General features: G+C 65.6%; 213 protein-coding genes and 5 tRNA genes (1 of these 218 cut by a window edge). 116 read left to right on the top strand and 102 right to left on the bottom strand.

Translation table 11 applies throughout. From position 1 onward, the window contains the following. The 8 genes from ASE50_RS12400 to ASE50_RS12365 all read right to left on the bottom strand — a co-directional run. Positions 1-14 carry the 5' portion of an arginase family protein gene (locus tag ASE50_RS12400; RefSeq protein ID WP_056400783.1) on the bottom strand. 910 nt of this gene lie to the left of the window's left edge, so the window shows 14 of its 924 coding nt (coding positions 1-14); it begins with the start codon at positions 12-14; its stop codon lies beyond the left edge, outside the window. 31 nt (positions 15-45) lie between these two features. Then, a complete protein-coding gene (locus tag ASE50_RS12395) occupies positions 46-843 on the bottom strand; it encodes a TrmH family RNA methyltransferase (RefSeq protein WP_056400780.1) in 798 nt (265 codons plus the stop codon). Positions 844-851: 8 nt separating this feature from the next. Further along, complete coding sequence (locus tag ASE50_RS12390) at positions 852-1073, bottom strand: hypothetical protein (protein ID WP_056400777.1); 222 nt, start codon at positions 1071-1073, stop codon at positions 852-854. 66 nt (positions 1074-1139) lie between these two features. Then, the gene (locus ASE50_RS12385) at positions 1140-2393 is read right to left on the bottom strand and encodes an N-succinylarginine dihydrolase (RefSeq protein WP_056400887.1); all 1254 of its coding nucleotides are present in this window, start codon (positions 2391-2393) and stop codon (positions 1140-1142) included. Between the two features lie 5 nt (positions 2394-2398). Further along, complete coding sequence (locus tag ASE50_RS12380; protein ID WP_056400774.1) at positions 2399-3412, bottom strand: arginine N-succinyltransferase; 1014 nt, start codon at positions 3410-3412, stop codon at positions 2399-2401. Next, complete coding sequence (locus tag ASE50_RS12375; protein WP_082438994.1) at positions 3409-4614, bottom strand: hydrolase; 1206 nt, start codon at positions 4612-4614, stop codon at positions 3409-3411. The genes ASE50_RS12380 and ASE50_RS12375 overlap by 4 nt, the downstream gene beginning before the upstream one ends. 27 nt (positions 4615-4641) lie before the next feature. Next, complete coding sequence (locus ASE50_RS12370) at positions 4642-5538, bottom strand: YdiY family protein (RefSeq protein ID WP_056400884.1); 897 nt, start codon at positions 5536-5538, stop codon at positions 4642-4644. 64 nt (positions 5539-5602) lie between these two features. Beyond that, positions 5603-6082: an RNA pyrophosphohydrolase gene (locus ASE50_RS12365; RefSeq protein ID WP_056400769.1), complete on the bottom strand. Its 480-nt coding sequence runs from the start codon at positions 6080-6082 to the stop codon at positions 5603-5605. A gap of 62 nt (positions 6083-6144) precedes the next feature. Here ASE50_RS12365 and ASE50_RS12360 point away from each other — a divergent pair, with 62 nt between their 5' ends. Both ASE50_RS12360 and ASE50_RS12355 read left to right on the top strand, forming a co-directional pair. Next, on the top strand, positions 6145-7053 hold the full coding sequence (locus ASE50_RS12360) for a histone deacetylase (RefSeq protein ID WP_056400766.1): 909 nt from the start codon (positions 6145-6147) through the stop codon (positions 7051-7053). Between the two features lie 10 nt (positions 7054-7063). Beyond that, entirely contained in the window at positions 7064-8428 is a 1365-nt protein-coding gene (locus ASE50_RS12355) for a cryptochrome/photolyase family protein (protein ID WP_056400763.1), read from the top strand. Between the two features lie 20 nt (positions 8429-8448). Here ASE50_RS12355 and ASE50_RS12350 read toward each other — a convergent pair whose 3' ends face one another. After that, positions 8449-8919: a hypothetical protein gene (locus ASE50_RS12350; RefSeq protein ID WP_056400760.1), complete on the bottom strand. Its 471-nt coding sequence runs from the start codon at positions 8917-8919 to the stop codon at positions 8449-8451. Next, entirely contained in the window at positions 8916-9275 is a 360-nt protein-coding gene (hisI, locus tag ASE50_RS12345; RefSeq protein ID WP_056400757.1) for a phosphoribosyl-AMP cyclohydrolase, read from the bottom strand. Before hisI ends, ASE50_RS12350 begins: the two co-directional genes overlap by 4 nt. Positions 9276-9391: 116 nt before the next feature. On the opposite strand from hisI, the gene purF reads away from it, so the two are divergent. The 3 genes from purF to ASE50_RS12330 all read left to right on the top strand — a co-directional run bounded on the left by purF (position 9392) and on the right by ASE50_RS12330 (position 12178). Further along, positions 9392-10852, top strand: a complete 1461-nt coding sequence (gene purF, locus ASE50_RS12340) for an amidophosphoribosyltransferase (protein WP_056400755.1) — start codon at positions 9392-9394, stop codon at positions 10850-10852. Then, the gene (locus ASE50_RS12335; RefSeq protein WP_056400748.1) at positions 10849-11556 is read left to right on the top strand and encodes an SDR family NAD(P)-dependent oxidoreductase; all 708 of its coding nucleotides are present in this window, start codon (positions 10849-10851) and stop codon (positions 11554-11556) included. Before purF ends, ASE50_RS12335 begins: the two co-directional genes overlap by 4 nt. 241 nt (positions 11557-11797) lie before the next feature. After that, positions 11798-12178 carry a hypothetical protein gene (locus ASE50_RS12330; protein ID WP_200909529.1) on the top strand — a complete coding sequence of 127 codons (381 nt, stop codon included), beginning with the start codon at positions 11798-11800 and terminating at the stop codon, positions 12176-12178. Positions 12179-12577: 399 nt separating this feature from the next. On the opposite strand, the gene ASE50_RS12325 is transcribed toward ASE50_RS12330, so the two are convergent. From ASE50_RS12325 to ASE50_RS12310, 4 genes are all read right to left on the bottom strand, one after another. Then, positions 12578-13270: a prolyl hydroxylase family protein gene (locus ASE50_RS12325; protein ID WP_056400743.1), complete on the bottom strand. Its 693-nt coding sequence runs from the start codon at positions 13268-13270 to the stop codon at positions 12578-12580. A 46-nt stretch (positions 13271-13316) separates the two neighbouring features. Next, positions 13317-13733 carry a methylmalonyl-CoA epimerase gene (gene mce / locus ASE50_RS12320; RefSeq protein WP_056400741.1) on the bottom strand — a complete coding sequence of 139 codons (417 nt, stop codon included), beginning with the start codon at positions 13731-13733 and terminating at the stop codon, positions 13317-13319. A 138-nt stretch (positions 13734-13871) separates the two neighbouring features. Further along, the gene (locus ASE50_RS12315; protein WP_056400738.1) at positions 13872-15398 is read right to left on the bottom strand and encodes an acyl-CoA carboxylase subunit beta; all 1527 of its coding nucleotides are present in this window, start codon (positions 15396-15398) and stop codon (positions 13872-13874) included. A gap of 75 nt (positions 15399-15473) precedes the next feature. Continuing rightward, positions 15474-16271, bottom strand: coding sequence for a DODA-type extradiol aromatic ring-opening family dioxygenase (locus ASE50_RS12310; RefSeq protein WP_056400735.1), 798 nt, complete (start codon positions 16269-16271; stop codon positions 15474-15476). Positions 16272-16386: 115 nt separating this feature from the next. Here ASE50_RS12310 and ASE50_RS12305 point away from each other — a divergent pair, with 115 nt between their 5' ends. From ASE50_RS12305 to ASE50_RS12265, 9 genes are all read left to right on the top strand, one after another. Further along, on the top strand, positions 16387-16929 hold the full coding sequence (locus ASE50_RS12305) for a (2Fe-2S)-binding protein (RefSeq protein WP_056000113.1): 543 nt from the start codon (positions 16387-16389) through the stop codon (positions 16927-16929). 110 nt (positions 16930-17039) lie between these two features. Next, positions 17040-18032 carry an RcnB family protein gene (locus tag ASE50_RS12300; RefSeq protein WP_056400732.1) on the top strand — a complete coding sequence of 331 codons (993 nt, stop codon included), beginning with the start codon at positions 17040-17042 and terminating at the stop codon, positions 18030-18032. A gap of 100 nt (positions 18033-18132) precedes the next feature. Further along, positions 18133-18909 carry an enoyl-CoA hydratase-related protein gene (locus ASE50_RS12295; RefSeq protein ID WP_056400729.1) on the top strand — a complete coding sequence of 259 codons (777 nt, stop codon included), beginning with the start codon at positions 18133-18135 and terminating at the stop codon, positions 18907-18909. Between the two features lie 48 nt (positions 18910-18957). After that, positions 18958-21087 carry a methylmalonyl-CoA mutase gene (scpA, locus tag ASE50_RS12290; protein ID WP_056400726.1) on the top strand — a complete coding sequence of 710 codons (2130 nt, stop codon included), beginning with the start codon at positions 18958-18960 and terminating at the stop codon, positions 21085-21087. A gap of 5 nt (positions 21088-21092) precedes the next feature. After that, on the top strand, positions 21093-22199 hold the full coding sequence (gene bioB, locus ASE50_RS12285; RefSeq protein WP_082438999.1) for a biotin synthase BioB: 1107 nt from the start codon (positions 21093-21095) through the stop codon (positions 22197-22199). Then, positions 22190-22567 (top strand): lysozyme inhibitor LprI family protein, encoded by a 378-nt coding sequence (locus ASE50_RS12280; protein ID WP_056400723.1) that lies wholly within the window; start codon positions 22190-22192, stop codon positions 22565-22567. The genes bioB and ASE50_RS12280 overlap by 10 nt, the downstream gene beginning before the upstream one ends. A 38-nt stretch (positions 22568-22605) precedes the next feature. Next, positions 22606-24669, top strand: coding sequence for an acetyl/propionyl/methylcrotonyl-CoA carboxylase subunit alpha (locus tag ASE50_RS12275; protein ID WP_056400876.1), 2064 nt, complete (start codon positions 22606-22608; stop codon positions 24667-24669). A 37-nt stretch (positions 24670-24706) separates the two neighbouring features. Further along, positions 24707-26269 carry an alpha-amylase family glycosyl hydrolase gene (locus ASE50_RS12270; protein WP_056400873.1) on the top strand — a complete coding sequence of 521 codons (1563 nt, stop codon included), beginning with the start codon at positions 24707-24709 and terminating at the stop codon, positions 26267-26269. Beyond that, a complete protein-coding gene (locus ASE50_RS12265) occupies positions 26269-27279 on the top strand; it encodes a glycosyltransferase family 4 protein (RefSeq protein ID WP_056400720.1) in 1011 nt (336 codons plus the stop codon). The genes ASE50_RS12270 and ASE50_RS12265 overlap by 1 nt, the downstream gene beginning before the upstream one ends. A gap of 7 nt (positions 27280-27286) precedes the next feature. Here ASE50_RS12265 and ASE50_RS12260 read toward each other — a convergent pair whose 3' ends face one another. From ASE50_RS12260 to ASE50_RS12250, 3 genes are read right to left on the bottom strand one after another with little or no spacing between them, the layout of a single operon-like run. After that, the gene (locus tag ASE50_RS12260; RefSeq protein WP_056400716.1) at positions 27287-28534 is read right to left on the bottom strand and encodes an adenosylmethionine--8-amino-7-oxononanoate transaminase; all 1248 of its coding nucleotides are present in this window, start codon (positions 28532-28534) and stop codon (positions 27287-27289) included. Then, positions 28531-29154 carry a dethiobiotin synthase gene (gene bioD, locus ASE50_RS12255; protein WP_414882160.1) on the bottom strand — a complete coding sequence of 208 codons (624 nt, stop codon included), beginning with the start codon at positions 29152-29154 and terminating at the stop codon, positions 28531-28533. Before bioD ends, ASE50_RS12260 begins: the two co-directional genes overlap by 4 nt. Beyond that, entirely contained in the window at positions 29151-30296 is a 1146-nt protein-coding gene (locus ASE50_RS12250; protein ID WP_056400708.1) for an 8-amino-7-oxononanoate synthase, read from the bottom strand. Before ASE50_RS12250 ends, bioD begins: the two co-directional genes overlap by 4 nt. Positions 30297-30443: 147 nt before the next feature. On the opposite strand from ASE50_RS12250, the gene ASE50_RS12245 reads away from it, so the two are divergent. From ASE50_RS12245 to ASE50_RS12230, 4 genes are all read left to right on the top strand, one after another. Continuing rightward, positions 30444-31697: an AI-2E family transporter gene (locus ASE50_RS12245; RefSeq protein ID WP_082438992.1), complete on the top strand. Its 1254-nt coding sequence runs from the start codon at positions 30444-30446 to the stop codon at positions 31695-31697. A gap of 21 nt (positions 31698-31718) precedes the next feature. Beyond that, positions 31719-31795: transfer RNA gene (locus ASE50_RS12240), tRNA-Asp, on the top strand. 155 nt (positions 31796-31950) lie between these two features. Continuing rightward, positions 31951-33213, top strand: coding sequence for a carbohydrate porin (locus ASE50_RS12235; protein WP_056400705.1), 1263 nt, complete (start codon positions 31951-31953; stop codon positions 33211-33213). A 91-nt stretch (positions 33214-33304) separates the two neighbouring features. Continuing rightward, positions 33305-33381 (top strand) — tRNA-Asp (locus tag ASE50_RS12230). A 21-nt stretch (positions 33382-33402) separates the two neighbouring features. Here ASE50_RS12230 and ASE50_RS12225 read toward each other — a convergent pair. From ASE50_RS12225 to ASE50_RS12210, 4 genes are all read right to left on the bottom strand, one after another. Beyond that, positions 33403-33618, bottom strand: coding sequence for a DUF2842 domain-containing protein (locus ASE50_RS12225; RefSeq protein WP_056400702.1), 216 nt, complete (start codon positions 33616-33618; stop codon positions 33403-33405). Further along, entirely contained in the window at positions 33615-34169 is a 555-nt protein-coding gene (locus tag ASE50_RS12220) for a 5-formyltetrahydrofolate cyclo-ligase (RefSeq protein ID WP_414882158.1), read from the bottom strand. The genes ASE50_RS12225 and ASE50_RS12220 overlap by 4 nt, the downstream gene beginning before the upstream one ends. 184 nt (positions 34170-34353) lie before the next feature. Further along, positions 34354-34653: a cell division protein ZapA gene (locus ASE50_RS12215; RefSeq protein WP_056400696.1), complete on the bottom strand. Its 300-nt coding sequence runs from the start codon at positions 34651-34653 to the stop codon at positions 34354-34356. Next, the gene (locus tag ASE50_RS12210; protein WP_056400694.1) at positions 34653-34844 is read right to left on the bottom strand and encodes a hypothetical protein; all 192 of its coding nucleotides are present in this window, start codon (positions 34842-34844) and stop codon (positions 34653-34655) included. The genes ASE50_RS12215 and ASE50_RS12210 overlap by 1 nt, the downstream gene beginning before the upstream one ends. 122 nt (positions 34845-34966) lie before the next feature. Here ASE50_RS12210 and tkt point away from each other — a divergent pair, with 122 nt between their 5' ends. The 32 genes from tkt (at position 34967) to ASE50_RS12050 (ending at position 64780) form a co-directional block, all read left to right on the top strand. Further along, on the top strand, positions 34967-36946 hold the full coding sequence (gene tkt / locus ASE50_RS12205; protein ID WP_056400867.1) for a transketolase: 1980 nt from the start codon (positions 34967-34969) through the stop codon (positions 36944-36946). Between the two features lie 13 nt (positions 36947-36959). Continuing rightward, entirely contained in the window at positions 36960-37967 is a 1008-nt protein-coding gene (gene gap / locus ASE50_RS12200; RefSeq protein ID WP_056400692.1) for a type I glyceraldehyde-3-phosphate dehydrogenase, read from the top strand. A 4-nt stretch (positions 37968-37971) separates the two neighbouring features. Beyond that, positions 37972-38433 (top strand): MOSC domain-containing protein, encoded by a 462-nt coding sequence (locus ASE50_RS12195; RefSeq protein WP_056400690.1) that lies wholly within the window; start codon positions 37972-37974, stop codon positions 38431-38433. Positions 38434-38521: 88 nt separating this feature from the next. Next, positions 38522-39712 (top strand): phosphoglycerate kinase, encoded by a 1191-nt coding sequence (locus ASE50_RS12190; RefSeq protein ID WP_056400687.1) that lies wholly within the window; start codon positions 38522-38524, stop codon positions 39710-39712. 387 nt (positions 39713-40099) lie between these two features. Beyond that, on the top strand, positions 40100-40336 hold the full coding sequence (locus ASE50_RS12185; protein ID WP_055755911.1) for a ribbon-helix-helix protein, CopG family: 237 nt from the start codon (positions 40100-40102) through the stop codon (positions 40334-40336). Next, positions 40327-40659, top strand: a complete 333-nt coding sequence (locus ASE50_RS12180; RefSeq protein WP_235512322.1) for a type II toxin-antitoxin system PemK/MazF family toxin — start codon at positions 40327-40329, stop codon at positions 40657-40659. Before ASE50_RS12185 ends, ASE50_RS12180 begins: the two co-directional genes overlap by 10 nt. 28 nt (positions 40660-40687) lie before the next feature. Then, positions 40688-41593, top strand: coding sequence for a fructose bisphosphate aldolase (locus ASE50_RS12175; protein ID WP_056400684.1), 906 nt, complete (start codon positions 40688-40690; stop codon positions 41591-41593). A 301-nt stretch (positions 41594-41894) separates the two neighbouring features. After that, positions 41895-42578: a thiamine phosphate synthase gene (thiE, locus tag ASE50_RS12170; protein WP_056400681.1), complete on the top strand. Its 684-nt coding sequence runs from the start codon at positions 41895-41897 to the stop codon at positions 42576-42578. 58 nt (positions 42579-42636) lie between these two features. Further along, complete coding sequence (locus tag ASE50_RS12165) at positions 42637-43632, top strand: L,D-transpeptidase family protein (protein ID WP_056400677.1); 996 nt, start codon at positions 42637-42639, stop codon at positions 43630-43632. Between the two features lie 12 nt (positions 43633-43644). Then, complete coding sequence (locus tag ASE50_RS12160) at positions 43645-44229, top strand: murein hydrolase activator EnvC family protein (protein WP_056400676.1); 585 nt, start codon at positions 43645-43647, stop codon at positions 44227-44229. Positions 44230-44267: 38 nt separating this feature from the next. Beyond that, the gene (gene efp / locus ASE50_RS12155) at positions 44268-44831 is read left to right on the top strand and encodes an elongation factor P (RefSeq protein WP_056400666.1); all 564 of its coding nucleotides are present in this window, start codon (positions 44268-44270) and stop codon (positions 44829-44831) included. A 132-nt stretch (positions 44832-44963) separates the two neighbouring features. Then, entirely contained in the window at positions 44964-45779 is an 816-nt protein-coding gene (locus ASE50_RS12150; RefSeq protein WP_056400663.1) for an inositol monophosphatase family protein, read from the top strand. A gap of 206 nt (positions 45780-45985) precedes the next feature. Next, positions 45986-46360: an NADH-quinone oxidoreductase subunit A gene (locus ASE50_RS12145; protein ID WP_056400661.1), complete on the top strand. Its 375-nt coding sequence runs from the start codon at positions 45986-45988 to the stop codon at positions 46358-46360. Then, positions 46351-46920 carry a NuoB/complex I 20 kDa subunit family protein gene (locus tag ASE50_RS12140; protein WP_056400658.1) on the top strand — a complete coding sequence of 190 codons (570 nt, stop codon included), beginning with the start codon at positions 46351-46353 and terminating at the stop codon, positions 46918-46920. The genes ASE50_RS12145 and ASE50_RS12140 overlap by 10 nt, the downstream gene beginning before the upstream one ends. After that, positions 46917-47774: an NADH-quinone oxidoreductase subunit C gene (locus ASE50_RS12135; RefSeq protein ID WP_056400655.1), complete on the top strand. Its 858-nt coding sequence runs from the start codon at positions 46917-46919 to the stop codon at positions 47772-47774. Before ASE50_RS12140 ends, ASE50_RS12135 begins: the two co-directional genes overlap by 4 nt. Then, entirely contained in the window at positions 47774-48997 is a 1224-nt protein-coding gene (locus ASE50_RS12130) for an NADH-quinone oxidoreductase subunit D (protein WP_056400652.1), read from the top strand. The genes ASE50_RS12135 and ASE50_RS12130 overlap by 1 nt, the downstream gene beginning before the upstream one ends. Beyond that, complete coding sequence (locus ASE50_RS12125) at positions 48985-49326, top strand: nuclear transport factor 2 family protein (RefSeq protein WP_414882154.1); 342 nt, start codon at positions 48985-48987, stop codon at positions 49324-49326. The genes ASE50_RS12130 and ASE50_RS12125 overlap by 13 nt, the downstream gene beginning before the upstream one ends. After that, complete coding sequence (locus ASE50_RS12120; protein WP_056400649.1) at positions 49326-50006, top strand: complex I 24 kDa subunit family protein; 681 nt, start codon at positions 49326-49328, stop codon at positions 50004-50006. The genes ASE50_RS12125 and ASE50_RS12120 overlap by 1 nt, the downstream gene beginning before the upstream one ends. Further along, positions 50003-50173 (top strand): hypothetical protein, encoded by a 171-nt coding sequence (locus ASE50_RS12115; RefSeq protein WP_156347432.1) that lies wholly within the window; start codon positions 50003-50005, stop codon positions 50171-50173. Before ASE50_RS12120 ends, ASE50_RS12115 begins: the two co-directional genes overlap by 4 nt. Before the next feature lie 2 nt (positions 50174-50175). Beyond that, positions 50176-51480 carry an NADH-quinone oxidoreductase subunit NuoF gene (gene nuoF, locus ASE50_RS12110; RefSeq protein WP_056400643.1) on the top strand — a complete coding sequence of 435 codons (1305 nt, stop codon included), beginning with the start codon at positions 50176-50178 and terminating at the stop codon, positions 51478-51480. Continuing rightward, a complete protein-coding gene (gene nuoG / locus ASE50_RS12105) occupies positions 51480-53495 on the top strand; it encodes an NADH-quinone oxidoreductase subunit NuoG (RefSeq protein ID WP_056400640.1) in 2016 nt (671 codons plus the stop codon). The genes nuoF and nuoG overlap by 1 nt, the downstream gene beginning before the upstream one ends. Before the next feature lie 26 nt (positions 53496-53521). Further along, a complete protein-coding gene (gene nuoH, locus ASE50_RS12100) occupies positions 53522-54547 on the top strand; it encodes an NADH-quinone oxidoreductase subunit NuoH (RefSeq protein WP_414882173.1) in 1026 nt (341 codons plus the stop codon). Next, complete coding sequence (gene nuoI / locus ASE50_RS12095; protein ID WP_055999366.1) at positions 54544-55029, top strand: NADH-quinone oxidoreductase subunit NuoI; 486 nt, start codon at positions 54544-54546, stop codon at positions 55027-55029. The genes nuoH and nuoI overlap by 4 nt, the downstream gene beginning before the upstream one ends. Before the next feature lie 112 nt (positions 55030-55141). Then, positions 55142-55753 (top strand): NADH-quinone oxidoreductase subunit J, encoded by a 612-nt coding sequence (locus ASE50_RS12090; RefSeq protein ID WP_056400637.1) that lies wholly within the window; start codon positions 55142-55144, stop codon positions 55751-55753. Beyond that, positions 55750-56055: an NADH-quinone oxidoreductase subunit NuoK gene (gene nuoK, locus ASE50_RS12085; RefSeq protein ID WP_055755914.1), complete on the top strand. Its 306-nt coding sequence runs from the start codon at positions 55750-55752 to the stop codon at positions 56053-56055. Before ASE50_RS12090 ends, nuoK begins: the two co-directional genes overlap by 4 nt. A 34-nt stretch (positions 56056-56089) precedes the next feature. Beyond that, entirely contained in the window at positions 56090-58177 is a 2088-nt protein-coding gene (gene nuoL / locus ASE50_RS12080) for an NADH-quinone oxidoreductase subunit L (protein ID WP_056400635.1), read from the top strand. A gap of 37 nt (positions 58178-58214) precedes the next feature. Continuing rightward, positions 58215-59783 (top strand): NADH-quinone oxidoreductase subunit M, encoded by a 1569-nt coding sequence (locus tag ASE50_RS12075; protein WP_056400632.1) that lies wholly within the window; start codon positions 58215-58217, stop codon positions 59781-59783. Further along, a complete protein-coding gene (gene nuoN / locus ASE50_RS12070; protein ID WP_056400629.1) occupies positions 59783-61228 on the top strand; it encodes an NADH-quinone oxidoreductase subunit NuoN in 1446 nt (481 codons plus the stop codon). The genes ASE50_RS12075 and nuoN overlap by 1 nt, the downstream gene beginning before the upstream one ends. Further along, the gene (locus tag ASE50_RS12065; RefSeq protein ID WP_235512320.1) at positions 61195-61923 is read left to right on the top strand and encodes a biotin--[acetyl-CoA-carboxylase] ligase; all 729 of its coding nucleotides are present in this window, start codon (positions 61195-61197) and stop codon (positions 61921-61923) included. Before nuoN ends, ASE50_RS12065 begins: the two co-directional genes overlap by 34 nt. A gap of 108 nt (positions 61924-62031) precedes the next feature. Further along, positions 62032-62823: a type III pantothenate kinase gene (locus ASE50_RS12060; RefSeq protein WP_056400620.1), complete on the top strand. Its 792-nt coding sequence runs from the start codon at positions 62032-62034 to the stop codon at positions 62821-62823. 45 nt (positions 62824-62868) lie between these two features. Beyond that, positions 62869-64509: a ribonuclease J gene (locus tag ASE50_RS12055; protein ID WP_156347431.1), complete on the top strand. Its 1641-nt coding sequence runs from the start codon at positions 62869-62871 to the stop codon at positions 64507-64509. A gap of 10 nt (positions 64510-64519) precedes the next feature. Then, positions 64520-64780 (top strand): DUF1467 family protein, encoded by a 261-nt coding sequence (locus ASE50_RS12050; protein ID WP_056400618.1) that lies wholly within the window; start codon positions 64520-64522, stop codon positions 64778-64780. Here ASE50_RS12050 and ASE50_RS19245 read toward each other — a convergent pair. Genes ASE50_RS19245 through ASE50_RS12040 form a run of 4 tightly spaced genes read right to left on the bottom strand, consistent with a single transcriptional unit; the run spans position 64777 to position 67721 of the window. Then, the gene (locus ASE50_RS19245; protein WP_200909528.1) at positions 64777-64956 is read right to left on the bottom strand and encodes a hypothetical protein; all 180 of its coding nucleotides are present in this window, start codon (positions 64954-64956) and stop codon (positions 64777-64779) included. The two genes, ASE50_RS12050 and ASE50_RS19245, sit on opposite strands and share 4 nt — an antisense overlap. A gap of 40 nt (positions 64957-64996) precedes the next feature. Next, entirely contained in the window at positions 64997-65284 is a 288-nt protein-coding gene (locus ASE50_RS19240) for an ATP-binding protein (protein ID WP_056400616.1), read from the bottom strand. Continuing rightward, a complete protein-coding gene (locus ASE50_RS19235) occupies positions 65281-65427 on the bottom strand; it encodes a hypothetical protein (RefSeq protein ID WP_200909527.1) in 147 nt (48 codons plus the stop codon). Before ASE50_RS19235 ends, ASE50_RS19240 begins: the two co-directional genes overlap by 4 nt. 20 nt (positions 65428-65447) lie before the next feature. Continuing rightward, positions 65448-67721: a hypothetical protein gene (locus ASE50_RS12040; protein ID WP_056400611.1), complete on the bottom strand. Its 2274-nt coding sequence runs from the start codon at positions 67719-67721 to the stop codon at positions 65448-65450. 97 nt (positions 67722-67818) lie between these two features. Between ASE50_RS12040 and ASE50_RS12035 the strand changes: the two genes are divergently transcribed. Continuing rightward, positions 67819-68109 carry a hypothetical protein gene (locus tag ASE50_RS12035; RefSeq protein WP_056400608.1) on the top strand — a complete coding sequence of 97 codons (291 nt, stop codon included), beginning with the start codon at positions 67819-67821 and terminating at the stop codon, positions 68107-68109. A 415-nt stretch (positions 68110-68524) separates the two neighbouring features. Here ASE50_RS12035 and ASE50_RS12030 read toward each other — a convergent pair whose 3' ends face one another. The 8 genes from ASE50_RS12030 to ASE50_RS11995 all read right to left on the bottom strand — a co-directional run bounded on the left by ASE50_RS12030 (position 68525) and on the right by ASE50_RS11995 (position 78192). Continuing rightward, the gene (locus ASE50_RS12030) at positions 68525-69703 is read right to left on the bottom strand and encodes a vWA domain-containing protein (RefSeq protein ID WP_056400605.1); all 1179 of its coding nucleotides are present in this window, start codon (positions 69701-69703) and stop codon (positions 68525-68527) included. Between the two features lie 198 nt (positions 69704-69901). After that, complete coding sequence (locus ASE50_RS12025) at positions 69902-71269, bottom strand: hypothetical protein (RefSeq protein ID WP_056400601.1); 1368 nt, start codon at positions 71267-71269, stop codon at positions 69902-69904. Positions 71270-71312: 43 nt separating this feature from the next. Then, positions 71313-71855, bottom strand: a complete 543-nt coding sequence (locus ASE50_RS12020; RefSeq protein WP_056400598.1) for a CHAP domain-containing protein — start codon at positions 71853-71855, stop codon at positions 71313-71315. Between the two features lie 85 nt (positions 71856-71940). Beyond that, a complete protein-coding gene (locus ASE50_RS12015; RefSeq protein ID WP_056400854.1) occupies positions 71941-72786 on the bottom strand; it encodes an AAA family ATPase in 846 nt (281 codons plus the stop codon). A 50-nt stretch (positions 72787-72836) separates the two neighbouring features. Continuing rightward, on the bottom strand, positions 72837-73496 hold the full coding sequence (locus tag ASE50_RS12010) for a DUF6975 family protein (protein ID WP_235512318.1): 660 nt from the start codon (positions 73494-73496) through the stop codon (positions 72837-72839). 187 nt (positions 73497-73683) lie between these two features. Next, positions 73684-75723 carry an RNA polymerase sigma factor RpoD gene (gene rpoD / locus ASE50_RS12005; protein WP_056004133.1) on the bottom strand — a complete coding sequence of 680 codons (2040 nt, stop codon included), beginning with the start codon at positions 75721-75723 and terminating at the stop codon, positions 73684-73686. A 164-nt stretch (positions 75724-75887) separates the two neighbouring features. Next, positions 75888-77693 (bottom strand): DNA primase, encoded by a 1806-nt coding sequence (gene dnaG, locus ASE50_RS12000; RefSeq protein WP_056400594.1) that lies wholly within the window; start codon positions 77691-77693, stop codon positions 75888-75890. Between the two features lie 46 nt (positions 77694-77739). Next, positions 77740-78192 (bottom strand): GatB/YqeY domain-containing protein, encoded by a 453-nt coding sequence (locus tag ASE50_RS11995; RefSeq protein WP_056400590.1) that lies wholly within the window; start codon positions 78190-78192, stop codon positions 77740-77742. A 145-nt stretch (positions 78193-78337) separates the two neighbouring features. On the opposite strand from ASE50_RS11995, the gene carA reads away from it, so the two are divergent. The 5 genes from carA (at position 78338) to ASE50_RS11970 (ending at position 84336) form a co-directional block, all read left to right on the top strand. Further along, entirely contained in the window at positions 78338-79540 is a 1203-nt protein-coding gene (carA, locus tag ASE50_RS11990; RefSeq protein WP_056400587.1) for a glutamine-hydrolyzing carbamoyl-phosphate synthase small subunit, read from the top strand. Then, positions 79540-79776: a hypothetical protein gene (locus tag ASE50_RS11985; RefSeq protein ID WP_056400584.1), complete on the top strand. Its 237-nt coding sequence runs from the start codon at positions 79540-79542 to the stop codon at positions 79774-79776. The genes carA and ASE50_RS11985 overlap by 1 nt, the downstream gene beginning before the upstream one ends. Continuing rightward, positions 79776-83096 (top strand): carbamoyl-phosphate synthase large subunit, encoded by a 3321-nt coding sequence (carB, locus tag ASE50_RS11980; protein ID WP_056400578.1) that lies wholly within the window; start codon positions 79776-79778, stop codon positions 83094-83096. The genes ASE50_RS11985 and carB overlap by 1 nt, the downstream gene beginning before the upstream one ends. Before the next feature lie 97 nt (positions 83097-83193). Then, complete coding sequence (greA, locus tag ASE50_RS11975; RefSeq protein ID WP_056004117.1) at positions 83194-83670, top strand: transcription elongation factor GreA; 477 nt, start codon at positions 83194-83196, stop codon at positions 83668-83670. A gap of 6 nt (positions 83671-83676) precedes the next feature. Continuing rightward, on the top strand, positions 83677-84336 hold the full coding sequence (locus tag ASE50_RS11970; RefSeq protein ID WP_056400575.1) for a rhomboid family intramembrane serine protease: 660 nt from the start codon (positions 83677-83679) through the stop codon (positions 84334-84336). Between the two features lie 181 nt (positions 84337-84517). On the opposite strand, the gene ASE50_RS11965 is transcribed toward ASE50_RS11970, so the two are convergent. From ASE50_RS11965 to ASE50_RS11945, 5 genes are all read right to left on the bottom strand, one after another. Next, a complete protein-coding gene (locus ASE50_RS11965; protein ID WP_056004110.1) occupies positions 84518-84739 on the bottom strand; it encodes a DUF4170 domain-containing protein in 222 nt (73 codons plus the stop codon). Positions 84740-84831: 92 nt separating this feature from the next. After that, positions 84832-85311 carry a DUF883 family protein gene (locus ASE50_RS18305; RefSeq protein WP_082438990.1) on the bottom strand — a complete coding sequence of 160 codons (480 nt, stop codon included), beginning with the start codon at positions 85309-85311 and terminating at the stop codon, positions 84832-84834. A 4-nt stretch (positions 85312-85315) separates the two neighbouring features. Beyond that, positions 85316-85621 (bottom strand): hypothetical protein, encoded by a 306-nt coding sequence (locus tag ASE50_RS11955; protein WP_056400572.1) that lies wholly within the window; start codon positions 85619-85621, stop codon positions 85316-85318. Further along, complete coding sequence (locus tag ASE50_RS11950) at positions 85621-85953, bottom strand: phage holin family protein (protein ID WP_056400569.1); 333 nt, start codon at positions 85951-85953, stop codon at positions 85621-85623. The genes ASE50_RS11955 and ASE50_RS11950 overlap by 1 nt, the downstream gene beginning before the upstream one ends. An 8-nt stretch (positions 85954-85961) precedes the next feature. Beyond that, positions 85962-86498, bottom strand: coding sequence for a hypothetical protein (locus ASE50_RS11945; protein WP_056400566.1), 537 nt, complete (start codon positions 86496-86498; stop codon positions 85962-85964). 145 nt (positions 86499-86643) lie between these two features. On the opposite strand from ASE50_RS11945, the gene eno reads away from it, so the two are divergent. Continuing rightward, a complete protein-coding gene (gene eno / locus ASE50_RS11940; RefSeq protein WP_056400563.1) occupies positions 86644-87918 on the top strand; it encodes a phosphopyruvate hydratase in 1275 nt (424 codons plus the stop codon). Positions 87919-88027: 109 nt separating this feature from the next. Here eno and ASE50_RS11935 read toward each other — a convergent pair whose 3' ends face one another. From ASE50_RS11935 to ASE50_RS11925, 3 genes are all read right to left on the bottom strand, one after another. After that, positions 88028-88366, bottom strand: coding sequence for a hypothetical protein (locus ASE50_RS11935; protein ID WP_056400560.1), 339 nt, complete (start codon positions 88364-88366; stop codon positions 88028-88030). A 47-nt stretch (positions 88367-88413) separates the two neighbouring features. After that, positions 88414-88779: a hypothetical protein gene (locus ASE50_RS11930; protein WP_056400557.1), complete on the bottom strand. Its 366-nt coding sequence runs from the start codon at positions 88777-88779 to the stop codon at positions 88414-88416. A gap of 99 nt (positions 88780-88878) precedes the next feature. Further along, positions 88879-89247: a tRNA-binding protein gene (locus tag ASE50_RS11925; RefSeq protein ID WP_056400554.1), complete on the bottom strand. Its 369-nt coding sequence runs from the start codon at positions 89245-89247 to the stop codon at positions 88879-88881. Positions 89248-89309: 62 nt separating this feature from the next. Between ASE50_RS11925 and ASE50_RS11920 the strand changes: the two genes are divergently transcribed. The 3 genes from ASE50_RS11920 to ASE50_RS11910 all read left to right on the top strand — a co-directional run bounded on the left by ASE50_RS11920 (position 89310) and on the right by ASE50_RS11910 (position 92255). Continuing rightward, on the top strand, positions 89310-89666 hold the full coding sequence (locus tag ASE50_RS11920) for an FtsB family cell division protein (RefSeq protein WP_082438989.1): 357 nt from the start codon (positions 89310-89312) through the stop codon (positions 89664-89666). Positions 89667-89764: 98 nt separating this feature from the next. Further along, entirely contained in the window at positions 89765-90814 is a 1050-nt protein-coding gene (gene pdhA, locus ASE50_RS11915; protein WP_056400548.1) for a pyruvate dehydrogenase (acetyl-transferring) E1 component subunit alpha, read from the top strand. A 1-nt stretch (position 90815) separates the two neighbouring features. Next, positions 90816-92255 (top strand): pyruvate dehydrogenase complex E1 component subunit beta, encoded by a 1440-nt coding sequence (locus ASE50_RS11910; protein WP_056400545.1) that lies wholly within the window; start codon positions 90816-90818, stop codon positions 92253-92255. Between the two features lie 150 nt (positions 92256-92405). Here the strand turns inward: ASE50_RS11910 and ASE50_RS11905 are convergent, their stop codons facing one another. From ASE50_RS11905 to ASE50_RS11895, 3 genes are read right to left on the bottom strand one after another with little or no spacing between them, the layout of a single operon-like run. After that, positions 92406-93083, bottom strand: a complete 678-nt coding sequence (locus ASE50_RS11905) for a TadE/TadG family type IV pilus assembly protein (RefSeq protein WP_082438988.1) — start codon at positions 93081-93083, stop codon at positions 92406-92408. Beyond that, complete coding sequence (locus ASE50_RS11900) at positions 93077-93658, bottom strand: TadE/TadG family type IV pilus assembly protein (RefSeq protein WP_056400540.1); 582 nt, start codon at positions 93656-93658, stop codon at positions 93077-93079. The genes ASE50_RS11905 and ASE50_RS11900 overlap by 7 nt, the downstream gene beginning before the upstream one ends. Next, entirely contained in the window at positions 93655-95640 is a 1986-nt protein-coding gene (locus tag ASE50_RS11895) for a pilus assembly protein (protein ID WP_056400538.1), read from the bottom strand. The genes ASE50_RS11900 and ASE50_RS11895 overlap by 4 nt, the downstream gene beginning before the upstream one ends. Before the next feature lie 93 nt (positions 95641-95733). Between ASE50_RS11895 and ASE50_RS11890 the strand changes: the two genes are divergently transcribed. Genes ASE50_RS11890 through ASE50_RS11875 form a run of 4 tightly spaced genes read left to right on the top strand, consistent with a single transcriptional unit; the run spans position 95734 to position 99163 of the window. Next, positions 95734-96375 (top strand): squalene/phytoene synthase family protein, encoded by a 642-nt coding sequence (locus tag ASE50_RS11890; RefSeq protein WP_056400535.1) that lies wholly within the window; start codon positions 95734-95736, stop codon positions 96373-96375. A 41-nt stretch (positions 96376-96416) separates the two neighbouring features. Continuing rightward, positions 96417-96878, top strand: coding sequence for an EF-hand domain-containing protein (locus ASE50_RS11885; protein WP_056400533.1), 462 nt, complete (start codon positions 96417-96419; stop codon positions 96876-96878). Positions 96879-96909: 31 nt separating this feature from the next. After that, complete coding sequence (locus tag ASE50_RS11880; protein ID WP_056400532.1) at positions 96910-97356, top strand: MerR family transcriptional regulator; 447 nt, start codon at positions 96910-96912, stop codon at positions 97354-97356. 4 nt (positions 97357-97360) lie between these two features. Further along, the gene (locus ASE50_RS11875; protein ID WP_056400530.1) at positions 97361-99163 is read left to right on the top strand and encodes an acyl-CoA dehydrogenase C-terminal domain-containing protein; all 1803 of its coding nucleotides are present in this window, start codon (positions 97361-97363) and stop codon (positions 99161-99163) included. Positions 99164-99470: 307 nt separating this feature from the next. Here the strand turns inward: ASE50_RS11875 and purC are convergent, their stop codons facing one another. From purC to ASE50_RS11860, 3 genes are all read right to left on the bottom strand, one after another. Continuing rightward, positions 99471-100250, bottom strand: a complete 780-nt coding sequence (purC, locus tag ASE50_RS11870) for a phosphoribosylaminoimidazolesuccinocarboxamide synthase (protein WP_056004061.1) — start codon at positions 100248-100250, stop codon at positions 99471-99473. 91 nt (positions 100251-100341) lie between these two features. Further along, entirely contained in the window at positions 100342-101178 is an 837-nt protein-coding gene (locus ASE50_RS11865) for a hypothetical protein (protein ID WP_056621005.1), read from the bottom strand. Positions 101179-101240: 62 nt separating this feature from the next. Next, entirely contained in the window at positions 101241-102077 is an 837-nt protein-coding gene (locus ASE50_RS11860; protein ID WP_056400848.1) for an alpha/beta hydrolase, read from the bottom strand. Positions 102078-102248: 171 nt separating this feature from the next. On the opposite strand from ASE50_RS11860, the gene ASE50_RS11855 reads away from it, so the two are divergent. The 3 genes from ASE50_RS11855 to ASE50_RS11845 all read left to right on the top strand — a co-directional run bounded on the left by ASE50_RS11855 (position 102249) and on the right by ASE50_RS11845 (position 106947). After that, the gene (locus ASE50_RS11855; RefSeq protein ID WP_082438987.1) at positions 102249-102824 is read left to right on the top strand and encodes a TetR/AcrR family transcriptional regulator; all 576 of its coding nucleotides are present in this window, start codon (positions 102249-102251) and stop codon (positions 102822-102824) included. Between the two features lie 60 nt (positions 102825-102884). Continuing rightward, the gene (gene parC / locus ASE50_RS11850) at positions 102885-105137 is read left to right on the top strand and encodes a DNA topoisomerase IV subunit A (protein WP_056400520.1); all 2253 of its coding nucleotides are present in this window, start codon (positions 102885-102887) and stop codon (positions 105135-105137) included. A 76-nt stretch (positions 105138-105213) separates the two neighbouring features. After that, on the top strand, positions 105214-106947 hold the full coding sequence (locus ASE50_RS11845; protein WP_082438986.1) for a putative bifunctional diguanylate cyclase/phosphodiesterase: 1734 nt from the start codon (positions 105214-105216) through the stop codon (positions 106945-106947). On the opposite strand, the gene ASE50_RS11840 is transcribed toward ASE50_RS11845, so the two are convergent. Genes ASE50_RS11840 through ASE50_RS11825 form a run of 4 tightly spaced genes read right to left on the bottom strand, consistent with a single transcriptional unit; the run spans position 106917 to position 109802 of the window. Then, entirely contained in the window at positions 106917-108122 is a 1206-nt protein-coding gene (locus tag ASE50_RS11840; RefSeq protein ID WP_200909525.1) for a CCA tRNA nucleotidyltransferase, read from the bottom strand. The genes ASE50_RS11845 and ASE50_RS11840 overlap by 31 nt on opposite strands. After that, the gene (locus ASE50_RS11835; RefSeq protein WP_056400513.1) at positions 108113-108703 is read right to left on the bottom strand and encodes a CoA pyrophosphatase; all 591 of its coding nucleotides are present in this window, start codon (positions 108701-108703) and stop codon (positions 108113-108115) included. The genes ASE50_RS11840 and ASE50_RS11835 overlap by 10 nt, the downstream gene beginning before the upstream one ends. Beyond that, complete coding sequence (locus tag ASE50_RS11830; RefSeq protein WP_056400511.1) at positions 108700-109263, bottom strand: DUF1285 domain-containing protein; 564 nt, start codon at positions 109261-109263, stop codon at positions 108700-108702. Before ASE50_RS11830 ends, ASE50_RS11835 begins: the two co-directional genes overlap by 4 nt. A 41-nt stretch (positions 109264-109304) precedes the next feature. Further along, positions 109305-109802 (bottom strand): GNAT family N-acetyltransferase, encoded by a 498-nt coding sequence (locus ASE50_RS11825; RefSeq protein ID WP_056400509.1) that lies wholly within the window; start codon positions 109800-109802, stop codon positions 109305-109307. Positions 109803-109941: 139 nt separating this feature from the next. On the opposite strand from ASE50_RS11825, the gene ASE50_RS11820 reads away from it, so the two are divergent. Next, complete coding sequence (locus ASE50_RS11820; protein WP_056400504.1) at positions 109942-110313, top strand: dihydroneopterin aldolase; 372 nt, start codon at positions 109942-109944, stop codon at positions 110311-110313. Beyond that, entirely contained in the window at positions 110310-111053 is a 744-nt protein-coding gene (locus tag ASE50_RS11815; protein WP_235512316.1) for an SDR family oxidoreductase, read from the top strand. Before ASE50_RS11820 ends, ASE50_RS11815 begins: the two co-directional genes overlap by 4 nt. A gap of 4 nt (positions 111054-111057) precedes the next feature. On the opposite strand, the gene ASE50_RS11810 is transcribed toward ASE50_RS11815, so the two are convergent. Beyond that, positions 111058-111915: a hypothetical protein gene (locus tag ASE50_RS11810; RefSeq protein WP_235512314.1), complete on the bottom strand. Its 858-nt coding sequence runs from the start codon at positions 111913-111915 to the stop codon at positions 111058-111060. Positions 111916-112137: 222 nt separating this feature from the next. On the opposite strand from ASE50_RS11810, the gene ASE50_RS11805 reads away from it, so the two are divergent. From ASE50_RS11805 to ASE50_RS11785, 5 genes are all read left to right on the top strand, one after another. Continuing rightward, the gene (locus tag ASE50_RS11805) at positions 112138-112830 is read left to right on the top strand and encodes an energy transducer TonB (RefSeq protein ID WP_056400496.1); all 693 of its coding nucleotides are present in this window, start codon (positions 112138-112140) and stop codon (positions 112828-112830) included. An 85-nt stretch (positions 112831-112915) separates the two neighbouring features. Continuing rightward, complete coding sequence (locus tag ASE50_RS11800; RefSeq protein WP_056400493.1) at positions 112916-113710, top strand: MotA/TolQ/ExbB proton channel family protein; 795 nt, start codon at positions 112916-112918, stop codon at positions 113708-113710. 73 nt (positions 113711-113783) lie between these two features. Next, positions 113784-114269, top strand: a complete 486-nt coding sequence (locus ASE50_RS11795; protein WP_056400487.1) for an ExbD/TolR family protein — start codon at positions 113784-113786, stop codon at positions 114267-114269. A 12-nt stretch (positions 114270-114281) separates the two neighbouring features. Further along, complete coding sequence (locus ASE50_RS11790; RefSeq protein WP_056400484.1) at positions 114282-114710, top strand: ExbD/TolR family protein; 429 nt, start codon at positions 114282-114284, stop codon at positions 114708-114710. A 125-nt stretch (positions 114711-114835) separates the two neighbouring features. After that, on the top strand, positions 114836-115207 hold the full coding sequence (locus ASE50_RS11785; RefSeq protein ID WP_056400480.1) for a hypothetical protein: 372 nt from the start codon (positions 114836-114838) through the stop codon (positions 115205-115207). A 434-nt stretch (positions 115208-115641) separates the two neighbouring features. Here the strand turns inward: ASE50_RS11785 and ASE50_RS11780 are convergent, their stop codons facing one another. Beyond that, the gene (locus tag ASE50_RS11780; protein WP_082438996.1) at positions 115642-117936 is read right to left on the bottom strand and encodes a glycoside hydrolase family 3 N-terminal domain-containing protein; all 2295 of its coding nucleotides are present in this window, start codon (positions 117934-117936) and stop codon (positions 115642-115644) included. Positions 117937-118208: 272 nt separating this feature from the next. On the opposite strand from ASE50_RS11780, the gene ASE50_RS11775 reads away from it, so the two are divergent. The 6 genes from ASE50_RS11775 (at position 118209) to ASE50_RS11750 (ending at position 125529) form a co-directional block, all read left to right on the top strand. Next, positions 118209-119288, top strand: coding sequence for a LacI family DNA-binding transcriptional regulator (locus ASE50_RS11775; RefSeq protein ID WP_056400475.1), 1080 nt, complete (start codon positions 118209-118211; stop codon positions 119286-119288). Positions 119289-119413: 125 nt separating this feature from the next. Continuing rightward, entirely contained in the window at positions 119414-120823 is a 1410-nt protein-coding gene (locus ASE50_RS11770) for a sugar porter family MFS transporter (protein WP_056400834.1), read from the top strand. Between the two features lie 68 nt (positions 120824-120891). Next, complete coding sequence (locus ASE50_RS11765) at positions 120892-122670, top strand: IlvD/Edd family dehydratase (RefSeq protein WP_056400472.1); 1779 nt, start codon at positions 120892-120894, stop codon at positions 122668-122670. 10 nt (positions 122671-122680) lie between these two features. Then, on the top strand, positions 122681-123820 hold the full coding sequence (locus tag ASE50_RS11760; RefSeq protein ID WP_056400469.1) for a fumarylacetoacetate hydrolase family protein: 1140 nt from the start codon (positions 122681-122683) through the stop codon (positions 123818-123820). A gap of 22 nt (positions 123821-123842) precedes the next feature. After that, complete coding sequence (locus ASE50_RS11755) at positions 123843-124637, top strand: SDR family NAD(P)-dependent oxidoreductase (protein WP_056400466.1); 795 nt, start codon at positions 123843-123845, stop codon at positions 124635-124637. 1 nt (position 124638) lies between these two features. Then, positions 124639-125529, top strand: coding sequence for an SMP-30/gluconolactonase/LRE family protein (locus ASE50_RS11750; protein ID WP_056400831.1), 891 nt, complete (start codon positions 124639-124641; stop codon positions 125527-125529). Between the two features lie 5 nt (positions 125530-125534). On the opposite strand, the gene ASE50_RS11745 is transcribed toward ASE50_RS11750, so the two are convergent. Then, positions 125535-125906: a MerC domain-containing protein gene (locus ASE50_RS11745; protein ID WP_056400463.1), complete on the bottom strand. Its 372-nt coding sequence runs from the start codon at positions 125904-125906 to the stop codon at positions 125535-125537. A 41-nt stretch (positions 125907-125947) separates the two neighbouring features. Beyond that, positions 125948-126970, bottom strand: coding sequence for a LacI family DNA-binding transcriptional regulator (locus ASE50_RS11740; protein WP_056400461.1), 1023 nt, complete (start codon positions 126968-126970; stop codon positions 125948-125950). 201 nt (positions 126971-127171) lie between these two features. Between ASE50_RS11740 and ASE50_RS11735 the strand changes: the two genes are divergently transcribed. The 6 genes from ASE50_RS11735 to ASE50_RS11710 all read left to right on the top strand — a co-directional run bounded on the left by ASE50_RS11735 (position 127172) and on the right by ASE50_RS11710 (position 138607). After that, positions 127172-129940 carry a TonB-dependent receptor gene (locus ASE50_RS11735; RefSeq protein WP_082438984.1) on the top strand — a complete coding sequence of 923 codons (2769 nt, stop codon included), beginning with the start codon at positions 127172-127174 and terminating at the stop codon, positions 129938-129940. 58 nt (positions 129941-129998) lie between these two features. Next, a complete protein-coding gene (locus ASE50_RS11730; RefSeq protein WP_056400458.1) occupies positions 129999-131513 on the top strand; it encodes a tryptophan halogenase family protein in 1515 nt (504 codons plus the stop codon). Next, positions 131510-133294, top strand: coding sequence for an alpha-amylase family glycosyl hydrolase (locus ASE50_RS11725; protein WP_056400455.1), 1785 nt, complete (start codon positions 131510-131512; stop codon positions 133292-133294). Before ASE50_RS11730 ends, ASE50_RS11725 begins: the two co-directional genes overlap by 4 nt. Continuing rightward, on the top strand, positions 133294-134898 hold the full coding sequence (locus ASE50_RS11720; protein ID WP_056400452.1) for an alpha-glucosidase family protein: 1605 nt from the start codon (positions 133294-133296) through the stop codon (positions 134896-134898). The genes ASE50_RS11725 and ASE50_RS11720 overlap by 1 nt, the downstream gene beginning before the upstream one ends. A 17-nt stretch (positions 134899-134915) precedes the next feature. After that, on the top strand, positions 134916-136958 hold the full coding sequence (locus ASE50_RS11715; RefSeq protein ID WP_156347452.1) for a glycoside hydrolase family 97 protein: 2043 nt from the start codon (positions 134916-134918) through the stop codon (positions 136956-136958). 143 nt (positions 136959-137101) lie between these two features. Next, positions 137102-138607 carry an MFS transporter gene (locus tag ASE50_RS11710; RefSeq protein ID WP_056400449.1) on the top strand — a complete coding sequence of 502 codons (1506 nt, stop codon included), beginning with the start codon at positions 137102-137104 and terminating at the stop codon, positions 138605-138607. Here ASE50_RS11710 and glgX read toward each other — a convergent pair. The 12 genes from glgX to ASE50_RS11650 form a co-directional block, all read right to left on the bottom strand. Next, positions 138594-140363, bottom strand: coding sequence for a glycogen debranching protein GlgX (gene glgX, locus ASE50_RS11705; protein ID WP_056400443.1), 1770 nt, complete (start codon positions 140361-140363; stop codon positions 138594-138596). The two genes, ASE50_RS11710 and glgX, sit on opposite strands and share 14 nt — an antisense overlap. Next, positions 140360-141775, bottom strand: a complete 1416-nt coding sequence (glgA, locus tag ASE50_RS11700; protein WP_056400439.1) for a glycogen synthase GlgA — start codon at positions 141773-141775, stop codon at positions 140360-140362. The genes glgX and glgA overlap by 4 nt, the downstream gene beginning before the upstream one ends. 41 nt (positions 141776-141816) lie before the next feature. Next, the gene (glgC, locus tag ASE50_RS11695; RefSeq protein WP_082438983.1) at positions 141817-143076 is read right to left on the bottom strand and encodes a glucose-1-phosphate adenylyltransferase; all 1260 of its coding nucleotides are present in this window, start codon (positions 143074-143076) and stop codon (positions 141817-141819) included. 14 nt (positions 143077-143090) lie between these two features. Continuing rightward, on the bottom strand, positions 143091-145241 hold the full coding sequence (glgB, locus tag ASE50_RS11690; protein WP_056400435.1) for a 1,4-alpha-glucan branching protein GlgB: 2151 nt from the start codon (positions 145239-145241) through the stop codon (positions 143091-143093). Next, the gene (locus ASE50_RS11685; RefSeq protein WP_056400432.1) at positions 145238-147667 is read right to left on the bottom strand and encodes a glycogen/starch/alpha-glucan phosphorylase; all 2430 of its coding nucleotides are present in this window, start codon (positions 147665-147667) and stop codon (positions 145238-145240) included. The genes glgB and ASE50_RS11685 overlap by 4 nt, the downstream gene beginning before the upstream one ends. A gap of 264 nt (positions 147668-147931) precedes the next feature. Further along, the gene (locus ASE50_RS11680) at positions 147932-148543 is read right to left on the bottom strand and encodes a LutC/YkgG family protein (RefSeq protein ID WP_056400429.1); all 612 of its coding nucleotides are present in this window, start codon (positions 148541-148543) and stop codon (positions 147932-147934) included. Continuing rightward, entirely contained in the window at positions 148540-149934 is a 1395-nt protein-coding gene (locus ASE50_RS11675) for a lactate utilization protein B (protein WP_056400426.1), read from the bottom strand. Before ASE50_RS11675 ends, ASE50_RS11680 begins: the two co-directional genes overlap by 4 nt. Next, complete coding sequence (locus ASE50_RS11670) at positions 149931-150686, bottom strand: (Fe-S)-binding protein (RefSeq protein WP_056400423.1); 756 nt, start codon at positions 150684-150686, stop codon at positions 149931-149933. The genes ASE50_RS11675 and ASE50_RS11670 overlap by 4 nt, the downstream gene beginning before the upstream one ends. Next, entirely contained in the window at positions 150683-151630 is a 948-nt protein-coding gene (locus ASE50_RS11665) for an alpha/beta hydrolase (RefSeq protein ID WP_056400416.1), read from the bottom strand. The genes ASE50_RS11670 and ASE50_RS11665 overlap by 4 nt, the downstream gene beginning before the upstream one ends. 107 nt (positions 151631-151737) lie before the next feature. Continuing rightward, on the bottom strand, positions 151738-152484 hold the full coding sequence (locus ASE50_RS11660; protein ID WP_156347430.1) for a rhamnogalacturonan acetylesterase: 747 nt from the start codon (positions 152482-152484) through the stop codon (positions 151738-151740). 95 nt (positions 152485-152579) lie between these two features. After that, the gene (locus tag ASE50_RS11655; protein ID WP_056400409.1) at positions 152580-153344 is read right to left on the bottom strand and encodes an SDR family NAD(P)-dependent oxidoreductase; all 765 of its coding nucleotides are present in this window, start codon (positions 153342-153344) and stop codon (positions 152580-152582) included. Between the two features lie 14 nt (positions 153345-153358). Next, positions 153359-154213 carry an IclR family transcriptional regulator gene (locus ASE50_RS11650; RefSeq protein ID WP_082438981.1) on the bottom strand — a complete coding sequence of 285 codons (855 nt, stop codon included), beginning with the start codon at positions 154211-154213 and terminating at the stop codon, positions 153359-153361. A gap of 198 nt (positions 154214-154411) precedes the next feature. Between ASE50_RS11650 and rhmD the strand changes: the two genes are divergently transcribed. The 5 genes from rhmD (at position 154412) to rhaT (ending at position 159356) form a co-directional block, all read left to right on the top strand. Beyond that, complete coding sequence (gene rhmD / locus ASE50_RS11645; RefSeq protein ID WP_200909524.1) at positions 154412-155602, top strand: L-rhamnonate dehydratase; 1191 nt, start codon at positions 154412-154414, stop codon at positions 155600-155602. Positions 155603-155614: 12 nt separating this feature from the next. Beyond that, positions 155615-156469 carry a fumarylacetoacetate hydrolase family protein gene (locus tag ASE50_RS11640; RefSeq protein ID WP_056400404.1) on the top strand — a complete coding sequence of 285 codons (855 nt, stop codon included), beginning with the start codon at positions 155615-155617 and terminating at the stop codon, positions 156467-156469. Further along, positions 156466-157206 carry an SDR family NAD(P)-dependent oxidoreductase gene (locus tag ASE50_RS11635; RefSeq protein ID WP_056400401.1) on the top strand — a complete coding sequence of 247 codons (741 nt, stop codon included), beginning with the start codon at positions 156466-156468 and terminating at the stop codon, positions 157204-157206. The genes ASE50_RS11640 and ASE50_RS11635 overlap by 4 nt, the downstream gene beginning before the upstream one ends. Positions 157207-157401: 195 nt before the next feature. Beyond that, positions 157402-158301: an amidohydrolase family protein gene (locus ASE50_RS11630; RefSeq protein ID WP_056400397.1), complete on the top strand. Its 900-nt coding sequence runs from the start codon at positions 157402-157404 to the stop codon at positions 158299-158301. After that, a complete protein-coding gene (rhaT, locus tag ASE50_RS11625; RefSeq protein WP_056400394.1) occupies positions 158298-159356 on the top strand; it encodes an L-rhamnose/proton symporter RhaT in 1059 nt (352 codons plus the stop codon). Before ASE50_RS11630 ends, rhaT begins: the two co-directional genes overlap by 4 nt. A 76-nt stretch (positions 159357-159432) precedes the next feature. Here rhaT and ASE50_RS11620 read toward each other — a convergent pair whose 3' ends face one another. Continuing rightward, the gene (locus tag ASE50_RS11620) at positions 159433-160389 is read right to left on the bottom strand and encodes a glycoside hydrolase family 43 (protein WP_235512312.1); all 957 of its coding nucleotides are present in this window, start codon (positions 160387-160389) and stop codon (positions 159433-159435) included. After that, positions 160386-161891, bottom strand: a complete 1506-nt coding sequence (locus ASE50_RS11615; RefSeq protein ID WP_056400391.1) for an MFS transporter — start codon at positions 161889-161891, stop codon at positions 160386-160388. The genes ASE50_RS11620 and ASE50_RS11615 overlap by 4 nt, the downstream gene beginning before the upstream one ends. Positions 161892-162003: 112 nt before the next feature. Here ASE50_RS11615 and ASE50_RS11610 point away from each other — a divergent pair, with 112 nt between their 5' ends. Beyond that, a complete protein-coding gene (locus ASE50_RS11610) occupies positions 162004-163326 on the top strand; it encodes an oligogalacturonate lyase family protein (RefSeq protein ID WP_056400389.1) in 1323 nt (440 codons plus the stop codon). Positions 163327-163437: 111 nt separating this feature from the next. On the opposite strand, the gene paoC is transcribed toward ASE50_RS11610, so the two are convergent. From paoC to ASE50_RS11580, 6 genes are all read right to left on the bottom strand, one after another. Beyond that, entirely contained in the window at positions 163438-165633 is a 2196-nt protein-coding gene (gene paoC, locus ASE50_RS11605; RefSeq protein ID WP_056400385.1) for an aldehyde oxidoreductase molybdenum-binding subunit PaoC, read from the bottom strand. Between the two features lie 3 nt (positions 165634-165636). Next, positions 165637-166587 (bottom strand): FAD binding domain-containing protein, encoded by a 951-nt coding sequence (locus ASE50_RS11600; protein WP_056400382.1) that lies wholly within the window; start codon positions 166585-166587, stop codon positions 165637-165639. Beyond that, a complete protein-coding gene (paoA, locus tag ASE50_RS11595; RefSeq protein ID WP_056400379.1) occupies positions 166584-167222 on the bottom strand; it encodes an aldehyde dehydrogenase iron-sulfur subunit PaoA in 639 nt (212 codons plus the stop codon). The genes ASE50_RS11600 and paoA overlap by 4 nt, the downstream gene beginning before the upstream one ends. A 113-nt stretch (positions 167223-167335) precedes the next feature. Continuing rightward, entirely contained in the window at positions 167336-167788 is a 453-nt protein-coding gene (locus ASE50_RS11590; protein WP_056400376.1) for a tRNA (cytidine(34)-2'-O)-methyltransferase, read from the bottom strand. 122 nt (positions 167789-167910) lie between these two features. Then, positions 167911-169995 carry a putative bifunctional diguanylate cyclase/phosphodiesterase gene (locus ASE50_RS11585; RefSeq protein WP_056501126.1) on the bottom strand — a complete coding sequence of 695 codons (2085 nt, stop codon included), beginning with the start codon at positions 169993-169995 and terminating at the stop codon, positions 167911-167913. Between the two features lie 119 nt (positions 169996-170114). Further along, complete coding sequence (locus ASE50_RS11580) at positions 170115-171281, bottom strand: cellulase family glycosylhydrolase (protein WP_056400369.1); 1167 nt, start codon at positions 171279-171281, stop codon at positions 170115-170117. Between the two features lie 184 nt (positions 171282-171465). Here ASE50_RS11580 and ASE50_RS11575 point away from each other — a divergent pair, with 184 nt between their 5' ends. Then, positions 171466-174303, top strand: coding sequence for a TonB-dependent receptor (locus ASE50_RS11575; RefSeq protein ID WP_056400367.1), 2838 nt, complete (start codon positions 171466-171468; stop codon positions 174301-174303). Positions 174304-174552: 249 nt separating this feature from the next. Then, a complete protein-coding gene (locus tag ASE50_RS11570) occupies positions 174553-175515 on the top strand; it encodes a family 43 glycosylhydrolase (RefSeq protein ID WP_056400364.1) in 963 nt (320 codons plus the stop codon). A gap of 410 nt (positions 175516-175925) precedes the next feature. Here ASE50_RS11570 and ASE50_RS11565 read toward each other — a convergent pair whose 3' ends face one another. Beyond that, the gene (locus tag ASE50_RS11565) at positions 175926-176492 is read right to left on the bottom strand and encodes an FKBP-type peptidyl-prolyl cis-trans isomerase (RefSeq protein WP_056400361.1); all 567 of its coding nucleotides are present in this window, start codon (positions 176490-176492) and stop codon (positions 175926-175928) included. 141 nt (positions 176493-176633) lie between these two features. Here ASE50_RS11565 and asd point away from each other — a divergent pair, with 141 nt between their 5' ends. Beyond that, positions 176634-177485 carry an archaetidylserine decarboxylase gene (asd, locus tag ASE50_RS11560; protein ID WP_056400357.1) on the top strand — a complete coding sequence of 284 codons (852 nt, stop codon included), beginning with the start codon at positions 176634-176636 and terminating at the stop codon, positions 177483-177485. On the opposite strand, the gene ASE50_RS11555 is transcribed toward asd, so the two are convergent. From ASE50_RS11555 to ASE50_RS11520, 8 genes are all read right to left on the bottom strand, one after another. Further along, a complete protein-coding gene (locus ASE50_RS11555; RefSeq protein WP_056400812.1) occupies positions 177482-178450 on the bottom strand; it encodes a 2-hydroxyacid dehydrogenase in 969 nt (322 codons plus the stop codon). The two genes, asd and ASE50_RS11555, sit on opposite strands and share 4 nt — an antisense overlap. Before the next feature lie 42 nt (positions 178451-178492). Further along, positions 178493-178568 (bottom strand) — tRNA-Lys (locus ASE50_RS11550). Between the two features lie 11 nt (positions 178569-178579). Continuing rightward, positions 178580-178655: transfer RNA gene (locus ASE50_RS11545), tRNA-Lys, on the bottom strand. Positions 178656-178769: 114 nt separating this feature from the next. After that, the gene (gene rodA / locus ASE50_RS11540; protein ID WP_056400354.1) at positions 178770-179906 is read right to left on the bottom strand and encodes a rod shape-determining protein RodA; all 1137 of its coding nucleotides are present in this window, start codon (positions 179904-179906) and stop codon (positions 178770-178772) included. Continuing rightward, positions 179903-181939: a penicillin-binding protein 2 gene (mrdA, locus tag ASE50_RS11535; protein WP_156347429.1), complete on the bottom strand. Its 2037-nt coding sequence runs from the start codon at positions 181937-181939 to the stop codon at positions 179903-179905. The genes rodA and mrdA overlap by 4 nt, the downstream gene beginning before the upstream one ends. After that, positions 181936-182436 carry a rod shape-determining protein MreD gene (mreD, locus tag ASE50_RS11530; RefSeq protein ID WP_056400351.1) on the bottom strand — a complete coding sequence of 167 codons (501 nt, stop codon included), beginning with the start codon at positions 182434-182436 and terminating at the stop codon, positions 181936-181938. The genes mrdA and mreD overlap by 4 nt, the downstream gene beginning before the upstream one ends. Continuing rightward, a complete protein-coding gene (gene mreC / locus ASE50_RS11525; protein WP_056400348.1) occupies positions 182433-183326 on the bottom strand; it encodes a rod shape-determining protein MreC in 894 nt (297 codons plus the stop codon). Before mreC ends, mreD begins: the two co-directional genes overlap by 4 nt. Before the next feature lie 17 nt (positions 183327-183343). After that, positions 183344-184387: a rod shape-determining protein gene (locus ASE50_RS11520; protein WP_055756311.1), complete on the bottom strand. Its 1044-nt coding sequence runs from the start codon at positions 184385-184387 to the stop codon at positions 183344-183346. Positions 184388-184527: 140 nt separating this feature from the next. On the opposite strand from ASE50_RS11520, the gene mutL reads away from it, so the two are divergent. The 3 genes from mutL (at position 184528) to ASE50_RS11505 (ending at position 189692) form a co-directional block, all read left to right on the top strand. Further along, positions 184528-186303, top strand: coding sequence for a DNA mismatch repair endonuclease MutL (gene mutL, locus ASE50_RS11515; protein ID WP_056400345.1), 1776 nt, complete (start codon positions 184528-184530; stop codon positions 186301-186303). Positions 186304-186313: 10 nt separating this feature from the next. Then, positions 186314-188482, top strand: a complete 2169-nt coding sequence (locus tag ASE50_RS11510; RefSeq protein ID WP_056400343.1) for a xanthine dehydrogenase family protein molybdopterin-binding subunit — start codon at positions 186314-186316, stop codon at positions 188480-188482. A 496-nt stretch (positions 188483-188978) separates the two neighbouring features. Next, positions 188979-189692 carry a hypothetical protein gene (locus ASE50_RS11505; RefSeq protein ID WP_056400340.1) on the top strand — a complete coding sequence of 238 codons (714 nt, stop codon included), beginning with the start codon at positions 188979-188981 and terminating at the stop codon, positions 189690-189692. A 241-nt stretch (positions 189693-189933) separates the two neighbouring features. Here ASE50_RS11505 and ASE50_RS11500 read toward each other — a convergent pair whose 3' ends face one another. From ASE50_RS11500 to ASE50_RS11490, 3 genes are read right to left on the bottom strand one after another with little or no spacing between them, the layout of a single operon-like run. After that, a complete protein-coding gene (locus ASE50_RS11500; protein ID WP_056400337.1) occupies positions 189934-191529 on the bottom strand; it encodes a sensor histidine kinase in 1596 nt (531 codons plus the stop codon). Then, positions 191526-192236, bottom strand: coding sequence for a response regulator transcription factor (locus tag ASE50_RS11495; RefSeq protein ID WP_056400334.1), 711 nt, complete (start codon positions 192234-192236; stop codon positions 191526-191528). Before ASE50_RS11495 ends, ASE50_RS11500 begins: the two co-directional genes overlap by 4 nt. 11 nt (positions 192237-192247) lie before the next feature. Continuing rightward, positions 192248-193825, bottom strand: a complete 1578-nt coding sequence (locus tag ASE50_RS11490) for a DUF4173 domain-containing protein (protein ID WP_056400331.1) — start codon at positions 193823-193825, stop codon at positions 192248-192250. A gap of 147 nt (positions 193826-193972) precedes the next feature. On the opposite strand from ASE50_RS11490, the gene ASE50_RS11485 reads away from it, so the two are divergent. Continuing rightward, positions 193973-194533 carry a YkgJ family cysteine cluster protein gene (locus ASE50_RS11485; RefSeq protein WP_056400326.1) on the top strand — a complete coding sequence of 187 codons (561 nt, stop codon included), beginning with the start codon at positions 193973-193975 and terminating at the stop codon, positions 194531-194533. Positions 194534-194590: 57 nt separating this feature from the next. On the opposite strand, the gene ASE50_RS11480 is transcribed toward ASE50_RS11485, so the two are convergent. The 5 genes from ASE50_RS11480 to ASE50_RS11465 form a co-directional block, all read right to left on the bottom strand. Further along, entirely contained in the window at positions 194591-196324 is a 1734-nt protein-coding gene (locus ASE50_RS11480; protein ID WP_156347428.1) for a hypothetical protein, read from the bottom strand. Between the two features lie 165 nt (positions 196325-196489). Next, positions 196490-199291, bottom strand: coding sequence for a glycosyl hydrolase 115 family protein (locus ASE50_RS11475; RefSeq protein ID WP_235512310.1), 2802 nt, complete (start codon positions 199289-199291; stop codon positions 196490-196492). Further along, positions 199278-202307, bottom strand: a complete 3030-nt coding sequence (locus ASE50_RS11470) for a glycoside hydrolase family 2 protein (RefSeq protein ID WP_235512308.1) — start codon at positions 202305-202307, stop codon at positions 199278-199280. Before ASE50_RS11470 ends, ASE50_RS11475 begins: the two co-directional genes overlap by 14 nt. A 56-nt stretch (positions 202308-202363) precedes the next feature. Continuing rightward, positions 202364-202507: a hypothetical protein gene (locus tag ASE50_RS18805; RefSeq protein ID WP_156347426.1), complete on the bottom strand. Its 144-nt coding sequence runs from the start codon at positions 202505-202507 to the stop codon at positions 202364-202366. A 236-nt stretch (positions 202508-202743) separates the two neighbouring features. Next, positions 202744-202833: transfer RNA gene (locus tag ASE50_RS11465), tRNA-Ser, on the bottom strand. Between the two features lie 115 nt (positions 202834-202948). On the opposite strand from ASE50_RS11465, the gene ASE50_RS11460 reads away from it, so the two are divergent. From ASE50_RS11460 to mazG, 10 genes are all read left to right on the top strand, one after another. After that, positions 202949-203971, top strand: a complete 1023-nt coding sequence (locus tag ASE50_RS11460; RefSeq protein WP_056400319.1) for a lytic transglycosylase domain-containing protein — start codon at positions 202949-202951, stop codon at positions 203969-203971. After that, complete coding sequence (locus ASE50_RS11455; protein WP_056400316.1) at positions 203968-204741, top strand: SPOR domain-containing protein; 774 nt, start codon at positions 203968-203970, stop codon at positions 204739-204741. Before ASE50_RS11460 ends, ASE50_RS11455 begins: the two co-directional genes overlap by 4 nt. A 17-nt stretch (positions 204742-204758) precedes the next feature. Next, a complete protein-coding gene (locus tag ASE50_RS11450) occupies positions 204759-205925 on the top strand; it encodes a D-alanyl-D-alanine carboxypeptidase family protein (RefSeq protein ID WP_056400314.1) in 1167 nt (388 codons plus the stop codon). Then, positions 205922-206548: a dTMP kinase gene (tmk, locus tag ASE50_RS11445; protein WP_056400311.1), complete on the top strand. Its 627-nt coding sequence runs from the start codon at positions 205922-205924 to the stop codon at positions 206546-206548. The genes ASE50_RS11450 and tmk overlap by 4 nt, the downstream gene beginning before the upstream one ends. Then, a complete protein-coding gene (locus ASE50_RS11440; protein ID WP_056400307.1) occupies positions 206545-207528 on the top strand; it encodes an AAA family ATPase in 984 nt (327 codons plus the stop codon). Before tmk ends, ASE50_RS11440 begins: the two co-directional genes overlap by 4 nt. 290 nt (positions 207529-207818) lie before the next feature. Continuing rightward, positions 207819-209369, top strand: a complete 1551-nt coding sequence (metG, locus tag ASE50_RS11435) for a methionine--tRNA ligase (protein ID WP_056400304.1) — start codon at positions 207819-207821, stop codon at positions 209367-209369. Further along, on the top strand, positions 209366-210145 hold the full coding sequence (locus ASE50_RS11430) for a TatD family hydrolase (protein ID WP_056400300.1): 780 nt from the start codon (positions 209366-209368) through the stop codon (positions 210143-210145). Before metG ends, ASE50_RS11430 begins: the two co-directional genes overlap by 4 nt. Further along, entirely contained in the window at positions 210142-210906 is a 765-nt protein-coding gene (locus tag ASE50_RS11425; protein ID WP_056400296.1) for an MBL fold metallo-hydrolase, read from the top strand. The genes ASE50_RS11430 and ASE50_RS11425 overlap by 4 nt, the downstream gene beginning before the upstream one ends. Beyond that, positions 210903-211508, top strand: coding sequence for a TIGR02281 family clan AA aspartic protease (locus tag ASE50_RS19230; RefSeq protein ID WP_056400293.1), 606 nt, complete (start codon positions 210903-210905; stop codon positions 211506-211508). The genes ASE50_RS11425 and ASE50_RS19230 overlap by 4 nt, the downstream gene beginning before the upstream one ends. A gap of 53 nt (positions 211509-211561) precedes the next feature. Further along, positions 211562-212392, top strand: coding sequence for a nucleoside triphosphate pyrophosphohydrolase (mazG, locus tag ASE50_RS11415; protein ID WP_082438995.1), 831 nt, complete (start codon positions 211562-211564; stop codon positions 212390-212392). Between the two features lie 33 nt (positions 212393-212425). Here mazG and hflX read toward each other — a convergent pair whose 3' ends face one another. From hflX to dusB, 7 genes are all read right to left on the bottom strand, one after another. Next, on the bottom strand, positions 212426-213712 hold the full coding sequence (gene hflX, locus ASE50_RS11410; protein ID WP_056400284.1) for a GTPase HflX: 1287 nt from the start codon (positions 213710-213712) through the stop codon (positions 212426-212428). After that, positions 213709-214239: an RNA chaperone Hfq gene (hfq, locus tag ASE50_RS11405; RefSeq protein ID WP_082438980.1), complete on the bottom strand. Its 531-nt coding sequence runs from the start codon at positions 214237-214239 to the stop codon at positions 213709-213711. The genes hflX and hfq overlap by 4 nt, the downstream gene beginning before the upstream one ends. A gap of 93 nt (positions 214240-214332) precedes the next feature. Next, complete coding sequence (locus ASE50_RS11400; RefSeq protein ID WP_056400281.1) at positions 214333-215715, bottom strand: sigma-54-dependent transcriptional regulator; 1383 nt, start codon at positions 215713-215715, stop codon at positions 214333-214335. Continuing rightward, a complete protein-coding gene (locus ASE50_RS11395; RefSeq protein WP_056400278.1) occupies positions 215712-217979 on the bottom strand; it encodes a sensor histidine kinase NtrY-like in 2268 nt (755 codons plus the stop codon). The genes ASE50_RS11400 and ASE50_RS11395 overlap by 4 nt, the downstream gene beginning before the upstream one ends. Positions 217980-218046: 67 nt before the next feature. Next, positions 218047-219501, bottom strand: a complete 1455-nt coding sequence (ntrC, locus tag ASE50_RS11390) for a nitrogen regulation protein NR(I) (RefSeq protein WP_056400275.1) — start codon at positions 219499-219501, stop codon at positions 218047-218049. Then, complete coding sequence (locus ASE50_RS11385) at positions 219498-220568, bottom strand: two-component system sensor histidine kinase NtrB (protein WP_056400272.1); 1071 nt, start codon at positions 220566-220568, stop codon at positions 219498-219500. Before ASE50_RS11385 ends, ntrC begins: the two co-directional genes overlap by 4 nt. Next, on the bottom strand, positions 220544-221539 hold the full coding sequence (dusB, locus tag ASE50_RS11380; protein ID WP_056400270.1) for a tRNA dihydrouridine synthase DusB: 996 nt from the start codon (positions 221537-221539) through the stop codon (positions 220544-220546). Before dusB ends, ASE50_RS11385 begins: the two co-directional genes overlap by 25 nt. Positions 221540-221631: 92 nt before the next feature. Here dusB and ASE50_RS11375 point away from each other — a divergent pair, with 92 nt between their 5' ends. From ASE50_RS11375 to ASE50_RS11365, 3 genes are read left to right on the top strand one after another with little or no spacing between them, the layout of a single operon-like run. Continuing rightward, a complete protein-coding gene (locus ASE50_RS11375) occupies positions 221632-222774 on the top strand; it encodes a bifunctional 2-C-methyl-D-erythritol 4-phosphate cytidylyltransferase/2-C-methyl-D-erythritol 2,4-cyclodiphosphate synthase (protein WP_056400268.1) in 1143 nt (380 codons plus the stop codon). Beyond that, the gene (locus ASE50_RS11370) at positions 222771-223286 is read left to right on the top strand and encodes a hypothetical protein (protein ID WP_056400265.1); all 516 of its coding nucleotides are present in this window, start codon (positions 222771-222773) and stop codon (positions 223284-223286) included. The genes ASE50_RS11375 and ASE50_RS11370 overlap by 4 nt, the downstream gene beginning before the upstream one ends. Before the next feature lie 4 nt (positions 223287-223290). Further along, positions 223291-223830: a CinA family protein gene (locus ASE50_RS11365; protein ID WP_056400263.1), complete on the top strand. Its 540-nt coding sequence runs from the start codon at positions 223291-223293 to the stop codon at positions 223828-223830. Here ASE50_RS11365 and ASE50_RS11360 read toward each other — a convergent pair. Continuing rightward, positions 223752-224252, bottom strand: coding sequence for a type II toxin-antitoxin system RatA family toxin (locus tag ASE50_RS11360; RefSeq protein WP_056400254.1), 501 nt, complete (start codon positions 224250-224252; stop codon positions 223752-223754). The two genes, ASE50_RS11365 and ASE50_RS11360, sit on opposite strands and share 79 nt — an antisense overlap. Next, a complete protein-coding gene (gene lipA, locus ASE50_RS11355; protein ID WP_056004170.1) occupies positions 224252-225178 on the bottom strand; it encodes a lipoyl synthase in 927 nt (308 codons plus the stop codon). Before lipA ends, ASE50_RS11360 begins: the two co-directional genes overlap by 1 nt. 107 nt (positions 225179-225285) lie before the next feature. On the opposite strand from lipA, the gene ASE50_RS11350 reads away from it, so the two are divergent. Continuing rightward, a complete protein-coding gene (locus ASE50_RS11350; RefSeq protein WP_156347424.1) occupies positions 225286-225912 on the top strand; it encodes a carbonic anhydrase in 627 nt (208 codons plus the stop codon). Between the two features lie 43 nt (positions 225913-225955). Here the strand turns inward: ASE50_RS11350 and aspS are convergent, their stop codons facing one another. Beyond that, positions 225956-227752, bottom strand: a complete 1797-nt coding sequence (aspS, locus tag ASE50_RS11345) for an aspartate--tRNA ligase (RefSeq protein WP_056400248.1) — start codon at positions 227750-227752, stop codon at positions 225956-225958. Between the two features lie 109 nt (positions 227753-227861). On the opposite strand from aspS, the gene rnd reads away from it, so the two are divergent. The 3 genes from rnd (at position 227862) to ASE50_RS18300 (ending at position 230670) form a co-directional block, all read left to right on the top strand. Next, positions 227862-229037 carry a ribonuclease D gene (gene rnd, locus ASE50_RS11340; RefSeq protein WP_056400242.1) on the top strand — a complete coding sequence of 392 codons (1176 nt, stop codon included), beginning with the start codon at positions 227862-227864 and terminating at the stop codon, positions 229035-229037. Continuing rightward, positions 229034-229372, top strand: a complete 339-nt coding sequence (locus ASE50_RS11335; RefSeq protein WP_056400237.1) for an I78 family peptidase inhibitor — start codon at positions 229034-229036, stop codon at positions 229370-229372. Before rnd ends, ASE50_RS11335 begins: the two co-directional genes overlap by 4 nt. 355 nt (positions 229373-229727) lie before the next feature. Further along, positions 229728-230670 (top strand): IS630 family transposase gene (locus ASE50_RS18300; RefSeq protein ID WP_414882120.1). Its coding sequence is split into 2 segments (ribosomal slippage): positions 229728-230074 and positions 230073-230670, totalling 945 coding nucleotides; the frame shifts between segments, so codons are not numbered across the junction. Positions 230671-230686: the final 16 nt, after the last annotated feature.

Below are 230686 nucleotides of genomic sequence, written 5' to 3'. Positions count from 1 at the left end.
GTCGGACGGGTCATCCCCGCTGAATGCCTACCCCGCCCGAAAAGTTCAGGGGCGATGCTGTCCCAGCACCGTGTATGCCATCACCGCCGTCGCCACCGCTGCGTTCAGGCTGTCGGCCTTGCCCAGCATCGGGAGCTTGACCAGCAGGTCGCATTCGGCGGCCATATGGTCGGGCATCCCCTGCGCTTCGTTGCCGGTCAGCAGGAATGTAGGGTCGGGATAGGTCGCGGCGCGATAATCCTGTTCGGTATCGAGGCTGAGGCCGACCAGCGTCCCCGGACCACGGCGCAGCCAGCCTTGGAACGTCGCCCAGTCGGCCCGCGCCACCGCGACCGTGAAGATCGCCCCCATGCTCGCCCGCACCGCCTCGACCGAAAACGGGTCGACGCATTCGTCGATCAGGATCAGCCCGCCGGCACCGGTCGCATCGGCGGTGCGCAGGATCGTGCCCAGATTGCCGGGATCGCGCAGCCGTTCGGCAACCAGCCACAGCGACGCGTTGCGCCGGTCGATGCCCGAAAGCTCGGTCGAGAATTCATCATAGACGCCGACTACCGACCCCGGATTATCCTTGCCCGACAGTTTCGACAGGATATCGACCGTGGTGGCGATGGCGATGCCGCCCGACGCCTCGGTCTCGTCGATCAGCGTTTCCAGCAGCGGATGCGGCGCGTCGCTCGCGAAATAGAGTTCAGCGGGCAGCCACCCGGCCTCGCGCGCTTCGGTCAGGATGCGCAGCCCCTCGGCGAGGAAACGGCGCTGGTCGCGGCGATGGCGTTTCTCGCGCAGATTGCGCGCGGCCTTCACCATCGGGTTCGAATATGCGGTAATCTCGCGGGGCATATGCCCGACTAGCGAACCTCGCGCTCCGCGTCGATCGAATCGATGATGCGCGTGCCCGCCATGAACACCGCCATCGGGCACACCGCGAACATCAGCTTGCCTGCGATCCCCGGATACAGCTGCATATAATGAAACCCGCGCTCGACCGCGCCGACGGCAAGGCCGTAGATGACGAGGAACGCCTCGAACTTCGACTTGATCGTGAACAGGTTCTTCAGGCGGGTCAGCATGACGACACCATAGGCAAGTTACGTACCACCGACCGTTTTCCGCGGATTCCGACCGGTAACACGTAGTTAATTGTCAATTAACCCGACAAGGTCGAGCGTTTCGAGCAACACCTCCCGCGCCGCGACGATCCGGTCGATCAGCGCCGGATCGCCGATGTCGGCAGGCGCGATCCGCTCGGGCCACTGCGCCTCGACTACCGCCGCGATCCGGTCGAGCTTGGCCCCGTCGACCAGGAACCGCGGGTCGATCGTCGCCGGATCGGCCACCACGCGGAGCCGCAGGCAGGCCGGGCCACCGCCATTGGCCATTGATTCGCGGACGTCGACGACTTCCAGCCGCCGGATCGGCCCATTGCCCGCGACCATTTCCTGCAACCACGTCCATACCGGCACGTTCGCCCGCGCCTCGGCCGGCAGGATCAGCGCCATGCTGCCATCGGCCAGCGTCACCAGCTGCGCGTTGAACAGATAGGAGGTGATCGCATCGGCAAGGCTGACGCGATCGGCGGGCACCTCGACGATCTCGACCGACGGCATCGCCGCGCGCAGATCGGCGAAGAACCCGTCACGGTCGTGGAACGCCTGTTCATGCGCGAACAGCACGCGTTCGTTGGCGACCGCGACGACATCGTTGTGAAACGCCCCCGCCGCAATCGCCGCGTCCGACTGCCGCACGAAGAGGGTGCGGGCCGGATCGAGCCGATGCGCCCGCGCCACCGCCGCGCACGCTTCAAGGTGCTGCCGCGCCGGGAAGGGGCCGCCCTGTACGCCATAGACGAACACCTCGACCCCCACCGCGCCGTGCGTCTCACAGAGCCGCATATGGTTTGCCGCCCCTTCGTCGCCGAACGGCGCAGGCACCGGCCCATGCACGGCAAAGGCCGTGTCGGCGAAGGCCAGTTCCAGTTGCTTGAGTGTCGCCGGCCATTCATGGCTGCGATGCGGCATCGTCACCAGATTGGCGACGGTCAGGTGACAGCGGCCGTCCCCAGTATCGGCCGCAGGGGAGACGGTTGCGGCGTTGGCCGCCCACATCGCCGAGGCCGACAACGCCTGCGCCCGCACATGCGCTGCCGCGCCCGCATAATCGGTCGCCAGCCGCGCCAGCCAGCGCGTGTCCGGTCGCGGATGCGGCAGCAGGATGCCCTGCGTCAGCCCCAGCGCGAGGTTCGCGCGCATCTTGGCGATCCCCTGCAACGCCGCCATGCGCGGGCGTGACACCTCGCCGGCATTGCGCGTCGCCGCGAGATTGCCGTGGCTCAGCCCCGCATAGTTATGGCTGGGACCGATGATCCCGTCGAAATTGATTTCCCGCACCATCGTCGTCACCGCCCCACATGACATAGCGTGTCGCCGACTGCGACGCCCAGCGCGCGTGCCGCCTCCGCATCGATCGCGATGCCGTCGTCGCGGACCGTCACCTCGCCCAGACAGGCGCGGAAATCCGACAGCCGCCCCGTCGACAGCAACGACGGCCTGCCGCCGCGATCGTCGATCGCCACGACCTTGTCCTCGCGCCGGTTGCGGATCGTCATGATCTGGTCGGTGCGTGCGGTCATGGTCGGCCCGCCGTCGAAGATGTCGACGTAATTCTCGTAGGCGAAGCCTTCATTCTCCAGCATCCGCATCGCCGCCCGCCCGGTCGGATGGGGCAGGCCGATGACGGCGCGCGCCGCGTCGGGCAGCATCGCGATATAGACCGGATGGCGCGGCATCAGATCGGCGATGAACTGGTTGCCATGGATCGCGTTGAACTGGTCGGCATCCTGAAAGGTCATCCCGAAGAAGCGCCCGGCGACCCCGTCCCAGAATGGCGATCCACCCGCCTCATCGATGATCCCGCGCAATTCGGCCAGCACCCGGTCGGCAAAACGCCCGCGATGCCGCCCGATGAACAGGTAGCGCGACCGGGCCAGCAACAGCCCCAGTCCGCCGGCCCGCTCGCCGGGATGCAGGAACAGCCCGCCGACCTCGCTCGCTCCCTCCAGATCGTTGACCAGATTGAGGATGTCGGCCCGGAACGTCCGTCCCAGCGCCTCGCTATGCTTGGTCAGCGTCGCGACACGATAGGAATAGAAGGGCCAGCGCTGGCCGACCTTGGTAAACACCTGACACGTCCCGCGTACTTCGCCGGTGTCGATATTCTCCAGCACCAGCACGAACACCTCGTCGCGCGGCGTATCCTCCTCATGCGTGAAGGCGACGGCGCTGCGCTCCAGCCGGGTCAGCAGCGCGCTGCGATCGGGCGGCAGGTTGGTGAAACCGCCCCCGGTCAGCTTGGCCATCTCATAGAGATATTTCAGGTCGTCTTCACGTGCTGCGCGGATACGAAACGTCACAATCCCCCCTGTGCCACGATACGCGAGATGGCGACCGCCGACAGCGCGGCACGTTCGGCCAGGCTGTCGACGATCATATATTCTTGCGGGGAATGGATCGCGCCGCCGCGCACGCCCATCGTGTCGATCACGGGCACGCCCTGCGCGGCGATGTTGTTGCCGTCGCACACCCCGCCGGTGTCGCGCCAGCCGATCGGGATCGACAGGTCGCCGCCGACCGCCTGCACCAGCGCGAACAGTTTCGCCGCCCCGGCATCGATCGGCTTGGGCGGGCGGTTGAAGCTGCCGTGCACCGCGACCCCGACATCGTGGCTGGCCGCCACAGCTGTCGCGATCGCATCGATCTGCGACCGGGCGCGAGCGATCTCGTCTGTCCCATGCGGCCGGAAATTGACGCGCAGCACCGCATGGTCGGGCACGACATTGTTCGGCCCGCCGCCCTCGATCCGCGCCGGATTGACCGCCAGCCGCGGCCCTTTCACCGTATTCAGCCGCAGCGCGATATCGGCGGCGGCGACGATGGCATTGCGGCCCTCCTCTGGGTTGCGTCCGGCATGGGCGCTGCGCCCGCTGACCACGATCGAGAAATTGCCGGTCCCGCCCCGCGCGCCCGCCAGCGTCCCGTCGGGGAGAGCGGGTTCGTAGGTAAAGGCCGCGACCTTGCCCGCCGCCATCGTCTCGATCAGCCGGGCAGAGGCGAACGAGCCGGTTTCCTCATCGGAATTGATGACCACGTCGTAGCCGAAGCGATCGCCGATCCCCGCCGCCTCGACCGCCTTCAACGCGGCGAGCATCACCGACAATCCGCCCTTCATATCGGCGGCCCCCGGACCGTTCAGCGCGCCATCGGGCAGATAGCGCGCGGTCTGGAACGCGTGATCCACGTCATAGACCGTGTCCATATGCCCGGTGAACAACATCCGCAGCGGCGCATCCGGCCGCACGCGCAGCAACAGGTGGCGGCCATGGTCGATCGCGCGTACCTGCCCGTCGCTGTCGACCGTCTCGACCGGATCGGGGTCGACCATCTCGATCGCGCCGGGCAGGGCGCTGAAATCGTCGGCGAGCAGCCCGGCCATCGTCGCCAGTCCGCGAAGGTTGCGGGTGCCGCTGTTGACCGCGACCCATCGTTCGACCTGCGGCAGCATCGCCGCGCCGTCGATCATGTCCCTCAATCCGGCTTCTTCATACGTCCGATCCATGCCCCGGTGTAACCGGGATCGATGCGTTCAGAAAGCATAGACCAGAGAGGCACGCCCGGTGGTATCGGTGTTGATGCGTCCCACCGGCGGGCGGCTTTCATACTGGACGTTGTACGACAGCCGCGCCGACAGCGGACCCAGCAGCTTGGCATCGACCGCGGTCAGGCTGGTGACCGTGCTGTTCGCCGCCTGCACATAGGCGGACGTATCCTGCCGCAGCGTGAGCGCGGGCGTCATTCGCCAGTCGAAATCGACCGAGCCACGCGCCGCCAGATTGCGCTCGACATCGCCGGTCGTGAAAGAGGTATGCCGGAATGCCGGGCCGAGTTCGAGGTCGAGCGTCACCGGTCCGCGCGCGACGACGGTATAGCCCGCGCCGGTCGACGCCGAATAGCGATCGTAATAGCCGAAGAACTTGTCCGACTCATATTGCGCTGCGCCATAGATATACAGGCGGTCGTCCACCTTGTAGTTGGGTTCGAACGCGCCGAGATAATGTTCGCGCGTCGGAATGCCGTTATTTTCCTGATAATCGGCCTGTAACTTCAGCTTGTGCCGCCAGCGATAGCCCTCGCGCGACAGGTCGAGCACGGCGGTGACGCCCAGACTGTCGGAATTGCCGCTGTTGATCCAGCCGCCGACTTCCGCCCGCCCCTTGACCAGCGCGCCGAACGACGCGGTGCGCAGCCGCTTCTCGGTCTTCTCGGTGCGTTCGAACGTATAATGCGATGCCAGATCGGCGATCTTCTGCGAATGTTTCGGCGCGGCCTTGCGCGCATAGCGGACGATCGTTGCGACGTCATTGTCGTTGCCCGATGCCATCGCCTCTTCCAGCATCGTCCGGATCTCGATCGGCAGATCGGGTTCCGGCGGCGGTTCCGCGAAATACAGGCCGAGCGGCAGGAGGAGCGCGGGATTGGGCATCATCCCCCGCTATAGCCGATCGCCTGTCGGCGGGCTGAACCATTCACCCCGACTTTCGCGCGCTTCACCGATGCAGGTGATCGGCAAACGCCGCCAGCACCTGTTCGTACAGCGTCTTCTTGAACGGCACGATCATCGTCGGCAGGTCGGCCGGCTCGGCCCAGCGCCATGCGCGGAATTCGGGTTCGGGCGTGGCGATGTCGATATCGGCATCGTCGCCCTCGAACGCGAACAGGAACCAGCGTTGCCGCTGCCCGCGCCATTTCCCTTTCCAGATCCTGCCGATCATGTCGTCGGGCAGGTCGTAGAGGAATTCGCCCGGCGCTTCGGCGATCAGCCGGACCTTGTCGGGCAGGACCCCGGTTTCCTCGCGCAGTTCGCGGACCGCCGCGTCGACCGGTTCCTCGCCCTCGTCGATCCCGCCCTGCGGCATCTGCCACGCCTCCAGCGTCGAATCGAGCCGCTGGCCGACGAACACCCGACCGTCGCGGTTCAACAGCATGACGCCGGCGCAGGGGCGATAGGGGAGGGTGGTCTTGTCCATCGCCGCTTCCTATCGGCACCGTGCCGCTTTTGCGAGGACCAACGGCATCTTATCTCTGTCGCGTGATCCCCGTCGTCCATCATCCGCATTATGTCGCCGAAAGCCCGCCGGGCAGCCGCTATCGCTGGGGCAAGAACGGCCTCGTCCGCGATCTCCTGCGCGACCGGGGATCGGCGATCGACTGGCACGAACCCGAACCGATGCCGCGTCGGTGGATCGAGGCGGTGCACGACGACGATTACGTCGCCGAGGTGATCGAGGCGCGCGTGCCGCCGGCCAAGGAACGCCGCATCGGCTTTGCGGTCACCCCACCGATGGCATTGCGCGCGGTCGCGGTGCCCGGCGGGACCTATCACGCCGCGCGCGTGGCGATGGAGCGCGGCTATGCGGCCAATACCGCCGGCGGCAGCCACCACGCGCTCGCCGATACCGGGGCGGGCTATTGCGTGTTCAACGACCTCGCCATCGCCGCGAACCGGCTGGTCGACGAAGGCACCTGCGCCAAGGTGCTGGTGATCGACGTCGATGTGCATCAGGGCGACGGCACCGCCTCGCTGCTCGCCGGACGCACCGGCCTCGCGACCTATTCGATCCATGCCGAAAAGAATTTTCCGGCGCGCAAGGCCCGCTCGACGCTCGATGTCGGCCTGCCCGACGGGGTCGGCGACGACGAATATCTGGCGACGCTGGCGGCGACATTGGTTCCGCTGCTCGACAGCTTCGCGCCGTCGTTGCTGCTGTATCAGGCCGGGGTCGACCCGTTCGCCGACGACCGGCTGGGGCGGCTGTCGCTGACCCAGGCGGGCCTGAACGAACGCGACCGCTGGATCGGGCAGCTGGCGCGGGAACGCGGTCTGCCGATCGCGAGCGCGCTGGGTGGCGGTTACGGCGATCTGCTCGAAGTCGCGCAGCGCCATGTCGCGTCGATCGTCGCGGTGGCGCAGGGAACCGGGATCGTCGCGCACGCGTAACGCCTGTCGCATGACCGAACCCGTCCTTCTCTGGCTCCGCCAGGACCTCCGCCTGCGCGACCAGCCCGCGCTCGTCGCCGCCGCAGAAGCCGGCGCAGTAATCCCGGTCTATATCCTCGACGATAAGTCGCCGGGCGACTGGAAGATCGGTGGTGCGCAGCGCTGGTGGCTGCATCACAGCCTGACCGCGCTGGACGAATCGCTGAAAGCGAAGGGCTCGCGCCTGATCCTGCGCCGGGGCGAGGCCGTCGCCGAACTGCGCAAGCTGATGGAGGAAACCGGCGCGACCCACATCCATGCCATGCGCCATTACGAACCATGGTGGGTGAAGGCGCAGGAGGCGCTGGGCGACGATCTGACGCTGCACGACGGCAATCATCTCCGCCCGCCCGAAAGCGTCCGCACCGGTTCTGGTGGCATGTTCAAAATCTATTCGTCCTTCTGGAAGGCGCTGAACCAGATGCTGCCCCCGGAAGAGCCGGTGGCGATGCCGCGTACCATCCCCGCGCCCGCCAAATTGCCGAAGTCTGACAATCTCACCGACTGGGACCTGCTGCCGACCAAGCCCGACTGGTCGACCGCCTTCGCCAAGGCATGGCAGCCGGGCGAGGACGGGGCGGCAAAGGCGCTCAAGCTCTTCGCCACCCGCCTCGACGACTATGACGAGGCGCGCAACCTGCCCTCGATCGACGGCAGCTCGAACCTGTCGCCGCACCTCCACCATGGCGAAATTTCGCCACGGCAAGTCTGGGCGGCGCTCGACGGGCAGGGCGACAGCCTGACGACCTATCGCAAGGAACTGGCGTGGCGCGATTTCGCCAGCGGCGTCATCCTGTCGATGCCCGACTATGCCGACGCCAATGGCCGCCCGCGCTACGACAAGCTGACATGGCGTAGCGGCGCGGCGGCGACCCGTGACCTGAAGGCATGGCAGCAGGGCCGCACCGGTTATCCGATCGTCGATGCCGGAATGCGGCAGTTGTGGCAGATCGGCTGGATGCACAATCGCGTGCGGATGATCGCCGCGTCCTTCGTCATCAAGCATCTGCTGATCGACTGGCGCGAAGGCGAACGCTGGTATTGGAATTGTCTGGTCGATGCCGATTTCGGCAACAACGCCGTCAACTGGCAATGGGTCGCGGGCACCGGTGTCGATTCGAACATGTTCGGGCGGATCATGGCCCCGCTGACCCAGTCCGAGAAATTCGACGCCGCCGACTATATCCGCCGCTGGGTCCCCGAACTGGCCCATCTGTCGGACGCGGCGATCCACGACCCCGACGCCGCCGGATGCCGGCCAAAAGACTATCCCCCAAAGATCATCGAGCATCGCGAGGCCCGCGAACGGGCGTTGGCGGCGGCAAGCGGCGTCTGACGTCGATCAGGCCGGCGAACTCACGACCCGCACAGCTGCCGCCCCTCCGGATCTCGCAGCGCCGCCGCCTCCGAACCACTGTCACTCAACCGGTCGACCGCGAACCCGGCCAGCGACGCGCGCTGCGTGCACAGCCGCTTGCAGCCATCAGGCAGCTTGCCGGGCAGCCGGATACGGCCGCCATCATAGGCCGCCTCGAACGTACAGCCATCGCCCAGATCGGCGCGCAACGTCTCGCCCTCGCGGGTGTAACGCCCATGCCCGCTGCACCCGATGTCGTCGCCATAATCGACGAACATCCCGATGCGACTGCCAGCGATGCACAACCGGTCCCCCTCGCGCGCATACAGGCCCACCGGAGTCGCCGCCGCCGGATCGCGCACCACGCCGCGCGCGATCGCCGCCTGTTCCAGCGTCGCTTCGTCGCGATCGGGTGCCGCCCCCGGCGAACACCCCGCCAGCACCAGCGCCGCCGCCAGCCACAGTCTCACGTCGCCGGCACCAGCCGATCGCCCTCGATCCGCCGGAAAAAACAGCTGTCGGCCCCGGTATGGCACGCCGGCCCCGCCGGTTCGCACCGCAGCCACAGCGCGTCCTGATCGCAGTCGATCCGTGCCTCGACCACCCGCAATATGTTGCCCGAAGTCTCACCCTTCTTCCAAAGCCGCCTGCGACTCCGCGACCAGAAGGTCGCTTCGCCCGTCGCCAGCGTGAGGCGCAACGCTTCGTCGTTCATGAACGCGACCATCAACGGTTCGCCGCTGGCGGCGTCGACGGCGATGGCGGTCAACAGCCCATCTGCATCGAATTTCGGGTTCAGCACCAATCCGGTATCGCGATTTTCCATCGTCGCAACTCCTATCGCCGATCGCGGTTCCTCGGCAATCGACGATCAAAGGGCGACAAACCGATTTCGCCTGCCTATATGGCAGCCGCGTGACACGCTTATCCCCGGAAGGGCCTATGTTCACCACCCATCCATTCGACGACGACAAGCTGCGTGAGGAATGCGGCATCTTCGGTGTATCCGGCGCGGACGGCGCTGCGGCGCTCGTGGCGCTCGGCCTCCATGCGCTCCAGCACCGCGGTCAGGAAGCGGCCGGCATCTGCAGCTGGGATGGGGCGATGTTCCATACCCAGCGGGCACAGGGCCATGTCGCGGGCAATTTCGATCGACCCGAAATCATCGAATCGCTGCCCGGCGCCACCGCCTGCGGCCATGTCCGCTATTCGACCACCGGCGAAACGTCGAACCGCAACATTCAGCCGCTCTATGCCGAACTGGCGTCGGGCGGGTTCGCGGTGGCGCATAACGGCAATCTTTCGAATGCCATGCGGCTGCGCAAGGATCTGGTCCGCACCGGATCGATCTTCCAGTCGACCAGCGACACCGAAGTCATCATCCATCTGGTTGCCACGTCCAACTACCGGACGCTGCTCGACCGGTTCATCGACGCGCTGAAGCAGGTCGAAGGTGCCTATTCGCTGATCTGCATGACGCCCGAGGGGATGATCGCCTGCCGCGATCCGCTCGGCATCCGGCCGCTGGTGATGGGGCGTCTGGGCGACGGTGCCTATATCTTCGCCTCCGAAACCGTCGCGCTCGACGTGGTCGGCGCGGAATTCGTGCGTGAGGTCGAACCGGGCGAGCTGGTCATCGTCAAGAATGGCGAGCTGCGGTCGATCCGTCCGTTCGCGCCGCTGTCGCCGCGCCCGTGCATCTTCGAATGGGTCTATTTCTCGCGCCCCGATTCGATTTCCGAAGACCGCTCGATCTATTCGGTGCGCAAGGCGATCGGTGCCGAACTGGCACAGGAAAATTCGGTCAACGCCGATCTGGTCATCCCGGTCCCCGATTCGGGCGTTCCCGCCGCGATCGGCTATGCCCAGGCGTCGGGTATCCCGTTCGAACTGGGCATCATCCGCTCGCACTATGTCGGCCGCACCTTCATCCAGCCGGGCGACAAGGTCCGGCATCTCGGCGTGAAGCTGAAGCACAACGCCAACCGCAAGCTGATCGAGGGCAAGCGGATCATCCTGGTCGACGATTCGATCGTGCGCGGCACCACCTCGCTCAAGATCGTGCAGATGATGCGCGATGCCGGCGCGGCGGAAGTGCATATGCGCATCGCGTCGCCGCCGACCCGGCACAGCTGCTTCTACGGAGTCGACACTCCCGAACGCGCGAAGTTGCTGGCGGCTAAGTATGACCTGGGCGGCATGACCGACTATATTCAGGCCGACAGCCTCGCCTTCATCTCGATCGACGGTCTGTACCGTGCGCTCGGCGAGGCCAACCGGACCTCGGTCCGGCCGAAATATTGCGATGCCTGCTTCACCGGCGACTATCCGACGCCGCTGACCGATCAGGATGAGACCAGCTCGGTCGATCAGTTCGCGGTTCTGGCCGAACGGGTCGGATGACGGACCGTCTGAAGGGGCAGTTGGCCCTCGTCACCGGGGCCAGCCGCGGAATCGGTGCCGCGACCGCGATCGCGCTGGCGGCGGAGGGTGCGCACATCATCCTGACCGCGCGGACCACCGGCGGGCTGGAGGAGGTCGAGGACGCGATCTATGCGGCGGGTGGATCGGCGACGATCGCGCCGATCGACCTCTATGATCGCACTGCCATCCCGCAACTGGTGTCGGCGATCGCCGAACGCTGGCGCGCGCTCGACATGCTGGTGCTCAACGCCGGTGCGCTCGGCACGCTGGGGCCGGTACCGTCGTTCGACCTGAAAGAGTTCGACAAGGTGATGACCCTCAACGTCACCGCCAATGCCGCGCTGATCGCAGCCTTTTCGCCGATGCTGCGGCTGGCGCGGTCGGGCAGGGTGGTCGGCGTCACCTCGTCGGTGGGCGCTACCCCACGCGCCTATTGGGGCATGTACGGCGCGTCGAAGGCCGCGTTCGACAACATCATCGCCAGCTACGGGCTGGAAATGGCGAACATCTCGCCGGTCCGTACCGCGATCGTCGATCCCAGCGCGACCCGGACGAAGATGCGCGAGCGCGCCTATCCCGGCGAGGATCCGCAGAGCGTCAAGCCGCCCGAACGGGTCGCCGATGCGATCGTCAAGCTGATGACCGATGGCTTCGACAGCGGCACCCGCATCCGCGTCGATTGAGAACGGCGCGACCCGCTTGCCGCACATAGCTCCCCTCCCTGGAAGGGAAAGGTTGGGGGTGGGTCGGCCGGCGAGGGAACGCCACGCCCGCCTGTTCCGGATCGAAGGCGCAGTACGGTGCCGTTCGCGCAGTGTTCCCCACCCCAGCAAAAACAAATAGTTGTTCTTTGCCGGGCCCCGATCCGGCCTCGCTCGTTGTCCGGCGGCTGCGCATGCAGCTTGCCCTTCGAGGAGCCTGACCATGGCCGTTAAATTCGCCGGAACGATGAACGCGATCAATCGCGGACTGGACGATACCAAGCCCGCCAAGGGCGCGACGATGATCGAGGATTGGGAAGCCGCGCTGGCCGACGCCGACGTGTCGGGTGCCAAGGGCATCCTGCGCGACCTTGCCTCGCTGCGCAAGCAACTGGAAAAGGACGCGCCCGACAGCGACCGGGTCCACGACCTGCTCCACCGTCTGGGTGCCGCGACGACCAAGATCGCCGAAAAGGCGGACAAGTCGCAGGACAAGCTGCGCGCACTCGGCGAAGCGTTGAGCGAAGCGGGCGAGGAATCGCCTGACGAAGCCGAAGACACCGAAGCAGCCGCCGCCCCGAAGCGGGCGCGCAAGAAGGCCTGATGCAGGGGCGGCGGGTCGTTTTGGTCCGCCGCCCTTTACCCTTTCCTACCGTGTCCAGCCGAGCCTATTGTTCGGCCCTGGGCGTCATGCCCGGACGCTCTTTCTCAACCGAACCATCGCTTCGGTGGTGATGTATACCGCGAACACTGGTATCGATCGGCCCACCTCGTACCCCCGCGCAGGCGGGGGTCCAGGGTCCCACGCACTGGCCGCTGTTCGGCTTGGCTCTGGGCCCCCGCTTGCGCGGGGGTACGGCGAGAGGGAAATCGAGCACAAGATTTTTGCGACGATTTCGCACTGCTACGCTACCGTAAACGGATCAGCCCGGCACTCGCACCAGCGCCAAAACCACTGCGTGCAAATAACGCCGCAAGTGTGACCTTTGTGACCTTTGGCCGCTCAAGGCTGAACGGTCGGCGTCCACGGCCGCTCGCGAAACCACTTGGTCACGATGTATTTGGTCCCTTCGACCACCGCCATGCCTTCGTGCAGCGTCGACAGGTTCGGGCTGCCATCGGGGTTCATGTTGTTCCACGCGACCAGCATGCCCGGCCGCGGATTGAAGCGGACCCCGGCGACCGGGAACCACGTCGCGCCGCCCTGTTCGACCTCGTTCAGATAGACCATCGCCGTCCACGTCCGCTGCCCGCCCTGCACCGCCATCGGTGCCCAATAATGTTCGTTCTCGTTGAAATAGTCGGCATGCGCCCGGAATTGCTGGCCCGGCGCATAACGCTGCCCCTGCATCGTCTCGCCATATTCGGGCGGAATGCCCAGCAGGTGCGCGATGCGTTCGTCGATCGGTTGCAGGTCCGGGTGCCAGCGATCGAGATCGCAACTGTCCGACGTGCGGAAGGTCGGGTCGTTGCTGCTGGTCAGCAACGTCGACTTGCGCCGCCCGGCATCGATCGTCGCCATCAGCAGGTCGCATTCGTCCTCCGACAGGAAATCGGGGAGCGCGAACAGCACCGCCGCGTCGGTCTTGGCGCGGCGGATGCCGGGGATCGCGGCCAGCGTCGCCTCGACGCTGCGGCCCCATTCGGCACGGACGGGGGAGGGGCTACCGGCGGCTTTGCGGATCGGCGTGTTCATGGCCGTCGTTCAACCAGATAGGGCGAAAGGTGTCGAGGGGGACCGGTTAGTGGTCCGCCGGCGTCTCCATCAACTCGATTAACACCCCGCCCATGTCGCGCGGATGGACGAACACGATCAATGTCCCATGCGCCCCGATCCGTGGGCTGCCCAGCACCCGCGCGGCCCTGGCGGTCAGGTCGGCGATCGCGGCATGGATGTCGGGCACCTCGAAGCACAGATGATGCTGCCCGCCCGCCGGATTCTTGGCGAGGAACCCCGCGATCGGCGAACTGGCGTCATACGGCTCGATCAGCTCGATCTGCGTATTCGGCGCGTCGATGAAGCACACCTTCACCCCCTGCGCCGGCAGATCGAACGGCTCGCCGATGGCGTCAGCGCCCAGCAGGTCGCGATACATCGCAATCGACGTTTCGATCGACGGCGTAGCGACCCCGACATGGTTCAGACGGCCAAGGCTCACACCAAATCCTCCCCGGTACGGGGAGGGGGACCAGCGAAGCTGGTGGAGGGGGGGATCGCCGCAACGCAACCGTCGTGGAGCAGGCAACCCCCCTCCACCATCCTGCGGATGGTCCCCCTCCCCGTGCCGGGGAGGACCTTACAGCGGAATATTGTCATGCTTCTTCCACGGGTTTTCGAGTTTCTTGTTCCGCAGCTTGCGCAACCCCAGCGCCACCCGCCGTCGCGTCGAATGCGGCAGGATCACCTCATCGATGAACCCCTTGCTGGCGGCGACGAACGGGTTGGCGAAGCGCGCCTCGTACTCGGCGGTCCGCGCCGCAACCTCCTCCGGGTCCTTCGACCGGAAGATGATCTCGACCGCGCCCTTCGCGCCCATCACCGCAATCTCGGCGGTCGGCCACGCATAGTTCAGGTCGCCGCGCAGATGCTTCGACGCCATCACGTCATACGCCCCGCCATAGGCCTTGCGGGTGATGACCGTGATCTTGGGCACCGTCGCCTCGGCATAGGCGAACAGCAGCTTCGCGCCATGCTTGATGATCCCCGAATGCTCCTGTCCTACGCCCGGCAGGAAGCCCGGCACGTCGACGAAGGTCACGATCGGTATCTCGAACGCATCGCAGAAGCGCACGAACCGCGCCGCCTTCTTCGACGAATTAATATCGAGACACCCGGCCAGCACCATCGGCTGGTTGGCGACGATGCCGACGGTGCGCCCCTCGATCCGGCCGAAACCGATGATGATGTTCGCCGCATGCCCCGGTTGCAGTTCGAAGAACGCGCCGTCATCCACCGTCCGCACGATCAGCTCATGCATGTCATAGGGCTGGTTGGCGCTCGGCGGGATCAGCGTGTCGAGGCTGTCCTCCAGCCGGTCCCACGGATCGTCGCTCGGCCGCACCGGCACGCCGCTGCGGTTGTTGGCGGGCAGGAAGTCGACGAAGTCGCGCGCCGCCAGCAGCGCCTCGATATCGTTCTCGAACGCGCAATCGGCGACCGACGACCTGGTCGTGTGCGTGATCGCGCCGCCCAGTTCCTCCTGCGTCACGACCTCGTTGGTGACCGTCTTCACCACGTCGGGTCCGGTCACGAACATATAGCTCGAATCCTTCACCATGAAGATGAAGTCGGTCATCGCAGGCGAATAGACCGCACCGCCCGCGCACGGCCCCATGATGAGCGACAGCTGCGGCACCACGCCCGACGCGAGCACGTTGCGCTGGAACACCTCGGCATAGCCGCCGAGCGACGCCACGCCCTCCTGGATGCGGGCCCCGCCCGAATCGTTCAGGCCGATGACTGGCGCGCCGACCTTCATCGCCATATCCATGATCTTGCAGATCTTCTGCGCATGGCGTTCGGACAGCGACCCGCCGAACACGGTGAAGTCCTGGCTGAAGACATAGACCAGCCGGCCGTTGACCGTCCCCGATCCGGTGACCACCCCGTCGCCGGGGATCACCTGATCGGGCATGCCGAAATCGACGCAGTTATGTTCGACATACATGTCGAGTTCCTCGAACGATCCATGGTCGAGGAACACGTCCAGCCGTTCGCGCGCGGTCAGCTTGCCCTTGGCATGTTGCGCCGCGACCCGCTTCTCACCGCCGCCGGCACGCGCCGCCGCGCGCCGTCTTTCCAACGCTTCGAGTGCTTCGAGCATCGTCTCTCCTTGGCCCCTTGATGGGCGTTTCCACCCTTGTGCCAGCAGGATGCGGCAAAGCGCAACATTCTTGCGTCACCCGAACCGATAGCCCGAAACGACCCAGCCCATCACCGTGTCGCGATAGTCGCAGACCGCCGGATCATCGCCGCCGGCACCCAGCGCGACCATCAGCGGCAACAGATGCTCGGCCTCCGGGTGCGCAAAGCGGGCATGGGGCAGGGCTTCCCAATCGGCCACCCGCGCCGCACGCCGCGCCGGATCGGCTTCGGTCACCGCGGTGGTCAGCGCCCGGTCCCATTCGTCGGCGACCGGCGTGACCGATGGCCCCCGCGCCCGCAAATTATGGAAGCTCATCCCCGATCCGACGATCAGCACCCCGTCGTCGCGCAACGGCGCGAGAGCCCGGCCCATCGCGATATGCGCCGCCGGATCGAGCGACCGGTCGAGCGACAATTGCACCAGCGGGAGTTCGGCATCGGGCACCGCGACCATCATCGGGATGAACACGCCGTGATCCCATCCGCGCCCAGCCTCCTCCGCCGTCGCAAAGCCCGCCGCCTGCAACAGCCCCGCCGCCCGCCGCGCAACATCGGGCGCACCGGCCGCATCCCAGCGCAGGTGATAGGTATGTTCGGGAAAGCCGTAATAATCGAACAGCAATGCCGGCCGTTCGCCGACATGCACGGTCGGCACCGGTGCCTCCCAATGCCCCGAGATCATCAGGATCGCGCGCGGCCGTTCGGGCAGCGACGCGATCAGGCCGGCCAGATAGGCCTGCATCGGCCGCCACATCGGTTCGGGCGCTTCGCCGGGGTTCAGGAAGAAGCAGGGGCCGCCGCCATGCGGCACGAACAAGGATGGTAAGGTCATGGGAAGAAAGATCGCGTCGCACCGATCGACCGACAAGATCGCGGGCGGAAACGGCCCGTTTCCCGATTCACAGGGGTTGGCGCGGGCGTGCGATCCTCCGTACAAGGCCGACGCCATGACCCGGTTCACCGTCAACAATCTGCCGCAGGAATATCGGCTCGACCCGGAAACGCCGCTGCTGTGGGCGTTGCGCGACGTGTCGAACCTGACCGGCACCAAATATGGCTGCGGCACCGGCCATTGTGGCGCTTGTACCGTCGATATCGACGGGCGCGCGGTAAAGTCGTGCCAGGTCACGATCGGCAGTATCGAGGGCACGTTCGTCACCACGATCGAAGGGCTGGCCCGTGACCGCAGCCACCCGGTACAGGCCGCGTTCCTGGCGGCACAGGTGGTGCAATGCGGTTTCTGTATCCCCGGTTTCGTCATGGCGACCGCCGCCCTGCTGCGCGCGAACCGCGATCCCGACGAAGCGACGATCACGGCGGCGCTGACCAATTTGTGCCGCTGCGGCATCTACCCGCGACTGGTTGATGCGGTGCGACAGGCCGCCGCCGCCGCACGCGGCGACGCAACCCTCGCGCCCCCGCCACGCCCCGGCATCGATCCGGCGGAAGCGGCGCGCGAGACGCCGGCGCTGACCCCGCCCAAACCATAGGCGCTTATTATTTCAATCCGCTGTCATCGCCGTTCAGCCACGGTTGATCGCATCTGGCGTAGGCCGGCACTATCGAAGCCGGCGACATCCGGCGGTGGAGGGAAGCCGAAATGAAGAGCCGTTTCCTGCTGGCGTTGCTGAGCGTGACCGCGCTGGTCCCGAGCGCGGCGATGGCGCAGCCCGAGCGTGAGGGGCGGGGGCCCCGCATGCGTGAGCGGATCGAACGGTCGCCGGGCGGCGAGACGCCGGAAGCCCGCGCCGAATTCCGCAACGACATCCGGGTCAAGGCACCCGCGCCGCGTGTCGAACAGCGCCGCGAGTCGCCCCGGTTCGAACCACGCGAAGACCGCCCGGATCGCGGTCCCGGCTTCGAACGGCGCGATCCGCCGCGCGATGCGCAGGGGCAGATCGACCGCGACGCACTCCGCGGCCAATGGCAGCGTAATCAACGCGAACAGCGGGAAGATCGCGGCTGGCAGCGCGGGCCGCAACCGGGCCAGCCCGATCGCGGCTGGCAGCGTCCGCCGCAGCCCGACGTCCCCGATCGCTTCGAACGGCGCGACCCGCCGCGCGATGCACAGGGCCAGATTGACCGCGATGCGCTGCGCCGCGACTGGCCGCGTCGCGATGGACGCGGCACGCTGGAACGCGATCGCCGCGAACAGTGGCAGCGGGAACAACTCCGGCGCGATCAATGGAACGGCGACGGCTGGGCGCGGCGCGACCGCGACTGGAACCGCAACGGCTGGGATCAGGGGCAATGGCAGCGCGACCGGTTCGGCAATAACGGCCAATGGGATCGCGGCTGGCGGCGCGACGACCGCTACGACTGGAACCGGTATCGCGACCGCAACCGCAGCCTGTACCGCCTGCCACGCTATTACGCGCCGCAGGGCTGGGGCTATGGCTATCGCCGCTTCGGCGTCGGCGTCCGGCTGAATTCCTTCCTGTTCGGATCGAACTACTGGATCAACGACCCCTTCTACTATCGCCTCCCCGAAACATGGGGGCCGTATCGCTGGGTCCGCTATTACAACGACGCGATGCTGGTCGACATCCGTACGGGACAGGTGGTCGACGTCGAATACGACATCTTCTGGTAAGCGGCGCGCGGCGGGGTGATCCCCCGCCGCGGTTCGTTTGCGCTGGCAATCGCCGCGGCCTTTCCGCAAACCGTATCAAAAGATACGGGAGAGCGATTCGATGGCAGGCGATATCCGGGTGGTACGCGACGGCGACGTGTTGCGGATCACGCTCGACCGGCCCGACCGGCTGAATGCCGCGCCGCCGGCGATGTTCGATGCGATCCGGGGTGCTCTGGCGGACCTCGACGGCGCGAGGGCGGTGCTGCTGACCGGCGAGGGCCGCGCCTTCTGTTCGGGCGCGGACGTGGCGGCGGTGCAGGCGGCGGGGGACGGTCCCGCCGCGACCCACCATGCGCTGACCCATCACTACAACCCGTGTCTGCAGGCGATCGCCGATCTGCCGGTCCCCATCGTCAGCGCCGTGCGCGGTGCGGCGGCGGGCATCGGGTGCAGCCTCGCACTCGCCGCCGATTTCTGCGTCGCGGCCGACGACGCCTATTTCCTGCAAGCCTTCGTCAATATCGGCCTCGTTCCCGATGGCGGGGCGAGCTGGATGCTGCCCCGGCTGATCGGGCGGGCGCGGGCGGCGCGGATGATGCTGCTGGGCGAACGCGTCGCCGCCGCGACCGCGCTCGACTGGGGCATGATCCATGCGGTGGTCGATGGCGCGATGCTCGACGATGAAGCCATGGCGCTCGCCCGGCGGTTGGCGGCGGGGCCGACGGTCGCGCTCGGCCTGACCCGGCGCAATCTCGCCTACGCGCTCGACCATGACTATCCGGCGGCAATGGTTCGCGAGGCGGAGGCACAGCGCAGCGCCGCCGCCAGCGCCGATGCGCGCGAAGGCACCGCCGCCTTCCTCACCAAACGCTCCCCCCGGTTCGAAGGCCGCTGACATGACCCACCTCGACTTGTCCCCCCACCGGGCGCTAGGGACGTACGAATGACCGGCCCGACGATCGATGACTGGCAGAAGCTCGCCGCGCGTGAGGTGAAGGACGCCGATCTCACCTGGCACACGCCGGAGGGGATTGCGGTCAAGCCGCTCTACACCGCTGCCGATGCCCCCGATCCCGGCCTGCCCGGTTTCGCGCCGTTCACCCGCGGGGTGAAGGCGTCGATGTATGCCGGCCGTCCGTGGACCATCCGCCAATATGCCGGGTTCTCGACCGCCGAGGAATCGAACGCCTTCTACCGCCGCAATCTGGCGGCGGGGCAGAAGGGGCTGTCGGTCGCCTTCGACCTCGCCACGCATCGTGGCTATGACAGCGACCATCCGCGCGTGGCGGGTGATGTGGGGAAGGCCGGGGTCGCAATCGACACTATCGACGACATGAAGATCCTGTTCGACGGCATCCCATTGGACACCATGTCGGTCAGCATGACGATGAACGGCGCGGTGCTGCCCTGTCTTGCCTTCTACATCGTCGCGGCGGAGGAACAGGGCGTCGGCCCCGAAAAGCTGTCGGGCACGATCCAGAACGACATCCTCAAGGAGTTCATGGTCCGCAACACGTATATCTATCCGCCCGAGCCATCGATGCGGATCGTGTCGGACATCATCGCCTACACCGCCGAACAAATGCCGCGCTTCAACAGCATCTCGATCAGCGGCTATCATATGCACGAAGCCGGCGCGACGGCGGTGCAGGAACTGGCGTTCACGCTGGCCGACGGCATGGCTTATGTCCGCGCGGCGATCGAGCGCGGGCTGGATATCGATGCGTTTGCCGGGCGGCTGTCCTTCTTCTTCGGCATCGGCATGAACTTCTTCATGGAGATCGCCAAGCTGCGCGCGGCGCGCATGCTGTGGAGCCGGATCATCGCCGACTTCGGCGGTTCGCCTCGCAGCCAGACGCTGCGCACCCATTGTCAGACCAGCGGCGTCTCGCTGACGGAGCAGGACCCCTACAACAACGTCATCCGCACCACGATCGAAGCGATGGCGGCGACCTTCGGCGGGACCCAGTCGCTCCACACCAACTCGCTCGACGAAGCCGTTGCCCTCCCCACCGACTTCTCCGCCCGCATCGCCCGCAATACGCAGCTGATCTTGCAGGAAGAGACCGGCATGACCCATGTCGTCGATCCGCTCGGCGGCAGCTATTATGTCGAGGCGCTGACCAACGAACTCGCCGCAAAGGCATGGGCGCTGATCGAGGAAGTCGAGGGGGCGGGCGGCATGATCGATGCCGTCAACAAAGGCCTGCCCAAGGAGCATATCGAACGCGCCGCCGCCGCCCGGCAGGCCCGTGTCGACCGGGCCGAGGATGTGATCGTCGGCGTCAACAAATACCGGCTGGCCGAAGAGACGCCGATCGACATCCTCTCGATCGACAATGCCAAGGTTCGCGCCGACCAGATCCGCCGGATCGAGCATGTCCGCGCGAATCGCGACGAAGCCGCGACGCAGGCGGCGCTGTCGGCGTTGCGCGAGGGAGCGGCGGGCGACGCGAACCTGCTGGCACTGTGCGTCGCCGCCGCCCGCGCCCGGGCGACGCTCGGCGAAATGTCGGCGGCGATGGAGGTCGCCTTCGGTCGCCACGCGGTGTCGGTCACCCCGGTCAAGGGGATCTATGGCCCGGCGCATGCCGATGACGAAGGTTGGGCACGCGCGGGCGAGGGCGTCTTGGCCGTCGAACGGCGGCTGGGCCGCAAACCCCGCATGCTGGTCGCCAAGATGGGGCAGGACGGGCATGATCGCGGCGCGAACGTCGTTGCCAGCGCCTTTGCCGATCTGGGGTTCGACATCGTCTCCGGCCCGCTGTTCCAGTCGCCGCAGGAAACCGCGCAACTGGCGATCGGCGAGGGGGTCGATATCGTCGGTGCCTCCAGCCTCGCCGCCGGTCACAACACGTTGATCCCCGAACTGATCGCGCAACTGGCCGATGCCGGTCGCGCCGACATCCGGGTCATTGCCGGCGGGGTCATCCCGCCACAGGATTATGCGCTGCTCCGCGACGCCGGGGTGGCCGCGATTTTCGGACCGGGTACCAATCTGGTCCATGCAGCGGCGGAGGTGCTGAAACTGCTCGGCCACAACCTCCCGCCGGTCGGAGAAACTGTCGAATGAACGTGATGACTGCTTCGGTTGCCCCCGTCGATGGACGTACCCCCGCGCAGGCGGGGGTCCAGGGTAACGAGCGTGACGCCCTTGACTCTGGGCCCCCGCCGGCGCGGGGGCACGCCGAAGGCGTTCGGCGTGACTGGACCCGCACCGAGATCGCCGAACTCTTCGACCTGCCCTTCGACGAACTGATGTTCCGCGCGCAGACCGTCCACCGCGCGCACCATGCCGTCGGGCAGGTCCAGCTCTGCACGCTGCTGTCGATCAAGACCGGCGGCTGTCCCGAGGATTGCGGCTATTGCTCGCAATCGGCCAGCGCCGATACGCAGTTGAAGGCCGAAAAGCTGATGGACGTCGACGCCGTCCTCGCGAGCGCAGCGCAGGCCAAGGCGGCGGGATCGCAGCGTTTCTGCATGGGCGCGGCATGGCGCAACCCCAAGAACCGCGACATGGACAAGATTGTGGCGATGGTCGAGGGCGTCGCCGCGATGGGTATGGAAACGTGCATGACGCTCGGCATGCTGACCCCGGATCAGGCGCAGCGGCTGGGGCAGGCGGGTCTCGATTATTACAACCACAATATCGACACCTCGCCCGAAAACTATGCCAACGTCATCACGACGCGCAGCTTCGGCGACCGGCTCGACACGCTGGAACATGTTCGCGAAGCCGGGATCAACGTCTGCTGCGGCGGCATCGTCGGCATGGGCGAGACGCGTGCCGACCGGGTCGGTTTCGTCCACGCGCTCGCCACGCTGCCCCGCCATCCCGAAAGCGTGCCGGTCAACGCGCTGGTCCCGGTCAAAGGCACGGTGCTCGGCAACATGCTGGCCGATACGCCGCTCGCCAAACTCGACGATATCGAATTCGTCCGCACCGTCGCCGTCGCGCGCATCACCATGCCGCTGAGCATGGTTCGCCTGTCGGCGGGGCGCGAAAGCATGTCGGATGCGACGCAGGCGCTGTGTTTCATGGCCGGTGCCAACTCGATCTTCACCGGCGACCGGTTGCTGACCGCGGGCAACGCCGGCGACGATGCCGACGCCGCGCTGCTGGCGAAGCTGGGCATGACGCCGATGGTGGCGGAAGAACCGATGCGGAAATCCTCATGCTGCTGAGCCTGTTGCTCGCGGCGGCCGCTGCACAGGGCGGTTGCGCCAACGCCACGACGCAGGTCGACATGAACCGCTGCGCGCAGACGGCATGGCAACGCGCGGACGCGGCGATGACTCGCGAATGGCAGGTGAGCTATGCGGCGATGAAGGCTAGGGACGCCGCGAACACCTCGCGCGGTGGTGGTTTCGGCTATGCGGCGGCGGCACTCGCCAGCCAGCGTGCGTGGTTGAAATTCCGCGACACGCAGTGCGTCCTCGAAGCGGGACGCTATGCCGGCGGGTCGATGCAGCCGCTGGCGCGCGCCAACTGCCTCGAACGACTGACGAAGGAACGGGCGCAGCAATTGCGCGATCTGCGCCGCAAGAGTTGATGCTGACCCCGAACACACGGGGCGGACAGGAGAGCGATTTGTTCAAGAAGATTCTGGTCGCCAATCGCGGGGAAATTGCCTGCCGCGTCATGCGCACCGCCGGGCGGATGGAGATAGCGACCGTCGCGGTCTATTCCGATGCCGACGCCCGCGCCCCGCACGTCCTGATGGCCGACGAAAGCGTGCGGCTGGGGCCGGCACCCGCCGCGCAAAGCTATCTCGTGCCCGAATTGATCCTTGCCGCGGCAAAGGCAACCGGCGCGGACTGCATCCATCCCGGCTACGGATTCCTGTCGGAGCGTGAGAGTTTTGCACGCGCCTGCGCCGATGCCGGCATCGCCTTCGTCGGGCCGCCGCCGAATGCGATCGCCGCGATGGGCGACAAGATCGAATCGAAAAAACTGGCACAGGTCGCCGGCGTCAACGTCGTGCCCGGCTATCTGGGTGAGATCGCCGATACCGAGGAAGCGGTGCGCATCGCCGGCGACATCGGCTATCCGGTGATGATGAAGGCGTCGGCCGGCGGCGGTGGCAAGGGGATGCGCCTCGCATGGAGCGAACAGGACGTCCGCGAGGGCTTCGAAGCGACCAAGCGCGAAGGGCTGGCCAGCTTCGGCGACGACCGCGTCTTCATCGAAAAGTTCATCGAAAGTCCGCGCCATATCGAGATTCAGGTGCTGGGCGACCAGCACGGCAACATCGTCTATCTCGGCGAGCGCGAATGTTCGATCCAGCGCCGCCACCAGAAGGTCGTCGAGGAAGCGCCATCACCCTTCGTCACGCCCGCGATGCGCAAGGCGATGGGCGAACAGGCCGTCGCACTGGCCCGCGCGGTCGGCTATTATTCGGCGGGCACCGTCGAACTGATCGTCTCGGGCGCGGACGTGACGGGGGAGAGCTTCTACTTCCTCGAAATGAACACCCGGTTGCAGGTCGAACACCCGGTGACCGAAGAGATCACCGGCCTCGATCTGGTCGAACAGATGCTGCGCGTCGCGGCCGGCGAACCGCTGGCGTTCACCCAGGACGAGGTGAAGCTGACCGGCTGGGCGATCGAAAACCGGGTCTATGCCGAAGACCCCTATCGCGGCTTCCTGCCGAGCACTGGCCGCCTGACCCGCTACAATCCTCCCCGGAACGGGAAGGGGGACCATGCGAAGCATGGTGGAGGGGGGGCTCCACGAACGACGTCGCTCGATACCGCGCTACCCCGCACCCGCGTCGACGACGGCGTCGTCGAGGGCGGCGAGGTCAGCATGTTCTACGACCCGATGATCGCCAAGCTCGTCACTTGGGCACCCACGCGCGAAGCGGCGATCGACGCGCAGGTCGCGGCGCTCGACCGGTTCGAACTGGCCGGGGTCGGCAACAACATCGACTTCCTCTCGGCGATCATGCAGCATCCGCGTTTCCGCGAGGGGGCGCTGACCACCGGCTTCATTGCCGAGGAATATCCCGAGGGCTTTCACGGCGCGCCCGCCGATGAAACGCTGCTGCGGCGGCTGGCCGCGATCGCGGTCGTTGCCGATCTCGAACAGTCGCACCGCGCCGGCTCGATCGACGGGCAACTCGGCACGCCCGCCGCGGCGTCGACCGAGCGTGTCGTTACGATCGGCGACCGCCGGTACGCAATCCGCGTCGACGGCTACGACGGCGGCATGCTCGTCCATATCGATGACGCCGCGCCGCTCGATGTCGTGATGCACTGGCGCCCGTCGCAGCGAGTCGCGACCGCGCGCATCGATGGCAAGGAATGGACCGTCCGCATCGCCCCGACGATCGGCGGCTGGAAATTGACCGCCCGTGGCGGCAGCCACGTCGTCCGCGTGCTGCCCCCGCATGTCGCGGCGCTGACCCACCACATGCTCGAAAAGGTCCCGCCCGACCTCTCGCGGTTCCTGCTGTGCCCGATGCCGGGCCTGCTGACCCGGGTCGAGGTGGCCGAGGGGCAGCGCGTCGAGGCGGGGCAGCCGCTGGCGGTGGTCGAGGCGATGAAGATGGAAAACATCCTGCGCGCCGAACGCGCCGGCACCGTCGCCCGCATCGCCCATGCCCCCGGTGACAGCCTGACGGTCGATGCGGTCATCATGGAGTTCGAATAACGGAACGTTTTTCCCGCTGGCGGCTTGTCCGCGCGTGATCGTTTCATCCGCGCAACCATGGTGGCAGGCCGCCACCATCTATCAGATCTATCCCCGATCGTTCGCCGACAGCGACGGTGACGGGATCGGCGACCTGCGCGGCATCGCCGACCGGCTGGATCATCTCGTATCGCTCGGCGTCGACGCGCTGTGGATCTCCCCGATCTTTACGTCGCCGATGGCCGATTTCGGCTATGACGTGGCCGACTATACCGGCATCGATCCGCGCTTCGGCACGCTCGCCGATTTCGACGCGCTGCTTGCCAAGGCGCACGGGCTGGGCCTGCGCGTCCTGCTCGATTTCGTGCCCAATCACAGCTCCGACCGGCATCCATGGTTCGTGGAGAGCCGATCGTCGCGCGACAACCCGAAGCGCGACTGGTATGTCTGGCATGATCCCGCGCCCGATGGCGGCCCGCCCAACAACTGGATCAGCGATTTCGGCGGGCCGGCATGGACGTTCGATGCCGCCACCGGCCAATATTATTCGCGCGCCTTCCTGCCCGAACAGCCCGATCTGAACTGGCGCAACCCGGAAGTCCGCGCGGCGATGCTGGGCGCGATGCGCTTCTGGTTCGACCGCGGCGTCGACGGGTTTCGCATCGACGTGCTGTGGCACATGGTAAAGCACGCCGATTTCCCCGACAATCCGCCCAACCCCGACTATCGCGAAGGGATGGGCGAGATGCACCGCGTGTTGCAGCTGAACTCGACCGACCAGCCCGAAGTCCACGCAATCGCCGCCGACATGCGCGAACTGGCCGATCGCTATGATGCGATGCTGGTCGGCGAAATCTATCTGCCCGTACCCCGGCTGATGACCTATTACGGACCGGCCGACGCCCCCGGAGTGCATCTGCCGTTCAATTTCCAGCTGATCGAGGCGCGCTGGAACGCCGCCGAACTTGCCGGGCGCATCGCCGAGTATGAAGCGGCGCTGCCGACCGGCGGCTGGCCCAATTGGGTGCTGGGCAATCACGACCGCCCGCGCATCGCCACCCGCGTCGGCGCGGCACAGGCGCGGGTGGCGGCGATGCTGCTGCTGACGTTGCGCGGTACGCCGACGCTGTATCAGGGCGATGAGCTGGGCCTCCCCGACGCGCAGGTTCCCGCCGGCAAGGTTCAGGACCCGCGCGAACTGCGCGAACCGGGGCTGGGGCTGGGCCGCGACCCGGTCCGGACTCCGCTGCCATGGACAGAGGAGGGCGGCTTTACCACCGGCGAGCCGTGGCTGCCGATCGACCCGGCACATCTTCCGCTCAACGTCGCCGCACAAGCGGACGACCGGGACTCGACGCTGACCCTGTACCGCCACCTGCTGGCGTTGCGCCGCGCCACGCCGGCGCTTGCGACCGGCACGATCGGCGACGTCCGTGCCGAAGGCGACGTCCTCACCTATCTGCGCAGCGACGGCACCGATCGCTATCGCATCGCGCTCAACCTCGGCCACCGAACGGCCGCCATCGATCTCGAACCCGGCACGGTCATCCTCTCGACCCATGACGCCGCCACCGCTTCCTCCCTTCGCCCCGACGAAGGCCTGATCCTGAAAGTCGACTGATGCGTATCGCCATGCTCGCCCCGATCGCGTGGCGTACGCCACCGCGACATTACGGCCCGTGGGAACTGGTCACCAGCCTGCTGACCGAGGCGCTGGTCGCGCGCGGTGTCGACGTGACGCTGTTCGCCACGCTCGATAGCCAGACGTCGGCGACGCTCGCCGGGGTGGTCCCCGCACCGTACAGCGAAGACCCGTCAATCGACGCGAAAGTGTGGGAGTTCGCGCACCTCGCCCATCTGTTCGAACGCGCCGACGAATTCGACCTGATCCACAATCAGGCCGACTTTCCCGCCCACGCCTTTTCGGGGCTGGTCGATACGCCGATGGTCACCACCATCCACGGTTTTTCATCGGACCGCATCCTGCCGATGTACGCGCCCTATCAGGACCGGGTGCACTATGTCGCGATCAGCGACGCCGATCGCCACCCGTCGCTGCGCTATGCGGCGACGATCCATCACGGCATTCCCCTGAACGACTTTCCGTTCGATGCCGAGGGCAGCGACGACCTGCTCTTCTTCGGCCGGATGCACCCCGACAAGGGTGCGGCCGAAGCCGTCGCGGCGGCACAGGCCAGCGGCCGCCGGCTGCACATGGCGGGCATCGTTCAGGACGACCGCTACTGGCGCGAACAGGTCGAGCCGCATATCGATGGCGACCGCATCGTCTATCACGGCGCGGTCGGCGGCACGGCGCGAACCGACCTGCTGGGGGGTGCCCGCGCGTTGCTCCACCTGATCGGCTTCGATGAACCCTTCGGCCTGTCGGTGGTCGAGGCGATGGCCTGCGGTACGCCGGTCATCGCCTACAACCGCGGGTCGATGCCCGAACTGATCGAGCACGGCGTCAACGGCTTCCTCGTCGACACGCTCGACGAAGCGATCGCCGCGATCGACCGCGTGGAAGAGATCGACCGCGCCGCCTGTCGAGCCCGCGTCGCCGAGCACTTTTCGGTCGAAGCGATGGCCGAACGCTACCACGCGCTATACCGCTCGATCCTCGGCGGTTGAGCCTCGATCAGGCGTCGTCGCACGCCTCGCCCAATGCCGCATAGATCGCATCGAGATCGCGGTTGTCGATGCAATAGGGCGGCATGACGTACAGCGTCGACCCGAGCGGACGGAGCAACAGGCCCGCCTCGCGAAACCGCGCCAGCAATTTCGGCGCACGGTCCGACAGATAGCCTTCGTCGCCATCCAGTTCGAACGCCGTAATCGTGCCAAGCTGGCGGGCGTTCGCGACGCGGCGATGGGTCGCCAGCGCCGCCAGTCGCGCCGCCTGTCGCCGGGTCAGCGACATGATCCGTTCGGCCACCGGCTCCTCGCGCCAGATCGCCAGATTGGCCTTGGCCGCGGCGCAGGCGATCGGGTTCGCGGTATAGCTCGACGAATGAAAGAACATCGTCGCCCGGTCCGGCCCGTAATGCGCCTGAAAGACGGGTTCGCTCGCCATCGTCACCGCCAGCGGAATGGCACCGCCGGTCAATCCCTTTGACAGGCACATCAGGTCGGGCACCACCCCGGCCTGTTCGCACGCGGTCAGCGTGCCGGTGCGGCCCCAGCCGGTCATGACTTCATCGGCGATGAACAGGACGCCGTACGTCGCGCATATCCGGTGCATCTCCGCCAGAACTGCCGGCGCATACAGCCGCATCCCGCCCGCGCCCAACACCAGCGGTTCGACGATAAACGCCGCCGCCCCGGTCCGGCACGCCGCCTCAAGCACGTCGAACGTCGCCTGTTCGTGCCCGGCATCGGGGAAGGGGATCGACCCGACATCGAACAGCAGCGGCGCATAGGCCCGGTTGAATACCCCCCGCGCCCCGACCGACATCGCCCCGATCGTATCGCCGTGATAGCCATGGTCGAGCACGAGAATGCGGTGCCGATCCTCGCCCCGGTTGCGCCAATATCCCAGCGCCATCTTCAGCGCGACTTCGACGCTGGTCGATCCCGAATCGGAAAAGAACACCCGGGTCAGCGCGTCGGGCAGCAGGGCGCACAGCCCCGCCGCCAGCGTCTCGGCCGGCTCGTGCGTATATCCGGCAAAGATGATCTGATCGAGCCGTCCGGCCTGTTCGGCGATGGCGGCGGCGATGCGCGGATGGTTGTGGCCGTGCGTGGTCACCCACCACGAAGAGATCGCATCGACGATCCGCCGCCCGTCCGCCGTCCACAGCGCGGCCCCGTCGCCGCGCATGATCTGCGGGACAGGCTCCTGCAATCCATGCTGGGTAAAGGGATGCCAGACAGGCGACGACCTCACCGGAAATCCTCCACGTCGAAATGGGCGGCAAAGGCCTCCGCCAAGGTCGCAGGGTCGAGCGGGTCGAGCCGGGGCAGACGCCCCAGACGCCTGGTATTGCCCAGCCGAACGATCGTGTCTTCGCTATCGGGCACGCTGTCCCCGACAAAGGCGACGCCCAGCAACGGTACGCCCCGCGTCCCCAGTGCCTCGATCGACAACAGGCTGTGGCTGATCGTGCCGAGCGCGGTGCGCGCCACCAGCACCACCGGCCGCTGCCAGCGTGCGAACAGGTCGCCGAACGTCGTGCGCCCGACGATCGGCACCAGCACGCCGCCCGCGCCCTCGACCACCAGCGGCCCGTCGACCTGTGGCAGCGCCAGCCGGTCAAGATCGATCGTCACCGCGTCGATCACCGCCGCACGATGCGGCGAACAGGGGGTGGCCAGCGCATAGGCCTCGGGCAGGATGCGCTCGGGCGATATCCCCGCCAGCCGGGCGACCCGCTGGCGATCGGTTCCGTCATCGGTCCCGGCCTGCACCGGCTTCCAATAGGATGCGCCGAGCGCCCCGGTCAGCGCGGCGGCGAACACCGTCTTGCCGACATCGGTATCGGTCCCGGTAACGACGATCACGGTCATGACCATCGCTCCAGCACATCGCCAAGGCCGTCGATCGCCGCCGCATCGACGTTCAGCGTCAACGAAATCCGCAGCCGCGCCGTACCGGCTGGAACCGTCGGCGGCCGGATACCGCGCACGTCGAACCCGGCCGCCTGCACCGCCGCCGCCATCGCCATCGCCCGCCCATCGTCGCCGACGATCAGTGGCATGATCTGCGACCCGCTGACCCGCGCGCCGACCCGCGCCAGCCGCTTGCCCGCATGATCGATCAGCGCCGCCAGCCGCGTCCGCCGCGCCGGTTCGTCGTGCAATACCCGCAAACCCGCCCGGACGGCCGCCGCCATCATCGGCGAAGGCGCGGTCGAAAAGATGAACCCGCGCGCCCGGTTGATCAGGAAGTCGCACACGACTGCCGGCGCGCACACCAGCGCCCCCTCGCTGCCCAGCGCCTTGCCGCAGGTCCTGAGCGTGACGACGTTCGGCCGCCCCTCCAACGCCGCCGCCAGCCCGCGCCCATCGGGTCCGAACACCCCGGTCGCATGGGCTTCGTCGATCAGCAGCATCGCATCGTGCCGGTCGGCGAGCGCGATCAGGTCGTCGAGCGGCGCACGGTCGCCGTCCATGCTGTACAGGCTTTCGACCGCGATCCACGGTGATCCGGTCCCGCCGTCGCGCCGCCAACCCACGATCGCATCCTCGATCGCCTGCGGATCATTATGTCCCGCCGCCACCGCCGGCGCACGGGAAAGGCGCATCCCGTCATGGGCACTGGCATGGATCAGCGCGTCGTGGACGATCAGGTCGCCGCGCTGCGGCAACGTCGCCAGCAGCGCAGCATTGGCCGCGAACCCGCTGCCGAACCACAATGCCGCCTCGCTCCCGAAGAAGGCCGCCGCCTCGCGCTCCAGCGTTTCGTGCTCGGCATGATTGCCGCGCAGCAGCCGCGATCCGCCCGACCCGACCGGCACGCCGCGCGCGAGGGCGTCGGCCACCGCATCGCGCAGTTGCCGCGATCCGCTCAGCCCCAGATAATCGTTCGAGGAAAAATCGCGGCCCGCGATCGGGATCAGCTGCCGCCGCCGGTCGATCGCCGACAGCCGGTCGAGATCGGCCGCGACCGGGCGCAGCGCGGGAGCAGGCTGGCGGCCATCGTCGATCATCGCTGCTCCTTCTCCCACCTCATATCGGGCGTCGCCTCTATCCGCGACATCGGCATGGCGCAAATTGCGTCGTTGCGCGTTAAGGGCCGGTGCGTCGATCGCCGTTACCGATACGGTCCGCGACGGCGCAGGGGGTGATCAGGGCACATGGTAGAATCCGCAACAGAATCCGCGACTGTCGACCGGGTCGGTGCGACCGGCACCGCCGCAACGCCGCCGTCCGATCCCGTCGACGCGGTGGTCGATGCCCCGACCGACGAATTGCGCCGCGACCGGCTGCTGGCCGCGCTGACGCTGATCGCCGGGGCCGGGCTGGTGCTGGCCTTGCCCTTCGCGTTGCAGGCGGGCGCGCGCTTCTTCCTGCCGCTGACCGCCGCGATCGTGATCGCCATCGCGCTGGTGCCGCTGCTCGAATGGCAGGAGCGCCACCGGGTGCCGGCCCCGCTTGCCGCGCTGTTCTGCGTGCTGTTGTTCCTGATCGTCGCCAATGGCGCGCTGGCATCGATCGTCGTGCCGGCATGGGGCTGGGCGGCGATCCTGCCCGACCGCATCGACCGCGTGCAGGAAAATATCGCGCCGCTGATCGACTTCTACGCCAGCCTCGAAAAATTCGTGAACGGCCTCATCGCCAACGTCGCCAGCGCCCCCGCACGTCAGACGACCAGCAGCGTCGCCCCGCCGCAATCGCTGCTCGACGTCGTCACCACTTCCGCGCCGTCGGCCTTGCTGGAGATGTTCTTCGCGATCCTCGTCATCTATTTCTTTCTCGCCGGCTGGACCAACCTGCGTCGTGCCGCGATCACCGGGCGCAGCAGTTTCGGCGGCGCGATGGCGACCGCGCGCGTGATCCAGAACGTCGTCGACGACACCTCGGCCTATCTCGGCACCATTACCTTCATCAATCTGATGCTGGGTGTGATCGTCGCCTTTGCCCTGTGGTATATCGGCATGCCGACGCCGCTGATGTGGGGCGGCCTCGTCGCGCTGCTCAACTATGTGCCCTATCTCGGCCCGATCTTCGCCGCATTGCTGCTGGCGGTCGGCGGGCTGATGACCTTCACCGATATCTGGTGGGCGTTGCTGCCCGCCGCGATCATGGTCGGGGCGCATCTGGTGGAGGCGAACGTCATCACCCCGCTGGTTGTTGGGCATCGTCTGACCATCAATCCGTTGATGATCCTGATAACGCTCAGCTTCTGGGGCTGGGTATGGGGTACGCCCGGCGCGTTGCTGGCGGTGCCGTTGCTCATCATCATTCAGACGGTGCTGAAGGGTGCCGGCAAACCCGACATTGCCGGTTTCCTGTTCGAACACGGCACGCTGGTGCAGGATGTGCCGCCCGCGCAACGAAATGTACCAAATGGCAACAGCGCCGTTGACAGCCCCGGCACTGCTCCGTAAAGCCCGCCTCCTCGCTAGAGAGCGGGTGTAGCTCAGTTGGTTAGAGCGCCGGCCTGTCACGCCGGAGGTCGCGGGTTCGAGCCCCGTCACTCGCGCCATGGCGCATCGTCTGGATGCGCCGGGTGCCGGTACGAACGGCACGATATATACAAATGAAATAGCGAAACGACACGACGCCGCGCTTTGCCGGACTCGTTCGGTATCCAACGCGTATGCGACGCGGCACGATGGCTCCGTAGTTTCGGGGGACGACATGATCGCAGCATGGGGCAGGGCGGTACGAACCGGCGTGGCGAGCGGCCTGCTGACGATCGCCTGCCTGTCGACCGCGCCGGCAACTGCGCAGGTCGCCGCGCCCAGCGTCGATCGCGCGCCGGGCAATGTCGAAGTGCCGACCGTCGAACGTCGCGATCCGCTGCTCGTACAATTCGCCTATACCGGTGACATCCTGTCGTCGCTCGCCGGCGGCACCCGACGAGGCACGCGCTGGATTCACCATGCCAGCGTAATCGCGACCGCCGACCTCGACCAGATCGCCGGACTGCCGCGAACGACCGCGCTGATCCATGGCTTCTACAATAACGGCGCGAGCTTCAGCGGCACGGTGGTCGGCGATGCGCAGGTCGTTTCCAGCATCGAAACCGGCGTGCCGCTGCTGCGCGTGCTGGAGGCATGGGTCGAACATGCCGGGCGCGACGACCGCTGGTCGGCGAAGGCCGGCCTGTACGACATCAACAGCGAGTTTGACGCGCTCCAGACGTCGCTGCTGTTCGTCAACAGCGCCTTCGGAATGGGTAGCGATCTCGGCAACAGCGGCCGCAACGGTCCGTCGACCTTTCCCGGTACCGGGCTTGCGATACGCGGGCAGGCCCGACTCGGGCGCGCGCTGACGCTGCGCTCCGCGGTCACCGATGGCGTCCCCAATGACCCGGCCGGTCTCCGCCGCCTGCTGGTCGGGCTACGCCATGGCAACGGCGCATTCCTGATCGGGGAGGGCGATCTCGAATTCGGTAGCATCCGCCTGCTCGCCGGTGCGTGGGCCTATACCGCGCGGATCGACGACCGGTTCGATGCGGGCACGGATGCTGCGACTGTCCGGCATGTCCGCAGCGACGGCCTGTACGTCCGTGGCGAAGTGCAACTCGCCGGCAACCGCGATCGCGGGCTGCGGAGTTTCGTACGGTTCGGCACGGCAAGCGGCCGCGCCAATCTCTTCGGTCGCTTCGCGTCGGGCGGCTTCGTCTGGCACGGGCTGCTGCCCGGTCGTCCCGCCGACGATAGCGGGTTCGCGGTCGCCTATGCCGGTGCCGGCAGCGCCAGCCGCGACCTGACGCTGGCGCGCTACGGCAGGGCCGTACATGGCGAAACCACGATCGAGGTGACCCACCGCATCGCGGTGACCGACTGGCTCGGCGTCCAGCCGCATGTCCAATATGTCCTCGATCCCGGACTCGACCCGACCGTCGACGACGCGCTGGTCCTCGGCCTCCGGCTGACCGGCACGTTCGCCCGCTAGAAACGGGATCGGGCGACAAAATCGTCCCCGCCGCAAATACCCGCTTTACAGCAACGATTCGCTGACCTAGACGCCGCTTCCTCGCTAGAGAGCGGGTGTAGCTCAGTTGGTTAGAGCGCCGGCCTGTCACGCCGGAGGTCGCGGGTTCGAGCCCCGTCACTCGCGCCATCGCTCAGGAAGCGATGCGCGCTACCGCCACTGGCCGGTTTCCATCCAACGCAACATCGCCCGCATCGGCAACACCCATAGCCATGCGATACCGGCGGTCAGGTAGAAGCCGAGCTGCAGCAGCCAGTGCCAGCCGCCGACCGTGTCGGACAGCGTAGCGACGCCGATCGCCCATAGGATCAGCATGCCGAGGATCGCGAGCACCCCGGCCGGCTTGCGCCATGTCGGTTCGTTCATCGTACGGCTCCCGGCAGGATCAGTTCGGTTTCGGTGACGATCGCGTCCAACGGCATGTCCCACGCGTCGCAGGGGAGGTCGGCGACCTGCTGCACCGACCATGCGATACCGATCCGCAGCGCCTCCGGCCACGACGCAAACGCCCGGTCGTAATGGCCCGCGCCCTGACCCAGCCGATTGCACCGCGAATCGAAGCCGAGCAGCGGCGTCAGGATGATATCCGGCACGACCGGCGCGGTGTCGCCCGGCGGTTGTTTCAGCCCGAACGGACCATCGACCATCCGGCCCCCCGGTGCGGGGTGAAAGGCGATCGGCGACTCCCGATCGGTGACCACCGGCCAGGCGAGCGTCGCACCGGCATAGAGCGCCGCCGCTTCGAAACGGTACGGATCGGCCTCGCTGCCGATCGGGACATAGCTGGCGACGATCATCCCTTTGCGCAGCGCATTCAGGAAAAGGTTCGGCGGCGTCACCGCCGGCGGTCCACCGGCGACAAACAGTTGCCGAACGCGGCGGAGTTCGCCCCGCAGGACGGGCTTGTCGATCGTCACGGGCGAAACATGGGGTGGCGGGACCACCATGGGCCGTTTGCCGCGTTATCCACTGACGCACGGTACGTCAGGTGGGGATCATGTACGTCAGACCAGGATCTGCGCAGGGACAACCCCCATGGATGAAGAAATAGCCTCAGGGATTATGCATGGCTCGCACCGGGCAGTTCCCGCCAATCCCTATTTAAGGGTTCTGCGGACGTTCCTCAAGGGCCGATGCGACCTTCTCCAGCCGGTCGGCGATTTGAGTGAGTATCTGTGCGGCCTGCCCGTTCCCGGGACTGGCATCGCGATCGGCCAGCTCGTCGGCGATCATCAGCGCGATGTACAGCAGCGTCCGCTCGGTCGACCCGCCCGCCGCACGCTGGGCGGGGGCGGCATGACTTTCCAGCATCGCCGCCAGCGCGCGCAGCTTGGGTTCCTCCCCGTCGCGGCATCCGACCTGATATTCGCGTCCGGCGACGTTCAGCGCGATCTGTCCCATCAATCCGTCTCCGTTTCGCGTGCGATGACCGAATCGATCGCGCCGATCGCATCGCCGATCCTTGATCGCAACGCGGTGTGGCGGGTCGCGAGCGTCCGATTCCTGACCGCCTGCGACTCCGACGCGCGCTCGATCCGCACCAGTGCCTGTTCGATGCGCGCGATGGCGGCGTCTTGGGCGTCGTCGTTCATCGGATAAACCCCTGCTTGCTATACATGTTAAACAACCCTTCGTCTGGGCGGTTGACTGCGGGGCGTGACGGTTCCAAAGGCTCGCCCGAACCTTAGTACTCTGGCGCCCAACAGGAGTGCGCGTGACCATATCCCAGCTTGAACTCGCCAACGCCATCCGCGTTTTGTCGATGGATGCGGTAGAGGCCGCCAATTCCGGCCATCCGGGCATGCCGATGGGCATGGCCGACGTCGCGACGGTATTGTGGTCGAACTATCTGAAGTTCGATCCGACCGACCCGAACTGGGCCGATCGCGACCGCTTCGTCCTGTCGGCGGGCCATGGGTCGATGCTGATCTATTCGCTCCTCCATCTGACCGGCTATGCGCAGCCGACGATCGGGGACATTGCGAATTTCCGCAAGCTGGGCAGCCCGTGCGCCGGTCACCCTGAGAATTTCGAGCTGCCCGGCATCGAATGCACCACCGGTCCGCTGGGGCAGGGGCTGGCAATGGCGGTCGGCATGGCGACCGCCGAGCGCCACCTGAACACCGTGTTCGGCGACGATCTGGTCGACCACCGCACCTGGGTGATCGCCGGCGACGGCTGCCTGATGGAAGGGATCAACCACGAAGCGATCGGCCTTGCCGGGCATCTGAAGCTCGGCCGCCTGAACGTGCTGTGGGATGACAACCGCATCACCATCGACGGTTCGACCGACCTGTCGACCAGCGAGGACGTCGCGGCCCGCTATGCGGCGACCGGCTGGCACGTCGTCGCCTGCGACGGTCACGACTTCGCCGATATCGATCGCGCGCTTGCCGAAGCTGCTGCCGATCCCCGTCCGTCGCTGGTCTGCTGCCGGACCGTCATTGGCAAGGGCGCACCGAACAAGGGCGGCAGCCACAAGGTTCATGGCTCGCCCCTCGGTGCCGACGAAATCCTCGCCACCCGCGCCGCATTGCTGTGGGAGCATGAGGCGTTTCATCTGCCCGAAGCACTAACCGATGCGTGGAAGGCGGTCGGCGCCAAGGGTGGTTCGGTTCGCGCCGAATGGCAGGATCGCCTCGCAAGCCATTCCGATCGTGCCGAATTCGAACGCCGCATGGCCAACAAGCTGCCCGATGGTTGGTCGCTCAAGGCCCATGTCGACGCGCTGCTGGCCGAGCCGAAAAAGATCGCGACTCGCGTCGCATCGTCGTTGGCGCTCGAAGCGATCAACGCCGCGCTGCCCGAAACCATCGGCGGCTCGGCCGACCTCACCCCGTCCAACAATACCCAGACCAAGGCGCTGGTCCCGCTGACCGCCGACGATTATTCGGGCCGTTACATTCATTACGGTATCCGCGAATTCGGCATGTCGGCGGCGATGAACGGCATGGCGCTCCACGGCGGCGTGCTCGCTTATGGTGGCACCTTCCTCGTGTTCGCCGACTATGCGCGGCCGGCGATCCGACTGTCGGCGCTGCAGAATGCCGGTGTCGTCTATGTCATGACCCACGATTCGATCGGTCTCGGCGAAGACGGCCCGACCCACCAGCCGATCGAGCATGTCATGAGCCTGCGCCTGATCCCCGGTCTCGACGTCTATCGTCCTGCCGACGCGGTCGAGACGGCGGAATGCTGGGAACTGGCCGTACAGCGCCGCGACGGTCCGTCGCTGCTCGCGCTGTCGCGTCAGAACCTGCCACAGGTCCGCACCGACGCCACCAAGAATCGCAGCGCTAGGGGTGCCTATCGCCTGAAGGATGCCGAGGCCGACCGCCGCGTGATCCTGCTCGCCACCGGTTCGGAGGTCGAGATCGCGCTCGGCGTCGCCGCGAAGCTGGAAGGGCAGGGGATCGGTGCAGATGTCGTGTCGATGCCCTGCTGGTCGCGTTTCGATGCGCAGGACGCCGCCTATCGCGAGGACGTGCTGCCGTATGCCCGCCCCGATGAACTCCTGCGCGTCTCGATCGAGGCCGGGACGACGATCGGCTGGGAACGCTATACGATGGTCGATGGCCTGCGCTTCGGCATCGACCGGTTCGGGGCGTCTGCCCCGGCCGACAAGCTCTATGAATATTTCGGCCTGACCACCGATGCCGTCACCGCGAAGGTGCTGGCACGGCTCGGACATTGAGGGAGACGCGGATATGACGAAAGTAGCGATCAACGGATTCGGGCGCATCGGTCGCCTGGTGGCGCGCGCGATCCTCGAACGCCCTGACTGCGGCCTCGAACTGGTCACGATCAACGACCTCGCCGATGCCAAGTCGAACGCATGGCTGTTCAGCCGCGATTCGGTCCATGGCAAATATCCGGGCGATGTTGCCGCCGAGGGCGACGATCTGGTCATCGACGGCAAGCGCATTCGCGTCACCGCCGAGCGTGATCCGGCCAACCTGCCGCACAAGGAACTGGGCGTCGAGCTGGTCCTCGAATGCACCGGCTTCTTCACCGACCGGACGTCGTGCCAGAAGCATATCGACGCCGGTGCCAAGCGCGTGCTGATCTCGGCACCCGGCAAGAATGTCGACCTGACCGTCGTCTATGGCGTGAACCACGACAAGCTGGAGGCCGGTCACACGATCGTGTCGAACGCATCGTGCACCACCAACTGCCTTGCCCCGGTCGCCAAGGTGCTGAACGATTCGATCGGCATCGAACGCGGCCTGATGACCACGATCCACGCCTATACCAACGATCAGAAGATCCTCGACCAGATCCATCCCGATCTGCGCCGCGCCCGTGCCGCCGCCATGTCGATGATCCCGACCACCACCGGTGCCGCCCGCGCGGTCGGCGAAGTGCTGCCCGAACTGAAGGGCCGTCTCGACGGTTCGGCGGTGCGCGTGCCGGTGCCGGATGGCAGCCTCGTCGACCTGACCTTCACCCCGAAGCGCGACACGACCAGGGACGAGGTCAATGCGATCCTGAAGGCGGCGTCGGAATCGGGTCCGCTGAAGGGCGTGCTGGTCTATTCGGAAGACCCGCTGGTCTCGATCGATATCGTCCACACCCCCGCATCGTCGACCGTCGACAGCCTCGAGACCGCCGTGCTCGACGGCAAGCTGGTCCGGGTCGTGTCGTGGTACGACAACGAATGGGGCTTCTCGAACCGCATGGTCGACACCGCGACCGCGATGGCGAAGCTGGGCTGATCCGGTGGCGGGCGGTATCCTGAAGGGCATCGCCCGCCACGCCTTTTCGCGCGGGCCGATCGAACTGGTGCAGACGGTGCGCGTCACCGTCGAAACCGGTCTCGACGGCGATTTCCGCGGCGCGCTGAAACCCGGCCGCAACAGCCGGCAGGTCTCGCTGATGGAAGTCGGCGACTGGGCGCAGGCGATGCGCGAGGTCGGCCACGACCTGCCATGGTGGGAACGCCGCGCGAACCTGCTGGTCGAGGATTTCGATCTGCCGCAAACGCGCGGGAGCATGGTTCGTATCGGGTCGGTGCTGCTCGAAATCACCAAGGAATGCGATCCATGCAGCCGCATGGAAACGATCGTCGAAGGGCTGCGCGGTGCGCTGATCCCCGACTGGCGCGGTGGCGCGCTGGCGCGGGTGATCGAGGGCGGCATCCTCACCGTCGGCGATCCGATTACACTGGAAACAACGCGTTAGGTTCGAGCTTGTCGAGAACCGTTTCCGACGGACGCCTCTCGCTCGCTTCGTACGCTGCTCGAACCGAACGGCATTAGGGAGCGAAGACATGAGCCGCAATTTCAAGACGCTCGACGACATGGGCGACCTCACCGGCAAGCGCGTGCTGGTCCGCGAGGACCTGAACGTGCCGATGGCCGATGGCGCGGTCACCGACGACACCCGCCTGCGTGCCACCATCGGCACCGTCACCGACCTGTCGGATCGAGGCGCGATCGTGCTGATCCTTGCCCATTTCGGCCGTCCCAAGGGCCAGCCCAGCCCCGAATTCTCGCTGTCGCAGGTCGTTCGCCCGCTGTCTGCGGTGCTCGGCCGCGAAGTCCGCTATGTCGATTGGGAAGGGGCCGAGGCGAATGTCGCGACGCTCAACCCCGGCGACATCGCCGTTCTCGAAAACACCCGCTTCTTTGCCGGCGAGGAAACGAACGACCCGGCGGTGATCGACCGGTTCGCTGCGCTGGGCGACTATTACGTCAACGACGCCTTCTCCGCCGCGCACCGCGCCCATGCCTCGACCGAAGGGCTGGCCCACAAGCTGCCCGCCTTTGCCGGACGGCAGATGGAGGCCGAACTCGATGCGCTCGACAAGGCGCTCGGCAACCCGCAGCATCCGGTCGCGGCGGTCGTCGGTGGTGCCAAGGTGTCGTCGAAGCTCGACGTGCTGCGCCATCTGGTCACGCGCGTCGACCACCTCATCATCGGTGGCGGCATGGCCAACACCTTCCTCGCCGCGCGCGGGGTGAATGTCGGCAAGTCGCTGTGCGAACACGATCTGACCGGCACGGCGGAAGCGATCTTCGAAGCGGCGGAAAAGGCCGGCTGCACCATCCACCTGCCCTATGACGTCGTCGTCGCGACCGAATTCCGGCCGAACCCCGCGACCCGGACCGTCAACGTCCACGAAGTCGCTGCCGACGAAATGATCCTCGACGTCGGCCCCGCCGCGACCGAGGCACTGGGCGACGTGCTCAAGAATTGCCGCACGCTGGTATGGAACGGGCCGATGGGCGCGTTCGAAACCCCGCCCTTCGACGTCGCCACCGTTGCGCTGGCAAAGACGGCGGCGGCACTGACCGCCGACGGCTCGCTGGTGTCGGTCGCGGGCGGCGGCGATACCGTTGCGGCGCTCAATCAGGCAGGTGTCGCCGATCAGTTCAGCTTCGTGTCGACCGCCGGTGGCGCGTTTCTGGAGTGGATGGAAGGCAAGGAACTGCCCGGTGTCGCCGCACTGACGCGCTGACGATGGTCGGCCGGCCGTCGCCCCGGATTGTTGCCGGGGCGACGGCTGCGCCGTTCGGTTTCAGGCAGGAATTGGTTCACGCGAAGGCACAAGGTTCAAAGAGAAGAGGGTTCGCGCAGAGGCGCGGAGGCGCAGAGGGCGTTGCCCCCCACCGCGCCAGCGGCCTTCGATCTGTTTGTTGCCGAAAGAATGAAGGTCTCGCTGACGCGAGACGGTACCGCGACCGCAACTCCTCCGCGCCTCCGCGCCTCTGCGCGAACCAATTCTTCTCTTTGCACCTTCGCGCGAACCGACTTTTTCTGAAACGCCCACCCGCAAAACAACCCGCTTGATCCCAACCGCAACCTGCCGTACCCGTTCAACACGTTAAACGGGAGGTGGCACCGGGTGCTAGGCGTACGACTCGATACCGAGCTGGAAGAGCGGCTGGCCAACGTCGCCCGGTCGCAGGGCCGTTCCAAGAGCGACATCGCCCGCGATGCCGTCCGTCGGTACGTCGAGCTCCATGACGAAGCCTTTCGTGCCGAAGCCCGTCGCCAGTCCGAACGCGCCGCTGCCCGCGACGACGGTGCCGACTGGGCGTTTTTCGATCGCGTCGAAGCGGAGGACGGCCGGTGGAAATAGGCCGTGGCATGATCGTGCTGGTCGAAGGACCCGAGGCATTGGCGAACAAGCGCCGACCCTTTCTGGTCGTGCAATCCGACCTGTTCAACGAAGCGCATGCCTCGGTCACGCTCATCCCGATGACCAGCCTGACCGGCGGCGAGACGCTGTTCCGCGTGCCCTTCGCCCCCTCCGACGCGACCGGCATCTCGGTCGAGAGCGAGGCGCAGGTCGACAAGATCAAGACATTGCGCCGCAGCCGCATCGTCCGCGTCCTCGGTCAGGCGACGGCAACATCGATGGAACAGGTGGATCAGGCGCTGCGGCGCTGGCTCGCCCTCTGATATTTCTTGAGAACCCAAGGGGATCGACATGAACACCGCTGACATGACTGCGAAGATTGCCGACGGACAGGGTTTCATCGCCGCGCTCGACCAGAGCGGCGGTTCGACGCCGAAGGCGCTGAAAGGCTATGGTGTCGAGGACGATGCGTGGACCACCGAAGAGGAAATGTTTGGCCTGATCCATGACATGCGCGCCCGCATCATCCTGTCCGACGCCTTCACCGGCGACAAGGTGATCGGTGCGATCCTGTTCGAACGCACCATGAACGGGCAGGCGGGCGGCAAGCCCGTCCCGCAGGCGCTGGCCGACAAGGGCGTCGTGCCGTTCCTGAAGATCGACAAGGGGTTGGAGGACGAAGCGAACGGCGTTCAGCTGATGAAGCCGAACCCCGATCTCGACGAACTGCTCGCCCGCGCCGCCGCCCTCGGCATCTTCGGCACCAAGGAACGCTCGGTCATCAACCTTGCCAATCGCGAAGGCATCGCTGCCGTCGTCGCGCAGCAGTTCGAGGTCGCGCAGCAGGTCCTTGCCGCCGGGCTGATGCCGATCATCGAACCCGAAGTGAACATCAAGAGCGCCGAGCGTGCGGAAGCCGACGCGATCCTGCTCGACGAGACGCTGAAGGCGCTCGACGCGATGCCCGGCGATGACAAGGTCATGCTGAAGCTGTCGCTGCCGGCCACGCCCGGCCTGTTCCAGCCGTTGGTCGACCATCCGCGCGTCCTGCGCGTCGTCGCACTGTCGGGCGGGTTCGGCCGCACCGAAGCCTGCGCCGAACTGGCCAGGAACCCCGGCATCATCGCCAGCTTCAGCCGCGCGCTGCTTTCGGACCTGCGTCACCAGATGACCGATGCCGAATTCGACGCGGCACTCGGTGAAGCGATCGACGAAATCCACTGCGCCTCGACCGAAAAGACGCTGGTCGCCGCGTAACGCTTTCCTACCGATCGCGAACCGTGACAAAAGAGCATCGGACGTTCGCGCGTCCGGTGCTCTTTGCGATTGTAGCCAGACGCGTTGCCACGCCGTCACCCCGGACTTGATCCGGAACCCAAGATGACGATCACCAATCAGCCCGGCACTGCAAAACCCGCACCAACCATGTGCAAGTGTGACCTTCGTGACCTTTGCCCCGCAATCGTCATCCGCGCCAACCGCCCGCGAGTGTGACTTTTGTGACCTTTGGCCCCCACGCGCCCTTCCACCCGCCGCGCGGCTGGGGCAGGGAGAGGGCATGACCCTTGACGAAGATCCGCTCGGCCCGCTGTCCCCCGATTTCGCGAATCAGTTCGTCCGCGACGTGCGCCGCCCGCCGTGCCAGCTGTATCTGGTTTCGCCGCTCAACGTGACCGGCACCTTCCCCGACCGGCTTGCCCGCGCGCTCGACGCGGGTCCGGTCGCCGCCTTCCAGTTCCGGGTAAAGGACATCGACCAGCACGCCGCCGCGCGTCTGGCCGAACCGCTCCAGCGCATCTGCGCCGACCGGGACGTCGCATTCCTCGTCAACGACAGCATCAGTCTCGCCAAGCGGCTGGGTGCCGACGGCGTCCATCTGGGACAGGAGGATGGCGACCCGCGCGAGGCGCGCGACGTGCTCGGCCTCAACGCCCAGATCGGCGTGACCGCGCATGACAGCCGCCACCTCGCGATGGAGGCGGGGGAGGCCGGTGCCGACTATGTCGCCTTCGGTGCCTTCTACCCGACGACGACCAAGGACGTGCGGCACGTCGCCGAACCGGTGATCCTGTCATGGTGGTCGGCGGTGTTCGAACTGCCCAGCGTCGCGATCGGCGGCATCACCCCCGCCAACGCCGCGCCGCTGGTCGCTGCCGGCGCGGACTTCCTCGCCGTCTCGGGCGCGGTGTGGGGCGGCGACGAAGCCGCCGCCGTCCACGCCTTTGCCAAGCTTCTCGGATAGTCGGAAACGTCTTTGCCGTCCGTTCGTTATCCAGCCTCAACGACTTTGGGGACGGGTGATGAAGCGACTGGCATGGGCGGCGATCCTGATGGGCGGCGCGGCGATGGCACAGGCACCGACGCCCGCGACGCAGGGACGGCCGGCGATCGATCGGAACGTCCTGCATGCACAGGTCCTGCTCGATCGGCACGGCTTCACCGTCGGCACGATCGACGGTCGGGACAGCCCGGCCTTAGCGAAGGCGTTGCGCGGTTTCCAGTCGGCCCGCGACCTGCCCGTCACCGGCAAGCTCGACCCTGCGACCCTGCGCGCGCTCAACCCCGGGATGCGCCCGGCGACGGTCACGCTGACCCTGTCCGAACGCGCGCTCGCCGGGCCGTACACCAACCCGATCCCGAAGGAATATGCCGACCAAGCGAAGCTGACGACGCTCGGCTATCGCTCCCCGCTCGAAAAGCTGGCGGAGATGTTTCACACCACCCCCGCTACGCTGGTCGCGCTCAACAGCCGTGAGACGATGCTGAGCCCCGGCACCCGCGTCGTCTTCCCCAACATTCTTCCCGCCTCGCGCGCCTATCCTGACACCTGGTCGCCCGAATATCGTCAGACGCTCGCCAATCTGAACGTCGATGCGAATCAGCCGCAGGCCGACCGCGTCGTCGTCGACAAGTCGGAAGGATGGCTGCGCGCCTATGCCGGCGACCGCATCCTCGCCCAGTTTCCCGCGACGATGGGGTCGTCGCACGATCCGCTGCCGATCGGGAAATGGACGATTCAGGGCGTCGCCCCCAATCCCGACTGGCAATATAATCCGGCCATCCTGCGCCATGCCGACAAGTCGGACAGCAAGGAGATCGTGCCGCCCGGCCCGAACAATCCGGTCGGCGTGGTCTGGATCGACCTGTCGAAGGAGCATTACGGCATTCACGGCACGCCCGAGCCGGAGAATATCGGCAAGACCGAAAGCAATGGCTGTATCCGCCTGACCAATTGGGACGCGGCCCGCCTGTCGCTGATGGTCAAGCCGGGCACCCCGGCGATCTTCCAGCCATAACGGCAGGGGGCCATGAACCGGATCGGCTGGACGTTCTTTGGTCTCTTCGTCGCGTTCGGCGCGCTTGTCGCCTTGCTGGTCGATTTGGGCGGAGTAGCTGCACCGCGGCGGCCCGCGAAGCCGCAGGTGCCGGTCGAAAAGACTTCGGCGGGAACGCTGGTTCTGCCGGTACGGGGGGCGCGCTGGGCGGATATCCGGGACAGCTGGGGCGACAGCCGCGGAGGGGGATTGCGTGCCCATACCGGCACCGACATCATGGCCGCCGGCGGCACGCCCGTCGTCGCGGCGACGGATGGCGTGGTCGAGAAGCTGTTCTACAGCGACGGGGGCGGCGGGATCACCGCCTATGTCCGCGCGCCCGACGGGCGGCTCTCCTATTATTATGCGCACCTCGCCGGCTATGCGCCGGGCTTGCGCGAAGGCATGCGGGTACGCGCCGGCGAAACGATCGGGACGGTCGGCGACACCGGCAACGCCGGGGCGGGCAATACCCATCTGCATTTCGGCATCGAACGGCTGCTGCCCGACGAAGCCTGGCATCAGGGCCGCGCGATCGATCCCTATCCGCTGCTTGCCCGCGGACGGCCTGAGCGGTAAGGGCGCTGCTTCGCTCTTTCCAACAGGTATGGTTCGTCATGAAGATCAGCGGCGTCGACATTCGCCCCGGCAACATCATCGAGTATGAAGGCGGCATTTGGCGCGCGGTGAAGATCCAGCATACGCAGCCGGGCAAGGGCGGCGCCTATATGCAGGTCGAGCTGAAGAACCTGCGCGACGGCCGCAAGAACAACGTCCGTTTCCGCTCCGCCGAAAGCGTTGAGCGGATCCGCCTCGATACCAAGGACTTCCAGTTCCTGTATCCCGAAGGCGATACGCTCGTGTTCATGGACAAGATCACCTACGATCAGGTGTCGCTGGCGCGCGACCTGCTGGGCGACGCTGCCGCGTTCCTGCAGGACGGCATGGACGTCGTGATGGAAATGTATGACGAGGAAGCCATCAGCGTCCAGTTGCCCGACACGATCGAGGCGACGATCGTCGAGGCCGATGCGGTGGTGAAGGGGCAGACGGCGTCGTCGTCGTACAAGCCCGCCGTCCTCGACAACGGCGTCCGGGTGATGGTCCCGCCGCACATCGCGGCCGGTACGCGGATCGTGGTCGATGTGTATGAGCAGACATATGTCAGAAGGGCGGATTGAGGCGCAGCGGACGCGAGGGGATGGCGTAGCTATCTCCCCGATCCGCAAACCCGGCCGGCGCGCGTAGCTGCGACCGACGACGCTGGCTTGGCCCGCGGCGCTGCCAGATAGAAACAAGCAGGAACAAAAGAAATGTCCGCCCAGTCCGGTCTGATCACCGTCATCGAACGCGCCGTCCGCAAGACCGGCCCGCGCCTGCGCCGCGATTTCGGCGAGGTCCAGCATCTGCAGGTCAGCCGCAAGGGGCCGGCCGATTTCGTGTCGATGGCCGACAAGCGCGCCGAGGAAACCCTGGTCGAGGAACTGCGCAAGGCACGGCCCGACTGGGGCATGTTGCTGGAGGAAGGCGGCGAGGTCGCGGGCGATCCGACCAAGCCACGCTGGATCGTCGATCCGCTCGATGGCACCACCAACTTCCTGCACGGCATCCCCCATTTCGCGATCTCCGTCGCGGTCGAGGAGCCGAACGGCGCGGGTGGCAAGCCCGAGATTACGACGGCGATGGTCTATAACCCGATCACCGATGAAGGCTTCTGGGCCGAAAAGGGCCGGGGCGCATGGTTGCAGGGGCAACGGTTGCGCGTGTCGTCGCGTCGCGACCTGTCGGAAGCACTGATCGCGACTGGCATCCCGTTCCTAGGCCATGGCAATTTCACCGAATGGACCCGCATTTTCGGCGCGGTCGCTCCGGAAGTCGCCGGTATCCGCCGCTTCGGGGCCGCCGCGCTCGATCTCGCCTATGTCGCAGCGGGCCGTTTCGACGGCTTCTGGGAATCGGGCTTGCAGAAGTGGGATATCGCTGCCGGCATGTTGCTGGTGCGCGAGGCGGGCGGCTTCGTAACCGACTATCGCGGCGCCGATCGCGCCTATGAAAAGGGCGAGGTGCTGGCCAGCAACGAACAGATGCAGACGCGTCTGCACAAGCTGGTCGCCGGCGCCCTTCGCTGAGCCAATAAAGACCTGCCCGGCCGCGCGGTCGGGCACGGACGGCAATCGTATCGATCCCCGCGCGGTACCTGCGCGGGGGCGTGAACCGTACGGTATCCGGCATCGGCGGAATTGAGAGTGATTCTCACCCTGTTCCGCCCTTGATGCCCCCGCGGCATCGGCCTAAAGCCGGCCTCATCCATACCGCAACCGCGAGAGACCCTGCCTTGGTCGACCTGTCGCAATATCTGCCGATCCTGATGTTCCTGGGCATTGCCCTGGTTCTGTCGACGGCGTTCGTCGTACTGCCGATGGTGGCATCGCGTTTCACCGGTTCGTATAAGCCGACCCCGGAAAAGCTGACCGAATATGAATGCGGCTTTCCCGCGTTCGAGGATTCGCGCAGCCAGTATGACGTACGCTTTTATCTGGTCGCGATCCTGTTCATCATCTTCGATCTCGAAGCAGCCTTCCTATATCCTTGGGCAGTATCGGTTTTCGACCTCGGCTGGACCGCGTGGGTGTCGATGATGGTCTTCATCGGCGAATTGGCGCTGGGTCTCGTATACGCTTGGAAGATGGGAGCTCTCGAATGGGAGTAGAACTGACGACGCCGCCGCACGGATTCGGCGCGGGTAACGCGGCAGGCGTGCCGGTACAGGTTCCCGATCAGGGTTTCTTCAATGACCTGAACGGCGAACTGACCGACAAGGGCTTTCTGGTCACTTCGGCCGAGGACCTGTTCCAATGGGCGCGTACCGGGTCGCTGTGGTGGATGACGTTCGGACTCGCCTGTTGTGCGGTCGAGATGATCCACGTCAACATGCCGCGCTATGACATGGAGCGGTTTGGCGCCGCGCCGCGCGCATCGCCGCGCCAGTCGGACGTGATGATTGTCGCCGGTACGCTGTGCAACAAGATGGCCCCGGCACTGCGTCGCGTCTACGACCAGATGTCGGAACCGAAATACGTCATCTCGATGGGCAGCTGTGCCAATGGCGGCGGCTATTATCATTATAGCTACAGCGTCGTTCGCGGCTGCGATCGTGTGGTGCCGGTCGACATCTACGTTCCCGGTTGCCCGCCGACCGCCGAAGCGTTGCTGTACGGCGTGATGCAGTTGCAGCGGAAGATCCGCCGGTCGGGGAGCATCGAACGGTGAAGGCCCCCGCACCGCGTTATGCGCCCAATGATGGCGTGATCGACACGGCGACGGCGGCGCTGGGCGATATGCTGATCGACGCGCAGGATCTGGTCGGCGAAGTGTCGCTTACCGTCGATCGCGATCGTCTGGTCATCGCGATGGAGACGCTGCGCGACACGCCGGGCCTGAAATACGAGATGCTGGCCGAGATTGCCGGCGTCGACTATCCCGAGCGGGCCGAGCGGTTCGACGTCGTGTACCACTTGCTGTCGATGACCCGGAATCACCGCATCCGCGTGCGCGTGACGACCGATGAGGAACTGCCGGTGCCGTCGGTGACCGGCATCTGGTACAATGCCGGTTGGCTCGAACGCGAAGTATATGACCTCTATGGCGTGCTCTTTTCGAGCAATGCCGACCTGCGTCGTATCCTGACCGATTATGGCTTTCGCGGCCATCCGCTGCGCAAGGATTTCCCGCTGACCGGCTATGTCGAGATGCGCTATTCGGAAGAAGCCAAGCGCGTCGTCTACGAACCGGTCAAGCTCGCGCAGGATTTCCGCACCTTCGACTTCATGAGTCCGTGGGAAGGTGCCGAGTACGTCCTGCCCGGTGACGAGAAGGCGGTAGCACCCAAGCCTGCGGTCGCGCAGGCACCCGGCGCGCCGTCGCCGGTGACCGCCGATCAGGTCAAGCGCGCCGACGACAATGTAAAGGCCGCCGAGCCGCAGGTCGACAAGCCCAAGACGACCGACAGTACGGCGCAGTCGGGTGCGGGCAAACCGCATCCCGGCAACCAGCCTGAATCGAAGCCGGTCGATCCCGACGTGCCGTCGCCCGACGCGAAGGCTGCTTCGGCGGAGGACAAGTAATGGCCGATTACGATCAGAAGATCGACGCTGCGAACCCCACGCCGGGCGACGTCGAGATCCAGAATTACACGATCAATTTCGGCCCGCAGCATCCTGCGGCACACGGCGTGTTGCGTCTCGTCACCGAACTGGACGGCGAGATCATCGAACGGATCGACCCGCATGTCGGCCTGCTTCATCGTGGTACCGAGAAGCTGATTGAGTACAAGACGTATGCGCAGGCGCTGCCGTACATGGACCGGCTCGATTACTGCTCGCCGATGTGCATGGAGCACAGCTACGTCCTCGCGGTCGAAAAGCTGCTCGATATTGAGGTGCCGCTGCGCGCCCAGTATCTGCGCGTGTTCTTCGCCGAACTGACCCGCATCATGAACCACATGCTGAACCTTGGTTCGCATGTCATGGACGTGGGCGCGATGACGCCGAACCTGTGGATGTTCGAGCTTCGCGAAGACACGATGAATTTCTACGAGCGGGCATCGGGTGCGCGGATGCACGCGAACTTCCTGCGCGTGGGTGGCATCCGTCAGGATGTGCCGCTCAAGCTGCTGACCGATATCGCCGAATGGCTCGATACGCGACTGCCGCGCCTGTTCGGCGATGCGATCAGCCTGGTCGCGGAAAACCGCATCTTCAAGCAGCGAAATGTCGATATCGCGATCGTCAGCCGCGAGGATGCGGTGCGCTGGGGCTTTTCCGGTCCGATGATCCGGGGCGCGGGTATTCCGTGGGACATCCGCAAGGCGCAGCCGTACGACGCCTATGACCGGGTCGAGTTCGACGTGCCGGTCGGCACGCGTGGCGACTGCTATGACCGGTTCATGGTTCGCGTCGAGGAAGTGTATCAGTCGGCGCGCATCATGAAGCAGTGTCTGGCGCAGATGCCCGAAGGGCCGATCGCCAGCGACGACCGCAAGGTCGTGCCGCCGAAGCGTGGCGAGATGAAGCAGTCGATGGAAGCGCTGATCCATCACTTCAAGCTGTATACTGAGGGCTATCACGTGCCCGCTGGCGAGGTCTATGTCGCGACCGAAAGCCCCAAGGGCGAATTCGGGATCTACATGGTGTCGGACGGCAGCAACAAGCCGTACCGGGTGAAGATCCGGCCGACCGCGTTCAGCCATCTTCAGGCGATGGACTTCATGGCGAAGGGTCATATGCTCGCCGACATCACCGCCATTCTGGGTGCCATGGATATCGTGTTCGGGGAGTGCGACCGTTGAGTCGTCTCGACACCGTGACCGCGATGATGGAACGCTACAATGCGCGCGACGCGGCGGGCTATGCCGCGTTCTTCGCCGATGACGGCTGCGAAGCGCAGTATCGTGGCGACGTGGTGCGTGACGGGCGCGCGGGGGTGGAAAGCGGCATGGCGGCGGTGTTCGCCGAGTTTCCGCAAAATCATGCGGAAGTCCTGCAGTCATTCGAACTGGTTGATCGCGTCGCTTTGCACGAACGCGTCCGTCGCTCGCCCGATGCCGAACCGTTCGACGTGATGACCATCTATTCGTTCAGCGGCGACAAGGTCAGCCGCGTGGAGTTTATTCGCTGATGGCCGACGCCCCCAACATCCCCGACGAAGCGGAGGTCCGCGCGCGTTGGGGCAATTTCGCTTGGAACCCTGCCAATGCCGAGAAGGCGCGTGAGATCGTCGCGCGATATCCCGAAGGGCGGCAGCAATCGTGTACCATCCCGTTCCTCGACCTCGCCCAGCGTCAGGTCGGTGCGGAAACGCATACGCAGGGCTGGTTGCCGGTGCCGGTCATCGAGTTCATCGCGCGCGAACTCGGCATGCCGTATATGCGAGTGTATGAGGTCGCGACCTTCTACACGATGTTCAACCTCGCGCCGGTCGGCCGTTACCATGTGCAGGTGTGCGGCACGACGCCGTGCATGCTGCGCGGCTCCGACGACGTGTTCGCGGCGTGCAAGAATCGTGGCCTGATGAAGGGCAAGACGACACCCGACGGGTTGTTCACGCTGACCGAGGTCGAATGCATGGGCAACTGCGCTTCGGCACCGATGGTCCAGATCAACGACGACAATTACGAAGATCTAGACTATGATCGCATGACCGCGATCCTACAGGCGCTGGGCAAGGGTGAACTGCCCAAGCCAGGTACGCAGGAGCCGGGCCGACACACCGTCGAACCGGTCGGCGAGCCGACCAATCTCGCCGCGATGATGACCGAGAATCACGATTATCGACCCGAATGGGGAACGGCTTCGTGAGGGCGCTGGGCAGCTTATTGATTGCGGCGCTGGTCGGTGTCGTCGTGTTGTGGATCGCGCTCGAACTGTTCGTCGGCGCGCTGAAACTCCTCGGCGTGGCCATCGGCGTCGCGGCGATGGTTGCCGTTTATTTTGTCGCCGAAAAGGCGATCGGGAAGGGACGATAAGGATGCTGGCCGACAAGGATCGCATCTTCACCAACGTGTACGGGTTCCAGCCCTGGAACCTCGACGCCGCCGTGATTCGGGGCGACTGGGACAATACCAAGGCGCTGTTGCAGCTTGGTCCCGACACGATCATCGACCGGATCAAGGCGTCGGGCCTGCGCGGGCGCGGCGGTGCAGGGTTTCCAACCGGAACCAAATGGTCGTTCATGCCGAAGGCGCCCAAGCCCGACCGGCCGAACTTCCTCGTCATCAACGCTGACGAGTCCGAGCCAGGGTCGTGCAAGGATCGCGAGATCATCCGCCACGATCCGCACAAGCTGATCGAGGGCGCGCTGGTTGCGGGTTTCGCGATGCGCGCGCGGGCGGCTTATATCTACATTCGCGGCGAATATATCCGCGAGGCCGAAACGCTGTTCGCGGCAATCGCCGAAGCCTATGCCAAGGGTCTGCTGGGCAAGAACGCCTGCGGCTCGGGTTATGATTTCGACGTGTTCGCGCACCGTGGTGCCGGTGCCTACATTTGCGGCGAAGAGACCGCGATGCTGGAGTCGCTGGAAGGCAAGAAGGGCCAGCCCCGGCTGAAGCCGCCTTTCCCGGCAGGGGCGGGCCTGTATGGCTGCCCAACGACGGTCAACAATGTCGAGTCGATCGCGGTAGTGCCGACGATCCTGCGCCGCAGTCCCGAATGGTTCGCCAGCTTCGGCGCGGAGAATAACCGCGGGACCAAGCTTTTCCAGATCAGCGGGCATGTGAACCGGCCTTGCGTCGTCGAGGAATCGATGAGCATCCCGTTCCGCGAACTGATCGACAAGCATTGCGGCGGTATTCGCGGTGGCTGGGACAATCTGCTCTGCGTCATCCCCGGCGGATCGTCGGTGCCGCTGGTCAAGGCCGAGCATATCATCGACGCGCCGATGGATTTCGATGGCCTCAAGGCAGTCGGATCGGGTCTCGGCACTGCGGCGGTGATCGTCATGGACAAGTCGACCGACGTCGTCCGCGCGATCAGCCGGCTCAGCTTTTTCTACAAGCATGAGAGCTGCGGCCAGTGCACGCCGTGCCGCGAAGGTACGGGCTGGATGTGGCGAGTGATGGAGCGGTTGCGCACCGGCGATGCTGACATCTCCGAGATCGACATGCTGCAACAAGTTACGAAGCAGGTCGAAGGCCACACCATCTGCGCGCTCGGCGACGCGGCGGCATGGCCGATCCAGGGCCTGATCAAGAATTTCCGTCCGGAAATCGAACGGCGGATCAACGAGAAGCGTGGCGGCGGCATGTCGCCCATGATGGAAGCGGCCGAATAATGCCGAAGGTAAAAGTAGACGGCGTCGAAGTCGAAGTGCCGCAAGGCGCTACCGTACTTCAGGCATGCGAAGCGGCGGGGAAGGAAATTCCACGCTTCTGCTATCACGAGCGGCTGTCGATCGCCGGCAATTGCCGGATGTGTCTGGTCGAGGTGAAGCCAGGGCCGCCCAAGCCGCAAGCGTCCTGCGCACTGCCCGCTGCCGACAACCAGGAAATCCGCACCGACAGCGCGATGGTGAAGGCCGCGCGCGAAGGTGTGATGGAATTCCTTCTCATCAACCATCCGCTCGACTGCCCGATCTGCGATCAGGGTGGCGAATGCGACTTGCAGGATCAGTCGGTCGCGTACGGTCGTGGCCATTCGCGCTATGACGAGAACAAGCGCGCGGTCACCGAAAAATATATGGGCCCGATCGTCAAGACGGTGATGACGCGCTGCATCCAGTGCACGCGCTGCATCCGTTTTGCCGAGGAAGTCGCCGGGGTCGAGGAAATCGGCGCGATCTATCGCGGCGAGAATATGCAGATCACCAGCTATCTCGAGCAGGCGGTATCGAGCGAGCTGTCGGGCAACATCGTCGATCTGTGCCCGGTCGGTGCGCTGACGTCGAAGCCCTATGCGTTCGAGGCGCGTCCGTGGGAGCTCAAGAAGACGCTCGCTATCGACGTGATGGACGCGGTCGGCACCAACATCCGTCTCGACAGCCGTGGCCGACAGGTGTTGCGTTGTGTTCCGCGGATCAACGAAGACGTGAACGAGGAATGGGCGCACGACAAGACGCGCCACGCCGTCGATGGTCTCGTCCGTCGCCGTCTCGACAAGCCTTATGTCCGCAAGGACGGCAAGCTGGTCGCGGCCGAATGGGACGACGCCTTCGCTGCCATCGCGGCGGCCAATGCGGGATCGTCGGTTGCGGCGATCGCGGGCGACCTGCTCGATTGCGAGACCATGTTCGCGGCCAAGGCGCTGGTGAACGCGCTGGGTTCGTCGCTGCTCGAAGGGCGGCAGACGGGCATGGATTATGACGTCACCAATCTCGGGGCCGTCGCGTTCAACTCGACGATCGCCGGTGTCGAGGATGCCGATGCGATCCTGCTGGTCGGGACCGACCTGCGCCACGAAGCACCCCTCATCAACACGCGTGTCCGCAAGGCGATCAAGAAGGGCGCACGCGTGTTCGCGATCGGCCCCAATGTCGATCTGACCTACAAGGCGGAGTGGCTGGGCGACGATCTCGGTCTGCTCGGCGGCCTGCCCGACCGTGCGGCCGAAGCGATGGATGCGGCCAAGCGGCCGATGGTCATCGTCGGTCCCGCGGCGCTCCGGAACGGTCACGGCGCGGCGTTGAAGCTTGCGCAGGACGGCAATCTGGTCCGGACGCTCGAGGATGGCACGACGTGGAACGGCTTCAACGTCGTCCACCTCGCTGCCGCCCGCATGGGTGCCTTGATGCTCGGCTATGCGCAGCCGGGTGGCATCGCCGATATCGTCGCCGCGAACCCGAAGCTGGTATTCTTCCTCGGTGCCGACGAAGTGGACTTCGCCAAGTTCGCTGGCGCGATGAAGGTGTATATCGGCCATCATGGCGACAAGGGTGCTGTGGCGGCCGATATCGTCCTGCCGGGGGCGAGCTACGCGGAAAAGGCCGGCACCTATGTCAATATGGAAGGCCGTGTGCAGCGTGGCGACCGTGCGGTGTTCCCGCCCGGCGACGCGCGCGAGGACTGGACGATTTTCCGCGCACTGGCGGAAGTGCTCGGCGTGACGCTGCCGTTCGATGATTTCAACGGCGTGCGGGCGGCGATGGCATTGGCCGTACCCGAACTGGGTCGGGAGGGTCTGGTACGGTTTGACTGGAACCCGCCGGTACTCGACGCTAAGGGCTCGGGGACGGTGACCTATCCGGTGACCGACTTCTATCTGACCAACGCGATCTGCCGGGCCAGTCCGACGATGCAGCGTTGTTCGGCCGAACTTGTCCATGGCCAGGATTTCGCGGAGGCCGCCGAGTGACCTCGTTTTTCGAAACTACCGTCGGCATGCCCTATGGCTGGGCGTGGACCGTCGCGACGCTGATTGGCATTCTGGTCATCGCCTTGCCGCTGATGCTGGCGGTGGCGATGATCATTTACGCCGATCGCAAGATCTGGGCGGCGATGGCGCTGCGTCGCGGTCCCAACGTCGTCGGCCCGTTCGGCCTTCTCCAGTCGTTTGCCGACGGCCTGAAGGTGTTCCTGCAGGAGACGATCGTCCCGTCGTCGGCCAATCGTGGCCTGTTCCTGCTGGCACCAATCATCACCTTCACCGTCGCGCTGATCGTGTGGGCAGTGATCCCGTTCGATGTCGGCGTGGTGGTCGCCGACATCAATGTCGGTCTGCTCTACATTCTCGCCGCATCGTCGCTGGGGGTGTACGGCGTCATCATTTCGGGTTGGGCGTCGAACTCGAAATACCCGTTCTATTCGGCGCTGCGTGCCGCCGCGCAGATGGTCAGCTATGAGGTCGCGATCGGCTTCGTGCTGCTTTCTGTAGTGTTGTGGGCCGGATCGTTCAACCTGACGACGATCGTCCTCGAACAGCGGGCACATATCTTCGGCTTCATCAATGGCTTCGGTTTCAACCCGTTGCTGTTTCCAATGGCGGTCGTGTTCCTGATTTCCTCGCTTGCCGAGACGGCGCGCGCGCCGTTCGATCTGACCGAGGCGGAATCGGAACTGGTCGCGGGCTATCAGACCGAATATTCGTCGATGGCGTTCGCGCTGTTCTGGCTCGGCGAATATGCCAACGTCATTCTGATGTGCGCGCTCAACGCGCTGCTGTTCTGGGGCGGTTGGCTGCCGCCGGTCGATTGGGCTCCGCTCTATTTCGTGCCGGGCATCATCTGGTTCCTTGCCAAGACGTTCTTCTTCTTCTTCGTGTTCAGCTGGATCAAGGCGACGGTGCCCCGGTACCGCTATGACCAGCTGATGCGGCTGGGCTGGAAGATTTTCCTGCCGCTGTCGCTGACCTTCGTTTTCCTCGTGTCGGGCTGGCTGATGATCCAGCGCGTAGGATTGCCAGCATGAGTATCGCCCAGACCATCCGATCGTTCACCCTGTGGGAGTTCGTGAAGGCGCACGCGCTGACGCTGCGGTACTTCTTCAAGGCCAAGGCAACGATCAACTATCCGTACGAGAAGAATCCGATCTCGCCCCGCTTCCGCGGCGAGCATGCGCTGCGTCGCTATCCCAATGGCGAAGAGCGTTGCATCGCGTGCAAGCTGTGTGAGGCGGTTTGTCCCGCGCTGGCGATCACGATCGAGGCTGAACCGCGTCAGGACGGCAGCCGCCGGACGACCCGCTACGACATCGACATGACCAAGTGCATCTATTGCGGCTTGTGTCAGGAGGCCTGCCCGGTCGACGCGATCGTAGAAGGCCCGAATTTCGAATTCGCCACCGAAACGCGCGAAGAGTTGATCTATCACAAGGACAAGCTGCTCGCGAATGGTGACCGTTGGGAACGCGCGATTGCTGCGAACCTTGCGAGCGACGCGCCCTATCGGTAATGGCGCGCATATTCCGTACCGGCGGGGACGAGAGACCTCGCTTCGCCGGCCAATCGATTAGCGTTTCGTCCCGCAGCATCACGCGGGGCGGGCAGGGGGAAGAGCAGCGCTCGTGATCCAGACACTCGCCTTCTATCTGTTCGCCACGGTCGTGGTGGCATCGGCTGCGCTGACGATCACGTCGCGCAACCCGGTCCATTCGGTGCTGTGGCTGATCCTCGCCTTCTTCAACGCGGCGGGCCTGATGGTCCTTTGCGGGGCTGAATTCATCGCGATGCTCCTCGTCATCGTCTATGTCGGCGCGGTCGCTGTCCTGTTTCTGTTCGTGGTCATGATGCTCGACATCGACTTCACCGAACTGCGCGCCGGCTTCGTCCGCTATCTGCCAGCGGGCCTTGCGCTGGCGGTGCTGCTTGCGGTCGAACTCATCGTCGGTGCCTATGCGTGGACGGCCGCCCGGATCGACCTTGCGCGGCGCATCGCGCCCACCGAAGCGGCGGTGCCGAATATCGAGGCGATCGGGCGGCTGCTCTATTCGCGATATCTCTACGTCTTCGAAGGCGTCGGGCTGGTGCTGCTGGTCGCGATGATCGGTGCGATCGTCCTGACCCAGCGCAAGCGGGCGGATGCCAAGGCGCAGAACATCAATCGCCAGATCAATCGTCGGGCGAAGGATGCCATCCGCAACGTCAATCAGCCCATCGGGCAGGGGGTGGAGCTGTGATCGGACTGACCCATTATCTGGTCGTCGCGGCGATCCTGTTTACGCTGGGGGTGCTCGGCATCTTCCTGAACCGCAAAAATCTGATCGTCATCCTGATGTCGATCGAGTTGATCCTGCTGGCGGTGAACATCAATTTCGTGGCCTTCTCGGCGCAGTTGGGCGACCTCGTCGGTCAGATTTTCGCGATGTTCGTGCTGGCGGTCGCCGCGGGGGAGAGCGCGATCGGTCTGGCCATCATGGTCATCTATTTCCGTGGTCGCGGTTCCATCGCGGTCGACGACGTCAACCGGATGAAGGGGTGATGCCGGTGGCTTTTCGGTTTTCGGGGGTGCTTTCGTGAGCGCCATCCATATCGTCGTGTTCCTGCCGCTGCTGGCGTCGATCGTCGCGGGGCTGGCCAACCGCGCCTTCGGTATCGCGGTGCCGAAAATCATCACGACCGCCGGACTGTTGATCGCGGCCGCGCTGTCGTGGTCGATCTTCATTCCGTTCCTGACCGGCGCGGCGCAGGCGAACGTCGCGCAGGTGTCGACCTGGATTCTGTCGGGCGGCATGGACATCGCGTGGGAATTGCGGGTCGATCCGCTGACCGCGGTTATGCTGGTCGTCATCACCAGCGTGTCGGCGCTCGTCCACCTCTATAGCTGGGGCTATATGAGCGAGGACCCCGATCAGCCGCGCTTTTTTGCCTATCTCTCGCTGTTCACCTTCGCGATGCTGATGCTGGTGACCGCGAACAACCTGGTACAGATGTTCTTCGGTTGGGAAGGTGTCGGTCTGGCATCGTACCTGCTGATCGGTTTCTGGTTCCGCAAGCCATCGGCAAATGCCGCGGCGATCAAGGCGTTCGTTGTCAACCGCGTCGGCGATCTGGGCTTCATGCTCGGCATCTTCGGCACTTATCTGGTGTTCGGCACGATCTCGATCCCGGCGATCCTCGAGGCCGCGCCGTCGATGGCCGGCTCGACGATCGGTTTCCTGTGGTTCCGCGCCGACACGATGACGGTGCTCTGCCTGCTGCTGTTCGTCGGCGCGATGGGCAAGTCGGCACAGCTCGGACTTCACACTTGGTTGCCGGACGCGATGGAAGGTCCGACCCCGGTGTCGGCGCTGATCCACGCCGCGACGATGGTTACCGCCGGCGTGTTCATGGTGTGCCGTCTGTCGCCGATGTTCGAAACCTCGCCGACCGCGCTGGCCGTAGTAACCGGTATCGGTGCCGCGACCTGCCTGTTCGCGGCGACGATCGGGTTGGTCCAGACCGACATCAAGCGGGTCATCGCCTATTCGACCTGCTCGCAGCTCGGCTATATGTTCTTTGCGGCGGGTGTCGGGGCTTACGGCGCGGCGATGTTCCACCTATTCACGCACGCCTTTTTCAAGGCGTTGCTGTTCCTCGGTGCCGGCTCGGTTATCCATGCGATGCACCACGAACAGGACATGCGCTATTACGGGGGCCTGCGGAAGCATATTCCGCTGACCTTCTGGGCGATGATGGCGGGCACACTCGCGATCACCGGTGTCGGCATCTACGAAGTGGGCGGTTTTGCCGGCTATCACTCGAAGGACGCGATCCTCGAAGCGGCGTGGGCGGCGGGTCCGCGCGGCTATGGTGCCTTCTATGTCGGTACCTTCGCAGCGTTGCTCACCAGCTTCTATTCGTGGCGGCTGATGTTCCTGACCTTCTTCGGCAAACCGCGCTGGGCCGGGTCGGAACATATCCAGCATGCGGTCCATGATGCGCACGGTCATCATGGGCATGACGATCATGCCCATCACGATGCGCATCCGGCAGCCGAAGACGCGGGTCATGCCCCGTCGACGCACGACGCCCATGCCACCGATGTCGTCGAAGGTACGGCGGGCTATCATCCGCATGAGAGCCCGATCGTGATGCTCATCCCGCTGATCGTGCTGACGGTCGGCGCGGTCGCTGCCGGTTATGTGTTCAACCATTGGTTCATCGGCGGTGACGCCGGCGAGGCCTTCTGGAAGGGCAGCCTGTTCTACAACGAGCATCTGATGCACGCGATGCACGAGGTGCCGTTGCTGGTGAAGCTGGCCGCGACGATCGTGATGCTGATCGGTCTGGCGAGTGCATTTTACGTCTATATCCTGCGGCCGGGCACGGCGGCGGCGATTGCAGACACGTTCCGCGTGCTGCACCGCTTCCTGCTCAACAAATGGTATTTCGACGAGCTGTATCATCTGCTGTTCGTCCGCCCGGCCTTTGCGTTTGGCCGTTTCTTCTGGAAGCGTGGCGACGAACAGACGATCAACCGCTTCGGTCCAGATGGTTCGGCGGCGCTGGTCGGCTTTTCGAGCCGCCTCACGGTCCGGATGCAGACCGGCTATCTCTACACCTATGCCTTCGTCATGCTGATCGGCCTGACGGCGGCAGTTACCTGGGCGATCGCGTCGTGATGCGCGGTTTCAAGCAATTGGTTCGGGGGAATAACTCGTGAACGGCTTCCCGATCCTGTCGGTGATGCTGCTGGTACCGGCGGTCGCAGCGATGCTGTGCCTGTTCGTATCGGCGAACGGCGCGCGCTGGACGGCGCTGATCGCCACGCTGGTCAACTTCGTGTTGGGCGTACTACTCTGGGCCAGTTACGATATCGGCGGCGCGCAGTGGCAGTTTGTCGAGGCACCGGCGATAGGTGACTTTGGCGTATTCCGCTACGCGCTGGGGATCGACGGTTTTGCGTTGATGCTGATCATGCTCAGCGTCTTCCTGATGCCGATCTGTATCGGCGCATCGTGGAAGTCGGTGACCAATCGCGTACCCGAATATATGGCGCTGTTCCTGAGCGTCGAGGTGCTGATGATCGGCACCTTCGCGGCGCAGGATCTGCTGCTGTTCTACGTGTTCTTCGAAGCCGGCCTGATCCCGATGTACCTGATCATCGGGATATGGGGCGGGGCGAATCGCATTTACGCATCGTACAAGTTCTTCCTGTACACCCTGCTCGGCTCGCTGCTGATGCTGATCGCGATGATCTACATGATCCGCACGGCAGGTACGTCGGATATCCCGACGCTGATGGCGTATGATTTCCCGGTGCAGGTGCAGACGTGGCTGTGGCTCGCCTTCTTCGCGTCGTTCGCGGTCAAGATGCCGATGTGGCCGGTCCACACCTGGTTGCCCGACGCGCACGTGCAGGCACCGACCGCCGGTTCGGTCATTCTGGCGGGCGTGTTGTTGAAGCTCGGCGGATATGGCTTTCTGCGCTTCTCGTTGCCGATGTTCCCGGAGGCCTCGGGGCAGCTCACCTGGCTGATCCTGACGCTGTCGGCGATCGCGGTGGTCTATACGTCGCTCGTCGCGCTGGTGCAGTCGGACATGAAGAAGCTGATTGCCTACTCGTCGGTCGCGCACATGGCGATCGTTACCATTGGCCTGTTCGCCTTCAACCAGCAGGGCATCGAAGGCGCGATGATCGTGATGCTCAGCCACGGCCTGGTATCGGGCGCGCTGTTCCTGTGCGTCGGCATCATCTACGACCGACTGCACACGCGGGAGATCGCGCGCTATGGCGGTCTGGCGATCAATATGCCGCGCTATGCGGTGTTCTTCCTGCTGTTCACCATGGCGTCGATCGGTCTGCCGGGTACGTCGGGTTTCGTCGGCGAGTTCCTGAGCCTTGCGGGCACGTACCGCGTTTCGACGTGGGCGGCGTTGATCTGCACGACCGGCATCATTCTGGGCGCGGCCTATTCGCTTTATCTCTACCGCCGTATCGCGCTGGGTGATCTGGTGCATGACGATGTGAAGGCGATGCCCGACGTGTCGATGCGCGAACTGGCGATGCTGGCACCGATTGCAGCGGTCGTGCTGTGGATGGGCGTCTACCCCGAAAGTTTCCTTGCGCCGATGCGCAAGGATGTCGGCGTGCTGCTCGCTCGCATCGAACGGGCAGCGCCGGCTTCGGACTCACAGCCGACGGCCGGCAATCCGGCGGCGGCGGCGGCAAAGGCCGCGGAACATGGAACGGGCGGCGGTGAAGCGGCGCACGGGGAATCGCACTGATGAGCTACGCCGAACAACTTTCGATGACCCTGCCCGAGCTGGTGCTCGCGGTCGGGGCGATCGTCCTGATGCTGGTATCGGCATGGGGCAAGCAGGCGGCGACGCGCGGCGTCAGCATCGCGGCGGTCTTCATACTGGCAGGGGCCGGCGTGGCGCTGATCGGTAACGGATCGTCGGGTGGTACGGCCTTTGATGGCATGTATCGCGCCGATGCCTTTGCCGCGTTTGCCAAGGTACTGATCTATTTCGCATCGGCCGTAGCCATGATCATCGCGCCCCGCTTCTTCGAACGGACCAGCGGCGACGACCTGAAGCCTGAATATCCGGTGCTGATCCTGTTGTCGGCCTGTGGCATGGGCATGATGGTGTCGGCGTCGGATCTGCTGCTGCTGTATGTCGGGCTCGAACTGCAGAGCCTTGCGGCCTATGTGCTGGCCAGCTTCATGCGCCGGGACACGCGTTCGGCCGAGGCGGGCCTGAAGTATTTCGTGCTGGGTGCGCTGGCGTCGGGCATCCTGCTCTATGGCATCAGCCTGGTGTATGGCTTCTCCGGCACGACGTTGTTCACCGATATCGCGACGGCTTATGCCGGGCCGCGGAACACGGGCCTGCTGTTCGGGCTGGTATTCGTGTTCGCCGGGATCGCGTTCAAGCTGGCGGCGGTGCCATTCCACATGTGGACGCCGGACGTGTATGAGGGCGCACCGACCCCGGTGACCGCGTTCTTCGCATCGGCACCCAAGGTCGCGGCGATGGCGATGGCGCTGCGCGTCGCGGTCGAGGCGATGGGCCCGGCGGTGGACCAGTGGCGGCAGATCGTGATCTTTGCGGCACTCGCCTCGATCGTGCTCGGTGCGGTCGGCGCGATCGGCCAGACGAACGTCAAGCGGCTGCTGGCCTATTCGTCGATCAACAATGTCGGCTTCGCGCTGATCGGCCTGGCCGCGGGGTCGTCGCAGGGCGTGGCGGGTGTGTTGTTCTATCTGGCGGTCTATGTCGTCATGACGCTGGGTTCGTTCCTCGTCATCCTGCAGATGCGGGGCAGCGACGGGCAGCCGCTGGAAACACTGGCCAGCCTTTCGGGTCTGTCGCGGACGCGCCCGGCGCTCGCACTGGCGCTGGCGATCTTCATGTTCTCGCTCGCCGGTATCCCGCCATTGTTCGGCTTCTGGGCCAAATACGCGGTGTTCGATGCGGCGGTTCAGGCCGGCCTGTTCCCGCTGGCGGTCATCGGTATCGCGGCGTCGACGATCGGTGCCTATTATTATCTGCGCGTCGTCAAGACGATGTACTTCGATGAGCCGGCACCCGAGTTCTTGCGTGAACCGGCACTGGTCGAGGGTGGCTTGACCCTTGCGGCGGCGGTGGTGATTTCGCCGGTCAGCCTGTTCCTGATCCCGGCGCTGTCGGCGTGGTCGCTGACGGCGGCTCGGGCACTGTTCTGACGGTCCGCGTTGTCGGCGAGACCGGGTCGACCAACGCCGACCTGATCGCCGCTGCCGCGACCGGTGCCGAGGAAGGCCTCTGGTTGCGGGCCGAGCGTCAATCGGCCGGGCGAGGGCGGTTGGGCCGGAACTGGGCGGACGGTGCGGGCAATCTGTTCGCCAGCACGATCGTCCGGTTGCGCCCGCATGATCCGCCGGCGCATACCCTGACGCTGGTCGCCGCGGTCGCACTGGCCGAAGCGGTTGCGGCGTTTGCGCCGGGGCTCGCGACGATCAAATGGCCGAATGATCTGATGGTCGGCGATGCGAAGCTGTCGGGTATCCTGCTCGAACGATCCGGTACTGCGGTGGTGATCGGCTTCGGCGTCAATCTTTCCTCGCATCCGATCCTCGTCGATCGACCGACGACCGGTCTCGTGGCGGAAGGTTTCAACGTTGAGCCGGATGCGCTGCTTACGGAACTGCGCGACCGTTTTGCGGCCTGGGTCGCACTATGGCGGACGGGCGATCCATCAATTGTCCGAAGCGCGTGGGAAACGATGGCACATCCCGTCGGCACCACCCTTCGGGTGCGGTTGCCTGACGGTTGTGAACGTTCGGGACGGTTCGACGGCCTCGAGGCCGATGGCGCGTTGCGGTTGATCGATGAAGGCGGCAAGCCAGTGATCGTCCACGCCGGCGATGTTTCGGCATGAGGCGATCGTTACAAATGCGTGTGCGGCATTGCGGAGTGCTTGTCGTGGCCCGTCGCACGCTCTAGCGGGAAGGATAACCACGCCGGTCGGGCGAGACGGGGAAGTTCGATGCTGCTTGCGATCGATGCCGGTAATACCAACATCGTCTTCGCACTGGTCGATGGCGAGGTAATCGTCGCGCGCTGGCGCATCGCGACCGATCCGCGACGGACGGCGGACGAATATGCGGTATGGCTGAGCCAACTGCTCGCATTAGGCGGTCGTGACCGGTCGGTGGTAGCGGCAGTGATCATCGGCACGGTCGTTCCGCGCGCGCTGCATAATCTCGAAGTGCTCGCCAGCAAATATTTCGGGGTCGAGGCCCTCGTTGCCGGGCGCGGCGCGGCGACATTCGGCATCGCGCTCGATGTCGAGGAGCCGCATACGGTCGGTGCCGATCGCGCGTTGAATGCGATCGCGGCGCATGCGGCCCATCCGGGCGATTTGATCGTCGTCGATTTCGGCACGGCCGCGACGTTCGACGTGGTGGATTATACCGGCGCGTATAAAGGCGGAATCATCGCGCCGGGCATCAACCTGTCGCTCGATGCGCTGGTGACGGCGGCGGCCAAGCTGCCGCGCATCGCGATCGAGGCGCCAGCGTCGAAGACGGTGATCGGCCGCAACACCGCCGATCAGATGCACATCGGCATCTATTGGGGCTATATCGCGATGATCGAGGGGCTGGTCGCGCGGATGAAGGCGGAAATCGGCCGCCCGGTCCGCGTGATCGCGACCGGCGGGCTGGCGATCCTGTTCGAGAAACATACGCAGGTCTTCGATTCGATCGAACAAGACCTGACGATCACGGGACTGGCGATGCTGTGGCGCCGCACCCATATTTCTGCAGCAACGTACTGAACGAAACCCAACCCGCGAATGGGCGCGGGCATTGAAAGAGATTGAGTGACACTAAAGAAAGAACTGTTGTTCGTCGCGCTCGGCGGGTCGGGCGAAATCGGCATGAACGTCAACCTGTACGGGACCGCCGGCAAATGGCTGATGGTCGATTGCGGCGTGACGTTCGCCGATCCGGGCTATCCTGGCATCGACGTGATGCTACCCGACCTGCAATTCATCGAGGAACGCGGCGACCAGCTGCTCGGCATCGTCATCACGCACGGGCATGAGGACCACATCGGCGCGCTGCCGTATCTGGCCGCCGATCTGGGCGTACCGATTTATGCGACGCCGTTCACGGCCGGTCTGATCCGCGGCAAGCTGGACGAAGAAGGCATTGCCGATCGGGTGAAGCTGAAGATCGTGCAGATGGGTGGTGACGTGAATGTCGGTCCGTTCGGCGTCCGTTTCGTGCCGATGGCGCATTCGATTCCCGAATCGACCTCGCTGGTCATATCCACGCCGCATGGGAAGGTATTTCATTCGGGCGACTGGAAACTCGACGATCAACCAATGGTCGCGACGCCGGCCAGCCCGGCCGAACTCACCGCGATCGGCGACGAGGGCATCCTTGCGCTGGTGTGCGATTCGACGAACGTCTTCAACACCGAGGCATCGGGATCGGAAGCCGATGTTCGCAAGGGGCTGTTCGAACAGATCGCCTCTGCCGAGGGTCGGCGGGTGATGGTCACCAGCTTCGCGTCCAACGCCGCGCGCCTGCATACGCTGGGCGAGGTTGCACGCGACACCAACCGCAAGGTTTGCGTAGCGGGCCGTTCGCTCGACCGGATTCTGAAGGTCGCCAAGGCGACGGGGTATCTGAAGAGTTTCCCGCAGACTGTCGATTTCGACACCGCGATGCGGCTGCCACGCGATCAGGTCCTGATCATCGCGACCGGCGGGCAGGGCGAACAGCGCGCGGCACTGGCGCGGATCGCCAATCGGGAGCATCAGCTCAGCCTCCAGTCCGGTGACCGGGTCATCTTCTCGTCGAAGCAGATCCCCGGCAACGAAGTCGCAATCGGTCGCATCCAGAACCAGCTTGCCGCGGCCGGGATCGAAATGATCACCGATCGGCAGGCACACGTCCACGTCTCGGGCCATCCCGGTCGGCCGGAACTGGCCAAGCTTTATGGTTGGCTGCGTCCGAAGGTCCTCGTGCCGGTCCATGGTGAGATGCGCCACCTGATGGAGCATGCCCGGTTCGCGCTGTCGCAGGGCATCGGTCAGACACTGGTCCAGACCAATGGCGATATCGTGCGTCTGGCACCGGGCAATCCGACGAAGGTCGGACAGGCGGCCGTTGGGCGACTGGCGCTGGACGGCGATGTCATTCTGCCGGCGGACGGGACGACGATCAACGAACGGCGCAAGCTGGCTGCATTCGGCCATATGTCGGTGGCGGTCGCGATCGACCGGCGCGGGCAGTTGATCGGTCAGCCGCAGATCCGGGTGCAAGGCGTGCCGGTCGAGGAAGACCGCGAACCCTTTCTCGAGGAAGCGGTCGATGCGGCGGCAGAGACGGTCGCGGCGAAGGGGCGGGAGCGGTCCAAGCTGCCCGAGGCGATCCGCCTTGCGGTTCGCCGCGTCGCAACGCGCTGGACCGGCAAGAAGCCGGTCGTCGACGTGTTGATCATTCCGGCCTGACGAGCGGCGCATGACGTGGCAATCGGCACTCGCCATCTACCTGCTGTTCTGGGTGCTGGCGATGTTTCTGGTGTTGCCGTTCGGGGTTCGCACGACGCAGGAAGCGGGCGAACCCCCGGTGCCGGGACAGGCCGACAGCGCACCATCGGGGTTCCGCTTTGTGCAGATGGCGTGGCGGACGACGTTGGTATCCGCAGTGCTGTTCGGCGGCTTCTACCTCAACTACGTCTATGGCTGGGTGACCGCCGACATGCTGAATTTCTATAATTAGGCAACGTTCAATCGATCATGGTTTCGACCAGGTCGTGCGTGCGGGTCGCGAGTGAACTCCCGATACAGGCGAAAATGGCTAGTTTCCTCCAGCGTCGTCGGGCGCAGGCCGAAGTGCTCGACCTGCCATGGATCGGCGTCGGGCAGCGCCATCAGGATCGGCGATTGAGTCGCCATGATGACCTGACAGGTGCCCGTTGCAGGGCGCGAAGTAGCTTCAGGAAATCGAACTGCCTGGTCGGGGACCATCCCGAGTCCGGTTCGTCGAGAAGGAACAGTCCCCCTTCGCACAATCGTTCCTCGAAGAAATGGAGGCAGCCTTCGCCGTGCCCTGCGCACCGCCGCCTTCGCCAAAACCGGCCATCGTCGCGATCGCTTCGAGCAGCGTCGACTTTCCCGAACCCATCTCGTCGACGAGAATGGTGATCTGCTTTTCGAACGTCAGATCGAAGAGTCCGTTTGAGAAGGCAGCGCCTGCGAAACTCGCTATACCGCGAATTTTCAAACAATCTCGAAGCCGCCGTCGAACATGATCGGCAGCGAGAAGGGATAGGCGCTCTGGTCCTGTGCCGCCAGCGCATCCTCGGGCAGCCAGACGCGCTTCAGAAAGGGCGGGCGGAGCGAGGTCTTTCGCGTTCGGCGTGCCATCACGTCCCCCGCAAAACCCGTTAGTTTCGCAACCGCTCGATCGCCTGCGCCAGCACGACGTACAGTTTGCCCATGTCCGACGACAACAGGGTCACACCCATCGGCGATCCGTCGCGCAGGCCGAGGATCTGTCGCAGCATTGCCTCGAAATCGTGAATGTAGCGGTTCACCTGATCGCGGAAGCCGGGATCGGCGTCGTACAAGGCGGCGATCTCGCGTGCCTGCGTCCCGTCGACCAGCCGCACCGCACGCCGGGTGAAGACGCCGCGATCACCCTTCAGATAAGCGGCCCACGCCGTATCGGAGACATCGGTCGACAGCGACCGTGCGATGTCGATCGCGGCCGAGTTCATCGCCTCGATCAACAGCGAAACGCGGCGCGAAAATTGGTCGCTGTTGGCGGTTTCTTGTTCGGCGCGGGCCGTGGCCATGCGTTCGTCAAATTGTTTACTGTTGTCGACGATGTCGAGCATCTGCCGCGACAGCCGTTCCGATGCCTCGATCGCCGAGGCGACGGCGTGATTGGCGATGGCGGACAATTCCGCGACCTGTCCCGTCACCGCGCTGTCGACCGCGTTGGCGAGCGCGCGCGCACCCTGTACTTCCAGATCGCGGGCAGCATCAGGCAGGACCTTCGCCAGCGTCTCGCGCGCCTGTTCGCTCGCCGCTTCGGCGGTATCGCGAATGCGGAGCATCGCTTCGGTCAGGCGCGGCGCGGCGTCTTCGGCGAAGTGAATCGTCGTCGCAATGGTCTCGTCGACGATGGTGCGGACATTCTCGATCCGGTCGGCACCACGGTCGAGCGTGTCGAGCAGCGATTGCTGCACCGTCGACAGCGTGTCGCGCTGCATCGCCACGACCCCGGCAATCGCCTCGATCGCGTCATGGGTGCTCTCGGCGGCGGTGACCAGCGCGAGCAGTTCGGGCTTGGACTGGGCGACGACGGCGCGACTGGCAGCGATGCGACTGTCGAGCCGGTCGAGCGCACCCGGCAGCGTTTCGTCCATCTCGCGCGCCGCCGCGTCGAGTGCGGTCAGGACTTCCTCGGCACTGGCGATCACGCGCCGGGCGGTACCGTCGCCATTGGCCAGCGCGTCGGCAAGGGCATCGGCCACCTGTGTCAGGGCAGCGACCGATCCGGCCACCGCCTGGGTCCGTTCGACCCCGGTCACGCGCAAGCGTTCGAAGCGATCATCGACCCCGGCCAGCCCGTCGTTCAGCAGGGACAACAGCGCCTCGCCATCGCGACGCCGATCGTCTAGCCGTTCGGCGAGCAGGTGGATGGCGGCGTCGATCCTGCCGACACGATCGGCGAGCAGTTCGGCACCCTCGCGTCCGGCGCGTTCGATCGCCGATCCATTCGCCTCGATCATCGCGATCGTCGCATCGCCCTGCGCGGTGATTGCCTTGCGCGATTCGTCGATGGCGGCGGCAGCGCGTTCGAGCACCGCGTCGATCGCTTCGGACATGGTGGCGATGACCGATTCGAGGCGGACGCCGGCACTTTCGCTGGTCGCTTCCATCCGGTTCATATGTGCCGCCAGCCGCTGCGCCGCGCCCCCGGCCAGTTGATCGGCCTCACGCGAGCGTTGCGCGACGACGACCAGTTGCGCGTCGAGCGCCGCGACCCGTTCGCTCGCGGACAGCCCGGTCGCCTCGACCAGCGCGGCCATTTCCGCGGCTTCGGCACGGGCGCGGGGCAGGGAGGACAGCACCGTTGCCAGCCGCTGTTGCGTGGCATCGGCCACCCGATCGAGCCGGCCGGCGGTCGTGCCGATCGCCTCGACCTGTTCGCCCATCCCGGCACTGACGCCGCGCAGCCGATCGGTCGCACTGTCGCCCAGCGTCAGCAGCGATTGCGTCTGTTCGGCCAGTTCCCTGCGCGATTCCGATAAACTCTGTCGAACGCGGGCGATCACGACCTCCAAGGCTTGTGCCTCGGCCCGCATCGCCTGCGCGGTGGCGGCGAACCGCCGTGCCTCCGCCCGGCTGTTCCGACGAAGCAGCAGCCAGCCGACGCCGAGCAGCATCGGCGGCACGCACAGCGCGGCAATGAACGATACCAGCCCGATCGGCCCCAGCGCCGGCAGCGACGGCGCGCTCCATGCCAGCATCCCGCCGGTCCAGCCGAGCACCGCGATGCCGGCAAGCGTCGGTCCGATCCAGTTGCGCCGGATCGGTTCGGGTTCGGGGACAGCCTCCGCCAACCAGTGTTGCGCCTCGTCCTGCGCGACATGTTCGCCGTCGGAATGCTGGTGGTGCTGTTGCAGCTCCGTGATCGAACCCCCATTCATAACTGACCGTCTATCATGGTCGTCATCCGAACGACAGAGCGGTCGAACCGGTGGCCCGGTAACCTTCTTTTAACCTTTTGGGGCGTATTCTTAACCCATGGTCTATGATCCCGGAGCAATCGATGCGGCGCTGGCGGCGGCGTTGGGCGACGAACCCCAACTGATCGCGGAGCTTCGCCGTGCCTTTACCGAAAGCGCGAAGAAGGCGCTCAGCGCGTTGGATGCCGCCGATGCCGAAGGGTGGCAGCCGGCGGCACTCCGGCTGAAGGGACTGGCGGCGAGCTTCGGCGCGGTCGACCTGATGGGGCTGTCGGCGGCGGCTGCGGCGGCTCCGGCCGGCGATACGGTCGTGCTGGCGAAGCTGCACGAGGCGATCGACGATCTTTAAGGCCGGTCGACATTCAGCGATAACCACGGAATTTCGTCATTCCCGCGCAGGCGGGAATCCATAGACGCCGACGGTTGGGCTCTATCCGCGACGCTGGCGTATATGGACTCCCGCCTGCGCGGGAGTGACGAGAGGGAATGGAGCGCTATTCCTGCGCCCAGCGAACCGAATGTCGATCCTGCCTAGGGCCGATCGACATTCGGTAAGGTTTCAACTTCTCCGCTCCCTGACAAGGGAGGGGTCGGGGGTGGGTTGGCCCGCGAGGGAGCGTACCGCCAGCCCCAAACCTACCCACCCCCAGCCCCTCCCTTGTCAGGGAGGGGAGCAGTTTGCTGGCCTGACACCTGACTGTCGATCGGTCCTGGGAGTTCGTTTGGAAACGCGCTTCGGCGCGTTTTCAAACAGCATCTCACGCTTATCGCCGGCGCGATAATTCGCGCATGGCGGCGTCGAGCCCGTCGAGGGTCAGCGGGTACATCCGATCGGCGAACAGGTCGCGGATCAACTGCGTCGAGTGCGACCATTGCCAATGGTCCGGCGGCGCGGGATTGATCCACGCCGCCGATCGCCACTGGGCGGTCAGGCGTTGCAGCCAGACCGCGCCGGCTTCGGCGTTGGCATGTTCGACCGATCCGCCGGGCTGAAGGATCTCGTAGGGGCTCATCGCCGCGTCGGCGACCACGACAAGGCGGTAGTCCGGACCATAGGTCCGCAGCAGGTCGGCGGTCGGGGTCCGTTCGGTCCAGCGACGGCGGTTGTCGCGCCAGACGCCTTCGTAAATGCAGTTGTGGAAATAGAAGAAGTCGAGATGCCGGAATTCGGCAGTGGCGGCGGAGAACAGCTCCTCGACCTGCTCGACGAACGGGTCCATCGATCCACCGACATCGAGGAACAGCAGCAGCTTGACGGCATTGCGCCGTTCCGGCCGCATCGCAACGTCGAGAAAGCCGCGTCGCGCCGTTCCCGCGATCGTCGCGTCGAGATCGAGTTCGTCGGCGGCCCCTTCGCGGGCGAAGCGTCGCAGGCGACGAAGCGCGACCTTCAGGTTGCGGGTGCCGAGTTCGCGCTGGTTGTCGAGGTTGCGAAACTCGCGCTGTTCCCAGACCTTGACCGCGCGGCGATGGCGGCTCTCTCCGCCGATCCGGACGCCTTCGGGATTATAGCCGCCATGGCCGAACGGACTGGTGCCGCCGGTACCGATCCATTTCGATCCGCCTTCATGCCGTTCGTGCTGGTCGGCCAGCCGTTGCCGCAACCGGTCCATGAGTGCGTCCCAATCGCCCGTCGCCGCGACCTTCGCCATGTCGTCGGGTGAGAGATAGCGTTCGGCGATGCGACGCAGCCATTCGTCGGGCATGGAGACCGGATCGACGCCCGCCGTGCCGTCGATGCCGGCAAAGGCATGTCCGAACACCCGGTCGAACCGGTCGATCAGGCTCTCGTCCTTGACGAAGGTCGTACGGGCTAAATGATAGAAGCTGTCCAGCGTCCGGTCGATCACGCCACGCTCGATCGCTTCGAGCAGGACCAGATGCTCGCGGATGCTGACCGCGATGCCGGCGGTGCGCAGCGCCTCGACGAACGAATGGAACATGGCCGATGTCTTAGAGCATGACCGGACCATGTTGAACCACCGTCATCGCCCTGCGGGCGACCGCTGCGCGGCGGGCTGCTGTCGACGTGATGCTGCGTTGCTCGTCGGTTACGATGCTTCGGCATCGCTCCCTCCTCGCGCCTTGCCGCACGCCGAAATCACCGCCGTGCCGATGATCCAACATGGTCCGGTCATGCTCTAGCGCGATCGGGCGTAGAGGCGCCAGTGGCTGCCCGACAGGCCGTTCGGGTCGCCGCGCGCGATCTCCTCGAATTGCCGGCCGCAATGGACGAGCGGATCGGGGAAGCGATTGCCGCCGTCGCGTTCGATAAAGCGAAACGGCGCGCAGCGGCTGTCGTCGATGGTCAGTCGATAGCCGCGCGACCGTGCGGCGGCGATCAGGATCGCGGTCGAACGCGACAGCGCGACGGAGACCCGTGCGCCGTCCGGTGCCACTTCGGTCAGCTTCGAAATCGCCTGACCGGGGTCTCCCCGCAAATTGGTCACCAATGCTCCGTCGCGTTCGACCGCAGTCCAGACGAAGACCGTGCCGGCAATCAGCACAGGCAGACGCCAGACGCCCCGCCTCGCCCACAGGACGGGCAGGATGCACGCGGCCGACAGGAGCAAGGGCGGAACGGCGACGATATAGTAACGGGACGCGCCGCTGTTCGGCAGCGCGAGCAGCGCGACCATCAACGGTAGCGCGACTGCCGTCAGCAGGACGAGGCCGGTGAACCGGTCGCGGACGAACCAGCCGGCGATGGCGACTGCCGGGGCGATGACCCACAGCCCGCAACTCCATGTCCACAACTGTTCGAGGCCGAGCAGCATTCTCCAGTCGTCATGCGGTTCGCGCGCACCGAACTGAAACCCGGCCTTGCTGGTCGCGGCCGCCGTCCACGCGATGGCGATCAGCAGCATGACCGCGATGGCGGCCGGGACGAACAGGCGGGCGGTGTCGCGTACCGCAGATCGCCAGCCCGCCGCGCGCCATCGCTGGATCGCAACCCATGGACCGAGTGCTGCAAGGGCAAAGACCATCGTCGCCTGTGACAGGCACCCGAAGATTGCAGCCAGCGCGATGGCGGTCGCCGGTGATCGGGCGGCAGGATCGGCAAGCCAGCGGTCAGCCACGCCGATCGCGGCGACCCAGGCAAACAGCATCGGCGCATAGCCGCGCGCTTCCGATCCGAAGGTCACCAGAAACGGCGAAACGGCGAAGGTAATGGCGGCAAGGATCGCCGCCGCTTTCCCCCGTCGTAGCGCGATCGTGGCGGCCAGCGGGATGGTCGCGCTGCCGGTGGCGATCGACAGCGCGCGCTGCAGCAGTGGCGGGGCACCGCTACCTACCCATTGCAGCCACAGGCTGTTGAGATGGTGGTTGTTGTCGTGATTAATCCCGACGAACACCCCGGCGGGGGTCCCCACGTCCTGCGCGGTCACCGCCGACCATGCCTCGTCGAGCCACAAGCCGCCCCGCGCGGCGAGAATGCGCAGGATCAGGCCGGCAATGGTGATGAGAACGACCGCCGTCCAGACGCCGCGCTGCTTCCCGGTCGTCATCGCGGCAGTCCCTAAAGAACGGTGGCGGGCGGGCGCGGCGCGCTCAACGGCCGTAGGCGTCGATCAGCGACCCGACATAATCGGGAGCCTTGCCGCCCAGTTCGGCAGCGGGGCGGGGGCCGTAGATGAAGCCGTGCGTCGGATATTCCGAACCGCCCAGCCCCTGCGTATCGCGATACCATACCTTCACCCGCGTCCAGTCGCCCTTCGCCGAGACGTCGAATACGGTGACGTCCTGCTCGACTCCGCCGCGTACCCCGTTGATCCGCGACCAGTTCGCATGGGTGACCATAGCGACGCGCGGTTCGACGACGTGGCTGATGACGAGGACATGGCCGAGCGGCAGGCGATCGGTTTTGGCGAAGGCGAGAACGGCACCGACCTTCGGCCTGTGCCCGCGCGGATAGCGGCCGTCCGCCTGCTCCCACCACGTCCACGCGTCGCCATAGATTTCGACGCCCGACGCCGCCCGCGCAAACGGAACGCATTGTCCGACATAGTCGAGCAGCGAACGCGCGCCGACCGGGACGCTGACGATAGCGGCAAAGGCGAGGAGCAGCGTGCCCCGGAGAAGCGAACCGAACATGATGACGATCCTGCCGAACGATGGTCGCCAATTGATGAGCGAACATGGTTACCGGATCGTAAAGTCCACGCAACCCTTCACGCGATCAGCCGCCCTTGCGCCGATGCAGAAACGCCAGCCGTTCGAACAGCATCACATCCTGTTCGTTCTTGAGCAGCGCGCCATGCAGCGGCGGGATCGCCTTGGCCGGATCGTGCGACGCCAGCACCTCCAGCGGCATGTCGTCGTGCAGCAGCAGCTTCAGCCAGTCGAGCAGCTCGCTGGTCGACGGTTTCTTCTTCAGCCCCGGCGTCTCACGCACCGCGAAGAACAGGTCGAGCGCGCGGTTGACCAGCAACGTCTGGATGCCCGGGAAATGTACGTCGATGATCGCCTGCATCGTCGCGCGGTCGGGAAAGCGGATATAGTGGAAGAAGCAGCGGCGCAGGAACGCGTCGGGCAGCTCCTTCTCGTTGTTCGACGTGATGACCACGATCGGCCGCTCGCGCGCCGTCACCCGCTCGCCGGTCTCATACACGTCGAACGCCATCCGATCGAGTTCATGGAGCAGATCGTTGGGGAATTCGATATCGGCCTTGTCGACCTCATCGATCAACAGCACCGGCAGGGTCGGGCTGACGAACGCCTCCCATAATTTCCCGTGGCGGATATAGTTGGCGATGTCGTGGACGCGGGGGTCGCCCAATTGTCCGTCGCGCAGCCGCGCCACCGCGTCATATTCGTACAGGCCCTGCTGCGCGCGGGTGGTCGATTTGACGTTCCATTCGATCAGGGGGGCACCGATCGCGCGGGCGATCTCCTGCGCCAATACCGTCTTGCCGGTGCCCGGTTCGCCCTTGACCAGCAGCGGCCGGCGCAGCGTCACTGCGGCATTGACCGCGACCTTCAGGTCGTCGGTCGCGACATAGCCCCTGGTTCCCTCGAACCGCATCGCCTGTTCCTGACTCATGGCCAAGCGATACGGACAGATTCTGCCGAACGCTAGCCGCGGCTTTCGGCGCGCGCGGCGATCAGGTCCCACAGGCCGCGATGCTGCGCCAGCAATTGCTGGATGCCGAAGGTCATCGCGCGTTCGACCGCTGCGTTCATGGCGACCGCTGCGATCAGCTGCCGGGTCTGCGCCGGCGAGGGCAGGGTGCAGGGGATTATGTCGATCCCCATCCGCTCGGCGGCGGCATCGAGAGGGCGGCGGATCACCGGCCAGTCGAGGGTCACCGCAATCGCTGCACCCAGCGCGCAGCCGGGTCGCACCGAGCGCGACAGCAGGTCGATGGCATTGCGTTGCGTCGCCAGCGCCGCTTCCGTCGCGGCCTGACCGGGGGTCCCCGGCGGTGGTCCCGCCGCGGCGGCGACCCGGATCAGATAGGCGCGTTCCTCGACGAACGCGGCACCGGCACGGGCCAGCCAGTCTTCCGCCGCCGGGTTGTTGGTGGCATTGCTTGCCAGATCGACCACGCCCGGATGGCGTCCGTGCAACGTACACAGTTGATGCAGCGCATCGGCGATGTCGCGCACGGCGACGCCGGCATGCGCCAAGCGTTCCGGTGTGGCGTGTGTGCCGCTTCCATCGGCATGAACGATCTGCGCCAGCCTGTCGGCTACCCCGCTGTCATTCGTGTCGTTCGCAATCGCAACTATCACCGACGGCCCCCATTTTCGTCTGACCGGGTAATCCCCGCTCGACCGATGGTATGCCCGCAAGAGATAACTCAAGCGCGTAGGAACAGGGTTTCCAGCACTTTAACCGCGCTTAACGCCGCTATTCGGGCTTCGGTCTGCCGCCGAAACGAAACGCCCCGGCGCTGGTGAAGCGTCGGGGCAGAGAAACCTACTGGTCGAGGAAGGACCGCATTTTCCGGCTGCGGCTCGGATGTTTCAGCTTACGCAGCGCCTTCGCCTCGATCTGGCGAATACGCTCGCGGGTCACGCTGAACTGCTGTCCGACTTCTTCGAGCGTGTGGTCGGTGTTCATGCCGATGCCGAAGCGCATGCGCAGCACGCGTTCTTCGCGCGGAGTCAGGCTGGCAAGGACGCGGGTGACCGTTTCCTTCAAATTCGCCTGGATCGCGGCATCGACCGGGATGATCGCGTTCTTGTCCTCGATGAAGTCGCCGAGATGCGAATCTTCCTCGTCGCCGATCGGCGTTTCGAGGCTGATCGGCTCCTTGGCGATCTTCATCACCTTGCGAACCTTTTCGAGCGGCATCGACAGCCGTTCGGCCATTTCCTCCGGCGTCGGTTCGCGGCCCTGTTCGTGCAGGAACTGGCGGCTGGTGCGGACCAGCTTGTTGATCGTCTCGATCATATGCACCGGGATGCGGATCGTCCGCGCCTGATCGGCGATCGAGCGGGTGATCGCCTGCCGGATCCACCACGTCGCATAGGTGCTGAACTTGTAACCGCGACGATATTCGAACTTATCGACCGCCTTCATCAACCCGATATTCCCCTCCTGGATCAGGTCGAGGAATTGCAGGCCGCGATTGGTGTATTTCTTGGCGATCGAGATGACGAGGCGCAGATTGGCCTCGACCATTTCCTTCTTGGCGATCCGCGCCTCGCGCTCGCCCTTCTGGACCATGTTGACGATGCGCCGGAACTCGCCCAGCGCCATGCCGGTCTGCTGCGCGATCTCGGCGATCTCGGTGCGGATGCGATCAACGGCAGCGCCTTCGTTATCGACGAACGCCTTCCACTTCTTGTCGATCGTCGCGACCGAGGTCAGCCACTGTTCGTCCAGCTCGTGATCGACATAGCTGTCGAGGAACGCCTTGCGCGGCACCTTGTGACGCTCGGCCAGACGCAGCATCTGCCCGCCCAGCGCGGTCAGGCGCCGGTTATAGGCGTATAGCTGATCGACCAGATATTCGATCTTCGCCTGATGGAACTGGACGCTTTCGACCTCGGCCGTCAGCTCCTCGCGCAGCTTCTGATACTTGCGCTCCTCGGCATTGCTCAGACCATCGCCGGTCGCCATCGCGTCGAGACGCTGCGACTGCATCTTCGAGAATTTCTTGAAGATCGCGGTGATGTTGGCGAACTTCTCCAGCGCCTGCGGCTTGAGCTGTTCTTCCATCTGCGCGAGGCTGAGGGTGTTGTCCTCCTCGTCGTCGTCGCTCGGACGGGGCGCACGGCGTTCACCGTCCTCGTCTTCGTCGACCGACGGTTCCTCGGGCTCTTCCTCTTCCTTGAAGCTGGGACCAGCGTTCTTCGACGAAATCTCGCCATTGTCGTCGGCGTCCTCGTCGTCGGACAGCGATTCCGGCGCAGGGTCCTTCGACAGCATGGCGTCGAGATCGAGGATCTCGCGCAGTTGCATCGTGCCTTCGTTGAGGGCCGTCGACCAGCCGATGATCGCGTTGAACGTGATCGGCGATTCACAAAGGCCGAAGATCATCGTGTCGCGACCGGCCTCGATCCGCTTGGCGATGGCGATTTCGCCCTCGCGGCTGAGCAGTTCGACCGCGCCCATCTCGCGCAAGTACATCCGTACCGGATCGTCGGTACGGTCGACGGTTTCCTTTTTCTTGACCGGTTCGAACGCAGCCGACGCCTCGTCCTGTTCGGCGGCGCTGTCGTCGGCGTCGTCGTCTTCCTGCTTGGCGCGTTCCTCGCCTTCGCCGTCCTCGCCCGCGTCCTCATTTTCGACGACGTTGACGCCCATGTCGTTCAGCGCCGACATGATGTCCTCGATCTGCTCCGAGGTCATCTGATCCTGCGGCAGCATTTCGTTGAGCTGGTCGACGGTGATGTAGCCGCGCTTCTTCGCGCGGGCGACCAGCTTCTTGATCGACCCTTCGTTCAGGTCGATCAGCGGCGCGTCGCCGGTATCGATCGTGTCGTCGCCGCCACCATTCGCCTTGGCCATCAATAACCCTCAGAAATTTACGCAGCGCGTCTGCCCAGCGCGATTTTACCCGTCGTCTTCGTCCGACACCGCGGCTTTTGCAAGCCAAGAGCGCGCATTCCGGCGGTTCGATCGTGGATTTCGGGCAATTCTAAGACGGCGATATGGGAAACGGAGGCGAGGGATCAAGCCGCCTCGTCGAGTTCCTCCATCCAGCTGCGGATGCGCGCCTGCACGGCGGCATGGTCGGACCGGGCCTGTTGATACTCGGCGAAGGTCCGTTCGGTCGTTTCCTGACGGCACCGTTCGGCAGCCGCATTTTCGGCGCGGCGACAGGCCTGTTCGTCGACCAGGATCTGGATCACGCGCAACAGGTCGGTCTCGGCCGTTTCCCGCTCGGCGTCGCGCAGCCAGAAGGTGAAGGCGAGGTCGGTTTCCTTGTTCCGCCGCGCCATGTCGACCAGCTGCCGGTCGGCGGCGATCGTGTCGGTCAGCAGGCTTTCGCTCAGGTCGCTGCGATAGATGGCAAGGTCGATCAGGTGGTTGCGCCAACGCTGCAACTGCTGGTTCTTGATCGGCAGCTGCGCGATCAGCTCGCAGTGGCGGGTCAGCACGTCGACATGCTGCATCAGCCCCATCAGCACCGCCCGCTGGAACGCGAAGACCAGATCGACTTCCTTGACGTCCGCCGCCGCCGCCATGTCGTTGGCGACGATGCGCAGCCGCCGGTCCTTGGCACCGAACAGCGCGAAGAACTGGTCCTTGAAGGTGCGGAAATATTCCCGCCGAATGCCTTCGTGGGTGATCGTGCCGGCAAGGCGCGCGAGTTCATGCTCGAACGCGGCCCGCTCGTCGGGACCGGCCCCGGGCGGCAATGTCGCCAGTTCCAGCCGCCAGAGGAAATCGGACAGCGATTCGCGGCGCGCGAGCAGATCCTCGAACGCCTGCGGCCCTTCCGCGCGGACCAGATCGTCGGGGTCCATGCCGTCGGGAATGGTCACGATCGAGATGCTCTTGCCCGGTTGCAGGAGCGGCAGCGCGCGTTCGGCCGCACGGCGCGCCGCCTTGATCCCCGCCGCATCGCCGTCGAAACACAGGATCGGCACGTCCGCCATCCGCCACAGCCGTTCGAGCTGATGCTCGGTCAGCGCGGTGCCGAGCGGGGCGACGACCTCATCGAAACCGGCCTGCGCCAGCGCGATGACGTCCATATAGCCCTCGACCGCAATGACCCGCTTCGCCTTGCGCGCGGCCGTCTGTGCCCGGTCGATATTGTAGAGCGTCCGCCCCTTGTCGAAGAGCGGGGTTTCGGGCGAGTTCAGATATTTCGGTTCGCCATCGCCAAGGATGCGCCCGCCGAACGCCATCGTCCGGCCGCGTGCATCGCGGATCGGGATCATCAGCCGTCCGCGGAACCGGTCATAGGGCTCCTTGCCCTCGACCGAGATCAGCATCCCCGATTCGACCAGCATCGGATCGCCGTACGACGCCAGTGCCGCCTTCAACCGCCCGCGCGCATCGGGTGCGAAGCCCATTCCGAAGGCGCGCGCCGTTTCCGCCTTGATGCCGCGCTTGGCCAGCGCGTCGCGGGCGATGCCGCCTTCGTCGCCGAGCCGGTCGGCGAACCAGGTCTGCGCGTCGGCCATCAAGTCGTGCAGGCCCTTGGCGCGCTCCGCCTGTTTGGCCGAGCGTGCATCCTGCGCCGGCATTTCGAGGCCGGCGGCGGCGGCCAGTTCCTTCACCGCGTCGATGAAGGGCAGCCCGCGCTGGTCGGTCATCCAGCGGATCGCATCGCCATGCGCGCCGCAGCCGAAGCAATGGTAGAAGCCCTTGTCGTCATTGACCCAGAAGCTCGGCGTCTTCTCGGTATGGAACGGGCAGCACGCCTTGTGCTCATTGCCCGACCGCTGGAGCTTCACCGACTTGCCGACCAGCGCCGACAGCGTCGTGCGGGTGCGCAACTCGTCGAGGAACTGGGGCGAAAGGGTCATGGGACCATATGCCCCGAACGGAACGGGGTCGGCAACCGCTTATGCGTCAGCCCAGCGCCGCCTTCACCGCCGCGCTGGCCTTGCTCATGTCGAGCTCGCTGCCGTGGCGCGACTTCAGCTCGGCCATCACCCGGCCCATGTCCTTCATGCCCGTCGCGCCCAGATCGGCCTTGATCGCCTCGATCGCGGCGGCCGTCTGTGCTTCGTCCATCTGTTGCGGGAGGAAGCGTTCGATGACGGTCACTTCGCGCGCCTCGGCGGCGGCCAGCTCGGGGCGATTGCCCTTTTCGTACATCTCGATCGATTCGCGGCGCTGCTTGACCATTTTCTGCAACACTTCGACGACCAGTGCGTCGTCGCTGTCGGGGGCCTTGCCGGTGCGCGCCTCGATATCGCGGTTCTTGATCGAGGACTGGATCAGGCGGATCGTGGCCGTGCCTTCCTTGTCGCCGCCCTTCATGGCGGTGACCAGCGCGTCCTTGATGGTGTCGCGAATCATGCGGGTTCCAATGTCGTTCGTTCGGGTAAGCGATCACCCTTAGCTGCAATCGTCCGACGATCACAGGATTGACGGGGGGCGGGGTTGGGACTAGCCGCCACCGCTTAGCGACATCATCAGATTTACCCAGGAGTGCCCGCCCATCATGGCCGACGCCAAGCCATTCGCCATGCCCGACGGAGCTACGGGTGTTCTGGTCCTTGCCAATGGCGACGTGCTGTGGGGCCGTGGCTTCGGTGCCGAAGGCGCAGCGGTGGGCGAGGTGTGCTTCCACACCGCGATGACCGGGTATCAGGAAATCATGACCGATCCGTCCTTTGCCGGGCAGATCATCACCTTCACCTTTCCGCACATCGGCAATGTCGGCACCAATGTCGACGACGTCGAGGCGAACGACCCGCACGCGCTGGGCATGATCGTCCGCGAGGATGTGACCGAGCCGTCGAATTTCCGGTCGAACGAGCATCTGGATGCGTGGATGGCGCGGCACAACCGGATCGGCCTCGCCGGGATCGACACCCGCGCGCTGACCCGCCGCATTCGTCAGGGCGGCGCACCGAACGGCGTCATCGCCCATTCGGCGACCGGCGAGTTCGATATTCCCGTGCTGCTGGCACAGGCGCAGGCGTGGCCGGGGCTGGAGGGCATGGACCTTGCCAAGACCGTGTCGTGCGAGACCCATTATGGCTGGGCCGGGGGTGCGTGGCATCTGGGCAAGGGTTATGACGACAGCACGACCGCGACGCCGGAAGTTGGCGAAGGTGTCACGCGACAGGCCCGTCGCCCGCATGTGGTTGCGATCGATTATGGGAGCAAACGCAATATCTTCCGCAACCTTGTTCACGCCGGGGCTGAAGTAACCGTGCTGCCCGCCACGGCGACGTTTGCACAGGTTATGGCGGAAAGCCCCGACGGCATCTTCCTGTCGAACGGGCCGGGCGATCCCGCCGCGACCGGCGAATATGCCGTGCCGGTGATCCGCGAGCTGTTGGAAACAGGCAAGCCGTTGTTCGGCATCTGTCTGGGGCACCAACTGCTCGGACTGGCAGTGGGGGCGAGCACCACCAAGATGCATCAGGGCCATCGCGGTGCGAACCATCCGGTCAAGCGGCTGTCCGACGGATCGGTCGAGATCACCAGCATGAACCACGGCTTCGCGGTCGAACGCGACACGTTGCCCGCCAATGTCCGCGAAACGCATGTGTCGCTGTTCGACGGCAGCAATGCCGGGCTGGAACTGACCGACAAGCCGGCGTTCAGCGTGCAATATCACCCCGAGGCGTCGCCGGGGCCGCAGGACAGCTTCTATCTGTTCGAGCGGTTCGTGGGGATGATGAAGGTCGACTGATGGACGATCTGGTTCGCTTCCGTATCAAGCCGCAGCATGTTGAGGATGTCCTCGCAATGCTCGCTTCGGCAGGTATCGAGCCAGTCCGCATCCAGCATCGTGACGCTGAAGAAGTCGCGATTGAAATCAAGATGATTTCTGACCAGCAGGGCCGGCTCATCGCGACGTCTTTCCGGCCGGAATGGTCGGCTATCATTGGATTATACGGCGGAATACCGCCGGTTAAGGGGCAATAATGCCAAAACGCACCGACATTTCGTCCATCCTCGTCATCGGCGCCGGGCCGATCGTCATCGGTCAGGCCTGCGAGTTCGATTATTCGGGCGTGCAGGCGATCAAGGCGTTGAAGGAGGAGGGCTATCGCATCGTCCTCGTCAACTCCAATCCCGCCACGATCATGACCGATCCCGATCTGGCCGACGCGACCTATGTCGAGCCGATCACCCCGGCGGTCGTCGCCAAGATCATCGAGAAGGAGCGCCCCGATGCGGTGCTGCCGACGATGGGCGGGCAGACCGCGCTGAACACCGCGCTGGCGCTGGCGAATGACGGGACGCTCGAAAAGTTCGGCGTGACGATGATCGGTGCCGATGCCGAGGCGATCGACAAGGCCGAGGACCGTCAGAAGTTCAAGGTCGCGATGGACAAGATCGGCCTCGAATCGGCGCGCAGCCATATCGCGCACAGTGAGGCCGAGGCGCTGGCGGGCCTCGAGCATGTCGGGCTGCCGGCGATCATCCGCCCGTCCTTCACGCTGGGCGGGACCGGCGGCGGCGTCGCCTATAACCGTGACGAATTTCTGAAGATCGTTCGCGAAGGGCTCGACGCGTCGCCGACCACCGAGGTGCTGATCGAGGAATCGCTGCTCGGGTGGAAGGAATATGAGATGGAAGTCGTCCGCGACCGCGCGGACAATGCCATCATCGTGTGTTCGATCGAGAATATCGATCCGATGGGCGTCCACACCGGCGATTCGATTACCGTCGCCCCCGCGCTGACGCTGACCGACAAGGAATATCAGATCATGCGCAATGCATCGATCGCGGTACTCCGAGAAATCGGTGTCGAAACAGGCGGTTCGAACGTACAGTTCGCGGTCAATCCGAAGGACGGCCGCCTGATCGTCATCGAGATGAACCCGCGCGTGTCGCGGTCGTCGGCACTGGCGTCGAAGGCGACCGGCTTCCCGATCGCAAAGGTCGCGGCGAAGCTGGCGGTCGGCTATACGCTCGACGAGATCACCAACGACATCACCGGCGCCACGCCGGCGTCGTTCGAACCGACGATCGACTATGTCGTCACCAAGATTCCGCGCTTCGCCTTCGAAAAGTTCAAGGGGTCGCAGGCGGTGCTGTCGACCGCGATGAAGTCGGTCGGCGAGGTCATGGCGATCGGCCGTAATATTCATGAGTCGATGCAGAAGGCACTGCGTGGTCTGGAAACCGGGCTGTCGGGCTTCAACACCGTCGAGCGCCTTGCCGGTGCGCCGCGTGCGGAAATCGAGGCGGCGCTGGCCGTGGCGACCCCCGACCGGCTGCTGGTCGCGGCACAGGCGCTGCGCGAAGGCTTCAGCGTCGCCGAAGTCCACGCCATCGCGAAGTACGATCCGTGGTTCCTCGAACGCATTGCCGAAATCGTCGCGGCGGAAACCGAAGTCTGCACCAACGGCCTGCCGCAGGACGCCGCGGGGATGCGCCGGCTGAAGTCGATGGGATTCAGCGACAAGCGGCTGGCATGGCTGGCGCTGCAATCGGCCAATCTGCGCGGCATGGAGCGTGGCATCGCGCGTGGCTCGGGCCTGATCCACGAGGTCGTCAAGATGATGACTGGCGGCGTGACTGAGGAAGAAGTGCGCGCGCATCGCCACAAGCTGGGCGTGCGGCCGGTCTTCAAGCGGATCGATACTTGTGCGGCCGAGTTCGAGGCGAAGACGCCGTACATGTATTCGACCTACGAAGCGCCGACGTTCGGCGAGCCGGAGGATGAAAGCGCGCCGTCGGACGCGCGGAAAATCGTCATCCTCGGCGGCGGTCCGAACCGGATCGGGCAGGGGATCGAGTTCGATTATTGCTGCTGCCATGCCTGCTTTGCGTTGAGCGACGCCGGCTATGAAACCATCATGGTCAACTGCAATCCCGAAACGGTGTCGACCGATTACGACACGTCGGACCGGCTGTATTTCGAGCCGCTGACCGCCGAGGACGTGCTGGAAATCCTGCACGTCGAAGCGTCGCAGGGCGAACTGGTCGGGGTGATCGTGCAGTTTGGCGGGCAGACGCCGCTGAACCTCGCCCGCGCACTCGAAGCGGCCGGTATCCCGATCCTCGGCACCACGCCGGACTCGATCGATCTGGCCGAGGATCGTGAGCGGTTCGCCGATCTGGTCACCTCGCTTGGCCTGCTCCAGCCGGCCAATGGTCTGGCGCGCAGCCGCGACGAAGCGGCGGTGATCGCCGAGCGGATCGGCTATCCGGTGCTGATGCGGCCGAGCTATGTGCTGGGCGGGCGCGCAATGGAGATCGTCGATTCGCTGGGGCAGCTCGACGATTATATCCAGACGGCGGTGCAGGTGTCGGGCGATTCGCCGGTGCTGATCGACCAGTATCTGCGCGACGCGATCGAGGTGGATGTCGATGCGATCGCCGATGGCGACGATGTCGTCGTCGCGGGCGTGTTGCAGCATATCGAGGAAGCGGGCGTCCATTCGGGCGACAGCGCGTGTTCGATGCCGCCTTATTCGCTGACCGCCGACGTCATCGCCGAGATCGAGCGGCAGACGGTGGCGCTGGCCAAGGCACTGAACGTCAAGGGGCTGATGAACATCCAGTTCGCGGTCAAGGACGGCAAGGTCTATCTGATCGAGGTCAATCCGCGCGCCAGCCGCACGGTGCCGTTCGTCGCCAAGGCGATCGGCACGCCGGTCGCCAAGATCGCGGCGCGGGTGATGGCGGGCGAGAAGCTGGCCGACCTGCCGATGATCGACCGCCACATCGACCATGTCGCGGTCAAGGAAGCGGTGTTCCCATGGGGCCGCTTCCCCGGTGTCGATCCGGTGCTGTCACCGGAAATGAAGTCGACCGGCGAAGTCATGGGAATCGATAGCGATTTCGCGACCGCGTTTGCCAAGGCACAGATGGGCGCGAGCATCGTCCTGCCGACCGGTGGCACGGTGTTCGTCTCGGTCAAGTCGGGCGACAAGCCGGTGATCCTGCCCGGCGTGCAGTTGCTGGTCGAGATGGGGTTCAGGATCGTCGCGACCGCCGGCACCGCCGATTATCTGGCCGAACATGGCGTGCCGGTCGAACGCGTGAACAAGGTGGCGCAGGGCCGTCCGCATATCGTCGACAAGATTTTCGACGGTGCGATCGCGATGATCTTCAACACGACCGAAGGCTGGCAGTCGCTGAAGGACTCCGAATCGATCCGCGCGTCGGCGCAGTCGCAGAAGGTCCCGTATTTCACGACCGCCCCGGCCAGCGTGGCGGTGGCACAGGCCATTCAGGCACTGGCCGCCCGCTCCCTTGAAGTGCGGCCGTTGCAGTCCTATTATTCTTGATCGCACAACTGATCCCCATCAGCGAATAGTTGCGCACGGACGGGCAGGGAGGCCCGGCCGTGTGAGGGGGCTACTTACGAAAAGGGACGCGCGCGCGATGGCGACGGTCGAAAAGATGCCGATGTTGCAAGAGGGCTATGATCGCCTGACGGTGCACCTCAAGCAACTGAAGGTCGAACGGCCACAGATCATCGACGCGATCGAGGAAGCGCGCGCGCATGGCGATCTGTCGGAAAACGCCGAATATCATGCGGCGAAGGAACGGCAGGGCCAGATCGAGGCGTCGATCGCCGATATCGAGGACAAGCTGTCCCGCGCGCAGGTCATCGATCCAAAGGACCTGTCGGGCGACAAGGTCGTGTTCGGCGCGACCGTCACCCTGCTCGACGAGGATGACAAGGCGGTCACCTACCAGATCGTCGGCCAGACCGAGGCCGATGCCAAGTCGGGCCGCATTTCGTACAATTCGCCGATGGGCCGCGCGCTGATCGGGCGCAAGATCGATGACGATGTCGAGGTGACGGTGCCGTCGGGCGACCGGTATTACCAGATCTCGAAGATCGAGTTCATCTAAACGCCCATGTTCGAACGGCGTCCTTCCCCGTCGATCGTGGCGATCGGCGGGTTGATCGTGTGCATCAGCGCGTGGCTGATCCTGACTGGTGGCGTATGGAGCGCGGCGATCGCGGCGGGGTTCGTGCCGCTGCGGATGACCAGCAATGTCGCATCGATCGAGGGGTTTGCGCCGTTCGTGCCGGTGTGGCTGACGCCGCTCACCGCAGCGTTCATCCATGACGGGTGGTTGCATCTCGGCTTCAATCTGCTGACCCTCGCCATCGTCGGCACCCCGACGCAGCGCGCGGTCGGATTGCGCGGCGTGTTGGTGCTGTTGCTGGTCGGCGCCTATGCGTCGGTGGCGGCGCAGTGGCTGGCCGGACCGACTTCGCCCGCGCCGATGATCGGGGCGAGTGGGGCGATCTCGGCGCTGATCGGGGCCTATGCGCTGCTGTTCGGCGGCGGCAAGGCGAAGGCGATCGGACCGGTGCCGGCGCATGTCGTCCATGCGATATGGCTGGGGGTCAGCTGGACGCTGCTGAATCTGGCGATCGGCTGGGCGAGTGCGGGCAGCGGCATGCCGGTCGCGGGGGCGGCACATGCCGGCGGGTTCATTGCCGGAATGGTGTTGCTGCGGCCCTTGTTGCGGTGGCGCTGGGGGGTGCGGGTGGCTGAGGCCGACTGATCCGCGGTACCGTTCCCTGTCCACACCTCCCCATTTGCTTCGAGCGGAGGTTCGAGCCTGTCGAGAACCGTGGTCGAGAAGGCGATGCCCCAAACGACCAAGTTCTCGAGGGACGCTTCTCGACAGGCTCGAAGCTGCTCGAACCGAACGGGGTACAGGGAGCCGTTCGGGATCGCGACCCTTACGCCGCCGGCAGTTCCGGTTCGAGCAGGCGGTGGAGATGGACCACCACATATTTCATCTCGGCATCGTCGACAGTCCGCTGTGCGGCGGCGCGCCATGCCTTTTCGGCGCTGGCATAGTCGCCGAAGATGCCGACGACATCGATCGCCTTCAGGTCGGCGAAATCGAGCGTGCGCGGATCGGCGACGCGGCCGCCGAAGACGAGGTGGAGTTTGCTCATGATCGCTCCCGCAGTGCAAAAAAAAGATACGCCCCGTCGCATAGCGGACGGAGCGTACCCTTCAACCCATAAACTGGGATTCGTGGCGGAGGTCAGCCCTTGACGGCAGCCTTGCCGCTGTCCTTGGCCGCCTGCACCACCGTGCCGAAGGCGGCGCGGAGCTGTTCCTTGGCACCGTCCTTGCTCGGCAGTGCGGCGGTCAGCTGCTCCTTGCCGACGTCGCGTGCCGTCGCGGCAGCGGCGGTGGCGGCCGCGGCCAGCTTCTTGCCGAGCGGGGCGAGCGTCTTCGTTTCCTGCGCGGTGCGCGGCAGCAAGGCACCGACGACGGCACCGAGCGCAAGGCCGCCGGCGAGGACCGCGAGCGGATTGGTCTCGATCGTGTCCGATGCGCGCTTGGCGGCCTCGTGCGCCGCTTCCGACGCACGCTGGGCGGCTTCGTGTGCGGCGTCCGACGCGCGCTTCGCCGCGTCATGGGCGGCGTCGCTGGTCGCGTGGGCGGCGGTCGACGCCTTTTCCTTCAGCGTGTCGATGGTGCCAGCGGTTTCGTGCGGGACGGTCTTGAGTTCGCTCATGATGTCATTCCTTGTTCGGGACGGGCGGGGGCGGGGCGATGGGGGGCGGGGGTGGTGCCTTGCGGAACAGCCGGGCGATGCGCTTGCGGGCGAGCAGGGCGACGACGCTGGTCGCGATGCCGGCGGCGACACCCGGCCGTTCCATCACGATCGCGACGCCATCCTCCGCCTTGTCGCGCAGGTCGTCGGCGACGCCCGAGGCGATGGTCGACGGCGACAGGCGATGCTTTGCTTCGGCAACGCTGGCCTGCAACCGGGCACGCTTGATGAGCGCATCGGCACGGGCGGCGGCGAGGGTCGGCGGGATCATCAGCTGTCTCCCAACGGCGCGACGACGCGTTTGAAGCTCGACAACGCCACCTTGGCTAGGACCGCGGCGACGACCAGCGCCACGACGACGACCAGCAATGTAGCCCAGCCCGGCCCGATGATCGGCCGCAGCGACAGGATCGCCCCGACCAGTAAGGCGGTGACCGCCGACAAGGCGATAACCACCGCACCGACCGCTAGACCGACAGCGATGCCGGCCTGCGACCCGCGCGTGCTGGCCACCGTCTTCCACAGCGTCACCTCGGCCTTGGCGTAGGCCTTCGCGTCCTCGACGACCCGGCCGACAACCGTTCCCAGCCCCTCGTCCCCCATGATCGAGGTCAGCCCTTTACCACGGGGAGGGTGTCGGCATCGGTGCCGGCCTTCACGATGCGCGCCAGCAGGAAGCCGAGGGCTGCAGCAGTGCCGATGGCGACGGCCGGGCTTTTGCGGACGAAATCGCTGGCGTCGGCGATCAGATCGTCGACTTCCTTGCCGCGCAGATTGTCCGAAAAGCCCGAAATGGCCTTGGCGGCCGAGCGGGCATATTGGCCATATTGCTCGCCCAGCTTCTCATCGACGGTGCCGGCGGCATCTTCCATCAGCTTCGAGAATTCGTCGAGCGCGCCGGTGGCGCGTGCCTTGCCTTCGTCGGCGAGGCCGCGTGCCTTTTCGGTCGCCTTGGCCGACAGCTTCGATGCCTCGTCCTTCAGCGTCTGGGTGGTGCTGCCGGTCGCGCTTGCTTCCGAATCGAACGACGTCGTGGCGGCCGGCGAAAATTCTACGGTCCCGCCGGTGGTCGGGTTGATATCGGCATTGAAGTCGACAGCGGTATCGCTGGTGGCCGGCGAGCTGCCAGGCCGATTGAAGTCGGTCATAACGAATCCTTTCTTCGTTTCGGTAGGAAAACCATGTCGCACAGGTCGGGTTCCGTGCGGCACGCAAGGATTTGCGAGCGGCGGGCCGAATGGATAGAGGGGCGGCGACCACGCCGTCCCGCACGGATATCAAAGGAGTCGTTACGTGACCGCAATCATTCAGGTGCATGGCCGCCAGATCCTCGACAGCCGCGGCAATCCGACCGTCGAGGTCGATGTGCTGCTGGAGGATGGCAGCTTCGGCCGTGCCGCGGTCCCGTCGGGCGCGTCGACCGGCGCGCACGAAGCCGTTGAGAAGCGCGATGGCGACAAGAGCGTCTATCTGGGCAAGGGCGTGCTGGGCGCGGTCGAAGCGGTGAACGGCGACATCGCCGAAGCGGTGCTGGGCATGGATGCAGAGGACCAGAGTGACATCGATGAGGCGATGATCCAACTCGACGGTACCGAGAACAAGGGCCGGCTGGGCGCGAACGCGATCCTCGGCGTCAGCCTCGCCGTGGCGAAGGCGGCGGCGGATGCCCGTGGCCTGCCGCTGTACCGCTATGTCGGCGGCGTGTCGGCGCATCTGCTGCCGGTGCCGATGATGAACATCATCAACGGCGGCGAACATGCCGACAACCCGATCGATTTCCAGGAATTCATGGTCATGCCGGTCGGTGCCGACAGCATCGCCGAAGCGGTCCGGTGCGGTTCGGAAATCTTTCACACGCTGAAGAAAGGGCTGTCCGAAAAGGGCCTCGCCACCTCGGTCGGCGACGAAGGCGGCTTCGCCCCGGCGCTGAGCAGCACGATCGACGCGCTCGACTTCATCATGCAGAGCATCGAGCGCGCCGGGTACAAGCCGGGTGAGGACGTGATGCTGGCGCTCGATTGCGCCGCGACCGAATTCTTCAAGAACGGCCGCTATGAAATGGTCGGCGAGGGCAAGTCGCTGTCGCCGCACGAAATGGCCGATTACCTCGCCGATCTCGCCGCGCGCTATCCGATCCTGTCGATCGAGGACGGCATGGGCGAGGACGATTTCGAAGGCTGGAAGGCGCTGACCGACAAGATCGGCGACAAGGTCCAGCTGGTCGGCGACGATCTGTTCGTGACCAATCCGAAGCGGCTGGCGATGGGTCTGGAACAGGGCCTCGCCAATTCGCTGCTGGTGAAGGTCAACCAGATCGGCACGCTGACCGAAACGCTGGAGGCGGTGAACCTGGCGCAGCGCAACCGCTATACCGCGGTCATGTCGCACCGGTCGGGCGAGACCGAGGACGCGACGATCGCCGACCTCGCGGTCGCGACCAACTGCGGCCAGATCAAGACCGGCTCGCTGGCGCGGTCGGACCGGCTTGCCAAGTACAACCAGCTCATCCGGATCGAGGAAGAACTGGCAGGAGCCGCGCGCTATGCGGGGCGTTCGATTTTGCGTTGATTGGATGGCTGGTCAGGGAAGGGGGCGTCGGTGCGAGCCGGCGCTCCTTTTTCGTGGGGCGGGGGCAGCGCGTCGCGGTTCGGCCCGCCAAGAGCTTTTCGATATCGGATCAGCGCTGCTTTTTCACGATGGTCGCGGTGAAGTCGGGGTCCTTGTTCGCCACCCAGTCGACGAATTTGCGGACATTCGGGTTCGCGAGCAGCGTGTCGACGTCCATCCCGGCGCGTTGCAGTTCGGAATTGGTGAAATTGGCCATCAACGTCTGCTGACAGATCGAATGCATCGGCACGACGTCGCGGCCGCCCCGGCTTTTGGGGACGGGATGATGCCAGACGATCGTCTTGCCGGTGGGCCGGCCGCACAGCCAGCAGATGACGGCGGGGGCCGGCGCGTCGTCGCCGTCATCCGTCTGCGGATAGGGATCGTGCCGGTTGTTCTTGCGGGCCATGTCGTTGCCAATCTACCTACATTCGGTCGTCGTTGCCGACGTGCTGCTCAATCCTGATAGCGTAACAGGTTCGCGAACCCTTCGTTCGCCTTCGTCATCTTCGCGATTTTCCGCAGCTGGGCGCGGACGCTGCGGTCGAATCGCCGGTCGTCGTAGATGCCGGTGATCCGGTATTCGTCCTGCGCCAGCAACGCCTTCACGCGGCCGGCCAAGGCGGCCTGATCCGTCGTGCAATCGGTCGCGAGCAAGGCGCGGCTGACCCATTCCTCCGCTGCGGCCTTGTCATATTCGCCCTGCGCCTCGTAGCCGCGCCGGTCCGCCGCTGCCTGTTCCAGCTTCGCTGCGGACAGGCGGCTTTCCAGCCAGAGGCGGACCCGGCTTGCGTCCCATGCGGTGGCGGTTGCGTTGCTCATCCGTGTTCCTTCAAGCGGGATGCGTTCGCCGCCCCCGGATATGGCCTGTATCGGCAATGCGGGGCGGATGCACCCGTCATGACCGGTCCCGCGCGCCGATCAGAACAGCCGCCCGCCGTCCGGTACCTGCCGGTCCGGCGCGAAGAGCACGACCGCGCCGGCTTCGTCGGGAAAGCCCAGCGTCAGCACCTCCGACACGAACCTGCCGATCTGACGCGGCGGGAAGTTGACCACTGCGGCGACCTGTCGTCCGATCAGTCCGTCGCATTCATACTGCTCGGTGATCTGCGCGCTCGATCGTTTGTGGCCCAGCACCGGGCCGAAATCGATGACCAGCTTGATCGCGGGCTTGCGCGCTTGCGGATAGGGTTCGGCCGACACGATCGTGCCGACACGGATATCGACCTTCAGGAACGTATCGAAGTCGGTTGGGTCGGTCAGGGTCGCTGGATCGTGCAGCAGGTGCATATCGGCTCCTTGGCACCGGTTGGTGGCTTGCGTGGGCGCAGGCTATAACCGACATACGCGCCATGTCGCGACCCTCGCCCCTTCGTCAGATGCTGAAACGTGCCGGATGGCCGGCGCTGGTGATCCTCGTCATCGGGTTCTTCGCCTATCACGCGGTGTTGGGGCCGAACGGCGTGCTGGCGTACCGCGACTATCAGCGCAAGCTGGCGGTGCGGAAGGCGCAATATGCGTGTCTGGAAAAGGTGCGTGCCGAGCTGCGCAACCGGGTCGAGCTGCTCGATCCGCGCCATGCCGATCCCGATATGGTCGACGAACTGGTTCGGCGGAAGCTGAACGTCGCCCACCCGGATGAATTCATCGTGCCGATCACCGGCGAGGCGGCGGCGCGAAGCCGCTGCGGGATTCGCATCGACGACTGAATCCGGCCCGGATCGGGCGGGTTCGGTTGCGCGGGGGCATAATTCGCGCCATAGGCGGCGCTTCCTTCCCATCCTTTCAGGAACGAGGCATCCGAACCGTGGCAAAAGCACCGGCGCCAGGCCGCACCAGCGAACCCGTCATTCCCAATCGCGAACGGCCGGGTGAGCCAACGCGGTATGAGGCGTCGAAAGAGGAACTCCTGTCCTTTTACAAGGAGATGCTGCTGATCCGTCGTTTCGAGGAGAAGGCGGGCCAATTGTACGGCCTCGGCCTGATCGGTGGTTTCTGCCACCTGTATATCGGGCAGGAAGCCGTCGCCGTCGGGCTTCAGTCGGCACTCGAGTCCGGCAAGGACTCGGTAATCACCGGCTATCGCGACCATGGCCACATGCTCGCCTATGGCATCGATCCCAAGGTCATCATGGCCGAACTGACCGGGCGCGAGGCCGGCATCAGCCGCGGCAAGGGCGGGTCGATGCACATGTTCTCGACCGAGCATAAATTCTATGGCGGCCACGGCATCGTCGGTGCGCAGGTGTCGCTGGGCGCGGGCCTTGCGTTCGGGCACAAGTACAGCAACGACGGCGGCGTCTGCATGGCCTATTTCGGCGATGGTGCGTCGAACCAGGGGCAGGTGTACGAATCGTTCAACATGGCCGAGCTGTGGAAGCTCCCGATCATCTTCGTGATCGAGAACAACCAGTATGCGATGGGCACCAGCGTCAACCGCTCGTCGGCCGAGGACCAGCTGTATCGCCGCGGCGAGAGCTTCCGCATTCCGGGTATCCAGGTCGACGGCATGGACGTGCTGGCGTGCCGCGGTGCCGCGGAAACCGCGCTCGAATGGGTGCGTGCGGGCAAGGGTCCGATCATCCTCGAGATGAAGACCTATCGCTATCGCGGCCATTCGATGTCCGACCCGGCCAAGTATCGCAGCCGCGACGAGGTGCAGGCGATGCGCGACAATTCGGACCCGATCGAGGGGCTGAAGCGTGAGCTGACCGCCGCCGGCGTGCAGGAGGACGAGCTGAAGGCGATCGAGGCCGAAATCCGCAAGGTGGTGAACGCCGCCGCCGATTTCGCCGAAAGCGCGCCCGAACCGGACGCCAAGGAACTGTACACCGACGTTCTGGTGGAGACCTACTGAGATGCCGATCGAACTGAAGATGCCGGCGCTGTCGCCCACGATGGAAGAAGGTACGCTGGCCAAGTGGCTCGTCAAGGAAGGCGACACGGTCAAGTCGGGCGACATCATGGCCGAGATCGAGACCGACAAGGCGACGATGGAATTCGAAGCGGTCGACGAAGGCACGATCGCGCAGATCCTGATCGCCGAGGGCACGGATAACGTGAAGGTCGGCGCGGTCATCGCGATCCTTGCCGCCGAGGGTGAGGATGTCAACGCCGCCAAGTCGTCGCAGCCGACCGAGGCGCGCGCCGGGGACGCCGCGGCCGCTACGCCGAAGGCCGACGAGAAGAACGACGACAAGGGCCCGCCGGCTCCCGAAGGCACGACGCAGCAGCACGCCGAAACCGGCGCGCGCCAGCTGTTCGACGCCGCCGATCAGGAAGGCGAGACCGACCCGGAAATCCCGGAAGGGACCGAGATGGTCAAGACCACGGTCCGCGACGCGCTGCGCGATGCGATGGCCGAGGAAATGCGCGCCGACGACCGCGTGTTCGTGATGGGCGAGGAAGTCGCCGAATATCAGGGCGCGTACAAGGTCACGCAGGGGTTGCTCGCCGAATTCGGCGACCGTCGCGTCATCGACACGCCGATCACCGAATATGGCTTTGCCGGCATCGGTACCGGTGCGGCGATGGGCGGCCTGCGTCCGGTCATCGAATTCATGACGTTCAACTTCGCCATGCAGGCGATCGACCACATCATCAATTCGGCGGCCAAGACCAACTATATGTCGGGCGGCCAGATGCGCTGCCCGATCGTGTTCCGCGGTCCCAATGGTGCGGCCAGCCGCGTCGGTGCGCAGCACTCGCAGAATTATGGTCCGTGGTACGCTTCGGTCCCCGGCCTGATCGTGATCGCCCCCTATGACGCGGCCGATGCGAAGGGCCTGTTGAAGGCGGCGATCCGCTCGACCGATCCGGTCGTCTTCCTCGAAAACGAACTGATGTACGGTCGCTCGTTCGACGTGCCGAAGCTCGACGATTTTGTCCTGCCAATCGGCAAGGCGCGGATCATGAAGCCGGGCAAGGACGTGACGATCGTCAGCTATTCGATCGGCGTCGGCCTCGCGCTCGAAGCCGCCGAGAAGCTGGCCGGCGAGGGCATCGATGCCGAAGTGATCGATCTGCGCACGCTGCGCCCGCTCGATACCAAGACGGTGCTGAAGTCGCTGAAGAAGACCAACCGGCTGGTCGTGGTCGAGGAAGGCTGGCCGACCTGCTCGATCGCGTCGGAAATCGCCGCGGTGGTGATGGAGCAGGGCTTCGACGACCTCGACGCGCCGGTGCTCCGCGTCACCAACGAGGACGTGCCGCTGCCCTATGCCGCCAATCTCGAAAAGCTGGCGCTCATCACCAGCGACAAGGTCGTCGCGGCGGTGAAGAAGGTCACGTACAAGTAAGCCACGGCGCCGCTGCGGTATCCTCCGCAGCGGCGACTGCTCGCCGCGTCGGTTCGGGAATGTGCCGGACCCGCGACGTGCCGATCACGCTACCGGTTTCCGGATCGGACGGCCTTCAAATCCGCCTTCGCGTGAATTTCGGGTGGACCCTCAGACGGTGTAGCGGTCGCAGGTCATGCGTTGCTTCACCTGCGGCACCGGATCGCGCACGCCGTCCTCCAGCAAGCGATTGTCGCGCACGATGAAGGCGGCGGTCTGCTGTAATTTCGGGTTGCCGAGGAAAAAGGTCGGTAGCAGCGGCTGATAGTCGAAATTGATCTCGACGAAGATCACGGCCGCGCGATCGGGTGCCTGCACCGGCTTGGCCGGGTCGCCCATTCCCCGAAACGTGCTGCCCGATGTTCCGCCATCGCCTTCGCGGCCGAAACTCGAATCATAGCCCGGACCACGTTTCAGCCCGACGCAGCGCTGCCAATGAATCCACTGCGCGCCATCCTTCGTCTCGAGGCTGGAAATCGTCACCCGGCCGTTGGTGGTGACGCCCAGTGCTTCGGTTTGCCGGCGCAGCCCGCCGATCACCTCGTTCACGTCGGCCTCGCGCAGCTGTTGCGTCGCAGCGTTGGTGTCGACGCCGACGCGCGAGATATTGTCGGCGAGTGTCTGTGTCGCCTGACTCAGCCGAAGCTGCTGGACGCCGAAATTGCACAATTCGACCGCGCACAGCCCGATGGTAAGGACGACGGGCAATGCCAGCGCGAATTCCAGCAGGGCGACGCCGCGCCGGGCATGGTGCAGATCGTGCAATCGGCGGGCCGCGATCCTCAGCATATCCGCTCCGGTGTGGCCGCGCTCTGCGTATCATAGGGCTGGTTCTTGAGTGCGCTGGACGCCGAGATTGTCTGATCGGAGGACCAGCCCATCAGCCCGGTCAGCGGAAACAGGCGGGGATAGGTGATCTCCACGGTATAGACGGTGATGTCGTTCGCACCGCCCTGACCGGTGGTACCCGGATCGGAATCCCACAGGCCATTGCCGTTGGTGTCGGTGAAGCATTCCCCGGGATCACGGCGATTGTTGCTGTTGACGTCGTCGAACGGTTCGGCTTCGACGCCGTCATAGTTGCGATAATGCAGTCGCTTGCTGATCCAGGTCAGGTTCGGCGCGACCGGTCGCACCTGCTGGATGACCGCTTCGTCGATAGCCTGCGAGGCGGCCGTGGTCGCATTACCCTCCAGCGCGCCCTTGCGCGCCGCGGCCTGAAGCGCACCCGTCAGGATCGATTGGGCATAGGATCGGTAGCACAGGTCGAACAGGCCCATCAGCAACAGCAGCAGGACAGGCGCAAGCAACGCGAATTCGATGATGGTCGCACCGCGACGATCGCGCGCGATCCGCACGATCATCTTGACACCCGCAGCTTGGCGATCTGGGCGGCGATGTTGCTGAACGCGGTGTTGAGCTGGGCCGTGTTTCGCGCCTCGAACGAACGCCCCTCCGTCGTGCAGTTGCTGAGCAGCGGGGGCATGTTCAATCCGAACGCAATGACCCAGACGGTAATGTCCTTGCGCCGCGCGACCTGGCACAGCGCGAGCAGGCGGTTGGCGACGATGGTGTCCTGATCGCTATTCTGCGCGTCGTTGGTCGTGAAGGCGGTCGTGCGCCGACGATCCAGCCCCGACAGGCCATAGGCTTCGTACACCGTGTTATCGGTATCGGTTTCGCCGTCGGTCATGAAGATCAGGTGCTGCGCATTCCTCGCGCCATTCAACCCGCCGTTGACGACATCGCCGAAGATGCCGTCGCGCGACATCAGTCGCAGGCCCCATAGAAACCCGATATCGTGATGGGTCTTGCCCCCCACGATCAGGCTGTTGACGTAGCTCTGCAGGTCGGCACGCGTGAAGGCCTGCAACAGCTTCGCCGGCGAGGGGCAGGGAGCGTTCTGGCCGCTGTTCACGTCCTGAAGGTTCGTGAAGTCGAGGTTCGAGCGCACTGCGGGAATGGACCATTTGGTGAAGCTTTCCCGGGCGAACACCGCCGCCGGCAGCCACGGCTTCCAACGGGTGTCGTCGTTGGAAGGATCGGGGACCATGTCGATGTTCAAATCATATGCGCCCGACGGAATGGGATCATAGGTCGACTGCCGGACGGTCTTGCGCTCCTCGATGCAGCCATTCTGCTGATTCCAGGTGATCGTTCGCGACTTGCCCTGTGCGGCGATGTTCATGGAAATCGATCCGCCACTGACGCGGGCACCTGTGCCCTTCAATCCCGAAACGGGTACGTTGACCGGCTCATACGACCACCAATGAGTAGTCGTCGGGGTACCGGCAACGGGCTTGCCTTTATTCTTGTTTGGAACGCGGGTGTCGGTCCGTGTTTCGACATAATTGCGGTACGACGTTTCGGTGATTTCACACCGCGCATTGACGATTTTCGTCGAATAGGCGCTGCCGGTCCGGGTCCGGGTATAGGTAATCGTCTGGCTGCCGTCCCCCTTTCCAGCGTCTTTCCACGTCGTATCGGTTTGCGATGTGTTCACGGCGTTTGCTGGCGGGCTACAATCCTCCGGCCTGCCGAAGCTTTTGCTCGTTACGGTCGAACCGCTCTTTTTCTGCCATGATCCGGCAGTCGTCACCCAATCGGCGTTGTCCACCGTATCCGGACCCTTGGTCGTCTCGGGGCCCAGATAGCGGCGCGATTGGTAATCGGCCTTATCGACCATCCATTCGGGGCGCAGCAACATGCCGACATTGACGTTGGCCGAATAGGGTACCGCGCCATAGCGGATCAGTGTTCCGGGCTTCTTGGCGCGGTCGAGCGTGTCGTAGAAATTCATCACCGCCTGACGCAGGCCGGTGATCCGGTCGGCGCTATCGCCGGGGTTGATGTCGCTCATCGATCCGGTGGTATCGAGAACGAACATGATATCGAGATTGGGAATTTCGAGCTTGGCTTCGCAGGCGACCGAGACCGTGACCGGTTCGAAGCCGGCCAACTGCATCACCGTCATCGGGACGGTGACCGATGCGGTCGCGGCGACCTGTCCCGCGTCGGTCTTGACCGGCGTGAAGACGGGGGCGTTCGACCCCATCGATCCCGTCTGGAAATTATTCGCGAAGAAGGCGCGCGCCTGCGATACGGCCGCGTCGTTGAAATCGTTGCCGTTCATGAACTTCCGGCCCGCCAGCGCGCCGGCATCGCACGCCTGTTGCAGGCGAACCTTGACGTAATAGACCCGCGCGGTGTCGATCGCCGATCCCGCCATGCCGAGGAGCGGGATCATCGCGACCGCCATCATCGCCAGCGTATTGCCGCCGCGATCGTGCGCCAGCCGCGAGAGAAAACCGCCCGATCGTCTCCGATCTCGTCCGCGTCCGATCATTGCCCGTCCATTCCAGCGCCAAAGTCGCGCAATCAATGGTTTGTTTGCCAGATCGGGGTTGACGGAGCGTAAAGACCCGCGCTGACGGGATCGATGCCCATCGATCCAGATCCCGAACGCAGCCTTGCGCTGACCTATGCCCCCGCCGACCGCCGCGCGGCATTGTCGGCGCTGCTGGCGCTCGACGCCGCGCTGGCCGATGTCGTCCGGACCACGACCCAGCCCGCGATCGGCCAGATCCGGCTTGCGTGGTGGCGCGAACAGCTTGCCAAGCTGGACCATGCGCCGCCGCCCGCCATGCCGGTCCTGACCGCGCTCGCCGAAACTGTGCTGCCACATGGTGTCACCGGCGCGGCGCTGGTGAAGGTGGTGGAAGGCTGGGAGGTGTTGATCGAGGAGGACACGCTCGACCGCGAGACGCTGCGCCGGTTCGGGGCGGAACGGGGCGGGCGGCTGTTCGCGCTGGCGGCCGCGATCCTCGGCGGCGATGTCGACCGGGCGACGATGCTGGGGCAGGGGTGGGCGCTGGCCGACCTGTTGCACCATGTCGACGATGCCGCGACCGCCGAAACCGCCGGTGCGCTGGCTGGCGAGGCGCTGGCGACGCCGCTGCGCCGGGTCGCCCGGCCGCTCGGCCTGCTGGCGCTGTCGGCGCGGCTCGATCTGGCACGCGTGGCACCGGGCGGGCCGAAAAGGGCGGCGCGACTGGCGTGGTTCGGACTTGCCGGGCGATAGCGGCTGACCGATACAGAGCGTCGGCAATCGGGGGGTGAGCGATGTGGCGGTTCCTGGCGGGGGTAGGGTCGGCCTTGGCGCTGGTCGCGGCGGGGCTGTTCCTGTTCCGCGGGGTCGCGGCGACCGAGAAACTGCCGCCGCCGCCGGCACCCCCGGCGACGGCGCAAACGGCGGACGCCGAAATTCCCGAACCGCCCGCCGCATCGCCGCGCACCCGCGAACAGAAGCGGTTCGACCGATATGACAAGGACCGCGACAGCCGCATTACCCGCGACGAATATCTGGCATCGCGGCGCAAGGCCTATGCGAAGCTCGACACCAATGGCGACGGGCGGCTGACCTTCGACGAATGGGCGATCAAGACCAGCGGGAAGTTCGCGGCAGCCGACAAGGGCCGCGACGGTGCGCTCGACGCCGCCGAATTCGCGACGACCGCGGTCAAGCGCAAGCCGGCGAAGCGGGTCGATTGTCCGCCCGCGCCGACGACTGGCGACGAAGGTTGACGTTCACGTCAACGTAAACTAGTCAAGGGTCATGCAACTCGCAGTCTCCATACCGCCTCAGTCGCCCGGGCAAGCCGATCGCTTTTCGATCACCGACCTGTGCAACGAATTCGGCGTGACCGCGCGCGCGCTCCGCTTCTACGAGGATGAGGGCCTGATCGCACCCGAACGGCGCGGCCTTGCCCGCATCTATTCGCAGCGCGACCGGGCACGGCTGGCGTGGATCCTGCGCGGCAAGCGGGTCGGGTTCAGCCTCGCCGATATCCGCGAGATGATCGACCTGTACGATATCGGCGACGGCCGCGTCGTACAGCGGCAGGTCACCGTCCAGAAATGTCGCGACCGGATCGCGCTGCTCGAAAACCAGCGGCGCGACATCGATGCCGCGATCGCCGAACTCAGCGACTTCGTGACGACCATCGAAACGCTGCCGTACCAGACCGCCCCGTCAGAGGGTGCCTCCCCGGAGAAGGATTGACCCGATGCCCAGCTATACCCCGCCGGTCCGCGACACCCGCTTCATCCTCGACCATGTTCTCAAGATCGGCGATCATGCCGCGCTGCCCGGTTTCGCCAATGCCACGCCCGACACGGTCGAGGCGGTGCTGGAAGAGGGCGGTCGCTTCGTCGCCGAAGTGCTGTTTCCCTTGAACGCATCGGGCGACCAGCAGGGCTGCACCCGCCACGCCGATGGCAGCGTGACGACGCCCGACGGGTTCAAGCAGGCGTATCGTCAGTTCGTCGAATCGGGCTGGGGCACGCTGTCCGCGCCCGAACAATTCGGTGGGCAGGCGATGCCGCATGTCGTCGCGACCGCGTTCGAGGAATATCTGATCTCCGCCAACATGGCCTTCGCCATGTATCCCGGGCTGACGCACGGCGCGATCGCCGCGCTGCTGGTCAAGGGCAGCCCCGAACAGCAGGCGATGTATGTGCCCAAGATGGTGTCGGGCGAATGGGGCGGCACCATGAACCTGACCGAGCCGCAATGCGGTACCGATCTGGGCCTCATCAAGACGCGCGCGGTGCCCAACGACGACGGGTCGTGGGCGATCACCGGCACCAAGATCTTCATCTCGTCGGGCGAGCATGACCTGACCGACAACATCATCCACCTCGTCCTCGCCAAGACGCCGGGCGCGCCGGAAAGCTCGAAGGGGATTTCGCTGTTCGTCGTGCCGAAGTTCCTCGTGAACGACGACGGGTCGCTCGGCGCGCGCAATCCGGTGACGTGCGGATCGATCGAGCACAAGATGGGCATCCACGCCAATTCGACCTGCGTCATGAACTATGACGGCGCGACGGGTTGGCTGGTCGGCGACGAGATGAAGGGGCTGGCCGCCATGTTCATCATGATGAACGCCGCGCGGCTCGGCGTCGGGTTGCAGGGGCTGGGCGTGGCCGAGACCGCGTATCAGAATGCGGTGATCTATGCCGGCGACCGGCGGCAGGGGCGGGCGCTGACCGGCCCGGCGCAACCGGACGAAAAGGCCGATACGCTGTTCGTCCATCCCGACGTCCGCCGGATGCTGATGGAGGGCAAGGCGCTGACCGAAGGGTTGCGGGCGCTGTGCCTGTGGGGCGCGTTGCAGGTCGATCTGGCGCATATGAGCGAGGACGCGGCGACCCGCGAGCTAGCCGACGATCTCGTGTCGCTGCTGACCCCGGTCATCAAGGGCTATGGCACCGACAAGGGCTATGACGTCGCGACCAACGCACAGCAGGTTTATGGCGGCCATGGCTACATCGCCGAATGGGGCATGGAGCAATATGTCCGCGATGCCCGGATCGCGATGATCTATGAAGGCACCAACGGCGTGCAGGCGATGGATCTGGTCGGGCGCAAGCTGGCGCAGAATGGCGGACGTGCGATCCAGCATTTCTTCCGCATCGTTGCGCAAGAGATCGCGACCGCCAAGGGTGCCAACGCGACGCGCGATTTCGCCGAGCGGCTGGAGCGCGGACTGAAGGACCTGCAGGCCGCGACGATGTGGTTCATGGCCAACGGCATGCAGAACCCGAACCATGTCGGCGCGGGTGCGCATTCGTACATGCACATCATGGGGATCGTCGCGACCGGCCTCATGTGGCTGCGGATGCTGACCGCGTCCGAGGCACTGGCGGCATCGGGCGAGGGCGATGCGACGTTCACCGAGGGCAAACGGGTAACCGCGCGCTTCTATGCCGAGCGGATCATTCCCGACACCGGCGCCCTGCGGCGCAAGGTCGAGGGCGGGGCCGACGCCGTGATGGCACTCGACCCGGCGCTGTTCGCGCGGGGGTAGGGAGGCGGCCCGCCGGTTTGATCCAGGCAACCGATACCCGAGCCCACTCGTCACCCCGGGCTTGACCCGGGGTCCCGCTCCTCACTTCGGTCGGCAGAAGAAGCGGGACCCCGGATCAAGTCCGGGGGGACGACGAACAGAAGGATGCGGGCGCACACGTCCGCACCGGCTGCGGGGCTGTTCTTCCATGCCCATAAAAATGCCATCCCAGCGCAGGCTGGGGTCTCTCGCATGGGCACCGCAGCGGCCAACCGAAAGGGACCCCGACCTATCCTGAGGTGACGGTAATCGTCAGTCGATAGCGCGCTTACTTCTCGCGCTTCTTGCGATGCGTCTCGAGGTCGAGGACCGCTGAATCCGCGCCTTCGGGCATCAGGCCCAGCCGGCGGGCGACTTCCTGATAGGCTTCGACTTCGCCGCCGAGATCGCGACGGAAGCGATCCTTGTCGAGCTTCTCGTTGGTGGTCATGTCCCACAGGCGGCAGCCATCGGGGCTGATTTCGTCGGCCAGGATGATCCGGCTGAAATCATTGTCCCAGATGCGACCGAATTCGAGCTTGAAGTCGACCAGCCGGATGTTGATCCCGGCGAACAGCCCGGACAGGAAATCGTTCACGCGGATCGCCATGTCGGCCATCTCGTGCAGTTCGTCCTGCGCGGCCCAGCCGAAGCACAGGATGTGTTCGTCCGATACCATCGGATCGCCGAGCGCATCGTCCTTGTAATAATATTCGACGATCGTGCGTGGCAGCTGCTGGCCTTCCTCGATGCCGAGCCGCTTCGACAGCGAACCCGCCGCGACGTTGCGCACCACGACCTCGATCGGCACGATCTCGACCTGGCGGATCAACTGCTCGCGCATGTTCAGCCGGCGGATGAAGTGGGTCGGCACCCCGATATTGCCGAGCAGCGTGAAGACATGCTCGGAAATCCGGTTGTTCAGCACGCCCTTGCCGTTGATCGTACCCTTTTTCTGGGCGTTGAAGGCGGTGGCGTCGTCCTTGAAATACTGGATCAGCGTACCCGGCTCCGGACCCTCGTAAAGGATCTTTGCCTTGCCTTCGTAGATCTGGCGGCGGCGAGCCATGCGATTCCCTTCGACGAAACGGGCCGGTCCGGGGAATGCCCGTGGCCGGTGTAGAAAGCCGCCGCATAGCCCAAGGGGGCCGGCCGCGCAATCACGCCGCCGGCGCGATCCGCCGCCGCACGAACCGCCGCCCGGCAACGAACAGCCCGGCTATAATCGCCGCCAACAGCATCGGCGGCAGCAGCAGCCCGAGCAGGTTGAGCAGCGTGCTGAACGTTACGCCCGCCGACCAGCCGAGCAGTTCGCCGGCCTGTGCCAGCGGCGACTGGGTTTCGAAGCCCGGCGCGGCTTTGCCTGATTCGTAATGGAACGCGACCGCCGTTGCATTCAGGAGCGCGAGTTGCCCGGCGGTCTGCGCATCGACGTCCCGGATGGTCCGCCCCAGATCGGCACGCTGCCGCTCGAGTTCGACCGCGGTCGAACGGTTGCCGTCGGCGATCCGCTTCTCGACGGTGGCGCGTTCGACAATGGTGGCGTTGCGCGCGGTTCTGGCGGCGTCGATGGTCGCACCGACGTCCTCGCCGCTGACATTGACGCTGCGTACGCCGCCTTCGCTGCGCTCGACCACACCGATCGCATCGCGGCCGAAGCTGCGCGCGAGGGCGGGGACGATGCTGAACTGAAGATCGGCGGTGACGTCGTTCTTCGGCGAGCGGAGATAGCGCATTCCCGTGATCCGGCAGCGGTCCGGACCCAGCCGCTCGCACGCGTCGGCATGGCGTTCCTGGGCTGCCGCGATCCGCTGCGCCGGCAGGCGAAACGCATAGTCGTACCGGAAGGCGACACCCGGCGCGGCCGTCACCTCGACGCCGGGCGGAACATCCTGATCGGTCGATCCCGTCTCGCCGGCGGTATCGGGCCGGCCGCAACCGGCGAGCGCAGCGGAAACGGCGGCCATGATGATGAAGGTCGAACGCGGACGGGACATCGACAACTCCTGCCTTATTTGCGGCCACAATAAGGCAAGAATAAGGCAGGTGCAATCCGGCTCTATGCGACAGGCCCGGCGATCGGTAAGGCGCGCCGGATAGCAGCTTTGGCGGTGGCCCATGCCGGCGTTCCGGGTGCGATCAGTTCGACATGGCCGGTATCCGTGATCCGCTGCGTTCCCACCCGGTCGCCGGCGGTGCGGGCGGCCGCGGCAAAGGCCGGTGCCATCGCGGCGGGGACGATCGCGTCCTGCGCGCCGTCGATCAGCTCGATCGGCACCCCGACCGGCAGCAGCTCGACGACCGAGGTGTCGGCGAAGCGATCGGCCCGGTCGCCCCCGACCAGCTGCGCGATGACCTCGGTCCCGCAGCCATTATCGGGGCTGGCCTCGACCGCGGCGAGATCGGGCAGGCCGCCCAGACAGACGACCTGCGCGATCGGCAGCGGATCGCCGGTCGCCAGCGGACTATGCTGGCTCAGGCGATGGCGCGCGGCGAGCCACAGCGCCAGATGCCCGCCCGCCGAATGCCCGACCGCGACGATCCGCGACAGGTCGAGCGCATATGCCCCGGCATGGTCGCGCAACAGGTCGGCCGCCGCCGCTGCGTCGAGAAACGTCCCCGGATAGCCGCCGCCGTCACGGTCGACGCCGCGATAGTCGATATTCCATACCGCGATCCCGTCGGCACGCAGATCGGCGGCGACCCAGTCCATCAGCCGCCGGTCGGCGACCGAACTCTGCCAGCATCCCCCATGCACCATCAGCACCGTCGGCCAGCGCGAGGGCGAATCGCCCGCGGGCAGCCACAGATCGACCACCTGCAACCGGTCCGTGCCATAGCGGAACGTCCGGTCCGGATCGGGGCGGGGTCGCCGGGTCAGGTCCGGCCAGGTCATCGGGATGAAAGATGTGACGCATTCCACCATTGCCGCAGTCCGATCGAAAGTCGCAACCGTACCCAATATGGATAAATCGTATAATAAAGTCGCGCGTGCGGATATTTTTGAGCTACAGGGAGACGGGGACGGGAATGGCCGGCGATATGTCGGCCGCAAAGGGGCGTTATTGTGGGACGAACTCGTACGATTGAGCGTGACAAGCTGTTGGATGCCGCCGAATCGGTGACGCTGGAAAAGGGTCCGGTCGGCCTGACCATCGCCGCCGTCGCCGAACATATGGGCATCACCAATGGCGGCGTGCAATATAGCTTTCGCAGCAAGGAATCGCTGATCGCCGCGATGTTCGAGCGGTGGCAGGACGAATATGCCGACCGCATCGCCGAACTGGGTAGCGTCGACGACAACTGCCCGGTCCGGGCCCATATCGATTATGCCGCCGACTATAACGACCGTTCGCGACGCGGCGCGCCCAGCCTGCTGGTCTCGGTCCTCAATTCGCCGCAGCACATGGTGCTGGTGCGCAAATGGTATCGCGAGCGGATCGATCTGATCGACGTCACCACCGACGCGGGTCGCCGGCTGCGGCTGGCGTTCCTCGCGATGGAGGGCGCGTTCCTGATGCGGCTGTTCGGCCTGATCGAAATGGGCGACGCCGAATGGCAGGGCATCGTCGCCGATGTGGTGGCGCTGGCCGATGGCGAGCCGGCGGCCGGGCGCGAATCCGACGGGCGACAGGCGGCCTGATCCCGGTTCGTTCCATTTCACCTATCGCAGGAGCGGGGTTCGCCTGCTATCGCGGTCGCGATGGCAAGTGAACTGACCGACCCTTCGACACCGATCGGCATCTTCGATGCACCGTTCGACAGCGCCTTGTCCGAGCGGTACCTCGTCTATGCGCTGTCGACGATCACGGCCCGGTCGCTGCCCGACGTCCGCGACGGGTTGAAGCCGGTGCATCGCCGGCTGTTGTGGGCAATGCGGCTGCTGAAGCTCGACCCGGCATCGGGGTACAAGAAATGCGCGCGCGTCGTCGGCGACGTGATCGGCAAATACCATCCGCATGGCGATCAGTCGGTCTATGACGCGATGGTCCGGTTGGCGCAGGACTTCGCGCTGCGCTATCCGTTGGTCGACGGACAGGGCAATTTCGGCAATATCGACGGCGATAACGCCGCCGCCTATCGCTATACCGAGGCGCGGCTGACGCAGGTCGCGATCGACCTGATGGCGGGCCTCGACGAGGACGCTACCGATTTCCGCCCAACCTATAATGGCGAGGAGCAGGAACCCGAACTGTTCCCTGGCATGTTCCCCAACCTGCTCGCCAACGGGGCCAGCGGCATCGCCGTGGGCATGGCGACCAGCGTCCCGCCGCACAATGCCGCCGAACTGTACGAAGCCGCGATGGTGCTGATCGACCGGCCCGACGCAGATGACGCCGCCGTGCTCGCCCATGTACGCGGCCCCGATTTTCCGACGGGCGGCATCGTCGCCGATCCGCCCGCCGCGATCCGCGAGGCCTATGCCACCGGTCGCGGCGGCTTTCGCGTCCGCGCGCGCCATGGAATCGAACGGGAGAAGGGCGGCGGCTGGCAGGTTGTCATCACCGAAATCCCATATGGGGTGCAGAAGGGCAAGCTGATCGAACAGATCGCCGCGCTCATCAACGACAAGAAGCTGCCGATCCTGACCGATGTCCGCGACGAATCGGACGCCGAGATCCGCATCGTCCTCGAACCGCGCAGCCGCACCGTCGACCCGCAGGTGCTGATGGATGGGCTGTTCCGGCTCACAGACCTCGAATCGCGCGTTCCCCTCAATCTCAACGTTCTCGACAAGGATCGCACCCCGCGCGTCATGTCGCTGCGCGAGGCGTTGAAGGCATGGGTCGATCACCAGTTCGTCGTCCTGCGTCGGCGCAGCGAGCATCGCCTCGCCAGGATCGCCGACCGGATCGAACTGCTCGACGGCTATCTGGCGGCCTATCTCAACCTCGACCGGGTGATCGCGATCATCCGAACCGAGGATGAACCGAAACCGGTGCTGATCGCCGAATTCACCCTCACCGATCGTCAGGCCGAAGCGATCCTGAACATGCGGCTGCGCAGTCTGCGCAAGCTGGAGGAAATGGAGATTCGCGGCGAGCGGTCGAAGCTGGAAAAGGAGCAGGCCGAACTGACGCTGCTGCTGTCCAGTGAGGCCCGGCAACGGACCCGGATGAAGCGCGACCTGTCGAAGGTGCGCGACCGCTATGGCAGCGAAACGGCACTCGGAAAACGCCGTACCACGATCGAGGAAGCCGCCCCGGCACGCGAAATTCCGGCAGAGGCGATGATCGAGCGCGAGCCGCTGACCGTTATCCTGTCGCAGCGCGGCTGGGTGCGGGCACTTCGCGGGCATGTCGACCTCGCCTCCGCCGATACCGCCCGGTTCAAGGAGGGCGACGGCCCGGCCTTCGCGTTCCACGCCCACACGACCGACAAGCTGTTGCTGACCACCGATGGCGGGCGATTCTACACGCTGGGTGCCGACAAGCTACCGGGCGGACGCGGCTTTGGCGAACCGGTGCGGGCGATGATCGATCTCGACGGCGATGCGCGGATCGTCGGGTTGTTCCGCGCGGCGGCATCCGACCGGCTGTTGCTGGCGGCGACCGATGGTCGCGGCTTTGCGGTGCGGATCGCCGACGTGCTCGCCGAAACGCGCAAGGGCAAGCAGGTGATGGCACCGCGCCCCGGTGCGAAGCTGAAGATCGTCCGGCCGATCGGGCCGGAGGACGATTATGTCGCGGCGATCGGCGACAATCGCAAGCTGGTGCTGTTTCCGCTGTCCGAACTCGCCGAAATGGCCCGTGGGCAGGGGGTGCAACTGCAACGGTTCCGCGACGGCGGCCTGTCCGATGCGCGGACCCTGCGGTTCGTCGACGGGCTGACCTGGACGATGGGTGGGGAAACCGGGCGGGTCCGGACCGAGGGCGATCTGACGCCGTGGCGCGCGGCGCGGGGTGCAGCCGGGCGGATGCCGCCCAACGGCTTCCCCCGCGACAACCGTTTCTGACGCACGGCACCTGTCCACGCGAATCGATTGTCGGGTTTCAGAAGCTCTTAACCATCGCCGTGGTACGGCGATGCAAATGGCTTTCGGTCGGCAGTTCCTCTCCGCGTTCAAGGCGCATCCGGTTTCGGACGATTCGCTCGCCGTTGGCGCCGAACCGTTGGGGGTACCGGAAGCGTCGCACGATGCCGACACGGCGACGCTGGACCTGATCCCCGCGCCGACGGCGATCGTCGAATTGATCGACGGGCGACCGGTGTTCACCGCGAACAACCTGGCCTTCCGCGCGGTGGGCTTCGCGCGTGGCGGGGAAGCGGCGCTGCTCGATGCGATCGGCGATCGCATCGCGACCTTTCTGACCTCGACCGAAGCCCGCTGTCGCGTGCCGCTGCAAATCGGTGATTCGGTCGACAGCCACTATTACGACGTCACGCTGGCGCGCCGTCCCGATCGGGTCGCGATTACCCGCTGTCTGATGACGCTGCTCGACCAGACCGCCGAACAGCGCACCGAAGCCAGCCTGCGGCGGGAGATGAACACCGATTCGCTGACCGGCCTCGCCAACCGGATGGGCTTTGGCGATCTGGTCGACGAACGGATCGCGGACGGCAATCGCGCGCGCTACGCGGTGCTGGCGATCAACCTCGACCGGTTCAGCCGCGTCAATGCGTGCATGGGGTCGTTGTCGGGCGACGAATTGCTGATCTCGGTCGCGCGCCGCCTGAAAGGGGTATTGCGCGGCTGCGACGTGATGGCGCGCACCGGTGGCGACGAATTCGCGGTGCTGCTGACGCTGCGCGGGGGGCCGGACGATGCGATGCTGGTCGCCGGTCGCCTGCAACAGGCGCTGGTCCAGCCGTTCCAGCTGTCCGACTTCAGCATCAGCGTCGACTGTTCGATCGGTATCGCGCTGGGCGAGGATACCGAGGACGAAGCCGAGGACCTGATCCGCCACGCGCAATTCGCGGTGAAACGATCGAAACGGACCGGCCAGACCGAAATCTATCGCTTGCATCTGTTCGATATCGTCCGCAGCCAGTTTTCGATCGAGACGCGGTTGCGCACGGCGCTGGAGGAACGGCAAGTCCGCCTGGCGTTCCAGCCGATCTACGACCTGTCGAACGGCCGCATCAGCAGTTTCGAGGCGCTGGCACGCTGGCAGACGCCCGACGGGCAGCATATCTCGCCAGTCGATTTTATTCCGGTCGCCGAGGAATGCGGGCTGATCGTGCCGCTCGGCCGATGGGCGATGGACGAAGCGGCGCGGACGCTCGCATCATGGGATCGGAAATCCGGCGGCCATTGCGGTGCCAAGATGGCGGTCAACCTGTCGGCGGTGCAGCTGCAACGTGACGATATCGCGGCGATGTTCGCCGACGTGCTGTCGCGCCACGACCTGACCGGTGATCGCTTCACCATCGAACTGACCGAAAGCGCGTTCATCGTCGATCCCGACAGCACGTTGCGGACGATGCTGGCGCTGAAGGAGATGCACGCCACGATCGCGATGGACGATTTCGGCACCGGTTATTCGAACCTCGCCTATCTGCAGAAACTGCCGATCGACAAGTTGAAGATCGACCGCAGCTTCGTGTCGGGCATGCTGGCCGATCGCGACAAGGTGGCGATCGTGCGCGCGATCCTCAGCCTCGCCCAGGCGCTCGGCATGCGGACCACCGCCGAGGGGATCGAGACGCAGGAACTCGAACAGACCCTCGTCGCGCTCGGCTGCGCATTCGGACAGGGCTATTTCTATTCGAAGCCGATCGACGCCGATGCGGCCTATGCGATGCTGGTGGCGCGCAACGCCTGAACGACGACGTCATCGGCGATCGTGCTGGTCCGCGCGGCGTCGGGAAATCCTTCCGCGATCCAGCGATCCTCGACCATGCGCAACGCCTTGGCGACATCGGGACCGCGCGCCAGGCCGCGTGCGACCAGCGCACCGCCCGACAGCGGCAGGGCAGGGCGGGTCCAGCCGATCAGGCTCGCCGCTGCTGCGGGATCGCCTGTCATCAGCAACCGATCGATCGCGCCTTCGACGCCCAGCCTGTATCCCGTCTCCTGCGGGGGCCAGGCATCGTTGTGGCCCAGCGCGGTGCAGATCCGCTTGCGATGGGCATTCGACAGTTTCAACCGCGCGGTGACACCCTCGGCATTGCGAGCGTCGAGCAGCGCGGCGAGCCGGCGGACCGGATCGGAGGCAATGCCGGCGGCGGCTTCGGCGGCGGCCAGCGCGGCAAGGCGCTCGACCGCCGCCGCATCGATTTCCGGCAGCACCGGCGTCCAGATGCCATGCCCGACCATCAACCGCATCACATCGACCGCGTCGCGCGCGACCAGCATCTTCAGCAATTCCTCGGCGATCCGCTCGCGCGACAATGCCATCAGGTCGTTGGCGCGATCGATACAGGCGTTCAGCCCCTCGGCATCGGGCGTATTGCCGAACCGCGCGAGGAAGCGGAAGAAGCGCAGGATGCGCAGATGATCCTCGGCGATGCGCCGCAACGGATCGCCGATAAACCGCACCCGCCCGGCACGCAGGTCGACGATCCCATCGAAATAGTCATGCAGCCGATGGCCGCGCATATCGGCATAGAGCGCGTTCATCGTGAAATCGCGCCGCGCCGCGTCCGCCTGCCAGTCGTCGGTGAAGGCGACCTCGGCATGGCGGCCATCGGTCGCGACATCGCGGCGCAGCGTTGTCACCTCGACCACCGTTCCGTCGGCGACCGCGGTGATCGTGCCGTGGGCGATGCCGGTCGGCACCGCCTTGATCCCCGCCGCCTCCAGCCGCCGCACGACCTCCTGCGGCGGGTGGATCGTCGCGACGTCGATGTCGGCGACATCCAGCCCCAGCAACGTGTCGCGCACCGCCCCCCCAACATAGCGCGCCGCCCCGGCATCGGCGTCGAGCGCGTCGGCCAGCCGGTCGAGCCCGGGGCGCTGCATCCAGTCGGCGGGGGGAAGCGATTCGGTCAGGGCCATGTCAGTCGTCGTGCCAGATTGAGGATCATCGCCGCCGTCGCACCCCAGATGCGCCGCTCGCCGAAGATCAGTTCGTAATAGAATCGCTCGGTCCCCTCATGCCAGCGGCTGCCGACCTGATAGTTCGCCCGGTCGAGCAGGACGGTCAGCGGCACTTCGAAGATCGCATCGACCTCCAGCGGGGCCGGCATCAGCGGCAGGTCCGCCGGAACCGTGGCGAGGACCGGTACGACCTCGAACCCGGTCACCGTGTGATAGCGGTCGAGCGTCGCCACCACGGTCGCGGCCTGCGGTGGCAAGGCGATCTCCTCCGCAGCTTCGCGTAGCGCCGCCGCGACCGGCCCACCATCGGCCCGATCGATGCTGCCGCCCGGAAACGCCACCTGCCCCGCATGGGTGCGCAGGTCGCCGGTCCGCTGCGTCAGCAACACGCCCGGCTCCGCCCGCTCGGTCACCGCGATCAGCACCGCCGCCGCCCGCCAGCCGCCCTCCGGCATCGGTGCCGCGCCGTTCAGATCGCCGGTCAGCAAGTCCTCGACCGGGTCCGCCAGCCGCGCGCGCAGCCGGTCGGCCAGCGTCATGCCGGCTCGAACGGAAAGAACGCGCCCTCGCTCCACAGCCCGCGCCGGCCGTCCGGCCCCGTCGCCAGCATCTCCACCAGTTCATAGAAGACCGGACGCGCGATCAGCGCATCCATGCCGCCGCGCACGCGCAGATACGGGCGCGGCGCATCTGCGTCCCCTTCGATCCGGATCGGATGCTCGGCATCGGCCACCGCCAGTTCGTCGGTATTCAGCCGGAACGCGATCCGCCCCTGTTCGCCTTCGCCCGACAGCTTCGCCTCGACCGCCACGAACGGCGCATCGTCGACCGCGATCGACAGCTTTTCGACCGGCGTCACCAGCACATGCGCGCCATCGGCTTCCCGCCGCAGGATCGTCGAGAACAGCCGTACCATCTCGGCCCGCGTGATAGCGCTCCCCTGATGATACCAGGTCCCATCGGCGGCGATCCGCATCTCGCTGTCGCCGCAATGGGTCGGGTTCCAGCGATCGACCGGCGGCAATTTCGCTTCGGCGGCAAGGCGTGCGACCTCGGCGAGGGAGAGCGAGGCGAAGTCGGCGGGGGGCTGCATCGGCATGGGCGTCCGTTAGCTTGGACCGCGCGCCCACCACAAGGGGTTCACGCCGCCATTACGATCCGCGGACCCACCATGCCGCCGTGGTCGGGCACGGTTCCACGCGCCAGCAACCGCCGCTGCTCGTATGGACCCGGCATCCGCCACCCGCCGGTCCGCTGCGCACCAAAGCCGAACCGGCCATAATATTCGGGGTCGCCGATCAGCATCAGCGGCGCATCGCCGCCCGCCGCCGCGATCGCCTCGGCCATCAGCCGGTGCCCGATCCCGGTCCCCTGCCGGTCGGGCGCGACCGCGACCGGGCCGACCATCACCATCGGCACCGCCCGCCCGTCATCGGTGTCGAGCTGCACCGGCCAGCACTGGATGCACCCGGTCAGCCGCCCGTCCTCGACCCACGCGAAGCTGAGCGCTCCGATCGGTTGCAGCCCCGCGCGCACCTGATACGCCGTTCGCCGATGCCGATCGATCCCGAACGCCGCGTCGAGCAGCGCTTCGACATCGGTCGGGGACACGGCGGCAAGGGGGCGCAAGTCGGGCAATACGGGTCCAATCGAAACGGAATGCGCGCCTGTACCGCCGCGACGGACAGGCACAAGGGCCAAGATTCGCCGGTGCCCGCTTCCGCTGCCGGCACCTTCTGCTATCGCGCCGATATTCCCATATGATGACAGGTGCAGAGTGCGCGATTCGCTCCAGTTGGAAGTCCATGATGTCGAAGTGAATGTCCTGACCGGCATTTACTCTGAGGAAACGCACCTGCCGCAACCGTTGCGGATTTCGATGACGGTCGACCTCGACTGTCCCGAACGCTTCACGCCGGACACGCCGCTATCGGCTTCCAAAAGCTATATGGACCTCAAGCACGCGGCGACCGACGCGTTGCCGCCGGGGGTGCATTTCACCCTGATCGAGGGGGTGGCCGACCATATTGTCGACACCCTCTTCCTGTCCGATCCGCGCGTGCAGCGCGTGAAGATCCGCATCGTCAAGCTGGCCATTGCCGAGGCCGGCGAATCGATCGGCGTCACGATGGTCCGGCACCGGCGGTGACCCGCCCGCTGGCGCTGGTCACCGGCAGCTATCGTCGGATGGGCGGCCGGATCGCCGTCCGACTGGCGCAGGCGGGATATGACGTCGCGCTCCACGCCAGTCGCGCCGGCGAGCCCGATCGCTCGGTCGTGGAGGGGCTGAAGGACGCCCGCCACGCCAGTTTCGCTGCCGATCTCGCCGATCCGGCGGCGGTCGCCGCGCTCGTCCCGGCGGTGGCGGATCGCTTCGGCCGGCCGGTCGATCTGCTCGTCAACAACGCGTCGTGCTTCCGCGCCGACGATGACAGCTATCCCGCGCCCGAGTCACTGACCGCGCATTTCGCGGTCAACGCCGCCGCGCCGTTCGCGCTCGCCACGGCATTGGCGGGGCAGGGCGGGTCGGCGGTCGTCAACATTCTCGATCAGCGGATCGCCCATCCGCATCGCGACCAGCTGGCCTATACCCTGTCGAAACAGGCACTTGCCGAGGCGACCCGGACCCTTGCCCTCGCGCTGGCACCATCGGTCCGCGTCAATGGCGTCGCGCCCGGTCTGACCATCGCGACAGCTGATTACGCTCCCGACCAGTTGCAGCGGCTGGCGGCGATGATGCCGCTCGAACGCCTGCCGACCGCCGATCAGGTCGCCGAGGCCGTACTCTTTCTCGCCGGCGCTACCGCATCGACCGGTCAGGTGCTGTTCGTCGACGGCGGGGCGGGGCTGGTGCGGTTCGAGCGCGACTTCGTCCACCTCGGACGCTGATCGCTCAGCCGCGGCGACCGTCGTTGCAGGGACCCAGCTCCTCGCGCACGAACGCATAATCCTCGCGGGCGATCGTCACATTGTCGTCTTCCTGCGATTGCAGGCTTCCTTCGGGCAGGGCGTCGGGCAATCCACAGGCCAGCCGGTACCATGCCAGCGTGTCGCGCTGCGGCGCACCGCCCGCTTCGTCGATGATATCGCCCAGCGACAATGCCCAACGCTTCGCCTCGCCCGGCCGGCGCAGGACCAGCAGCGATACCGGATTGCCATCGGCGGTCTTCAAGAAGATCTGCGTCTCACCTTCGCCCGGCAGCGTTCCGGGCACGTGAAACGCGTTGCCGATCCCGGTCACCGCCGGCGGCGCATCGGTCGCGAGTACGTCGCGAACGACGCCGCGCACCCGCTGGTCGAGTGCGGGGCTCCACGCAAATTGCGCATCGGGCGTCAGCAATTGTATCTGATCGGGACGTCCGGCGACGGCACGGGCGAACGCGATGACGCGCTGGCGCTTCAGGTTGGGCGCTCGGCCAAGCGGGTCGAACGGAACGTCGACCAGATACCCGACCCGCGCCGGCAACGGTCCGTTCGCGCGAATCAACGCGCCGACATCGGCGGTGACGTAGAACCGGACATGCCCCGGTGCCAGCCCGGCGGCTTCGGCCGGCGGGATGCGCGCGGCCGAGCGAATCGTCGCGTCCAGCACGATGTCGCCGTCCAGCGTCAGGCTGGCCAACTGTGCATAAGGTGGGTCGGACGAATCGGTAACGATAACATTCGGCGTGCCATTCTGGCGCGCCATCACCGGGCCACACCCGATTAAAAACAGGGACATGACGGTCGCGATCAGGAAAGTGCGGTTCATGCGACCGGTCATAATCGCCGGAAATGCGGGGTTACAGACTTATTTCGGTAATGGCGCGATTGTACGATTGTTTCGTCCGACAAAGCGTTTGCGTCGTTTAAAAGGCCGCGATAGACAATCGCGTCCGGAATGCCGCGTAGCCCCGGACACGACGGTCGTTGCGCGCCGGTTTCGCCGGACGGACCGACCCAATGTACCGGGCTAGAGGAGTTTGGTTGCTGAATGGCTTACGCTGATCAAAAAGCAGGTAATGGCCGGATCGTCGCACTGATCATCGTGGGGTTGCTCCACGTTCTGATCGGCTATGCGTTCATTTCCGGTCTTGCCTATAAATACGTGAAGAAGGCGGTCGAAGACACCGAGACGTTCGACGTCGAGGAACCGCCACCCCCGCCCGAGGAGATTCCTCCTCCCCCGCCACCGCCGGATCAGCCGCAGCCGCAGTCGCCGCCGCCGGTTGTGACGCCGCCGCCGATCGTCCAGAATCCGAATCCGCCGCCTGTGCAGATGCAGACTCAGACGAATCCGCCGCCGTCATACGTGCCGATTCCGACTGCTGGTCCGCCTGCGCCGCCGGCACCGGTGGCGCCGCCCGCGCCGCCCGCTCCGGTGATCAGCAAGGCTGCTGGCCCCAGGAGTGATCCAGCTACGTGGTTCACGAACGACGACTATCCTGCATCGGCGCTGAACAGCGGTGATGAGGGCGTGACGGCGATCGCGTGGGACATCAACACGCAAGGGCGTGTCGAGAATTGTCGCGTTACTGCGTCCAGCGGTTCCGCCGCACTGGATCGTGCGACCTGTGCGACGCTCCAGCGCCGTGCACGGTTCACGCCGGCACTAGATCAGTCGGGCAATCCGATCCGTTCGACGGGTTCGCGCCGCGTGCGATGGACGATGCCGGCCGATCGGTAAGACCGGGTGCCTCGCGGCGAAAACGGCGCGGGGCAGTACCGGGGCAAATTCTTCAAGAACATATCAGCTCTAAGGAAACTATTCGATGCTCACTCCGATTCTTGCTGCCGGCGCACCCGCCGGGGCTCCGAACTTCGGCTTCTACGAAGCACTGCAGCAGGGCGGCGCGATCGCGATCAGCACGCTGGTCATTCTCGTCATCATGTCGGTCGGTTCGTTCTACATTCTCTTCACCAAGCTGTTCGAACAGCAGAAGATCATGAACCAGGCGAAGCGCGTTCAGGCTTCGTTCTGGCAGTCGAACTCGCTGCGTGAAGGCGCCGCGAAGCTCGACAAGAACTCGGCCTATCGCCAGATCGTCGACGACGGCCTCGCCGCGCAGGAACAGCATGGCAAGCTGACCGACCCGGTCGAAGCGCATGACTGGCTGCACGGTTCGCTCGCCCGTTCGGAAGCATCGATCAACTCGAAGCTGAACAGCGGCCTGCCCTTCCTCGCCACCGTCGGTGCGACCTCGCCGTTCGTCGGTCTGTTCGGTACCGTCGTCGGCATCTACCGCGCGCTGGTGAAGATCGGTGCCGCCGGTCAGGCCGCCATCGGTGACGTCGCCGGTCCGGTCGGTGAAGCGCTCATCATGACCGCCATCGGTCTGGTCGTCGCGGTTCCCGCAGTGCTCGCCTACAACTGGCTGCAGAGCCGCAACAAGTCGATCCAGAAGGATCTGTCGTCCTTCTCGAACGACGTGCTGGGCTTCCTGGCGTCGAACGGTGCGGTTCGTCCGGCCATCGCCGCTCGCGGCCCGGCACCCGTCGCCAAGCCGGCAGTCGGCAGCACCACCGCCGGCCAGGCCGGTGGCGTGCCGACCGCACCGCGCGTCTGATTGGACGCTGACACCGGCGGGGTCGTGACCGATCCCGCCGGTTCGATTGAGTAAAAGTGGATAGGATAGCCTCATGGCGATGAGTGTTGGCGGCGGCGGCGAAGAAGCCCCCCTCTCGGACATCAATACCACGCCGCTCGTGGACGTCATGCTCGTGCTGCTGATCATCTTCCTGATCGCGGTTCCGGTCGTGGTGCAGCAGGTGAGCGGTCTTAAGGTCCCGAAGGTCGTGTTCGAACCGACGACGACCAAGCCCGAAAACGTTTCGCTTTCGGTACAGGGCCTCGGCAACGAATGTGCGGTGTACTGGGGTCTGACCCGGGTCAATGCCGACGAGTTGCGTACCCGCGCGGTCAAGAAGCTGGAGGACGAAATCGCCCGTCAGGGTGGCGTCGGCAATCCGAAGCTGGAACTGCCGGAAGTGCACATCCGTGGCGACGTGAATACCCCGTATCGTTGCATCGGTGGTACGATCTACACGATGCAGTCGGCCGGGTTCGCGAAGGTCGGGTTCATTTCCGAACCGGACCCCAATACCACGCCGCGCGCGCGTCAATAGGAGTAGCCTGACATGGCAATGAGCAGTGGCGGTCGCTCAGACGACGAACCCATGATGGACATGAACACGACGCCGTTGATCGACGTGCTGCTCGTGCTCCTGATCATGTTCATCATCACCATCCCGATCCAGAGCCACGCGGTGAAGGTCGATCTTCCGCAGCCCAACCCGAACCAGCAGAACCAGCCTGATCCGGTCAAGAACAAGATCGCGATCAATGCGCAGGGTCAGACCTTCTGGAACGGCACGCCGGTCGATGAAGTCACGCTGACGCAGTTTCTCGATCAGACGGTGGCGATGACCCCGCAGCCCGAACTCCATTTCCAGCCGGACGCCAACGCGCGGTACGAAGTGGTCGACGGGGTGCTCGCGATCATCAAGCGTGCGAACGTGACGAAGCTCGGCTTCGTCGGCAACGAACAGTACCGCGCCGACTTCTGATCGCGCGCACCACTGTCTCGCAAAGGGGCGGCTTCGGCCGCCCCTTTTTTTGTGTCCATCTTGCGGAGCCGTCGTAAAAGTGAAACATTGATGTCATCACGATGTAACAAACAGGAGATGATGTCATGCGAATCGGAAAAATCCTGCTGCTTGCCCCGGCGCTGGCGGCCACGGGTATCGTCGCCAGCGCGAACGCCCAGGATGCGCAATACGCGCACGCGGCAATAGAGGCCGGCAAACTACCACAGGCCGAACGCGCCCTCGAACGCGACACCCGCGCCGGCAGCCGTGAACCTCAGGTTTTGCTGAACTTGGCGGCGGTGTACGCCATGACGGATCGTCCTGACGCAGCCCGCGCGTTATATGCTCGCGTACTGGCCGGCGAGGACGCGTCCTTGCTGATGCAGTCGGATCAGGTGGCGCGCGCGCATGACGTAGCCCGCCGCGGACTTCGAATGCTCGACCGTTCCGGTACGCAGCAACTCACCGCCCGGTGACCCGTAAGGCTACTTTCTAGGGCGTATGACGCTTGGTCGACGTAGTTTGCGTCGACGGGCTATGCTGAACAAAAAGCGCCGCCGGCTGACGCCGACGGCGTTTTCTTATTCTACCCAAAGCCTGTAGCGCTCACGCGGTAGCGCAGCGAGCACAGCTTGAGCATAGGGCTGACGCGAAGCCTTCGAGGGGTGACCAGAGCGGTTCCAAACGGCTCTCAAGGTTGTGTTTCCGAGCCATTCACAACCGGCGCTCAAGCGTGGCGAAAGATATTTCGATCGAATTTCGCTCGGAGTTAGAGGGTTTCGGCATGCAAGCCTCGACCTGAGCGGCGTCTACGCTGCGGTACTGCACACATTATCGGGTCACCACGTCACCGTTACTCGCGTCACCCGAAAAATTCCCGGGATAACGCAGGCAACGGCGCAGGCGGTGCTCAGCGAACCGTAAGGGTCGTCGTCTTCAGTGCCGTCGAGCTGTTGCCGGCGCTGATGGTGAACGTGCCCGGCTCGACGACGCGGTGCATCGCGACATTCCAGAAGGCGAAGTCCGACGGCTTCAGATCGAACGTCACCGTCCGCTTTTCGCCCGGCTGCAACGTCACGCGCTGAAAGTGCTTCAGTTCGAGCACCGGGCGGGTAACGGTCGCTTCGTCGTCGCGGACGTAGAGCTGGACGACCTCGTCCCCGGCGCGGCGGCCGGTGTTGGCGACGTCGACCGACACGCGTACCGTGTCGTCGCGGCCGATCGTCGCCTTGGCGAGGCGCGGCGCACCGACGTCGAAGCTGGTATAGGACAGGCCATAGCCGAACGGGTAGAGCGGGGCGGTGGTGTCGAACAGATACCCGCGCCGCGCGGTCGGCTTGTGGTTGTAGAAGATCGGCAACTGCCCTTCGCTGCGCGGGACCGACACCGGCAGCTTGCCGCCCGGATTGGCGCGACCGAGCACGACATCGGCGACGGCGTTGCCGGTTTCCTGACCCAGATACCAGCCCTCGACGATCGCGGGGGCATTCGCCTCCAGATAGGTCGCGGCGAGCGGGCCGCCGTTCAGCAGCACGACCACCACCGGCTTGCCGGTCGCGAACAGACGGCGGGCCAGTTCGTTCTGTTCGCCGATCAGGTCTAGATTCTGCCGGTCGCCGAGATGCGCGTCGGCCCATGCCTCACGACTCAATTGTTCGTTCTGGCCCAGTACCAGCAGGATGGTGTCGGCTTGCGCCGCCTTGCGCACCGCTTCCTCGATCAGCGGGGCATTCTCGGCCGCCGGGACGAGGTCGACCTTGTCGGCAGCCCATTGACGGCTGCGGGTCAGACGAACGCCCTCGGCGTAATCGACCGAGAAGCGGCCCTGTGCGGCTTGCTGCATGCCCTCCAGCACGCTGACGACGTGTTTCGGCACGTCCGAATAGCCGCCGATCGGGGTGTCGCGGGCATGGGTGCCGACGACCAGCATCCTGCCGACCTTGGCCGGGTCGAGCGGCAGCAGGTTGTTCCGGTTCTTCAGCAGGACCATCGATCGGACGGCGGCTTCTCGGGCCAGCGCGATCGCGTCGGGCGTCGCGGTCTTGGCCTCGGCGGTGCGGGCATCGGCATAGGGGTTTTCGAACAGGCCCATCTGGAACTTCATGGTCAGGATGCGGCGAACGGCATTGTCGACCTGTTCCTGTGGGACCTGCCCCGACTTGACCATCTGCGCGAGCGTCGACCAGCCCTCGGCATCGGGCAACTCCATGTCGACGCCCGCATCCAGTGCGCGGCGACCGGCGGCGGCCATGTCGCTGCCGTAAAGATGGTGGCGGGTATTCAGCTCCTTGATCGCGAAATAATCGCTGACCACCGACCCCTTATACCCCCATTCGCGGCGCAGCACGTCGTCCAGCAGCCATTTGTTGGCGTGGCTGGGGATGCCGTCGATCTCGTTATACGACGCCATCACCGCCTGCACCGGCAGCTCCTTGACCGCACGTTCGAACGGCGGGAAAAAATTCTCGCGCAGCGTCCGTTCGGAGATGTTGGCGGGGCCGACATTGGTCCCGTTTTCTGGCTGACCATGGCCCGTCATGTGCTTCAACGTGACCATGACCTTGGTCGGCGCGAGCGGCAGGGTCGTGCCCTGGAACCCTCGAATGGCGGCGAGGCCCATTTCCCCGACCAGAACCGGGTCCTCGCCATAGGTTTCTTCGATCCGGCCCCAGCGCGGGTCGCGGGCGACGTCGACGACGGGGGCAAGCGCGAGATTGGCACCGCGGGCGCGCATTTCGCGGGCGGCGACGCCGAACACGCGCTCGACCAGTGCCGGGTCCCATGACGATGCCAGTGCGATCGACTGCGGAAAGCTGGTCGCGCCGCGCGCGACATAGCCGTGCAGCGCTTCCTCATGCATGATCATTGGGATGCCGAGCCGGGTGTTCTCGACCGCCCAGCGTTGCGCGGCGTTGATATAGTCGGCGGTCTCCTGTGCGGTGCGGTTGACCGCGTCGGCGGCGACGCCGGCCGCATTGTTGCTGGCGGTCACGCCGCGCTTGTCGGAGGGGCGGGTAATCTGGCCGAGGCCGTTGGGAAAAACACGCGATGCCTTGGCCGCCGAGAAATTGCCCTTCGCGTCCTGGATATCACCCTTTTTTTCCCAAACGCCGATCATCTGGGCGACCTTTTCCTCCAGCGTCATGCGGCGCAGCAGGTCCTCGGCGCGGGCAGCGACCGGTTGCGACGCATCCTTGTACAGCATCCGCTCGGCCGATGCAGGACGGTTGGGGCGGGTCTGCGCGACGAGGGTACCGGTCGCGGCGGTCGCCAGCAGACAGGCAAGCGCAAGGCGTACGGGCTTGGCGCGAAGGGTCACAATCTCTCTCCCAGGGCATTCGGCATCCGGTAAAACCGCCGCCGCTATTTGGTAGCGCTATCAGCTATCTTGCGTTGAGAAATTCGTCAACCGATCGTCCCAATTGCATTCGTTCGTTCGGCACCATAAGCTTTGCACCAAGGGAGCCGTTTTTACCCATGGAAAAGCCAAGTCGTCGTAGCGGTGGCAGCGTGACCGTGCAGGATGTCGCGCGGTCGGCGGGCGTATCGGCGATGACGGTCTCGCGCGTGGTGAATGGCGGCGTGAATGTTCGTCCGTCGACGCGCGAAGCGGTGTTGGCCGCGATCGAGCAGTTGAACTACTGGCCCAACAGCGCCGCGCGTAGTCTGGCCGCGGGCGAGGCAGCGCAGATCGGATTGCTCTACGCCAACCCGTCGCTCGCCTATCTGTCCAATTTTCTGATCGGGGCGCTGGAGGGCGCGCGCAAGGTCGGCTGTCACCTGGTCCTCGAACCCTGTGACGGCGACAGCGCCGAAGCACAGGCCGAGGGCGCGCGGCGCTTCGCGTCGACGGCGGTGCAGGGTGTCATCCTGCCGCCGCCCCTGTCGGATTCGGTGCCGGTGCGCGACGAACTCGATGCGGCGGGTACGCCGTCGGTCGCGGTCGCGGTCGGCGTGGCGCAATCGGGGCGGTCGTCGGTGCGGATCGACGACTGTGCGGCGGCGCAGGCGATGACCCAGCATCTGATCGACCTCGGTCATCGCCGCATCGGTTTCGTGCGCGGCGATCCCAACAACGGATCGAGCGCCGAGCGGTGGCGGGGATTCGCCGCCGCGATCGAATCGGCGGGGCTCGATCTGGCCGACATGCCGGTCGAGCAAGGCTTTTTCACCTTCCGGTCGGGGATCGACGCGGGCGAACGACTGATCGATCGTGCCGACCGGCCGACCGCCATCTTCGCCTGCAACGACGACATGGCCGCGGCGGCGATCAGCGTCGCCCATCGTCGCGGGCTGCATGTCCCCGACGATCTGAGCATCGTCGGGTTCGACGATACGTCGCTGGCGACGACGACATGGCCCGAGATAACGACGATTCGCCAGCCGATCGCGGCGATGGCGGAGGCGGCGGTCGAGATGCTGTTGGGGCAACTGCGCGATCGTCGCATGGGACAGGCCGCCGCTGCCGGCGAGGACCGCGTGCTCGACCATGAACTGATCGTACGCGAGTCGTCGGGGCCGGTGCCGTTGATGGCCGGGCGTCCGGGAACGATGTAGCTGCTTCCGCTGGCGTAAAAGGCACGGGGCCTTTGTCGCGGACGCTTGCATTTGTCTTAATTATTCGCCACCGTTACCGCTAACACGCCGTTTCGAACGGCGGCGAAAAAATGGAGTGGATGGGGATGGTAGAGGCGACGGGGGAGCGCGTGAACATCGCGCTCGTCATCGCGATCGTTGCAGTGGCGACGATCGGGGGGCTGTTGTTCGGATATGACAGCGGTGCGGTAAACGGCACGCAGGAAGGGCTGAAAACCGCCTTCAACCTGACCGAGAATGGTTTGGGCCTGACGGTCGGTTCGCTGCTGGTCGGTTGTTTCGTCGGCGCGTTCCTTGCGGGCAAGCTGGCCGACACGATGGGCCGGCGCAAGGTGATGATGCTGGCGGCGATCCTGTTCCTGTTCGGCGCGATCATCCAGGGTTTTAGCCATCTGCAGATCATCTTCATCGTCGCGCGCTTCATGGGCGGCATGGCGGTCGGTGCGGCGTCGGTGCTGTCGCCGGCCTATATCTCCGAAGTCGCCCCCGCCAATATCCGCGGGCGGATGACCACCATCCAGCAGATCATGATCATCACCGGCCTGACCGCTGCGTTCGTCGTGAATTATTATCTGGCCGGTGCCGCCGGTTCGTCGACCGCGATGTGGTGGGGCGGATATGAGGCGTGGCGCTGGATGTACTGGATGCAGGCGATTCCCGCCGCCGTCTTCCTCGTCGCGCTGACCTTCATTCCCGAAAGCCCGCGCTTCCTGGTGCAAAAGGGGCGGCTGGTTGAAGCGCGCATCGTGCTGACCCGCCTGTTCGGTCCCGCCGCTGCGCAGCAGAAGCTGGGCGATATCGCGGCAAGCTTCGACAAGGACCATCGTCCGCGCCTGTCCGATATCAAGGACCCGGCGCGCGGCGGCATCCGTCCGATCGTATGGGCCGGACTGTTGCTGGCAGTGTTCCAGCAGCTCGTCGGCATCAACGTGATCTTCTACTATGGCGCGACCCTGTGGCAGCTCGCGGGCTTCACCGAGGATCAGTCGCTGCAGATCAACATCGTGTCGGGTCTCGTCTCGATCGCGGCGTGTTTCGTCACCGTCGGGCTGGTCGACAAGATCGGCCGCAAGCCGCTGCTGCTGATCGGATCGGCGGGCATGGCGGTCACGCTGTTCGCGCTCGTCTACTGCTTCCACAATGGTACGCTGGACGCGGCGGGCAAGCTGCAATTGTCGGCAGGCCTCGGAACCACCGCGCTGATCGCCGCCAATCTGTACGTCGTCTTCTTCAACGTCAGCTGGGGCCCGATCATGTGGGTCATGCTGGGTGAGATGTTCCCGAACCAGATCCGTGGGTCGGCGCTGGCGGTATGCGGGTTCGCGCAGTGGTTCGCGAACTTCGTCATCACCTGGACCTTCCCGGTGATGGCGGCCGGGCTGGGCCTCACCATCACCTACGGCTTCTACGCTACCTTCGCCGCGATCAGTTTCTTCCTCGTCCTGCGCTTCATCCAGGAAACGAACGGCAAGGAACTGGAAGAAATGCGGGGCTGAGCCCGGCCTTTTCCCGACCGTAACCCGCTCCTTCCGTATTCGTGCGGAAGGGGCATCAGGAAGAACCGATGACCCGCACTCCCGTCCGTCCGTTCCGATCGCGCGAATGGTTCGCCGCACCCGGCCGGCTCGACATGGCCGCGCTCTATCTCGAGCGGTTCATGAACTATGGCATCACGCCGAAGGAATTGACCGGCGGCCGGCCGATCATCGGCATCGCCCAGTCGGGGTCGGACCTAACGCCGTGCAACCGCATTCACCTCGAAACCGTCAAGCGGGTGAAGGCGGGGATCGAGGCGGCCGGCGGCATTCCGATGGAATTTCCGACGCATCCGATTTTCGAGAATTGCCGCCGCCCGACCGCGGCGATCGACCGCAACCTCGCCTATCTCGGGCTGGTCGAGGTGCTGAACGGTTATCCGATCGACGCGGTGGTGCTCACCACCGGGTGCGACAAGACCACGCCTTCTGCAATCATGGCGGCGTCGACGGTCGATATTCCGGCGATCGTGCTGTCGGGCGGACCGATGCTCGACGGGTGGCACGACGGCGATCTGGTCGGGTCGGGGACGGTCATCTGGCGGTCGCGCCGCAAGCTGGCGGCGGGCGAAATCACCGAGGAAGAGTTTCTGGAGGCGGCGACCGCATCGGCACCGTCGGCAGGTCATTGCAACACCATGGGCACCGCATCGACGATGAACGCCATTGCCGAAGGGCTCGGCATGTCGCTGCCCGGCTGTGCGGCGATCCCGGCACCGTATCGAGAACGCGGGCAGATCGCCTATGAAACCGGCCGCCGTATCGTCGAGATGGCCTATGACGACCTGCGCCCCTCCAAAATTCTGACGCGCCAGTCGTTCCTGAACGCGATCGCGCTCATCACCGCGATCGGCGGATCGTCGAACGCGCACCCGCATTTGCATGCGATGGCGCGCCATGCCGATATCGAGCTGAAGCCGTCCGACTGGATGGACTATGGCTATGACCTGCCGCTGCTGGTCGATGTGCAACCCGCTGGACGCTTCCTCGGCGAACGCTTCTACCGCGCGGGCGGCGTGCCGGCGGTGCTGTCCGAACTGATCGCGGTCGGCAAAGTCGACGGCGATGTCGCGACGGTTACCGGCAGGACGCTGGGCGAGAATGTCGCCAACCGCTTCGCCACCGACCGCGAGGTCATCCGGCCCTATGATCAGCCGCTGAAGGAGCAGGCCGGATTCCTCGTGCTGTCGGGCAATCTGTTCGACGTGGCGATCATGAAGACCAGCGTCATCAGCCCCGATTTTCGCGCACGCTATCTGTCGCAACCGGGCAACGAAGGCTGTTTCGAGGGGCGGGCGATCGTGTTCGACGGGTCGGACGATTATCACCACCGCATCGACGATCCCGCACTCGATATCGACGAAAACTGCATCCTCGTCATCCGCGGCGCGGGCGTGATCGGCTGGCCGGGGTCGGCCGAGGTCACCAACATGCAACCGCCCGCTGCACTACTACAACGCGGTATCCAGAGCCTGCCGACCATCGGCGACGGGCGGCAATCGGGGACGTCGGACAGTCCGTCGATCCTGAACGCCTCGCCCGAAAGCGCGGTCGGCGGCGGCCTTGCGTGGCTGCGTACCGGCGATACCATCCGCATCGACCTGAACCATGGTCGTTGTAACATGCTGGTGGCCGACGAAGAGATCGCGCGGCGCAAGGGCGAGGGCATCCCCCCGGTTCCGGCCAGCCAGACGCCATGGGAAGAAATCTACCGCGAGAAGGTCGGCCAGCTTGGTGACGGCGGCGTGCTCGACCTTGCCTTGAAATATCGCCGGACGTCGGAAACGACGCCGCGCCACAATCACTGAGGAAACGGACATGAAGAACGAACATGCCGCGCGGATGCTGCCGGTGGATCATGATCGGGCGCTGCTGGTCGGGCGGATGGAGTTGGCCGATGGCCCGACGCCGGTCGTCGTGAAGGGCGGTAAGGTCATCGACGTGTCGGCGCATGCCGCGACGGTCGCCGACCTGCTGGAACGCAGCGATATCGCGTCGCTGGACGGTCCGGTCGTGTGCGACACGGCGGCGCTGGCCGATCCGGCGGGCGAGCATCCGCCGATCCTGTCGCCGATCGACCTGCAATGCGTGAAGGCGGCGGGCGTGACCTTTGCCGTCTCGGCGCTCGAACGTGTGATCGAGGAACGCGCGCGCGGCGATGCCGATGCGGCGCAGGGTATTCGTGGCGATCTGGAGGCGCGTATCGGCGGCGGCATCCGTTCGGTGAAGCCGGGTTCGTCCGAAGCCGCCGAACTGAAGGCCGCGCTGATCGACGCTGGCATGTGGTCGCAATATCTCGAGGTCGCGATCGGTCCCGACGCCGAGGTGTTCACGAAGGCTCCCGTGCTGTCGACGATCGGCTGGGGCGGGGATGTCGGCATCCGTTCGGATTCGTCGTGGAACAACCCGGAGCCGGAAATCGTGATCGTCGCGACCAGCGACGGCAAGGCGGTCGGCGCGACGCTCGGCAACGACGTCAACCTTCGCGATTTCGAAGGGCGCTCGGCGCTGCTGCTCGGCAAGGCGAAGGACAATAACGCCTCAACCGGGATCGGGCCGTTCGTCCGTCTGTTCGACGGTACCTTCACGATGGACACGGTGCGCGACGCGGTCGTCGATCTGCGCATCGACGGTCCTGAAGGCTATGTCCTGACCGGCACCAGCACGATGCGCGAGATCAGCCGCGATCCCGAGGATCTGGTGCGACAGGCCTTGTCCGAACATCAATATCCCGACGGTTTCGTCCTGTACCTCGGCACGTTGTTCGCGCCGGTGCAGGATCGTGACGAACCGGGCCGCGGCTTCACCCACAAGCCGGGCGACGTCGTGCGCATCTCGACGCCGTCGCTGGGCGAACTGGCGAACACCGTCACCACCTCCAAGGCCGCCGACCCATGGGCGTTCGGCATCCGCGACCTGATGCGCAACCTTGCGCGCCGCGGCCTGATCGCCGCCTGATACCTCTTTGCTGGAAACTCCCATGTCGCCTGACGATTTCGCTTACCCGATCGCGCCCGAAGCCCGCGCCTCGTTTCCCTCGCTTGGCAACAAGCGCGTGCTTATCACCGGCGGCGGGTCGGGGATCGGTGCGGGCGTGGTCGAAGGGTTCGTGCGGCAGGGCGCGCATGTCACCTTCTTCGACATTGCCGAAGGCGATTCGCTGAAGCTGATCGAGGAACTGGCGGGCGTCGGCCCGACTCCGAAGTTCAAGCGGGTCGACCTGACCGATCTCGCCGCGCTCAAAACGGCGATCGCCGATGCGATTGCCGAGGGCGGCGAATTCGACGTGCTGGTGAACAACGCTGCCAGCGACGATCGCCACACGATCGAGCAGGTCGACGAAGCCTATTGGGACAACCGGATGGGCGTGAACCTGCGCCACCTGTTCTTCGCCGCACAGGCGGTGATCCCGGGCATGAAGGCCAGGGGCAAGGGCGTGATCGTCAACATGGGGTCGATCAGCTGGCATCTCGCGCTGGAGGAACTGACGCTCTACCAGACTGCCAAGGCCGCGATCGAGGGGCTGACCCGCAGCTTCGCGCGCGAACTGGGCGGCGATGGCATTCGTTCGGTCTGCGTCATTCCGGGCAATGTCCGCACCCCGCGCCAGCTGAAATGGTACACCCCGGAGGGCGAGGCCGAGATCGTGAAGGCGCAGTGCCTGAACGGGCGGCTGGTCGCGGGCGATATCGCGGCGATGATCCTGTTCCTTGCGTCCGACGATGCACGGCTGGTAACCGGGCACAGCTTCTTCGTGGATGCAGGGTGGCGGTAAGATGACGAAGGTACAGAAATCCGAACCGGTCAGCGTATGGGATCTGTCGGCCCCGTTGCTGGAAGGGCCGAACTGGGTCGACCGCGACCATGCGCTGTGGTTCGTCTGTATCAAGACGCCGCGCATCCACCGCTATGATCCGGCCAGCGGCGAGCGGCGTAGCTGGGCGGCACCGGGCCAGTGCGGTTTCGTGCTGCCCTCCGCCGATGGCAAGTTCATCGCCGGGCTGCAAAGCGGATTGCACCGCTTCGATCCGACGACCGGCGCATTCGCGCTGCTGGTCGATCCGGAACCCAATCTGCCGGGCAACCGGCTGAACGACGCGACGGTCGCGCCGAACGGTCAACTGTGGTTCGGGACGATGGACGATGGCGAGCGCGCCGCGACCGGTGCGATCTACCGCCTTGCCGCCGACGGGACCGCCATCGCGTCCAGCCCGCAGGTCGCGATCACCAACGGACCGGCGGTCAGCCCCGATGGCAGGACGCTGTATCACGTCGATACGCTGGGCGGGCATGTCTATGCCTGTACCGTCGCCGCAGACGGATCGCTGACCGACCGGCGACTGTTCGTGACGATCCCGAATGCCGAAGGGCATCCCGACGGGCCGGCGGTCGATGCCGAGGGTTGCGTGTGGATCAGCCTGTACGGCGGCTGGGGTATCCGCCGGTATTCGCCCAAAGGCGAGTTGCTGGAAACGATCCGGCTGCCGGTCGACGCGGTCACGAAGGTCGCGTTCGGGGGACCCGATCGCAAGACGGTCTTCGCCACGACGGCCAACAAACATCATGATGCCGATCAGGCGGCGGCGCAGCCGCTGGCGGGCAATCTGTTCCGCTTCGAGGTCGATGTGCCGGGCGTCGCCGGGCCGGAGATTACGGTCGGTATCTGATCCGGTCAGGCGGTGCGCAGCCGTCGCCAGTTGCCGATATGCGCCATGGCAAGCGCGAGGCTGCCGGCGACGGTCAGCGCGGTTTCCGCACCGGGCATGCTGCCGAACACCAGTCCGGCGGCAAGACCGGCAAGTCCCACCCCGCCCAGTAGCAGCGGGACCACCGCGCCATGCGCCCGCCATCCGCCGACCAGTGCCAGTCCGCTGATCGGGATCGCGGTCAGCAGCAGCGCCAGATGCAACCATTCCGACGACGGCAGGCCGATCGTCGCCAGCGCGGGCAACAGCGCGAACAGGATCGGCAGGCCGATGCAATGGATCAGGCAGAGCAGGGACGCACCGATCGCGGCGCTGTCGAGAAAGGTCGAACGTTGCATGCTGACGCAAATGTTACTTTATATCATCATCCGCAAGGGGCTCAGGTTGATTTTCGAACGACCAGTTCGGGCGGCAACAGGGTGGGTGCCGTCGCCCGCCGATCGATCTGCCGGATGAGCATATCGACCAGCAATTCGCCGGCGCGGGCATAATCCTGTCGGATGGTGGTCAGCGGTGGCTGGGCCAGCGAGGCGGCGGGAATATCGTCGAAACCGACTAAGGCGACATCGTCGGGAACGCTCCGCCCCGATTCCACCAGCGCGCGGACCGCGCCCAGCGCGATCATGTCCGACGCGGCAAAGATCGCGTCGAACGCGATGCCCCGCCCGATCAGCCGGCTGGCAGCGTCATAGCCCGACGCTTCGCTCGACAATGCGTCGACCTGCAACCCCGGATCGATGGGCAATCCGGCGTCCTGCAACGCTGCGGCAAGCCCGCGAAAACGGTCGCGCGATTCCGGATACCGGCTCGACGCATCGCCAAGAAACGCGATCCGCCGCCGTCCGCGCTCGATCAGGTGCCGGCCCGCATCATGCCCGCCCGCGAAATTGTCGCAGCCGATGACGGTGCCGGGATGCGCCGGATCGGCCGATCCCCAGCGCACGAAATGCGTCCCCTGCGCCACCAACTGGTCGAGCCGTCGCGAATAATCGTCGAAATCGCCATAGCCGAGCAGGATCAGCCCGTCCGCCTTGCGGCTGTCCTCGTAATCGACGTGCCAGTCGGCCGACAAATGCTGGAACGAGGTGAGCAGGTCATAGCCGCGCGCGCCGCAGGTGTGCAGGATCGACCCCAGCATCGACAGGAAGAACGGGTTGATCCGCGATCCGTCGGGCGCGGGGTCTTCGAAGAACAGCAGCGCGAGCGTCGACGTACTGCCGCGCCGCAGCGCCGACGCGTTCTTGTCGACCTTGTAGTTCAGTTGCGCGGCGATCGCCTCGATCCGCAGCCGCGTCGCGGCGCTGACCGTCCGGTCGCCGCGCAAGGCACGGCTGACGGTCGGCTGCGATACGCCGGCCAGCGCCGCGATATCGAACGAGGTCGGCTTGTCGCCCGCCGCCATGACTGGTCCTTTGCGGCCGGTGGTCGGCCCGATCGATCGAGAGGAAGTACCGGTGTAGCGGGGCCGACCCGCCACCGGCAAGCGTCGACTGAATACGTATGCTGTCCGCTTCTCAAGCGTCTCCGAAGGTTTCAATAGAAGGGTATGGACGAACCGGGCGAAAGAACCGGGGAATCGAATAACGTTGGGGAGGATTGGGATATGCGGTATTCATCGCAGGCGCTGACGTGCGCCCGGCTGGCGCGCGGCGCGAGTATCACGGCATTGATCGCGGCAGGCGTACTGGCCGGAACCGGCAGCGCGTTCGCACAGGCGACGACCGCAGCGGAGCCGACCGCGGTTCAAACCGACGGCACCGATCCGACCGAGCCCGCGGCGACCGCGGACGAGGATATCGTCGTCACCGGTTTCCGCGCCAGCCTCGAAAATGCCGTCGCGGAAAAGAAGAACCGCGATCAGGTCGTCGAATCGATCAGCGCCGAGGATATCGGCAAGCTGCCCGACGCATCGATCGCCGAATCGATCGCCCGCCTGCCGGGTCTGACGTCGCAGCGCGTGTCGGGTCGTTCGAACTCGATCTCGATCCGCGGCTTCGCACCCGATTTCTCGACGACGTTGCTTAACGGTCGCGAACAGACGTCGACCGGCGACAATCGCGCCGTCGAGTACGACCAGTATCCCGCCGAAATCATGAGCCAGGTCCTGGTCTACAAGACCGGTCAGGCGAACCTCGTCGGACAGGGGCTGTCGGGTACCGTCGACCTGCGCACCGTCCGTCCGCTCGAATATGGTCGTCAGGCGATCTCGATCGGGGCACGCGGCACCTATGCCGACCTCGGCAAGCTGAACGCCGGATCGCGCGACAAGGGCTATCGGGTCAGCGGCACCTATGTCGACCAGTTCGCCGACGACACGATCGGCATCGCCCTGTCGGCCAACTATCTCGACGAACCGTACCAGATTCAGGAATTCAACGCCTGGGGCTATGCCGGTTTCAACGGGCAGGGCGTCATCGGCGGGTCGAAGTCCTATGTCACCTCGACGCGTCTGAAGCGGCTCGGCCTGTCGGGCACGCTGCAATACAAGCCGGTCGATAATCTGACCGTTACCGTCGACGGTTTCTATTCGGACTTCAACGACGATCAGTTGAAGCGCGGTATCGAACTGCCGCTCGGCTATGGGCAATCCTTCAACGATCCGACCCAGCCGCAGGGCGTCAAGCTGACCGGCACGACCGCCAATAGCGACGGCTTCGTCACCGCCGGCACGTTCGGCAATGTCGAGGGCGTCGTTCGCAACGACGCGTTCGAGCGCAAGGCGAAGCTGTACGCGTTCGGCTACAACATGGCATGGCGCGGCGACGATGGCTGGAACGCTACGCTTGATGCCAGCTACTCGCGCACCGACCGTGAGGAGATCATCCTCGAAAGCTATGCCGGCACCGGCTATGGCCAGAATGTCGGCGCAAAGGACACGATCGGCTTTACCAGCGGCAAGACCGGCACGCGGTTCAGCCCGACGCTGAACTATTCCGATCCGAACCTGATCCTGCTGACCGATCCGCTCGGTTGGGGTGGGTCGAACCTGCAGGCCGGCTATTTCAACGACCGCAAGGTGCAGGACCGGATTGCGCAATATCGGTTCGAGGTCGAGAAGGAGCTCGACGGCTTCTTCGGTGCGGTCAAGGCCGGGCTGAATTATACCGATCGCGACAAGTCGCTCGATCCGCGCGAAAGCCTGTTGGCGTTGAGCGGCGGCCTGCGCTCGCTGCGTATTCCCGACCAGTATATTCAGGAACCGACCAGCCTCAGCTATCTGGGTCTCGGACCGATGCTGAGCTACGATCCACGCGACCTGTTGGCAGGCGGCGTCTATCAGCTGAACGCCAACACCAGCCCGGACGTGCCGGCAAAGGCGTTTCGTATCGAAGAAGACCTGATGACGATGTACGTCCAGGCGGACATCGATCAGGAAATCGGCGGATCGGTCCTGACCGGCAACGTCGGGGTGCAGGCCGTGGCGACCGAGCAGAAGTCGTCGGGGCTGATCGCCGCCAATCAGGTGCTGTCGCCGACGACGCGCGGTGCGGATTACTGGGACCTGATGCCCAGCCTGAACCTGTCGCTGCGGATGCCGGGCGACTGGGTGATCCGTGCGGGTGCCGCTCGGCAGGTACAGCGGCCGCGGCTCGACGACATGCGCGTCGCCTTGGGCTTCGGCTACAATCCGCAGGAAGGGCTGATCACCGGCGGCGGCGGCAATCCGTCGCTGCGGCCGATCCGGTCGAACTCGTTCGATCTGACGCTGGAGAAATATTTCGGGCGTGCGGGCTACATCGCGGCACAGGGCTTCTACAAGGACCTGAAGTCGTACGTGTACAACCAGACGCTGCCGTTCGACTATTTCGCGTTCCCGACGCCGACCGGCACGCCCGCAGGCACTCCGACCCTCGGTCGCGTCGATCGGCCGATCAACGGTGAGGGCGGCAACATCTACGGCGTCGAACTGGCCGCCACGCTGCCGCTCAGCACGTTCGTATCGTTCCTCGACGGGTTCGGCGTGACGGGGGGCGGTTCGTGGACCAAGACCCAGATCAAACCCGATCCCAACTCGCCGCCGGAAAATATTCCCGGCTATTCGAAATGGGTGGTCAACGGCACCGCCTATTTCGAAAAATGGGGGTTCAGCGCGCGGGGGTCGGCACGGTACCGCTCGACCTTCGTCGGCGAACTGTCGGGCTTCGGCGGCAATCGCCAGCGTCGCCGTGCCTTGGACGAGACGATCATCGATGCGCAGGTCGGGTATGAATTCCCGAAGGGAACGACGCTCGAAGGGCTGTCGCTGTTCGTGCAGGGCCAGAATCTGACCGACGAACGCTTCGCGACCGTCGATCCGTCGTACGATCTCGCGGTGATCGATTATCAGAGCTATGGCCGGCGCTTCCTTGCCGGGGCATCGTTCCGGTTCTGATGTTACATGCCGCCCGTCCGCAACCGGACGGGCGGGGGTGACGTGACGGGAGGCGTTGATGGCGATCGATCAGGTACCCGTCCGCAGCGTGGCGATCGTCGGTGGCGGTTCGGCGGGATGGATGACGGCGGCGGCGCTCGCGCGCTTCCTGCCGGCGGATACGCGGGTGACGCTGATCGAATCCGATGCGATCGGGACGGTCGGGGTGGGCGAGGCGACGATCCCGCAGCTTCGCCTGTTCAATCAGCATTTGGGGATCGACGAGGACGACTTCGTCGCGCGCACCGGGGGCAGTTTCAAACTCGGTATCGAGTTCGCCGGCTGGAATGGCGCGGACAGTCGCTACCTCCACGCGTTCGGCACGATCGGCCGGTCGCTGGGGCTGGTGCCGTTCCACCAGTATTGGCTGGCGGCGGGCGGCGGCGATGCGCCGGAATCGCTATGGTCGCACAGCGCGTGTGCGGCCGCGGCGTCGGCGAACCGGTTCGATCGCGATCCGGGCAATCCGCAGGCACCATCGGGCATCGCGTGGGCCTATCACTTCGATGCGGCGCGCTACGCCGCGTATCTGCGCGAACGCGCCGAGGCGGGCGGGGTCGAACGGGCCGAGGGGCGGGTCGTTGCGGTCGGTCTGAACGACGTCGGGATCGACACCGTCACGCTGGACGACGGACGGACCATCGCGGCCGACTTCTTCGTCGATTGTTCGGGGTTTGCCGCGCTGCTCATCGGGCGGCTGGCCGGCGATCGTTGGGACGACTGGTCGGCGCTGCTGCCGTGCGACCGGGCACTGGCGGTCCCCTGCGCCGCGACACAGCCGGTTACGCCCTATACCCGCGCCACTGCCCGGTCGGCGGGATGGCAGTGGCGCATCCCGTTACAGGCGCGGACCGGGAACGGGCTGGTCTATTCGAGCGCGCATCTGTCCGACGACGAAGCAGCGGCGACGTTGCTCGGCAACCTCGACGGAGCGGCGCTGGCCGATCCCAGGCCGCTGCGCTTCACCACCGGGCGTCGCCATGCGCCGTGGATCGGCAATTGCGTCGCGCTGGGACTGGCGGCGGGGTTTCTGGAGCCGCTCGAATCGACGTCGATCCATCTGGTCCAGTCGGGCATTGCGCGGCTGTTGTCGCTCTGGCCCGCCTCCCGGCCGCGTCCCGCCGATATCGCCGCGTTCAACCGCCAGTCGGAACGCGAATGGCTCGGCGTTCGCGACTTCCTGATCGCGCATTATGCGCTGAACGGTCGTGACGAACCCTTTTGGCAGGAACGCCGTGCGACGCCGCTGCCCGATAGTCTGGCGGAACGCATCGCGCTGTTCCGTGAATCCGGCCGGATCGTTCGCGACGAACACGAATTGTTCGCCGAAGTCGCATGGGTGCAACTATTGGTCGGGCAGGGGGTGCGGGCCGGCGGCTATCATCCGCTCGCCGATGCGTTGCCCGCCGAACGCCGGAGCCAGTTTCTCGACATGAGTTCGAAACATGTCGCCGCCACGGTCGCGCGGATGCCGACCCATGACCAGTTCCTGCGCGCCCACTGCCCGGCGCCCGATGCAAAGGTTGCCGCGTGATCCGATCCCTGCTCCTCGCCCTGACGCTGGGTGCCAGCGCGCTGCCTGCCGCCGCGCAGGATTTCCGCGCCCGTGCGCCCGAGGACGAGGTAATCTATTTCGTGCTGCCCGACCGGTTCGAAAATGGCGACCGCGCCAATGATCGCGGCGGCCTGACCGGCGACCGGATGGTCCATGGCTATGATCCGACCGCCAAGGGCTTCTACCATGGCGGCGACCTGAAGGGGCTGACCGCGCGGCTGCCCTACATCCAGTCGCTCGGCGCGACCGCGATCTGGGTCGGGCCGATCTTCAAAAACAAGCCGGTACAGGGCGGGCCGGGTCAGGAATCGGCGGGTTATCACGGCTATTGGATCACCGACTTCACCCAGGTCGACCCGCATCTCGGCACCAACGCCGATTTCAAGGCGCTGGTCGACGCAGCGCATGCCCGCGGGATGAAGGTCTATATGGACATCATCGCCAACCACACCGCCGACGTGATCCAGTATCGCGAATGTGCCGACAAGAGCGCGTGCGTCTATCGCAGCCGCGCCGACTATCCCTATGCGGCAAAGGGCAAGAACAAGGGGTTCGCCGGCGACGCCGTGCAGACGCCAGAGAATTTCGCGAAGCTGACCGATCCGTCCTTTGCCTACACACCCTATGTGCCCGCACCCGAAAAGGCAGTGAAAGTGCCGGCATGGCTCAACGATCCGATCTATTACCATAATCGCGGCAACACGACCTTCACCAACGAAAGCTCGCAGATGGGCGATTTCGTCGGGCTGGACGACCTGATGACCGAAAACCCGCGCGTCGTCGCCGGCATGATCGACATCTTTGGCGGGTGGATCGACCGGTTCGGCATCGACGGATATCGCATCGATACGGCGCGGCACGTGAACCCCGAATTCTGGGCGGCGTTCGTGCCGGCGATGCTCGACCGTGCCCGGGCAAAGGGTATCCCGAACTTCCATATCTTCGGGGAGGTCGCGATGTCGTCGCTAGACGCCGGCGGGCTGGCGGCGTGGACGAAGACCGGCAAGTTTCCGGCGGTCCTCGACTTCTCGTTCCGCGAAGCGGTGTTGCAGACCGTCGCCGGCAAGAAGGGTACCGACGCCTTCGAAACCGTGTTCGACGGTGACGTGCTATATGCGGGTGGTGAGGCCATGGCGCGGCAATTGCCGACCTTCACCGGCAATCACGATAACGGCCGCTTCGCTTTCTATGTCCGGCAGGCGCGGCCGCAAGCGAGCGATGCCGAAATCCTGTCGCGCGTGATGCTGTCGAACGCGATGCTGCTGACCCTGCGCGGCGTGCCGACCATCTATTCGGGCGACGAACAGGGGTTTGCCGGCGACGGCAACGATCAGGACGCACGCGAGGATATGTTCGCATCGCAAGTCGCGTCGTACAACGACAACAGGTTGCTCGGCACGACCGCCACTACCGCGACCGCGAACTTCACCCCGACCCACCCGCTGTATCGGCAGATCGCCAACCTCGCGAAGCTGCGCACGACCACCCCGGCGCTGACCCGCGGACGGCAGGTACTGCGCGCCCGTGAGGAAACGCCTGGCCTGCTTGCTATCTCGCGCTTCGATCCGGCCAACAACGCCGAAGTCCTGCTGCTGTTCAACACCTCGACCGCGCCGATCACCCGCAACGTGCAGGTCGAAACCGCCTCGACCCGCTTCCGTGCGCTGGCCGGTCGCTGCGGCAGCGTGACCGCACCCGGTGCGATCCGTGTCGACCTTCCCGCCCTTGGCTATGCGGTATGCGCCGCGGAGACCCGATAATGACCGAGACTGCGAACGCCCGTCGCTGGTGGCACGGCGCGACCATCTACCAGATCTATCCGCGCAGTTTCGCGGACAGCAATGGCGACGGTATCGGTGATTTGCCGGGAATTACCGCGCACCTCGATCATGTCGCGTCGCTGGGCGTCGAAGCGATGTGGCTGTCACCCTTCTTCACCTCGCCGATGAAGGATTTCGGCTATGACGTTGCGAATTATTGCAATGTCGATCCGATCTTCGGCACGCTCGCCGATTTCGACGCGCTGATCGCGCGCGCCCATGCGCTCGGGCTGAAGATCATCATCGACCAAGTCTGGTCACATACCAGCGACGAACATCCGTGGTTCGTCGAGAGCCGGTCGAGCCGTACGAACCCCAAGGCCGACTGGTATGTCTGGGCCGATGCCAAGCCCGACGGTTCGCCGCCCAGCAACTGGCAATCGGTGTTTGGCGGCCCGGCATGGACATGGGATGCGCGGCGCGGCCAATATTATCTGCATAACTTCCTGAAGGAACAGCCGCAACTCCATGGCCACAATGCGGAATTGCAGGAGGCGCTGCTCGACACCGCGCGCTTCTGGCTCGACCGCGGTGTCGACGGCTTCCGGTTGGACGCGATCAACTTCGCGATGCACGACCCCGAACTGCGCGACAATCCGCCGATGCCGAGCAACGGCAAGACCCGGACCCGCCCGTTCGATTTTCAGCGCAAGCTGTATAATCAGGGGCATCCGGACATTCCGGCCTTCCTCGAACGGGTGCGCGCGCTGCTCGACAGCTATGACGGCGACCGCTTCACGGTAGCGGAGATCGGCGGCGACGACGCGACGCGCGAAATGAAGCTGTTCTGCGCAGGGGATACGCGGCTCAACACGGCCTATGGCTTCGACTTTCTCTATGCCCCCGAACTGTCGCCACGCATCCTGCGCGACGCGATCGAGCCATGGGACGACGGCTCGCCATGGCCGAGCTGGGCATTCGAGAACCATGACGCGCCGCGTGCCGTCTCCCGCTGGTTGCCCGCAGGGGCGGACGCCGATGCGTTCGGCCGGATCAAGATGCTGCTGCTCGCCTGCCTGCGCGGCAATATCTTCCTGTACAATGGCGAGGAACTGGGCCTGCCGCAGGTCGAGATCGCTTTCGAGGATCTGCAGGACCCCGAAGCGATCGCCAACTGGCCGCTGACCCTGTCGCGCGACGGGGCGCGGACCCCGATGCCATGGGCGGCCGACGCCGACAATCTCGGTTTCGGCGCGGGCAAGCCGTGGCTGCCGGCCGGCGAGGCGCACCGGCCGCTGGCGGTCGACCGGCAGGAGGGCGATGCCCGCTCGTTGCTGAACTTCACCCGCCACGTGCTGCGCCTGCGCAACGCGCATCCGGCGCTGCGGTCGGGCAGCATGACCATCGTCGAGGCGTCGGATGCGATCCTCGCCTTCGAGCGTGAACTTGAGGGGCAGCGGCTTTTGTGTGTCTTCAATCTGTCGAACGACGAAGCGACGTTCGCAGCGAGCGCTGACTGGCGCGTCATCGAAACCATCGGCAACGTCGACGGCGACCGGTTCGGTCCGTTCGCGGCGCGCGTTGCTATTCGCGACGAAGCATGAGGAATATCGTGTTGAGGATGATGAAACTGGCACTGGCGCTGGGCGGCATGACCGCCATGGCCTCGCCTGCCTTTGCCGAGGTCGTCGCGCGTGCTGCGTCGCCCGACGGCAAGCTGACGATCGCCATCAGTCTCGATAACGAAGGTCGCCCCAGCTATTCGGTCGCGAAGGACGGCAAGGCGGTGCTGAACGACAGCAAGCTCGGCTTCCTGTTCACCGACGCGCCGAAGATCGAGCGCGGGCTGACGCTGGCGGGGACGAAGCGCGACCGCTCGGACTCGACCTGGACGCAGCCGTTCGGCGAGTGGAAGACGATCCGCGACAACCACACCGAACTGACGGTCACGTTCCGCGAGGCGAAGAACCTGAAGCGCGAGATGGCGGTCACCTTCCGCCTGTTCGATGATGGGCTCGGCTTTCGCTATACCCTGCCGAAACAAGCGAATCTGACGATGGTCAATATCGCCGACGAACTGACCCAGTTCGCCTTCGCCGAACCCGGCACTGCATGGTGGAAGCCGGCGTTCGAATGGAATCGCGAGGAGTATCTCTACAACAAGACTCCGCTCGACGCGGTTGGCACCGCCCAGACGGTGATGACGGTAAAGCTCGCCAGCGGGCGTCACGTTGCGATCCACGAAGCGGCACTGACCGACTATTCGGCGATGAACCTCGCCCGGTCGGAGGGCACGACGTTTCGCGCGGTGCTGACGCCCGGATCGAACGGTCCGAAGGTGACGCGCGCCGCCGGGTTTTCGACACCGTGGCGGACCATCGCCATCGCCGACGATGCCGCCGAGTTGTACGCGGCAAGCCGCATCGGACTGAACCTCAACGAACCCAACAAGCTGGGCGACACGTCGGGCTGGATTCAGCCGGGCAAGTTCGTCGGCGTGTGGTGGAACATGATCAAGGGCGACTGGACGTGGGCGCGTGGGCCGAATCACGGTGCCACCACCGCGAACGTCCGACGCTATATCGACTTCGCCGCCGCCAACGGCATTCAGGGGGTGCTGGTCGAGGGATGGAATGTCGGCTGGGACGGTGACTGGCTCGGCAACGGCAACGACATGAACTTCAGCGGCCCGACCGAGGATTTCGATGCGGCGGCGCTTGCCGCCTATGCGAAGTCGAAAGGTGTACGCCTGATCGGCCATCATGAGACCGGCGGTTCGGTCAGCCATTATGACGCGCAACTCGACACCGCGTTCAAATGGGCGGCCGACCACGGCGAACGCGTGGTCAAGACCGGCTATGTCACCGATGCCGGCCAGATCGAGCGCGTCGATGCCGATGGATCGAAGCATCGCGAGTGGCATGAGGGACAATGGATGGTGAATCATCACCAGCGCGTCCTGAACGCCGCCGCCCGTTACAAGGTGTCGATCGACAGCCATGAACCGGTCAAGGACACCGGCCTGCGGCGTACCTGGCCCAACTGGCTGAGCCGCGAAGGCGGGCGCGGTATGGAATATAACGCATGGGAAGGCGGCAAGAACCCGCCCGAGCATGAGGCCAACATGGTCTTCACCCAGTTTCTGGGGGGGCCGATGGACTTCACGCCGGGCGTGTTGAGCCTGACCGGCAGCAACGGCAGTGCGATCAAGTCGACCATCGCCAAGCAACTGGCATTATATGTCGTGCTGTATTCACCGGTCGTCATGGCGGCCGATACGCCCGAAAACTACGCGCGCTATCCCGCCGCGTTCAAGTTCATCCGCGACGTGCCGACCGACTGGTCCGACACCCGCGTGCTGAACGGCGAGGTCGGCGATTATGCGACGATCGTGCGCAAGGCGGCGGGCAGCAACGACTGGTATCTTGGCGCAATCGGCGACGAAGAGGCGCGCAACTCGACGGTGACGCTCGATTTCCTCGATGCGGGCAAGACCTATACAGCGGAAATCTATCGCGACGGGCCGGGCGCCGATTACCGGACCGACGCCCGCCATTCGATCACCATCGAACAGCGCCCGGTGAAGAAGGGCGATACGATGACGATCGCGCTGGCGCCCGGCGGTGGCGAGGCGATCCGGTTCGTGGCAGCGAAGCGCAAGTAAAGTTCCTCCCCGGAACGGGGAGGGGGACCGCAGCCAAAGGCGGTGGTGGAGGGGGATGGCCCCGCAACGCTACGGTGGCGGGTGGGGCGATCCCCCTCCACCGTCCTGCGGACGGTCCCCCTCCCCGTGAACGGGGAGGATTTATGACGACTACCAACCGTCCGACGCTCGGCTTCGCCCAGCTCTGGAACATCTCGTTCGGTTTCTTCGGCATCCAGATCGGCTTCGCGCTGCAAAACGCGAATGCCAGTCGCATTTTCCAGTCGCTCGGCACCCCGATCGACCAGTTGGGGCTGATGTGGATCGCGGCCCCGCTGACCGGGCTGCTGGTCCAGCCGTTGATCGGCCATTATTCCGACCGGACCTGGGGACGACTGGGGCGCAGGCGACCCTATTTCCTGATCGGTGCGATCCTGTGTACCTGCGCGCTGTTCTTCATGCCGAACTCGCCGAGCATTCTTGCGGCGGCGATGACGCTATGGATTCTCGACGCGTCGCTGAACGTGTCGATGGAGCCGTTCCGCGCGTTCGTCGGGGACATGCTGTCGCCCCGGCAGCGCCCGGCGGGCTATGCGTTCCAGACATGGTTCATCGGTGCCGGCGCGGTCGTCGCCAGCATCGCGCCCTATGTCTTTGAAAACGTCTTCGGCGTCAGCAACACCGCTCCGGCGGGCGCGGTGCCCGATGCCGTCCGCTACGGCTTCTATTTCGGCGGCGTGATGCTGCTGATCGCGGTGCTGTGGACCGTCCTGACCGTTCGCGAATACAGCCCGGCGGAACTGGCGGCGTTCGGGGAAGAAGCGCAGGAACCCGTCGACCATACCCCGCCCGTCATCCCCCAGCGCGGACCGTCGTGGATCGTCGGCGGCATCGTCGTCGCGCTGTTGATCGCATGGGCCGAACGTAGCGGCGCGTTGGCAAGCGGTCGCGAAGCCTATTTCGTCGCCGCCGGCGTCGCGCTGTATGGCGTGGCGCAGCTGATATCCGGCACGTTGGTCCGCGCCGGGCGTGGCGACAATGTGTTGAGCCACATCATCGGCGATCTGGCGACCATGCCCGACACGATGCGGCGGCTGGCGCTGGTCCAGTTCTTCACCTGGGGGGCACTCATCATCATGTGGGTCTATACGACCCCGGTGATCGCGCAGCAGGTATGGGGCACGATCGACCCGACTTCGGACGGGTATAATCAGGCGGGCAGCTGGGTCGGCATCCTCTTCGCGATCTATTCGGGCGTCGCGGCGGTGGCGGCGTTCGCCTTGCCGGTGCTGGCACGCCGGATCGGCGCGGCGCGGACGCATCTGCTGTGCCTTGCCATCGGCGCGGTGGCCTATATCGGCATCTTCCTGACGCATGACCGGACGGGCATGATCCTGCCGATGATCGGGATCGGCATCGCATGGGCCTCGGTGCTGACCATGCCCTATGTGCTGCTCGCCAACGCCCTGCCGCAGCGCAAGCTGGGCGTGTATATGGGCATCTTCAATTTCTTCATCGTCCTGCCGCAGCTGATGGTCGCGACCGTGATGGGCGGGGTCATCAAGACGTGGTTCCCGACCAATCCGGCCTACACCATGCTGGTCGCGGCGACGGTAATGGCGTTGGCGGCGGTGGCGATGCTTCGGGTGCGTGAGCCTATTGCAGGGTGACGGTTCGTCCGGCGCGGTCGATCCGGATCGATGCGCCGGGCAGCCGAAGTTCGAAGCCGGGGCAGTCGGGTGCTTCCCAGTTTGCCGGGGTCATCGGCTGCCCGTCGAGGGTCAGCCAGATCGCCTGATCGGGCACGTGCCGGTCGAACACCGCCGGTCGTTCGCGCCGCCAGCGTGCCAGTGCGGCGACATGATCCTCCAGCGCCACGTCGCGCGCCGCCCAGTCGACCCAGGTGATCGCATTGTCCTGCGCATAGGCATTGTTGTTGCCCCGCTGGCTGCGTCCGAATTCGTCGCCTGCGGTCAACTGGATATGGCCGCGCGTCGCGAACAGGGTCGCCAGCAACGCGCGCAGATCGGCGGTGCGCGCGGCGATCACCCTCGCATCGTCGGACGGCCCTTCGACCCCGTGATTCCACGATAGATTGTCGCCATGCCCGTCGCGATTATCCTCGCCATTCGCGTGATTGTGGCGATCGACATGCGATATCAGGTCGGCAAGGGTGAAGCCGTCATGCGCGGCAAGGAAGTTGACGCTGCGGGTGGGCGATCCGAAGATATCGGCCGACCCCATCAATCGCGTCGCCAGGGTCCCGACGCTGCCGTCACCGCGCCAGAACCGGCGGACATCGTCACGATAGCGGTCGTTCCATTCGATCCAGTCAGGTGGAAACTGCCCGAGCTGATACCCGCCCGGACCGATATCCCATGGCTCGGCGATCATCACCCGGTCGGCGAGCAGCGGATCGGCGGCGATGGCGGCGAAGATCGGGGCGTCGCGGTCGAACCCCGGCGACCGCGCGATGACCGGGGCGAGGTCGAAGCGGAATCCGTCGACGCCCAACGCCGCGAAATGCCGCAGCGACGCGAGGATCAGATCGCGAACCCCCGCGTCTCCGGCGTCCAGCGTGTTGCCGGTGCCGGTATCGTTGATGAGGCTCCCATCCGGTGCATGCGCATAGCTGCGATCGTCGAGCCCGCGCAGCGACAGGATCGGCCCATGCACGTCGCTCTCGCCGCTATGGTTGAACACCATGTCGAGGATCACGCCAATATCGGCAGCATGCAGCGCCGCGATCGTGTCGCGCAGTTCGGTGACGCCGCCGGGGGCAAGGCCGGGGTCGACCGCCATGAACGCGACCGGGTTGTACCCCCACGCATTGCCGAGCCCCAGCGGCGGCAGATGCCGTTCGTCGATCCAGGCGACGATCGGCATCAGTTCGACCGCGCCGACGCCGATCTTGCGCAGATGGGCGATGACCGACGGATGCGCCAGCGCCGCGATCGTCCCGCGTTGTGCCTCCGGCACGTCGGGGTGCAGCATGGTGAAGCCACGCACGTTCAGTTCGTAGATCGGCCGTGCCGGATCGATGCGCGGTGGCTCCGGCCGGATCGGTTCGGACGGTGCCGGGACGATCGCGCGCGGCACGATCGACGCCGTATCCGCCCCAAACCGCGACAGGGCCGGATCATGAACGAACCGCCGGTCCAGTTCGACGGCATAGGGGTCGACCAACAACTTGGCCGGATCGAACCAGCGCCCCGCCCCGGGTGCCCAGTCGCCGTCGGCGCGATAGCCATAATGCTGCCCCGGACCGACACTCGCGACATCGACGACGAACCAGTCGCCGTCGCGCGTCATCGCCACCCGGCGTTCTACGTCGCCGTCGAACAGGCATAGCCACACCGCCGCGGCATCCCGCGCGCGGACGGCAAAGCGGGTTCCGCCGTCGATGGCACTGGCACCGGCAATCACCGGGTCGTCAGTCCGCGATAGAGTTCGGCATAGCGGGCGCCGCTGCGCTTCCAGGAAAAGTCGGCGCGCATCCCCTGCTTCTGCATCGCCGTCCACAGATCGCTACGGGCATATAGTGCCATTGTCCGGCGCAGCGCGTGAAGCAGCCCGTCCGGCGTCACCGCTGCGAATTGAACACCGGTCGCGACCCCGGCCGCCACCGCCGCTTCGTTCGCGTCGATGACCGTATCGGCCAATCCGCCGGTCCTCGCCACCACCGGCACGCAGCCATAGGCCAGCCCGTATAATTGCGTCAGCCCGCATGGTTCGAAGCGCGACGGGATCAGGATCGCATCGCCGCCCCCCTGCAACAGATGCGAGACCGCTTCGTCATAGCCGATCCGCACACCGACGCGCCCGCCATGCCGGTTGCGCGCCGCCATGAACGCGCCTTCCAGTGCCGCATCGCCCGATCCGAGCAAGGCCAGACGTCCGCCCATCGCGACGAGCGCGTCGAGGCTGTTGGCGAGCACGTCCATTCCCTTTTGCCAGGTCAGCCGGCTGACGACGATGAAGATCGGTCCGTCACCGCGATCGAGGTCGAACGCCGCCTCCACCGCGCGCTTGTTCGTGCGGCGGCGCGACAGGTTCCGCGCGGAATAGCGGGCGGGGAGGGCGGTGTCATGCTCGGGCGACCATACCGCCGGATCGATTCCGTTGACGATGCCGCTCACCCGGTCGCGGCGCGCCTCGATCAATCCTTCCAGACCCATGCCGAATTCGCTGCGCCGGATTTCCTCGGCATAGCTGGGTGACACGGTGGTAATCGCATCGGCCGATGCCAGCCCGGCCTTCAACAGCCCGACGCCGCCATAATATTCGATCCCGTCGAGCGCGAAGGCGGCGTCAGGCAGGGCCAGCCCGGCGAATACGGCGGCGTCGTAGCGGCCCTGAAAGGCGATATTGTGGATCGTCAGCACACTGGGCACGGTCGCACCGTCATAACGCAGGTAAGCCGGCGCCATCGCCCCTTGCCAGTCATGCGCATGCAACAGGTCGAACCGCGGCGCGATATCCGCCGCTGCGCGCCCGAGCGCGGCGAAGCGCCGCCAATTGTCGCTCCAGTCGCGGCCCGTCGTGTCAGCATAGGGGCCACCGTCGCGGGCGAACAGTTCCGGTGCGTCGAGGACCAGCAGCGGATGGCCGTCGACCTTCCCGTCCAGCAGCCGCGCCGGTGTACCGAGCAGATCGTCCCAGCGATGGACCGGCTTCACCCTGCCCAGATGCTTCAGCACCGATGGATAGCCGGGCAGCAACGTCGTCGTCTCCGCCCCGTGCGGCGCGAGCGCGGCGGGCAGGGCACCGACGACGTCGGCGAGGCCGCCGGTCTTGACCAGCGGATACGCCTCCGACGCGACCGATAGAACGCGCACCTACGACTTGCCCATGATGCGCGAAGGGGTGGAGCGCAACATCACGCCTCCAGCCGGTCGATCATCGGCTGGGTAATCAGGCAAATTCCCCGTTCCGTCCGGCGGAAGCGGTGACCGTCGATCACCGGGTCTTCGCCGATCACCAGCCCGTCGGGGATCGTCACGCCGGCATCGACCACGCACCGAGTCAATCGTGCGCCGCGCCCGATCCGGGTCATCGGCAGGATCACCGATTCGTCGATGTTGCTGAAGCTGTGCGCGCGGACCCCGGTGCTCAGCAGACTGCGATGAATGCTGGACCCCGACACGATGCAGTCGCCCGATACCAGGCTCGACACCGCGCAGCCGCGCCGGCCATCGACGTCATGGACGAACTTCGCCGGGGGTGTGATTTCCGAATAGGTCCATAGCGGCCAGCTGCGATCGTACAGGTCGAGTTCGGGCACCACGTCGGTCAGGTCGATATTCGCTTCCCAATAGGCGTCGACGGTGCCGACGTCGCGCCAATAGGCGCGCGGCTCTTCCGGGCTGCGCACGCACGATGCGGAGAAGCGATGCGCCTGCGCATGGCCGTGCTTCACCAGCCACGGGATCAGGTCCTTGCCGAAGTCCCGGCTGGAGCCCGCTGTATCGGCGTCGCGACGCAGTTGCTCGAACAGCAAGGCGGTACGGAACACATAGATGCCAAGGCTGGCGAGCGCGAGATCGGGCTGTCCGGGGATCGCCGGCGGGTCCTTGGGTTTTTCGACGAAATCGATGATCCGGTCCTGTGCATCGACATGCATCACGCCGAAACCGACCGCCTCCATCCGCGGCACCTCCATGCACGCCACGGTCACGTCGGCACCGGTGTCGACATGCTGTTGCAGCATGAGCTCGTAATCCATCTTGTAGATATGATCGCCCGCGAGGATGACCATATATTCGGGATTATAGCTCTGGATGATGTCGATATTCTGGAACACCGCATCGGCGGTGCCCTCATACCATTGAAACTCGCTGATCCGCTGGCTGGCCGGCAGGATATCGAAGCTTTCGTTGCGTTCGGGACGCAGGAAGTTCCAGCCGCGCTGTAAATGCCGGATCAGGCTGTGCGCCTTGTACTGGGTCGCCACGCCGATGCGGCGGATGCCCGAATTGATCGCGTTCGACAGTGCGAAATCGATGATCCGGCTCTTGCCGCCGAAATAGACGGCGGGCTTGGCGCGGGTGTCGGTCATCTCGAACAACCGGCTGCCGCGTCCGCCCGCCAGAACATAGGCCATCGCGTCGCGCGCCAATGGTTGTCCCCGACGTTCCATGTACCTCTCCCAGATTATTTTTCGTTTTCGAACCAGAGTGTCGCCAGCGGGGGCAGGGTCAGTGTCACCATCCCGTCCGTTGCTTCGACGACGCCCATATTGCCCATGCCGCCGCCGCCATATTCAGCGGCGTCGCTGTTCAGCATCTCCCGCCAGCGCCCGCCCTGCGACACCGGCACGCGATAGCCTTCGCGCGGGATCGGGGTGAGGTTGCTGACGACCAGTACCGTCGCTTCGGCCGGTGCCCGCCGCTCCCAGGCGAATACCGAATTGGCGGCATCGTCGACCACCGCCCAGGCGAACCCGTCGCCTTCGCAATCGCGGGCGTGCAGGGCCGGCGTTTCGCGATACAGCCGGTTCAGGTCGCGGACCAGCGATGCCACGCCGCGATGGGCGGGCGCGTCCATCAATTCCCAATCGAGCGCGCGTTCCTCGGACCATTCGCGGCGCTGCGCGAATTCCTGCCCCATGAACAGCAGCTTCTTGCCGGGATATCCCCACATCAGCGCATAATAGGCACGTAGATTGGCGAATTTCTGCCAGTCGTCGCCGGCCATCTTGGTCAGCAGCGATCCCTTGCCATGGACCACCTCGTCATGGCTGAGCGGCAGGACGAAATTCTCGCTGAACGCGTAGGTCAGGCCGAAGGTGATTTCATTATGGTGATGCGACCGATGCACCGGCTCGCGCGCCATATAGGCGAGCGTGTCGTGCATGAAGCCCATATTCCATTTGAACCCGAAGCCCAGCCCGCCTTCGTGCGCCGGCTTCGACACGCCGGGCCATGACGTCGATTCCTCGGCAACGGTGAAGAAGCCGGGATGGTCGCGATAGACCGCACGGTTGGTGGCGCGCAGAAACTCGACCGCCTCCCAGTTTTCCCGTCCGCCGGCGTCGTTGGGAATCCACTCGCCGTCTTTCCGCGAATAGTCGCGGTACAGCATCGACGCGACCGCATCCACGCGCAGCCCGTCGACATGATAGCGCTCGGCCCAGAACAACGCATTGTTCACCAGGAATTGAGAGACTTCGCGGCGGCCGAAATTATAGATGGCCGTGTTCCAGTCGGGGTGGAAGCCCAGCCGCGGATCATCATGTTCGTACAGCGCGGTACCGTCGAACCGCGCCAATCCGTGCGCATCGGTCGGGAAGTGCGCGGGAACCCAGTCGAGCAGCACGCCGATACCGGCCTTGTGGGCACCATCGACGAAGCGCGCGAACCCCACTGCATCGCCGAACCGCGCCGACGGGGCATAGAGACCGGTCGTCTGATATCCCCACGACGGGTCGTAGGGATGCTCGCTGATTGGCAGGAACTCGATATGGGTAAAGCCCATCTCGACGATATAGGGGATCAGTCGATCGGCCAGCTGATCCCATGGCAGGAACCAGCCATCGTCGTCGCGCTGCCAGCTGCCGGCATGGACTTCGTAGATCGAGATCGGCACGCGGCGCGGATCGACCGATGCCCAATGCGCACGGTGCGCGCCGTCGCGCCAGTCGTGATCGAGCGGTGCTGCCGTCAGCGATGCCGTCGCCGGGCGCAATTCGCTGGCAAAGGCGAAGGGATCGGCCTTGTGCGGCAACCGCTGACCGTCCGCGCCGATGATCGCGAATTTATACGCCTGACCCGGTCCGACATCGGGAAGGAAGATTTCCCAGACGCCGACATCGCTTCGCCGCCGCATCGGATGGCGCTTGGCATCCCAATGGTTCCAGTCGCCGACGACGCTGACGACCTGCGCATTCGGGGCCCATACCGCGAAGTGCATGCCTTCGGCACCTTCATGCCGGATCGGATGCGCGCCGAGCTTGTCGTGCAGCCGCAGGTGCGTACCTTCGGCGATCAGGAAATCGTCGGTCGGCCCCAGCACCGGCCCGAACGAATAAGGGTCCTTGACCCACCATTCACCGGCACCGCCGCGCGCATAATAGAGCATCGGCTGGGGCGGGCCGTTGATCGTCCCCTCGACGATTCCGTCGCCGACCGGCCGCAATTCGCCGAGCAACTTGCCCGACAGGTCGTGCGCCAGCACCTTCTGCGCATTCGGCAACCATGCGCGTACGAACGTGCCCTCCGGCCCGGCGTGCGGCCCCAGCAGCGCGAAAGGATCGGCGTGACGCCCCGCGAGCAGCGCCGCGACGGCGTCGGCCGGCGGCCTCACATCACGTTCCAGATATCACGCGCATATTCGCTGATCGTTCGGTCGGACGAGAACCAGCCGACCCCGCCGACATTGCGGATCGCGCTGGCGTTCCAGCCGGCCCGGTCCGCCCAGCGCGCATCGACGTCGCGCTGTGCCTGCGCATAGCTGTCGAAATCGGCACAGCACAGGAACCAGTCGCTATTCTCCAGCCCTTCGATCAGCCCGGCATAGCGGCCCGGATCGTCATGGCTGAAGACCCCGCTCTTGATCGCCGACAGCGCCTGTTGCAACTCGCGCGAGGCGGCGATCGCCTCGCGCGGGTCATAGCCATTGGCTCGCTTCTCGGCGACCTGATCGGCGGTCAGGCCGAAGATGATGATATCGTCCGCGCCGACATGGTCGCGGATTTCGACATTGGCCCCGTCCAGCGTGCCGATGGTCAGCGCGCCGTTCAGCGCCAGCTTCATGTTGCCGGTGCCCGACGCTTCCATGCCGGCGGTGCTGATCTGTTCGGACAGGTCGGCGGCAGGCATGATGAGTTCGGCGAGCGAGACATTGTAATTCGGCACGAACGCCACGCGCAGCAGCCCGCGCACCGCCGGATCGGCGTTGACCCGGCGCGCAACGTCATTGGCCAGTTTGATGATGAGCTTGGCGTTATGATAGCTCGACGCCGCCTTGCCCGCGAACAGCTTCACGCGGGGCGTCCAGTCCTTGTCCGGCTGGCTGCGGATCTGGTCGTACAGCGCCACCGTTTCGAGGATATTGAGCAACTGGCGCTTATATTCGTGGATGCGCTTCACCTGCACGTCGAACATCGCGTCGGGATCGAGGCGGACGCCCATCACCTCGCGCAGATGCTGCGACAGCCGCACCTTGTTGGCGCGCTTCACTTGCTCGAACCTTTCGCGGAACGCTGCATCGGCGGCGAAGGGTTTCAGGTCGGCCAGCCTGGTCGCATCGTCGAGGAAGGCGTCGCCGATCGCCTCCTGGATCAGCGCCGTCTGCCCCGGATTGCTTTCGAACAGCCAGCGGCGCGGGGTGATGCCGTTGGTCTTGTTGTTGATCCGGTCGGGATACAGGCGGTGCAGGTCGGCGAACACCGTCTGCTTCATCAGGTCGGTGTGCAGCGCGGCGACGCCGTTGACGCTATGGCTGCCGGTAAAGGCGAGGTTGGCCATTCGCACCCGCCGTTCGCCGCCTTCGTCGATCAGGCTGATCGCGGAGATCGCACGGTCGTCCTGCCCCTGCGTCCGCGCCTCGCGAAGCACCTTCGCATTGATCGCATAGACGATCTGCATGTGCCTCGGCAGCAGCCGTTCGAACAGCGGGAGCGGCCAGCTTTCGAGCGCCTCGGGCAGCAGCGTGTGGTTGGTATAGCCGAACGTCGCCTTGGTAATCTCCCACGCGCCGTCGAAATCGAGCGCATGATCGTCGATCAGGATGCGCATCAACTCGGCGACCGACACCGCCGGATGGGTGTCGTTCAGCTGGATCGCCGCCTTGTCCGGCAGGGTGCGGATGTCGCCGAAATACTGGACGTGGCGACGGACGATGTCCTGGATCGATGCCGAGGAGAAGAAATATTCCTGCCGCAGCCGCAATTCCTGTCCGGCCGGGGTCGAATCCGCCGGATACAGGACGCGGACCAGCGTATCGGCCCGCACCGAAGCGGCCAGCGCGCCTTCGTGATCGCCGGCGTTGAACCGGTCGAGCCGGATCGGATCGCGCGCCCGCGCGGTCCACAGCCGCAACGTGTTGACCCGCGCCCCGCGCCAGCCGATCACCGGGGTGTCGACCGCCACCGCCTCGACGCTCTCGCTCGGCATCCAGTGAATGTCGCCATTCTCGTCGCCGACGACTTCACCGCCAAAACCGATGCGATAATTGCTCTCGCGCCGTTCGAACTCCCATGGATTGCCGTGACGAAGCCACGTTTCGGGCAGCTCGATCTGCCAGCCATTGTCGATCCGCTGGCGGAACATGCCGTTCACATAGCGGATGCCATAGCCATAGGCAGGCAGGTCGAGGCTGGCGAGGCTTTCCATGAAGCATGCCGCCAGCCGGCCGAGGCCACCATTGCCGAGGGCGGCATCGGGTTCCTCACCCTCCAGATCGGACAAGTTGACGCCCAGCGACGCCAGCGCCTCGCGCACCTCGTCGGTCCGCGACAGATTGGCGATCGCATCGCGCAGCAACCGCCCGATCAGGAATTCGAGGCTGAGATAATAGACTTTTTTCGCCCCGGCGGCATGGGCTTCCTTGCTCGACGCCATCCAGCGTTCGATGATGTCGTTGCGCACGGTCAGGATCGTCGCTGCCAGCCAGTCATGCGGCAGCGCGGCCTGCGCATCCTTGCCGATGCGATGGACCAGCGTTTCGAGGATCGCGTCGGCGAGCGGCGGGGACGTAGGGGAAACGGCGGAGAGGGCAGGCTGAGTCACGCAGGTTCCTCTGAACAGGGTCGGAACGACAGTATCGATTGTCGAACGCTTGTCACGCGCAATACGTATGCGTGCGATGCGTCGTTCCGGTTACCATCGGGTGAGCGCGCGATTAATGCCGGGTGACTCTGTCGGGCGGCCGTTTCCATCTTCCTGCGAACCTCGTCGAGAACGGGTCGCTCGGGGCAACCCCCTTCTCGACTTCGGTTCTCGACAGGCTCGAACCTCCGCTCGAACCAAACGGGAAAGAGGGAATTGTCGCTTTCAGCCAATCAGTACGACATGCAAAAACCGCGGCCCATGCGCCCCGCGGACATATTGCCCTTCGATGTCGGTCGTCCCCGACACCCCGGTCACCCAGTAATGCGCCCGGTGCCCCGCCAGATCGGCTGGAATATCCTCCAGCGTCGCGATCATGTCCGCTTGCGCCAGCACGACGATATGATGGAGCGTCAGAAAGTTCGGCAACATCGGGGCCTGCGGTCCGGTCTCGAACACCAGCGACCCGCTCTCCGCCACTCCCGCCTTCGCCACCGCCAGCGCAGCGACCTGATCGGGGGCGGCTTGGTGATCGATCCGAAAACCGCGCCAATCGAGCGCGGCGACGTGCGGATCGGGCGGGAGATAGAGCGCGGCGGGTAGTGCCTGCGCCGCCAGATAGCGCCGAACAGCATCGGGCAGGGCATCGGCAGCATCGATCCGGTCGAACGTCGCCGACACGCTCGGCCCCGCCAGCCGTGCCACGAAGCGTTCGACGAGCGAACCGCCGGGCTCGGGGGGGCGCTCGCTCCCCGCCACCAGCGCCGCCGCCTGTACGGCCAGATCAAGCGGCACCGGTGCGCGCAGCTTGCCGAGGATCGCGTCGCGCGCGCTCATCGCCGTCGCCCCCTGGCATATTGCGCCATGAAGGTACCGCCTTCGGGCGCAGGCATGTCGCGATACTTGGTCCACGCGGCGGCGAAGGGCAAGCGGGTGATCCAGCCCTGTCGCGCCAGGACCCGCATCGCGCGCACCGCCGCGCCGCTCGCCAAGCGATACAGCCGCGGCCGCAGCACCGCCCGCCGCCAGATGCCGAGGCCCTGCCGCATCGACACCGGCTCCAGCCCCTCGCGCCAGCTCTTCTCGCGCCACCCGCGCAACAGCGTGGGGAGGGGGATCTTGACCGGGCAGACCTCCTGACACCGCCCGTTCATCGTGCAGGCATGGGCCAGATCGCGATTGGCCGACAATCCGTCGAGCGCCGGGGTCAGCACCGCCCCCATCGGCCCCGGATAGGTACCGCCATAGGCGTGGCCGCCGACCTGCCGGAATACCACGCAATGGTTCATACATGCACCACAGCGGATACAGCGCAGCATCTCCTTCAACGCCGCATCGGCGGCCATCGCACTGCGGCCGTTGTCGACCAGCACGATGTGCATCTCCTCCGGCCCGTCGCGATCACCAGCGCGTTTCGGCCCGGTATAGAAGGTCGTATATTGGGTCAGCGCCGCGCCGGTCGCCGATCGCGCCAGCATCCGGAGCATATGGATGGCATGGGGCAGTGCCGGCACGATCTTTTCGATCCCCGCCGTCACGATATGCACGCGTGGGGGCACGATCGACAATTCGGCATTGCCTTCGTTGGTGACGGTGCAAACACTGCCACTGTCGGCGATCAGGAAGTTCGCGCCCGATATGCCGACATCGGCCCCCAGCATCCCGGCGCGCAGATGCCGCCGCGCGCTTTCGGCCATCGCCGCGATCGTTTCCTCGACATGCGGGTCGCGATGCTTCGCGCGGAACAGCGCCGACACCTGCTCGCGGGTCTTGTGCATCGCCGGCCACACGATGTGCGATGGCCGCTCGCCCGCCAGCTGGATGATGTGTTCGGCCAGATCGGTCTCGATCCGCTCGATCCCGGCCTCGGCCAGCGCATGGGGCAGGCCGATTTCCTCCCCCAGCATCGATTTGGAGCGCGCGACCGACTTTGCCCCGGCCTTGCGGCACAGATCGATGACGATCGTCGCGGCCTCGTCGGCGGTGCGCGCCCAATGGACCTGCGCGCCCGCGGCAATCGCGTTACCCTCGAACATCTCCAGATAATGGCCGAGATGGGCGATCACATGATCCTTGATCGCCGCCGCCCGGGTCCGGGCTTCCTCGAATGCCGGAAACGCCTCGACCGCCGCCGCCCGCTTCGTCTCTGCGGTGCCGGCGGTGCGCTCGACCGCGACCTTCAGCACCGGATCGGCCAGTGCCAGTTCGACGCGTCGGCCAAAGCTCATGCGGGCTCGCCGATCGCCGGACCGTCGCCCATGCCGGCGAGGATTTCGACGGCATGGAATGCCCGGACGCTACTGCCGCGCCGGTGCAGCTTGCCCGCCATGTTCATCAGGCACCCCAGATCGCCCGCCAGCAGCAGTGCCGCGCCGCTGTCCTCGATCGCCTGCGCCTTTTCCTCGACCACCGCGTTCGAGATCGCCGGATATTTGACGCAGAACGTACCGCCGAACCCGCAGCAGGTCTCGGCCCCCTTGAGCGGCCGCTGGTCGAGCCCAGCGACCGCCGACAGCAGCGTTCGCGGCTGGCGCTTGATGCCCAGTTCGCGCAGGCCCGAACAACTATCGTGATAGGCGGAGGTCGTCGACAGGCCGACCCCGTCGGGCCGCCACCCTTGCGCGTCGAGGAACGACAGGATTTCGTGGGTCTTGGCAGCCAGAGCCTCGGCCCGCCCCAGCCATGCCGGATCGTCGGCGAACAATTCGGGATAATGGACCTTGATCGTCCCGCTGCATGATCCGCTCGGCACGACGATCGTGTCATAGGGTTCGAGGCACCGGATCGTCGCCTTCGCGATCGCCACCGCCCCGTCGCGGTCGCCCGAATTGAGCGCAGGCTGCCCGCAACAGGTCTGGCCCGGCGGCACGATCACCTCGAACCCTGCCTCCTCCAGCACCTTCAGGCTGGCAAAGCCGATCGCCGGCCGCATCGCATCGACCAGACAGGTGACGAACAGTGCGACCGAAGACCTGCTCATAAGCCGTGCCGTTTCGCGAAGGCGAAGAACAGGTTCGTCCACGGGGCCGGCTGGCCATCCAGCATTACGCCGAAACCGTGGCCGCCGACCTCCGGCAGATACGCTTCGGCGGGCCGCTTCGCCCGCCGCAGCGACGCCAGCAGTGCGAGGCCGTTGTCGACGCTCACCACCCGGTCATCGATCGCATGGGCGATGAAGGTCGGCGGGCTGGCCGGGTTGATCCGGGCATCGGTCCGCGCGCGCAACGCCTTCTCCGGCGTCGGCTTCTCGCCGAGCAACTGATCCTGCGACCCCTTGTGCGCGCCCGGCACCCCCATCAGCGCCACCGGATATAGCAGCCCGGCCACGCGGACGCCCAGCGGTTGTGCATCGGCGGCATCGACCGGACGATAGGTTTCGTCGCTGCGATAGGCCAGCATCGCTGCCAGATGCCCTCCCGCCGAAAAGCCCATTACCCCGATCCGGTCGGTCGCGACGCCAGTGGCCTTCGCCTCGGCCTTGATGAGCCTGAGCGCGCGTTGCGCATCCTGCAGCGGTGCATCCGGGCCGGCCGTCCACGGATCGCCGGGCAGGCGGTATTTGAGCAGATAGGCGTGATAGCCGCGATCCGCGAAGAATTGCAGCAGCGCCCGCCCGCCATTGCCGATCGCGACGCGCAGATAACCGCCGCCGGGGATCAGCAGGATCGCCGCGCCATTGGGCTTGGCGGGCGCGATATGCGCCATGGTCGGGGTGCGGACGTGCAGGAACGCAGTGTCGTCCTTCGGCCCGGTCGGGGAACGGGGAATTTCCTGTTCCGGCTCGGTTACCTTCTCTCCGCCCGGTGCCACACCGGGCCAGATCGGTTCGAAGGTGAGGGGGGCGGACCCCGGTTGGCCGAAGGCGGGGAGCGCCGTGGCGATGCCGAGTGCCGCGCTCAGACCTAGCAGGGTTCGGCGCGCCACACCCGAAGCGTATCCCCGCGCAGGCGGGGATCCAGGGTTGCAGGCACCGGACGGCAGTGGCCGGGGCTCTGGATCCCCGCCTGCGCGGGGATACGGATCGGCTTGGATCACCGGCATCCCATCGTCCCCAACGGCGTCGTCCGCGTCAGGTCGGGGCGAACCTTCGCAACCTTCGCCGCGACCGGCAGTCCCGTCCGCGTCAGATCGGCGGCGATCAGTTCAGCCACGCCGCGCGCACCCAGTTCGCTGAAATGCGTGTCGTCGGCGATGCCGTCCTTGAACCCCGGATACCGTCCGGCGGGATAGTGGAGGAACAGCGCTTTCGATCCCTCGACACCCTTGGCATCGACCCAGCCACGCGAAGATGCTTCGAGGTCGATCAACTGCGTTCCCGTCGTCGCGGCGATGTCGCGTACCACCGCCGACCATGCGGCGAAATCGGCTTTGCTCTTGCCATCCGGTCCGAACGATCGGCGGGTCACCGGCGTGATGAGGATCGGCGTCGCGCCATGCCCCTTCGTCTCCCACACCATCCGCAACAGATTGTCGCGGTACAGCGTCGCGGCCGGGGCATAGCGTTCGGGCTTGTTCTGGCTCGCGTCGTTATGGCCGAACTGGATCAGCACGACGTCGCCCGGCTTGATATCGGCCATGATCTTGTCCCACCGCCCCTCGGCGATGAAGCTCTTGGTCGATCGCCCGCCCATCGCCCGGTTCTCGACCTGCACGTCGCCGGTCAGACCGCACGGCAGCATCTGCCCCCAGCCGGTCTGCGGATAGCGATCCTGCTTATAGGTCTGCGCGGTCGAATCGCCGGCGATGAAGATCGTCTCGGCGGGCAGTTGCGCACCCATCAATATCCCCGCGCAGGCGGGGATCCAGAGCCGCAGGCGACGGCGCTTGCTGCCCTGGACTCCCGCCTTCGCGGGAGTACGCTTCGGTGCGGACCTCATTGCAGGTTCACGAACATGCCGCCATCGACCAGCAACGCCGCGCCGGTGACATAGGCCGCCATGTCCGACGCGAGGAACACGATCGGCCCGACCATATCCTCAGGCTGACCCAACCGGCCCAGCGGCACGCGGCTTTCCATATATTTGCGCTTCCCCTCATCGGCGAGGTCGTCCTTGTTGATCTCGGTCAGGATCGTCCCCGGCAGCACCGAGTTGCAGCGGATGCCGTACCGCCCCAGCGCGATCGCGGTCGACTGCATCAGCGAATGCACGCCTGCCTTGGTCGGGGTATAATGCGTCTGATATTCGCCGCCGACCAGTGCCGAGATCGACGACACGGCGATGATCGCCCCGCCATCGCCCTGTTCGACCATCGCCTTCGCCGCCGCCTGACACATATAATAGGCACCGTGCAGGTTGACCCGCAGCGTTCGCTCCAGCGTGTCCGCCGGCATCTCCAGAAAGCTGTGGAACGGGCAGATGCCGGCGTTCGACACCATCACGTCGACCCGCCCGAACGCGGCCACGGCCTTCGCCACGAAGTCGGTCGCGGTCGCCGCCTCGGCGACGTCGCCCTTGATGGCGAGGCCACGCTGCCCGGTCGCCTCGATAGCGGCGATGCAGGCGTCGGCATCGTCGTCGCGGCTGTGATAGTTGATGACGACGTTCGCGCCATGCTGCGCCGCGCCGATCGCTGCCGCCCGGCCGATGCCCGTCGACGCACCGGTGACCAATACCGTCTTGCCTTCCAACAGCTTCATCTCAGTCCTCGTCCTTATCGCTTGCGACGCTTTTGCAGCGCCTGTGTATCGGGTGACCAGCCGAGATCGCGGCTGATCCGTGCGGCGGTGCCGCGCACGTCGGCGCTCAGCGTCGCCATGCGGGCGTCGTCCATATATTGCGCCGCGCTCGACACGCTGATCGCGCCGACGATCCGGCCCGACGCATCGCGCACCGGTGCCGCGACGCAGCGGATCAGGTCCTCGTTTTCCTCGAGATCGTACGCATGGCCGCTGGCGACATAGCCGCGCATCCGCTCCATCCACACGTCGAAGTCGGGACGTCGCGTACCCGGCGGATGCTCGGCCTCGAAAATCTCGATCCAGCGCGCCTCCGAATCATCGAGCAGCAACGCCTTGCCCAGACCGGTCGACGACAGCGGCTGTCGGTCACCGATCCGGCTGGAGATATCGACGCGGCGACGCCCCGGAATCTTGTCGAGATACAGCGCCAGATCGCTGTCGAGCCGCCCGAAATGGACCGTATCCTCGGTCTGCGCCGCCAACTCCTCGATCCGGGGGCGGGCGATCTGCACGATGTCGGCCTGACCCTGCGCCAGGAAGCCGAGCTGCAACAGCTTCGGCCCCAGCAGATACCCTTCACGCGGCAGGAAGGTCAGAAAACCACGATCGATCAACGCGTTGGCGAGCCGGTGCGTCGTCGATCGCGTCAGCCCCATGCGCTGCGACAATTCGGCCAGCTTGACCGGCCCGTCGATGACCTGATCGAGCAGGTCGAGTCCGCGCAACAGCGTCTGACTGCCCTGCGCCTTGCCGCTACCCTTGGTCTCGGGCTCGGTTCCGCCATCCGACGCGATCGGCGATTCTTCGTTTGACGGTTTATGTCTCATCTAGTAGCACTCTATCCCATAAAGTGAGAAAGTAAACCAGTCGGAGCGGATGTTCGCGGGTTTTCCCGCTACGGGGTTTTGCAACATTTCAGACCGCATGGCGCAGGCGGCATACCACATGATGGTACGCGGGCGCGTGTGGATTTCGGGTTCAGTCGGCGGCGGACCATGGCCGCGCGCGTAACGAAGGTGGTGGCAATGAAGGCGGCGCTTCCCAGGATCAAACATGTCCGTGCGTTTACCGTACGCGGCGGCGGGGCGGACTATCACGACCAGCAAGGCTATCACTGGATCGACGATCACATCGCGACGCCGATGAGCCGCTATCCCGAATATCGCCAGTCGCGGCAGAGCTTCGGCATCAACGTGCTCGGCACGCTGATCGTCGAGATCGAGGCGGAGGACGGCACGATCGGTTTCGCGGTGACGACCGGCGGCGAACCGGCCTGCTTCATCGTCGAGCGGCATCTGGCCCGCTTCCTCGAAGGGCGCTCGCCGACCGAGTATGAGAAAATCTGGGACCAGATGTATTTCTCGACCCAATATTACGGGCGCAAGGGGTTGGTGGTGAACGCCATTTCGGGCGTCGACCTCGCGTTGTGGGACCTGCTCGGCAAGCTTCGCGACGAACCCGTCTATCAGATGCTGGGCGGTGCTGTGCGCGACGAACTGCAATTCTACGCCACCGGCGCGCGGCCCGATCTCGCGAAGGACTTGGGCTTCATCGGCGGCAAGATGCCGTTGCACCATGGTCCCGCCGAGGGCGTCGAGGGGTTGAAGAAGAATATCGCCGAACTGGCCGAGATGCGCTCGCGCGTCGGCCCCGACTTCTGGCTGATGTGGGATTGCTGGATGGCGCTCGACGTCGACTATGCGACCCGGCTGGCCCATGCCGCGCACGACCACGGCCTGAAATGGATCGAGGAAGCGATCAGCCCCGACGATTATTGGGGCTATGCCGAACTGAAGCGCAACGTGCCGCGCGGGATGCTGGTCACCACCGGCGAGCATGAGGCGACCCGCTGGGGCTTCCGGATGCTGCTGGAGATGGACTGCTGCGACATCATCCAGCCCGATGTCGGCTGGTGCGGCGGAGTCACCGAACTGCTCAAGATTTCGGCACTGGCCGATGCGCGCGGCAAGCTGGTCGTGCCGCACGGCTCGTCGGTCTACAGCTACCATTTCGTGGTCACCCGCCACAATTCGCCCTTCGCCGAATATCTGATGATGGCACCGGAAGCCGATCATGTGCAGCCGATGTTCCATCCGCAGTTGATCGGCGAGCCTATTCCTGAAAACGGACGGATGCGGACTTCGCGGCTCGATGCCCCCGGTTTCGGGGTCGAGCTGAACCGCGACCTGACCATGCACCGTCCCTTCGAACACTGAGAGAACGAGACCATGAAATTCTGCCGCTACGGAACCCAGGGTGACGAGAAGCCCGGCATCGTCGATGCGAACGGCCAGATCCGCGACCTGTCGGGCGTGGTCGACGACATCACCGTCGCCAGCATCGTCGGCCTGAACGTCGATATCGACAGCCTGCCCGTCGTCGACGGCACGCCGCGCTATGGCGTCCCGGTCAAGGGCGTCGGCAAGATCGTCGCGATCGGCTTGAACTATGCCGACCATGCCGCCGAATCGAACCTGCCGGTGCCGGCCGAACCGATGATGTTCATGAAGGCGCTGTCGTCGCTGACCGGGCCGAACGACGAGGTCATGATCCCCAAGGATTCGACCCACACCGATTGGGAAGTCGAACTGGCGGTCGTGATCGGCAAGACCGCGCGCTATGTTTCGAAGGAAGACGCGCTTTCGCACGTCGCCGGCTTTGCGATCGCGAACGACGTGTCGGAACGCTTCAACCAGAAGCAGCGCGGCAGCCAGTGGTCGAAGGGCAAGGGCCATGACACCTTCTGTCCGGTCGGCCCCTGGCTGGTGACGCCCGACGAGGTGGGCGATCACCAGGATCTCGACATGTTTCTCGACGTGAATGGCGAGCGGATGCAGACCGGCAATACGAAGACGATGATCTTCGACGTCGCCGAACTGATCTCGTACGTCAGCGAATATATCACGCTCTATCCGGGCGACGTGATGATCACCGGCACGCCGCCGGGTGTTGGCGAGGGCAAGAAGCCGAACGCCATCTATCTGAAGGCGGGCGACACGATGAAGCTGGGCATCGCCGGTCTTGGCGAACAGAACCAGCAGGTCGTCGAATGGCGCAACCTTGGCGATGCGGTGCTCGGATGACCTATTCGGGGCGGTTCGCCGGACGCAGCGCGATCATCACCGGTGGCGCATCGGGCCTCGGCCTGGCGGTCGCCGAACGTATCGTCGCAGAGGGCGGGCAGGTATCGGTGTGGGACATGAACCCCGCGCTGGAGGAAACCTGTCGGCGTGTCGGTCTGCACGGCGTCCGCCTCGACGTATCTGACGCGGCGGCGGTCGCCGCCGCTGCGTCGGACAGCGTGGCCGCGCTGGGCAAGGTCGATATCCTGATCTGTTCGGCCGGCATCACCGGTGCGACCGTGCCGGTGCATGAATTCCCGATCGACAACTGGTTGCAGGTCGTGAACGTCAACCTGAACGGCCTGTTCTATTGCAACCGCGCCGTCGTGCCGCACCTGCTGGCGAACGGATTTGGCCGGATCGTCAACGTCGCCTCGGTCGCGGGCAAGGAAGGCAACCCCAATGCCAGCGCCTATTCGGCGACCAAGGCAGGCGTGATCGGCTTCACCAAGTCGCTCGGCAAGGAACTGGCCGGCAAGGGCGTGATCGCCAACGCGCTGACCCCCGCCACGTTCGAAAGCCCGATCCTTGCACAATTGCCGCAGAGCCAGGTCGATTACATGCGCTCGAAAATCCCGATGGGACGGCTGGGCGAGGTCGACGAAAGCGCGGCGATGGTGTGTTTCATGGCCAGCGAGGAATGCAGCTTCACCACCGGGTCGGTGTTCGACACGTCGGGCGGGCGGACGACGTATTAATGTAAACCTATCCCCACCCACTCCGTTCGGTTCGAGCAGCTTCGAGCGAAGTCGAGAAGCGTCCGTCGAGAACGGGTCGTTTTGGAGCACCGCCTTCTCGACTTCGGTTCTCGACGGGCTTGAACCTCCGCTCGAAGCAAACGGAGTGGAGGGGGGCAGGCGGGCAGGGGGCGACAGTAAACCGGGAGCAGGACCATGAACAAACTCCCCTTCATCGACGCCCATGTCCATCTGTGGGACCTCGACCACATCCGTTACCCATGGCTGACCCCGCCCTTCGCGGAGGACGGCCCCAACGGCTCGGTCGAGGCGATCGCGAAGACCTATCGCCTGAACGAATACCGCGCCGACGCCGGCGACTGGGACGTCTGCGGCATCGTCCATGTCGATGCCGGCGCGGACCCCGCCGCCGCGCTCGACGAAACGCGCTGGCTACAGTCGATGGCCGACCGCGAAGGGTCGCCGAACGCGATCGTCGCGTTCGCCGACCTGTCCGATCCGAACGTCGACGCCCTGCTTGCCGGCCATGCCGCGCATCCCAACGTTCGCGGCATCCGCCATATCGTCAACTGGCACCCCGATCCCCGCCGCACCTACACCCCCCGCGACGTGACGCAGGACGCGGCATGGGGCAGGGGCTATGCCCGTCTCGCGGCGCACGGGCTCAGCTTCGACCTGCAAGCCTATCCCGGCCAGTTCCCGGGTCTCGCACGGCTGATCGAATGCCATCCCGAGACACCGGTGATGCTCAACCATATGGGCATGTGCGTTCCGGGCGAGGAAGCCGAATGGCGCGACGGCCTGGCCGCGCTCGCCGCGTTGCCGCATGTCGCGATCAAGCTGTCGGGCATCGGCTTCACCCATCGCCCGTGGACGCTCGAACAGGCGCGCACGCTGGTCCTGACCGCGATCGACTTGTTCGGCACCGACCGGGCGATGGTCGCCAGCGACTTTCCGACCGACAAATTGTTCGGCAGCTTCGCCGCGACGCTCGGGGCCTATGACACCATCACCGCCGACTTCACCGACGCCGAGCGTCGCGCGATGTTCGCCGGCAACGCCAACCGGCTCTATCGCCTGGGGCTGACCATATGACCCCCAATCCGCTGACCGGCGTCGTCTATCACTGGCTCGGCGGGCTCGCGTCGGCCAGCTTCTACGTTCCCTATCGCGGGGTACGACGCTGGTCGTGGGAGATTTACTGGCTGACCGGCGGAATCTTTTCGTGGGTGCTCGCACCATGGTTCTTCGCGAGTATCCAGACCCACGACCTGCTCGGCGTCTTGGCCGCGACGCCGGTGTCGACGCTGTTGTGGCCGATCTTCTTCGGCGTGCTCTGGGGGTTCGGCGGGCTCGGCTATGGGCTGGTCATGCGCTATCTCGGCCTGTCGCTCGGCATGGCGGTCGTGCTGGGGCTTTGCACCGTCTTCGGAACGCTGATCCCGCCGCTGTTCGCGGGCGAGTTCGCGGCCAAGCTGCTCGACAGCGTGTCGGGCAACATCATCCTGCTCGGCCTTGCCCTGACGCTCGCCGGGATCGTCGTCGTCGCGCTGGCCGGCGCGAAGAAGGATCGGGCGCTGTCGCCCGAACAGAAGGCGGCGGCCGTCGCCGAGTTTGATTTCCGCAAGGGGATCGTCGTCGCGATCTTTGCCGGGATCATGTCGGCCTGTTTCGCCTTCGGTCTGGCCGCCGGTGAACCGATCAAGGCGCTGTCGGCCGCCGCCGGGACCGGACCGCTCTGGACCGGCCTGCCTGTGCTGTGCCTCGTCATGTTCGGCGGGCTGCTGACCAATGCGATCTGGTGCACGATCCTGATCGTCCGCAACCGCAGCGGCGGCGAATGGGTCGGTCGCGGCAAGGCGGCGGGCGCGCCGATGGGCCGCAACTTCGCGCTGTGCGCGCTGGCTGGTACCGCCTGGTATTTCCAGTTCTTCTTCTACACCATGGGCGAAAGCCAGATGGGCCGGTTCGGCTTTTCAAGCTGGACGCTGCACATGGCGTCGATCATCATCTTCGGCACGCTATGGGGTTTCGCTCTCTGCGAATGGAAGGATGCAGCGCCGCGTACCCGGGCGATGGTCTGGGGCGGGGTCGCCCTGCTGGTGCTGGCGACGATCGTGATCGGTTATGGGAACATGATCGGGGGGTAGCGGTCGGAGGCGGGGCGGCACCCGCAACGGCTTGTTCCGTTGGCCGGTTTCGAAGGAATGCGGCCGGTAGCCGATCCTATCGCAGCGGCCGGACCACCGGCGCTTCCCGATCGACCGACAGCATACCGTCGCGCTCGCGCAATTCGGCGATCTGCAACACGCTGCGCCGGTGCCAGCGCGGATCGCCCTTGGCCTGCTCCTCACCCGACTGATGCACGAAATAGACGATCCACGCCCGATCGCCGACGACGACGATATCGGGATGCTGCCCCTTGGCCCGATCGGTCGGCCGCCGCCCGGCATCGGCCAGCAGATAGCCCGGCTGCCGGGTCCAGTGCGTCGCGTCGGTCGATCGCTGGACCAGCAGCCCCTTCCACGCATCGCTGACCAGCCACCATGTGCCGTGCCACCGAAATGCCTTCGGTCCCTCGCCCGGCGTATCGGTCACCGTCCCCTTGACGCTCCAGTGCGTCAGGTCGCGGCTATCGGCATATCTGATCGCCTTGCCCGCGCGTTCGTCGTTGAACCATAGCCGATACCGGTTCGGCCCCAGCACCGCGACGCTGGCATCGATCACGCGGTCGGACCCGAGATCGACCCGCTCGCCACAGTCCCACTGCTTCAGGTCGCGGCTGGTCAGATGGACGAGGAAGCGCGGCGCGTTCCAGTCCCTGAACACGCCCGGCACCACCGTCACCCACATATGCCAGCGCCCGCCGATCCGCTGCACCTCCGGTGCCCACAGCGTCGCTCCGGTACAGGCTTGCGGGATCGCCGCCGTGCCACCGTAGCGCCAGCGAACGCCGTCGGTCGACCGGGCGATGCCGATCGCGGTGCCATGCACCCACGACACGTCCTTTTCGTCGGTCAGCGGCAGATCGGCGCGACGATTGGTGTAGAACATCACCCATTCGCGGGTCGCCGGATCGCGTACCGTCGACGCATCGGCCGCGCCATCATGCACCGGATCGCGCCACAACGGCACCGGCGCACTGGCCGCTGCCGCCTGCGCCAGTAGCGCCGCCCAAATCATGCGACCTTCGCCGCGACCGGATTATTGCCCCACAGCCGATCGTGCGGCCATCCCGACAGATCCTCGACCACCGCCTTGTGCAGCGGATCGGGCGGCGTGGGATCGCCGGAACGCAGCCGTTCGATCTCCTCCATCAGGATCGCATGGGTCCGCGGATCGAGCCGGAAGCGCAGCGACACGACGATCCCCGCCACCAGCACCCCGAGCGTCCCGACCCCCAGCAGCAGCGCGATGGTGTTTATCGCCTCCGGCGTCTGCGTCTGTGCGCCCGACACGAAGCCGCCCGCCTGGATGACGAGGCCGACCCCCGCCACCGCCGCTGCCTGCGTCGCCTTGCGAACGAAGGTCATGACGCCGGCGAAACTGCCCTCCCGCCGCTGGCCGGTCACGATCTCGTCGACATCGGCCATGTAGTTGTACGTGGCCCACGGAATATAGTTGAGCGCCCCGCGCCCCAGACCGGCAAGGCCGATCGCCAGATAGATGAGCGGGCTGGTCGCGGTCGTCCCGCCTGCCCACAGCGACAGCAGCACGATCACGCCAAGGCCGAAGGTGACCGCCGCCAGCCGATAGGCAAAGGCCGGGGAGGCCCGGAGCGCGAGATTGATCGCGATCACCACCGCCACGAACTGCACGATGTACATCGTCCCCAGCAGCCCCGACGCCATCGCCGTCGTACCCGCAAGGGCGAAGATCACGAAGAAGGTGAAGGCGGCGTTGAAGATGTCCTGACTGATATACCCGCCCAGATACATGCCCAGATGCAGCCGGAATGCGCGGATGCGCATCGTCGAGAACAGGTTGCGATACAGCGCCCTGAACGCAGATCCGACCCCTGCATTCGCGCGAGGGCCGGCCTGTGCGGGCAGGGGCCGTTCCCAGCTGAACCGATACAGGAAGCCCGCGGTCGCCATGAACAGCGCCGCGAAGATCACCCCCATGTAGAAAAACGTCTGCGCACTGTCGCGGCCCAGATAGTTGATGAGCCACAATGGCAGGAACCCCGCAAGGATCGCGGCGGTCTGCCCGAACAGGATGCGAAAACCCGCGAACTTCGCCTTGGTCCGATAGTCCGTCGACATTTCAGCGGCGAGCGTTTCGTATGGGATGATGACCATCGCATAGACCAGCTCGAACCCGACATAGCTGACCAGATAATACCAGAAGCTCATGCCCGGCAGCCACATCAGCGCGAAGCTCGGCAGCAGCGGGATGGCCGCAAGGATGAAGAAGCGCCGCCGTCCGAACCGCCGCCCCAGCGCCGTCGTGCCGAAATGGTCGGAGAGATAGCCGATCACCGGCGACGCGATCGCATCGAGGATACGGGCGACGGCAAAGATCAACGCGGCCTGTCCGGCAGTCAGCCCGCAAAACTGGGTATAGAAGATCAGCACCCAGCCGGAAATCACCGCCATCGAACCCGCGCCCAGCACGTCGTTCGACCCATAGGCCAGGTAGTTTATCAGCCGTACCGGACGCTTGGCTGGTGGGGCGGATATCACGCGCGCTCTCTCCCTGGCATGGTCCGGGCTTGCGTCGTCCGGTTCGTCATGCTCAATATGTGAAGAGTTATCATACTATGTGGAATAATCACAAGTGCGTTTGGAGAGTGCGATGCGGACCCCGATCATTCTCGGCCTTGTCGCCATGCTGCTGGGGGCGGTGCCTGCGCTGGCCGAACCGGCCGCGCAATGGGTCGACCGCCTGACCGGCCACCGCGTGATCCGCATCAGCCGCGTGCCCGACAGCACCACCCTGTATTTCCACCAGAACAGCTACACCCCGCAGGGTGACCGGATGGTGGTCAGCGTCCCCGACGGCATCGCGACGGTCGACCTGAAGACGTGGGACCTGAAGCCGCTGGTCCGCGAGAAGGGCGTGACGCTGCTGTTCACCGGCCGGCGGACGCGAACCGCCTATTATGCGCGCCAGCTTCGCAACGACGCCAGCGGCCCCTCCACCGTCTTCGCGGTCGACATCGACAGCGGCCGGACCCGCAAGGTCGCCGACATTCCCGGCGGCTCGATCGGTTCGATCAACACCGATGAAACGCTGCTATTGGGTCAGGTCGCGCTCGGCGAAGGCGCGCTTCGTCCCGACGGCACGCGTCAGGACCAGCGCCATACCCCCGGCCGCGTCGTCGGACCGGGCGAGGCGGACTATCGCGCCACCCGAGCGGACGGCACGCCCTACACCTTTGCCGAGGCCAAGGAGCGGCGGCTGAACGAACGGCTGGAAGCGGGCATCCCGATAGAAATCTTCACCATCGACCTGCGCACCGGGCAGCGTCGCGTCGTCACCGCCTCGACCGACTGGCTGAACCATATCCAGTTCTCCCCCACCGATCCGCAGCGAATCCTGTATTGCCACGAAGGACCGTGGCACAAGGTCGACCGCATCTGGACGATCCGGGCCGACGGCACGGGCAAGCAGTTGATCCACACCCGCACGATGAACATGGAGATCGCCGGCCACGAATTCTTTTCGGCCGATGGCAGGACGATCTGGTACGACCTGCAAACCCCGCGCGGCGAGGTGTTCTGGCTCGCCGGCTACGACCTGTCGACGGCCAAGCGGCATTGGTACAAGGTCGACCGCAACCAGTGGTCGGTCCATTACAATCAGATGCCCGGCGGCCGGCGCTTCTCCGGCGACGGCGGCGACAGAGAGATGGTCGCTCATGCCCCCGACGGCAAATATCTCTACCTCTTCACGCCCAAGGCGATTCCCGACGTAGCCGACATCCACGCCGCCAATGCCGACGCCCTGATCGTGCCGGGGACGCTCGACGTCGAGAAACTGGTCGACATGCGCCGCCACGATTACCGGCTGGAGCCGAACATGACCTTCACCCCCGACGCGAAATGGGTGGTGTTCCGCGGCAATTTCGAAGGGGCCACGCACATCTATGCGGTGGAGGTGGCGAAGGCTTTCTGATCCCCTGCTACGTCACCCCGGACTTGATCCGGGGTCCCGTTTTCTTGCCACCGTCGAGAAGAAGCGGGACGCCGGATCAAGTCCGGGGTGACGACGAACGGACGTCATCCGTCAAACCACCGCCGGCAACCGGTCGAGATGCTTTTCCAGCGTCAGCGGATAGTCGCGAACCCGCACGCCCGTCGCGTTATAGACCGCATTCGCCACCGCGCCGGCGACGCCGCACATGCCCAGTTCGCCGACGCCCTTGGCCTTCATCGGGTTCGCCTTGTCATCGGCTTCGTCGAGGAACACGACCTCCTGATGCGGGATGTCGGCATGGACCGGCACCTCATAGCTGGCGAGGTCGTGGTTGACGAACATGCCGAACCGCTTGTCGACCGCCAGTTCCTCCATCAGCGCCGATCCCGCGCCCATCGTCATCGCGCCGATCACCTGACTGCGCGCCGATTTCGGGTTGATGATCCGACCCGCCGCGCACACCGCCAGCATCCGGCGGATGCGGGTGGTGCCGGTATAGGCATCCACCCCGACCTCGACGAAATGCGCGCCGAACGTCGCCATCTGATAGGTCTTGTCGAGCTTGTCGAATTCGATCTTGTCCTCGGCGATCAGGTCGCCGCCGGCCGCCGCGGCGCGCAGATCGGCGGAGCGCCCGCCGCCGCTGACCTTGCCATCGGTAAAGTCGGCAGTGGCCGGATCGATGCCGAGCCGCTGCGCCACCTGTTCGCGCAGTCGCACGCACGCCGCATAGACCCCGGCGGTCGCATTCGCCGCACCCCATTGCCCGCCCGATCCGGCGGATACCGGGAATGCCGAACTGCCCAGCCGCACCACAACCGCCTCGGCCGGCACGCCCATCATTTCGCCCGCGGTCTGGGCGATGATCGTGTAGCTGCCGGTGCCGATATCGGTCATGTCGGTTTCGACCGTGACCACGCCGTCGCGACCCAGCCGAACCCGCGCGCCCGACGTCATGTTCATGTGATTGCGGAAGGCGGAGGCGACGCCCATCCCGACCAGCCATTTTCCGTCGCGCACCTGTCCTGGCGTCGCACTCCGCCGCGACCAGCCGAAGCGTTGCGCCCCTTCCTCCAGACACCGGACCAGTTGCCGCTGCGAAAAGCGCCGTTCGGGCTTTGCGGGATCGACCTGCGTATCGTTCTTCACTCGCAGCGCGATCGGATCGATCCGCAGCTTTTCGGCCAGTTCGTCCATCGCGATTTCGAGCGCCATCATTCCCGGCGCTTCGCCCGGCGCGCGCATCGCATTGCCTTCGGGCAGGTTCAGCACCGCCAGCCGCATCGAGGTGAGGCGGTTCGCCCCGGCATAGAGCAGCTTGGTCTGGTTGATCGCCGCTTCGGGACCGCCGTTCGGCTGATCGCCCGACCCGCTTTCATGTGCGATCGCGGTGATCGTTCCATCGGGGCGCGCACCGATGCGGATACGCTGGCGGGTCGCCGGGCGGTGGGTCGCGTTGTTGACCATCATCGGCCGCTGCATGGCCAGCTTCACCGGCCGCTTCGCCGCCTTCGCCCCCAGCGCCGCCAGCACGGCATCGGCGCGCAGGAACAGCTTCCCGCCGAACCCTCCGCCGACATAGGGCGACATCACCGTGACCTTGTCCTTGGGGATGCCCAGCGTCTTCGCCAGATCGCCACGACCCCAGTCGATCATCTGGTTCGACGTCCACACCGTCAGTTCGTCGCCCTGCCACGCCGCGATCGACGCGAACGGCTCCATCATCGCATGGCTGTGGTCGGGGGTCGTATATTCGGCATCGATCTTGACCGGTGCAGCGGCAAAGGCGCTGTCGAACGAACCCACCCGCGCGACGCCGCCATCACCCTCGGCGAGCGGCGCGCCTTTCAGCGCCTCGTCCAGATCATATTGCCCCGGTGCCCGCGCATAGTCGACGCGCACCAGCGCGGCGGCGGCACGCGCCTGTTCGAACGTCTCGGCAACGACCAGTGCCACCGCCTGATGATAATGGTCGACCTGCGGCCCGGCGAGCAGCTTGACGGTATTCATCTGCCCCTTGCCGAGCTTGCCGGCATTCTGGGCGGTGACGATCGTCAGCACGCCGGGCGCGGCGTTCGCGGCGTCGAGGTTGATCGACCGGATCGTCCCCTTCGCCACCGCCGCCCCGACGATATAGCCATAGGCCTGGTTGGCGATGCCCTGATGCTCATAGGCATAGGGCGCACGGCCGGTCGTTTTCAGCGGACCGTCGATGCGGTCGTGCGCGCGGCCGACCACCTTCATCCGGTCGATGGGATTGGTCGTCGCGGGAGTGTCGAACTGCATGGATTATGCCTTGGCTTGCGCGATGACCGATGCCAGCGCGCGGGTGGCGAGCGGCAGCTTGAACGCATTGTCCCTGGTGGGGGTGGCCCCCTGAAACGCACGGGCGGTGACGGCGGCGGCCCCCTGCGGCAGCAGCGCGTCGGCTGCCTCGACCCGCCATGGCCGCGGCGCGACCCCGCCAAAGGCGACGCGGCCGGACCCGTCGCGCTGGATCACCGCCGCAACCGATACCAGTGCATAGGCATAGGAGGCCCGGTCGCGCACCTTTTCATAAAAATGCTGGCCGCCGATCGGGCGGGGCAGGGTGACGGCGGTGATCAGTTCGCCGGGCTTCAGTACCGTATCCATGTCGGGCCGATCGCCCCACAAGCGGTGGAAGTCGGCGATCGGAATGGTACGCCGCGTCCCGGCGCCATCGACCGTTTCGATGCTGGCGTCGAGCACACGCATCGCCACCGCCATGTCGCCCGGAAAGGTCGCGATGCAGGCGTTACTCACGCCGATCACGCCCAACTGTCGCGAATAGCCGCCGATCGCGGCACAGCCCGACCCCGGCTTGCGCTTGTTGCAGGCCATGTTGGTGTCGTAGAAATACGGGCAGCGGGTCCGTTGCAGCAGGTTGCCGGCGGTCGACGCCTTGTTGCGCAACTGTCCCGAGGCGCCCGCGACGATCGCCCGCGTCAGCACGCCATAGTCGCGCCTTACCCGTTCATCGGCAGCAAGATCGGTATTGGTCACCAGCGCGCCGATCCGCAGACCGCCATCCCGGGTCTTCTCGATCTTGTCGAACCCCAGATCCTTCACATCGACCAGATGCGTCGGCGTCTCGATCTCGAGCTTCATCAGGTCGAGCAGGTTGGTGCCGCCGGCGATGAACTTCGCGTCGGGCCGGCTGGCGACGATCCGTGCCGCCGCCACCGCATCGCGCGCGCGTTCGTAGGTAAAGGCTCTCATGCCTTGGCTCCCGCCACATCGGCCATGGCATCGGCGATGTTCGAATATGCGCCGCAGCGACAGATATTGCCGCTCATCCGCTCGCGCATTTCGATGTTGGTCGCGCCCGGACGCTTGGTCAGGTCGGCCTGCACATGGCTCGGCACGCCGCGCCGGATTTCGTCGAGCACCGCCACCGCCGAACAAATCTGTCCCGGCGTGCAATAGCCGCATTGATAGCCGTCATGCTTCACGAACGCCGCCTGCATCGGATGCAGCTTGTCGGGCGTGCCGAGCCCTTCGATCGTCACGATCTCGTCGCCCTCGTGCATCACCGCCAGCGTCAGGCAGGAATTGATGCGCTTGCCACCGACCAGAACGGTGCAGGCACCGCATTGGCCGTGATCGCAGCCCTTCTTGGTGCCGGTCAGGTGCAGATGTTCGCGCAGCGCATCGAGCAGGGTGGTACGCGTGTCGAGCGTCATCTGCTGAGGCTTGCCGTTCACCCGGAAACGGACCGGCATCGTCGGCGGCGACGCGGGCCGGGGTGCCGATTGCGCCGTCGCAACAGCCGGGGTCACGGCAACGGCCGCGCCCATCGCGCCACTTGCCAGCACGCCGCGGCGTGAAATTTCCATGTCGGGCCTGTCCGCCATTCGATCGATCATCCTTGTCAGGGAACATCCCCGAAAGCCCGACAACGCACGACGATGCCGATCGCCCCGTCGCGTCGCAACGACGGTACGCAATCGGGCGAAGCCGCCGTGGATTAGCCGGGCAGGCCGCCGGTCTGACGCAGCGCCTCGCCCAGCGCGAGCGCGGTGGCGGTGGCAAGGTTCATCGATCGCACTACTGCCCGGATCGGCAGGCGCAGGCGCTCGTCACACATCGCGGCGATGTCGGCGGGTACGCCGGCGCTTTCCTTGCCGAACAACAGCACGTCGTCGGGCCGGAATGCGAAATCATAGGATGATCGCTCGCTTTTGGTGGTGAACAGCACGAGGCGCGGCGGCGCCACGGTCGAACGGAACGCGGCGAAGTTGGCATGACGCGTGACCGAGACATGATCGATATAGTCCATCGCCGTCCGCCGGACCCGACGATCGTCCCATGCGAACCCCAGGGGCTCGATCAGGTCGACGGCGACGCCCAGACAGGCACCCAGCCGCATCACCGCACCGACATTGCCGGCGATTTCGGGTTCGTAGAGAGCGATCCGCATCGCCGCTGCTTGGCCGCTCGGCGGCGGCCGCGCAAGGCCGCGTCGTACGCTGCCTGTTCGGAGGGGCCGGAAGGGGAACGCTTTGGCGGCACCCGTACCGCCGGCTATGTCCGGGCGGCCGCTCAGACGGCCATTTCGACGGGCGCGATCAGATGGTCGACGACCCGCATCGGCCGGCCGATGAAATAGCCCTGCAACAGGTCGCAGCCCCATTCGCGCAACTGCGCCAGCTGTTCGGCGGTCTCGACCCCTTCGGCGACGATCGACATGCCCAGACTCTTGCCGAGACCGATCGTCGCCTTGACGATCACGGCGGAAGGGGCGTCGGACAGCATCGTCGCGACGAAGCTGCGATCGATCTTCAGCTTGTCGAAGGTGAATTCCTTGAGATTGCTGAGCGATGCATGGCCGGTACCGAAATCGTCCATCGCGACGATCGCGCCCGCCGCCTGCAACCGCCGCAATGTCGTGTGTACCGCATGGCGATGCTGGTCGAGAAGGGTGGCGCTTTCGGTCACCTCCAGTTCCAGCCGATGGGTCGCCACGCCATGCCGTGCGGCAAGTTCCAGCAGGTTGCCGGCCAGTTCGGCATCGCGGAATTGCAGCGGCGACAGGTTGAGCGCCAGATGCATGTGCTCGGGCCACTGCGCCGCCGCCGCCATCGCGGTATCGGCGACCCAATGGCCGATGCGGCCGATCTGACCCGTCGCTTCCGCGATCGGAATGAAGACGTCGGGCGGAATATTGCCCAGATCGATATGGGTCCAGCGCAGCAGCGCCTCGAACCCGGCGATCCGGCCGTCGGGCGTCGCGATCGGCTGATACGCGACGTGCAACTGGTGCGCATCGATCGCCCGTTCCAGATCGCGGCCCAGCCGGCTGCGCAGGCTGACCTCCTCCAGCAGGCTGGTGTCGAAGAACCGTGCGGTATTCCGTCCGTCCGACTTGGCACGATACAGCGCCATGTCGGCAAGGTTGTGGAGGTCGTCGCCGCTTTGATCGGGGGCGGCAATGGCGACGCCGATGCTCATCTGGATCGGGACATCGGCGCTCAGCGTGGCGTCGGTCGCCCGGGCGATCCGCCGCAGCAACGCCTCCGCCGCCGCGGGTTGCGCCGGTGCGACCTGGATGATCGCGAATTCGTCGCCCCCGATCCGCGCGACCAAGTCGCTGGCACGCACGCAGCCCGACAACAGCTTGCCCGCGCGACGCAGCGCATCGTCGCCACCGGCATGGCCGCACCGGTCGTTGATGCTCTTGAACTCGTCGAGGTCAATCGCGAACAGCGTGACCCTTTCGCCCGTCCGCCGCGCCCGCAGCAGCTCGTGCGACAGCCGGTTTTCGAACAGCAACCGGTTGGGCAGGCCGGTCAGCGCATCGTGATGGGCAAGGAAGTCGACGCGTCGTTGCGCGCTGCGCTGTGCCTCCATCGCCTTGTGATATTCGGAAACGCCACGCGCCAGATCGCCGACCTCGTCCTGCCGGTCGAGGCAGGGTACGCTTTGCCCGACCGGACGGTCGGCGCGGAATGCCCGCAGGATACCGGCGATCGACGTCAGCGGTTCGATGACGCGCAGATGCAGCCACAACGCCATGACCAGCAGGGCGAGGATGACCGCGCCCGCGCTCAACAGCGCGCGAAAGGTACCGCGATGGTTCAGCGCGACCGCATCGTCGGCCGCGTCGCCGATCGCGCGGCCCATCGCATCGCGGGTCTTCGTCCGTTCGGCTTCCAATGCCTTCAGCGCGTCGAGAAACCGCGGCATCGCCGGCCTGATCCCGTCGGGGTCCGACCGGGCGGTATCGACGAGTTCCCTGCCGATCGGCACGAACGCCAGCGTCGCCGCGCGGGTCCGCGCCAGAGCGATCCGCAACTCGGGCGGCAGCGACCGGTCTGGATCGTTCGTCGTGACGTTGTTCAGCGCGCGGAACGCCCGCAGATCGGCGGACAGTGCGCGCCATTGCGCGTCGGGCACGGTGCCGTGCCGCTCGGCCAGCCGGGTCGCGTCGCCGATCGACAGCCGCAGCGCCTGCTGCGCGGCATCCTGCCGGTCCTGCCCGCGCAGCAATTCGGTCAGATGCCCGATATGCCCCGCCGCATCGCCGACCTCCGCGCCGATGTGCAGCCAGCTCGCCAACAGCAACAGCGACGGCAACAGCACCGCTGTGCACGCGACGGTTACCTTGGTCGAAATCGAGAGATGCACCGGCGACTCCCCGTGGAAGAGCGCAGCGTAGGGCAAAAGCGTTACCAACACCTTAGGATTTCGAACCCCCGCCACCCCCGCCACCGATGGTCGGCAGCGGGTGGCGGGCAGCCGTGGACTCAGCGGCGACGACGCGCCGGCATGGGGGCCATGGCCGTCGCGCTATCCGGCACGACCCCCTTCGGCGACGTCGCGAGCCGGCGGATCAGGTCGGTCTCGGCAGTGCGATAGGGGGTGCCGTCGGCACGGAACACCTCGTGGAACCAGATGGTCGGCTCGGCCATCACATAGGGCTTCTGCCAGCTGTCCCACGGCAACCGCGTCTGCGTCTTTCCGTCGACGAAGCCCCAGTTCATCATCCCGACCTGATAGCGTTTGGCGATCGGCAGCGACCCGTCGAACGTCGACCCGTTCCCGCGCGCCATATATTCGGTGCAGATGATCGGGCGTTTGTACGGCAGCAATTGCCGGATGCGCCCCTCGAACGTCTCCGGCCAGCTATAGTCGTGAAAGGTGATGACGTCCGACTGGCCCAGTTGCAGCTTTTCCATCGCCGATCCCTTGCCACCCGGCGTCCAGTCCTGCCCGATCCACACGCCAGACGTGATCGGCTGCATCGGATCGGCGTCGCGCGCCCAGTCGAACACCTGCGCCAGCAGCGCGCGGACCAGCGGTTCCTTGCCCTCCTGCCCCTTATACTGGTCGGCACCATTGTCGGGCTCGTTCCACACGTCCCAGCCGAGCACGCGGTCGTCGCGCCCGAACGCGGCGATCACTCCCTGCACATAGGCCTTGTACGCCGGATAGCGGCTCCTGTCGCGCAGCCCCGCCATGCCCGGCCCCTGGACCCAGCCCGAATTATGGACGCCGGGGATCGGCGGATGCTGCGGACCCGGCTGCGGGTTCGGGTCCCAGCAACTGTCGAACAGCACGAACAGCGGCTTGATCCGGTGGCGCGTCGCGATCTGAAGAAACTCGTCGATCCGCCGCCTGAACCCTTCCGGGTCCTGCGTCCACAGCTGGTCGTGCAGGAACACGCGCATCGTGTTCATGCCGATGCCCTGCGCGAGGTTCAGCTCGTAATCGATCCGCTTCGGGTCCCACGTCTCGGCCTGCCACATCTCGAACTGGTTGATGGCGCTGGCCGGCGTATAGTTCGCACCGACCAGCCATGGCTGCTTCGCGTACCACGCATTGGCCTGCGCCTCGGTCCAGCGGTCGCGGGCCTGCGCGGGCGACAGCGTCAACATGGTCGCACCCAACAGCGCGGCGGCAAATCCCTTCATCCATTCTCTCCCGTTCTTGTCGCTTGTCCGGCCCGCCCGTTACCCGGCATTTCGACCGAAGTGCTTCATCTGTAACCGTTTCCAATTATCACATATATACGTATTGTGAACCTGCGCCACCGCTGTTAGGTCGAACCGGACTGACGGCGAAAGACCGTCCGGCCACGACCGCTGGGGAGGAATCATGATCAACAAGCCTGTATTGCGAGGCTCGGTATCGATGCTGGCGGCGCTCGCCGCGCTGCTGCCGACGGCCGCGCTCGCGCAGGTCGGCACGGCGCAGGAAACGCCCAAGCCGACCACGCCGTCCGATCAGTCGGTCAGCCCGACCGCACCCGCACCATCGGCACAGGAAAGCGCGACCGACGACGGCGACATCGTCGTCACCGGCCTGCGCCGCAGCCTGCAATCGGCGCAGCAGTTGAAGCGCAATTCCGACGGTATCGTCGATGCGATCGTCGCCGAGGATATCGGCAAGCTGCCCGACACCTTCGCCTCCGCCGCCCTTGCGCGCGTGACCGGCGTACAGGTGACGCGCGGCGCGGGCGAGGCGGCCGGGGTCCAGATCCGCGGCCTGCCCGATATCAGCACCACCTATAACGGTCGCGAGATCTTCACCGCCGAAGGCCGCTTCGTCGCGATTCAGGATTTCCCGGCCGGCACCGTCGCCGCGCTGGAAGTCTACAAATCCAGCACCGCGAACCTGATCGAGGGCGGCATCGGCGGACAGGTCAATGTCCGCGGCCGCCGACCGTTCGATTTCAAGGGCCTCGAAATCTCCGGCTCGCTCAACGGCGTCAACTGGGAGCAATCGGGCGGACTGACGTGGAACGGCAACCTCCTGGTCAGCGGTCGGTGGAACACCGGCATCGGCGAGATGGGGCTGCTGGTCAACGCGTCCTATGTCGGTCTGAACTATCTCGACGCGACGCGCGAACAGTCGCTGGTGATCGGCACGACCAGCGCCGCCAATGCCGGCGTCGGCGGCGTCCGCTATCCCGACGCGCAGGGACGCTTCACCAGCAACGGCAAACGGTTCCGCCCCTCAGCCAATGCCGCGTTCCAGTGGCGGCCGAGCGCCGAGCTCGAAATCTATGTCGACGGCCTGTATCAGGGGTATCGCGGCCATGACTCCAACCAGTGGATGTTCGTGCCGATCTTCGGCGGCGACGCCTTCCGCCTCAACAACCTGACGACGCGCGACGGCAATCCGACCATCGCGCAGAGCGCGACCGTGGTCGGTGCGAACACGCCGGACGGCTATTTCACCTCCGCCAACGGCCGTACCGACACCTATCAGGTCGGCGGCGGCGCGACCTGGACCCGCGACCGGCTGCGGCTGTCGGCCGATGTCGCCTATACCGACAGCGCCTACACCTTCAATCTGAACAATATCGACTATCTGTTCGCCAGTTCGCCGACCCGCAACGTCGTGTTCGAAACGCCCAGCGGCAATTATGGCGGGCCGAGTTTCAACTTCGTCGATTTCGACGTGACCGATCCCGCCAATTTCCTGACGCGCGGCTTCTTTCAGGAATTTCTGAAGGTCAGCGGCAAGGATATCCAGACCCGCTTCGATGCGCAGTACGACCTTGGCGAAGGGTTCTTCCGCGAATTCAAGGTCGGGTTCCGCTACAACGACCGCGACGCCAATCGCGATCGCGGCGCGCCCTATATCAGCACGTTGAACGGCAGCCCGCTGACCGATCAGCGTATTCCGATCTCGGCGTTGCCGATCGACATCGGCTCGACCCGGCCCGCGTTCAAATTCGACAATGCCTTTCCGGTCCGGACGTTCGCGTCGATCACCGAACCCAGCATCCGGTCGAACATCGCCGAACTGCGATCCTTCTTCGGCGCGCCGGAGGGAAATCCCGCGTTCAATCCGACCGAGAATTTCCGCGCCAATGAAAAGGCGTACGCGACCTATGCGCAGATCAAATACGGGTTCGATCTGGGTTCGACGATGACCGTCGACGGCCTGGTCGGCCTGCGCGCGGTCAAGACCAAGACGCGGATCGGCGGCTTCGCGCGCGACGAAACCGATCCCGCCAACCCGACCTTCAGCCCGGTGGTCGCCGAAAACGAATATACCGATTACCTGCCGAACGTCAGCGCACGCGTGCGCTTCAACGACGAACTGCAGATGCGGCTGGCCTATACCCAGACCCGGACCCGGCCGAACTTCTTCGATCTGAACCCGACCCTGACCGTCGGGCCGCCGCCGGTCATCGATCCCAATAATCCGCCGAACCCGAACGACCCTAACAGCAACCTGCGCAACATTTCGGGCGGCAATCCCGATCTGAACCCGCTGACCTCGGACAATTACGACGTCAGCCTCGAATGGTATTTCTCGCGAACCGGGTCGCTGACCGGCGCGCTGTTCCGCCGCGATGCGCAGGGGTTCATCTCGCGCGTGGCGATTGCCCCGGTCGATCTCGGCTATGGTCCGTCGCGCTTCGACCGACCCGAAAACACCGGCAAGACCCGGTTCAACGGTGCCGAACTCGCCTTCACCAGCTTCCTCGACATCGACAGCCTGCCCGAATGGATGCGCGGCTTCGGGGTTCAGGCGAACGCGACCTATATCGACGCGCGCGGCGATCTGGCGACCGGGCTCAGCGCGTCGCCCAACGTCGCGGGCACGCGGGTACCGTTCACCGGCGTGTCGGAATGGTCGGGCAACCTCGTCGGCCTCTACGAACGCTCGTTCTTCTCGGCCCGGCTTGCGTATAACTATCGGTCGGACTTCGTCAGCTATTACAGCGTCGAACCGCTCGACGTCGGTGCCGACGGATCGCCGCGCACCCGCGCCGTGATCGAAAAGGGGCGGGGCCAGCTCGACTTCTCGACGACGCTGACGCCGGTGCCGAACGTCACGCTGGCGTTCGATATCGTCAACCTGCTCGGCAACCCGATCAAGCGCACGCGACAGTTCAACGATGCGGGCGACGTCTATACGCGGCAGATCCAGTATTTGGAGCGGGTCTATTCGCTGGGCGTCCGCTTCCGCTTCTGATCCGGAGCGAAGCCTTGCGAACGCGCCGAACGCCTACCTCCGCCGTACCCCCGCGAAGGCGGGGGTCCAGGGCCGTCAGCGCAAGCGGTTGCTTTGCTTGGTTCTGGACCCCCGCCTTCACGGGGGTACGGCGAATTCAGGGTTGAGCGGACGGCTCTTGCAGGCATGATCTCGAAAGGAACGGCGGAGCAGTTTCGCCAACGTCCCGACGAACCAACACACGATCCTCCGAACCCACGGGAACCCCCTATGCGCAAACACCTGTTCCTGCCGCTGATCCTCCTCACCAGCGTCGCCGCCGCCCCGGCCGGCAATCCGCAGTTTCAGGGTGCCGATCCGCACGCGATGTTCATCGGCAACGAACTGTGGGTCTTCCCCACCGGCGGCCCCGGCGGAAGCTGGGCCGCCGACCGGTTCGGGGCGTTCTCGACCCGCGACCTGAAGAACTGGCGACCGCGCGGCGAACTGATCCGCCGCGATCAGATCGGCTGGATCACGGATGACGGCGCGCCCGAACATTTCCTCTGGGCACCCGGCGTCGCGACGCGAAACGGCAAATATTATCTCTATTTCTCGGTCGGGCCGCAAAACCCGACCCCCAGCCGGATCGGCGTCGCCGTCGCCGACCGGCCGGAGGGACCCTATCGCGACAGCGGCCGCCCGCTGGTGACCGGGGGCAAGGGCTTCGAAGCGATCGACCCGATGGTCTTCAACGATCGGCGGTCAGGAAAGAGCTATCTCTATGCCGGCGGCAGTGCGGGCGCGAAACTGCGGGTGTGGGAACTGAAACCCGACATGGTGACCATCGCCCGCGAGATGCCGGTCGCCAACCCGCCCCAATTCACCGAAGGTGCCTTTCTGCACGAACGCGGCGGCACCTATTATCTGTCGTACAGCCATGGCCGGTTCAACGGACCCGATTATTCGGTGCATTATGCGACCGCGCCGTCTCCGGTCGGCCCATGGAACTATCGTGGGCCGATCCTGACCAGCGATGCCACGCACAAGGGGCCGGGCCACCACAGCTTCGTTACCACCCCGAACGGCCAGTCGCTGATCGTCTATCACCGCTGGGAAAACCCGCAGGGCGGCGCGCCCTATCGCGGCGAGCGGCAGGTGGCCGTCGACCGGGTCCAATATGCCCGCGACGGCCGCATCCTGCCGATCAGGATGACCGACGGCGCGGCTGCGCCGACGCTGGATGGCAAATAGGGGGCTGATCGACATCCAGTGATAACCAGGGGATTTCGTCATTCCCGCGCAGGCGGGAATCCATAAACGCCGACGTTTTGGCTGGATTCGCAACACTGGCGCATATGGACTCCCGCCTGCGCGGGAGTGACGATAATGGATGGAACGGTATTCCTGCGCCCGTTCAATTGAATGTCGATTGGTCCTAGGGGGCTGGTCCGACCGACGCAAAGCCGCGGCTTGGGTCCTGCAAAATCTTTGCCGAAATTCGGACACCTTGCCCCGACGGTACCCCCGCGCAGGCGGGGGCCCAGGGTTCCAAGTGCAAGCCGTTGTTCTGCTTGGCTCTGAACCCCCGCCTGCGCGGGGGTACGGCGGGTCCTTGCCGCGTTCGGTTCAAACCCGGCGCACCACGCCTCCAGCCCCTTCGGTCACGGCTTTGCGGCAGGGGCCGGCTCCGCCGCAACCGGGTTGTTCATCGCCTGAACTTCGGCCGCGGTCTTGAAATCGAGCAGCTCGACCTGAAACACCAGATCGGAATTGGCCGGGATCGGCCCCGACTCCCGCGCGCCGTAGCCGAGCGTGGCGGGAATGCAGAAACGCACGACCGACGTCCTGGTCATCGTCTGCAACGCTTCCGAAAAGCCCGGAATGACCTGCTCGATCGGCAGCGGCGATTGCATGCCCTGATCGAACATCGTGCCGCTGGCCGCCAGATAGCCGATATAGTTGACCAGCGCGATGTCGTTCGCGGTCGGCCGGGTGCCGGTACCGGGCCGCAGGACGGTATAGCCGAGGCCCGACGCCGTTCTAATCGAACACAGCCGTTGTCCGGCCGGAATGGTCGGGTTGAGCGGCAGCGGGATGATCGCATTGTCGGGCTTCACCACCGCGACGGGCTTTTGCGCGACGGGCTTCTGCGCGACGGCCGATACGGTCGATAGCAGCGCCAGCAGGGGCAGGGCGGACAGGCGGGCGGCGCGGAACGATTGGCTCATGCGGCGCGCCTATAGGCCGGACCGCCCCGCCGCGCCATGCGTTTCCGCTGGACATATGCCGCCGCCTGCCTAGCGTCGGTCGACCTGACAAGGCCGGTCGCGACGTCATCGCTATCCGTGCGTCCTATCCAAAGGCCGATTGTGTCCGACCGTCTGAAGATCCTGATTCAACATCTCTTGCCCAAACGGCACCTCACCGGCCTCGCCGGCCGGGTCGCGCGCGCGGAATCCGCGCTGTTCACGCCGCGACTGATCCGGTGGTTCGCGCGGCATTATGGTGTCGACATGCGCGAAGCCGCGAATTCGGACCTTGGCAGCTACAAATCGTTCAACGACTTCTTCACGCGCCCGTTGCGTGACGGCGTCCGGCCGCTCGCCGGTGTCAACTTCGTCTGCCCGGTCGATGGCGCGATCAGCCAGTTCGGCGCGATCAACGACGGCCGGATCTTCCAGGCCAAGGGGCATCGGTTCACCGCGACCGAACTGGTCGGCGGCGAGGCGACCCTCGCGGAACCGTTCTTGCGTGGCAACTTCGCCAACTTGTACTTGTCGCCAAAAGACTATCATCGCCTGCACATGCCATGCGACGGCGTCCTGGCGCGGATGATCTACGTACCGGGCGCGCTCTATTCGGTGAACCCGGTCACTGCGCGCGGCGTGCCGAATCTGTTCGCCCGCAACGAACGCGTCGTCTGCGTCTTCGATTCACCGGAACATGGCCGCTTCGTGATGATATTGGTCGGTGCGACGATCGTCGGCAGCATGGCGACCGTCTGGCACGGTGTCGTCAACCCGAAACGGACCGGCCACATCGCCGAATGGTCATACGCCCCGGACGACGTCGCCTTGAAGCAAGGCGATGAAATGGGCCGGTTTCTGCTGGGATCGACCATCGTCATGCTGTTCGAACCCGGTCGGATCGCGTTCAATCCGGATTGGGCACCGGAACGGCCGGTTCGGCTGGGCGAGGCGATGGGCGTCGCGCCGGCCTAACGCCGGTTCGACGCTGCGGTCTCCGGCACCGGCGTCCGTGCCGGATCGCCGTCGAACCACGCGATCAGATTGTCGACGACCAGCTGCCCCATCGCCGCCCGTGTCGCGACCGACGCCGATCCGATATGCGGCAGCAACACCACATTCTCCATGGCCAGCAGGGCATCGGGTACGTTCGGTTCGTCCTCGAACACATCCAGCCCCGCGCCACCGATCCTGCCGGCCTGCAACGCCTGCACCAGCGCCTGTTCGTCGACCACGCTGCCGCGCGCGACATTGACCAGCACGCCGTCGGGGCCGAGCGCCACAAGCACCTCCGCATCGATCAGGTGCCGGGTTCCGCTATTGCCGGGGACGATCACGATGACGACGTCCGATGCCGCCGCTAGTGCCGCCGGTGTGTCGAAATAGCGATAGGAAACGCCGGCCTGCCGCGAACGTCCGTGATAGGCGATCGGCACGCCGAACGCCTCGATCCGTTTCGCAATCGCCTTGCCGATCGCTCCCAGCCCGACGATGCCGACCCGGCGTCCGCGTAGCGTCGGCGAAAGCGGGAAGGTCCCGGCCGACCAGCGCCCATCGCGCACGAACCGATCCGCCTGCGGAATACGCCGCAGCGTCGCCAGCAGCAGCCCGACGGCGAGGTCGGCGACTTCATCGTCAAGGACGCCGGGCGTGTTGGTGACCATCACGCCGCGGGCCGCGGCGGCATCCGCATCGATATTGTCGTAACCGACGCCGAAGCTGGCGATGATCTCCAGCGCGGGCAACCGGTCGAGCCAGCTTGCGTCGATCTTCCCGGCAAGCGTAGTCACCGCCATGCCGACGACGTCGGGTCCGACCTCCGCCAGAAACGCGTCACGGTCGTCCTGTTCCCACAACCGGTGCAGCGTGAAACGTTCTTCGAGCGCGGCAATGACATGGGGTGTCAGCGCAGCGGGCATCAGGATCTGGGGATGGGTCATCGTGCAACGATAGCACGCGAACGGCGGTGCCGCTTCGAAAACTGGTGGACGCACTTGGGCTCGAACCAAGGACCCGCTGATTAAGAGTCAGCTGCTCTACCAACTGAGCTATGCGTCCATTCGGACAGGTGGTGGACGCACTTGGGCTCGAACCAAGGACCCGCTGATTAAGAGTCAGCTGCTCTACCAACTGAGCTATGCGTCCGTCGCCTGCGCGATGGGGCGGATCGGTTTGGGGCCGTTCCGCCGTTGGAGCGGGGCCTTTAGCGAACCTTGCCGGCGATGCAAACCCTATTTCTCGCCAGCCTGAAAATTAGCGTCAGAAGCGGACGCGTTCGCGGTTCTCGCGGTCGATCGCCATCAGGATGCCGATACAGCCGAGCACCGTCATCTGCGCCGACCCGCCATAGCTGACCAGCGGCAGGGGGATGCCGACCACGGGGGCCAGCCCCATCACCATCATCAGGTTGATGGCGACATAGAAGAAGATCGTCGTCGCCAGCCCGCCCGCGACCAGCTTCGAAAACCGCCCCTCCGCCCGCACGCCGACGCCGACACCCCACCGGACCAGCAGGATGAACGCCGTGATCAGGAACACCCCGCCGACCAGCCCCCATTCCTCCGCCATCGTCGCGAACACGAAATCGGTATGCCCCTCGGGCAGATAGTCGAGATGGCTTTGCGTGCCGTTCAGGAACCCCTTGCCGAAGATGCCGCCCGATCCGATCGCGATCTTCGACTGGCTGATATGATAGCCGGTGCCGAGCGGGTCGCTTTCGGGGTCGAGGAAGATCAGCACGCGGTTGCGCTGATATTCGTGCAGCAGGAAATGGAAGGCGAGCGGGGCCGCGATCGCGAGCCCCAGCGCACCGCCGACGAACAACCGGATCGGCAGCCCGGCAAGGAACATGACGGTCAGGCCGCCCGCGGTAATCATCAGCGCGGTGCCCAGATCGGGTTGCAGCATCACCAGCACCACCGGGATGCCCAGCATCGCCGCCGCCGGCCACACCGCGCTGAACCGCCGGATCTCGCCCGCCGGCAGCAATTCGTAGAAGCGCGCCAGCGCCAGCACGATCGCCGGCTTCATGAATTCGGACGGCTGAACCCGGATGAAGCCGAGATCGAGCCAGCGCTGCGATCCGCCACGCACCGCCCCGGCCAGTTCGACCAGGATCAACATGACCGTTATGACGGCATAGGCCGGCAGCGCGAGGTCGCGCCAGAAGGTCAGGCGGATGCGCGAAATACCGATCGCGAGCAGCAGGAAGATGGCGAAGGCGATCCCCTGTCGCGACGCCCATGGCTGGACGCTGCCGCCGGCCGCCGAAAACAGCACGACCAGTCCGAAGCCGCCGATCGCCAACAGCAGGAACAGCACCCGCCACGGCAATTGCGCGAGCGGGGCGGGGACAAAGCCCAGCCCGTGCGAGGTCGTTTGGTTGAGGCGTTTCATTCTGTACGTCGGGTTTCGTTCGATTGGGCGACGGCGGGGTCGGGTTCGATCTGGTTGGCGACAGCGGAATCAACGACGTTGGTCGTCGCCCCCTCGACATCCGCCGGCGTCGCAGGGACGCTCAGCACCGGCACGCGTTGTGCGGCTTCGAAACTCCGCCACTGGGTCGCCATGCGGGCGTTGATGTCGCCACCCCATTCGCGTTCGAGCGGTTCGAGGCGGGCCATCGCCTTGTCCCGGTCGAACAGCCACGACAGGATGTCGCTGGCGATCGGCGCGGCGGTATAGACGTGGCCGGAATGTTCGAGCACGACCGACACCGCATAGCGCGGCGCGTTGGCGGGAGCGTAGCCGATAAACAGCGAGTGGTCGCGCATCTTGAACGGCAGGGCACCATCCCCCAGCACGCCGGTGCGCCGTTCGGCCATGGTGATGCGGCGAACCTGTGCCGTGCCGGTCTTTCCCGCCAGTTCGATGCCGGGCAATCCCTGAAACCGCGAACGCCCGCCGGTACCACCGCCGTTGATGACCGCCCATGTCGCCTTGTGCACCGTCTCCAGCATGGCCGGATCGATGTTCATCGACGGCGCGGGCCGGTGCGGGGTGTCGAGCAGCAGGCGGGGCACGACCTGTCGCCCCTGCGCGATGCGGGCGGCCATCACCGCCAGTTGCAGCGGATTGGTCAGCACATAGCCCTGTCCGATCGACGCGTTGACCGAGTCCGCAACGGTCCATTTCTGCTTGTATTTCCGTAACTTCCACGCGCTATCCGGCACGGTGCCATAGCGTTGCGACTGAAAGGGCAGGTCATATTCCTGCCCCAACCCCATCGCGCGCACGGTCGGCGCGAAATTGTCGTACCCCAGCTCGCGCGCCATCGTGTAGAAATAGATGTCGCAGCTCTGCGCGACCGCGCCGACCATGTCGAGCGGGCCGTGGCCGCCGCGCTTGTGGCAATGGAATCGACCGGTGCCGACCTGCAACACGCCCGAGCAGTTCACCCGGCGATGCGGATCGATCCCCGCGCGCAGGATCGCCAGCGCGTGCATCGGTTTCACCGTCGATCCCGGCGGATACAGGCCCTGCAACGTCTTGTTCATCAACGGAATATGGTCGTCGCTCGACAGCATCTTCCATTCGAGCCGCCCGATGCCGTCGGAAAAGCTGTTGGGGTCATAGGCCGGCATCGATACCATCGCCAGCACGTCGCCGGTCACCGCGTCCATCACCACCGCCGATCCGGAGTTGGGCCCCAGCCGCCGCGCCGCATATTCCTGTAGCCCCAGATCGATGGTCAGCCGGACGTTCTTGCCCTGCTTGTCGGGACGGGTTTCGAGTTCGCGGACGATCTGGCCGCGCGCCGTGACCTCGACCCGCTTGGCACCGGCGGCACCACGCAGGTCGGGTTCGAGCGTCTTTTCAAGGCCATCCTTGCCGAGCTTGAACCCCGGCGTCACCATCAGGGGATCGCGCGTCTGCTTGAACTGTTCGGCGGTCGCAGCACCGACATAGCCGGTCAGATGCGCGACGGCGGCCCCCGGCGGATAGCTGCGCGAAAACCCCCGCGTCGGCTGCACGCCCGGCAGTTCGGGCAGGCGGACGCTGACCGCCGCGAACCGTTCCCAGTCGAGATTCTCGGCGACCTGCACCGGCGTGAAATTGCCGGCGCGCTTCAGGTCGGTCTGGATGCGCGCCATGTCCTCGGCGGTCAGCGCCAGCAATTGCTGCAACTCGCCGAGCACGCGGTCGCCATCCTCCATCCGGTCGGGGATCAGGTCGACGCGAAAATCGGTGCGGTTGTTGGCGATCGGCGCACCATGCCGGTCGATGATCCAGCCACGCCGCGGCGGGATCATGGTCAGGTTGACGCGGTTGCTTTCGGCGAGGAGGTTATAACGCTCGTTCTCGGCGACCGACAGCCACGCCATCCGCCCGGCCAGCACGACGCCGACCGCCGCCTGCGCGCCGCCCAGCACCATCGCCCGCCGGGAGAAGCTGAACGCCTGTGCGGCTTCGGTGACGATCCTGCTCATTCATCCTCACGGCCCGCAAGTGCCGTACATAGCCGCGTGGCCAGCGGAAACAACGCCACCGACACCACGATCTGAAATACCAACGCCATATCGACCTGCGCCGAAAGCCGGCTGGCGAAGATCCGCCCCGCCATCAGGCACAGCGCGATCGATCCGCCCGCCAGCAGCCAGTCCTGCCAGAAATCCCGCGTCACCAGCCGTGTATCGACCAGATCGAGCATCAGCGAACATATCTGCCACATCAGCGCGGCGCTGCCCAGCGGCTGTCCGCTGACCAGATCGTCGAACAGGCCAAGCGGTGCCGCTGCCCAGACCGGCAGAGCACCGGGCCGGAACAGTCGCCAGCCAAGGAACATCAACAGCCCGAACGGCGGCAGGAACGGCACCGATGCCACCACCGGGATCAGCGTCATCAACGATCCGGCGAGAATGCTGATGACCGCCTTGCGCGTCAGGACGCGATCGTTGCGATCGTCGTCGGGCCCCAGCAGCTTCATTCGGCGGCGGGCTCGGGACTGGGCGTCGGGGTCGGGCGCGGCACCGGCGGTTGCAGGAACGCACGCTCGACCAGCGCGAAGTCGAGCGCGTCCGGTTCGGCGAACACCCGCGCCGGGGCGACGTCGCGCTGGCTGCGCGAAATCCGGGCGACGGGGATGCCGGGCGGATAGAGGCCGCCGGTCCCCGAGGTGACGAAGACATCGCCCGCCAGCAACGGCGCATTGACCACGCCGGCGGTGCGAACCTCAACCTGTCCGTTGCCCAGACCGGCGACGATCGCCGACAGCCCGTCGCGGGTCCGGCGGACCGGCACGATGCTTTCGGGATCGAGGATCAACAGCACGCTGGCGGTGTTCGGGCTGGTTTCGACGATCCGGCCGATCAACCCGTCGGGACCGCGCACCGGCTGTCCGCGCAGCACGCCCTGCGACGATCCGGCGTTCAGCGTCGCATAGCGCCGGGTGCTGCCGGCCGAACTGTTGACCAGCCGCGCCGCGATCACCGGCGATGCCGAACGGTCGCGCAGCGCCAGCAAGATCCGCAACCGCGCATTTTCGCGGTTCAGCGACCGTGCCTGCATCAGATAGCGTCGCGTCGCCGCCTCGCGGGCGCGCAACTGCCGGTTTTCATCGACCGCACCGAAATAATCGCCGATCCCGCGCGGCACCGACGACACCCCGTCCCAGACCCAGTCGAGCCCGGCCGAGACCGGCGTCGTCGCTTCGCGTACCGCCCCGCGGAACACGGCAAAGGCGCGCGGATCGATGATCGAAATCAGGAGCAGAATGGCACCGACCAATGCGCCGCTCGCCGCCAGCACATAGCCCGCGAACACGGTATACTGCGCCCGCCGCGAGAACCCCGGACGGTGGTTGCGTGGCGGTGCCATGCTCCCCGACCCCTATATCAAACGGCGAGCAGGACGCCCTTGTAGATCGGATCCTCAAGCGCACGCCCGGTGCCGAGCGCGACGCAGGTCAGCGGGTCCTCGGCGACCGTCACCGGCAGGCCGGTCTCGTCGCGCAGCACCTCGTCGATCCCCTGCAACAACGCGCCACCGCCGGTCAGCACGATGCCCTGATCGACGATATCGGCGGCCAGTTCGGGCGCGGTGTTTTCCAGCGCGATCCGCACGCCTTCGACGATTGCGGCGACCGGTTCGGACAGCGCCTCGGCGATCTGGCCCTGATTGATCTGGATTTCCTTGGGGACCCCGTTCACCAGGTCGCGGCCCTTGATGTAGATCAGCGTACCGATGCCGTCCGCCGGCGGCTTGGCGGTGCCGACTTCCTGCTTGATCCGTTCGGCGGTGGCTTCACCGATCAGCAGATTGTGGTTGCGGCGGACATAGCTGACGATCGCTTCGTCCATCTTGTCGCCGCCGACGCGAACCGACGTGGAATAAGCGAGCCCGCGCAGCGACAGAACGGCGACTTCGGTGGTGCCGCCGCCGATGTCGACGACCATCGACCCGATCGGCTCGGTCACCGGCATGTCGGCACCGATCGCGGCGGCCATCGGCTCCTCGATCAGCCATACCTGCGAAGCGCCTGCGTTCGACGCGGCATCGCGGATCGCGCGGCGTTCGACGCTGGTCGATCCCGACGGCACGCAGATCACGATCTGCGGCCAGCGGATGAAGCGGCGCTGGCCATGCACCTTCTGGATGAAATGCTTGATCATCTGTTCGGCGACGTCGATGTCGGCGATCACGCCGTCGCGCAGCGGACGAATCGCCTCGATCGATCCCGGCGTCTTGCCCATCATCAGCTTGGCGTCGTCGCCGACCGCCTTCACCCGCTTGACGCCGTTCAGCGTTTCGACCGCCACCACCGACGGTTCGTTCAGCACGACCCCGCGACCGCGCAGATATACCACCGTATTGGCGGTACCCAGGTCGATCGCCATGTCGTGCGACATGAACTTGAAGAAACGCGAGAAGAAGGCCATCGATACTTCCGTCTTTGCCCGCGTGTCCCGACGCGGCGGTTCGCAGCTTGTACCTCGACCCGTCCGATCGGCTATCCGATCGGTTGCACGATGGCAGTTCCAGGTCGCGGGATGAGGCCGCTTGGGCTAGAGCGATCTCCATGTCAATACGCCGTCTCCCCGAGCATCTCGTCAACCGCATCGCCGCCGGGGAAGTGGTGGAACGCCCTGCTTCCGCGCTGAAAGAACTGGTCGAGAACGCGATCGACGCGGGAGCGACCCGGATATCGGTTCGCCTGGCCAGTGGCGGCATCGACCTGATCGAGGTTGCCGACGACGGCTGTGGCATGGGACCGGCCGATATGGCGCTGGCGCTCGAACGCCATGCCACCTCGAAACTGCCCGACGACCGGATCGAAGCGGTCACGACCCTCGGGTTCAGGGGGGAGGCGCTGCCGTCGATCGCCAGCGTCGCCCGCCTGTCGATCGAGAGCAGACCAGCGGGGTCGGAGGGCTGGCTGCGCACCGTCGACAATGGCGAGGTGGTCGACGATCGCCCCGCCGCCGTGCCGCCGGGCACCCGCATCCGGGTGGAAGGGCTGTTCGCCCGCGTGCCGGCGCGACGCAAGTTTCTGCGTTCGGCCCGGTCGGAATTCGCCTCATGCGTCGATCAGGTCCGGCGACTGGCGATGGCGCGCCCTGACATCGCCTTCACCCTCGAACATGATGGCCGGCGGGTGCTGGGCGTGCAGGCCGGCGAGTCGCGGCCCGAACGCGTCGCGGCGCTGACCGACCGGGCGCTCGCCGCCAATTCGGTCGGGCTGGACTGGGCGCGTGAGGGGATGCGGCTGGGCGGCGTCGCCGGGCTGCCGACCTTCCACCGCGGCGTGGCCGATCATCAATATCTGTTCGTCAACGGCCGCCCGGTAAAGGATCGGCTGCTCTCGGGGGCGGTGCGCGGTGCCTATGCCGAGATGCTGGCGCGCGATCGGCACGCGGTGGTGGCACTGTTCCTCGACGTCGATCCCGACCTGATCGATGTGAACGTCCATCCCGCCAAGACCGAGGTGCGCTTCCGCGACCCGGCGGCCGCGCGCGGCCTGATCGTCGGTGGCCTGCGCCGGGCGCTCGACGAGGCCGGCTTTCGCGCGGCGCAGCGCCCTGCCGAGGAAGCGATGGCGGCATGGACGTCGGAACCGGTCGCACCGGCCGTCCCCTCCGCGCTGCCGCTGCCTCCGTTGGCGGAGGCGACCATAAAGTCGGGCTTCGCCTTCAACGAACGTCGCCCGACCTTCTTCGCACCCCCGCCGCAGGCACGCGCCGAAGTCGCCAGCGAACCGCCGCCCGCCGTTACGCAATTCCCGCTGGGCGCTGCCCGTGGACAGGTCGCGCGGACCTACATCGTTGCCGAGGCCGAGGACGGGCTGGTGCTGGTCGATCAGCATGCCGCGCATGAACGGCTGGTGCTGGAACGGATGCGCGCGGCGTTGGCGACGGGCGGGGTCGCGCGACAGGCGTTGCTGATCCCCGAAGTGGTCGAACTGGACGAAGTCGCCTGCGATGCGCTGGAGGACAAGGCCGACGAGCTGGCGGAATTCGGCTTGGAGCTCGAACGGTTCGGGCCGCGCGCGATGCTGGTGCGTGCCGTCCCGGCGGTGCTGGGGCAGGGCGATGTCATCGGCCTCGTCACCGATCTGGCCGACGAGATCCGCGCGCACGACGCGGCGCTGTCGCTCAAGGAACGCATCGACCGTGTCGCGGCGACCATGGCCTGCCATGGATCGGTGCGGGCCGGGCGGGTATTGTCGGTGGTCGAGATGAACGCGCTGTTGCGCGAAATGGAAGTCACGCCACATTCGGGCCAGTGCAACCATGGTCGCCCGACCTGGATCAAGCTGGCGCATGGCGATATCGAAAAGCTGTTCGGCCGGAAATAGGAAGCAAGCTATGAAGTTCACCCAAGCCGCCGGACCGAACCCGACCGATACCATGCGGGTTCTGGGCCGCCCGACCGACCGGATCGAAGGGCCGCTGAAGGTCACTGGCCGTGCGACTTATGCCGCCGAATTCGCGCCTACCGACATGGCCTATGGCATGATCGTCACGACGACGATCGCCAGCGGACGGATCGTGGCGATCGACGCCGCCGCTGCGCTGTCCGCGCCCGGCGTGCTGGCGGTGGTGACGCACGAGAATGCCGGGCCGCTGGCGCGCGGCGACGATCACAAGGTGCCGATGCTCGCCGGTCCGCAGGTCGATCAGTTCGGGCAGGCGGCGGCGCTGGTCGTGGCCGACAGCTTCGAAACGGCGCGCGCCGCCGCCCGGCTGGTCCGGATCGACTATGCTGCCGACGACGGGGTGTTCGACCTTGCCGGGGCAAAGGACGCCGCCACGCGGCATTCGTCGCACGATCATGGCGATTTCGACCGCGCCTTCGCCGATGCCGCGGTGCAGGTCGATGCGACCTACACCACCCCCGATCACGCCCATGCGATGATGGAGCCGCATGCGACGATCGCGGCGTGGGACGGCGACGAACTGACGCTGTGGACCGCGAACCAGATGGTCGACTGGGCGGCGCGCGACATGGCCAAGGTGCTCGCCATGCCGAAGGAGAAGGTGCGGATCGTCGCCCACCATATCGGCGGCGGGTTCGGCGGCAAGCTGTGGGTCCGCGCCGATGCGGTGCTGGCCGCGGTCGCGGCGCGGCGGGTGGGGCGGCCTGTTAAGGTCGTGCTGACCCGGCCGCAGATGTTCAACAATACCCCGCACCGGTCGGCGACGATCCAGCGTCTGCGGCTGGGTGCCACGCGGGAGGGGCGGTTGACCGCGATCGGGCACGAAAGCTGGTCGGGCGACGTCGCTGGCGGCAGTCCCGAAGGGGCGGGCGCGCAGACCCGGCAGCTCTATGCCGCGCCGAACCGCCGGGTCGACGAATGGCTGGCGACGCTCAACCTGCCCGAATCCAACGCGATGCGCGCGCCCGGCGAAGCGGTGGGCATGATGGCGATCGAAGCGGCGATGGACGAACTCGCCGAAAAGCTGGGCATCGATCCCGTCGACCTGCGCATCCTCAACGATACGCAGGTCGATCCCGAAAATCCCGAACGCCGCTTCTCCCACCGCGATCTGGTCGGATGCCTGCGCGAAGGGGCCGATCGTTTCGGCTGGAGCGCGCGGGTGGCAACGCCGGGCGCGCGGCGCGATGGCCGCTGGCAAATCGGCATGGGCATGGCGGCGGCCTATCGCGGCAATATCGTGCTGAAATCGGCCGCCCGCGTGGGTATAAATGTTTCCGGACACGTGACCGTCACCACCGACATGACCGACATCGGCACCGGCAGCTACACCATCCTCGCCCAGACCGCCGCCGAGATGCTGGGCGTCGACCTCGAAAAGGTAACCGTCTGGTTGGGCGAATCCAGCTTTCCGATCTCCGCCGGTTCGGGCGGACAGTTCGGCGCGAACAGTTCGACCGCGGGCGTCTATGCCGCCTGTGTCGGCCTGCGCGACCGGATCGCCGAAGCGGCCGGTTTCGAAGCCGCCACCGCGCGCTTTGCCGATGGCCGGGTGTGGTCAGGCAACAAGTCGATCGCGCTGGGCGAAGCTGCGGGCGGGCAGGGGATCGAGGTCGAGGACCGGATCGAATTCGGCAACCTGACCAGAAAGTACGTGCAGGCGACGTTCGGCGCGCATTTCGTCGAAGTCGCGATCGACGCCGATACCGCCGAGATCCGGGTACGGCGGATGCTGGGCGTGTTCGGTGCCGGACGCATCCTCAACCCCAAATCGGCGCGCAGCCAGATACTGGGCGCAATGACGATGGGCGTCGGCGCGGCCCTGACCGAGGAACTGGTCGTCGACGCCCGGCTCGGCGGGTTCATCAATCACGACATGGCCGAATATCATGTGCCGACCCATGCCGATATTCCGCATCAGGACATCGTCTTCCTCGACGAAGAGGACCCGCTGTCGTCGCCGATGAAGGCGAAGGGGGTTGGCGAACTCGGCATCTGCGGCGTCGGCGCGGCGGTGGCCAACGCCGTCTACAATGCGTGCGGCGTCCGGGTGCGCGACTATCCGATCACCGTCGACAAGCTGTTGGCCGGAATGTAGGTTCCGGCCGATCCCCACCGACGCTGTTCGGGCAGCTACGTCTCCGTTGATCCGCTTGAAGGGGACCTGCCTGCGATCCACCACGCTCGTTGGACGCCGGTGTTGGTGATGGCCAGACAGCCGGAGCTGTTGCTTACCTATTTCATCGTCGTCGTCGCACCGGCGATACTATTGCTGGCACTATTCTTCCAGACTAGACCGCACTGAACGCACAGGATGAACTGAAACTCCTCGGCAAGGACGTTGCACATCAGCGGAATATGTCGGAATGTCCCGCCTCGCGAAATTTACAACCGGTTAGCGGCAACAATTAATATTTCGCTAACGCATCGCCACATTGTAAAATTATTGTTCCTCTGGAACCGCTTGGCACGAACCGGGTTGTCGGTTTCGCGCATCGTCGCAGCCGGATCGTCGCGTTGACGGACCCGGTCTTCCGCCAGCCGTTCGGGAACCGCCGGGGCATGGCCGGGAGGATTTTTCAAGAGGGGGCATCATGCCAAGCAACAATTCGCTCATCACTACCGCTGCGTCGACCGTTCTGGTCGCGAACGGCACCAATGACGTCGTCTTCGGCCACGAAATCGCGACCGCCTATATCGTGAGCAACGGCGATGTCGGCGACGACACGATCCTGACCTTCCGCAAGAACGACTCGCTCATCAACTATCGGTCGATCGGCGATACGGTCGACGCTGGCGAGAATGGCGTGATTGCGGTCGATGGTGCCGATGGCGCCGACCAACTGACGCTGGTCGCCGCCGATGGCGGCGCAGTGAACCTGCGCTATCTGGGATCGAAGGACGGCGGCCATGCCTATGCCGACGCCTCGGTCCGGCTGGCGGCGTTCACCGAAGGCAAGGTCACCAACGACAATTTCGACGCGTCGTCGGGCAGCTACAAATTCTTCTACGACAACGCGCTGGGTCTGAACCTCGGTTTCGACACGATCAACGGCTTCGGTGGCGACGATCAGATCGTCACCACCCGGCAGATTTTCGACAATGACGATAACGCCACCATCGGCTTCGGCGGCAACGACGTCCTCGACCTGTCGGGCGAAGGCGGTCCCAAGTCCAGCGACGGCTTCAAGCATCCGGGCGGGCAGATCGACCTGAACGGCGTCGGCCATAATCTGGTCTCGATCGATTTCCTGTATCAGGAGACGATCAACGGCGTGACCTATTTCCACTACGGTATCGACGGCTGATCGAAGGGGCCGGCTGGGTCGATCTCCGGCCGGCACCCTTCCCACGATGCAGCGGCAAGGTCCGCAACTTGCTCCCCTCCCTGACAGGGAGGGGTTGGGGGTGGGTCGGCTCGCGAGGGTAAGGTCACGTTCGCCAACAGGCCAACCCACCCCCGACCCCTCCCTTCCAGGGAGGGGAGAAGTCTGCCAGGTCTTTGAATGGCGATCGGCGCTGGACCGACCCGGCGCCGTGCGTGATGCGCTACGCCTCAGCCCGCTCTACCGGGTCGATCGGCAGGACGATCTCGAACCGGGCACCGGCGATCGCCGTCCCCAAGGTCAGCGTCCCGCCATAAGCCTCGACCAGCGACCGCGCGATCGGCAGGCCGAGGCCGGTGCCCCCCGCCTCGCGCTTGGTCGTGAAGAACGCTTCGAAAATGCGGTCGCGATCGGCAGGCGCGATCCCCCGACCATCGTCGGCGACGGTGATCAGGGCGGTGCCGTCCTCGACCGCCGCGGTCACCACGACGACCGATGCCGCCGCCTGTCGCGCATTATCGACCAGCGTGGTCAACACCGCCTCCAGCGTCCGCGCATCGATCGCCAGCCGCGGCAGTTGTTCGGGCAGCATGATCGACACGGTGAACCCGGTGGTCGCCAATCCGTCGGCAACGATCGCCAGCACCGGTGGCAACGCCGCACCGGGTTTCCCGCCCGGCCGGTGCAGATCGGCCTTGGCCAGCTCCATCAATCGCCGCACCAGCCGCGAAAGGCGTTCGGCATCGATTGCCATGTTGTGCAGGAATTGCCGCCGATCGGCGGGCGTCATGTCCGCCTCATGATCCTGCAACAGCTCGATCGCGCCGCTGATGCCCGCCAGCGGCGTCTTGAATTCGTGACTGACCGACGAGGCGAAGTCGCGCAGATAGCGCGACCGTTTGTCGATGCTGTCGGCCATCACCGCGAAGTCGCGAAACAGGTCGCGGATCTCGACGACCTGTAGCGAGGGCAGGTCGGTCGCCGCCGGCTGGCCCGATGCCAGCGTCCGCGTCGATCGGCTGAGCCGCTCGATCGGCCGAACGATCGCGCGCGACAGGATCGCGGTCAGCACGATCAGCGCACCGAAGATCAGCACGATGCCGAGCACGATCTTGCCGCGATCCTCGTACATCCCCTTGAACAACGGGCGGGGCGAGCGCGATACCAGCAAGACGCCACGAACCCGGCCATCGACCATGATCGGCCGCGTATGATGCAACCGCAGGTTCGACGCGCGACTGAGCCATTCGAAGGGATAGCGGGAGACATAGTCGCCATTCTCGCGCAGCACCGTTGCCGGTCGCCCGGCCAGCGCCGACCGGATTTCCGGCAGTTGCCGCAGCGAACGTCCCGCCTCGCCCCCGTTCAGCAGGATGCCCCTGCCGTCGAGTATCAGGATCGACGATAGCGTGGTGCGGCTGGTCTCTTCGATCGCCGGGAGCAGCTGCCGCGCGGTCGCCAGTGCATCAATCTGCGGCGCATCGGCTGTGGCGCGCGCAGCGGGGCGGGGCGGCAGGATCGGCGATGCACGCAGATCGACTTCGCTCTGCGGATCATAGGGATTGGGTGCTGCCGGGCGGGGCACCGCCACCGCCGGCCGCGGTCCGGCCCACAGGATCGCCGCGCTCGCCGCCAGCGCCGCACTTTGCGCGATCAGTTCGCCCTCGGTCCGGCGCACCAGGGTGTTCTCATACACCCGCAGGAACAGCGCGCCGAAGCCGGGCAGTGCCGCGACCAGCAACAGCGTACTGAACAGGATCGTGCGCAGCCGCAGCACCGGCCAATGCCGGGCAATGGCCGCCTTTGCCCACGCGATCATGGCGTCGCGACCGGCTCCTTGCAGTTGCCCAGCCGATAACCGACCCCGGCCCGCGTCTCGATCAGGTCGGCACAGCCCGCATCGGCGAATTTCCGGCGCAGGTTGCGGACATGGCTGTCGATCGTCCGGTCGGTGATCGCAAAGCCCGGTCCGTGCAGCCGGTCGATGATCTGGTCGCGCGAAAAGATGCGGGACGGCATCGATGCCAGCGTCCGCAGGATCGTGAACTCGGTCACCGTCAGCGCGACCTCTTGCCCGATCCAGTGCGCGGACCAGCCCTCGCCATCGATGCTCAGCCCGCCATAGCGAAAGCTCGCGACCGTTTCGGCCCGCGGCGGATGCGCGGCGGTCCGGCGCAGGATCGCCATCGACCGCGCCACCACCTCACGCGGCGAAAAGGGTTTCACGACATAATCGTCGCCGCCCAGTTCGATGCCGAGCACCCGGTCGATCTCGTCGTCGCGCGACGACAGGAACAGGATCGGGATATCGCCGGCGGCCCGCAGCCGGCGACATACCTCCAGCCCGTCCATGCGCGGCATGTTGATGTCGAGGACGATCAGGTCCGGCGGGTCGCGCGTCGCGCTGGCCAATGCGTCCTCGCCATCGCCGGCCTCGCGGGTGTTCAGCCCCGCCTTCCCAAAGGCGAAGACCAGCAACTGGCGGATGTGCGGATCGTCATCGACGATCAGGATCGAACGCGGCATGGGGCACAGGATCATGGCCGCGCCTCGACTGTCAATGTGGAGATGACCGTGGCGGGCGGGGCAGGGGGCGGCTTGATGCGGCCGTCGCACTGGCGGGTCGCGTCGGGCATCGGCAGCTTTCCGGCAAGTCCGGGCAGGCGCGCCCGTGCCGCTGCCAGCCGCCGTTCGTCCTGCCACGTCCAGCCGCCATTGCCGATCCGCCGGTCCATGGCGAACATCACCGAGCTGCGGACGTAGCGGACCCGGTCGCGCAGAGTTGGAGCGAGGTCCGGTCGCGTCTCCAGTTCGATCAGGGCCGGCAGCGCCGATCCGCCGAGCCGGTGGAGGTAGCAGAGATCGAGCGCCGCGCCGCGTCCCCCCGTATCCCCGGCATGGCGCGCGTTCCACGATGCGACGATCGCGGCGGTATCGATCAGCGCGAAACCGCTCAGCACCAGGCCGGCGACGGCCAGATTGGCGTTGATGAGCCAGCCGGCGCTGCGTCCGGTCAGCAACCGCCAGACGATGAACACCAGTCCGCATCCGACCAGCAGCATCCACGCCAGCGCCGCCAGTCGCAGCCCGGTCAGCGAATAGGCTTCGACATAATCGACCGTGCGGACGATCGACGACGCGACCAGGATCAGGTTCTGGACGATCCACAGCACGACCAGCCGGCGGATCGTCGGTACCGCCGCGCTCTGCGATCCCGGCCGCAACGTCACCAGCACGAACAGCGCGGCGAGCAACGCGGTCGCGATCAATGGATAGGCACCGCGATGGGCATAGTCGGCCAGCGTTATTCCGGCCGGCATCGGCGCAAGTCCGCCCAGATAGGCGACATCCATCGCATTCTGGACGAGGAACAGCAGGTTGAACGCGATCAGCGACCGGCGCACCGATGCGATCGTCACGCCGGGCAGCGGCAGGTCGCCGCTGCCGTCGAAGGTGCCGAGGAACGGCCCGATCGCGCGGGGGTGCAGCAGGCTCCATGCCCCGATCAGCACCACCGTCCAGAGCAGCATGCGCGCGACGTCCGGTTCCCACCGTGCCGGGCCGGTCAGCGTCTCGATCCACTGCGTCAGCACCGGATTGGCGCTGGCGAACAGCGACACGATGATCGCGCTGCCGATCGCGGGCAGTGCGATGCTGCGCAGGCCGTCGGCCAGCCTGAACCCTCTTTGCGACCGTGCGCGGCACACCCTGCGCCACCGGACGACATCGATCGCCGGAGCGACGATCGATCGCGCTGCGTGGGCCGATAGTCGCTGGAACCAGCGCCAGCCATCGTCGAACCGGCCGGTCGTCGGCAGCAATACCATCATGCCCGCCGCGATCCAGAACAGGCTCCACGCCAGCGGGCCTGGACCTCGCACCATCTGTGCGGCGAACACCGCCGCGGCCCCGCCCGCGACCCAAGCCCGCCGGTCGCGCCAGATCGCCGGACGGCAGGCAATCGCCAGCAGCAGCAGCGCCGCCAGGGCGAACCCGATCTGTCCGCCATAGGCGCCTTGCTGGTAGAACAATATGTCGCCGGCCGCGACCATCGTCAGGGCGGCGACGACGCCCCAGACGACGCGGCGGCGTTTGCAGGCGGTGGCGATATCCATATGTGTCTCCGGTTGGTCCGGGACATGGATGCACCTGCGCCGCTGCACATCATGCGGTCGCCATGGTCCGGAACCCGGCTGGAAACCGTGCAGATTTCGTGCAGGCCGGCGGTTGCCTTTTGGGGCGAGCCTCGGCAACCGGGGCGGATGGACGATGCCGCCGATCTCGAAACGAACCTGCTCGGCGCGGTGCTGTCGCATCGGTCGTGCGGCGACTGCACCGCCTGCTGCACGGTGTTGCCGGTCAATTCGCCCGACTTCGCCAAGCCGGCGGGCATTCCCTGTACCCATCTGACCGCGAAGGGCTGCGGCATCCACGCGGTGCGGCCGCATATCTGCCGGACGTGGTTCTGCGTCTGGCGGCGTGAGGAGGATCTGCCCGACGCGGCGCGACCGGACCGGTCCGGGCTGCTGGTTTCGGTGAATTTCGTCGCCAAACCGCAAAATTGTTTCGAAGGGGTGGCGATCAACGTCCGCCTGCTCTCCGGCAGCGACGCGATCGCAAACGGCATGGCCGCGCGGGTTCTGGACGTGCTGTGTGACCGGCTGATCCCCGTCTGGTTCAGTGACGGCGACAAGAAGATGCTGATGCACCCCGAACCCGACATCGCCCGCCTCGTCCTGTCGGGCGCGCCGGCTCCCGCGGCGCTCCGCGACGAAGTGGCGGCATGGCGCGAGCAATATGGGATGTTCGCGTCGGACGGATGAGAAGGGTTCGGAGTCGCGGGCAGCGCATCGGATCGACGCTGCCTATAGCCGTAGAGGTTATCGGCCTGCCAATCCCTCCAGCACTGCCTGTGCTCTGGCGCGCTCCGGTGAGTCATAGCCCCCTTTTGCCACCGGCATCAGCGTGCTGCGCGCCACTGGCAGCACACCGCGCGAGGCCAGTTCGCTGCCGAGCGCCAGCCGGGTTCCCGGCGCATTCGGGACTGCGGTCAGCGCCTTGGTAAGCCCGTCGACGGCGATGGCCGGTGCCGGATCGCCAGCATCCGCGAAACTGCGGTAATAGGCGATCAGCGGGCCGGGCGCTTCGGTATCGGCGCGGTTTGCCTTTCCGATCGTCGCGCGCGCCTGACGCAGCATCTCGGTGCGGGCAGTTCCCGTCAGCGCCGTTGCGGCCTGCGCCATCGCCACGCCGCGCCACGTCAGCGCGGCGCTGCCGGTCGGCGACAAGGCGAGCGCGCGATCGGCCGCCGCCCGGCACTCCGACGCATGGCCGCTGCGGCACTCCGCCTCGGCGAGCAGGACCTGTGCGCCTTCGTCGCCCGGAAACATCGCCGCCTGGTCGCGCAGCCGTCGCAGCCACGCATCGCGTTGCGGTCCCCCGACCTCGACCCGCGACCCCAGTTCCAGCCGCCCTTTCACGAAAGCGGCTTCCCCCAGCGACAACCGGCGGACGATCGGCCCGTCCGCGCGGTCCGCCGGATAGGTCATCCGCTCGAACGGTTTCTTGGCGAAGAAATAGCTGCGCAATTCCCTGGCAAGGACGTCGGGGTCGCCGAACACCGCCGCAGCGTCCGACGCGGGCGTCCCGTTGGCGATCGCTTTGAGATAGCTGCGGAACTGGCCGCTACGGGTCGGCGAGAAGAACAGGAAGTGGGTCAGCATCCACGCATGGACGGGCGTCCAGCGTGTCTTGTCCGGCGATTGGGTCAGATAGGCACCGCTCAACACGTCGGCGAGGCGGAAATTGCCGAACCGGTGCAGCACCGCGGTCGTGCCGGCCGGCGCACGGCCATATTCCATCATCGTGTCGCCGCGGACCACCAGCGTCGAGAATAGCTGGCCGAAGCCATCGAGATACCAGCGCGGATAGGCGGCGGGGAAGAAGGTCGTCAGGTAATGCTGCGCAAAGCCCGCATAGATCATGCCTTCCGCGGTGAGCGGGACCGATTCCTCGTTGACCGGTCGGATCAGGTCGGCGCTGCTCTGAAGACCGAACAGCCCCGCCTGACCGCCGATCGCACCGGTGCCGGCCGTGCCGGGCGGAGCTCCGGGATCGCCACGCCCGCCAAGCTGTACGCCCTGCAAGGCATCGACGACCGCCACGCCGCGCTGCAGGACGACGCGCTGGTCGATCCGCGTCGTCGCCAATACCGCGCCGTCCTGCCGTGGGTCGTAGTAGCGGCGGATGTCGAACGCGCTGTTGAACGGCCCTTGCTGCCAGCGCAGGTTCCGCAAATCCATCGCCTGGAATTCGGCGGCATCCCCGATCAGCGTCACGCGCAGCTTGACCGTATCATCGGTCTGTGCGGTGCGGTTGAGCAAGACCGACAGCAGGAAGTACAGCCGTTCCAGATTGTGCGCGATCTGCGTCACCTCCTGTTCGCGACCATTGCTCAGCACGATGACGTGCTGCGTCTCCGCCTCGCGCCAATTGCTTGGTCGGGCGCGCTGACCCTCAACGACGATATCATTGTTCGGTGGCGGGGCCGGGGCGGTTTGCGCGGTCGCAATCGCGCTGTTCGTTCCGAGCGCGATCAAGAGCAGCCCACTCACCCAATTCGTCCGAACCATCGCGCCGCTCTCCCCTTATGCAATGCAAAGAACCACGGAAGCGTCGCCGATCAAAGCGGGAAACGCACTGGCCGTCGGTGGTCCAGACGGACGATTGGCGAAAATCGGGAAGCAGAAGAACGCCTCAGGCGGGACACCACAGGATCCTTATCGAAGCGGCATTCCGTAATAATCCGGTGCTCCGTCGAGGCGAACCTCGATCCGATCGAGCAGCAGTCCCGGGGAGGCGGCGAACAGTTCGACCGTGTGGCGACCGGCGGCAAGTTGTGCGAAGGAGAGCGACCGGACCGCCGTGTTGCTGAGCATGTTACGTTTCCATTCGTCGCTGCGTCCGAACGTTGCATAGTCGAGCGTCTGAGGCGCACCGCCATCGATGCGAACGTTCAGGCGCAGGTCGTCGGTGGCGGTCAGGGGATGGGTCGGCAACGATAGGATGCGGATCTCGGCAGCCCCCATGGTGCCGGTGTCGAAGCGATAGGTCAGCGGCGTCGCCGCCGTCTTCCCGGGCGAGAATGTCAGGCGGCTGCGCAGCGCGCCGACGAATCCCGGCACGCTTTCCCAATCGGGGCTGGTCGCACTGGCGGGCCGCAGCGTGATGATCTGGTTGATGACCGGCGGTGCGCCCTTTGCCGGTGTTGCAATGCGTATCGGCAGGGTCAGCGTCCTGCCGCCGCAGGTCAGCTTCACGGCATTCGAACCGCTGCTGTCATGGGTCAGCGTGATCCGGGTGCGATAGCCGTTGCCGGCGTCCAGCCGGCCGCTCGTGGCCGACGCTGCGAAGCCCGGCGGCGGCGCGAGCGACCAATCGGCATCGGCTCCGCCCGAATAGAGCGTGAAGCCGCGCGTTACCGCCGCGCCCTCAACATAGGCCAGATCGCTGCCCTCGATCCCGCACGCATCCTGCCGCGGCAAGGCGACCTGCGGGAAGGTCGGGGCAAGGAAGACCGGCAGGGTACGCGGTGCCGCGTTCATCATCCCCCGCCATTTGCCGCCGTTCAGCGCGTTGTACGCCCCGGTATCGTCGACGATGCGTTGCTGTCCGGCGCGCGCCTGTTCGGACAATACGTTCATGTCGGCGCGCACGACGTTGCCGGCGCGATTGATCGCCTCTGACGTGCTGCCCGGAACGACCGGTGCCCGCAGCGCCTTGGCATGTTCCTGCGCGAGATCGAGTTTCAGGACGCGTTCGTTCAGGCTCGCCGCGCCGCGCACCGGATAGAGGACGAGCTGGAAGAACGCGTCGCGCCGGTCGGCGGGCAGCAATGCGCCGATCGCTTCCGCCTCCGTTACCAGCGCGGCATAGCGATCGAGCCGCCGCTCGGCTTCGTCGCCGCCGGTGCGCAGAAAGTCGCTGGTGCGGACCGGGGTGACCGGTTCGACCTGACCGAACCCCATGAATTCGGGGCGTCGTTCGAAGGCGAGGTCGTAATAGGCGAGCATCGCCGCGGTGACCCGATCGGCGACGCCCGCGCCGAACTGCCGGGCGGACCAGTCGCGCAGATGGGTGCGCGGCGCCTGCGCAAAGGTGCGATGGTCGAAGGCGAGATCGAGGAAATACTGGGTCAGATACTCGCCCGGCTTGATGTCGCCGACATTCACGACCCACAGCTTGCGGGCCTGTAACTGCCATGCACGGTCCATCTGTTCGCGGATCAGCGCCGGGTGCGTCGTCGCCAGCCACAGATAGTCGTGCGGCCGGCCCCAGTAGGAGAGGTGGTAATAGACCCCCGACCCGCCGCGCCGGGCCTGTTCGGCCGGCGTCGGAAGCTGCGCGATATAGCCGTAATTGTTGTCGGGCCATACCAGCGTCACATCGTCCGGCACCCGCAATCCGGCGATATAGGTGTCGAGCACTTCCTTGTAGAGCGTCAGCGCCTGCGGGACCTGTGCGGCGGGCTTGCCCTGCGCCTTCGCCAGCAGGTCGCGTTGTACCGCAATGGCCTGCATCGTCGCGTCGCGCGCCTGTTCGGGCGTGTCCGCGCCTTCCATCGCCGAGTCATGCTTGCCGCGCAGGCCGATCGAATAGACGTGCTCGCCATCCTTCACGGCCTCGACCCGTTCGCGCCAATACTCGACCATCGCCCGACGGTTGGTGAAGAAGTTGAAAGGGCCACGCGCCCGCTCATCCCATTCGCGGACATTGTTGCGCAGCATCGGTTCGGCATGCGACGTGCCGACGACGACGTCATGGGCGCGCGCTGCCGCCGCATTGCCCGGCATCTGGTAGAAAGGCGTGGTGCTGTCGTGCATCGCCGGCCAGATCAGATTGGCCTTCAGCCGCCACATCAGTTCGAAGATGCGGGCATAGGTCCTGGGGCCGATATCGCCGACCTCGGGTTCGTAGGTTTTGGCCGCCCACGGCTGGAGCCCCCAATCCTCGTCGTTCAGGAAGATGCCGCGATACTGGACCGATGGCGGCTCCGACAGCCGCCGCGCGCCATCGACCCGCAGCCGATCGACGCGACGCGGGGTTACGTCGGCCCACCACTCCCATGCCGATACGCCCAGTTCGCGGGTCAGGTCGATCACGCCCCAAATGCTTCCCCGGCGGTCCGATCCGGCGATCAGCAGATAGCGCCGCGACGGATCGCGCTTCGAGCGGACCAGGATGCGGCCATAGCGCTCCCATGTCCCCCGGATTGCCGAGAAATCGACGCCGGTATCCGTCACGACCGTGCGAACCAGCGCCGAATCCAGCGTACCGATCACCACGCATAGTCGGGCACAGCCGGACACGTCACCGACCACCACCGCCGCGCGACCGGTCAGTTGCTGGAGGTCGCGGGCGAGCAACCCGCCGGCGAGTTGGGCGGAAGACGAGCCATCATGGACGATCCCCGCCACCTCTCGCCCGTCGAACAGCACCGCGTCCTCGGCAGCGGCGGCCGCCGGCATCGCCAGCGCGGCAGCCGCACTCAGCCAGCGCCACATGCCGTTACCGCGGCCCATGGAAATCGGCCTCGACGATCGCCAGACGCCACCCGGCGGGCACCGCGTCAGCACCGGTGTCGCCCGCCTGCCGTGCGGTCGCCAGTTCGACGATCTTGCCGAACGCGTCGCGATCCTCGGTCGGCGCGACCTGCGTGATCCGCACCACCTGCCCGGTGGTGACGGGGAAGGGGATCAAGGCATAACCCAGCTGCCGCTCGGTCTCGCCGCGCCACACCTCGCGCCCGTCGATGCGGATGGTCAGCGGATAGGCGCGCGATCGCCATCCGACCAGTTTCAGTTCGATCTCGTTCAGCGTCACCGGTCGTGCGAAGCGATATTCGATCCACGCATTTGCCGGCGTCCCGTCGCTCACCCAGCGGGACAGTTCGTTGTCGTCGAAGGTTCTGGCCGCATCACTCTGGTCCGATCCGGCAGTGACGGTGATCGGTGTCTGCGTCGAGCGCGTGATCCTGATCGAATCCCCGGCCGGGGTCGGGCCGCGCGTCAACCGGCCGGGCTGTGCCGCCTCGGCAAAGTCGCGCGACAGACCTCTGGAAGCCGGGCTGGCGGCAACGGTCGGGATCGACAGCGTCACTGTCCGCAACCCCGGCGCGGTCGCCGTCAGCCGAACGGTGCCACGCGCCTTGCCAGCCCGCAACAGCACGCGGTTCACGCCGGCTTCGACCGGCAGCGCGCGCGACAGGATATGATTGTCCTCGCCACGCGCGGTGCCGGCGGTGGGGGTGGTGCCGGGCACGACCTCGCCCGGCACGGCCTGCGCGGGGCGCAATTTGCCCGAACTGTCGCCCTGCGCGATGCCGCCGCGCCATTCGACCGGGCCGGTCAAGGCAAAGGCGACCTTGTCGTTCGCGGTCGGCACGCGGCGACCCTGCGCATCGACGACTTCGACATCGACCAGCGCGATGTCCGCACCGTCCATCACGAACCCGCGCGGTCCGGTCCGCGACGTGAGCCGAAGCGCGACCGGCGCACCGACCGTCTCGACGGCATGCTCCGACCGCTGTCCATCGGCGCCGGTCGCGACCGCGCGCAGCGTGCCGGGTTGCCACGCCACCGCCGGCCAAGTGAACAGGAAGCCGCTCGACCGCGTGCCCATGCCCAGCGACCGACCGTTCAGGAACAGCTCGACGGCCTCACCGTTCGACACCACGCTGACCGGCTTGGTCGTACCGGGCGCATAGTTCCAATGGCCGATGATATGCGTCGCGGGCGTCTCCGGATCGACCCAGCCATTCCACATCACCTTATGCGCGAAATAGCCTTGCTTGGGCAGGCGGACCGCGTCGACCTCGCCCGAACGGCGGTAATTATTGTCACCGCGATAATGGGTGTTGCTGTCCGACCAGATGATGTTGACCCCGCCCGAACTGACCCTGCGCCCGGTGCCGGGCCGGATACGGTAGTAGTCGTACCAGCGACGGACATCCTCGATCGCGTGGCTGTCCTGGTTGCGATTATAGTCGGGTGCATCCTTGTGGAACGGCGCGGTATATTCGTCCTGATACAGCCGCGCCCCTTCGTCGCGGCTATATTCCATCGCCCACATCGGGTGTCTGGCGCTCTTGTTCAAATACAGCATCTCCCCGCCATATTCGGCGATCTTGCTGTCGAGCATTTCGCGCGATCCGATCGCCCGGCCGCCATGCGGGTCGTACCGATCGCGAATGGCCTTCATCTCAGCCATGTGCGGCTCGCTGATGCTCTCGTTACCGCTTTCGTAGAACAGGATCGAGGGATTGTTGCGGTTGTAGACGATCGCGTCGCGCATCAATGCCGTGCGCTGCTCCCAGCGGCGACCCTCGACGTCATGCTCGGCATCGCCTGCGGGCATCGCTTGCGGCAGTCCGACGCGGTCGGCGCTTTCGATGTCCTGTTTCGACGGCGTGATGTGCATCCAACGTACCAGATTGCCGCCGCTCTCCACCATCAGCGCGTTCGAAAAATCGCTGATCCAGGGCGGGATCGATACCCCGACCGCCGGCCATTCGTTCGACGTCCGCTGCGCATAGCCATGCACCTGCATCACCCGCCCGTTCAGCCGGACCATGCCGTCGCCGAACCGGGTCGAACGGAACCCGGTCAGCGTATCGACCGCGTCGATCACCTTGCCCGCCTCGGTCAGGCTGGTGGTGACGCGGTAGAGATAGCCATAGCCCCAGCTCCAGAAGTTCAGGCCGGCGAGGCGCTTGGCCGCGGTCAGCGTCCGGGTCTCGCCGGGCGCCAGCGTCGCACTGCCGCCATCGATCCGCGCAACGACGCGTCCGGCGGCGTCGCGTATGTCGACCTGGTACCCGAGCGTGCGGGGGCGGCGGTCTTCGTTGCGGACCTGCGTCTCGGCATGGATCGTCGCACTGCGCGCCGCGATATCGAAGGCGTCGGCCCAGACATATTGCCCGGTCGTGCCGAGCGCGGAATAGAGCGGCAATGTCTGATAGGTCCGGGGCGTCAGATGCAGCCGGACGTTCTTCGTGATGCCGCCATAGTTCACGTTGAAGTTGCGGTCGTTCCATTGGAAACCGCTGCCGGTCGCGCGTTCCTTGTACCGCCAGTTGCTGTCGACCCGCACGGCGATGACATTCTCACCGGCCTTGAGCGCGGCGGTAATGTCCGCGCCGAACGCCATCGCGCCATGTTCGGACAGGGCGACCGGGGTGCCGTTGATCCAGACTTCGGCAGCCTGTCGAACACCCTCGAATTCGAGAAACGCCTTGCCGGCCTTCGCGCCCCTGGGAAGGGTGATGCGCTTGCGGTACCAGTTGATCCCGGCCGACAGGTCCTTGATGTCACGGGCAAAGGCTTCACGTTCGTTGAACGCATGCGGTAGCGTTGCGGGGTTCCAGTCCCGGTCGTCGAACGTGGACGCTTGTGCGCCGGCCGGGTCGCCGGTGATCGTCCGCCAGTCCGCGTTCAGATTGTACGTCGCACGGGACGATCGAACGACGCTGGAAGCATCGTGCGCCCAAGCGGGTGCTGCCAGTGTGGCAACCGCTGATGCGATAAGACCTGAACGCACCACTTACTCCCACATTATGGAATTTAAGTTCATAATGTGTGTAGTCGAAGTGTATATCAAGCGGGTTCAGCGGAATTGGTCAGGCAAATATCGATTGCTGGCGCGGGTGCCGGTTCTGCTCGCCCGCTGGCGAAGATCAATGCAGCCATTGTCGGAGCAAGCCACAAACCTTTCTGTCCGAACGAGGCGATCGACTTCATCGCAGCCAGATCAAGCTGGCGGCGAGACGGACGAAGCTGCAGTGTTGGATGGCCCGCCGGTCTTGGCGAGGGGCACGTCACCGACCTATTCCCGACCATCCGGTCGATCCGGCTGGCATGCCGAAACCGGTCTTTCCATCAACCCGAAGCCGCCCGTTTCTTCATGACGTCGGGTGCTGCCGGTCGCCTGGGACGTGCGGGGCGGTAACATCCTTGACTGTTTTGCGCGGGGCATTTGGCGGAAGAGGTGGGATTCGAACCCACGGACGGGTTGCCCCGTCGCTGGTTTTCAAGACCAGTTCCTTAAACCACTCGGACACTCTTCCCCGTACCCGCTGCGCCTAATGCGGGTCGGCGTCGTTGTGCAAGCCTTTGTCGCAGGAGGGGGTTCATCCGCCTGACGCGCTGTGCCACAAGATCGCCGTAGCGGGAGGCTGTGTGATGCGTATTGCAAAGGCGGGGTTGGCGGCCCTTCTGACCCTGATGGCCGGCGGGTCGGCGGCGGCGCAGGATGCCGACGGGTTTCAATCCTATCTGGGCGAGGTCGCGGTGCGCGCGCGGGCGCAGGGGGTGCAGCAGCAGACGATCGATTCCGTCCTGCCGACGCTGACCTATAATCCGCGTGTCGTCGAACTCGACCGGCAACAGCCCGGATCGTCGTCGACGACCACCGTGTCGCGCTTTGCCCCCTATCGCATCCGCCATGTCGATGCGGCGCGGATCGATCGCGGCCGCACCGCCTATCAGGCGCAGCGCGGGCGGCTGGCCGCGATCGAGCAGCAGACCGGCGTGCCGGAATCGGTCATGGTCGCGATCTGGGGCCATGAGACCAATTACGGCAGCTATACCGGCGACTTCGACCTGCCGCGCAGCCTTGCCACGCTGGCCTATGAAGGGCGTCGCCGCAGCCTGTTCGAACCCGAATTCATCGCGACGCTGAAGATGATCGATCGCGGCGTTCCCCGCGAACGGTTGAAGGGCAGCTGGGCCGGCGCGTTCGGCTATCCGCAGTTCCTGCCGTCGATCTATCTGCGGCTGGCGCGCGACGGCGATGGCGATGGCGTCGCCAATATCTGGTCGAACCCCGCCGATACGCTCGCCTCGATCGCCAATTATTTCGTCGATGCCGGCTGGCGCCCCGGCCAGCCATGGGGATTTGCGGTGCAGGTCCCGACCGGCTTCGACCGATCGATCCTCACCCCGCGCACCCTGTCGCCCCGCTGCCCGCGTGTCTTCGCCCGGCACAGCCAGTGGCGCTCGCTCGCCGAGTGGCGGGCGCTGGGCGTTGCCGCCAGCGACGGCCGCCGCCTCGACCCGACGATGCAGGCGACGTTGATCGAGCCGGACGGCCCGGGCGAGACCGCCTATCTGCTGACCGGCAATTACCGGGTGATCCTCGACTATAATTGCTCCAATTTCTACGCGCTGTCGGTCGGACTGCTGGCGGACGCGGTCGCGCAATGAGCCTCGCCGTGCTGCTGCTGATCGTTGGCGGGCAGGTAGCGGCACCGGACGCGCTGCCGGTCGTCCACGAACAACGACTCGACGAGGTTGGCCGTGCCGGTCTCTCGAACCGGACGGGGCAGGCCATGACCGTGCAGCACCGCACGCTTCCCGGCGGCAGCTATGCCGAAGTCACCGCGCTCGACAGCGGCCGGACGATCATCGTGCTGGTCGAACACGACCCGTCGCTCTCACCCGACACGATCGCGCTGCTGTCGCCGCTCGCAGCGACGGCGATCGGCATCGGCGACCCCAAGGACGCGCAGATCCGCATCCGTCCCGCCGCGCCGTCGCCCGCCGAACAGGCCGCGATCCGCGCCGGCAGCGAAGTGCCGCGTCTCGCCGCGCCGCCGTCATTGCTCGCGGCGCTCCGGCGGCGGCTGCCGTCGGCGCAGCCAGTGGCGCTTCAGCCGGTTGCGGTCCCGCGTCCGGTCCTGCCCAAAGCCGCCGCACCACAGGCAGCTGCCCCGAAACCAGCGCCCCGCCCGAACCAGCCCGTCACCGCCATAGCCCGACCCGCCGCCGGCCGCTGGCTGGTACAGGTCGCCGCCCTGTCGGACGCCACCCGCGCCGCCACGCTCGCAAAAACCATCGACGGCGTTGTACGTTCGGCGGGCAGGCTGTACCGGGTGCAGGCAGGCCCATTCCCTACCCGAGCCGCCGCCGAAACCGCCCGTGCCGCCATCGCACGTCGCGGCTTCGCCGACGCCCGGATCATCGCCCAGGACTGAACGGAACCACGTGCCCCATGCGTAAGATCGCCCTTTCGAGCATCGCCGCCATCGCCATCGCCACCCCCGGCATCGCCGCCGCGCCAGCGTTCGACACGCCGGCACCGGTCGCGTTCATGACCGACCTGTCGTCGGGTGCGACGCTCTTTGCCAAGGACGCCGATCGCCGGATGCCGCCGGCGTCGATGGCGAAGATGATGACCGCCTATGTCGCGTTCGACCTGATCAAGAAGGGCGATCTGAAGCTCAGCGACACGGCGACCGTATCGCCCGAAACGTGGAAGAAATGGCACGGGCCGCAGGCGGGCTCGACCATGTTCCTGTCGGTGAACGAGAATGTCAGCGTCGAAAACCTGCTCTACGGCATCATCGTCCTGTCGGGGAACGATGCCTGCGTCGTGCTCGCCGAAAAGATCGCCGGTTCGGAAGAAGCGTTCACCAATCTGATGAACCAGCGGGCCAGGGAACTGGGCCTGACCAACAGCCATTTCGGCACGTCGAACGGCTGGCCCGATGAAGGTCGCACCTATGTGACGGCGCGCGATCTGGCCAAGCTCGCCAGCGCGACGATCCAGAACCACCCGCAACTCTACAAGAAATTCTATTCGAAGACCGATTTTACCTGGGGCAAGACGCTGGGCGAGGGGGCCGCGATCACGCAGGCGAACCGCGACCCGTTGCTGGGCCGGGTGCGCGGTGCCGATGGTTTGAAGACCGGCCATACCGAGGAAGCCGGCTATGGCTTCACCGGATCGGCCGAACAGGACGGCCGGCGACTGGTGATGGTGCTGGCCGGTCTGACCAGCGCGAACCAGCGTATCGCCGAATCGGTCAAATTCATGAACTGGGGCTTCGGCGCATGGCGCGCACGCCCGATCGTCGTGGCGGGCAAGAAGGTCGAGACGGCCGAGGTCCAGCTGGGCGATTCCTCGACCGTCGGTCTCGTCGCACCGAAGGCGCTGTCCGTGACAATGCCCGCCGGCACCAACAGCCCGATCACGGCAAAGGTCGTCTATACCGGCCCGATCAAGGCACCGATCGCCAAGGGGCAGCATATCGCCGACCTCGTGATCTCGTCGCCCGACACCGGGGAACAGCGTATGCCGCTGGTCGCCGACAAGGACGTGGCCGAGGCCGGCTTTTTCGGTCGGATCTGGGCAAGCCTGACCTCGCTGTTCGCTTGAGCGCCGGGCGGTTCCTGACGCTGGAGGGCGGGGAAGGGGTCGGTAAATCGACCCAGGCCCGCGCGCTGGTTGCCGCGCTCGAAGCGCGCGGCATCCACGCCGTGCTGACCCGCGAGCCGGGCGGCAGCGAAGGGGCCGAGGCGATCCGCGACCTGCTGATGCAGGGCGACGTCCGCCGCTGGAGCGCGCATAGCGAGGCATTGCTGTTCGCCGCCGCGCGCGCCGATCACGTCGAAAAACACATCAACCCGCTGGTCGCGGCGGGCAACTGGGTGATTTGCGACCGGTTCATCGACAGCACCCGCGCCTATCAGGGGGCGCAGGGGATCGACGATGCCGCGATCCTCGCGCTGCACGCCTTCGGATCACGCGGGCTGCTGCCCGACCGCACGCTGCTGCTGACGCTCCCGGATGGCGAAGGTGACAGCCGTGCCCGCGCGCGCGATGGCGGGGCGGCAGACCGGTTCGCGGCACGCGGCGATGATTTCCATCGCTCGGTGGCGGCAACGTTCGACCGGATCGCCGCGACCGAGAGCGAGCGGATGCGCCGCATCGACGCCTCGGGCGAGGTATCGGCGGTGACGGCGCGTCTGATCGAAGCGATCGCCGACCTGTTGCCATGACGCCGATCGGCAATGATGCCGCGCGGCAGGCGTTCATCGCCGCTGCCGAAGGTGAATCGCTGCACCATGCGTGGCTGCTGAGCGGACCCGAGGGGGTCGGCAAGGGCAGCTTTGCCCGCGACATGGCGCTGCGCCTGCTCGCGACCGCGATCGACGGGCGCAGCCGGATGCGCGGCGACATCGCCGACGACCACCGCACCGCCGCACTGATCGCCGCCGGCGCGCATCCCGACTATCGCGAACTGGTCCGGTTGCCGAAGGACCCCGACAAGCCCGATCAGGATATCGCGCGCGGTATCAAGATCGATCAGGTCCGCACGTTGCAACCGCTGTTCGCGACCAAACCTGCGCTGTCGTCGCGCCGCGTGATCGTGATCGATGCGATCGACGATCTCGAACGGCCGGGTGCCAACGCTCTGCTCAAGAACCTCGAAGAACCGCCGGTCGGCACGATCTTCCTGCTGGTCAGCCATTCGCCGGGACGGTTGCTGCCGACGATCAGGTCGCGTTGCCGGCAATTGCGCTTCGATCCCCTGACCGACGCAGAGGTCGCGACGGTGGTCCGCGCGGAATTGCCCGAAACCGAAGCGGCGGAGGTCTCCGCGCTCGTCGCCGCGGCGGACGGATCGCCCGGCCGCGCGCTGGCCTATGCCGGCCTCTCGGTCGCGGCGCTCGACCGCGACCTGTCGGAGATTGCCGAGACCGGCGACCTCGATAACCGCATCCGCTCGCGCCTTGCCAAATCGCTCGCCGGCAAGACCGCCCAGCCACGCTATGCGGTGTTTCTGGACCGGGCCCCGGCCCTGATCGCCGCGACCGCGCGGACGCGGAACGGACCAGCCTTGCGCGACGCGCTCGACGCCTATGACAAGGCGCGGGCGCTGGCATCGATGGCTCCGGCGCTGTCACTGGTGGCGGAGACGACGGTGTTCGAAATGGCGGGGCTGATCGCGCGCCTGGCACCGGCCGTTACACGGTAGCCAAGGTTCAACAGTGCCGAAGGTCACCCCGGACTTGATCGAGACCCCTGCGAAAGCCGCGAGCTTTGCCTAAAACTCGCCGTACCCCCGCGCAGGCGGGGGTCCAGAGCCAAGCAAAACAACGGCTTGCGCCTGGAACCCTGGACCCCCGCCTGCGCGGGGGTACGGCAAGGGGGGCGGGATCACTACTTCCGCAGAGATCTTAATCAATCCGGGCCCCGCTGCTCTCGCGCGTCGCTCGCAATCCCCGACCTTGTTCTGACCCGCTTTGAACCGTAGAGCCTCGGACCATGTCCGATCCTTTCTACATCACCACCGCGATCCATTACCCGAACGGCCGGCCGCATATCGGCCACGCCTATGAAATGATCGCCGCCGACGCCATTGCCCGCTTTCATCGGCAGGCCGGACGCGACGTGTTCTTTCAGACCGGCACCGACGAACACGGCCTGAAAATGGTCAAGACTGCGCGCGAGCGCGGCGTGGAGGTCCGCGCGCTTGCCGATGAAATGTCGGGCTATTTTCATGACATGGCGGGCGAACTGAACATCTCCTGCGATCGGTTCATTCGCACCGTCGAACCGCAGCATTATGCCGCGTCGCAGGCGATCTGGACCGCGATGCGCGATGCCGACGACCTGTATCTCGACCGCTATGAAGGCTGGTATTCGGTCCGCGACGAAGCCTTTTACGAGGAAAAGGAACTGGTCGACGGGGAGGGGGGCGTCCGCCTTTCGCCGCAGGGCACGCCGGTTGAATGGACCGCCGAGGAGACGTGGTTCTTCCGTCTGTCGAAATATCAGCAGCCGCTGCTCGACTTCTACGCCGCCAATCCAGACTTCATCCAGCCCGAAAGCCGCCGCAACGAAGTGCTGCGCTTCGTCGAGGGTGGGCTGACCGACCTGTCGGTGTCGCGCACCAGCTTCGACTGGGGGGTGCCGGTGCCCGACAGTCCCGGCCACGTCATGTATGTCTGGGTCGACGCGCTGACCAATTATCTGACCGGCGCGGGCTATCCCGACGCGCCCAACCGCTACTGGCCGGCCGCACTGCATCTGATCGGCAAGGACATTGTCCGCTTCCACGCGGTCTATTGGCCCGCCTTCCTGATGTCGGCGAAACTGGCGCTGCCGAAAACGGTGTTCGGGCACGGCCATGTGCTGGCCCGCGACGGGACCAAGATGTCGAAATCGGCTGGAAATGTCGCCGATCCGATGGAGCTTGCCCGGCTCTACGGCGTCGACTCGCTGCGCTACTTTCTGATGCGCGATGTCAGCTTCGGTCAGGATGGCAGCTTTTCCGACGAAGCGATCGTGACCCGCGCGAACAGCGACCTCGCCAACAGCTTCGGCAACCTCGCCCAGCGAACCCTTTCGTTTATCGCGAAAAATCTGGAAGGCGCGCTGCCCGAACCGGGCCGCAGCGACCCCGCCGACGCCGATCTGCTCGCCACGATCGCCGAAGCAACCACCACCTTCCGTGGCAACTTCACCAACTTACAACTCAGCCAGGCACTCGAAGCATGGATGCGCGGCGTCTTCGCCTGCAACCAGTATATCGACGTGCAGGCCCCCTGGGCGCTCCGCAAAACCGATCCCGAACGCATGCATGCCGTGCTCGGCACGCTGGTCCGTGCGATCCGCGATCTTGCCGTCACGATCGTGCCGGTCGTGCCGGCCTCGGCCGAAGCACTGCTCAACCAACTGCGACAGGCGGGGCAGGGGCATGACGCGCTGGGCGACGACCGTTGGTACGAAGAAGCACGCGCCGCGGGCTTCCGGATCGCTCCACCGACCCCCATCTTTCCACGACTGACCATTGCGGAGCCGGAGCCGGCATGAAACTGGCCGACAGCCATTGCCATCTGAACTACAAGGGCGTCGCCGAGGTGCAGGCCGACGTCCTGGATCGCGCCCGCGGCACCGGCGTCGTGGCGATGCTGAACATTTCGACCCGCGAAAGCGAATGGGACGCGGTCATCGCCACCGCCGAACGCGAAGCTGACGTCTGGGCAACGGTCGGCATCCATCCGCACGAAGCCGACCAGCACCCGCATGTCGACACGGCGCGACTGGTGGCGGCCGCCATGCATCCGCGGGTCGTCGGCATCGGCGAAAGCGGAATCGATTATTATTACGACCATAGCGATCGCGGTGCGCAGCAGGTCAGTTTTCGGTCGCACCTCGCCGCATGTCGCGAAACCGGCTTGCCGATCGTGGTGCATACCCGCGACGCCGAAGACGATACCGCAACGATCCTGCGCGACGAGTTGGGGAAGGGGCCCTTTCCCGGCGTTCTGCATTGCTTCACCGGCTCAGCGGAACTGGCGCGGATCGCGCTCGATCTCGGTTTCTACATCTCGATTTCCGGCATCGTGACGTTCAAAAGCGCACAGACGTTGCAAGCAGTCGCCAAAGACCTGCCGCAAGATCGGCTGCTCATCGAAACAGATGCACCGTTTCTGGCACCCGTGCCGCATCGTGGCAAACAGGGCGAGCCCGCTTTCGTCGCCGACACTTGCCGCTTCCTCGCGCAGTTGCGCGGCGAGGATCCGGACGCACTGGCCGACGCGACGCGAGAGAATTTCCATACACTGTTCGCGAAGACGCTCGCGTGAAGATCCGCATCCTCGGCTCCGGTACGTCGTCGGGCGTGCCGCGGATCGGTAACGACTGGGGCGTTTGCGACCCGAACGAGCCACGCAATCGCCGTACCCGCGTGTCCGCGCTCGTCGAGCATGACGGTACGCGCATTCTGATCGACACCGGCCCGGATATGCGCGAGCAACTGCTAGCAGCGGACGTCGCGACCGTCGACGCGGTGCTGTGGACCCACGATCATGCCGACCATTGTCACGGCATCGACGATCTGCGGCAATTGTTCCACAATCAGGGATCGACGGTTCGCGGCTTTGCCCGATCGGATACGCTGGCCAGCCTGAAGTCGCGGTTCGATTATGTCTTTGCCGGGCGACAGGGTTACCGCGCAACCGTCGCGGCCGATGTCCTGCCGGACCGAATGGCCATCGGTCCGATCGATGTAAGCTGTACCGATCAGCCGCACGGTTCGATTATTTCCGCTGGCTTGCGGTTCGACGCCAATGGTAAATCGATCGGCTATGCGACTGATTTCAGCACGGTAACGCCCGCGATGACCGAACTCTATCACGGCGTCGACATTCTCGTGGTGGATGCGCTGCGGGTTGCGCCGCACCCGACGCATCCGTCCCTCGACGAAGCGCTGGCGTTCGCGAAGACATGCGAGGTCGGGCACGCGGTGCTGATCCATATGGACCATTCGATGGATTATGCCACGTTATGCGCGACACTTCCGCAAGGGGTCGAACCGGGATTTGACGGGTTGGAATTGACGCTGTGAACGACGATCGCGGCATCTATATCCTGTTGGGATTGCTTGCGCTGACACTGCCATTGTCGTCGCTGCTGGTGCGGCGTCCGCCGGCCCGAGCGGTAATACGCGCTGTCGTCGGGTGGGCGATCATCGCCGGTGTTCTGTTTCTGGGCTTCAGCAACCGCGCGCGGCTGACGGAAGTCGCAACGGGTCTCGGTGAAAGGCTCGGTCTGGCCGAGCAGATGGTCGAGGGCGATACCGTCCGCATTCGTCAGTCGCCCGACGGGCATTTTTACGCAACGGCGCGGTTGAACGGTATTGAGCGGCGGATGCTGATCGACAGCGGGGCGACGACGACGGCGATTTCCGAAGCAACGGCCAGGGCGATCGGCGTCACGCCGCGACGGGTGCCGCCAGTGGTGATCACGACCGCAAACGGAATGGTCGAGGCGGCGCGCGGCCGGATCGAGACCGTGCGGATCGGATCACTGGAAACCCGCGACCTGCCGATCGTGGTGTCGCCGGCGTTCGGCGATTTCGACGTCATCGGCATGAACTTCCTATCAAGGTTGCGAAGTTGGCGCGTTGAAGGGGGTACGTTGGTCCTAGATACCGGAAATGTCGCCTGATTTTACATAATGTTTATTATCGGATTTGCGTTGGAGTGTTGATGGAGGTGGATATGCGACCCCCTGAACTGGAACATGGTACCGGCGTCACCACTCCCGCCAACTGCGGCCCGTCCGCTCCGCCGGCAACTGCGGAACAGGATACCGTCGGGCGGATCGTGGCGATCATGGCGCGGCTCCGCGATCCGGAACGTGGCTGTGAATGGGATTGCGCACAGACATTTGCGACGATCGCGCCCTATACCATCGAGGAAGCCTATGAGGTCGCCGACGCGATCGAACGTGGCGATATCGACGATCTGAAAGACGAACTGGGCGACTTGCTGCTGCAAGTCGTGTTCCACAGCCGCATTGCCGAGGAAGCGGGTCATTTCGACTTGCGCGACGTTGTCGACGCCATCAGCGACAAGATGGAACGTCGTCATCCGCATATCTTTGGTGACGCCGAAGTTGGCGGTCATCACCTGTGGGAACAGGTCAAGGCCACCGAACGACGCCAGAAGCCGGGGCAAGATGGCGCGCTGGCGGGCGTCGCATTGGGTCTGCCCGCACTGGCCCGGGCGGAAGAACTGCAGAAACGTGCGGGCCGCGTCGGCTTCGATTGGCCCGACGCCACCGGGCCGCGCAACAAGATCGACGAAGAGCTTGTCGAGATCGCGCAAGCGACGACCGACGCCGAGCGGTTCGACGAAGTCGGCGACCTGTTATTCTCGGTCGTCAACTGGGCGCGGCATCTGGGGGTCGATGCCGAAGCCGCGTTACGCTCGGCGAACGGCAAATTCGAGCGCCGCTTCAGTGCCATGGAGGCTGAAGATGCCACCTTCGCCGACCGGACGCTGATCGAACAGGAAGCAGCGTGGCGGCGGGCAAAGGCGGCCGAGTAACGCTAACGCCAGGTTAACGATACTCGGCTGCAATCAACGCGTCAGGAACCGATCGTAATCGGTTGGCGACATGCGGACATCGTACAAGGCGCGCCCTTCGTCGATCCAGTGATCGGTAACCTCGCCATGCGCATGCAGCCACGCAGCACTCGCGCCGTCCTCCGGGGCCAGCGCGATCCGGTAGCGGCGATGCCCCTGCGTCAACCGATCCCCGACGGTCCGAACGAGACGATCGACCCCCTCCCCGGTCAGCGCCGACAGCGCGACGACATCGTCGCGATGCGCCGCTTCGCCGAGCAGTTCGGTTCGATCTTCCTCGCTCAACAGGTCGAGCTTGTTCCATGCTTCGATTCGTGGAGTCGTTTCATCCACACCGATTTCGGCGAGGACGGCTTCGACGTCGGCGGCCTGTGCTTCGGTATCGGGATGCGCAACATCGCGCACGTGAACCAGCAGGTCGGCCGACACGACCTCTTCCAGCGTGGCCTTGAACGCGGCGACCAATTGCGTCGGCAGGTCGGACACGAACCCCACGGTATCGGACAGGATCGCCTTGTCGACACCCGGCAGCGACACCTGTCGCAGGGTCGGGTCCAGCGTCGCGAACAGCAGGTTTTCGGCCATGACGTCGGCACCGGTCAGCCGGTTGAACAGCGTCGATTTGCCCGCATTGGTATAGCCGACCAAGGCAACCACCGGCCACGGCGCGCGCTGACGCCGGTCGCGATGGAGCGTCCGGGTCCGCGATACGCCCTCCAGCTCACGCCGCAGCCGCGCCATCCGATCGCGGATCAGGCGACGGTCGGCCTCGATCTGGGTCTCACCCGGACCACCCAGAAAGCCGAAGCCGCCGCGCTGCCGTTCGAGGTGGGTCCAGCTCCGGACCAGTCGACCGGCCTGATAATCAAGATGGGCCAGTTCGACCTGCAACCGCCCTTCGGCGGTGCGCGCGCGTTCGCCGAAGATTTCGAGGATCAGCCCGGTGCGATCGATCACCTTGCAGGCCAGCGCGGTTTCGAGATTGCGCTGCTGCACCGGCGTCAGCGCGGCATCGAACACCGCCAACTGGATGTCGTCGTCCCGGACGATGGCCGCCAGCTGATCGACCTGCCCGCTGCCGAGCAACGTCGCCGGTTTCGGCGCACGGACGCGGAAAGGTACGCGGTGGCGGACGTCCACGCCGATCGCCAACGCCAGCCCGGCGGTTTCCTCCAACCGGGCATCCGCGTCGCGCGCCGACCCGCCCATATCGGGCAGGACGACCATTGCCGCTGCGCCGCGCGTGAATTCCTGCGCGTCGCGATCGAAACCAGTGCTCAAACTTCGTCCGCTCCCGATGCCTGTTCCTCCGCAAGGTTCAGCGGATTGGCCGGCTGAATCGTCGAAACGGCGTGCTTGTATACCAGTTGCGACATGCCCTCACGCTGCAGCAGCATGCAGAACAGGTCGAACGCTGCGATCTGTCCCTGCAGCATCACGCCGTTCACGAGGAACATGGTGACGTTTTCCTGCGCCTTGCGCACAGCGTTCAGGAAGATTTCCTGTAGCGGCGCATTCTTCGTCGAATGCTCCGCCGCCGCCTCGATCACCGACGACAGGTCGGCCGGCCCGGCGGGCATGATCGTCGAAATGGCATGTTTGTAGATCAGTTGCGATTGTCCGTCGCGACGCAACAACACCGAAAAATTGTCGAACCACGTCACGATACCCTGAAGCTTCACGCCCTTGACCAGGAACATCGTGACCGGTGTCTTCGACCGGCGGAGTGAGTTGAGAAACAGGTCCTGAAGCGACCCGTGCCTATCGGCCATGGTTTGCCCTTGTTTTTGGCGGAGAATTTTCCGCATGAGTGTCTTTGACCGGCACCCGGTTGCCGTGCCCCAGCGGCACGGATATATAATCTAGGTCGCTTGGCCGATGCCCGCAATGGGACCTTCCGGCTATTCGTCGCCGCGCGTCTCGGTAATCCCCAGCAGCTTGAGTTTGCGATGCAGTGCCGAGCGTTCCATGCCGATGAACGTCGCGGTCCGCGAAATATTGCCCGAAAAACGCCGAATCTGCACGCGCAGATACTCGCGTTCGAACGATTCGCGCGCCTCGCGCAGCGGCGAACCCATGATCGCGCTGGCCGACGCACCCCCTGCCCCATCACCCGCCGACCCCAGCACCTCTGGCGGCAGCAGGTCGATATCGATGCGGGCAATACGATTGCCCGGCGCAAGAATGACCGTACGCTCGACGACGTTGCGCAGCTGCCGGACATTGCCCGGCCATTCATAGCTTTGCAGCGCGATCATCGCATCGGGTGCGACCTCGGGCGTCGATACCCGACGTTCATTGGCGTAATGCGCGACGAAGTGTTCCACCAGCGGCGGGATATCCTCGCGCCGTTCGGCCAGTGACGGGATCTGTACCGGTACGACATTGAGCCGGTAATACAGGTCCTCGCGGAACGTGCCGTCGACGATCTCCTGCTGAAGATCGCGCGCGGTCGCGGAGACGACGCGAACATCGACCTTCACCACCCGCGTACCGCCGACCCGCGTAAAGCTCTGGTCGGTCAGGACGCGCAGAATGCGGGCCTGCGTCGCGATCGGCATGTCGGCGATTTCGTCGAGGAACAACGTACCGCCATGCGCCTGTTCGAGCAGGCCGGGGCGGACGAGATTGCCGCCCTCCTCCACGCCGAACAGTTCCTCGTCGACCCGTTCCGGGGTCATGCGCGCGGCGCTGACGATCACGAACGGTGCGCGGGCGCGCTGGCTCCAGCCATGCAGCAGGCGGGCGGCGACTTCCTTGCCGACCCCTGCCCCGCCGGTGATGAGCACGCGGCTGCCGGTGCCGGCGACGCGCTTCAGCGTCGCACGGACGCTGTTGATCGCGGTCGAACTGCCGGTGAGATCGTCTTCACGACCGACCGACGCCCGCAGCGACGCCACTTCCCGGCGCAACCGTTCGGTTTCGGTCGCGCGCTGGACCAGAAACAGCAGCCGTTCTGCCTCGAACGGCTTTTCGATGAAGTCGACCGCACCACGGCGGATCGCCGCCACGGCGGTGTCGATATTGCCATGGCCCGAGATGACGAGGACCGGCAGCGACGGATCGCGCGCCTTCAGTTCGTCGAGCAACTCCAGCCCGTCGAGCCGTGATCCCTGTAGCCAGACATCGAGCAGGACCAGCGACGGTCGACGTTGTGCGACCGCCTCCAGCGCGGCATCGCTGTCGGCGGCGCCACGCGTGTCATAACCTTCGTCCTCAAGGACGCCGGCGACCAGTTCGCGGATGTCGGTTTCGTCGTCGACGACGAGAATGTCGAGCTTCATGCGGGCGTTCCGGTCCGGGTAAGCATGGGATGGCGCGTCATAACCTCCTGTGGGGCATCATCTTCCGTCGATCCGGTACCGGCGAGGGCGGCAAGGACCGACGGGTCGAATATGATCGATACAATCGTCCCTCCTCCGGGACGGTCGGCGAACGATATGGTTCCGAAATGTTCCTCGACGATCTTGCGCACGATGGCGAGGCCGAGGCCGGTGCCGCCCTTGCGCGTCGTCATGTACGGTTCGGCGATACGGTCGCGCTCGACCGGCAAGCCGATACCGTTGTCGCTGGTGTCGATATGCATCCGCCCCTGCGCGTCGTAGCGAACGTCGATTTCGATGCGGCCGCGTTCGGCCGTTTCCGGGCGGGCGGCAACGGCTTCTGTCGCGTTCTTGACGATGTTGGTTAGCGCCTGCCCCAGTTGTCGGCGGTCGCAGACCAGCGGTGCGGGGCCGGCGGCTTCGAGGACGAAATCGATATCGGGGTGGGCGACTTCGTGCAGGAACAGGCTTTGCCGCGCCAGTTCGGCGAGCGATTCGTGACGGAATACCGGTTTCGGCATCCGCGCGAACGACGAGAATTCGTCGACCATACGCCGCAGGTCGCCGACCTGCCGCACGATCGTTTCGGTCAACCGCGCGAAGGTGCCGTCATCCTCGTGCAGCTTGCTGCCATAACGGCGTTGCAGACGCTCGGCGGCGAGTTGAATCGGGGTCAGCGGATTCTTGATTTCATGGGCGATGCGGCGGGCGACGTCGGACCATGCCGCGCGCCGCTGATCGAGCAGTTGCTGGGTGATGTCGTCGAAGGTCAGGATGTGCTGGCCATCGTCGCGGGTGATGCGCACCGCCAACGTCTTGGCCTCGCCGCCGGCGGCCAACTGGATGATCGCGTCCTGCGTATCGCTGCCGAGCAAGGGGTCGAGTTCGGGGGCCACGTCGGCAAGCGGCCGCCCGACGAGCGGGGTCGTGCCGGTCTTGAGCAATGCGGTCGCCGAGCTGTTGGCGAGGCGGATGATCCGATCGGACCCGACCGATACCACGCCCGCGCTGACGCCCGACATCACCGCTTCGATCAGCGCGCGGCGGCTGTCGATCTGGGCGTTCGCGGCGACCAGTTCACCGGTCTGTTCCTGCAACCGCTCGGTCATGCTGTTGAACGCGCTGGCCAGCGTGCCGATCTCGTCCTTGGTCCGGGTATGGGTTGGTTCGGGGACGCGCGCCGACAGATCGCCATCGGCGATGCGCCGCGCGGCCCCGACCAGCGCGCCGACGGGCCGGACCAGACGATCGGCGACGGCGAGCGCCACGAAGACGGCGAGCCCGACGATTAGAAGCGAGACGATGAACAGCGCGATGTTCAGGCGGAGCTGTACGCTGCGCGATCGATTGATGAGCGCGTCATAGTCCGACAGGATCGCGCGCGTGCGGTTCAGACGATCTTGCAGCTTGGCGAAGTCGATATCGCGCGCGGAATAAACGAAATAAGGCGTGTCGGGCACGCGGGTTACCGACTGGACCTGCCCGTCGCGGACGCTGACATAGCTTTTGCGCCCCGATCGCAATGCGGTGATCGATTTCGGGTCGATGCTCCAGCGCAACGGGCCTTCGTAGATCGATGCCGATGCCAGCGAACGCGGGCGTCCGTCAGACGGAATATCGAATACGACCGAATCGCTGAGCGAACGGATGAACATGCTCTGCTGGTACAACAGGCGAAATTCGTCGCTTTCCATGGAATAGCGGTTGTTCAGCAACATTCGCCGGACGTCGGACGCCACCGCGATATTCTGGCTGTCCACCCCATCGAGAAATTCGTTGTACGACGATTGGGCAAGCGCCTGCGCATTTTCGAAAATGCCACGAGCACGTGTCGACGACCAGAATTCGACGCCATACTGAAACAGGAACGATGCGACGACCGTCACCAGCAGCATCGGTACGCTGGCAAGGATCGAGAACAGCGCGACCAGACGCACATGCAGCGTGCCGGTGCCGCCGATCTCCGACCGTGCCGCGCGGCGCTTGGCGATGCGGCGGCCCATCAGCACGAGCAGCGCCATCGCCGGGATCAGGTTGGCGACCAGGACCACCGCCATCAGCGACGGCGATGGCAGTCGTCCGCGTGCCGCCTGACTGCCGTCGAACAGGAAATAGCTGCCGATGCCGACCGCGATCGCAAGGAGCAGGACCGCGGCCTCGATCGCCGGGAACCACCGCGCGGGGATCGAAGAGGCCCGAGCCGGTTCCGTCAACGCTGCACCCATGTTGCGGTTTTACAACATTCCCGCAGCAACGCACGTCAAATCGCAACCTGGGTGCGAACCGAACCGATCAGCGTTCCTTGTCAGCATGATAGGCCCGCAGCGCCGGATCGATGCCCAGATCGTCGAGCCGTTTGCGCAGCGTGTTGCGGTTCAATCCCATGGCTTTTGCGGCACGCAACTGGTTGTTGGCGTGGCGATCGAGCATCGCTTCGATCAGCGGACGTTCGACATCGGAGATGAGCCGGTCGTAGAGTGTGCCGTTGTCGAGCGCGGCGGGTTCCTCGCGGGCGATGCGGCGGACCCAGGCGCGCACCGCTTCGTCGAGATCGGTATCGGGGAGCGCGCTCGGTCGGCCGGCCGCTTCGCCCAGCGCGCCGCGTAGCTCGCTCGCCTCGATCGCGGCGTCGCGGCCGAGCACCGCCATGCGACGCATCAGATTCTCCAGCTCGCGGACGTTGCCGGGCCAGTCATGCCCTTCCAGCAGTGCCAGCGCCTCGGCCGTCAGCGACTTGCGCGGCAGGCCCTCGCGGGCAGCCTGATCGAGGAAATGGCGCGCCAGGAGCGGAATGTCCTGCCGCCGTTCACGCAGCGGCGGCAGCGCGATCGGTACGACATTGAGGCGGTAGAACAGGTCCTCGCGAAACTGGCCCGACTGGACTTGCGCCGCCAACGTCTTGTTCGTTGCGGCGACGATGCGGACATCGGCCCGGATGAGCCGGGCACCGCCGACGCTGGTAAATTCCCCCGATTGCAGGACCCGCAGCAGCCGGGTCTGCGCCTCCATGGGCATGTCGCCGATCTCGTCGAGGAAAAGCGTGCCACCGGCGGCCTGCTCGAACTTGCCCGCCGAACGCTGCGCCGCGCCGGTAAACGCACCGCGTTCGTGGCCGAACAGTTCCGCCTCGATCAGTTCACGCGGGATCGCCGCCATATTCAGTGCGATGAACGGCGCGCGCTGCCGCCGGCCGAGGTCGTGGAGCGCGCGGGCGACCAGTTCCTTGCCGGTACCCGATTCGCCGGTGACCAGCACGGTCAGGTCGGTCGCGACGACGCGCGCGATCACGCGGTACACATCCTGCATCGCCGGCGAACGACCGATCAGCGGCAGCGACGAATCGAGCGCGTCAACCGGCTGTTCCTCGACCACACCGGCACGCCGCGCCAGCGCGCCGCGCACCGACAGCGCGAGCGTGTCGAGATCGAACGGCTTGGGCAGATAATCGAACGCCCCCGCCTCCGCTGCCCGGACGGCAGTCGTCAGCGTGTTGCGGGCCGATAGCACGATGATCGGCAGATCGGGATATTCGGTGGCGAGCGACGCCGCCATTTCGAGGCCGTCGCCATCAGGCAGGACGACGTCGGTGACCAGCACGCCCGGCAACCCCCCACGCAGTTCGGCGCGCAACTGGCCGAGGGTCGCGACGCTGTGCACGTCATACCCCTCCCGCCGCAACGCCTGTGCAACGACCGTGCGGATCGCGGCGTCGTCGTCGACCAGGAGGATGCGGGCGGGGCCGGTCATGCGCGCGGCAGGTGCATGCGAAACACGGTCATCGCGGGAAATCCTTCACGGGCATAGCGGACCAGACCGCCCATCTCGCCGACCAGCTTCTCGACCATCGGCAGGCCGAACCCCCGCCCCTCGCGCTTGCCCGAGACGAAGGGTTCGAACAGGTGGCCGGCAATGTCGGCTGGCGCGCCGGGGCCGTTGTCGGTGACGGTCAGCTCGATCGGTACGGCACGTCGGCTGCCGTCATGGATGCCGTGCGACAGCCCGTGGCGATAAGCGGTGCCGAGAATGATGCGGGGTTTCTCCACTTTTTCCAACGCTTCTGCCGCGTTCTTCAGCAGATTTACCATGACCTGAACAAATGCGTCGCGGTCGATGCGGACCGGCGGTAACGACGGATCAAACCGCTCCTCGATCGTAATCCCGCGGGCGAACCCGGCCGACGCGAGTTGCACCGCATGCGCCAGGACCGGATAGATGTTCTGTGCCACCAATTCGCGTGGCCGATCGTCGGTGAAATCCTGCATCCGGTCGATCAGCGCGGCGATGCGATCGACCTCGGCGATGATCAGATCGGTCAGGACGGGGCGATCGTCGACGTCACCCGCCAGCAACTGCGCGGCACCGCGAATGCCCGACAACGGGTTCTTGATCTCATGCCCCAGCATCGCCGCCGCACCGATCGCGGCCCGCGCGCCGGCGGCCTGCGACATCGTGTGGCCACCGCGCCGGCCGTACAGCATGACGATCCGCCATGCCGAGCCGTGCGCCGCCGGGCTGTCGTGAAAGTCGAGGCGAAGCCGCCCGCCGCGCTTCAACTGCAATTCGCAGTCGTAGCTGGCAAACGCCCGGCCATCGCGCTGTTCGGCATAGCCCGGTGGCAGCGAGATGATCTGTTCGAGTGACAGGCCGCGCATCGCCCGGTCCGACAGGTTCAGCAGCAGTTCGGCGGCACCATTGGCATGGGCAATACACCCCGCCTCATCGAGCACCAGCGCGGCGACCGGAAGCCCTGCGAACAGGTCGGCAAATGCCGGCATCGCCATAGCGGAGGTCACGCTGCGGCGCGCGAGCACCATGGTGCGTAGAAGTCGTCGAGCATCGCCAGCACCGTCTTGGCGCTCGCTTCCTGATTGACCTTGTTCCGGAAATCGGCGGAGCCGTGCAGCCCCTTGGTGTACCAACCGATATGCTTGCGCATCATGTTGACGCCGGTTTCGGTGCCATAATGGTCGAGCATCATGTGATAATGCTCTAGGATCAGGCGATATTGTTCCTCGACCGATGGATCGTCCCGAACATGCTCGCCCGACAGGGCCTGCATGACCTGCGCCAGCAGCCACGGGCGCCCATAGGCACCGCGACCGATCATCACGCCATCGGCACCCGACTGGTCCAGCGCGGTCCGGGCATCGTCGACCGAGCAGATATCGCCGTTGACGATCACCGGCACCTTCACGGCGTCCTTCACCCGGCGGACGAACCCCCAGTCGGCATGGTCGCGGTACATCTGGTTGCGGGTGCGGCCATGAACGGTCACCATCTGTGCCCCCAGATCCTCGGCGATATGCGCCAGTTCGGGAGCGTTGAGGCTGGCATGGTCCCAGCCCATCCGCATCTTCACGGTGACCGGCACGTCCACCGCCTTCACCACCGCCGCGATGAGCTCGGCGGCGAGCGGCAGATCGCGCATCAGCGCCGATCCGGCATCGCCGTTCGTCACCTTGCGCACCGGACAGCCCATGTTGATGTCGACGATCGCTGCGCCCTTGTCCTCGGCCAGCTTCGCGGCTTCGCCCATTTCGATAGGTGTGCAGCCGACCAGCTGCATCGACACCGGTTCCTCGACCGGATCCCACATCGCTTTCTGAATCGACTGACGGGTTTCGCGGATCGCGGCCTGGCTGGCGATCATTTCGGTAACGTTCAGCCCCGATCCGTGCCGCCGCACCATCTTGCGGAACGGCAGGTCGGTGACGCCGGTCATCGGCGCGAGGATTACGGGCGTGTCGATGACGACATCGCCGATACGGATGGGAACTATGGTCATCAATTATGCCTGAAAATCAGGCACGCCCTAGCGCAACCCGCTGCGCAGGGCAAGGCTGGCGGGCGCACGCGCCTTGCGCTAGGCGATCGGCCATGCAGACCGGACCAACAGTCGCGCTGATCGTCGCCGCCGGTAACGGCACGCGATCGGGCAGCGCCACCCCGAAGCAATTCGCGACCATTGCCGGACGGCCGATGGTCGCGCACGCCTATGCCGCGCTGTCGTCGCATCCCGGCATCGACCGGGTCGTCGTCGTAATCGGGGATGGACAAGCCGACGCCCTGCGCGCTGCCATCGGCGACGTGGAGTATGTCGTCGGCGGCGCGACGCGGCGCGAAAGCGTCGCCGCCGGCCTTGCCCTCGTCGCCGATGCCGCACGCATTTTGATCCATGACGCAGCACGGCCATTCGTCCCGACCGACACGATCGACCGCTTGCTCGCCGCGCTCGACCACGCCGCGGGCGTGGTGCCCGTACTCCCCGTTGCCGATACGCTCGCGCAAGGGGGCGCGGCATTGGGCGATATCGTGCCACGGGCGACGCTGGTGCGGGTGCAGACGCCGCAGGCGTTCGCGCTAGCGGCAATTCGCGATGCCCATGCCGCGTGGGACCCGGATGCCGAGGCGACCGACGATGCGCAGATGCTGCGCGCGATCGGGCTGGACGTGGCAATGGTCGAAGGGGACGCTATGCTCGACAAGATCACCTATCCGACCGATTTCGCGCTGGCCGAGGCGCGCGCCTTGCCCGCGCTCGTGTCGCGCAGCGCCACCGGTTACGACGTCCATCGCCTCGAAACCGGGGAGGAATTGTGGCTGGGCGGGGTGCTGATCCCGCATGACCGCGGTCTGTCGGGACATAGCGATGCCGATGTCGCGCTGCACGCCATTACCGACGCCCTGCTCGGCACGATCGGTGCCGGCGATATCGGAACGCATTTTCCGCCGAGCGATCCGCAATGGCGCGGTGCCGAATCGGGACAGTTTCTGGCGCACGCTGCCAAGCTCGTCCGTGCCGAGGGCGGGGTCATCGATTTCGTCGACCTGACGTTGATCTGCGAAGCGCCCAAGATCGGGCCGCACCGCGCCGCGATGCGCAGCCGGATCGCAGAGATTCTAACAGTCGAGGAACGGCAGGTCAGCATCAAGGCGACGACCAGCGAGCGACTGGGCTTCACCGGGCGACAGGAAGGGATCGCCGCACAGGCGATCGCGACGATCCGAGTGCCGGCATGAAGCGCTTTGCCGCCTTGCTCGCCCTGATCGCCTGCGGTTCGGCATCCGCACAGACCCCGCCGTCATGCGTCACGCCGGCGGAAGCCGAGGCGCTGGTGCTGTTCGTCGCGCCCGAACTGATCCGACAGGCGGGCGCGCGCTGTGCCAATGCCCTGCCCGCCACCGCCTTGCTCCGGCGGACCAGCGGGCCGTTCCTTGCCCGCTACGAGGCCGAAACCGATGCCGCATGGCCGCAGGCAAAGGCGGCCCTCGCGCGGCTGACCGCGCCGCAGGCGATCCAGTTGCTCGATTCGTCCTTTGCCGCGCCGCTGGTCGCATCGCTGATCGCGCCGATGGTCGTCGGCAATATCGATCCCGCCGATTGTCCGCGGATCGAGCGTGCCGCGAACCTGGTGCAGCCATTGCCACCGCGCAACGTCGCCGGTCTGGTCGTGTTGTTCGCACAGATTGATGCCGACCGGCCCCAACCCCAAATGCGTCTGCCGCTCTGCGGACAACGCGCCCGGAATTGATGTGATGGATAGTATCTTGCCCCCCGAATTGATCGCGGCTGCGCGCCGGGTCGTCGAGACGAACCGTGCCGCGGGACGGCGCATCACGCTGGCCGAAAGCTGCACCGGCGGGCTGGTTTCGGCGGCGATCACCGAAATTCCGGGCTGTTCGGAGGTGTTCGGCGCGGGCTTCGTCACCTATTCGAACGATGCCAAGGTCGATCTGGTAAAGGTCAGTTCCGACGTGCTCGAAACGTTCGGTGCGGTATCGATCGCGACCGCGTGGAGCATGGCGCAAGGTGCGCTGGAGGTAACGCAGGCCGATGTCGCGGTGGCGATCACCGGCGTCGCCGGTCCGGGTGGCGGTACCGAAAAGAAGCCGGTCGGCACGGTCGTGTTCGCGCGCGCGGAAAAGGGCGGCGATCCGGCGAAGATCGTTGCCGACCTGCGCCAGTTCGGCGATCTGGGGCGTGGCGGGGTCCGCCTTCAGGCGGCGCTATGTGCGCTCGAACTGCTGCTGCCGCCCGACGTCGCGCCCGAGGAACCGGTGCCCGAATCGCCGTAAAGATCGGCGGCGCGATCCTCGAACGCGCCGATCATCTTGCGGAGCGCCCGGTCGAACACCTGTCCGGCCAGCATCTCGAACATGCGGCTCTTGAACTGAAAATCGACGCCGAAATCGACGTAGCAGCCGCCCTGGCCATCGGGGCGGAAGCGCCAGTCGTTGTTCAGATATTTGAGCGGCCCGTCGAGATAATCGACGCGGATATGGTCGGGGCGTTCCTTCTGCACCTTCGACGTGAAGCTTTCCCGCAGCCCCTTAAAGCCGACGATCATGTCGGCGACCATTTCGGTATCGCTGCTCGACCGGACCCGGATCGCGCTGACCCATGGCAGGAACTCGCCATAGCGCGCGACGTCGCCGACCAGATCGAACATCTGCTCGGGGGAATAGGGCAGATGGCGGGTTTCGCTATGCTTTGGCATCAGCCGCGGACAACGCCCAGCTTGGCATCCCGGTTCGCCCGCATCCGTTCGAAATCGTCACCGGCATGGTAGCTCGACCGGGTGAGCGGCGACGACGCCACCAGCAGGAAGCCCTTGGCCCGCGCGATCGCCGCAAACCCGTCGAACGCCTTGGGGGTCACGAAGTCGATGACTTTCGCATGGCGGGGCGTCGGTTGCAGATACTGGCCCATGGTCAGGAAATCGATGTCGGCCGATCGCATGTCGTCCATCACCTGATGCACTTCCAGCCGTTCTTCGCCCAAGCCGAGCATGATACCCGATTTCGTGAAGATCGACGGGTCGAGCTTTTTGACGCTCTCCAGCAGCCGCAGCGAGGCGTAATAACGCGCACCGGGACGGATCGTCGGATAGAGACGCGGGACGGTTTCCAGATTGTGATTGTAGACGTCCGGCCGCGCCGCCACGATCATCTCGACCGCCGCCTCATGCTTGTTGCGGAAATCGGGGGTCAGGATTTCGATCGTCGTGGTCGGGTTCGCGGCGCGGATCGCCTCGATCACCTTCACGAACTGCTTGGCACCGCCATCGGGCAGGTCGTCGCGATCGACCGAGGTGATGACGATATGGTTTAGTCCCATCGCCGCCGCCGCTTCGGCGACATGCTGCGGCTCCATCGGATCGACCGCGCGCGGCATGCCGGTCTTCACGTTGCAGAACGCGCAGGCGCGGGTGCAGGTGTCGCCGAGGATCATGACGGTCGCATGCTTCTTCGACCAGCATTCGCCGATATTCGGACAGGCCGCCTCCTCGCAAACCGTCGTCAGGCTTTTCGAGCGCATCAGCGCGCGGGTTTCCTGCACCACCTTGCCGGTCGGTGCCTTGACCCGAATCCAGTCGGGCTTGCGGATCCGCTCGGGGCGGGGCAGCGGCGTCATCTCGTTCATGCGTGTCAGATAGCGATACACGGCGAAACGAACAACCGCCTGCAACGTTCGCGCGCGCCGTGCGTCTACCGAACGAGGGAAGGTTTATACCTTATGACGGAGAATCATTGATGCACTTCAGCGACCTCAAAGAGGGCTATTATCGCTTCCGCGGCACCGAATGGCAGCAGGAACGCGAACGCTGGAGCGAACTGGCCAGTGGCCAGAGCCCCAAGGTGATGGTGATCGCCTGTTCCGACAGCCGCGTCGATCCGGCGACCATTTTCGGCGCACGTCCGGGCGAAATCTTCGTGGTGCGCAACGTCGCCAATCTCGTGCCGCCGTTCGAGGATGATGGCGGGCGGCACGGCGTGTCGGCGGCGCTGGAATTTGCGGTGACGAAGCTGGAGGTCGAGGAAGTCCTCGTCCTTGGCCATGGTGCGTGCGGCGGCGTCAACGCCTGCCTGACGCAGGCGCTGGCGAATACCAAGCCGGGCGAAGGCGGCTTCGTCGCCCACTGGATCGACCTGCTCGACGGCGCACGCGAAAAGGTCGTGGCCGAGCATGGCACCGGTCCAGAGGGTCAGAAGGCACTTGAGCAGGAAGGCGTGAAAGTCTCGCTCAACAACCTGATGACCTTCCCGTTCGTCAAGGAACGGGTCGAGGCCGGCACGCTCAAGCTGCACGGCGCGGTCTTCGCAATCGAGGACGGGCGCCTGCGCGTGCTCGAGGGCGATACGTTCGAAAACGCGTGAACAGGACGCGGGGCGGGAATACTCCCCCGCCCCACAACTCTTCTTACCCTTCCTTCGGACCGTCGACGGTCACGCGGATATTGAGTTCGCGAAGCTGCTTGGGCGTCGCATAGTTCGGCGCACCCATCATCAGATCTTCCGCCTTCTGCGTCATCGGGAAGGTGATGACCTCGCGAATATTCGGCTCGTCCGCCAGCAGCATGACGATCCGGTCGACACCCGGTGCCGAGCCCCCGTGCGGCGGTGCGCCGAACTTGAACGCGTTGATCATCCCCGCGAAGTTCGTGTCGACGTCTTCCTGGCTGTAGCCGGCGATTTCGAACGCCTTGTACATGATTTCGGGACGATGGTTCCGGATCGCGCCCGACGACAGCTCCACGCCGTTGCAGACGATGTCGTACTGATAGGCGAGGATGTCGAGCGGGTTCATCGTCTCCAGCGCTTCCATCTCGCCCTGCGGCATCGAGAAGGGGTTGTGGCTGAAATCGACCTTCTTCGCGTCCTCGTCATATTCGAACATCGGGAAATCGACAATCCAGCAGAATTCGAACCGCTTGTCGTCGATCAGGCCGAGCGTTTCGGCAACGCGGGTTCGCGCGAGGCCGGCGAGCTTGGCGGCCTGCGCTTCCTTGCCGGCGGCGAAGAACACGCCGTCATCGGGACCGAGGCCGAGCGCTTCGGCGATCTTGGCCATGCCTTCCTCGCCATGGTTCTTGGCGATCGGGCCGCCCCATTCGCCGCCCTTGCGGGTGGCATAGCCGAGACCGGCAAACCCTTCCGATTGCGCCCACGCGTTCATGTCGTCGAAGAATTTGCGGCTCTTGTCGGCGGTCTTGGGGGCCGGCACGGCGCGAACCACGTCGCCTGCCTCGACGATCGAGGCGAAACGGCCGAAGCCCGAACCGACGAACAGTTCGGACACGTCGGTGATGATCAGCGGGTTGCGCAGGTCGGGCTTGTCGTTGCCGTATTTCAGCATCGATTCGCGGTAGGGGATGCGCTGGAACGGCAGCGGGCTGACCGTGCGGCCCTTGCCCTGCCAGTTTGCATATTCCTCGAACACGCCGTGCAGTACGGGTTCGATCGCAGCGAACACGTCTTCCTGCGTGACGAAGCTCATCTCGAAATCGAGCTGGTAGAATTCGCCCGGGCTACGGTCGGCGCGCGCGTCTTCGTCGCGGAAGCATGGCGCGATCTGAAAATACCGGTCGAAACCGGCGACCATCAGCAGCTGCTTGAACATCTGCGGCGCCTGCGGCAACGCATAGAATTTGCCTGGATGGACCCGGCTGGGGACCAGATAATCGCGTGCCCCTTCCGGCGACGATGCGGTAAGGATCGGGGTCTGGAATTCGGTGAAGCCCTGATCGATCATCCGGCGGCGCAGCGACGCGATGACGTTCGAGCGCAGCAGGATGTTCGCGTGCAGCCGTTCACGACGCAGGTCGAGGAAGCGATAGCGCAGACGGATGTCTTCGGGATATTCGGCTTCGCCCGCGACCGGCATCGGCAGTTCCTGCGCCGCCGACTGGAGCGTCGCGGCGCGCGCGTAGATTTCGATCGCGCCGGTGGCGAGGTTGGGGTTCTTCGTCGCCTCGCTGCGCAGCTTTACGTTGCCGTCGATCGTCAGGACCGACTCGGTCCGCGCCGATTCGAGCAGCGCGAGCGCCGGCGAATCGCTGTCCGCGACGATCTGGGTAATGCCGTAATGGTCGCGAAGGTCGATGAACAACACGCCGCCATGGTCGCGCTTGCGATGCACCCAGCCCGACAGGCGGACGGTCTCGCCATCGTTCGCGTCGGTCAACTGGCCGCAGTTATGAGTGCGATAGGCGTGCATCGGTAAGACCTTTGGCGGTGTTTCACTAAAATAGTGATTTCTGAACGTGGGGCGCTTCCCTCTCCCACCCCCTTTTGTCAAGGCGCGCGGCCCTTGCTATGCGGACGCGATGCATATCCATCCGTTGATCGCGGACAGCGCGACGCTCGCTGCCCTCTGTACCCGCCTCGCCACGTCCGACTTCGTTGCCGTCGACACCGAATTCATGCGCGAGAACAGCTATTGGCCCGAACTCTGCCTGATCCAGATCGCCAATACCGAGGAAGCCGCCGCGATCGACCCGATGGCACCGGGGATCGACCTGACCCCCCTGCTCAACCTGTTGACCGATAATGACGACGTGCTGAAGGTCTTCCATGCCGGTGGGCAGGATATCGAGATCGTCTATAACCTGACCGGCAAGACCCCCTTCCCCATGTTCGACACGCAGGTGGCGGCGATGGCGCTGGGTCAGGGGGAGCAGGTCGGCTATTCCAATCTGGTCGATGCCTATCTGGGGATCACGGTCGACAAGGGGGCGCGCTTCACCGACTGGTCGCGGCGGCCGCTTGACGATCGGCAGATCGATTATGCGATCGCCGACGTGACGCATCTGTCGGTCATTTTTCCCAAGATGCTGGGCAAGCTGCGCAAGACCGGGCGCGGATTATGGCTGGATGAAGAAATGGAGCGGATCGGCGATCCGTCCAATTATTTCAACGATCCGGAAACGGTGTGGCAGCGCGTTCGCGTCAACAGCCGCAAGCCCGACGTGCTGGGGCGGTTGAAGGCGCTGGGCAAATGGCGCGAGCTGGAGGCGCAGGGCAAGGATTTGCCGCGCGGGCGGATCGTCAAGGACGAGACGATCGCCGATCTGGCGGGCAATCCGCCGCGCAAACAGGCCGATCTCGCCAAGGTGCGCGGGTTGTCGGCGGCATGGGCGCACAACGATATCGGCGCGCGGATGATGACCGCGCTGGCCGAAGCCAAGCCGCTGCCCGCCGACGAGATGCCGGGCCGCGACGAACGCAAGCCGGCATTGGGCAAGGAAGGCGCGCTGGTCGCCGACCTGTTGAAACTGCTGCTGAAGATTCGGGCGAACGAGATCAAGGTCGCGTCGCGGCTGCTGGCGCGGTCGGACGATCTGGAGGCATTGGCCGCCGGGCAGCGCGAGGGTCTGTCGATCCTGACCGGCTGGCGGTTCGAACAGTTCGGCCGCGACGCCCTGGCGCTGGTCGAGGGTCAGCTTGGGTTCACCGTATTGGGTGGACGATTGAAGATGACCCGGGCGGAGGTAGTGGAATGAAGCAGTTGGCACTGATGGCGATGGCGGTGGCCGGGTGTACCGAACCGCAACCCCGGACCCCGCCGCCGGGGGCGACGCCGCCGCCCGCAATGGGCGGGCGTCCGTCCGGAACCGGAATGGTCGGACAGATCGACGATTGCCGGATCGGTTCGATCGACGATCTGGTCGGCAAGGCGGTGACGGCAACGATGGAAGACGATGCGCGCAAGCGGTCCGGCGCGCGGGCGGTCCGGGTGATCCGGCCGGGGGCAATGGTCACGATGGACTTCCGGCCCGACCGGCTGAACATTCATGTCGACGACAAGGGCGTCGTGACGCGGCTGCGCTGCGGGTGACGTTGCGGAAGTTGACGAAGGTTACGGTACGTTCGTTGGGGAAACTTACCAGAATCTAATGATTATAGCGGGTTGGACGCCGTGGCGGACGCGGAAGTTGACACAATAGCGTTTCGGCGTCCGCGCCGGGCGACCGGCGAGGGAGGGTTCGTGGTTCGGACGTTAGAGCGTGATGACGTGGATCTGAATCGCTGCGGATTCCCATTGGGCTGGCGATCTGATTCAATGTGGTGGCTGGCGAGGGAGGCCAGCCAGCATGGCCTAGAGCGTGATGACGTGGATCTGAATCGCTGCGGATTCCCATTGGGCTGGCGATCTGATTCAATGTGGTGGCTGGCGAGGGAGGCCAGCCAGCATGGCAAAGCCATATTCGATGGACCTGCGGGAACGGGTGGTCAGGGCGGTAACCGCCGATGGCATGTCGTGTCACGCGGCCGCTTCACGCTTCGGGGTGGCRCCGAGTTCGGCGATCAAATGGGTGCGGCGCTTTCGCGATACGGGCAGCGCCGCGCCGAGCCGGATGGGTGGTCGCCGATCCAAGATCCTGTCCGGCGCGACACGTGACTGGCTGCTGGAGCGGATGACGCGCGACTTCACCTTGCGTGGACTGGTAGCGGAGTTGGGGGGGCGCGGCGTGAAGGTCGACTATGTTCAGGTCTGGCGGTTCGCCCATGTCGAGGGGCTGAGCTTCAAAAAAAAGCGTACTGCCCGCCGAACAGCTCCGCCCCGCGATCGCCCGGCGTCGGGCGCAGTGGAAGAAATACCAGGGCCGGCTTGATCCGGCGCGTCTCGTCTTCATCGATGAGACGTGGGTGAAGACGAACATGGCCCCCTTGCGCGGTTGGGCACCGGTCGGCCAGCGGCTCCATGCCAAGGTGCCCTACGGCCACTGGCGCACGATGACGTTCCTGGCCGCGCTGCGCTGTGACCGGATCGACGCGCCGTGCGTGCTGGACCAGCCGGTCAACGCGCAAAGCTTCACCGACTATATCGAGCAGTGCCTCGTGCCGACGCTGTCGCCCGGCGATGTCGTCATCATGGATAACCTCTCCAGCCACAAGAGACCCGCCATCCGCAACGCTATCCGTACGGTCGGTGCCAAGCTGCTGTTCCTGCCGCCCTACAGCCCGGACCTGAACCCGATCGAGCAGGTCTTCGCCAAGCTCAAGCACCTCATGCGCAAGGCCGCCGAGCGATCCCACGAGGCAACATGGAGACGCGTCGGCACGCTTCTCGATGCCTTCTCCGCCGCAGAATGCCGCAACTACCTCGTTAACGCAGGATATGGGTCAGCTTGATGTCATCGGACTCTAG

The organism is Sphingomonas sp. Leaf5, from assembly GCF_001421155.1.
Lineage (GTDB): Bacteria > Pseudomonadota > Alphaproteobacteria > Sphingomonadales > Sphingomonadaceae > Sphingomonas.
Note: the sequence above shows the minus strand (reverse complement) of the source record. Positions and strands in the feature narration are given on the sequence as shown.

Bases quoted from the DNA above. Each gene is read 5' to 3' on its own strand.
- ASE50_RS12395 (WP_056400780.1), bottom strand. From the start codon at position 843: ATGCCCCGCGAGATTACCGCATATTCGAACCCGATGGTGAAGGCCGCG.
- ASE50_RS12390 (WP_056400777.1), bottom strand. From the start codon at position 1,073: ATGCTGACCCGCCTGAAGAACCTGTTCACGATCAAGTCGAAGTTCGAG.
- ASE50_RS12385 (WP_056400887.1), bottom strand. From the start codon at position 2,393: ATGGTGCGGGAAATCAATTTCGACGGGATCATCGGTCCCAGCCATAAC.
- ASE50_RS12375 (WP_082438994.1), bottom strand. From the start codon at position 4,614: ATGGATCGGACGTATGAAGAAGCCGGATTGAGGGACATGATCGACGGC.
- ASE50_RS12370 (WP_056400884.1), bottom strand. From the start codon at position 5,538: ATGCCCAATCCCGCGCTCCTCCTGCCGCTCGGCCTGTATTTCGCGGAA.
- ASE50_RS12365 (WP_056400769.1), bottom strand. From the start codon at position 6,082: ATGGACAAGACCACCCTCCCCTATCGCCCCTGCGCCGGCGTCATGCTG.
- ASE50_RS12355 (WP_056400763.1), top strand. From the start codon at position 7,064: ATGACCGAACCCGTCCTTCTCTGGCTCCGCCAGGACCTCCGCCTGCGC.
- hisI (WP_056400757.1), bottom strand. From the start codon at position 9,275: ATGGAAAATCGCGATACCGGATTGGTGCTGAACCCGAAATTCGATGCA.
- purF (WP_056400755.1), top strand. From the start codon at position 9,392: ATGTTCACCACCCATCCATTCGACGACGACAAGCTGCGTGAGGAATGC.
- ASE50_RS12335 (WP_056400748.1), top strand. From the start codon at position 10,849: ATGACGGACCGTCTGAAGGGGCAGTTGGCCCTCGTCACCGGGGCCAGC.
- ASE50_RS12330 (WP_200909529.1), top strand. From the start codon at position 11,798: ATGGCCGTTAAATTCGCCGGAACGATGAACGCGATCAATCGCGGACTG.
- ASE50_RS12325 (WP_056400743.1), bottom strand. From the start codon at position 13,270: ATGAACACGCCGATCCGCAAAGCCGCCGGTAGCCCCTCCCCCGTCCGT.
- ASE50_RS12315 (WP_056400738.1), bottom strand. From the start codon at position 15,398: ATGCTCGAAGCACTCGAAGCGTTGGAAAGACGGCGCGCGGCGGCGCGT.
- ASE50_RS12310 (WP_056400735.1), bottom strand. From the start codon at position 16,271: ATGACCTTACCATCCTTGTTCGTGCCGCATGGCGGCGGCCCCTGCTTC.
- ASE50_RS12305 (WP_056000113.1), top strand. From the start codon at position 16,387: ATGACCCGGTTCACCGTCAACAATCTGCCGCAGGAATATCGGCTCGAC.
- ASE50_RS12300 (WP_056400732.1), top strand. From the start codon at position 17,040: ATGAAGAGCCGTTTCCTGCTGGCGTTGCTGAGCGTGACCGCGCTGGTC.
- ASE50_RS12295 (WP_056400729.1), top strand. From the start codon at position 18,133: ATGGCAGGCGATATCCGGGTGGTACGCGACGGCGACGTGTTGCGGATC.
- scpA (WP_056400726.1), top strand. From the start codon at position 18,958: ATGACCGGCCCGACGATCGATGACTGGCAGAAGCTCGCCGCGCGTGAG.
- bioB (WP_082438999.1), top strand. From the start codon at position 21,093: ATGACTGCTTCGGTTGCCCCCGTCGATGGACGTACCCCCGCGCAGGCG.
- ASE50_RS12280 (WP_056400723.1), top strand. From the start codon at position 22,190: ATGCTGCTGAGCCTGTTGCTCGCGGCGGCCGCTGCACAGGGCGGTTGC.
- ASE50_RS12265 (WP_056400720.1), top strand. From the start codon at position 26,269: ATGCGTATCGCCATGCTCGCCCCGATCGCGTGGCGTACGCCACCGCGA.
- bioD (WP_414882160.1), bottom strand. From the start codon at position 29,154: ATGACCGTGATCGTCGTTACCGGGACCGATACCGATGTCGGCAAGACG.
- ASE50_RS12250 (WP_056400708.1), bottom strand. From the start codon at position 30,296: ATGATCGACGATGGCCGCCAGCCTGCTCCCGCGCTGCGCCCGGTCGCG.
- ASE50_RS12245 (WP_082438992.1), top strand. From the start codon at position 30,444: ATGGTAGAATCCGCAACAGAATCCGCGACTGTCGACCGGGTCGGTGCG.
- ASE50_RS12235 (WP_056400705.1), top strand. From the start codon at position 31,951: ATGATCGCAGCATGGGGCAGGGCGGTACGAACCGGCGTGGCGAGCGGC.
- ASE50_RS12225 (WP_056400702.1), bottom strand. From the start codon at position 33,618: ATGAACGAACCGACATGGCGCAAGCCGGCCGGGGTGCTCGCGATCCTC.
- ASE50_RS12215 (WP_056400696.1), bottom strand. From the start codon at position 34,653: ATGGGACAGATCGCGCTGAACGTCGCCGGACGCGAATATCAGGTCGGA.
- ASE50_RS12210 (WP_056400694.1), bottom strand. From the start codon at position 34,844: ATGAACGACGACGCCCAAGACGCCGCCATCGCGCGCATCGAACAGGCA.
- gap (WP_056400692.1), top strand. From the start codon at position 36,960: ATGACGAAAGTAGCGATCAACGGATTCGGGCGCATCGGTCGCCTGGTG.
- ASE50_RS12190 (WP_056400687.1), top strand. From the start codon at position 38,522: ATGAGCCGCAATTTCAAGACGCTCGACGACATGGGCGACCTCACCGGC.
- ASE50_RS12175 (WP_056400684.1), top strand. From the start codon at position 40,688: ATGAACACCGCTGACATGACTGCGAAGATTGCCGACGGACAGGGTTTC.
- thiE (WP_056400681.1), top strand. From the start codon at position 41,895: ATGACCCTTGACGAAGATCCGCTCGGCCCGCTGTCCCCCGATTTCGCG.
- ASE50_RS12165 (WP_056400677.1), top strand. From the start codon at position 42,637: ATGAAGCGACTGGCATGGGCGGCGATCCTGATGGGCGGCGCGGCGATG.
- ASE50_RS12160 (WP_056400676.1), top strand. From the start codon at position 43,645: ATGAACCGGATCGGCTGGACGTTCTTTGGTCTCTTCGTCGCGTTCGGC.
- efp (WP_056400666.1), top strand. From the start codon at position 44,268: ATGAAGATCAGCGGCGTCGACATTCGCCCCGGCAACATCATCGAGTAT.
- ASE50_RS12150 (WP_056400663.1), top strand. From the start codon at position 44,964: ATGTCCGCCCAGTCCGGTCTGATCACCGTCATCGAACGCGCCGTCCGC.
- ASE50_RS12140 (WP_056400658.1), top strand. From the start codon at position 46,351: ATGGGAGTAGAACTGACGACGCCGCCGCACGGATTCGGCGCGGGTAAC.
- ASE50_RS12130 (WP_056400652.1), top strand. From the start codon at position 47,774: ATGGCCGATTACGATCAGAAGATCGACGCTGCGAACCCCACGCCGGGC.
- ASE50_RS12120 (WP_056400649.1), top strand. From the start codon at position 49,326: ATGGCCGACGCCCCCAACATCCCCGACGAAGCGGAGGTCCGCGCGCGT.
- nuoF (WP_056400643.1), top strand. From the start codon at position 50,176: ATGCTGGCCGACAAGGATCGCATCTTCACCAACGTGTACGGGTTCCAG.
- nuoG (WP_056400640.1), top strand. From the start codon at position 51,480: ATGCCGAAGGTAAAAGTAGACGGCGTCGAAGTCGAAGTGCCGCAAGGC.
- nuoH (WP_414882173.1), top strand. From the start codon at position 53,522: ATGCCCTATGGCTGGGCGTGGACCGTCGCGACGCTGATTGGCATTCTG.
- nuoI (WP_055999366.1), top strand. From the start codon at position 54,544: ATGAGTATCGCCCAGACCATCCGATCGTTCACCCTGTGGGAGTTCGTG.
- nuoN (WP_056400629.1), top strand. From the start codon at position 59,783: ATGAGCTACGCCGAACAACTTTCGATGACCCTGCCCGAGCTGGTGCTC.
- ASE50_RS12060 (WP_056400620.1), top strand. From the start codon at position 62,032: ATGCTGCTTGCGATCGATGCCGGTAATACCAACATCGTCTTCGCACTG.
- ASE50_RS12050 (WP_056400618.1), top strand. From the start codon at position 64,520: ATGACGTGGCAATCGGCACTCGCCATCTACCTGCTGTTCTGGGTGCTG.
- ASE50_RS19245 (WP_200909528.1), bottom strand. From the start codon at position 64,956: ATGGCGACTCAATCGCCGATCCTGATGGCGCTGCCCGACGCCGATCCA.
- ASE50_RS19235 (WP_200909527.1), bottom strand. From the start codon at position 65,427: ATGGCACGCCGAACGCGAAAGACCTCGCTCCGCCCGCCCTTTCTGAAG.
- ASE50_RS12040 (WP_056400611.1), bottom strand. From the start codon at position 67,721: ATGAATGGGGGTTCGATCACGGAGCTGCAACAGCACCACCAGCATTCC.
- ASE50_RS12035 (WP_056400608.1), top strand. From the start codon at position 67,819: ATGGTCTATGATCCCGGAGCAATCGATGCGGCGCTGGCGGCGGCGTTG.
- ASE50_RS12030 (WP_056400605.1), bottom strand. From the start codon at position 69,703: ATGTTCCATTCGTTCGTCGAGGCGCTGCGCACCGCCGGCATCGCGGTC.
- ASE50_RS12025 (WP_056400601.1), bottom strand. From the start codon at position 71,269: ATGACGACCGGGAAGCAGCGCGGCGTCTGGACGGCGGTCGTTCTCATC.
- ASE50_RS12020 (WP_056400598.1), bottom strand. From the start codon at position 71,855: ATGTTCGGTTCGCTTCTCCGGGGCACGCTGCTCCTCGCCTTTGCCGCT.
- ASE50_RS12015 (WP_056400854.1), bottom strand. From the start codon at position 72,786: ATGCGGTTCGAGGGAACCAGGGGCTATGTCGCGACCGACGACCTGAAG.
- rpoD (WP_056004133.1), bottom strand. From the start codon at position 75,723: ATGGCCAAGGCGAATGGTGGCGGCGACGACACGATCGATACCGGCGAC.
- dnaG (WP_056400594.1), bottom strand. From the start codon at position 77,693: ATGACCCTTTCGCCCCAGTTCCTCGACGAGTTGCGCACCCGCACGACG.
- ASE50_RS11995 (WP_056400590.1), bottom strand. From the start codon at position 78,192: ATGATTCGCGACACCATCAAGGACGCGCTGGTCACCGCCATGAAGGGC.
- carA (WP_056400587.1), top strand. From the start codon at position 78,338: ATGGCCGACGCCAAGCCATTCGCCATGCCCGACGGAGCTACGGGTGTT.
- ASE50_RS11985 (WP_056400584.1), top strand. From the start codon at position 79,540: ATGGACGATCTGGTTCGCTTCCGTATCAAGCCGCAGCATGTTGAGGAT.
- carB (WP_056400578.1), top strand. From the start codon at position 79,776: ATGCCAAAACGCACCGACATTTCGTCCATCCTCGTCATCGGCGCCGGG.
- greA (WP_056004117.1), top strand. From the start codon at position 83,194: ATGGCGACGGTCGAAAAGATGCCGATGTTGCAAGAGGGCTATGATCGC.
- ASE50_RS11970 (WP_056400575.1), top strand. From the start codon at position 83,677: ATGTTCGAACGGCGTCCTTCCCCGTCGATCGTGGCGATCGGCGGGTTG.
- ASE50_RS11965 (WP_056004110.1), bottom strand. From the start codon at position 84,739: ATGAGCAAACTCCACCTCGTCTTCGGCGGCCGCGTCGCCGATCCGCGC.
- ASE50_RS18305 (WP_082438990.1), bottom strand. From the start codon at position 85,311: ATGAGCGAACTCAAGACCGTCCCGCACGAAACCGCTGGCACCATCGAC.
- ASE50_RS11955 (WP_056400572.1), bottom strand. From the start codon at position 85,621: ATGATCCCGCCGACCCTCGCCGCCGCCCGTGCCGATGCGCTCATCAAG.
- ASE50_RS11950 (WP_056400569.1), bottom strand. From the start codon at position 85,953: ATGGGGGACGAGGGGCTGGGAACGGTTGTCGGCCGGGTCGTCGAGGAC.
- ASE50_RS11945 (WP_056400566.1), bottom strand. From the start codon at position 86,498: ATGACCGACTTCAATCGGCCTGGCAGCTCGCCGGCCACCAGCGATACC.
- ASE50_RS11935 (WP_056400560.1), bottom strand. From the start codon at position 88,366: ATGGCCCGCAAGAACAACCGGCACGATCCCTATCCGCAGACGGATGAC.
- ASE50_RS11930 (WP_056400557.1), bottom strand. From the start codon at position 88,779: ATGAGCAACGCAACCGCCACCGCATGGGACGCAAGCCGGGTCCGCCTC.
- ASE50_RS11925 (WP_056400554.1), bottom strand. From the start codon at position 89,247: ATGCACCTGCTGCACGATCCAGCGACCCTGACCGACCCAACCGACTTC.
- ASE50_RS11920 (WP_082438989.1), top strand. From the start codon at position 89,310: ATGTCGCGACCCTCGCCCCTTCGTCAGATGCTGAAACGTGCCGGATGG.
- ASE50_RS11910 (WP_056400545.1), top strand. From the start codon at position 90,816: ATGCCGATCGAACTGAAGATGCCGGCGCTGTCGCCCACGATGGAAGAA.
- ASE50_RS11905 (WP_082438988.1), bottom strand. From the start codon at position 93,083: ATGCTGAGGATCGCGGCCCGCCGATTGCACGATCTGCACCATGCCCGG.
- ASE50_RS11900 (WP_056400540.1), bottom strand. From the start codon at position 93,658: ATGATCGTGCGGATCGCGCGCGATCGTCGCGGTGCGACCATCATCGAA.
- ASE50_RS11895 (WP_056400538.1), bottom strand. From the start codon at position 95,640: ATGATCGGACGCGGACGAGATCGGAGACGATCGGGCGGTTTTCTCTCG.
- ASE50_RS11890 (WP_056400535.1), top strand. From the start codon at position 95,734: ATGCCCATCGATCCAGATCCCGAACGCAGCCTTGCGCTGACCTATGCC.
- ASE50_RS11885 (WP_056400533.1), top strand. From the start codon at position 96,417: ATGTGGCGGTTCCTGGCGGGGGTAGGGTCGGCCTTGGCGCTGGTCGCG.
- ASE50_RS11880 (WP_056400532.1), top strand. From the start codon at position 96,910: ATGCAACTCGCAGTCTCCATACCGCCTCAGTCGCCCGGGCAAGCCGAT.
- ASE50_RS11875 (WP_056400530.1), top strand. From the start codon at position 97,361: ATGCCCAGCTATACCCCGCCGGTCCGCGACACCCGCTTCATCCTCGAC.
- purC (WP_056004061.1), bottom strand. From the start codon at position 100,250: ATGGCTCGCCGCCGCCAGATCTACGAAGGCAAGGCAAAGATCCTTTAC.
- ASE50_RS11865 (WP_056621005.1), bottom strand. From the start codon at position 101,178: ATGTCCCGTCCGCGTTCGACCTTCATCATCATGGCCGCCGTTTCCGCT.
- ASE50_RS11860 (WP_056400848.1), bottom strand. From the start codon at position 102,077: ATGACCTGGCCGGACCTGACCCGGCGACCCCGCCCCGATCCGGACCGG.
- parC (WP_056400520.1), top strand. From the start codon at position 102,885: ATGGCAAGTGAACTGACCGACCCTTCGACACCGATCGGCATCTTCGAT.
- ASE50_RS11845 (WP_082438986.1), top strand. From the start codon at position 105,214: ATGGCTTTCGGTCGGCAGTTCCTCTCCGCGTTCAAGGCGCATCCGGTT.
- ASE50_RS11840 (WP_200909525.1), bottom strand. From the start codon at position 108,122: ATGGCCCTGACCGAATCGCTTCCCCCCGCCGACTGGATGCAGCGCCCC.
- ASE50_RS11835 (WP_056400513.1), bottom strand. From the start codon at position 108,703: ATGACGCTGGCCGACCGGCTGCGCGCGCGGCTGGCGGACCCGGTCGAG.
- ASE50_RS11830 (WP_056400511.1), bottom strand. From the start codon at position 109,263: ATGCCGATGCAGCCCCCCGCCGACTTCGCCTCGCTCTCCCTCGCCGAG.
- ASE50_RS11810 (WP_235512314.1), bottom strand. From the start codon at position 111,915: ATGAACCGCACTTTCCTGATCGCGACCGTCATGTCCCTGTTTTTAATC.
- ASE50_RS11805 (WP_056400496.1), top strand. From the start codon at position 112,138: ATGGCTTACGCTGATCAAAAAGCAGGTAATGGCCGGATCGTCGCACTG.
- ASE50_RS11800 (WP_056400493.1), top strand. From the start codon at position 112,916: ATGCTCACTCCGATTCTTGCTGCCGGCGCACCCGCCGGGGCTCCGAAC.
- ASE50_RS11795 (WP_056400487.1), top strand. From the start codon at position 113,784: ATGGCGATGAGTGTTGGCGGCGGCGGCGAAGAAGCCCCCCTCTCGGAC.
- ASE50_RS11790 (WP_056400484.1), top strand. From the start codon at position 114,282: ATGGCAATGAGCAGTGGCGGTCGCTCAGACGACGAACCCATGATGGAC.
- ASE50_RS11785 (WP_056400480.1), top strand. From the start codon at position 114,836: ATGCGAATCGGAAAAATCCTGCTGCTTGCCCCGGCGCTGGCGGCCACG.
- ASE50_RS11780 (WP_082438996.1), bottom strand. From the start codon at position 117,936: ATGCTGTACAAGGATGCGTCGCAACCGGTCGCTGCCCGCGCCGAGGAC.
- ASE50_RS11775 (WP_056400475.1), top strand. From the start codon at position 118,209: ATGGAAAAGCCAAGTCGTCGTAGCGGTGGCAGCGTGACCGTGCAGGAT.
- ASE50_RS11770 (WP_056400834.1), top strand. From the start codon at position 119,414: ATGGTAGAGGCGACGGGGGAGCGCGTGAACATCGCGCTCGTCATCGCG.
- ASE50_RS11765 (WP_056400472.1), top strand. From the start codon at position 120,892: ATGACCCGCACTCCCGTCCGTCCGTTCCGATCGCGCGAATGGTTCGCC.
- ASE50_RS11760 (WP_056400469.1), top strand. From the start codon at position 122,681: ATGAAGAACGAACATGCCGCGCGGATGCTGCCGGTGGATCATGATCGG.
- ASE50_RS11755 (WP_056400466.1), top strand. From the start codon at position 123,843: ATGTCGCCTGACGATTTCGCTTACCCGATCGCGCCCGAAGCCCGCGCC.
- ASE50_RS11750 (WP_056400831.1), top strand. From the start codon at position 124,639: ATGACGAAGGTACAGAAATCCGAACCGGTCAGCGTATGGGATCTGTCG.
- ASE50_RS11745 (WP_056400463.1), bottom strand. From the start codon at position 125,906: ATGCAACGTTCGACCTTTCTCGACAGCGCCGCGATCGGTGCGTCCCTG.
- ASE50_RS11740 (WP_056400461.1), bottom strand. From the start codon at position 126,970: ATGGCGGCGGGCGACAAGCCGACCTCGTTCGATATCGCGGCGCTGGCC.
- ASE50_RS11735 (WP_082438984.1), top strand. From the start codon at position 127,172: ATGCGGTATTCATCGCAGGCGCTGACGTGCGCCCGGCTGGCGCGCGGC.
- ASE50_RS11730 (WP_056400458.1), top strand. From the start codon at position 129,999: ATGGCGATCGATCAGGTACCCGTCCGCAGCGTGGCGATCGTCGGTGGC.
- ASE50_RS11720 (WP_056400452.1), top strand. From the start codon at position 133,294: ATGACCGAGACTGCGAACGCCCGTCGCTGGTGGCACGGCGCGACCATC.
- ASE50_RS11715 (WP_156347452.1), top strand. From the start codon at position 134,916: ATGATGAAACTGGCACTGGCGCTGGGCGGCATGACCGCCATGGCCTCG.
- ASE50_RS11710 (WP_056400449.1), top strand. From the start codon at position 137,102: ATGACGACTACCAACCGTCCGACGCTCGGCTTCGCCCAGCTCTGGAAC.
- glgC (WP_082438983.1), bottom strand. From the start codon at position 143,076: ATGGAACGTCGGGGACAACCATTGGCGCGCGACGCGATGGCCTATGTT.
- ASE50_RS11680 (WP_056400429.1), bottom strand. From the start codon at position 148,543: ATGAGCGCGCGCGACGCGATCCTCGGCAAGCTGCGCGCACCGGTGCCG.
- ASE50_RS11675 (WP_056400426.1), bottom strand. From the start codon at position 149,934: ATGAGCTTTGGCCGACGCGTCGAACTGGCACTGGCCGATCCGGTGCTG.
- ASE50_RS11670 (WP_056400423.1), bottom strand. From the start codon at position 150,686: ATGAGCAGGTCTTCGGTCGCACTGTTCGTCACCTGTCTGGTCGATGCG.
- ASE50_RS11660 (WP_156347430.1), bottom strand. From the start codon at position 152,484: ATGGGTGCGCAACTGCCCGCCGAGACGATCTTCATCGCCGGCGATTCG.
- ASE50_RS11655 (WP_056400409.1), bottom strand. From the start codon at position 153,344: ATGAAGCTGTTGGAAGGCAAGACGGTATTGGTCACCGGTGCGTCGACG.
- ASE50_RS11650 (WP_082438981.1), bottom strand. From the start codon at position 154,213: ATGAGACATAAACCGTCAAACGAAGAATCGCCGATCGCGTCGGATGGC.
- rhmD (WP_200909524.1), top strand. From the start codon at position 154,412: ATGAAGGCGGCGCTTCCCAGGATCAAACATGTCCGTGCGTTTACCGTA.
- ASE50_RS11640 (WP_056400404.1), top strand. From the start codon at position 155,615: ATGAAATTCTGCCGCTACGGAACCCAGGGTGACGAGAAGCCCGGCATC.
- ASE50_RS11635 (WP_056400401.1), top strand. From the start codon at position 156,466: ATGACCTATTCGGGGCGGTTCGCCGGACGCAGCGCGATCATCACCGGT.
- ASE50_RS11630 (WP_056400397.1), top strand. From the start codon at position 157,402: ATGAACAAACTCCCCTTCATCGACGCCCATGTCCATCTGTGGGACCTC.
- rhaT (WP_056400394.1), top strand. From the start codon at position 158,298: ATGACCCCCAATCCGCTGACCGGCGTCGTCTATCACTGGCTCGGCGGG.
- ASE50_RS11620 (WP_235512312.1), bottom strand. From the start codon at position 160,389: ATGATTTGGGCGGCGCTACTGGCGCAGGCGGCAGCGGCCAGTGCGCCG.
- ASE50_RS11610 (WP_056400389.1), top strand. From the start codon at position 162,004: ATGCGGACCCCGATCATTCTCGGCCTTGTCGCCATGCTGCTGGGGGCG.
- paoC (WP_056400385.1), bottom strand. From the start codon at position 165,633: ATGCAGTTCGACACTCCCGCGACGACCAATCCCATCGACCGGATGAAG.
- ASE50_RS11600 (WP_056400382.1), bottom strand. From the start codon at position 166,587: ATGAGAGCCTTTACCTACGAACGCGCGCGCGATGCGGTGGCGGCGGCA.
- paoA (WP_056400379.1), bottom strand. From the start codon at position 167,222: ATGGCGGACAGGCCCGACATGGAAATTTCACGCCGCGGCGTGCTGGCA.
- ASE50_RS11590 (WP_056400376.1), bottom strand. From the start codon at position 167,788: ATGCGGATCGCTCTCTACGAACCCGAAATCGCCGGCAATGTCGGTGCG.
- ASE50_RS11580 (WP_056400369.1), bottom strand. From the start codon at position 171,281: ATGAAGGGATTTGCCGCCGCGCTGTTGGGTGCGACCATGTTGACGCTG.
- ASE50_RS11575 (WP_056400367.1), top strand. From the start codon at position 171,466: ATGATCAACAAGCCTGTATTGCGAGGCTCGGTATCGATGCTGGCGGCG.
- ASE50_RS11570 (WP_056400364.1), top strand. From the start codon at position 174,553: ATGCGCAAACACCTGTTCCTGCCGCTGATCCTCCTCACCAGCGTCGCC.
- ASE50_RS11565 (WP_056400361.1), bottom strand. From the start codon at position 176,492: ATGAGCCAATCGTTCCGCGCCGCCCGCCTGTCCGCCCTGCCCCTGCTG.
- ASE50_RS11555 (WP_056400812.1), bottom strand. From the start codon at position 178,450: ATGACCCATCCCCAGATCCTGATGCCCGCTGCGCTGACACCCCATGTC.
- rodA (WP_056400354.1), bottom strand. From the start codon at position 179,906: ATGAAACGCCTCAACCAAACGACCTCGCACGGGCTGGGCTTTGTCCCC.
- mrdA (WP_156347429.1), bottom strand. From the start codon at position 181,939: ATGAGCAGGATCGTCACCGAAGCCGCACAGGCGTTCAGCTTCTCCCGG.
- mreD (WP_056400351.1), bottom strand. From the start codon at position 182,436: ATGAAGCTGCTGGGGCCCGACGACGATCGCAACGATCGCGTCCTGACG.
- mreC (WP_056400348.1), bottom strand. From the start codon at position 183,326: ATGGCACCGCCACGCAACCACCGTCCGGGGTTCTCGCGGCGGGCGCAG.
- ASE50_RS11520 (WP_055756311.1), bottom strand. From the start codon at position 184,387: ATGGCCTTCTTCTCGCGTTTCTTCAAGTTCATGTCGCACGACATGGCG.
- mutL (WP_056400345.1), top strand. From the start codon at position 184,528: ATGTCAATACGCCGTCTCCCCGAGCATCTCGTCAACCGCATCGCCGCC.
- ASE50_RS11510 (WP_056400343.1), top strand. From the start codon at position 186,314: ATGAAGTTCACCCAAGCCGCCGGACCGAACCCGACCGATACCATGCGG.
- ASE50_RS11505 (WP_056400340.1), top strand. From the start codon at position 188,979: ATGCCAAGCAACAATTCGCTCATCACTACCGCTGCGTCGACCGTTCTG.
- ASE50_RS11500 (WP_056400337.1), bottom strand. From the start codon at position 191,529: ATGATCGCGTGGGCAAAGGCGGCCATTGCCCGGCATTGGCCGGTGCTG.
- ASE50_RS11495 (WP_056400334.1), bottom strand. From the start codon at position 192,236: ATGCCGCGTTCGATCCTGATCGTCGATGACGATCCGCACATCCGCCAG.
- ASE50_RS11490 (WP_056400331.1), bottom strand. From the start codon at position 193,825: ATGGATATCGCCACCGCCTGCAAACGCCGCCGCGTCGTCTGGGGCGTC.
- ASE50_RS11485 (WP_056400326.1), top strand. From the start codon at position 193,973: ATGGACGATGCCGCCGATCTCGAAACGAACCTGCTCGGCGCGGTGCTG.
- ASE50_RS11475 (WP_235512310.1), bottom strand. From the start codon at position 199,291: ATGGGCCGCGGTAACGGCATGTGGCGCTGGCTGAGTGCGGCTGCCGCG.
- ASE50_RS18805 (WP_156347426.1), bottom strand. From the start codon at position 202,507: ATGAAGTCGATCGCCTCGTTCGGACAGAAAGGTTTGTGGCTTGCTCCG.
- ASE50_RS11460 (WP_056400319.1), top strand. From the start codon at position 202,949: ATGCGTATTGCAAAGGCGGGGTTGGCGGCCCTTCTGACCCTGATGGCC.
- ASE50_RS11455 (WP_056400316.1), top strand. From the start codon at position 203,968: ATGAGCCTCGCCGTGCTGCTGCTGATCGTTGGCGGGCAGGTAGCGGCA.
- ASE50_RS11450 (WP_056400314.1), top strand. From the start codon at position 204,759: ATGCGTAAGATCGCCCTTTCGAGCATCGCCGCCATCGCCATCGCCACC.
- ASE50_RS11440 (WP_056400307.1), top strand. From the start codon at position 206,545: ATGACGCCGATCGGCAATGATGCCGCGCGGCAGGCGTTCATCGCCGCT.
- metG (WP_056400304.1), top strand. From the start codon at position 207,819: ATGTCCGATCCTTTCTACATCACCACCGCGATCCATTACCCGAACGGC.
- ASE50_RS11430 (WP_056400300.1), top strand. From the start codon at position 209,366: ATGAAACTGGCCGACAGCCATTGCCATCTGAACTACAAGGGCGTCGCC.
- mazG (WP_082438995.1), top strand. From the start codon at position 211,562: ATGCGACCCCCTGAACTGGAACATGGTACCGGCGTCACCACTCCCGCC.
- hfq (WP_082438980.1), bottom strand. From the start codon at position 214,239: ATGCGGAAAATTCTCCGCCAAAAACAAGGGCAAACCATGGCCGATAGG.
- ASE50_RS11400 (WP_056400281.1), bottom strand. From the start codon at position 215,715: ATGAAGCTCGACATTCTCGTCGTCGACGACGAAACCGACATCCGCGAA.
- ASE50_RS11395 (WP_056400278.1), bottom strand. From the start codon at position 217,979: ATGGGTGCAGCGTTGACGGAACCGGCTCGGGCCTCTTCGATCCCCGCG.
- ntrC (WP_056400275.1), bottom strand. From the start codon at position 219,501: ATGACCGGCCCCGCCCGCATCCTCCTGGTCGACGACGACGCCGCGATC.
- ASE50_RS11385 (WP_056400272.1), bottom strand. From the start codon at position 220,568: ATGGTGCTCGCGCGCCGCAGCGTGACCTCCGCTATGGCGATGCCGGCA.
- dusB (WP_056400270.1), bottom strand. From the start codon at position 221,539: ATGACCATAGTTCCCATCCGTATCGGCGATGTCGTCATCGACACGCCC.
- ASE50_RS11375 (WP_056400268.1), top strand. From the start codon at position 221,632: ATGCAGACCGGACCAACAGTCGCGCTGATCGTCGCCGCCGGTAACGGC.
- ASE50_RS11370 (WP_056400265.1), top strand. From the start codon at position 222,771: ATGAAGCGCTTTGCCGCCTTGCTCGCCCTGATCGCCTGCGGTTCGGCA.
- ASE50_RS11365 (WP_056400263.1), top strand. From the start codon at position 223,291: ATGGATAGTATCTTGCCCCCCGAATTGATCGCGGCTGCGCGCCGGGTC.
- ASE50_RS11360 (WP_056400254.1), bottom strand. From the start codon at position 224,252: ATGCCAAAGCATAGCGAAACCCGCCATCTGCCCTATTCCCCCGAGCAG.
- lipA (WP_056004170.1), bottom strand. From the start codon at position 225,178: ATGAACGAGATGACGCCGCTGCCCCGCCCCGAGCGGATCCGCAAGCCC.
- aspS (WP_056400248.1), bottom strand. From the start codon at position 227,752: ATGCACGCCTATCGCACTCATAACTGCGGCCAGTTGACCGACGCGAAC.
- rnd (WP_056400242.1), top strand. From the start codon at position 227,862: ATGCATATCCATCCGTTGATCGCGGACAGCGCGACGCTCGCTGCCCTC.
- ASE50_RS11335 (WP_056400237.1), top strand. From the start codon at position 229,034: ATGAAGCAGTTGGCACTGATGGCGATGGCGGTGGCCGGGTGTACCGAA.